Source organism: Thermoleptolyngbya sp. PKUAC-SCTB121 (assembly GCF_016919485.1).
GTDB classification, from domain to species: Bacteria; Cyanobacteriota; Cyanobacteriia; order Elainellales; family Elainellaceae; genus Thermoleptolyngbya; species Thermoleptolyngbya sichuanensis.
Genome location: NZ_CP070366.1, coordinates 1,840,958 through 2,071,643 on the forward strand (window position 1 = coordinate 1,840,958; position 230,686 = coordinate 2,071,643).

Genomic DNA, 230,686 nt, shown 5'->3' on the forward strand with positions numbered 1-230,686 from the left:
GGTTCAGCCTTGATCCCGCAACCCAAATTGACACAGCTTTTCTATTGTGACGCACAACCGGGGGATCAGGGGTCAGGACTTACGGACTTGAAACCGATCGACCCGAAACCAGACTCAAGGGGGAACTCTGGGGGTTCCTGATTTTTGCTTTTACCCAATTCGCTTTGCTGCTGCCTGCGCGTCCCGCTTCAGCCCTTTGGCAATCCGAAATAATTCCTTACCCGTGTGCAAATACTGCTCGTTGTAGCTAGTGACAAATCGCTCTAGCTCGTCGATGCCGTCGCCCACCTGGCTCAGGCAATAGAACAAATCAGCGGCGACCTTTGCCGTGCTGGGCGGATTCGACATGGACTTAAACGTAGTCTGCGCCTTGTGTAGCAAGTCGCGGGATTCGTCCAGATACGCCTGAAATGCCTCTAGCAATTCGTCATCAAACGGATCATAGGCAAGATCATCCAGTTGCTCTTTAAGCGGATTCAAAATTTTAGATAATAGCCGATTGATGGGCTGATAAACCCGGTGGAGCCATTGCTTAATCTGCTCGTCATCGTCTTGCCCGGTCTGGCGCTGTTGATAGCGGCGCTGGGCCTCGGCGGTGCGCTGTTGGCGACTGCTTGTCGATTCTTCATAAACGTCAAAACCCGCCGCTTTCAGCCGTTCTGCATCGTGCAACTGCTGATCGTAGGTGCGGCGACGCTGGGGATCACCCAGCACTTCGTAGGCGGCATTGATGGTTGCAATCTGATCGTGTCCGTCTAGTTCGGGATTGTGATCCGGATGAAACTGTTTTACCAGACGGCGATAGGACTGCTTGATCTCAGCCTGGGTCGCCGTCTGGTGAACGTCCAGAGTTTTATAGTGGTCTTGCTGCTGCATACGCCTATTGTAAGGCGTGTATAAGGCGTGTCCTTGAGCGACTTAGGTAGAGACTCAGGCGCTCAGTGAACCAGACGCAACCAGTTCTGGATCTTGGAAGAGGGGGGTGCTGAGATAGCGCTCACCAAAGCTGGGCTGAATCACCACAATGAGCTTGTTGGCGTTTTCGGGACGCTGACCCACTTTGATTGCGGCCGCCAGCGCTGCGCCGCTGGAAATCCCAGAGAGCAATCCTTCCTCGCGGGCCAGCCGACGACCATAGGCGATCGCCTCTTCATCCGTTACGGTCACCACTTCATCGATGATTCCTGTATTCAACACCTGCGGCACAAAGCCCGCGCCAATGCCCTGGATCTTGTGGGGGCCGGGGCGACCGCCCGACAGCACCGGACTGTTGGCGGGTTCAACGGCGATCGCCCGAAATCCTGGCTTCTTCTCTTTCAGCACCTCGGCCACACCCGTCAGCGTACCGCCCGTCCCGACACCAGAGACTAGAATATCCACCGCACCATCGGTGTCCTGCCAGATTTCTAGCGCCGTCGTGTCTCGATGAATTTGGGGATTCGCCGGATTGCTAAACTGTTGCAGCATATAGGCATCCGGCAACATGGCGACGATCTGCTGCGCCCGCTGGATGCAGCCACTCATACCCTCGATTCCGGGCGTCAGCTCCAGTTCCGCCCCAAACGCACGCAGCATCGCCCGCCGCTCCGAACTCATGGTGTCCGGCATCGTCAGGATCAGCCGATAGCCCTTTGCCGCCGCCGCCATTGCCAGCGCAATCCCCGTATTCCCGGAGGTCGGCTCCACCAAAACGGTCTTGCCCGGCTCAATCTTGCCTGCCTGTTCCGCCGCCTCGATCATGCTGATGCCGATGCGGTCTTTGACTGAAGCAGACGGATTCATGCCCTCCAGCTTCACCACAATCTGCGCGACGCACCCTTCTGCCTGAGGAATCCGGTTCAACCGCACTAGCGGCGTACCACCAATCAACTGAGTAACGTTCTGAGCAATTCGCATGGTTAGATTCAGTCCAAGTTTTAGATGGATTAAATGAGATGGATTAGATGTAGTACATAATGTCTAAACGGCGGCGAGCCTCGCGCTTGTCAGCCAGATCCTGCAAGGTCTGTTTTTGCAACACTGCATCGGCAGCCTGCCCCGCCTCCTGCCACACCTCCCAAATCACCATTCCCTCGACGGTTTTTGTATCACGTCTTGCATCGGTGGTCTGTGCGTCCTGTCCCTCAATGCAGTTCACCACTTCCAGTAAGCTAATCTTCCAGGGTTCTCGTGCTAGCACATAACCGCCCTTCGCTCCCCGCTGGCTCCGCACCAGCCCCCCACGCCTCAGCGTGGCCAGCAGTTGCTCTAGATAGCGGTCTGGAATGTTTTGCTCTGCGGCAATTTGGCGAATTTGCAGCGGCTCTCCACTGCTGTAGTGATTCGTCAATTCCAGCAGTGCCAGCAGGGCATACTCAGTTTTACAGGAAAGTTCCACGAGCTAATCAAGAATCAGTATTCCCTTCAGTATACCCCGGTTCTCCACCGGGGTTTTGGCTTTTCCAGATTCAATTACGCAAAATAAAAGGCTCCACTAAGGTGGAACCTTTCAGATAGTTATACAAGCGATGTATCAGAGATTACTCTCTGATGAAGCTCAGACTCTAGAATCGGAAGGAAGTCCGCAGCACTGGAATGACGGCATCATCACCAGTGTCAGCGATGTTGCTGACAAAAATCACACCAGGAGTCAGAGAGATGTTGTCAGATACCGGGAAGCGATAGAACACCTCAGCATGGAACGAGGTGCCAGTATTGAAGGGAGAGAAGTTACCCAAGGTAGAATTGCCGAAAGAACCCTGGTAAGGAGGCACGCCAGCAATGATACCCAGCAAGCTACCCTCTACACCCAAATCGCCAACGCCCAAGGTCAGAGCATAGGACCAAGCTTCACCATCCCCTCGGAAAGCTAGAGGGCCAGCAAAGGTGCGAGTATCGACGTACATACCCCAGCCGCCGATGGTGAAGGTATCCGACAGACCAAACTCAAAGCTAATGCCATAGCCGTTATAAACAGAGGGCGAGAAATCACCCAGGCTATTCGGCTCAGAGATGTAGCTGTTGACGTAGGTCAGCGCCACCGTCAGGTCGCCAGGCGAGAAGGTCAACTGACCGAAAGCGGTGTAATCGCCATTGAATAAACCAGCACCATTCGAGGGGTTGTTTCCTTCGCCTGTCAGGTACCCCAGACCCAGTTGGAAGGCATCGCTCAAGTCAAAGGTCAAGCCAAAACCGATGTTCTGAGCGGCACCACCCAGGTCATAAATCGGGTTGTAGCCAAAGTAGGACAGCGAACCCTGCTCACCATCATCAAAAGAACTGACCGAGGTCACGATGTCAGAAATGCCTTGGTTACGGGCACCCAGATAGACAGTCGCAGGGCCAAGTGGGAAGTAGTACTCCAAGCGATTGACGGACACAGCAAAGTTACCGCCACTGTCAAAAGAGAAGTCAGTCTGCTCGGTAAAGTCTTGGCTAACCGGAGAAATCTGAGCAGAAGGAACTGCGTTAAAGTCAACAAAGTTTCCACCTTGAAGACGAGTTCTCAGACGATCTCTGCCCGTAAAGCTAGTGTCAAAGTTCAAACGAACGCGGCTTTGGAATACCGTGTTGTTTGCGTCTTCAATCGAGCTGCTGCCAAAGATGTCCGAGAAGGCAAAAACTGCTCGACCGTTCAAGCGGGTGGTGGTGGAGAACTGGTTGGCTTGCAGTTCTTCGACCGCTGCTTCCAGGGCATCCACGCGACCGCGCAGCACTGCTAGCTCAGCCGCAAACTCACGCTGAAGCGCTTCAATCCGGGCCAGCGCTTCCGGGTCGAGGCTTTCCAGACGACCCACCACTGCATCCAAACAGGAGGCCAGACCCGCAGCGAACTCAAAACGGGTCATTGCCCGACCACCGCGATAGGTGCCATCGGGGTACCCTTCCAAGCAGTCCAGACCACCTTGCGCTTCGGAGTTGGCTAGGTAGGCTAGCGCTTCATAGGCCCAATCTCCAGGGCTGACATCAGAAAACTCGGTCACCGAGGTCACCTGGGCCAGAGAGCCACTGCTGCGACCTTCGTTGCTGTACTGCATCACTTGATCGAGGGTTGCCACGGAAGGCTCAGACTGAACCTGAGCGCTGGCAGGGGCGATCGAAGAGACCAGTGCAGCTCCCAAAACTGCTGGAGTAACCAGCAAAGAGTTCCAAAGAACCTTTGACAGCATTGCTTGTGTCCTCACACCTAAAATAAAGAACTCGCAATCAATAATCGTTATAACATCGACTGCTCAAGACTTCTACCCGAACAACACGGAGAAATCTGCGTAGCCAGTGAGAAATCTTTTACAACGACAATTGCTAACCTTACAGATTGCACTCACTCAAACACCATTCAGTGTAGCAGGTCATCTCCGGTTTGGCTTGGGTAGATGGGTTAAGGAACGATGAAGGTGAACGACTAGAACGAGGGCTGTGGTTCTGAAGGGCTTATGCGAGGAAGATGTTGGGGTTTGGATTTCGGAGTTAGAGGTTGGCGATTTGTGTGGCGAGGTCAAAGTCTTTTTGAGTCAGTCCGCCCGCGTCGTGGGTGGTGAGGGTGACGATGACACGGTTATAGGAAATGGCAATGTCAGGGTGGTGGCCAGCGGCTTCGGCGGGTTCGACCAATTTATTCACGAAGGCGATCGCTTCTACGAAATCTTTGAACCGATAGGTGCGTTGGAGGCGATCGCCCTCCAATGTCCAGTCGGGCACTTGCGCCAGTTGCGTCTGAATCTCAGCGTCGGTTAGTTTTTGGGACATGGTGAACTTCCTCCAGAGGTGCGCTTGTCGGGTTGACTCAACATGTTTAACTAAGTGTCTTAAAAAACTATCCGCCCCTGCTGGGCAGTGCCTTCGGTCGAAACCAAAACACCAGTAGCAAGGGCGGTCTAGCGGGTCTTCAAATCGACCTAGACTGCCGGGAGGAACTCTGAACAAACTCAGACTCTCCCAGAAAACTTGATTCTGATTGAAGCTGGGTCAAGCTACAAGAGAACAGCCCCGGCGCACAGCCAGTACATCTCAACCTGACGACCCATACGTTTACTGCTGTCCTGCATGGGCAACACCTCCTGTTCTTTCAATAGTATTGACTGCATTAGCGCCGCATTTGAAAAGCCAGGCTTTTCCCTGTGGCTTACCTCAGAATATAGCACAGCCAACGGCTGAGCATCTGAGATAGCAGGGACTTCAGAAGATTTTCCTAAAGAAGTACAGGACTTACGCATTTGCGATAAATTCCCTGGATTTTGGACAATTTCTCGCGGGCGCAGCCCGCGAGAAATTGCCCAACTGCGTAAGTCCTAAAGTAGTTGAGCATCAGGTTCAAAAAAACGCCCCCACAAAACTGTGAAGGCGTGAAGAATAGTCATGGAATTGTCAAAAAATCAGCTAAAGATTGAAATCTTCGCTGAAATCCCCTACAGCGCATTACCGCGAGGCAGTACCTCTTCAGGGAACACAAAGTTTTCGTGAGGCTGGTCTTGCGGAGCCATCCAGGCGCGGATGCCCTCGTTCAGCAGAATGTTCTTGGTGTAGAACGTCTCAAACTCCGGGTCTTCCGCCGCGCGAATCTCCTGCGACACAAAGTCATACGCCCGCAGGTTCAGCGCCAAGCCCGCAATCCCAATGCTCGCCATCCACAGACCCGTGACCGGCACAAACAGCATGAAGAAGTGCAGCCAGCGCTTGTTGGAAAACGCAATCCCGAAAATCTGAGACCAGAAGCGGTTGGCGGTCACCATCGAGTAGGTCTCTTCTGCCTGTGTCGGGTTGAAGGCGCGGAAGGTGTTCGCCTTGTCGCCGTCTTCGTACAGGGTGTTCTCCACGGTCGCTCCGTGGATGGCGCACAACAGCGCACCCCCCAGGATGCCGGCCACGCCCATCATGTGGAACGGGTTCAGGGTGAAGTTGTGGAAGCCTTGCACGAATAGGATGAATCGGAAGATGGCGGCAACGCCAAAGCTGGGGGCAAAGAACCAGCCCGATTGTCCTAGCGGGTACAGCAGAAATACGCTGACAAACACGGCGATGGGACCGGAGAATGCCAGGGCGTTGTACGGACGGATGCCCACTAGACGGGCAATCTCAAACTGTCGCAGCATGAAGCCGATCAGTCCGAATGCGCCGTGGAGAGCGACAAAGGTCCACAAGCCGCCTAGTTGACACCAGCGGGTGAAGTTCCACTGGGCTTCGGGGCCCCACAAAAACAGCAGGCTGTGTCCCAGGCTGTTGGGCGGGGTGGATACGGCGGCGGTCAAAAAGTTGCAGCCCTCTAGGTAGGAACTGGCGATGCCGTGGGTGTACCAGGAGGTGACGAAGGTGGTGCCGGTCAGCCAGCCTCCCAGCGCCAGGTAGGCGCAGGGGAATAGCAGAATGCCTGACCATCCTACGAAGACAAATCGGTCGCGCTTTAGCCAGTCGTCGAGAACGTCAAACCATCCTCGCTGGGCTTGCGCTCTTCCCATTGCTATGGTCATAGCGCGGATCTCCAATGAATTAAGTACGAGTACTGAAAGGCTCTGCCTATACCTGTGAGCGATCGTGCAACAAAGCTGCACAAATCGACAACGGAGTATGAGCAGAGTTTACGTTTCTTTACTTTCCCCCTCATTATACAGATAGTTTTTGGGAAAGCTATCGGTGAGATCGGATTAGCTTAAGGATTGGTGAGGAGGAGTTGGATTTTGGATTTTGGGGATTTAGGCGTGAGACGGCTTTGTGTCCTTTCCCCTGAAATCAGGTCTGTCTGAGATACTGAAGAGGTAGCGTTTGTTTCTGTGCGTAAAGGTCTGGATTTAGATGTTTATTGTTGACATTGTGCTGAAAAATACGCCGTCGATGCTGTCGATTCAGCGGAAGACCGCAGAAGATGCGGAGGCGGTGTATCAAGAGATTTTGAACGCGGTTCGGTCGGGCAATCCAGTGGCGCTGGAGCTGACCTGTGAGAAGCAGCCGGACAAGAAGTTGGGCGTGCTGGTGAGCGAGATTTCGGCGGTGCAGGTGTCGGAGAAAGCTGGAGCCAGCGGCACGGCTCGTCCGCCGGGATTTTTTGCACTGACGGAGCCGTCCTGACAGTAGGCAGGCGGATTTTCTGAATGCTCTCGGGGGCTGCTCCTGTGATTGAAGGTGGATTAGATGAGTGAGTGGGCGATCGCCATTGAGTCTGTGAGCTTTGCTTGGTCGGCGCAATCGCCAGTGTTGCAGAACTGTTCGCTGCATGTCCCCAAGGGGCAATTTTGGATGCTGTTGGGGACGAACGGCAGCGGCAAGTCTACGCTGCTAAAGCTGATGACAGGGTTGCTGGCTCCCCAGTCGGGGCAGGTCAACCTCGTGCAGCCCGTCGGGTTTGTATTTCAGAATCCCGATCATCAACTCGTGATGCCGACCGTGGGGGCAGATGTGGCCTTTGGGCTGGTGGCAGAAAACTTGTCTACGGCTGAAACTCGACAGCGGGTGCAAGAGGCGCTCGCGGCGGTGAACCTGCTGCATTTGCAGCGACGGCCCATTTACGCGCTGAGCGGCGGACAAAAGCAGCGGGTGGCCATTGCAGGGGCGATCGCCCGCCATTGTGAGGTGCTGCTGCTGGACGAACCCACTGCCCTGCTCGACCCCGACAGCCAGCTTGATCTGGTCGATCAAGTCCGGCAACTGGTGAAAACACGCGGCATGACGGCGCTCTGGGTGACGCATCGCCTAGACGAACTGAACTACGCCGACGGAGCCTTTTTTATGGAGGCGGGTCGGATTGTGGAGTCGGGCGATCCGCAGCGGTTAAAGCAGCGCATGATGGCCGGCGCAGTGAGGGGTTAGGAACCCAGAAATTGCAGGAGCTTGGGTTGCTCAGACTTCCTTCATGGTGTTGAAAAAGTCGAAATGGGCGATCGCCTCCACAATGCCCAGCGCGTGGGCCTGCTTGGCGTAGTAAATGCGCTCCCCATCCATCAGGTGCGACAGTTCCTCATGGTGACGATTAGCCACCACGACTGCCAGCGGATTGCCACGCATCATGTCTTCATCGGCTCCAGAACCGCCCGCCACCAGGATATGCTCTAGCGGAATGCCCCAGCGATCGGCAACGTAGCGCAACGCCTGCCCCTTGGAGGCGCGGATGGGCAAGATGTCGAGATACTGCCCAAAGGAGAAGATCACATTCACTGCCAAATCTTCTTGATAGAGCAGGCTCTTGATTTCTTGAATCGCGGGCGCGACCTCCGCATCATAGAAGTAGCTGATTTTAAACTGGCTCTGATGGATGCTGGGCTGCAACTCCAGACCTGGCAGATCGGCTAAAACACGCCGCACCTCCCCAGGTGTCCAGCGGTGGTCGATATGCCGCTTCCACCAGGTATCTTCTGTAAAATCTGGACGATAGTGAATCACCGTGCCGCTGCTGCTGATTAGCACATCGGGTTCGGGAATGTGATACTGGCGCATCACCTTCAGGGCAGACTCTAGTGTCCGCCCGGTGGCCACAGCGAACGCCGTGGATTTGCGATTCTCGCGCAGCACTTCGATAAAGTAGGGAATATCAATCGGGTTGCCCAGCAGGTTTTGATCAAGGCTGGTGACGATCGCCCGATCGTTGTAGACCATAGCACGGCGTGACAGCGGCACTCGCTCCACTACCTGGGTCTTGTCGAGCAGCGGTCGAATCACCTCCAGGTAGCTGGATGCGTGGGCTTCCCAGGAATAGTGTTCGCGCACGCCCCGCAGCCCGTTTTCAACAGCAAGCTGCCGTTTTTCTGGGTGTTCTAGCAGCGTCAGCAACGCGGCAACGATTGTATCACTGTCTAGCGGATCGATCAGGATGCCGTTGTTGCAGTTGCCGATGATGTCGCGCGGGCCGCCGTCTTCCGTTGCCACAATCGGCAAACCGCTGGCCGCTGCCTCGATGAGCGTCAGCCCAAAGGGTTCTGTCAGGGCTGGATTGACAAACACACCGCCAGATAGGGCCGCCAGTCGGTAAATATAGGGCACTTCGTCGGCTTTGTGGCGCTTGGGATAGGCAACGCGACCGTAGAGGTCATAATAATCAAACGCCAGGAATAGCTCTGTCAGCACTTCCTGAGCGCCTGCGTCCATATCTTTAACATTGTTCCGGCTGCCCGCCACGATCAGCAGGTTGGCCAATTCCTGGAGGCGGGGGGAATTGCCATAGGCCTCCACTAGTGCCCCAATGTTTTTTCGGGCATCGGGACGAGACAGCGCCAGGATCAGCGGCTTTTGGGGTTCGCGCAAAAAGCGGCAAATATCCTGGGCGATCGCCGTTTCCCACTCATCCCCCTGGGGCGGGTAGAACAGTGTCAGGTCTGTGCCAGGGGGAATCACGCGCATCCGCTCCGGCTGGTAGCAGTCGTACAGTTCGTACTGTTCTTCCACCTCCTGGCGCGTGCTGGTGATAATTAACTCAGCGCTTGCCAGGGTTAGCTCTTCTGCCTCGATCCGGCGCAGCATGTTGTAGCGCTGGTCAATATCCTGCGACGACAGCCCGTTGGCCAAGAGCCGCGTCCGCTTGACCCGCCCCAGCGAGTGCCCAGTATGCACCAGCGGCACATTTAGGAAGTTTGCTAGGCGACTGCCCACATAGCCCGCATCGGCATAGTGGCTATGGATCAGGTCTGGCACGCGATCGCTCGTGCGAAAAAACGCCAGCATATTGTCCACAAAGCTGTCCAGGTGATCCCACAGTTGCTCCTTGGGGATGTATTCCTCTGGCGGGCCCGCCACAATTCGCACAATCCGGGCCTTGCCGCCCAGCGGCTCAATGTCCTCGCCATAGTCTTGATCCACATCAGGCGAAGCAATCAGCCGGGTAAACAAATCGACCGCTGCCACGCCGGGTTGCTGGGCCAGGGCGCGGGCCAACTCCACCACGTACTTCACCTGGCCGCCTGTGTCAGAATCGCGCCCTAGCTCCATATTCTGACCCCGAATCAAGCCATGCACACTGATCAGCGCAATATACAGACCGTTGTGACTGTGGTTGGGCATATTTTTTTGGGAAGAGGGGGTTAGGGTCTTGGCGGAATGGGGATTGGCTTAATGGGACTGACGTAATAGGGATTAGCGTAATGAGCGGTCTAGCTGATGTGTAACTTACTGCAATCTGAGGATGCTGCGACACTCTCTTTCGGCTAGTATTTCGTCACCTTATCACTCCTAAACCGGTTTGGCGGCAATCGCCCTTACCCTCATCTCCCCCCAATCCGCCAAGGACTTGAGCAACCACGTTAAGATCATCGCAACTCATCGCAACTTGCCATACACTTGCACGATGTCATGCTGGAAACGCCACGACCCAGTTTGATTAAATATCCCGAAACCGACGGCCAGCCTATGACCGAGAGTGATGCAACTCGTGCCTACCTGATTTATTGCATCAGCGCGTTGCGGCTGTTTTTTCAGAGCCGCCCCCAGGTATACGTTTCTGGAAATCTGTTTATCTACTACGAAGAGGGAAAGCCACAAAAGAGTATCTCGCCGGATGTGTTCGTCATTTTTGGCGTAAACAAGCGAGAACGACGCAGCTATAAAACCTGGCAGGAAGGCGGCAAACTGCCGTCTTTTGTGCTAGAGATCACCTCCCTTTCCACTCAGAAACAAGACGAGGAAATCAAGCCTAAACTCTACGCCAGCCTGGAAATTCCAGAATATTTTCAATATGACCCCACCGGCGACTATCTGCCCTCGCAGCTAAAGGGACAGCGCTTGGTCAATGGGCAATATGAGCCGATCGCCCCTGAAACCCTGGCAGATGGAAGCCTGTCGCTGCATAGCCAGAAGCTGGGGTTAGACCTGCGCCTGTTGCCCCCTCAGGCCCCACTCGCGATTGCCCATCTGCTGCCTATTGCCCGTGAACTGCGCCTGTTTGATCCCCAGTCGGGCGCACAACTGCTGACCTATGAGGAAGCGGAGCAGGCTCGACTAAACGCAGAACAAAAGATTGCCGATTTGCAAACCCAGTCCGCAGAGGCACAGGCTCAGCAGAAAGCGGCCGAGCAGCAGCTTGCAGAGTTGCGAGACAAGCTGCGATCGCACGGCATCGACCCAGATACGCTCTAGGCGTTTCCTGCGTCTCACTTGAGGCTTGAAGAGTTCTGCGTGAATTTCCTGCCCGAAAGCATTGTGGCCAAGCTGCCTCTGGCAGAATCGTACTTTGTAAAAAACGCCTGACATTTTCCAACCCGCGCCAGCATTCACAGTAGGCTGAAGTGAGCTACATTCAGCTAAAACGTCCTGAACGGTCAAGCATTTGGGGTAGGCATGAAACTGGCAGCACGGGTAGAGAACGTATCACCGTCGATGACGCTGATTATTGACGCAAAGGCCAAAGCCATGAAGGCGGACGGCATTGACGTATGCAGCTTTAGCGCTGGAGAGCCAGATTTCAACACGCCCAAGCACATTGTGGAAGCTGCTAAAGCCGCGCTAGAGGAGGGCAAGACGCGCTATGGCCCGGCCGCGGGGGAACCCCGACTGCGAGAGGCGATCGCCCAAAAGCTCCAGCGCGACAACGGGCTGTGCTATAGCGCAGAGAACGTTCTGGTCACCAACGGCGGCAAGCAGTCGATCTTTAACCTGATGCTGGCGATGATTGAACCGGGGGATGAGGTGATTATCCCTGCGCCCTTTTGGGTCAGTTATCCCGAAATGGTGAAGCTGGCCGAGGGCACACCCGTCATCCTGCCCACGACGGTCGAAACCCAGTTCAAAGTCTCGCCAGAGCAGATCCGGCAGGCGATTACGCCCAAGACCAGGCTACTGGTTTTGAACACGCCTTCCAACCCAACGGGCATGGTCTACACGCCAGACGAAGTGAGGGCGATCGCCCAAGTGGCCGTCGAGGCCGACCTTTGGATACTGTCGGACGAAATCTACGAAAAAATTCTTTACGACGGCGCTCAGCATCTCAGCATTGGCGCAGCTAGCCCAGAAGCCTACGAACGCTCCGTCGTGTGCAGCGGATTTGCCAAGACCTACGCCATGACGGGCTGGCGCGTTGGCTTCTTGGCAGGGCCAGTGCCCCTGGTAAAAGCGGCAACCAAAATCCAGGGCCACAGCACCTCCAATGTCTGTACCTTTGCCCAATATGGGGCGATCGCCGCCTACGAAAGTCCCCAAGACTGCGTGCAGGAAATGCTAGCCGCCTTTGCCGAGCGCCGCCGCTATATGCTGGATGCCCTAAACGCCATGCCAGGGCTAGAGTGTCCCAAACCCGATGGCGCATTCTATATGTTCCCCAGCATTGCCAAAACGGGACGGTCTTCCCTCGATTTTTGCAGCGAACTGCTAGATCAGCATCAGGTTGCCACAGTCCCAGGCGCGGCTTTTGGCGCAGACGACTGCATCCGGCTGTCCTATGCCACCGATCTAGACACCATCAAGCGCGGCATGGAGCGGCTAGAAAAATTCCTACACGGAATTCTATAGGCGACCCAATCGACTCAAGCGATCCCCACAACGCGCTGAGTGCCCAAATGTAACTCACTATTAAGACTCTGGCTGCTGAAGCAGACGAGTTCGCTGTGGTAAGATTTCCATTGACATTGAAGGCGAAGGACTTATTAGGCATGTCAGCAGCCGCACAAGTTACAGATTCCACTTTTAAGCAAGAAGTTCTTGATAGCGATGTCCCCGTTCTGGTAGATTTCTGGGCCCCTTGGTGTGGCCCCTGCCGGATGGTTGCTCCTGTAGTCGATGAGATTGCCGAGCAATACGCGGGACAGGTAAAGGTCGTAAAAGTGAATACCGACGAGAACCCCAGCGTTGCCACTCAGTATGGCATCCGCAGCATCCCCACGCTGATGATTTTCAAGGGCGGTCAGCGTGTAGACATGGTGGTCGGCGCGGTTCCCAAGACGACCCTCGCCAGCACGCTTGAAAAGCATCTGTAGCTTTCAAAAGCCGGCCAGTCACAAAATACTTTGACTGCTAGCGTATGGCGGTATTTTTTAGTTAGTAATTTTCCTGGAATTCAGTTTTCTGAGGTTCAGTCGTCCCTACCTTATCCACAGGTGGGGATTTTGCGCTTGCTAGAGGGCGGGTCTTTTTGTTAGCACTGTAGCATTCGACCAGCTTCCTCCAAGGCTGGATGACAAGCTCTACAGAGGCAAACAAAACAAGCAGTATGTCAGGAACTTTAGTTTGGACTAACTGGCATCACAATAATGCTCAACAGGATGCCATAAAGAATCTGCTCAACCGTTCATAACAGTTGAACTTAAGGAATTGGATACAATCCTGCTCGCAGTTAAGCTGCTGTTGCAACCGGACTGTTCAGGGATTGTTCGGATGTCTTGCGTTTCGAGGCTCGTTTTTTGACCATCGGATAGCAGGGACGAGGAGTTGGCTTGTGCCCCTTGCCTCGTCCTGGCGATTTACCACGAGGTTTAGGCGCAGGAGCAGGGGTGCCAATCGCTGCCAAAATGCCTGCAAACGCTTGTGCGACCCGACCCGGAGTCAACGTTTCTTGCGGTGCCTGCCAGGGCAAGGGGTGGTCAGTACAGTCCTTTCGCGCTAACCACAACTGCCAACTGAGCAACGGCATCAGGCTGCTCCACTGTTCGGTTGCCGATACAGAACTGAACTGGGGATGTGTCCAATATAGCCTCTGCTTGGCAAAGCGATACCAGTGTTCAATGGCAAAGCGACGGAGGTAGTGCAACCACAGGGTTTCTAACGGAGGCATCTGCTCACCCAGCCAAACTAACCACAAAGGAGCCAAGCGTCGCGTGCTGCTCTGTGTCTCCAGCACCTCCACGCGCAACACTTCCATTGCCCGTTTGGGGTATTTGCGGAAATGGTATGCACTCCAACGACTGACCCGCACTCGTCCCCAGTTGGGATCATCGACTTCAACGGTTTCGACCGGGACACTCCAAGTGTCAGGGTCATTGAGTTTCATCTTATGTCCATGCTTGGCAGGTGCGCCTCGCCCTCGATACGCTGGGGGCGCGCCATAGACACATCGATTGGATGTAACCCGCAGCAGCAAGTCTGCCTCAATCCCTGCCGTTTGGTTGACAAAACTGGCATTGCCGTACCCTCGGTCGTAGATCGCCAACGGACGCACCGCTAACTGCCGAGTCACTTGTTTGAGTTGGAATGCCGCTTTACTGGCGGGTGTTTCAAAGCTGGTGATGCGCTCATGCCGCAATGGTAATGCCCAACTGCCCCTGTCTTCAGCAATCCAGGCTAAGGTACTGTAGTTTTGTCCGGCTATCGGGGCATGTCCTGTTCTGCCTGATAAGGTGCGGTCTTTCAAACGCCTGGCAGCAGGACGGTTCCACCGACTCGCATCACCTGCCAACAACGGTTGCTGCTGAGTCGGTATCTGCTGCACCAACAGCTTCAGCACCTTTGATCGGGGTAGGCGGCTATCGCGCAACGCTTCATAGGGGCTCGACCACTGGCGACGAAAGACAGGACTCTGCGATAGCCTCACAAACGACACGATGCACGCACTCACTAACACGGCATCCATCAGATCAAACAGGGCATCTCTGGCGTTTCCCAAGCTGGCATACAACGTTTGGCGAAATTGCTGAAGTTCGTTGAAAATCATGGGGTCAATGTTGGTTGTACTTCATTGACCTTACGGCAGTCGGTGCTTCTCATTGACTGCCTTCCTCTTCACCATTAGTCCAAACTAAAGTTGATTAACAAGGCTTTCAGGCTCCTTTACAAATTAGCTCTAAGCGGCCAGAGGCTAGGGCAAAATCCAAAACCCAAGATCTCTTAGTCCATACAAGTCCCCTAGTCCATACAATAGCGATTGCGCCCCTGGGCTTTAGCCCGATACAACGCCCGGTCGGACTGGTCGAGCAGCTTTAGCGGCGAACTGAGGGACGACGGAATGACGCTGACGATGCCAAAGCTGAGGGTGGACGGGGTGCGAGTGACGGGGGAGGGCGGTAGGCTCGTGAGGTTTCGGAGTTCCTTCTGAATCCGCTGCACCACGCGCACCGCGCCCAAACGGTTTGTGTTGGGCAGCACGATGGCAAATTCTTCGCCGCCATAGCGAGCCACAAAATCTGCCGGACGGTGCAAGGCCCGCCCAATCGCAGTGGCAATCTCCATCAGACACTCATCCCCTGCTAAATGTCCGTGGGTGTCGTTGTATTGCTTGAAATAATCCACATCACACAGCACCAGCGACAGCGGCGTGCCCTCACGGGCGGCCCGGTTCCACTCCTGCTGGAGATAGTCGTCGAGATAGCGGCGATTGGCAACGCGAGTAAGCTGATCGTGGGTTGCCAAGTAGGCTAGCTCCTGGTTGGCATACTGCAACTGGCGATATAGCTCCGACTGCTGGATCGCAATGCCCACCTGGGAAGCAAGCTGCTGGATCAGGTCGATTTCGGCACGTTCCCAGGTGCGCGGCTGATGGCACTGCTGCACCGAAAGCAGCCCCCAGAGGCGATCGCCCTGCAATAGCCCCACCGTCAGCGCTGCCTGCACCTGAAATTGCCGCCAGTAGGCGATCGCCTCCGCAGAGAGGTTTGCTCGCTCCAGACAATCAATCGCTTTGGCATGACCCCGAACATAAAACTTGAGCCAATCTTCCCCTGGCTCCGGAGTGATGTTAGCGCCTAGCATTGGGGAACGTCCTGGCTCAACGGACTCGACCGCGATGCCGCAGCGCCAGTCTTCACCAAACTGCCCAATTAGCACCCGGTCAACTTGAAAGAACTGCCGGACTTCATGAACCGTTGTGCTGAGAATCGCATCTAAATCCAGCGATTGGCGGATGCGCTGGGTCATAGAGGCCAGGAGTCGCTGCTGCTGCACCTGCGATCGCAGCAATTGCTCAAGCTGTTTTTGCTCGGTAATGTCTTGGGCCGTGCCAAATAGCTTGGTCACGGTGCCATCTGAGGACTGTCGGGCCCGTCCGCGGGCTTCGATATGACGAATTGAGCCGTCGGGCCGGATAATGCGGGCCTGAAACCGAAAGGGCTGCCCAGTAGCGATCGCCTTTGACAAAATCCGCCGTAGCCGGGGCCGATCTTCTGGGTGATATTGCTGCTCATTTTCTGCCAAGGTCGGAGCGGGCTGCGTGGGATCAAGCCCAAAAACGTGAAACACTTCGGTAGACCAAGTGACGGTCTGAGTCGCTACATCTAGTTCCCAGCTACCCATGTGCGTGAGCGCCTGGGCTTCTCTGAGCAAGGCCTCGCTGCTGGCGAGGGCATCGGTCAGCGCTTGTCGCCGCCGAATTTCCTGGTGCAATGCGTCGTTCTTTTGGGTGACGGTCGATTGCAGCGCCCGAATCACCTCGCACAGTTCCAGCGGATCGAGCATGTGAACAACGCTGGTTTGCGTCAAAATCCCCACCAGTTCTCCCCGGCTACCCACCACCACCAGCCGCCGAATCCGGTTCTCCTGCATTTGCTGATAGGCGCTCCACAGGGATTGCTGCGGGCTGGTTTGCAGCAGGGGTGTACTCATCACTTCCCCCGCGTAGGTCTGGGCAAGGTTCAGTCCGTCTGCCTGGAATCGCACAATGTCTTGCTCTGTCACAATGCCCAGGGGAGCGACATCGCCCTGGGAACCGTCGGTCAGATCGGATTTGGCAGCCTGGTTTTCGGGTGCGTCGGGCAATTGGGGCAAGGTCGGCACAATCACCACACAACTCACCCGATGCTGCGTCATTTGGTGGGCCAGATCTGTGACGGAGGTGCTGGGCAGAGCCGAGACCACGCGGCTAACCATGACATCCGACACCTGGCGAAATTTCAGCAGGTCGCTGGGCTGGAGCAGATTGCGAATCGAATTCGGGGTCATGACTCCTAGCACTTCGCCCTGGCTGCCAAGAATGGGCAAGTGGCGAATTTGGTGTTGCCGAAAGATTTGCAGCACTGCTAGCAAGTCATCCAGGTCTGTTTCAGCCAGCGTGATTACGGGAGACACCATCACAGTGGCGATCGCCTCGGCGGGCTGGAGCGAACCCCTGGCGATCGCCCGCACCACATCTCGTTCGGTAAAGATTCCTACTAGTTGCCCTGCCCGAAGCACCAGCGCAAAGCTGCTGCGGGTTTCGCTCATGGTGCGGATGACTTGGGCGATCGCCGTGTCAGATTCTACGCTGAGAAACTGGTGGAGAACCCCCTCTGCAAAAAGCTGCTGTCGAGAAATTTGAACCTGAGCCACCTTGCCCTTGAATCTTTTTCAGATGGAACGTTCAGACGAAACGCCAACAGAAACACCAAAACACCCAAAAAAGCCGCTAAGCGCGATTTTATCCGTTTTCGTAAATATGAAGAACCGGGCAAGACGAAATTTACTCATCTCACCCTAAAAGTTCTCTAAAGTTTTTGGTGACGGGCTTGGATTGCCCCGGCTGCCTTCTCGAAGAAGCTTGAAGAAGCCCGTAGAGCTATTGGAGCCACTCAAAGAATCTGGCGCTGACCGACCGCTAGTAGGCGACTAGGCGACAGTCAGCGCAGGCAGCCTACTCATTGACCGACGTTTTGGAGCGCTTGATGGGCTTCGGCTTGGGCCCGCTGCTATAGTCGCTGCGAGGACGACTCTCTTCCACGGGCAAGTCGTCGGAGTAGGCATGGTCGCCACGCATCCAAGCGGGGCGCGTCTGGTCGTAGGCCATCTGCAAGGCCGCAGCGGCGATCGCCCGCATGTCGTACTCCTCAATCAATTGCGTCACAATCGGCAGGAAGGAGGCGAGGCGATCGCCCACCAGCGCTTCCCGCAGTTGCCCCTGGAGCTTCTCCAGATAGCGGGCTTCGATCTGGGCGCGGGTCGGGATTGTGCCCGCTTGCAACTGCTGGCGGATGTGCCGCTCAATGTCCCGCAGCTTGCGCTTGTCTAGCGGCTGAATCAGCGTAATCGCCGTGCCCTCTTTGCCCGCACGACCCGTGCGACCAATCCGGTGGACGTAGCTTTCCACGCTGTCGGGCAGGTCGTAGTTGATCACATGGCTCAAATCGTCCACATGCAGACCGCGAGCGGCAATGTCTGTCGCCACTACCCAGCGCACCTGACGCTGCCGGAAGCGCAGTAGCAGCCGTTCCCGCTGAGACTGGCTGAGGTCGCCATGATACTCATCGACGCTGTGCCCGGCGGCTTGCAGTTGGCGGGTCAGGTCTGCGGCGGCTTTGCGCGTGCGGACGAAGATCAGTGCCGATTCGGGATCTTCCAGTTCCAAAATGGGCTGGAGGGCGCGGGCTTTCGTCCAACCCCGCGGCACCATGTACACCACCTGATTAATCCGCGTCGGGGCGGCCTTGGGCTGCTCGATGCTGACGGTGACGGGCGATCGCAAAAACTTGGCCGCCAGTTCGCGAATCGACGGATCCATCGTGGCAGAGAAAAACGCGGTCTGCCGCTCTGGAGGCGACTGGCTCAGGATTTTTTCCACGTCTTGAATAAAGCCCATGTTCAGCATCTCATCGGCTTCATCCAGCACCAGCCAGCCCAGCTTGTTCAACTTCAGGTCGCCTCGCTTCAGCAAGTCCAGCACGCGACCGGGCGTGCCCACGATAATTTGCACGCCCCGCTGGAGGCGGTTGATTTGCAGATCGATGGACTGTCCGCCGTAGGTCGGCAAAATTTTCAGGCGGCGATCGTCCGTCAGTGTCCGAATCGACTGATAGACCTGGATCGCTAGCTCGCGGGTCGGCGTTAGGATGAGCGCCTGCACCGCGTTGTTGTTGACATCAATTTGTTCCAAAATGGGCAGCGAAAAGGCCGCCGTTTTGCCCGTTCCTGTCTGGGCCAGACCCACCACGTCGCGCCCCGACAGCAGATGGGGAATTGCCTGCGCCTGAATCGGTGTTGGTGCGGTAAATCCAGCTTTTTCTAGATGGCGCGCCCGCGCCTCAGACAAACCCAGACTAGTGAATGAAAGCGTCATTAGTTCTCCTTAAAGAGTTCAGTTTGCTGAGACACGGCTGAGCGCGCCTCTGAGTTGGGTGCGGGCATCGGCAATCTGCCCGTAGAGGTCATACACGTCGGCTCCGGTGATTTCTACCGTGGCCATTGATCCCAGCCGAGCATCGCCTTGGACATAGACCAGCCCGTCCACTTCGGGAGAGAAGCGGGCCGATCGCCCTACCAATTCGTTTGTTTCGGGATTTTCCTGTTCGATGAGAACGTCTACCACACGCCCTACCTGAGCCTGGTTGCGCCGCAGGGAAATCGGCTGCTGCACCTGCATGAGGCGATCGCGCCGGTCATCCATCACGGCTTGCGGCAGTTGGTTAGGCAGGTTAAAGGCGGGGGTTCCCTCTTCAGCAGAAAAGGTAAACACCCCCACATGGTCAAACTCGTGCCGCTGCACAAACGCCAGCAGATGCTGAAAATGCTCCTCTGTTTCGCCAGGGAAGCCGACGATAAACGTGGTTCGCAGCACCGCATCGGGGATTGCGGTTTTAATCCGCTCGATGATGCCGTCGTTGACCTGACCCTGCCAGGGACGATTCATCGCCCGCAGCACCTCCGGATGGGAATGCTGCAACGGCAAATCCAGATAGGGCAGCACGTTGGGCGTTTCCTGAATCGCCGCGATCACCTTGGAGGTCAGCCCTGTCGGGTAGGCGTAGTGCATCCGAATCCAGGGCACTTCCACCTCACCCAGCGCCCGCAGCAGTTCCGCCAGCCGGGGTTCGCCGTACAGATCCACGCCATAGTTGGTGGTGATCTGGGAAATCAGGATAATTTCCTGAACGCCCTCAGCCGCGAGCTGTTTCGCTTCGGCGACGATGGACTCGATCGAGCGCGATCGCTGGTTGCCGCGCAGGTGAGGAATAATGCAAAACGCACAGCGATAGTCGCAGCCCTCGGCGATGCGGAGATAGGCTACGCCTTCAGTGGTTGTGCGATAGCGGGGCGTGGTTTCATCTGCGATGTAAACTGGCTCCGCAGACACTTCCTGAACCCGCTCACCCGCCTCCGCTCGCTGAATCACCTCCACAATCTTGTGGTAGTCCCCAGTGCCCACCACTGCTACCGCTTCGGGGATCTCGTCCAGCAGTTCTTTCTGGAAGTGCTGTGCCATGCAGCCTGTAATTACAATCTTCTTGTTAGCCTCAGCTAGCTCGACCAGAGTTCGCACCGACTCTTCGCGAGCCGCCTGGATAAAGCTACAGGTGTTGACGATGACGTAATCGGCTAACTCTTCGTTGGAATCAACCTGATAGCCAGACTGCACTAGCAGCCCCAGCATATGCTCCGTGTCGATTCGATTCTTCTCACAGCCTAGGTGAGAAACTGCAATAACTGGCTTAATGCTCATTCAAAACTTGGGTAATGTGCGGGTTGAACGGAAGTTAAGCGGTAAACAGAACGAATATGCAGCGATCGCCCGTTACAGTGAAATCCTCACCGCCTTCATCCCCAGCCCTTTCAAGCTACGCAGCCTCGTAACATAATTGAGGTGTGGGGAATACCGTTAAACGCAATCGCACTAATCTAAACTGAACTGATCCCTATTATAGCCTAAAACATTACATAACTATACATTTCAGGCACGCTTCATCAAAATACCTATCAAAAGATAGAGTCAGACGACATCTTGTGGTAATGCCAGACACATTAGCCAGATCTACTGAACCAGACCCACGAGTCTCTGTCGGAAGGCTATCGGAACTCTGGGGCTGAATCTATGCTGAACCTGACTTGCTGAACCTGACTTGCTAAACCTGACTTCGATCTCGTACTTGGCGGAGGATGGTCATCTGCAACCGCGTACCGAGCAGCTTCCAGTGTAGACAATTCTCAGCGGCCTTGGGGTTGCCGTCATCGTGCCCTTGTTGCTGTAAAGTTGAACGTATGCGGGTGGACTGTGTGCAGTTCGCTCGTTGCTCAGCAGGTTCGCCAACTCGTAGATTAGTCAGGGATTTAAGCGACTTTTCTATCGCCAACCCATAGCGAACGTTTTAGAACTGGCTTCGTCAATTATCTAGCCGCGTGGACTTAACGCAGATTTTCAAAACAAAGCATCCGGTGATTGGGGTTGTGCATCTGTTGCCACTGCCCACATCGCCACGTTGGGGAAACAGCCTCAAAGCCGTCATTGCGCGGGCCGAGCAGGAAGCAACCGCGCTGGCATCCGGCGGCGTGGATGGGCTAATCGTTGAAAACTTTTTTGATGCGCCCTTTACAAAGGACTCTGTTGATCCCGCAGTGGTCAGCGCCATGAGCCTAGTGGTGCAACGGCTGATGAACCTGGTGACGCTGCCGATCGGCGTGAACGTGCTGCGGAACGACGCTCGAAGCGCAATGGCGATCGCCACCTGCACCCGCGCCCACTTTATCCGGGTCAACGTGCTGACGGGCGTGATGGCGACCGATCAGGGATTAATCGAAGGTCGCGCCCACGAGCTATTGCGCTATCGCCGCGAACTGGGCAGCGAGGTCAAGATTTTTGCCGACGTGCTGGTGAAACACGCCCGCCCGCTAGGGTCGCCCAACCTAACGACTGCTGTGCAGGAAACGATCGAGCGGGGATTGGCGGATGCGGTGATTCTGTCTGGTTGGGCCACAGGCAGCCCGCCCAGCCTGGAAGACTTGGAACTGGCCAGCGCCGCAGCAGGCGACACGCCCGTATTCATCGGCAGCGGAGCCAGTTGGGAAAATATTCCTCGCCTGATCCAGGCAGCAGATGGTGTGATCGTGTCCAGTTCGCTGAAGCGCCACGGACAGATCGAGCAGCCTATCGACCCGATCCGCGTCAGTCAGTTTGTGGAAGCGATGCAGCGTAGCCTCTCGGAGAAAGCAGAAAAAGCAGCCAATCTGCCGACTCAATCCGCAGCGCCGGAACGACTGGCAGCCCGCGAAGGGTAGGAAGCGTGGGTAATGCGGCGGCTGTGCAGAGCAGAAATTTTCTGGAGCATAGTGGGCGATCACTATGATACGCTAGAGAAGTTGTCTAAATTCGCACATCCGGGCTTTCGGGTGTTCTGAAGACCCAGGTATCAAGGCTTTCAAAGAATTCGCAGCAGGTTTAGTGTTGCGCTGCGCTTCTCCCTGATCACCTGTTCAGGATGCTCCCGGATGAAGGAATAACCCGAAAGGAGATTAAATTCATGCCAGTTGTTTCATTGGCTCAGTTGCTTGAGTCAGGGGTTCACTTTGGGCACCAAACTCGCCGCTGGAACCCCAAGATGTCGCCCTACATCTACACCTCGCGCAACGGGGTACACATCATTGACCTGGTGCAGACTGCCCAGTACATGGATGAAGCTTACAGCTACGTCCGTACCGAAGCCGAAAAGGGCAGCAAGTTTTTGTTCATTGGAACCAAGCGTCAGGCTGCGGGCATTGTGGCTCAAGAAGCGCTGCGCTGCGGCTCCTACTTCGTAAACCAGCGCTGGCTGGGCGGCATGTTGACGAACTGGGCCACGATTAAAACCCGCGTCGATCGCCTGAAGGAACTGGAGCGTCGCCAAGAGACGGGGCAGCTTGACCTGCTTCCCAAGAAGGAAGCCGCGATGCTGCGCCGCGAACTAGAGAAACTCCAGAAATATCTGGGCGGCATCAAAGCAATGCGGAAGATTCCCGATGTTGTGGTGATTGTTGACCAGCGCCGGGAATATAACGCCGTGCAGGAGTGCCAAAAGCTCGGTATTCCCATCGTTTCGCTGCTGGATACCAACTGTGATCCCGACCTGGTAGACGTGCCGATTCCTGCCAACGACGATGCGATTCGCTCAATCAAACTCATCGTCGGTCGTCTAGCGGATGCCATCTACGAGGGTCGCCACGGCCAGTTGGATGCAGAAGAAGAGTACGACTACGAGGGCGCTGAAGAAGAGTACGACTACGAAGATGCCGAATTCGCAGACGATGAAGAAGGCGAAGAAAACTAGGCATTAGGGGTGAAGGGAGCAGGAGTCAGCAGGTCGGGTTCGGGCTTGAGCAAGCACCTGACACCTGGCCCCTGATCCCTGTAACCTAAGACCTGGATAGCAACAGTTCAACCACTTGCACACGGGGACTCAACGAACATGGCGGAGATTTCGGCAAAGCTCGTCAAGGAACTGCGCGACAAGACTGGCGCAGGGATGCTGGATTGCAAAAAAGCCCTTGCAGAATCCGATGGCGACATTGAAAAAGCGGTGGAATGGCTGCGGAAGCGAGGCATCACCAAAGCGGAAAAAGCGCTGAGCAAGACGACGGCAGAGGGCCTAGTTGGAAGTTATATTCATACGGGCGGCCGGGTTGGTGTGCTGGTTGAGGTCAACTGCCAGACTGACTTTGTGGCGCGGAACGAATCGTTCCAGCAGTTGGTGCGCGATGTGGCGATGCAGATTGCGGCTAGCCCCAACGTAGAATACGTGAAGGTGGCTGATATTCCTGAGGATGTGATTGCGAAGGAAAAGGAAATTGAGGCGGGCAAGGATGACCTGTCCAACAAGCCGGAAGCCGTCCGCGCCAAGATTGTGGAAGGCCGCATTGAGAAGCGCCTGAAGGAACTGTCGCTGCTGGATCAGTCCTACATCAAAGACCAGAGCATTACCGTTGAGGAGCATATCAAGAATGTGATTGCCAACCTGGGCGAAAACATTCAGGTACGCCGCTTTGTGCGGTTTGTGATGGGTGAAGGCATTGAGAAGGAGGAGACCGACTTCGCCGCAGAAGTGGCTGCCCAAACTGGCGCTAAGGAAGAACCCAAGGCTGAAGCTCAAAAGGAAGAACCCAAGGCTGAAGCTCAAAAGGAAGAACCCAAGGCCGAACCCAAGGCTGAGCCTAAGGCTGCGCCCAAGGCTGAGGTGAAAGAAGAGAAGAAGAAAAAGAAGAAGTAGGATCAGAGCAGGGCTGGATTTTGAGAGCTTGAGTTCAGTTTCTCGGATTCCAGCGCTTTGTCTGTTCGTCTAATCGATTCGGGCGAGAGGCTTTGTCAAGAGGCTTTGTCGAACGCTGAAAGAGGCTAGGGTGTGAAAGCAGCAGGCTGAAAGGTCTGAGTTGCTTTTATGCTCTAGTCTTTTGGCATTGCATGAGGGACGGCTATGGCAAAAACGGTTGAGCAAATTGAGCAAGATTTGGCGGCGCTGGTGGGGGCGATCGCCAAATTGCAGCAAGAATTTGAGCAGGTCTATCGCGGCTATCTGACGGAGCTAGGAACGACGACCCGCCAGCAGTTGATCATGGCCAGCTACCACCTCTGCACGCAGGGCTATCCCGACGCATTTCTGAGCCTTTCGATGAGCCAGCGCGAGGCATTGCAGCGATCGCTCCGTCAGGTCGCCCAGGCGGCCCAAGATCGCCTGTTGCGGGCGCTGGACGAAGATGAGTGCTGGGACTCTGATGCAGAGCCAGCACCCGGTGCGCCGGAGGAGTCTAGGGGGCTGATCCTGTCGCAAGCTGAGGCGGAAGAACTGAGAGCCGCGTTAAACGAGAAGTTTGGACTGACAGAAGTGGAGTTCGACGATGACTCCTATGAGGATTCGTATTTTGACGAGCCACCGGAGAACCTGGGCGAGGATTCGGAATCTAACAGGGAAGGCGTGGCGGCGGGCGATTTGGGAAGCGATCCCTACGGGAGTCGCCCCCAGGATGCCCCTAATTCTTCAACTCAGGAGCTTGCCATCACAGATGCGCTGAATGCTTCTCCGGAAGACCTGCTCGAAGCGGCCGCAGCGTCTCTCTCGCGGGCAGCCTCCGAGGCAGCCGCCCAAGCCAAGGCTAAAGGCGCTTCCAGTTCCAATCGAGCGCCGTCGCCGATAGATAGTCTGGTGCGGTGGCAAGCGAAAATTGAGCGACGGATTGCCGCAGTGCTGCGCGACCAGTCCCAGGCGGCGAATCGCCTGCTGCACCAGGTCAACATTTTGCCCAACCAGATCCCGGCACCGATTATGGAAGTGGCGGCCAAGGCGGGTGCATCTGACTCGACGCTCGGCCTGCCCAACCTGTTGAACTTGATGATCGAAGCGCAGGGCGACAAGCCAGATCAGGTATCGATTACTCGAATCGTGGCAATTCGCCTGCGGCTGTCGGAGCTAGAGTTTGGGTCGCCGCTGTTGGCCAACTGGCGCTCAAAGCTGCGCGGGTTAAACGCCCGCCTCAAGCAGCTTGGCCAAGAATATGAGAAAAAGTCTCGCGAACGGGCGATCGCCCAGGCAGAGCAGGCGTGGCGTTCGACATGGCATGAAGATTGAGGCTGGCCAAACCCAATAATTCACTTTAGAATTCCAGCATGGACTGGCTGCGACTGCAAAAGGCACTGGCAATCGAGGCGGAGCGGGGTTTCAATGACCTGGAGGGCAACCAGCACCGCTTTAGCGAGTTTTTGGCGCTAACGCTGCGAGAGCCGCCGACCGAGTTGCCGATTGTGGAACAGGAACGGCTGCGGGCGATCGCCCGTGAGTTTTCTCGCTATTCTGACCTCACCTTTGCCCAGCGGCAGCATCTCGTCGCTGATACGCGCCGAGTGCTGTACCAGACGAAACGCTCAGCAGAAGATCGGGCGCAAGCGGAGGAATCTGAAGGGGCGTTAGCGAAGGTTTCTGAAGGAATCGCCCAAGATTCAGACAACACCGCCGCGACGGCTGCAACCCCGACCCGCACCGCCCCAAAAACGAAAGTTCCCAAAGCCATTCCTCTGGTTGAAAAAAGCAGTCGGTTGACGCTTGACCAGTCCGTGACCTATCTCCCTGGGGTGGGCGCAAAAAACGCCGAACGTCTGGCCAAACTTGGGCTACACACGGTTCGCGACCTGCTTTACTACTACCCCCGCGACCACATCGACTACGCCCGCCAGGTGAATATCCGCGACCTAGAGCCAGGGGAAACCGTGACGCTGATTGGCACAGTAAAAAACTGCACCGTCTTCAACAGTCCGCGCAACCCCAAGCTGGCCATTTTTGAGATGACCGTGCGCGACCACACCGGGCAAATTAAGCTCAGCCGATTTTACGCCGGGGCGCGGTTTCGCAGTCGCGGCTGGCAAGAGCAGCAAAAGCGGCTGTATCCGCCAGGGGCAGTGGTGGCTGCGTCGGGACTGGTGAAACAGGGCAAAGCAGGCAAAACGCTGGATGACCCGCAGATCGAGGTGATCGACCATATTGGCGGGTCGATCGAGTCGATGAAGGTGGGGCGCGTGGTGCCGGTGTATCCGCTGACGGAGGGCGTGCAGGCAGACGTGGTGCGAAAAGCAGTGCTGGGGGCGCTGCCTGCTGTGAGCCAGTTGCAGGAGGCGTTGCCCAACGGCCTGCGCGAAAAGTATGGACTGGTGGGCATTCAGGAGGCGATCGCCCACATTCACTTTCCACCAGAGGGCGAATCCCTCGCCGCCGCCCGTCGCCGCCTGGTGTTTGACGAATTTTTCTACCTGCAACTGGGCCTGCTCAAGCGCCGCCAGACCCAGCGCCAGGAACAGACCAGCGCCGTCCTCGCGCCGACGGGCAAGCTCATCGACGAGTTCTACAACATCCTGCCATTCCAACTGACAAACGCCCAGCAGCGCGTCGTCAACGACATTCTCAACGACCTGCAACAGACCGCACCAATGAATCGCCTGGTGCAGGGCGACGTGGGTTCTGGGAAAACGGTGGTGGCCGTGGTGGCAATTTTGGCGGCGATCCAGGCGGGCTTTCAGGCGGCGCTGATGGCTCCCACCGAAGTTCTAGCCGAGCAACACTATCGCAAACTGGTGGGCTGGTTCAACCCGCTGCACCTTTCTGTAGAACTGCTGACCGGATCGACCAAAGCTGCCAAGCGTCGCCAAATTCACGACGACCTGGCCACGGGCGCACTGCCGCTGCTGGTGGGCACTCATGCGCTGATCGAAGATCCGGTGCAGTTCTCGCGCCTGGGGCTGGTGGTGATCGACGAGCAGCATCGCTTTGGAGTGCAGCAGCGGGCGCGGCTCCAGCAAAAAGGCGACCATCCCCATGTGCTGACCATGACCGCCACGCCGATTCCCCGGACGCTGGCGCTGACGCTGCACGGCGATCTGGACGTGAGCCAGATTGACGAACTGCCGCCGGGTCGCAAGGCGATTCAGACCAATGTGCTGACGGCCAAAGAGCGATCGCACGCCTACGACCTCATGCGCCGCGAAATCGCCCAGGGTCGGCAGGTCTATATCGTGCTGCCGCTGGTGGAGGAGTCGGAAAAGCTGGATCTCAAATCAGCGATTGAGGAGTATCAGCGGCTCCGAGATGTGATCTTTCCCGAATTTCAAATCGGCCTGCTGCACGGGCGCATGACCTCCGCCGAAAAAGACGAGGCCATTTCTCAATTTCGTGAGGGGCAAACCCAAATTCTGGTTTCAACGACGGTGGTGGAGGTCGGCGTGGATGTGCCCAACGCCACGGTCATGCTGATCGAACACGCGGAACGGTTTGGCCTGTCGCAGCTTCATCAGCTCCGGGGGCGGGTCGGACGGGGCGCGGCTCAGTCCTTTTGCCTGCTAATGAGCAGCACCAAGTCGGAAACTGCCCGCCAGCGGCTGAAAGTGCTGGAGCAGTCCCAAGACGGCTTTTTCATTTCAGAAATGGACATGCGCTTTCGCGGGCCGGGCGAAGTGCTGGGGACACGCCAATCGGGATTGCCCGACTTTGCCCTGGCCAGCTTGGTGGAAGATCAGGACGTGCTGAACCTAGCCCGCGAGGCTGCTGAAACCGCCATGACCAAAGACCCCACGCTCGATCGCTGGCCGCTGATGAAGTCTGAACTGACCTATCGCTATCGCAAGCTCATGGGCGGCACGATTCTAACGTAATCCGAGTTTGGAGAATCGGAGGTGGGTCAGCAGGCGGGAGAAAGCCCCCCGTTTCGACTCCCAACCCCGGCCCCGCATTGCTGTAAAGTGACAATATGTACGACAATGACGACCTTTCTGTGCTGGCGGCGGAGCTAGATCTTGACCTGGAAAGTCCGCTAGACAAGCTCGACGAGTCCGACAGCGAGACAGAAGCCCCCAAGCCTGATCCCGATGAAATGTTGGCGCTGCTGGAGTCGCCCCAACCTCAGCAGCGAATGCTGGCTGCACGTGCGTTTTGCGAATTGGAAGATGCGCGGGCCGTGCCGCATCTGATTCGGCTTCTGAGTGAAGCTTGTCCGCTGGTGCGGGTGAGTGCGGCCTATGCGCTGGGACGAAACCCCAGCAGCGAGGCCGTGGAGCCACTGATCGCGCAGTTTCAAAAAGACTGGAACGGCTACGTGCGAAAGGGTATCGTGTGGGCGCTGGGGAATAGCCGCGATCGCCGCGTGTTGGAGCCTCTGTTAGTGGCGCTAAAAACCGACATTCCGGCAGTCCGCCTGTGGGCCGCTAGCGCCCTGGCGCAAATGTCCTCTGTGGGATACGACGAAATCATCGCCGCCATTCCGCCGCTGATCGAAGCGCTGCGCCGCGACCCGATCGCCGCCGTGCGGAGCAACTGTGCCTGGTCGGTGGGTCAGCTTTGCCGCGAGTTGCCGTCGAATGTGGTCTATGCCACAGCGATTGATGCGCTGATCGAGGCGTTTGCCGAAGACGAAGAAATGGGTGTTCGCGAAGATGCCAAACTGTCGATGCTGAAGCTGGGCGATCCGCGTGGGCTTCAGGTGATTGAAGAACTGGAGCAGGAAGGGTTTTAGGCAGGGTGTATCCCACTTTTGTAGCCCTCACCCTAAATCCCTCTCCCAAAGCGGGAGAGGGACTTCCAATCCGGCTCCCCTTCTCTCTTTTTGGGAGAAGGGGCTGGGGGATGAAGGCAAACTTGCAGAACTGGGATGCGCCCTTTAGGCAGGACTGATGCACTTGTAGAGTAACGGATTGGCAATTCAAAATCGGCAATCCAAAATCCAAAATCCTGCTCATTATCCAAAACCCTACTCCCCATAAAACTCATCGATGCGCTCCACATAATCCAACTGCGCCAAGTTTAGGAGCGTCTCGCGCCAGTTTGGGCTGTGGGTTTCACCCATGCAGAGGATTTGTGCTGCGCTGCACCGGATGCGCCCCGGACTGTGGGGATAGAACTCAATCGCCGGGTTGAGAGCTTGGACTTCTGCCTGATGCTTGGCGCTGCGGGGAATGCAAAACTCGTAGCGGAGCGATCGCCCTCCATCCGCTGGCCCCACCAATCCCTCCGGCGAAACCTGAGACAGGTCAAAGCTGATTTTGCTCAGGCTGGCTAGCGCAGGTGAACAGGACAAAAGGGCGATCGCTCCTACTCCGAAAATCCCCACAACCCGCATTAGGCGGAGTTTTTTACCCATCGCCGCAAATCCAAACTCGCACATCCAAAATCAAGCACCCACGCAAGAATCAAGCACCCACTCAAGCAGCCCAACTTCGAGGCACAGGGTGCGTAAAAATTGGGCTGCGGCTAGAACCCTACAGCAGTTCGATGTTCGACAGGGTAAACTCCGTCGTGGTCTGCGTATCGCCCTGGGTCGAGTGAATCACCTGGCGCGTCAGCAGATAATAGCCGCCGAAGTTTTCGTAGGTGCTGTCTACGCGGTTCTCGCGCACAACTTCACCCGTTTCGGCGTTGCGGAAGGTCACGTCGTAGCCCGTCGAGATGTAGCCCGCGCCCGTGTCGAGGCTGCTGTGGTGGTTAATCACAAAGGCGTTACCCCCCATGACGCGGCTCACCTGGCAGATCTCGTTGTTCCGCAGCTTGTAGTTTGACCCCATCGCGTCGCCGCTGACGAGGATTTCAACCGCACCCGTCTCATCGGTGTTGCCCAGCGAGAAGCGGTTTTTGCCGTGGGCCTGCTCAAAGCTGCTGCGCTTGCGGTGGGTCACGATTTCCCAGAGCATTCCCTGGAGCGACTCGCGCACTGCCTCATCCGACAGTTCGACGACCTCATAGCTCAGGTCAGCGTTTACCCGCACCTTGCCTGTATAGGTTTCGCCGCCCTGAGTCAGGGTCACGTCAGCCGTGAAGCCTGGAAAATGCTCATCCCAGGTATAGCGATTCTCGTAGGCCGCCCGAAAAAGCGATTGAGCGTCTAGCGTGGTTTGCGTCATGAGGAAAGCTCCTAAGCCGTTTCATTTAGGATCTTAGCGGCTGCGGCCACGCCTGCGCCGGGGGTTACGCCGTCGTACCCCAACTCAATCAGCGTGGCTTCTAGCGCACCCACGGCCGTCAAAATGTCGCGATCGCACACAAAGCCCAAGTGCCCCACGCGGAAAATCTTGCCCTTCAGGTCGTCCTGTCCGCCAGCCAGCGCAATGTCGAATTTCTTCTTCATTACCGAGCGAATTTTCTCGGACTCTACGCCCACCGGAGCCACGGCAGTAATCGCAGGGCTGGACGTGCCATCGGCGGCAAACAACGGCAGCCCCAAGGCTTTCATGGCAGCGCGGGTGGCGTTCATCTGGCGATGGTGTCGCGCAAAGATATTTTCCAACCCCTCTGCCTGCATCATTTTCAGCGCCACTTGCAGCGCAAAGAACATATTCACAGGTGGCGTGAAGGGCGTGGTGTTTTTTGCCGCGTCTTTGCGATATTTGCCCAGATCAAGGTAAAAGCGGGGAATCTTGGCCGTGGCGTAGGCTTCCCAGGCTTTGGGGCCAACCGCAACAAAGCCCAATCCTGGCGGCAGCATGAAGCCCTTTTGGGAACCCGACGCAACCACATCCAGCCCCCATTCGTCGATGGGCACGTTGGTTGCGCCCAGGCTGGTGACAGCATCTACGATAATCAGCGCCCCGTGGGCCTTGACGTGCCGATTGATGGTTTCCAGGTCGTTCAGCACGCCCGTCGAGGTTTCGCTGTGGGTGACGATGACAGCCTTGATGTCTTTGGCAGTGTCGGCTTCTAGGCGGGTGCGAAAGTCTTCGGGGTCTAGTGCTTTGCCCCATTCGGCGGTGACGCGCTCCACGTTTAGCCCAAAGCCCTCCGCAAGCTGGGCCCAGCGATCGCCAAATTTGCCGTTTGTGCCCACCAACACGCGATCGCCCGGACTCAAAAAGTTAATGATCCCCGCTTCCATTGCGCCCGTGCCGCTGGCCGTCAGGATCAGCACGTCGTTCTCGGTCTGGTGCAGCCACTTTAGCCCCGCAGTCACCTCCGCCATGATCGTGCCAAACTCGCCGCTGCGGTGGCCAATCGGGTGCTTTGCCAGCGCCAACAGCACCGACTCCGGCACAGGTGTCGGGCCGGGAATCATCAACATCAGCTTATTGTCCATTGCTCTGTCCTGCCTCTGAACTCAGGGGAATTTAGATTTTGCGTCGATCTAATATTTTGGGGCATTTTTGGAGTATCTATCAGAATGCCACATTCTGGAGAGCGCAGGCGTTGGGATGGAAAGACCCAAGGTTGGGCCTTCTGCACGTTAGATTCGTTAGATTTTGGATTGGGAATCGAGGAATTTGGGACTGAGAATTTTGGATTTTGGATTGACAGACTAAGAGCTAATTTATGAAGCAAATCTTAAGAAGCCTGAAACTCTTGGCATGTGTGGCTTTGAGGTCATGCTTGCCCAGGAAAAGCGGTTTCTCGGAAATCCTTGATTAACAAGGCTTTCAGGCTCCTTTACAAATTAGCTCTAAGCCGCCAAAATCCAAAACCCAAAACCCAAAATCGCCCTTATCTGTTCTTACTCGTTTGCGCTAGGGTTGCTGCGGATTTCACGATGGAGGTAGCGCAGCACTTCACCGGGGCGACCGTCGAGGACGATGCCGTGGGGCGGGAAGTCTAGGGCGTGCGTCCACTCGAAGCGTTCGGCATAGCGGAGCAGGTGCAGACGGTCAATCGCCATCTGCGCGTCTTCAGGCAGGCCAATGATGCAGTGGCGCAGGCGGCGACGGTGGGGCAATTCGCAGGTGAGCGGGGGCAGCGAAAACTGGGTCGCCTCCGAGATTGGGGACGACCAGGTGTATTGAATTGTCAGCATTTGGGGTTTCCTCCAGGAAACGAGGGGGTAGGAAACCCCGAAATGTTGGCCGCCCACGGACGTGAAGCGCTGGGACAGGGCGGCCTACAATGGACGCAGCCCTGAGACAGGCGGTGACTGTCGAGGGGTCAGGCGTTGGTGGGTGCTGCTAACACCTGCCAATGCCGTAGATGACTAAACGACCAAAATTTCGGGGGGAAAGTGGGCTGCGTCGAAGGGAACCAACGAGCAGCTTGATGGACGATTGTACTGGATGCGTTTCACTGACGCAAGAGAATTTTAGATAGGACTTACGCAGTTAGACAATTTCTCGCGGGCTGCGCCCGCGAGAAATTGTCCAAAACCCAAAGAGATGATCGCGAGTGCGTCAGTCCTGTTGGATTTTGGATTGGGGCGGGACGGGGCTGGCAGCGGGGGCATGGAGGGCGATCGCCCTTCGTCAACGCCAGAGTTTCCCCAACCAGAGTTACCTAAATAAGCTTCCCCAACCAGAGTTATCCCAGCTAGAGTTTCCCAAACGAGCTTCCCATGCAAGCTTCCCTAACAAGACGCTCTCCCGGTGCTGCAATAGGCTGTCGAGAGAGCGTCTTGTGGAGGCGCAAATTCGGCGGGATGCCAGCGCTATGCCGCTACTTCCTGAGCGTCTTCCTCCATCTCTATCGGGACGACCTCAGCCGCCACACTGGCGATGAGTTGCAGATAGAGTTGCCCCAGGCGCGATGCAACGCTGTCCCAGCTAAAGCCGAGTTCTACGCGCTGGCGACCCGCATGGCCCAGCTTGTCTCGCCAAGCAGGGTTTTTGAGGATGCGGGCGATCGCCCTGGCAAAGGCCTCAGCATCTTTGGGCGGCACCAGCAGCCCTGTGACTTCGGGGACAACGGTATATTGCAGCCCACCCACATTGCTGGCCACTACAGGCGTATGGCTGGCCATTGCCTCAATGGGCACCAGGCCAAAGGGTTCATAGTGGCTGGGCACCACGCACACATCCGCCGCCGCGTAATAGAGATGCAAGTTGGTGTCACCCAGGCGGCCGGGGAATTGGGTTATGGCGGTCAACCCCAGCGCTTGCACAATGCCTTCAATGCGATCGCGCTCCAGTCCATCACTTTTGCCGGGGCGACTGCCGCCGCCAATCACCAGCTTCAGATTGGGCAGATGCCGCAAATCAGACTCTCCTACAGCCCGAACCAGCGTTTCGATGCCCTTGCGCGGGTCAAATCGCCCCACATACAGCACGATCTTATCTTCGGGAGCAAAGCCGAGCTGCTGGCGGGCTTCGGCGCGGGTGACTTGGCCAAAGCGGCTAATGTCCGTGCCGCAGGGAATCATGTCGATGCGCCCCTGGGTGGAGACGAGCGATCGCATGTGTTCTCGCTCTTGGGGACTGGTCGCCACCACCGAATCCACCGTTTCCAGGCAGTCTTTTTCGACCATCAGGCGTTTCGCGCCAATCGGCGGCAAATCGCCCAGTGTGCGATACTTCACTGCGCCCAGCGAGTGGTAGGTATGCACCTGCACCAGCGACGGCATCTGACGCTTTAGCCGCATCCCCACCCACGACGAGAGCCAGTAGTGGGTGTGAACGAGCGAATACTCAACCCCTTCCTGCGTTTGAAAGGCGAGAAACTGCTCAACAAACTCCGGCAAATAGTCGAACAGCACATCGCGGCTCATAAACTCTGCCGGGCCAGCCACCAGCCGAATCGTCCGGCAATGGGGCTGGTGTTCCACGATCATCGGCTGCTCTGGGTCGCTGCGGCGCGTAAACATATCTACCTGCCAACCCTGCGCGGCCAGTGTTTCACCAACCTGGCGCACGTAGACATTTTGCCCGCCTGCCTCTTCCTGTCCAATCTCAGCCGCCGGATCTCCGTCCACCGAAATCAGAGCAACACGATGCTTCTGCTTCAGAAACATGCTTTTCACCTCATGGTTAACGCCTGCCAGCTCGCGAACCAGAGGTGCTCTCTTAGAAGTAAAAGATTCCCTCAGCGATCGCGGGCCAGCACATCTCAGCAATCGATACGTACTAGCGATGAACACCGACGAGAATCAGGACACACCAACCAAGCCAGCCGCTCCGTCACTTAGGGCGTGCTTTAAAACCTTTTGATCCCCCCTTTAGCCCCCCTTGAGCAAGATCAGGGGGATTCAAGGGGGATCGACTCAGGGCAATCAACGACCTAGAAGGTTTTAAGACACTGCCCACACAAACCGTTATCGGCTCGGAAGTCGTGAGGGTAGAAATCCCCTTTAGGTCAGCTCTCAATCCAGACTCAGCCACTTAGCTGATACAAGATTCAAAAGCTACCGCAGACTTGCTGAACTTTTGTTTGTCTAGGCTCCAGTGCTTTCTAAATCACTAATGATCTTGGAAGCACTAAATTAGGCTGGCTTATCATTTAACTGAGAAGATATCTCATTTCAAATTGTTTCGTCAACGTTGTACGCTGCCAAATCTTCACGCTAGGGTCTAGTCGTGGTAAGGCTTTTGACTGCTCAGAAAAGCAGCTTGTAAATTGTAAGCTTGGCTACAAAACGCTACAAAACTGTGATCTGAACTGTAGTCTGAACAAAAGACTCTGAAGACTTTCCCTGCTTTTCTGCCTGGAAATGTGGGAGATGAGATGATAAGACTTAAGATACTAATAGGGCTTAATTCCTATCGGGATACCGGAAATATTCGCCGAGGGCATCTCATCTAGCGTTAAGCTCTCAACTGTGCGTCGAAATTCCTTGGCGATCGCGCCGATCCTTATTTACCCGCCATTCTCCAGCCAGTCTATGTCTCCTACTTCCACACCCGCCGCTCCCAAAGTTTCCAAGGTCGAAGGCATCAAAGAGCGCAGCCACGGGCTGAGGGAACCCGTCGCCACCGAGCTGCGGCAAGACACCACCCACTTCACCGAAGATGCGGTGCAGATCCTCAAGTTTCACGGCTCCTATCAGCAAGACAACCGCGACAACCGGGTCAAAGGCCAGGAGAAAGACTATCAGTTTATGCTGCGGACGCGCAGCCCCGGCGGCATGATTCCTGCCCAGCTTTATCTGGCGCTGGACACGCTCTCGGAGCAATATGGCAACCACACGCTGCGGGCGACAACGCGGCAAGGCTTCCAGATTCACGGCATCCTCAAAAAGAACCTGAAAACGGTGATGGCCACTATCGTCCGCAATCTGGGGTCTACGCTTGGGGCTTGCGGCGATCTGAATCGCAACGTTATGGCCCCACCCGCCCCGTTCAAGGATCGCCCCGAATATGCGCTGGCGTGGGAGTATGCAAACAACATCGCTGACCTGCTCACGCCGCAGACGGGAGCCTATTATGAAATTTGGCTGGATGGCGAAAAGGTAATTTCTGCTGAGGAGCATCCCGACGTGGTGGCGGCCCGCCAGCGCAACGGCAACCGCACCATCTTTCACGACCACGAAGAGCCGATCTACGGTACGCAGTACATGCCCCGCAAGTTCAAGGCCTGCGTGACCGTTCCTGGCGACAACTCAGTTGATCTGTTTTCCCAAGATCTGGGGCTGGTGGTGATTACTGACGACCAGGGTAATCTGGAGGGCTTCAACATTTACGCGGGCGGCGGGCTAGGGCGGACGCACAACAAGGAGGAAACCTTTGCGCGGGTGGCTGACCCGATTGGCTATGTCGATAAAGCCGATATTTACGATGCGGTGAAGGCGATCGTGGCGACGCAGCGGGACTATGGCGATCGCGCTGAGCGCCGCCATGCCCGTATGAAGTATCTGATTCACGACTGGGGCGTGGATAAGTTTCGCAGCATGGTGGAGAGCTATCTGGGCAAGCCGCTGCAACCGCTGAGGCCCCTGCCGCCGTTTGAGTATAAGGATTTTCTGGGCTGGCATGAGCAGGGCGATGGCAAACTGTTTTTGGGTATTTCGGTGGAAAATGGCCGCGTCAAGGATGAGGGCGCGTTTCAGCTTAAAACTGCTCTGCGCGAGATTGAGCAAACCTTCGCGCTGCCCATGCGCCTGACCCCGCATCAGAACATTCTGCTGCACGACATCGCACCGGGCGATCGCCCAAAAATTCAAGCCATCCTGACCCGCTGCGGCATCCAGGCAGAAACCGACATCGATACGCTGGTGCGCTATTCCATGGCCTGTCCGGCGTTGCCCACCTGCGGGCTGGCGATCGCCGAATCTGAACGCGCCCTGCCCACCGTGCTGGAGCGGATTCGCGCCCTGCTGGATCGCGTGGGCCTGCCCGATGAGCATTTCGTCGTGCGGATGACGGGCTGCCCCAATGGCTGCGCTCGCCCCTACCTGGCGGAAATTGGCTTCGTTGGCCAAGCGCCCGATGCCTATCAGCTTTGGCTGGGAGCCGATCCGCACCAGACTCGTCTTGGACTGGTCTACATGGACAAGATGCCGATTCAAGATCTGGAAAAAACGCTAGAGCCGCTGTTCGTCTTTTTCAAACAAAAGCGCAACGCCAACGAGAGCTTTGGGGATTTTGCCCACCGCGTTGGTCTGGAGGCTTTGCGCCAGTTTGCAGCCAAATACAAGCCTGGCCAGGTCGCCAAACCCGCCCGCCCCGGCAAGGCCCGCTACCGCATCGGCATCCGCGATGAGGTGTATGAAAAGCTGAAGGCGATCGCCACTGACAAGGGCCTCTCCATGACCGACATCACTACCCAGGCGCTAGAGGAATACCTGAAGCAGTTTGGCCGCTAGCCGCAGGTCAAGCGCTCTGGCCAAGCGCTCTGGCCAAGCACTCTGGGCAAGCACTCTGGGCAAGTTAGACCGAATCTTTGGGACAGTTGCCATGACCCAAGCTCTACAGCCTTCCATCGAGCAGCGATTCGTCCAGACGGGCGTAAGCTAGAGGCTGCGGCTCTGCTTTGCGTCGGCTTACGATGTATTTCTTGATGATGTATTTCTTGATGAGGTCAGCACCGTTGATTGCGATTTCAGCGAGTCCGTCTACCCGCTATCCTGCTTGGTGACTGAGGACAGTTCACTGACGGTTTGCTGACGGTTTGCTGACGATTTACTGACGGTTTACTGACGGTTTACTGTTACTGACGGCTTACCAAGGACAAAAGGCGGCGCAGGATTCATAAATTTTATGTGAGGAGATAAAGTCCATGCAACGGCTCTACCATTTGCCTGTGATGTCGCTGAGCGTGCTGACAAAGATCGCAGGAACGATCAGCGTGGTGTTGATGTCTGCGCTGTCTGTCCAGGCAACTCCAGAACTCTTAAAAACTCATCAGGATACGCTTCATCTCCAGCAGGACGGAGCCGATGTTGCAGGACTTGCACTGCTGGCCCAGGCAAGGCAACTGCCCGAATCGCTGGAGCAGCTTGAAGCAGAGGCGACGCGCAGCCAGGGGCGGGGTCTGTCTGGTGTTCAGCCGTCTGCGCCGGAGCCAGAAACCGTCGTCGCGCCCACGCCAGACGCTTCGACCCGCGCTGAGGATTTGTGGGTCGAAGAGACGCTGGAGGTCGAGCCGACGTTTTCCCCCCAAAATGCACCGGATGGGGGTGAAGCGCCCGTCCTTGTGCCCGCTCAGCAGCAATCCTCTCTGACCGCGCTAGATTCGGAGGCGATCGCCCAAATTCCCGCCCTATACGACTTTGAGCAGGGCAATGTGCTCCGCTTTCAGCTTGCAAGTGATCTGCCCGATCCCACGGCGCTGCAAAGTCCCCTGCGACGGCGCGTGGTGCGGACGACGATCCAAAGCACGGGGCTGTCAGCGGTGGCCAGCCTGCGACAACCCCTCAGCGCAGACAGCTACATTCACCTGGCGGTGGTGGGCGGCACTACGGCGCTGGGAGCCGACCTGGGCGCGGTGTTTGGCAACTTTGGCGCGAATGTGTTTAGCCAGCGATCGCACTTGGGCGCGTTCAAAGGGGGCGATCGCGACGTAGACCTGCCCACAGGCGATACGCCCTGGATTCACCGACTGGGCGGCGGCGTGGAATATACCTTTTCCATTGGCAATGAAATCGAGTCGGCGCTAGGCGTGACCTATCAGCGAGTGTCGGTGCGCGACGATTTCTTTTCAGACAATATTTTCCCCAGAGACGAAGACGGCAATCGCTTCACCGTAGAAAATAATGGGATTGACGATCTAGTCAGCGTGGACTTTGTGGCAGCGGTCGATCGCCGCAACGATGGAGCCTATTCTACTGAAGGCTCTCTGCTGCGGTTTGGGGCAAGCCAGGGCTTTCTAATCGACACGGACGATGCCTTTACCCGGTTCACTGGCTCCTATACCCACTACCTGCCATTGAACCTGTTCGGCTTTGATCGGGGGCCTCGGACGCTGGTGTTAAACGTGCAGGCGGGCACAACCCTGGGCGATGTGCCGCCCTATATTGGCTTTAACCTGGGCGGCAACAACTCGGTGCGGGGCTTTTCGGGCGGCGGCATCAGCACCAGCAGCAGCTTTATCCAAGCCACTGCGGAATATCGCTTTCCGGTTGCCCGGTTGAACCTGTTTAACCGCGATATCGACCTGCGCGGCATCCTGTTCATCGACTACGCCAATGACCTGGGCACGGCCGATGACGTGATCGGCGAACCCGCCATCGCCCGCGACAAACCCGGCGAGGGTTTTGGCTTTGGGGCAGGGTTGCAAGCCCGCACGCCGCTGGGCTTTGGTCGGCTAGAGTTTGGCTTTACCGACACGGGCGAGAGCAGGCTGATTGCCACCTTTGGCGATCGCTTCTAGCCCATGACGGGAGAAGAGAGGAAAAAGAAAGAACGAAGAAGTTTCGTTCTTCCTTCTTCCTTCTTCCCTCTTCCCTCAATGCTGCCACACCCGCACCGTATTGTCTGAACTGCCGCTGGCGAGATAGCGACCATTGCCGCTGAGGGCGATCGCATTCACGCTATCGCCATGCCCCACCAGGGTATCGATCAGCCGCCCGCTGGCCACGTCCCACAGCTTGATCGTGGCATCGCTGCTGCCGCTAAAGAGAATCTTGCCGTCGGGACTGAACGCCAGGGCATTCACCTCGCGGGTGTGGTCGGTGAGGTTGTGCAGCAGTTCGCTGGTTTGCAGATTCCAGATCTTGACGCTCTTGTCGCGGCTGCCGCTGGCCAGCGTCAGGCTGTCGGGATGGAAGGCGAGGGCATTCACCGCGCTGACGTGGCCTGAGAGCAGGCGAAGCTGTTCGCCCGTTTGCAGGCTCCAGATCCGCACCTTGTTGTCTAGCCCGCCGCTGGCAAAGGTGCGCCCATCGCGACCGATGGCGATCGCCTTGATCATGCTCAACACCCCCGGCAGCACCTTGACCACCGCGCCATTGGCCAGGCTCCACAGGCGAATCGTCCGGTCTTCGCCGCCGCTGATTAGCAGCTGCCCATCGGGGCTAATGGCCAGGGCATTCACATCGCGGCTGTGGCCGGATAAGTTTCGCAGGGGCGCACCCGTGGGCAAATACCAGGCTTTAATCAAACAGTCATCGCCCGCGCTCAGCAAGGTGCGCCCGTCGGGGCTGACGGCTACGGCGTTGACATCGCGGCTATGGCCCGCCAGGTTAAACAGCAGGTTGCCCTGGGTTAGGTTCCACACCTTTACCGTGTCGTCTAGGCTGCCGCTGACCACGACCGACCCCGCTTCGTCCACTGCCACGCTCGTGACCCAGGAGCCATGCCCTACCAGAGTATGAATACAGCGCCAGCCAGAGATTTGCGGCACCGTTGGGCGCACCAGCGGCGGGCGCGAGGTGGGCGGCGCAGAGGTGGGTGGGTTGGACGGGCGGGCAGGCGAGGCGACCGGAGATGCGGCTCGCTGAGGGGCGGCGGCCTGGGGTGAAGCTGCTGCACGGGGTGATGGAGCGGCAGAGGGCTCGGCAGAGGGCTGAGGAGCGGGCGATCGCCCCGGTCGGCTCGTCGGCAGGAAATAGTCAGCATTCAAATCGCGCATCACCTCATCGGCCGACTGGTAGCGCTCCGACACCAGATCCTTCAGCATTTGGTTGAGCATGTGCGCCAGTTGATCGCTGACCAGCGTGCCCTTTTCTGCTAGATATTCTCGCCAGGTCCAGCGGCCCTCCAGCGGGTCATAGAGATTATCTGGCCGCACCTGCGTCATCAGATGAATACAGGTCGCCCCTAGGCTGTAGAGGTCGCTGGCGGGGTAGGCGCGACCGCTGCGAAACTGCTCGATCGGCGCATAGCCCTCTGTGCCGATTCGGGTTCCCGTGGCGACGGGCGCATCGCCAAGCTGCTTGGCTACGCCGAAGTCGATTAGCACCAGACGGCGATCGCCCTGTCGCCGCAGGATATTGGTCGGCGTAATGTCACGGTGGATCACCTGGCGCTGATGCACAAACCGCAGCACCGGCAGAATATCCGCCAGCACCTCTCGAATCTGGCGCTCTCCAAACGCCCCGGTCTGCCTCATTTCCTGGAGTAGGCTTTGTCCCTCGACAAACTGCTGCACCAGATAGAGGTAGCTGTCCTGCTCAAAATAGGCCAGCAGCGTGGGAATTTGTGGATGCTCGCCCAGTTCATCCAGCCGCACCGCCTCCTGGTTGAACAGCCGCACCGCCTTTTCCAGCGACTTTGTGCCCTGCACCTGCGGCGAAAACTGCTTCACCACGCAGCGCGTCCCCAATCGATCCTCATCCAGTGCCAGATAGGTGCGCCCAAATCCACCCTGTCCGATGGGGTGCTGGGGTCGATATCGTCCCCGCAGGAGTGGCGTTAGCGTGGCTCCACAACTCTGACACACCTTTGCATCGTCAGGGTTCTGGGGGCTTTTACACTTGGGATTTAGGCAACAAGTCATGGTGGTAGCGCACTGAGGCTCGTATGGTTCATTGTCCCCCGGATCGGAACGGAGCGAACAAGACAACGACTCCGCTGCCTCCAGAGATTTCCTCGATTCCCTGACCCGGCTGGTATTGCTGGCTGGAAACCCCACCGTCAAAAAGCTCGTCAAACAGCTTTAGATGCTTTAGACATTAAAGCTTTTAGACATAAAGCCTTTAGACATAGCCTTTAGACATAGAGCTTAGGCATGGGCAGCAATACCCGCGCCTTCCTGCTCAAGATAGATAGTTTGGTTCCGTTTGGTTTAGTGCGGCGGCAAAAAGCAGTCTGGCGATCGCGCTCCGTTCACGCTTCAAAGCAACACCCTTCGCTAATGCTAACCCCAAGCCCGCCGAACGGAAAAATTTGGTTAGGATTTCGGGACGTGGGCTGAGGAATCTTGCCCCGGATCGGGCGATCGCCGCTGCACAATGCCCTGTCGAAAGCCCAACACCACCAGCACATTCGCCAGGGTCAAAAATGCCTCTGCGCTGCCGTGTAGCCAGTCCACATTAGCCAGCGACTCACCCACCACCCGCTCCGCATAAATCCCCGCCGGAATCGTCACCGCCACAAACACCAGCGTCATATAAAACCCCACCAGCGCCAGTCGGGGCGTATTGCCTGCCTTCGTCAAAAACCACAAAAAGCCGAGGTAGGGAAAGAGAGAGAGGGCAAAGAGGGTTTCTTTGGAAAACATTGCAGAGAGCAGGGTGGGAGTTTTGCAAACTAGACTGGAGATCGGGAAGAGGAGGCGACGGCGGTTGCGGATGTTGAGGAGTTGCAGTTGCGGCTCTGGTGGCATCTGAGGAAAGTCCGGGCTCCCGAAAGACCAGACCTGCTTGGTAACGCCAAGTGCGCGTGAGCGTGAGGATAGTGCCACAGAAACATACCGCCCAGGCGATTTGAGATTGGCGATTGGCGATTTTGGAGGCAGTCCTAAGTCCTAAATCCAAAATCTAAAATCAAGATCCCAACCCTGGGTAAGGGTGCAAAGGTGCGGTAAGAGCGCACCAGCAGCGTCGAGAGGCGCTGGCTCGGTAAACCCCGGTCGGGAGCAAGGTCGAAGGAGCAACGGTTGGTCTTTTACCGGCTCCGAGGTGCAGTATATGCTGCATCTGCCAATCCGCTAGAGGTGTCTGGCGACAGACATCCCAGATAGATAACTGCCCTCGGCTGGCTTGCCAGTGCGAGAACAGAACCCGGCTTATGTCCGCCTCTTCCCTCCCATTTTCTCTAACAGGGCTTACACACTTGCGGTCAGTTTTCTGGACTTCGAAGGGTTTCTCGTGAGATGCGCCGCAAAAAAATCCTTCAACTGCGTAAGTCCTATCTGATTCACCTGCGTAACTTCTATCTAAATTGTGGGGGCGATCGCCCGTTTGACTGCCAGACTCGCAGGAAGACTCGCAGGAAGACCCGCAGTTTGCCAGGTCTTGCAGACCACTAGAAGAGCGATCGCCCCCTAAATCGTCGCTTCAGCCGCGACAGACACTCGCGACACACTCACCGTCGCAATCGCTGCACGGTCATTGGCTCAGACTTAAATCAGCAGCACGGTGCCGTTTTCGTCAACCGACAGGTTAATGGTGCCCGAATCGTCCGAAAGCTGTTCGCTGACAATCACCTGAATCACGTTACCTTCCACCAGCACGTCTACGCTCAGCCCGATGTTTGTGCCCAGCGGATAGACCAGCAGATTAATCGGCAGCGGCAGAAAGCTGGTTGTCGTGGTGCCAAAGGCGGTCTGGCTGTTGGGGGCGATTTGTCGCTCGGCGGAGGCGGGCTGCGTCAGGGCGGCGGCAATGGTAGCCCGACCGCCGTTGATGATTTCAATCCGAATGGGACGCGCCGGGTTGACGCGGCCGACCCGCTCTTCGCTGATTTGGGCAATTCGCGAAGCGCTGCCTACGGGAATCGCCTTTGGTGCGAGGGACGTTGCCGTCTGGGCCTGGGCCGGGGCATCCAGCGGCAGCCCAATCGCTCCAACGAGGGCGATCGCGCTTCCCAGCATTAATTTCAAGGTTTGGTTCAAGGTCGTGTTTAAGGTCATGTTCAAGCTTGGGTTTGCGTTCCGGCTCTGGGTCGAGGTCATGCTCAATTTCATAGAGTTTTGAAGTCCTGATTAAAAATTTAATTCTGCTAGTTTCTGCTAGCTTCTGCTGGGTTTTGCTGAAGTTTGTGAACTCAGCGTTTCAGCTTTAGTTTGGACTAACTGGCATCACAATAATGCTCAACAGGATGCCATAAAGAATCTGCTCAACCGTTCATAACAGTTGAACTTAAGGAATTGGATACAATCCTGCTCGCAGTTAAGCTGCTGTTGCAACCGGACTGTTCAGGGATTGTTCGGATGTCTTGCGTTTCGAGGCTCGTTTTTTGACCATCGGATAGCAGGGACGAGGAGTTGGCTTGTGCCCCTTGCCTCGTCCTGGCGATTTACCACGAGGTTTAGGCGCAGGAGCAGGGGTGCCAATCGCTGCCAAAATGCCTGCAAACGCTTGTGCGACCCGACCCGGAGTCAACGTTTCTTGCGGTGCCTGCCAGGGCAAGGGGTGGTCAGTACAGTCCTTTCGCGCTAACCACAACTGCCAACTGAGCAACGGCATCAGGCTGCTCCACTGTTCGGTTGCCGATACAGAACTGAACTGGGGATGTGTCCAATATAGCCTCTGCTTGGCAAAGCGATACCAGTGTTCAATGGCAAAGCGACGGAGGTAGTGCAACCACAGGGTTTCTAACGGAGGCATCTGCTCACCCAGCCAAACTAACCACAAAGGAGCCAAGCGTCGCGTGCTGCTCTGTGTCTCCAGCACCTCCACGCGCAACACTTCCATTGCCCGTTTGGGGGATTTGCGGAAATGGTATGCACTCCAACGACTGACCCGCACTCGTCCCCAGTTGGGATCATCGACTTCAACGGTTTCGACCGGGACACTCCAAGTGTCAGGGTCATTGAGTTTCATCTTATGTCCATGCTTGGCAGGTGCGCCTCGCCCTCGATACGCTGGGGGCGCGCCATAGACACATCGATTGGATGTAACCCGCAGCAGCAAGTCTGCCTCAATCCCTGCCGTTTGGTTGACAAAACTGGCATTGCCGTACCCTCGGTCGTAGATCGCCAACGGACGCACCGCTAACTGCCGAGTCACTTGTTTGAGTTGGAATGCCGCTTTACTGGCGGGTGTTTCAAAGCTGGTGATGCGCTCATGCCGCAATGGTAATGCCCAACTGCCCCTGTCTTCAGCAATCCAGGCTAAGGTACTGTAGTTTTGTCCGGCTATCGGGGCATGTCCTGTTCTGCCTGATAAGGTGCGGTCTTTCAAACGCCTGGCAGCAGGACGGTTCCACCGACTCGCATCACCTGCCAACAACGGTTGCTGCTGAGTCGGTATCTGCTGCACCAACAGCTTCAGCACCTTTGATCGGGGTAGGCGGCTATCGCGCAACGCTTCATAGGGGCTCGACCACTGGCGACGAAAGACAGGACTCTGCGATAGCCTCACAAACGACACGATGCACGCACTCACTAACACGGCATCCATCAGATCAAACAGGGCATCTCTGGCGTTTCCCAAGCTGGCATACAACGTTTGGCGAAATTGCTGAAGTTCGTTGAAAATCATGGGGTCAATGTTGGTTGTACTTCATTGACCTTACGGCAGTCGGTGCTTCTCATTGACTGCCTTCCTCTTCACCATTAGTCCAAACTAAAGTTTCAGGCTGAAGCAGGCGATTCAACGGCGGCCCTCCATTCTGAGCAACGTAGCATCTGCCCAGATTTTTTGAGGATTTTCGGCGCTACATCGGATTTTTGGTAAACCATGCAATAATGCTAATTGATTGAAGGGGAGTAGCTACCCGGCGCGTTCCGGGAACCTGAATCAACACACTGGGGATGACCCTGGTTCAGGTGATGCACCTGGCATTTGCGGAAAGCGCCTGCCAAGCATTCAGTGAGACCTTCACTAAGTCCACACGTTGAGTGGGCTTGGTGGAGTGCGCTGCCTCTCATCGAGTCCACTCAGGTTTTGCTGCTGATCCTGAGGAGAGACAAGAACATGAGCGGAGCGGGTTTTTTACATCAGCTATATCAGCCCAGTTTGTTTGAAGCGTTTGTGGCAGGGCTGCTGCTGATTACGGTTTCAGAACTGGGCGACAAGACGTTTTTCATTGGCGTGATCTTGGCAACGCGACATCGGCGATCGCTCGTTTTCATTGGCGTAGTGAGTGCGCTGGCGGCGATGACGCTGATTTCGGTGATGATGGGGCGCGTGGTGTCGCTGTTTTCCCCTACTGTTGTGCATTACGCTGAAATTGCACTGTTCCTGGCGTTTGGCAGCCAGCTTTTGCTCAAGGGCTGGCGCATGGCCGACGAACCCTGCGCCGAGGCCTGCGAAGAGGCGATGGAAACCATCACGCAGTCGGAACAGGTGCTCATCAAGCGGCCGACCAATCTGGCAGTGGTTTTGCAGGCCTTTGGGCTGACATTTTTGGCAGAATGGGGCGATCGCACGCAAATTGCCACCATCGGTCTGGCGGCAGCCAAAAATCCCATCGGAGTATCGGTAGGCGCAATTTTGGGGCACGCCATCTGCGCGGCGATCGCCGTCATTGGGGGCAGGCTGATCGCAGGTCGCCTGTCGGAAAAAACGCTGACTCTGCTCGGTGGTGCGCTGTTTCTGGTCTTCGCGGCGACCGCCACGGCAAACGGCGTGTAGCCCCTGCCCCGCTCTGAATCCCCGATTTCTGCATGAAGCTCACCACTCGCGGACACTACAGCGTCAAAGCCTTGCTGGATCTGGCCCTGCAACCTGGCGGCGGGCCGGCCTCGGTGCGGGCGATCGCCACTCGGCAACAGCTTCCCGCGCCCTATTTGGAAAAGCTGCTAATCGAGCTGCGTCAGGCGGGATTGGTGAAATCTGTGCGCGGTGTACAGGGCGGCTATCAACTGGCGCGGCCGCCCGCCCAAATTTCGCTGGGGCAAATTCTGGAAGCCGTCGGCGAACAGGTCGATCCGCTGCCGCGCCATAGCCCCGACGCAGACCAGGCCGAAGACTGGGTGACGCTGACGCTGTGGCATCGCCTGCACGACAAACTGCGCGATGCCCTGCACAGCATCTCCCTCGAAGACCTGTATTTCGATGCCAAGAGCCGCCAAGCGACACAGGGGGAAACGCCCCACTTTATCGTCTAAAAACTGCTGAAAAACCGCCAAAAACCGTTGGAAAACCTTACGATTCCTCTTCGTCCTTGGGGCCGACGGCCATTTGCACGACGAAGGGGACACCGCCCTCTCTGTGGTAGCGATCGCCCCATTCCCGTAGCACCTGATCCAGATCGGTTAGCGCGTCTTCAATGCGGTCTTCAGGAATGTCCAACTCTTCCAACACTCGCAATACGCGGGGCTGATACTCGGCCCAGTCGCGCATCAGGCGGAAGTAGCGGGCAGTGTCTTCCACCATGATGTAGGTGCGCTCTTCGCGGTCGGCCGGCGAATAGAAGGCGCGAGTGAGCGCGTAGAACGGCATTCCCCACGGCGAATCTACCCGCGTCACCGTACCGGAGTAGAGCAGGCGGCGCTTGATATGCTCAGACAGCGCTTCGCTCATAGGCAGGCGGCGGTCTTCGGGCAGGTCTTCCTGCGATCGCTCGTGCAGAAACTCGATGATGTCCATGAACTGGAACGAGTTGATCAACTGCGCGTCGGGCAGGTTGGGCGGCAGTTTCTCTTCGATCTGGCGCTTTTCTTCCATCGTCAGGCTGCTGCCCGCAATGCGCGATCGCCCTGGCTGCCAGGGAAACTGCTCCATCCACACGTAGGGCAACTGGATCAAGTAGCGCGGCTCCTGAGAACCCAGCATCTTCAGCAGCTTGCCTTCGGTGAGGGCCTGACGCACCTCTTCGACAATAACCTTCACCCGCTTGGGTTCGATGTGGTGCAAATGCCCCGTCATCCGCAGGTTTTGATCCTGCTCTAAGTAGGTCATATAAATCGCGCACTTGGCGGCGGTGGCCGCTGCGTCTAGAAATGCACCGTGGCGATGTCCGCCCGTCCGCATTGCGCTAAATGCCAGGTAGAGCATGATCTGATCCATCGCACTCGGACTCAGGCGCTTGATCAGATCCAAATCAGTAGTCATCTTGTTAGGAAGAGCCGTTGCAATAAGTGGGTATCAGAATGATTGCAGACTGTACGATTGGCAACGTACAATCCTTCCGAAAATACCCCTAGCTTAAACCATATCGCCAAATTCTGAACAGAGCTTTAGCGGGTCTAAGGCTGGAGGCTGCAAGGTTTGCAAGTCGTGCAGGCAATCTTGCAAACGGGTGGCGATCGCCGCTCCACAGGTTCCCCTGCGAACAGCCGATTCGTCAATCAGACAGGTGAAATCAGACAGATGGAATCAGACAGGTGGCAGATCTCCTTTCAAACGGTCTGGTCAAACGGTCGGGCGATCGCCCAATCCCGGCTGAGCCTGGGTCAAAATTTTGGGGCAAATCGGCGAACTTTCGCTTCGTAAACTTGGAAACCGTAGTTTCAGGGCTTATAGACGGTTGCTAATCGGAATGTTTTGTACAGGAGAATGATTTCTGCTGATTTGACAAACTACTGATTTGACAAACTGCGTTTGGGCGAACAAACCTGGTTTTGTTATACCAGGCGTTTCCTGAGCGATTCACCGGGCATTTGCCGGATATTTGCCGGATATTTGCCGAGTTTTGGCGGAATTTTCGCCACGAGCCGTCCGGAAATTGGCTGGGGCGCTGGTTAGAGGCTGGTGCGCTAGAGGTTGGCAGGGAGTGATGCGATATCGCTATATTCAGATATTTAGTTTTCGGGCAATTCAGTGTTCAGGATTTCGTTTTCGGGCGATTCGGTTGCTTAAACGGTTGCATGAGCAGGTGAGGCTTCTCAAGGTTCTAGCGGCAAGCAAGGCAGGGCTGATCAGGAGCAAGTCGTCGTGCAACGTCCGCTGCCTCGGTGGAACTGATCGCCAGCAGGGGGCGTAGTGCTCGTTGCCACTTGGCCATAAACCGACCGAGAGAAGGAAGTCGAGGTTAGATTTGCATCAGCCAGAGTGCTAACGAGCGCTGGCAGCGCAACAAACAGGGTTAATAAGTTGGCAGTCAGCATGAGAGCATCCGTGTAAAGGTTTCTACTCTCTGTTACGGAGACTCCTCAAACTGATCAGGAAAACTCGTTAAAAGAGTTACGTTTTCTGCTAGAAACCAGCCGCCTGAGCAATTCACTTTCCCCGAAAGACTTGCCCACTGTGGTGTCTGGAGTTGCCGAAGCTGCGCGTCTATATCTGCATCTAGTGTCACTAATGTTAACGACACGGCAGCGGAGGGAGTGCCGCGTGGGGCTTGGGCCGGCCGCAGGCAGGCGATCGCCCCTTCCGTGAGCATCAGTGTGTAGGACTGCGGCGCGACAGGATGAATTAGCCCCCGCACGGCGGACGAGTCGGGCAAACTGGACTGGGGCGATCGCGGTTCTGCACCCACCACGGGCGATCGCCCTGGCACATTGCCATCGGCCGGATACTGGTCGGGATGATCCAGGTAATGGCGCTGCCAGTGCAGCCAGTCGGGATGATCTGGCGGCAGGTTAAACAGCGGCACCACGGCAGCCGGCGCCGTAGGATCGGTCAGCAGCGCCTCTTGCAACTCGCGCACGGGCAGGTTGTGGGGGGAGCAGCCTCGCTCGATGCACAGCGCGGCCGCCATGCCCGCTGCCTGTCCCAGCCCCAGAACGACGGGCTGTAGCCGGGTTGCGCCATTGGCAATGTGCGATACGGAGATATTCTTCTCGCACACCAAAAACCCTTCAACCGTTTCTGGCACCAGGCAATCGTAGGGCAGGGAAAACAGCGTCCCTGTCCAGCGACCGCCCCAGCGCAGCGACTTCGGATGCAGCGGAAACTCGTAGCCGGGATAGTGGTGATCGTTGGGATAGTTGCCGAGGGCGATCGCCGCTGGTTCGCCCTGCGCATTCACGGGCAGCGCGGCCACCTGTCCCCCTGGCAGCGGCAGAATCTCTGGCTCCGTGACGAGCGATCGCCCCCGGAGCCGCCGACTCTCGCGGTAGTAGGGATGCAGCGCAAAGGCACTGCTGCCCATGCTGCGCGGAGCTGCCGGAAAAGTCTTGCTTGCCAGCCCATAGCGTCGCCCCAGTTCGGTCTGGATAAAGCGGGCAAAGCCTTGGGCGTGGTTGCGGGCTGCCTGAGTAAACTCGCGCCGCGTCTCCGCAGACTGCACCAAGCGGTTCAAGTTGTGCCCATAGTCATTGCCGTGATGGGGCCAGTTGATCATGAAGCGATCGCCCGGCAGTCGCCCATAGTTGAGAAATTTCTCCGGCCCATAGCCATCCCACGCGCCCTCAAAACAGGTCGGGTCATAGTCTGGTGGGGGCGGAATTTCGGGAGCCTCCGCTTCGCCAAAATCTTGCAGCACTACGACCCAGGTGGGTGCTTGCACAGGATATTGCTCCGTCATCGGGGTCGGCTGAACCGGAGCGCTCGGCTCGTTCCACGCTGGCTGAAACTCCCAGCCCCAGCGGTGAGGCACGTCGCCCAGCGCCAGCAAGTCGCCGAGTTCCGTGCCGTCGAGGGTAATCTGCGCGTGGATAGTGAACGCCTGAAAGCGCACGCCCGCAATGCGATCGCCCTCGCGAAGCACTGCCAGCGGCGTTTGCCCTGTGATCCAGCGCAGATTGGGGAGCGCCTGCACCCACTCGGCAAAAATGGCCGCCCCAACGCCTGGATCATAGGTAAAGAAGCTGACCCAGGCGTGATCCAGTCCACCGGGCTGACGCGCCGAGAGCGATCTCAAAAATGCGCCCCAGAGTCCAGTCTGGAGCGATCGCAGTTCATTGCCATCGGGAGCGCTAACGCCCGCACTCGTGAGCATTCCCCCCAGCCAAGAGAACTCACTCACCAGCACCACTGACGCACCGCGCCGCGCCGCCTGGATCGCTGCTGCTGTGCCGCCTGTGCCACCGCCAACGACTAAAACATCTGTGGTCAGACTATCCAGACTGCTATTCCTCGTCTTCTAGCTCGTCATAGTCTTCATCGTCCGCATCCGGCGGCGCAACCGAGTTCGCAGACACGACCGCACCCATCTCCAGCTTTTGCCGCACGAGCTGATCCACCTCTTTGGCAAAGTCGGGATTTTCCTCCATGTATTTGATGGCGTTGTCGCGGCCCTGGCTAATATTCTCGCCGTTGTAGCTGTACCACGCCCCTTTGCGAGTCACCACGCCAGTCTCCTCCGCCAGATCCATCAAACAGCCGTAGGTGGAAATGCCCTGCCCAAAAATCACGTCAAACTCCGCTACGCGAAACGGCGGCGCGACCTTGTTTTTGGCGACCTTGACCTTGGCGCGGATGCCGTATTCTTCGGTTCCTTTTTTCAGCGTTTGAATCCGGCGAATGTCCAGTCGCACTGAGGCGTAGAACTTCAGCGCGTTGCCGCCCGTGGTGGTTTCGGGGTTGCCGTAGGAGATGCCGATTTTTTGCCGGAGCTGGTTCAAGAAAATGACGCTACAGCCTGTTTTGCCAATGTTCCCCGTAATTTTGCGAAGCGCCTGACTCATCAGCCGCGCCTGCAAGCCGACATGAGTATCGCCCATTTCGCCCTCGATTTCCGCGCGGGGCACCAGCGCCGCCACCGAGTCCACCACGACCAAATCGATGGCGGTGGAGCGCACTAGTTGATCCACAATTTCGAGCGCCGCCTCACCTGTGTCGGGCTGGGATACCAGCAGATTGTCGATATCTACGCCCAGGTTTGCTGAATAGGTCGGATCAAGCGCGTGTTCGGCATCTACAAAGGCAGCCGTGCCGCCAGATTTCTGCACTTCGGCGATCGCATGGAGCGCCAGCGTGGTTTTCCCAGAACTCTCTGGCCCGTAAATTTCAATCACCCGTCCCTTGGGCAGCCCGCCGCCCAGCGCCAGATCGAGCGTCAACGCGCCCGTGGGAATGGTTTCCACCTTCATGCGGCTGGCATCCCCCAGTCGCATAATCGTGCCTTTGCCAAAGTTGCGGTCGATTTGGGACATCACCATGTCCAGCGCTTTCCGCTTTTCGGCGCTTTCTTTGGATTCTTTGGGTTCCGATACTTTGCTATTGTCAGTCGCCTTAGCCATTAGGGCCTCTTCTAGATGCAGGAGGGGTACAGATGCGGTAGGAGTGAGCAAGAGGAGTGAATTGTTTATGAAAGCAAACAGCCTAGAAGGCCAAGTAGTCTGTAAAGGGGGCACCTTGTTCCAAAGCCAGAGATGAATGAATCAATCTCAGCGATGAATCTAATGAACTTTTAGTTTAAATCTCTCGTTGGATTCGGAAACGCCACTTTTGAGTCTAAATCTGATCCTGTCTCAATTTGATTTCTTGATTGATTGTGATTCGATTTTTCGATTTATTGTGGTTCAATTTGCGATCGCCCTCTGAGGACGCTTTAGAAGCGTAATGCGCTGGGCGCATCCTAGTTCTGCAAGTTTGCCCTCATTCCCCCGCCCCTTCTCCCAAAGCGGGAGAAGGATTCAGGGTGAGGGCTACAAAAGTGGGATGCATCCAATGCGCTAATCTTGAAGATTCAGATACGTCTGTACTATTCTAGTACAAGAACTTTGTCCCTGCTAGTCGGCCAAGTCGCTGATCGTCGCTGATCGTGAAGTTTATTGCTGAGTCAGCGTTTAGACCCAAGTGTGCCCAGTTTTGAACCTTAGCCCCCAAGCCTCATTGTGTCTTCTTCTCTGCGCTATCCCAATACAGCCCTGTCGGTAGGGGGGCTGACCCACTACATCCAGTCCTTACTGGAAGACGATGAGCAGCTTCAGCAGGTGTGGGTGACGGGCGAAGTATCGAGCGTGAATCCTCACCGCAGCGGCTTATTTTTGACGCTGCAAGACCCGGATGAGCAGGCGGCCATCAACGCGGTGGTGTGGAATAGTCAGCTTGATCGGCTGGCGGTGATGCCCGTTCGGGGAGAACAGGTGATTGTGCTGGGGCAAATCAAGGTGTATCCAGCGCGGGGCAGCTATCAACTGACGATCTGGCAGGTGCTGCCTGCGGGTGAAGGGCTGCGATCGCTCCGTCATCGGCAACTGCGGAATCGGCTGGAGGCGGAGGGACTGTTTGACCCAGACCGCAAGCGCCCGCTTCCGCCCCATCCCCGCGTGGTGGCTGTGGTTACTTCGCCGCAAGCCGCTGCTTGGGGCGATATCCAGCGCACCCTATCTCATCGCTATTCGGGGCTGCGGGTGTTGCTGTCGCCTGCGATGGTGCAGGGAGAACTGGCTCCCTCGTCGATTGCTCAGGCGATTCGTCGGGTTGAGCAGGACGGGCGGGCAGACGTGCTGATCCTGTCGCGGGGCGGCGGCGCAGCGGAAGATTTGGACTGTTTCAATGACGAGCGCGTGGTGCGGGCTGTGGCGGAATGTTCTATTCCGGTAATCACGGGCATTGGGCATCAGCGGGATGAGTCGCTGGCTGACTTGGCGGCCGACCTGTGCGCCCACACGCCAACGGCGGCAGCTGAGGCGGTGGTTCCCATTTTGGATGATCTGGTGGAAGAGCATCAGCAGCGGTGTTTGGCGCTCTACCGCGTTGCCGCCGAGCGGGTTGAGCAGGAGCAGCGGCATGTTGCACGACTGCGCGATCGCCTTTCCCGACTGCGGCTCGATCGCCAGGTGCATCAGCGCATCCAGGTCGTTGCGTCCCTGCGCCAGCGGCTCATCCGCAGCACCCAGCAGCGGCTCCAGCAGGCCCAGCAGCATACGCTTTACCTGCGCCAAACCCTGCAAACCCTCGACCCGGACCTTGTTCTCCGGCGGGGCTATGCGGTGGTGCGCCAGGAAGATGGGGCGATCGCCCGCTCTGCTGGAACTCTCCGCCCCGGCGACAGGTTGACCATTACCTTGGCTCAGGGCGAACTGGTTGCCGAAGTGAAAAGCATCCCATAAACCACAATATGTACCTATGCAAAGAATAATAAATGCCTGCCTCTTGCCCCAAAATTTGGAGCGACAATAGGAGTATCAATATTAATACTCAACTAGCAAGGGCTAGGAGAGGTCGATACATGAATACTCAGGAAGCGGAGGAATCCTCATTATCTCCATCAGAAGGATTATCTCCATCAGAAGGGTTTACTCGAGTTGCGCTCTTGACCAGCTACCCCCTCTACTGGCGCACGAATGACAGGGATGCAACCGACCACGCACGAGCAGTTCACAAACTGATTCAAGTGTTCTTAGACATACCAGCGGCAAGCTTGGGCGTATCTGGGGAGGGCAAATCTTGGAATTGGCTGGATCCTCAGGCGGCTCAGCAGTGGAACGATGAAATTCAAAGAGAGTTTGAAGATCACGCTGTTCAACTTCAAACTGCGTCGTCCGAGTCTCGGTTTCTAGACGCTTTTAACAAACGCCAGTGCATGTTTTTTGCGCCGCTTTATCCCCAAAACTTTTTGGCAGCCCTAAAAAAACACTTAGATGAAACACTTCGCGGGGAACAACTTTGTCTCGACATTGAGCAAATCCTAAGTTCTATCGATTGGTCTTCTTGCTCTATCTTCTGGTCACTTTCATTAGTTGAATTCGCTGACAGCCAAAGTTGCATAATCTACAACCCGATATTGGCTTTGTGGAGCAGCTACCCGACAGGTGGCTATTGGGCCCCGCCACCGTCCAATGATCTGCAATCTCAACCCGCTGCCGTTCCCAATTTGTCTGTGGATGAGGCAAGCTTCTTGCTGCAAGACGTGATGTGGGACAAGTTGGAAAGAGTCTTTGCCAAGATCAGATCTTTCTGCGGCTTGGGCATAGCACAGCCAGAATTTGCAAAAGACCGAAAAGCAATATCCCCTGTTTTTTACTTTGCTCAATATGTGAATCCACCCTCCTGCCCAGAAGAGTTAGCAGCTAAGAAATCGGATAGCTTGTATCCCCTAGTCAAAACCTGTCTTGGGTCGGACGATCCCTTTGCAAAAGAAGTAAGCGGGGGTGTATTAGAAGGAGACTTCTTGACACTGCGGCATGCCCAAATTGGCAGAGGTGTCTATCATCCCCGATACTTGATTTTTCCACTTCGTAAAGGGAAAATGTTCACTGAACAAGAATTAGAAAGAGATTTATATTTTATTGCTAATCAACTCAGCTACCTGGAGTTTTCAATCGCGCATGAATCACGCCTGATTTCTACTGATTATGAGCCTTTGTCATCTCGACAGCCTAAGTGGGGTGGAACTCTGGATGCAGAAGTGTTGAAAGATAGCTCAACATACAAAAAATGGGGGCAGAATATTGTATTCTAGCCCCCAGCAAACAAAAACAATGTTTAAGATGCTAGTGTCATTTCCTGCGCTTGTCAAACCGATACTCAAGCAGTTGTGCCCACATAACTATCCTGTTTTGAACTCTCGCTTATTCTTTGAAATCTGGTTGACCTTCGTTTTAGACCAGGGTTTAACGAGCATGAGAAGCCTGTTTTATCGTCTCAACAAAGCAGGAATCAAGGTTGATATTTCCACCTTTTCTAAAGCCTGCAAGACTCGACAGGATGAACACTTTTGTCGCATCTACGCTGAGCTCATAAGACAGCTAAAACAAAAAAATCCAGCGACAGCACAGATGCTGTTTCCCATTGATTCAACGGTCATCACATTGACAAGCAAGTTGTTCTGGATGCAAGGCTATCATCAAGTCAAATTGCTTAATGGAGTCAACTTAACGCAAGGTAATCCCAGTGAATGCCTGATTCATTTTGGTCAAGGACATGACGCAAAATTTGCTGACAGAGTGACAGGAATGATTCCTGAAGATGCCATCGGCGTCATGGATAGAGGCTTTGCCAGTTGGGATTTCCTTGACCAATTAAGCCAGGATCAGACTCGCTTTGTTGTCCGCCTTAAGAACACGATGAAGACCGAGTTTGAGCATGAGCGATATCGAGTGGTTTGGTTTTGTGACTTAGAGAGCCAAACGGAGTTTCGGCTGGCGACCAATGTAGAACTGATGACGAATGAAGAGATTAGTGAAGTCTATCGCCATCGGTGGCAGATAGAAGTGCTGTGGAAGTTTCTAAAGATGCACTTGAAGCTAGATAAACTAATCTCTAAGAGTGTCAATGGAGTCACCATTCAAATCTACATGGTGTTGATTGCCTATCTGATTCTGCAATTGATAGAAATTCCAGAGTTTTATGGTCATCAATTACTAGATAAGTTGCGCTATTTGCAACTTGAATTGAGTCGTCGTTGTTCGATTGTCCATTGGAGCTACGATCTGCTGCCAGAGACACTCGTAGGAGCTTCGTAGGGTTGAATGTAAAGTTTTATGTCTCAATTCAACACTTCTGCTCTGGATGGGTTGAGTGAGTTGGTTAACAATGCCATCAGTTTTTTGCCAACTATCAGCGGCGGGCTTTTGAAAAAAGTTTACCTGGAGATGGAAAAACTCTCACTTACATTGCGACAAGTTCAATCTTCACTAGAGAAAGTAAGTAGTGATGTCGCTCAATTAAAGCGGCAATTCGGCGGCTATCAAGATGGAATAGAAGACTTTTGGGATCGACAGTTGACTTATTCCTCTTGCCCTAATACTCAGCTAAGTGATTTGCGAGAAGCACTGCTAGATGCCTACCCTTATCACTACTGGAAACAGCCTCTGCGAACTTTGAAGGAATGGGATGAACAATTATTAGGGAGTGTTGGACGCTCCGTAGAAACCGTGAATTCGATGCTACAACAAGCCGACCGAATGACGCAGGAAAGCTTGGAGGTATGGACTCGTCGCCTTGGCATTATTGCAGCACTTGCAGCTCCCGTTTTAGCACTTCCCAATTTCATTGATCTAAAGCTCGATTCAGCGAGCCTTCCACAGACCTTATTTGGCAAGGTCTTTCACGAAGTGCAAGATTTGCAGACAGTAGTAGGCTACCTACTAAGTCTTGCTTTGGCAGCCCTCTTTGTTTCATCGGCAGCATTTCTCGTTTCCTTGCTTTGGGGCTTGGTTTCCAAGAAGAAATCAGAACAGTTTGTGACTGGTATTCGCTCCTTTAGAGATTTGGTAGAACGGTCAAATTTTCCTCTCGACGACCATAGAAAACTAGATCAACTGGATACAGAAGCCTGTCAAATTCTCTCTTCGCTGTGGACTGAGGCACACGGGTTGCAGGCCTTCGGTAATCAGCGTAGCTTTGCGGACTGGCTCCTAAACGCCGAAAATGCTCTTAAAAAGCGGTTGAGAATTGTGAAGCTTAGAAGCAGGCGGTCAGGACGCCCTTTGCATTGGCTTGCGGTTAAGGGTCTGAGTATTTGGCTCTGGTGTCTGATGAAGGTGGAGCATTGCCTTGAGCAATCCGAGTCGCGGGAGATTTATGACTGGCTCCGTCAAAGCCGACGCTTTCGATATCTCGTTTATCTTTTTGACCTCATGCCAACCTGCATTCCCCTACCCCGCGCCCTTTGCATCTATCGTTACAAAGCCCATGACTTGATTTCCAGAACAACAATTTCTGATTGGGATTTTGAGAGATCCCTCAGAATCGCGGGTTGCCCTTTAGATATGATTCCTTCTTTGGAAAAATGGCTTCAAGGGCTATATGATACAGGCGAGCTTGGAGCATTAATCAGCATTGATCGCTTTGTGGCTTGCCTGGAGGAGCGAGGGGTGCGAGCTTATCCTGATCCAAAGGCCGTTGAGAAGTGGCAAGGTTCCCTGAGTTGACGCAAAAACGTCCGATCCCCAGAACTATTGCCTAAAACGGTTTGTCCAATTCCTTGACTGCTAAAGCCTAGCTTCTAAACTGGTATGCCCCCTAAGAAAACTCCCGATTGGCACTACGAAACGGCGATCGCCCAGGTTGAAGACATCATCGAACAGATTGAGACGGGCGATCTGGATCTGGCGGCGGTGTTCAGTCAGTTTGCGATCGCCGTTGAGCAATTGAACCAGTGTGATGCGTTTTTGGCACAGCAGCAGGCGCAGATGTCGCTGCTGATCGAAACGCTGACGGACGATCGAGCCGGAGACGAAGAAGATGAGGATTTTAAGAAACATCCAAAATCGACTACCGTCTAACGTAGGACACCAGCGACACGCCCAAAATCACCAGCGCCACACCCGCGATACGAGTTGGGTTGGCGGCATAGCGAGTGAGGCCGAGTGCCCCATAGTGATCCAGAAACAGCGCAGCAATCAGTTGACCTGCGATAGTCAGCGAAAGCGCCAGCGCTGCCCCAATTCGGGGTGTGGTGAAAATCGTAGACCAGACGTAGAGCGTGCCCAAGCAGCCGCCCACCCACATCCACCAAGACGTTTGCGCCAGCGAGGTCGCCGCAGGGAGGGGGTAGCGGGCCACCAGACAAATCGCCAGCGAAGCCAGCGTCCCCGCCAGGTAGGAAATGAACGTCACCTGCATTGGCTCCCCTACATATCGACGCAGCAGCGTGTTAATTGCGACTTGAACAGGCAAAATTGCGCCCCCAGCAAGGGCGGCCAATAGAAAAATCGTGCGTCCATTCATATTTGCAGCTCCCTGGTAATTTATCTCGATACCAAGATACTTGACATCAAGAATATAGTAATTATCTTAATATCAAGATTGTTGACATCGTCATAAAATAATGCAGGCAACTGGAGTCTGTGCTGGGCAGGGCAGCCGTGCCGCCTCTCTGGCAACAGCGGCACCGCAACAGATCGACATAATTCTGGTGCAATTCTGGTGCAGTGCGGGCGATATGCTAGGTTTCAGCCAATCCTGAAAAAGGAAAAAGCCATGAGCATTGACCCTTCACAAGTCCCGCCTCCTATTACTCCTATTAATGGAGCGTTGGGCCGTTTGCCGGAGCATTCCTCGGATCACCCCGACGTTCAGGTAGACACGTCCGTTTTGAATCCTGCTCTGTTTCCAAGCCTGCGATCGCCCGTCAACACCACCCTCTATTCCGGCAGCACCCCACCCGCGCCGCCCCCAGTCAATACCTCAATCCTGGGCAGTGATGTCATTTCCTCTGTGGCAACCCCCCGCGTTTCGGTGCTGCCTGGTCACACGCTCTCCAGCGTTCCCACGCCCACGCAATCGCTGCTGAAAGACGGTGTGCTGCCCTCCATCCCGCCGCCCAAAATGCCGAATCTGGTAGGGTCACAAACCCTGAAGAAAAAATAGGAGTTGGGTGTCCAAGCCCACTCCAAAATCCAAGCTCTACAGGACTTACGCAATTGCGATAAGCTCTCTGGATTTTGAGCGATTTTTCGCAGGCTTAGCCCGCGAAAAATCGCTCAACTGCGTAAGTCTTAACTCCAAAACCCAAAATTTCCAACCAGACTGGTGTCGAGCAATCCTCCTAGATCGCCTACTCCCACGTAGACACTGCCCGGAGCGGATCGGGAATCGGGGTGTTTGGCGGAAACTCTAGCAGGGTTTCGCGCAGACCCAAATAGCCCGACTCGGCAAAGGACAGCAAGAGGCGTTGCAGAGCGACCCACACCTCCGGGTCAAATTCCCAATCGCGGGCATAGGGGGCATGGGCGGCGATCGCCTTTAGCGCCCAAAAGTAAGTATTTCGCACCTGCGACCCCGTTTTCTTGTAAGGTGGCACATCGTCGCAGTGGAGGAAGAGGAGGTTGTTTTCTAGTCGGGCACGCATGATGGAAAATAGTTCATTTGAACTATGCTAGCGCCCTAGCTAGAAATTTTGCAAGCCTCAGCGACAGCCGAGACTGTCTCGCGTAGCCACGCCCGTCACCGGGTTTATGCCCTCAGCGCGATCGCACAGCTTGGAAATTTCGTAGCGGTCGAGGATGGCGTTGGTAAAGTCTGCTCCCGTCACGGTCACGTCTTCAAAACTGGTGCGGGTCATGGTGGCATCTTCCAAAATGGCGTTGGTTAGGTCTGCGCCCACCAGAAAGACCCGATCCACCAGCGCGGCGGTCAGGTTGGCATCCCGCAGGTTAGCCCGCAGCATCACTGCTTTGGTAAGAATAGCGTTGCTCAGGTCAGAGCCTTCCAGGTTGATGTCGCGCATCTCTGCAGAGACAAACGCCTTGCCAGATAGATCTGTGTGCGAAAAGTCCTGCCCTTTCAGGTCGGCGTTGTTGTAGTTCACCGTATCCACAGCGGCGATCGCCGGAACTGCGCTCAGCATCACCCATAAGCAGGCCAACCCCACAGCTAGGAGCAACCCCAGCCCGCGTGCCACAACCGATTTCACAGGATGCTTGACCATCTCACCGAACCCAAACGCATCGCAGCAGCGTCGTTGTTTCACATTGTTTCACGGTTTCACAGTTTCACGGTTTCACGGTTTTACACCGTCCGTCATCGTCGCTTGCCAATGTGTTGGTCAACAGATCTGCCAACGTTATTTTCTCATGGTTCCTCTTCTCATGGTTCCTTCGGAACCGCATCCGCCCTTGCTGGAGGGTTGACTGGTGCGGGTTGGCTGAGCAACAGGGCAAAACGGGGTAAGCACTTAGTTCACAACATGCTCCTGACTGCTAGCGGCTCGCTCCACCCAGTCGGTGCCGATCCGGATCGTCAGGTCAGATTCTAGATCGCCAATAGAGGCCGACACCACCTCGCCCACGCCGAGCGATCGCTGCACGATTGCTGCCCCCTCTAGGTCGCCTCGCTGAGCAATCACCTGGGTTTCGCCTTCCCAGACCGACCAATCTGGAATGACGTAAACGTTGTAGAACCCCTGCTCGCGCAGATAGCGCACCAACCGGAGCGTTGCTCGCCCGTCGCCGCTGGCATTTTGCACGGCAATGCGGAGGGAACTGGGGTCGGCGCTGCGGGCTAGCTGTACATCCATCCCTGGCACCTGGAAATAGTCCCGCATGATGCGATCGCGCTCACGACGGTTTAAGATCCAGTAGCTAGCGATCGACTCGTCGGGCCGGCTAAACCGACCGGGCAGCATCACCATCCGCAGGTCACTCCGCTCCATCGTCAGCGCAAAGTTGCCCAGCGCCAGCATTTCCTCTAGTGTCAGGTTGGTATCGACATACTCCTGCATCAGCGCGATAATTTGCGGCAGTTTGGTTACGGTTGCCGGGCTGGCCAATCGATCCTTGAGCGCTCTCAAAAGCTGCTGCTGGCGCTGCACCCGCCCAATATCCCCCTGCCCATCGTTGCGGTAGCGGGCAAATTGCTCTGCTTGGTCGCCGTTTAGCCATTGATGGCCTTCTTCTAGGTCAATTTTTAGCTTTTGGGTTACATCTTCGTATTCCATTCGGAAGGGAACGTAGACCTCAATGCCGCCCAGCAAATCGACCAGTGCCCGAAATGAATCGGTGCTGACGCGCACGTAGCGATCGATCGGCACACCGTCCAGGTTGTAGCTGACGGTCTGGGCGGCAAGGGCTGCGCCCCCTTCCTGGTTTGCGTGATTAATTTTGGCAACACCATAGCCTGGAATTTCCACCCGTGTATCGCGAGGGATGGACAGGATGCTGGCGGTAGTGGTGGCTGGATCGACGCGCACCAGCAGCATGACATCGCTGCGTCCGCCCAGCACGATGTCTTCGGCATCTTCGGGAGCATCTACAAAGTGATCGACCCCCATGACCAGAATGTTGACCGGGCGCGTCACTCGATAGCCAAAACTGTTGGCCAGTACCGTGCCTACGCGCTGCCGCAGGTCGCTCTGCGAGTCGCGATCACCCCTTTCTGGCATCAAAATCGTCAGCGCTGCCCCCAGCGTTGCGGAAACCGTCGCCGTAGAAACAAAGGCCAGAACCCACAGAAACTTGTTCAAAGCGCTGCGTCCCTTTGGCGGGGCGGTTGGAGCGATCGCCCGCTTTGAGAAACTAGGGGAAACCCCAGCCGCAGAGGCTCGCGGAGAAGACGAGTTTACGGGGACTTGACCAGGCTGTTCGGGTTTAGAAAGCTCAATTTCAGACTCAGGATTGGACTGTCTCACTCGGACTCACACCTCGTAACTGCGTTGTCGGACTCACACCTCGTAACTGCGTTGGCTGCAACTCGTATCCAAACTCTTTGCTGCTTCCGAAATGCCCCCTGTGAAATTCTTAGCAGCAGTTCTAGCCCTCCACCAGTTTATCCAAATGTGTCGTTTTGTATATGATCCCCTTGGATCACTCGACAAGACGACCCGCTCTCCCGCTGGACATAACTCTACCAAACCCCAAGCGATCGCATCGTAGGCTGCGTGACGGTTTTGCAAAGCGACCTTAACCTAAAGCCGCTGCAACCTTAACCTAAAGCTGCTCTCAGCAGTCTCCTGACTTTCTAGATTCATGACTTCCGCACTTGCGATCATCTCTTTGAACTTTGGACAGAATTTTGAACGATTTCTCGCGAGCGCAGCCCGCGAGAAATTGTCCAGCTACGTAAGTCCTGTAGATAAAAATCCGGTAAAGTCGGCCGTTTTGGGAACCCTAGGCAGGAGAAAAGTTTTGTACGATAGGGCGGGATTGGGTAAACGCAGCGGCATAAACGTGGAGGGGCAAGCAGCATGATTCCAGTGATTCTGGCAGGCGGCAAGGGCGAACGGTTTTGGCCCCTCAGCCGCAAGGCGCGTCCCAAGCAGTTTCTCAGTCTCGACGGCAGCGGCAGAAGTTTGCTCCAGGCGACGGGCGATCGCCTCCTCGACCTTGCGGGCGGATGGGACGGGCTGTGGGTGATCACAGCAGCGCACCTAGCCGATGGCGTGCGAGAGCAGATGCCCGATCTGCCAGACGCGAACCTCTTGGTGGAAAGCGAGGGACGAGATACAGCTCCAGCGGTGGCCTGGGCGACGCTAGAAATTGCCCGCCGCTATGGAGAGGAAGCAATCGTCGGCTTTTTCCCGGCAGATCACTGGATTGGCGACCTGCCCACCTTTCACAAGACGCTGCGGGCTGCGGCAGATCTGGCGCGAGAACAGGGGGCGATCGCCACGCTGGGCATTGCGCCGAGCTTCCCCTCCACGGGCTATGGCTACATCGAGCAGGGCGACCCCGCAGGCACGTATCTCGACTGCGCCGCTTACCGGGTCAGCCGCTTTACCGAAAAGCCCGACCGCGCCACGGCGGAGGCATTCCTCGCCAGCGGCCGCTTTAGTTGGAACAGCGGTATGTTCATCTTTCAGGCGGGGGTCATGCTGGCGGAACTGGAAACCCACGCGCCTTACGTGATGCAGCCACTGATGAAAGACGGCCCAGCGGCCTATCCCAAGCTGCCCAAGCAGAGCATTGACTATGCCGTGATGGAAAAGACCGACCGCGCCTACGTGCTGCCTGTCGCCTTTAGCTGGGATGACCTGGGCGACTGGAACGCGATTGAGCGGCTGCTAAAGGGCGACAATCCCAACGTAGAACTGGCGCGTCATGTCGGGCTGGACACCCAGGGCGCACTGTTTTATGCCACCGACGACGAAGATCTGATTGTCACCATCGGACTAGAAGATACGGTGATCGTGCGCGACCACAAAGTGACGCTGGTGGTGAAAAAAGACCGCACCCAGGAAATCAAGCAAGTCCTCAAGGCGCTGCAAGACGATCCGCAGTACCACCATTTGCTGTAGACCCGTAGATCCGACCGCGTGGGGGCTTTACCGCTTGACCACAGGGGCGATTTGCGAAGCGGTTCCTACGGGAATCGCCGCTGTCAGGGCTTCTTCTAGCTCGGCGCGGCCAAGCCGCTGTTCCAAAATCCGCATCACCTCGCGCCCAAAGTCGTTGGGGTTTTGCCGCCACGCTTGCAGGCACACCTCACCAAAGAAGGAGCCGAGCGGTTCCGGGTTCCACAGCAGCTTTTTCGCCACCCAGGGCAGGTGGATCGCCAGCGGGTCATAGCCCTTTTTCAAAATGCCGTGGTCAAAGGCGTATTGCTCTAGGTGTGTGTGGGGCTGGAGGCCGATGAAGAAAATGGCGGGTTCTACCTTGTCTGCGCCAAAGATGTCTTCTAGAGCGCGATGGTAGGCGATGGTTTGGCGAATCGTGTCAAAGGTTTCGTCGATCACGTTAAAGGAATAGTTGACCGATACCAAGCTGTTAAACCCGGCTGCCTTCAAATCGCGGCAGTTTTGCAGCACCGTCCGCAGGTTATAGCCCATCCGCATTTTGCGGACGAGTTCCTGAGAGCCGCTGGTGATGCCGATTTCAAAGTAGTTCATGCCCGTCTGCACCATTAGCTCGCAGAGGCGTGGGGTCAGGTTGTCGGCGCGAATGTAGGCGGCCCAGTGGATATCGGTCATGCCCGCATCGACGATTTTTTGCAGCAGTTCCTCCGCGTCGTCGATGAATTTGCGAGCAGGAATAAACTGCGCGTCGGTAAACCAGAAGTTGCGAACGCCGCGCCGATAGAGCTGCTGCATTTCTGCCACCACTTCATCCGCCGGGTTAATCCGCACCTGCTTGCCTTCGACGACGGTGTAGATGCAATAGCAACAGTTGTGGGGGCAGCCGCGCTTGGTCTGCACGCCCACGTAAAAATCCTGGTCTTGCAGGTAGTAGCTAAATTCGGGCCAAATCTCGGCGATGTAGTCGTAGTCGCACGCGCCTTTTTCCAGGGGAGCAGGCTGTTCGTGAATCAGGCGATCGCGCGGTTTCGTTTCGCCTACCACGTAGCACCGCTCATCCGAAAAATCCTGCCCCCGCAGCAGCTTTTCTAGCAGCGCCTCACCCTCCCCCACGGAGATAATGCTGCCTTTGGGAAGCATATTGCCCAACTGTTCATAAAACACGCTGACGGCCCCGCCGCCCACCACCAGTCGAACCTCTGGGCAGTAGCGCCGTGCCCGCTTTAGCCCGCGCTTGATCAGACCTTCGTTGCGCCAGAGTTCTGTGAGATAGGACGTGGCCATGCGGAGTCCACCGAGCGCTCCCCGCAGCTTGACCAGCGGGTTGCGAGCATAGTAGAACTCGAAAGCATTTTGCAACGGGTTGCCGCCGCGCCCGCCAACCGGGGCGTAGATTTGAATGTCGCGCCAGGAAAACACCAGCAGCGTTGGGCGAAACTCGTCGATGCAGCGGTCGAGCGCGGGGCCAAAATCCAGCGGTGGCACGGTTCCTAGGTCAAAAATGCGCTGCTGCACGTCGGGAAAGACTTTGTGGACGTGGTCAGACAGGTAGACGACACCGATGGGGAAGATGGGATTGCACGGAAGGCGCACATAAAGTACCCGCTCAGACGAGAGGCGATCGCGGCGGGTGAGCGGTGTCGGGGGAGACATCAACTGCGCTGTCATGCTGATTGATTCCGGTAAATCTGGGGTCGGAAAGCGTCGATTTGTCGGTCTGTCGATCCGTCGATCTGTCGGTCTGGCGATCGCTCTATAAGAAACCACATTTTGGCGAGTACAGGTTGACGCGACCTATATCGATCTGTCGGTCTGGCGATCGCTCTATAAGAAACAGCCCTATAGAAACCGCTCTATACAAACCGATAGAAGGAGAAACCGATAAGAGGCGGGTATCGAATCTGAGACAACTGTTTATATGTCTTTACAATACCATCGACTTTCTTGGCGTGCATCGAAGTTTCGTATCCAGAGAGATTGAAAGCCCCAAAAACACGATAGCCTTCCTGAAGAGCGGTTCTGTTGGCCTGGTTTTATCGAAGGTTTGCGTGGGTTGACGCGACCTCACTCTATACCTGGATGTTCGACGAATATCCGATGGTAGAGCGCTAGCCTGCCAGAATGCTGAAACAGAGCCAGAGGCAGCGTTGGCAGCCGTTGACTTCATGCGGGGATCACACTCCCGTGAATTTTTGCGTACAGATCGTTGGTAGTTGAGTTTACAGCCTTTGGGATCGTGGGATGTTAGGGTTAAAACACCCACGCAATTACACGAGGCTCCTCACGGCTATGGCGCAAATTATCGATCCCGTCCCCACCGATAAGTTGGTTCACATTCTCTGCTGCTACGTGAACGCGACAAGCAAAATCCAGATTGCTCGCATCACCAACGTTCCTGGCTGGTATTTTGAGCGCGTGGTGTTTCCGGGGCAACGGCTCATTTTTGAGGCTGTGCCCGACGCAATGCTAGAAATCCACTGCGGCATGATGGCCAGTGCCATTCTGTCTGACACGATCCCGTGCGATCGCCTCCTGATTGAAGACGAGCTAGACGCGACGTTTGAATCTTCGGAAGCTGGGTTTAACAGCGTTCAAGTTCGCCAAGCCTTCGCAGCGGCCACGTCTGCAGAATAGCTCGGCTGCGTTCGAGCGCTCGGTTGCGGGTTTGATCTCCGAGATTGAGAAGCAAGTTAGGAGGGAGCGCAGACGCTCCCTTTTTTTGCGTCGGGTTTTGTATTCCTGAATGACTGAACCGTTACACCGAACTGTTACAGCGTCAGCGATTGCGCGTCGGTTTCGATCAGCTTGGCCAGGTCTTGGAGGAACGCTGCGGCGTGGGCACCGTAGATAATCCGGTGATCGGCAGTCAGGTTGACCTGCATTTGCGTCCGCACGCCGAATAGTCCGTCTGCGGTCGCCACCACCTGCGGGCGGGATGTGCCGATCGCCAGAATCGCGCCCTGGCCGGGCGGCAAGATAGCATCAAAGCGATCAACGCCGAACATTCCCAGGTTGGAGAGCGTAAACGTTCCTGTGCTGTATTCTGCAGGCTGGAGCTGCTTCGAGCGGGCGCGATCGACCAAGTCCTTCCAGGTGCGCGACAGGGTGTAGATATCCATTTGGTCAGCGGCTTGCAGAACGGGCGTAATCAGTCCGCCATCGTCCATCGCCACCGCCACCGCCACATTGATGCCGCTGTTGTACTGAATGCCTTGGTCGGTGTAGGCCGCGTAGAGTAGCGGATGCTTCTTCAGGGTCACGGCAATTGCCTTAGCCAGCAGTGCTGTCATCGTTACGCCCTTGGATTTGATCTGCTTGTAGAGTTTGTCCAGGTTGTCGGTGGTGATGGTATAGCCGACGTGGAAGGTGGGCACCTCTAGGCTGGCGACCATGTTCCGCACAACGGCATTTTGCAGCGTGGTCAGGGGCACGACCTGGCCGGGTGTGACGGGGGCCGCCGGAGCCGGGGTGGGTTTAGGAGTTGCCGCAGCCGGAGCCGGAGCAGACGCAGCCACCGGAGCAGCAACCGCAGCCGGAGCCGGAGTCACAGCCGGAGTTGCAGGCTCAGACACTCTGCCAACAGCGGCTTCCACATCTTCGGCGACGATGCGTCCGTGGGGACCACTGCCTTTGAGCGTGGCTAGGTCAACCTTGAGTTCTTTGGCCAGCTTGCGAGCGCGGGGCGACACGACGAGCCGCCCAGAACTGCCGTTGCTGCTGGCGATCGCCTCTTCCACGGTCGCAGCGACGGGTTCCGGTTCGGTAGTAGCAGGCGCAGGAGTCGGGGCAGCCGGAGCGGGAGCCGAGGCGCTGGCAGCCTTCTGCTTTGCGGTCTCGATCTCTGCCTCAGTTTCGGCAATCAGGGCGATCGCCTCGCCCACCGGAGCCGTGCTGCCTGCGTCCACAATAATCGTTGCCAAATAGCCTTCATAGAACGACTCCACGTCCATGTCTGCCTTATCGGACTCCACCACCACCACGGTTTCGCCCTTTTCGATTTTGTCGCCCGGTGCTTTTACCCAGGAAACGATTTTTCCCTCGGTCATCGTAGAACTGAGCGCAGGCATGAAAACTTCGTGGATCATGGAGCGGCTTCCCAAATCGTGAGTAAAGGTGAAATGCAGGCTGGGTCGTTCAGTAAACCGTTATGGATTGACTGCTATGAACAGTGACTATCAGTGACTATCGACCCTCAGATCTTTGCAGCCAAGCCCAACCCCAAAACAATGGAGACTCAGCAGATCGAATTGTAACGCGATACGAAGCAGATTTTTGGCGAGGGGGTTAGGGTTTGGAGATGAGGAGGCAGGAATCGATTTTTGGGTTTTGGGTTTTGGATTTTGGGTTTTGGATTTTGGGGAGCATCGGGTCGCTGCCCTCATGCTCCAACTCTCCACCCCGCCTGTCTAAAGCTCTCCCCGAATTTCCTCCACGATGCCGTCCCGCAGCAGCACCTCGATCTGCATTTTGCGGATTAGGTTATCGCCCATTTCGACGCGACAGAAACCTTCCACCAGCCCTTCGCTGACTTCTTGATCCATGTCCAAAAGCTGCACCTGCTGGAGTTGCAGCAACACCTGATTACGCCGCTCCAGGATTTCGCTTTTGCGCTGGTTGACCTGGAGTTGGAAGTTGTTCATTTGCTGGGCGATCGCTGGGTCGTCAGGGCGAATAATTTGCTTTCGCATTTCCGCCATCATGCGCTGCTCTTGGGTTTCAAGCTGCTGCTTTTGTTCATCAAGCTGGTCGATCTGGAGTTGGAGCTGCTGCTGTTTCTCTTCTTTCCAGCGGGGGGTGACCACAGCCTTGACGTTCACAGCGCGTTTGAGGAGCAAATAGGATTGGGAGGGGTCCATGAGGAAGTTGAAATCGTCCATTGAATAAAGGTTTGAAGTGTTTGTGCCACGATCTGGTGCAACACTCTGGCGATCGCCCTCACGCCGCCCCCGAACCATACAACATGCGGGAACGGCCTCAGGCAAACATCGATTCGATCATACTGCTATAGCGTTCCATCACAACGTTGCGGCGCACTTTTAGCGTCTGGGTCAGCAGCCCATTGTCCACCGTAAACGGCTCGCTGAGGATGCGGAACGGCCCAACCCGCTCATCGGGGCGGAAGCCCGGTCGATTTTGCACTGCCTGGGTCAATTCCTGACGAATCAAGTCCTGCACGGGCTTCGACTCTAGGTTGATCGTGCCGTCAGCGTTTCGCACCGCATCGCCCTGCGTCGCCGCCCAAGACTCCAGCGTTTCTAGGTTAGGCACCACCAGCGCCCCAATCATCCGCTGATCCTGTCCCACCAGCATCACCTGGTCGATATACACGCTGCGAATGATGGCGTTTTCAATGGGCTGCGGCTCAATGTTTTCGCCATTCGTGAGAACGATCGTGTCCTTGGCGCGGCCGGTAATAATCAGGTCGCCCCACTGCGTCATCCAGCCCAGGTCGCCCGTGTCAAACCAGCCGTCCGGGTCGATTGCCTTGCGGGTGGCTTCGGGGTTCTTGTAATAGCCCTGCATCACCTGGGGACCGCGAATCAGGATCAAGCCTTGCTGTCCCTGGGGCAAATCCTGGCGAGTTTCCGGGTTGACGATGCGCGTCTCGGTGTAGGGTAGCGCCTGCCCATCGGCTCCGCGCATATTATGCCGGACGCGGCGGACATGGGTAATGGGCGAGGTTTCCGTCAGTCCGTAGCCGCCCAAGATTTGAATGCCTGCCATCTCAAAGAAGTCTTCCAGATGCTCGGCAATAGAGCCGCCGCCGCTGACGACGAACTTGATCTGGCCGCCGATGCCGTCGCGCACCTTTTGGAACACCAGCCGATCCGCCAGCAGGTAGACCGGAGAGGTGATTGCCACTTCGCCCATGGCCTTCAGCTTGTCCAGGGGCGAGGGATTCAGGTTGTCCAGGTTTAGCCCTTGCAGGGTGCGGTTTGCCTTGACGTAGCGATCGCTCTGCTTGAGCAAGAAATTCACCAGCTTTTGCTTTTTCTCTGGCTGGTCGCGGAACTGTTTCTGAATCCCTTCGTAAATCGACTCCCACAGGCGCGGCACGCCCACCATAAACTGCGGGCGAAACTCCTTCAGGTCTTTCTTAACGAAGCGAATATTGGTGTAAACCTGCGTGCAGCCGTGGGCGAAGATAAAGTATTCAAACGTGCGCTCGTAGCAGTGCCAGATCGGGAGAATGCTGAGGACGCGATCGCCCGGTTGCGGTTCGACCACCGTCGCCGCGCCTTCGACCTGCGACAGCAAGTTGCCGTGGCTCAGCATCACGCCCTTGGGCACACCAGAAGTTCCTGAGGTATACATCAGCGTGGCCAGTGTGTCACGGGTGCGCTGGGTGGGCGGCTGCACGGCGCGGTTTTTGCCCATCTCCAGCACTTGCGAAAAGTTAAGAATCTTTAACCCCGGCGCGTCCAGCGTTTCGTCCGTTAGCAGGATCACCGTTTGCAGCGGCAGGTCATCCAGATTGGGCGAGACTTTCTTGAGCGTGGCCGCATCTTCGGTAATCAGCGCCACGGCTTCGCTGTTGTCGAGAATAAACCGCAGCTCGCCCCGGTCTGCCTGGGAGCCACGCACTGCGTCGATGGCCCCGGCGGTCATGATGCCCTGGTCGGCAATCAGCCAGCGGGGGCGATTATCGGAAAACAAGGCGACGCGATCGCCCTCTTGGATGCCCAGCGCCTGCAACCCTGCGGCAAATTGCAATATCTGCTGATATAGCTCGGCGTAGGTCAGCTTGATCTCCGGCGTGCTGTGGGGATCATGCACAGCAGTTAGATTAGCAATCTCCGGTCGCTGGGCGCAGCGGGCAAACAGTTCAGGAACCGCTTGCATCTGGCTAAAGGGCGATTTGCTCAGTGGGGCAGCAGTAGACACGGCAGCAGTCATAGGGGTTCCCTCAGCGCTAGACGGCTCAACAAACGCCCAAAAAACGCCCAATGGGTGTCTCTGGCGTTTTGTTTCTGGCTCTAGTTTATGCAGCATCGTGCCGCGCGACACCCCTCTCCCTGCCACTCGCGCCAAAATCGCTAACTGTCCGCCTCCCTGCCCCCAACCCCTGCCTTGCTTTCAGGTGAATCTTGTGCCGAACTTTAAGATTGGTAAGCTCACGCGCTAGAATTGGCGGTTGGGACTCTTTTACGAGAGTTTCTTTTACAAGAGTTACGAGTTACAGTTCAGGATTTCAGCGTTCCCCAGTTTTCGGCATTATGCTCAGTACTAGTTTTCATTGAAGGTGGAATTCCATCAAAGCCCCGCATCATCAAAGCCCCGCACGGTTTAAGTTATCTGCCCAACTTAGCCCAATTTAACTGCCCGATTCTTAGAGCTAATTTATGAGGCAAATCTTAAGAAGCCTGAAACTCTTGGCACGTGTGGCTTTGAGGTCATGCTTGCCCAGGAAAAGCGGTTTCTCGGAAATCCTTGATTAACAAGGCTTTCAGGCTCCTTTACAAATTAGCTCTTAGCTGCTCGTTCTTCAGCGATCTGTACAACTCCTTGTCAGGTATTAACAGGTATTCATCAGGACAAACCCATGCCCAAAGCAACTTGGAACGGAGCCGTGCTAGCCGAGAGCGATCGCTGCGTGGTGGTCGAAGGCAACCAATACTTCCCGCCCGATGCCATCCAGTCTGAATATTTCCAGCCCAGCGACACCCACACAACCTGCCCTTGGAAAGGCGTTGCCAGCTACTACAACATCGTGGTTGATGGCCGGGTCAACAAAGATGCCGCCTGGTATTACCCGGCGCCGAAGGATGCTGCTAAAGAAATTACAGGGCATATTGCCTTTTGGCGCGGCGTGAAGGTCGAAGTTTAAGTCGAAGCTTAAAATGCGGGCAACCTAAAGTCGAATCCTCCAGTCATAAAGTTCTGGTTGTATCGGTTTGCCCCGATCAATCTGTCCGTCCGAATTTGGGAACCAAAGCGCTGACAGATTGGCTTTTGGGGCAGCCGCAGATGAGTTCACCGCACGAGAAGTAATGCAAGTACCGTAATGCAAGTACAAACCCCGCCCGACCAATCCATTCCCCCTATCTTGGGAACCCTGCCTGACATTGAGGTTCCCGGTGAAACCGTTCCCCGGCGGGCGCGGGTGCAGCTCGACTTGCTGCTGCTGGCGATCGAAGCGCTGGACCTGGGCGGCTCCGAAGCGCTGCTGATCACCGCCAGCGACCTGAATCTGCAAAGCATCGTGAAAAATCGCGTCGGGCTGTGGCGGCTCCGCAGCGCCAACCCGCTGCGACGCTATGGCAGCCAGCGCAAAACGTTGACCCAGGCAGAGGGCAAGGCAATGGTTCTGGTGATTTGCAACCTGGCACGGCGGCTGACGGGCGTGATTCGGCAGCTTCTGCTGGCGCACCAGCAATTGAGCGATCGCAACCTTTCGGTGGAGCATCACTTCCGCTTATCGGAATACCTGGAGCGCTTTCGGGCCCACTTTCGCTCTCGCATGAACCCGCGCCGCGCCGCTGTGCTGCTCTACGACACCGACGAAAAGCTGAATGACCTGGCGCTGGGGCTGCTGCGTCAGCTTCTCTTCTGCACGGGCACGGCTGGCCCCCAGCGACTTTGGACGAGCTTGTTTGATGGAGAAGTGGCATGACGATTCAGCGGCAATATACCCTGCCCAACTGCAAGCTGGTGGTTGAAGGACTGAGCGACGGGGCGACTGCCACAGCACCGCGTCCCGTCGTGTCGATGGTGACCAATGCCGAGTGCCACTTTGCCGGCCAGCCAAAACCAATTAGCGGCGGCCGGGCGTTTTTGGAAGATCTGGCGATTACAGCCAGCAACTATGCCCAGGGGATTCTCAGCGGCGTGCCCCATCCCCACACCCAACCCGGCCAAGGGGAATTGGTGTCTTTGGAGCGAGTTGAGCCGGATCTGCATCGGCTGACGGTCAAGCCAGATTCGTTTGTGGGCGAGGCAAACGGCGGCGGGTCTGCGGCTCCCGTGCAGATTGATTTGCGGACGGTGCAGCTTTTTGACCTAGTGGAGGCGATTGACCAGTTTTTGGCCGATAGTCAGACCTTGCCAGAGTTTGCTCCCCAGCTTGCGCCCGTGTCGCGCCGCTATGCAGTGACCCATGAACCCATGACCAAGCAGGTTGTGCCCGCTGCGATTGGGCTGGTGGGTCTAGCGGCGGCGGCGGCGGCGCTGTTCTTCTTGCCCATTCCGGAGCGTCGTCCTGAGGCTGCGGCTGAGGACGCGACCACGCCCGCACCTTTGGTCAGCCCTGCGTCTCCCGCAGCTAGCCCGCCGACGGATTCGCCCACGCCGCTGGCTTCGCCCAGCCCGGTCGCCAGTCCCAGCCCGGTTCAAAGTCCAGACACCACGGTTTCGGAAAGCCCTACTGCTGAAGATCCCAGCCCTGCCGCTAGCCCTGAAAATGCTCCTCCGGAGACGGGTGGCTCAGTAGGCGAAGCCCTGGTTAATGCAAATGAGATTACCGAGCCAGAGCAACTGGATCGGCTGAAGACCCAACTGCGCGATCGCCTCGATGCTGCCTGGTCGCAGCGGCCAACCTTTACCGAAGATTTGGTTTATCAAGTCTCGGTGGCAGAGAACGGCGACATCTTGGGCTTCCGCTATATGAACAATGCCGCTGTGCAAAACGCCAACCAAACGCCGCTGCCTGACCTGCAATATCAGCAGGCCGATCGCTCCGCAGAACCCAACGCCCTCTTTCGCGTGGTGTTTACGCCGGGCGGCGTGGTGCAGGTGAGTCCTTGGCACGGACGGCCGCCCGAATAGGGTCGTGGCGCTTGATTGGCGCTTGATTGGCGATTAACTGGCGGTTGATAGAGATAACCGCTGGAGCAGTAGAGCCGACTCCTGATCCGCGTTACAGCTTCGGCTTCATGTAGGCGATTGCGCTGCGCCAGATGACCGTTTGCTGGTCGTAATGATCGACCACGCAAATGCAGTGCTGATCCTGCCAGCGCATTTTGCCTGTGATCAGGTCATTGGTAATCAGTTTGAGTTCTACTTCGCGCTCTTCGCGGATTAGGGTTTGGATCTGACGGACGCTGGGCAGACCAGTTTCTAGTTCGATGCTCATGGGTTAAAGTCTCAGGGTTTTGGATTTTGGATTTTGGGGTGATTCAGGAAGCGAACAATCCAGACGCGGCGGGTTCTTTCAGTTTAGGCCTCTAGTTTAGGAGATGTCCGGCGGCGATGGGGGCGATCGCCCGCTCCGATAGTCTGTAACAGCTCGCAGCAGCCTGCGACGGTTCGCAAGGGACTGCGATATCTGCGATATTCAGAATGCCCAATCGGAGCCTATGATGATTCAAGCAAGCGGCTCAAAGCATCTTCCCAAGTCCTTGGGTTACTGGCACTGAGTTATTGGCACTGAGTCCCCGTTAGACCTCCCTGACACATCACAACTATGGCGATCGCATTTACGAAATATCACGGGCTGGGCAACGACTTTATCCTGGTAGACAATCGGCAGCAGGCAGAGCCGTGCATTACCCCAGAGCAAGCGGTGGACTGGTGCGATCGCCACTTTGGGATTGGTGCAGACGGCGTGATCTTCGCGCTGCCAGGGCAAGACGGCACCGACTACACTATGCGGATTTTCAACTCTGACGGGTCAGAGCCGGAGATGTGTGGCAATGGCATCCGCTGCCTGGCCCGCTTTATTGCCGACCTAGAAGCTGCCGAAACCGGATCGCCGCGCCCAGTCTACAAAATTCACACGCTAGCGGGACTGATCACGCCGCGCCTAGAGGCAGACGGACAGATCACGGTCGATATGGGGCTGCCCCGGCTGCTGGCGGGCGAAATTCCCACGACGCTGGCCGCTCCAGAGGAAAAAGTCGTGAACCTGCCGCTGGAGGTGGCTGGGCAAACCTGGCAGGTCACCTGCGTCAGCATGGGCAATCCCCACTGCATCACGTTTGTAGAGGATGTGGCGACGATTCCGCTGGCGGCGATTGGGCCCCAGTTCGAGCATCATCCCGCTTTCCCCAAGCGGATTAATGCTGAGTTCATTCAGGTGGTGCGCCCGGACTATCTGAAGATGCGCGTGTGGGAGCGGGGCGCAGGTATTACGCTGGCCTGCGGCACGGGGGCCTGTGCGTCGCTGGTGGCGGCGGTGCTAAACGGCAAGAGCGATCGCCGTGCGACGGTGGAGCTTCCTGGCGGGCCGCTGCTGATCGAGTGGTCAGAGGCCGATCAGCACCTCTATATGACCGGGCCTGCGCAGAAAGTGTTTAGCGGCACGGCGCTATAGCGTCTTGGATTAACCTCTCAAAACCTTGAAAATAGGGGCACTGACCCGGCTCACCCAATTTTGCGGCGATCCCTTATCCTTGAGGTTCAACCGCGTAGTGATGGTTTGGCATGAAGCTACTGTGTCTGAGCAATGGTCATGGAGAAGATGCGATCGCCCTCCGCATTCTCCGGGCCCTGCGGCATCGGGCAGACCTAGAAGGCCGTGTGGCAGATATCGTGGCGCTGCCGCTGGTGGGCGAAGGTCATGCCTATTCCCAGAGCGGCATCCCGGTGATTGGCCCAGTCAAACAGCTTCCCTCCGGTGGCTTTGTCTATATGGACGGTCGGCAGTTTGCCAAGGATCTGCGCGGCGGGCTGCTGCAACTCACCCTCAGCCAGCTTCGCGTGGTGCGCGAGTGGGCCAAGCAGGGCGACCTGATTTTGTCCGTGGGCGACTTGGTGCCGCTGCTGTTTGCCTGGTGGAGCGGTGTGCCCTACGCCTTTGTGGGCACGGCCAAATCGGAATATTACTTGCGCGATGAAGCCGGACTCTTGCCCCGCGCCTCCTGGTTTGAGCAGCTAGAAAGCTGGTCAGGATCGGTCTATTTGCCCTGGGAGCGCTGGCTAATGGGGCGGCGGCGCTGTCGGGCGGTGTTTCCTCGCGACAGCCTCACCAGCGAGGTGCTAAGCCGCTGGAAGCTGCCCGTGTATGACCTGGGCAACCCGATGATGGATGATCTGGAACCGATGGGGATTGACTTTGCGATTCCCGACGAGGCGCTGGTGGCCACGCTGCTGCCGGGGTCGCGGGTGCCCGAAGCCTATCGAAATTGGGAAACGCTGCTGGATGCGGCGCAATCGCTGGTGACGGGACTCGATCGCCCCGTGACCTTTCTGGCGGCGATCGCCCCCTATCTTGATTTAGCCTTGCTGCACCAAGCATTGCAGGCTCGCGGCTGGCAGTTGACCAATCCTGCTCCCGTGCCGCCCCTGGCCTATCGCCAAGACCAGGCGACGCTGCTGCTGACCACGGCCTTTAACGGCTGCGTCAACCGGGGCGACGTGGCGATGGCGATGGCGGGCACGGCTACGGAACAGGTGGTGGGATTGGGCAAGCCCGCGCTGATCTTTCCGGGCGAAGGGCCACAGTTTACCTACGCCTTTGCCGAAGCCCAAACGCGCCTGCTGGGGCCGTCGGTGATCCTGGTCGAACAGCCCGACCAGGCAGCCAAAGTCGTGCGATCGCTGCTGAAAGACCCCGATCGCCTGCAAATCATTGCCGAAAACGGTCGCCGCCGCATGGGACTACCTGGTGCGAGCGATCGCATTGCCGCCTGTCTGCTGAGTCAGGGGTGATGTTAGATGTTGGATTTTAGATTTTGGGCAGAAAGTCTATCAATCCTCACCAATCCAAAGTCAAAAATTTCTAGATTTCTAGCTCAATCACCACCGGGCAATGGTCAGACGCTTTGGGATAGCTGCTGCCTACGCCGTTGAACCGCTGGATTGCGGTGCGTTCGGCTCGTTTGGGCAAACCGCGCCGCTCGATGTAGGGAAGCGCTTGGGGATTGGCTTCGGCGAGCGATCGCGACAGCAGGATGTAGTCCAACTGGTGATATTCCTCGCCCCGCGAAAAGAAATGCGTCCAGCGCTGATCAGGACGCAGCCGTTCGATCACGTTCTCCAGCCAGGGCTGGCCGAGCAGCGGCTCTAGCCCCAGCGACGGCAGATAGTCGTTGAAATCGCCCAAAATTACCCAGGTTGCCGCACCCGGATCGGCTCCAAACCGCTCATGCAAAATCTGCACAACGCGCTGGGTCTGGATCTTGCGGATATGCATGGTTTCCTCGCGCCCCTCATGCATAGATTTGAAATGATTAACAAACACCGTCAGCGGCTTGCCGTCGGGCAGTTCGAGGTCTACCTCTAGGCAGTCGCGGGAAAAGATCAGGTGGCCGCTGGGAGCGCGATCGAACTGGTGCGTGCGGATGTGGCGAAAGGGAAAGCGGCTGAGCAATCCCACGTCGATCAATCGGCGATCGTTGCCGTCGATGACCAGCTTGTAGGGATAGTCGGGCATCAGCGAACGAAACTGGCGCACAAACTGCTTCAGCGTGTCCATACTCTCGACTTCTTGCAGTCCGAGAATATCTGCCCGCAGCGCCCCGATGGCTTCCGCCGTGATCCGATCTTTCCCTTCCGAAAACGGAATGCACTGCGTCACGCTGGCAGTCCACTTTTCGGGAAGCTCATCGTAGGGAAGGTCTTCCTTAAACTGAAACCGGGCAAACAGGTTTTCAGCATTGAACGTACCGATGCGGACGCGCATAAGCCAGGCCAGAGCGACAACCCTGAGACCATTGCAGCGTCGGGGTGACGCAGCAACGTGTCCCTATCATATCGACATAATATCGACTGAGAGGAGCCGCCACAGATCGCGTCCAATACCTGTAGATAAAATCTCGATGATCGGTTCCCAAGATCAGTTCCCAAGATCAGTTCCAAGCGACCTGATCTCGGTTTCCTCGGTTGTCCCGCTTGTCCCGCCTCAATCGCCCAGGAGTGCCTGAAACTCCGGACTATGGCGCACATTGTCAAAGCTGGTATCCGTCTGCGCCATCACGCGGTAGAGATTGGGGCTGAGAACCACGGCCCGATGCAGATTTCTCAGGGTGCGCTCCAGATCGCCCTGGAGGCTGCGGGCGCAGGCTTTGCCATACCAGGCTTCGGGATTGTCGTCTTTGCATTGCAGCGATTGGTCGAAACTGGCGATCGCCTCTTCAAACCGCTCCAGCTTGACCAGAATAATACCGCGATAGCTCCAGGCATAATGGCAGGTGGGCTTAATGGTCACCGCCGTCTCTAGGCTGGTCAGTGCTTCCTTGTAGCGGCGCAGCGCCCCCAGGGCCAGACCCCGGTTATACCAGGCGCGGTAGTTGTTGGGGCGCAGTTCCACCACTTTGTCAAAACTGGCGATCGCCTCTCGATAGCGATACAGCCGATTTTGGGCGTAGCCCCGGTTATACCAGGCCTTGGCATCGGCGGGGTCAAACTTCACCGCTTTGTCAAAACTGGCGATTGCCTCTTCGTAGCGCTCCAGCCGGGCCAGCGCAATGCCCTTGCCGTGCCAGGCCAGCGCGTTTTTGGGCTTGAGCTTCAGGGCCCGCTCAAAACTAGCGATCGCCTCTTCGTCATACTCCAGCGCGTGCAGCGCAAAGCCCCGCTTCATCCACGCCTCCGGATGGTCGGGCTGCTGTTGCAATAAACGGTCAAATCGAGCTACTGCACCCTCATACCGGCCAACCCCGTAGAGTGCCATGCCCTGGTCGAGCCAGGTGCTTAAATCTTGTGTATGCTCTTGAGCCTGATCTGGAATCTCTGGGTCTTGCACTCGGTCTTGAGTGTAATCAATCTGATCTTTTGTCTGACTCTCTTTTGTCTGACTCATAGCACTACTTAGTCATCGCGCCACCTGGCAGAGAAGCGAATGAAAAAGCAAAAACCCTGCTTTCTCTAAGTTAATCGAGAATGCAGAACTAGCCACTTATCAACATCCCGTGAGATAGGCGTTTAGTTTCCCGGAGTGTTTCATTCATAATGATGAAGTCCCAATCTCGCCATGCACCCTCCTGAAAGCTAGTATGCCCAGGTTGAATAGGGGTTTCATAGCGGGAAATTACGTGAAACGACGGGTGATATGGCGGATTTTCGGATAGAGCGCGACTCGATGGGAGAAAAGCAGATTCCCAACGCGGTGTATTACGGGATTCAAACCCTGCGGGCGGTCGAAAATTTCCCCATCAGCGGGCTAAAGCCATTGCCAACCTATGTCGATGCTTGCCTGCTGATTAAAAAAGCAACGGCGATCGCCAATGGAGAACTGGGCTGCATTTCTGAAGACCTCAGTCGGGCGATTGTGCAGGCAGCAGACGAGATTCTGGCGGGCAGCCTGCGAGATCAGTTTGTGGTGGATGTGTATCAGGCGGGCGCGGGCACGTCGCACCACATGAACGTGAACGAAGTGTTGGCCAATCGGGCGCTGGAAATTTTGGGCGATGAAAAGGGCAATTACAGCCGCGTCAGCCCGAATGATCACGTCAACTATGGGCAATCGACCAATGATGTGATTCCGACCGCCATTCGCATCGGCGGGCTGCTGGCGCTGGAGCGGACGCTGTATCCTGCCCTGAAGGGGGCGATCGCCGCGCTCCAGGCAAAGGCCGGGGAATATCAAGATGTGGTGAAATCCGGTCGGACGCACCTGCAAGATGCCGTCCCGGTTCGCATGGGCGACACCTTTGGCGCATGGGCGCAGATCTTGGCAGATCATCTAGCGCGGCTCCAGTTTGCCGAAAAAGACCTGACAGTGCTGGGGCTGGGCGGCAGCGCGGCGGGCACAGGTATGAACACGCATCCCAAATACCGCTTCCGGGCAGCAGAGATTCTCTCCACGCTGATCGATAAGCCGCTCACCTCTGCCCCGCATCTGATGGCGGCTATGCAGAGTATGGCTCCTTTTGTGGCAGTCTCCAGCGCAATTCGCAACCTGGCCCAAGACTTGGTGAAGATTTCCCACGACCTGCGGCTGATGGATTCTGGCCCCAAGACGGGGTTCAATGAAATCCAACTTCCGCCGGTGCAGCCCGGTTCCTCCATCATGCCGGGGAAATACAACCCCGTGATGGCGGAGATGATTTCCCAGGTCTGTTTTCAGGTGATGGGCTACGACGCGGCGATCGCCCTGGCCGCCCAGGCAGGACAGCTTGAACTGAACGTGATGATGCCGATGATTGCCTACAGCCTGATCCAGAGCCTTGAAATCTTGGGAAATGCGATCGCCGCGCTGACGGAAAAGGGGCTGAAGGGCATCGTGGTGAATGGCGATCGCTGTCGGCAATACGCTGAAGGCAGCCTCGCCCTGGTAACGGCGCTCAACCCGCACATCGGCTATCTCAACGCGGCAGCGGTGGCCAAAGAATCGCTAGAAACCGGAAAATCCCTGCGGCAAATCGTGCTGGAGAAGGGATTGATGAGCGAAGCAGATCTGGCGAACGTCCTCAATCTGGAGCAAATGAGCGCCATGACCCCGGCCCAGACCGAAGGGTAGCAGTGGGAATTAGCCGTGGGAAGTAGTAGAAAGTAGCAGCGGGAAGCAGCAGGAAGTAGCAGCAGTGGGAAGCTGCTGCGGGAAGTGGCTGTGGGAAGTAGCTGTGGGAAGTAGCTGTGGGAAGTAGCTGTGGGAAATGGACGAATTTTTAGTCTTGCCAGGAAAACCGGGCGGGCGATCGCTCACCTAAAGTCTTGAGAAGATTCCTTAAAATCGCGTACCCATTTCCCAGAAACCATCGCAATATTGAAGCATTCGCGCCTTTCGAGACGCAGATTCACCGAACGCCCGCGCACACCCGCATCCCCACTACTGGAAGGTCATGGAATATCAAGAATCCCTCTACACCCAGCTCACGTTTCACTACGTCAACGGCACCAGCGAATCCTTCAACCTGTATGCCCCGATTGAAAGCGATGGCACGCACCAAACCACCCAACTCGAAGTGCGCCATCTGCTGAAAAAAGACTGGTGGATCGTCAACCTGCCAGAGCAAACCGTGTTCATCAACGTAGACAACGTGCTGAAAATGGAGATGAAACCTGCTCTGTCCCAGCTTCAGGGCGAAGATGTCTTCTCCAACGCAGAGCGCGTGACGGCTCTCAATCGTTCTCGATAGCGTTCTCGATAGCGGGTTGAATGCGGTGATGGAGTTGCCAATATTCGACGCTCTGCCACCTTCGTCCTCCCGTCATTTCTGTTCCCATGTCGCTTGGTTCTTCCCCTTCATGACCCTTGAACTCTACCTGATTCGTCACGGACTGGCGGGCGAGCATGGCAGCTATGCCAACGACGACGAACGCCCGCTGACCGAAGAAGGTCAGCGAAAAACCCGGCAGGTGGCCGATCGGCTGCACAAGCTGGACATTCGGTTTGACCATGTGCTGACCAGTCCGCTGGTGCGGGCGCGGCAGACGGCGGAGATTCTCTGTGCCGCAGGGCTGAGCCAGTCGCTCGAAGCGTCGCGCCATCTCGCGTTTGATGGGTCGCTGCTCGACTGGCTGCCCTGGTTTGATCAGTGGCGGCAGACGGGAGCCAAGACGCTGGCGCTGGTGGGGCACGAACCCTGTCTGAGTGAATGGACGGAACGCCTAGTGTGGGGCGATGTGAAGCACCATGTCGTTTTCAAGAAGGCGGGTGTGGTGGGGCTGCTGGTGCCCCAGAGCGGAACGCCCGTGGGCAATAGTCAGATTTTCTGGCTAACGCCGCCGCGATTTTTGATTTAGTGGACTCTATCGCAGCGGGATCTGACTAGGACTGTCGGCGGGCGATCGCCCCTTGCAGCAGCCACAGCAGCCCCAAGCTCAGCGCCCCGCTCAGCAGCCCGAAGCTCACCTGCGGCTTTCCCAAAAACACGCACACCCCGCCCGCGCCCGCCAGCACAATGCCTAGCCCACGCCCCAGATTCAGCATTGTGGCGATGGTTTCTGTGGCGTGCGTATATCTGGCAATCACGTCACCATCGGCGGTCAGCGGCGCAGAGGCTTCTACCAAGTGCTGGAGCGACTGATACTTCGCCAGATCTAGCTGATAATACGTGCCCAATTCGGCATCGCGCAGGCTAGGAACCGAATGTAGCCCAAAATGCTTGGCATGGGCGATCGCCGCTCGAATTTGCCGCTGCGTTGCCACGGGTCCCAGCGCCTCAAAGAGAGAAGCTCGGTAGACCCCCGTTTTGCCCATGTCCAGGATTCGCTGGCTCAGTTCCGCCACCGAAAGCCGCCGGGCGATTTCAGGGCTAGCGCCATGACGAGTTGCGCTTGTCTTTTGCCTTGTCTCTTGCATAGATCTGCCGAAATTGCCAGAATCGAGTTTCTCAGGCAATCCCCAGCATAATACAAGCGAACCAAAGCCGCTGGAATCAGACGCAAACTTTTTGATACTTCGTCCAAGTTCACCCTTCAGCCAGGCTGATTGAAGTCTGTTGTTCCAGGGTCTACTCTTCTGGGCGAGGCACCAGCAGCGTGGCGACGGAAGGCAGCAGGGCCGCAGCGCGATCGCTCGTTTCTCTGGCGATCGCCCCCCAAGCGGCGCTGACCAAGCGACCCGGCTGGAAGTCATGTTTTACCAGTTCCCAGAGGCGCTGTACGTCGTCGGTGTGGAGGCGATCGTCTTCTGTGAGGGCAAGGATGATTTCGCGGCGGAGAAACGCGCCCTCGTCCGACATGAGGTATTGCAGACCCAGTTGGGCGGTGGGCAGCAGGTCAAAGTTGTTGTCACTGCGGGCGATCGCAATCAGGTTTTCCAGCCGCTTCCAGTTCAGCTTGCCGTCTTTGAACAGAACTTCGAGCAGGCGGCGGCGCAGGGCAGGCGTTTCTCCCTTCAGCAAACGCTGTGCCACGTAGGGATAGGCCACTTCCACAATCTTGAAATCGGGATTGAGGCTGAGAGCCAGCCCTTCTTGGGTAATCAGCGATCGGATAATCAGCGCAAACTTGGCAGGTAGCCGGAACGGATACTCGTACATCAGCGCCGAAAACTCGTCGGTGACGGTTCTAAAGTTAAAGTTGCCCACGCTCGCGCCGACGGCGTTTTGAAACACCGCTTGCAGCGCCGGAATAATCGGGCGGATGTCAGTATCAGGCGTGAGGAACCCCAGCTTTACAAAGTCCCGCGCCATCTCTGCATAGTCTTCGTTGATCAGATGCACCACGGAATCCACCAGCGTTTCCTTAGTGGACTGATCCAGCTGATCCATCATGCCAAAGTCGATATAAGCCATCCGCCCATCGGCCATGGCAAACAGGTTGCCGGGGTGGGGGTCGGCATGGAAAAAGCCAAACTCCAGCAATTGGCGCAGACCCGACGTAACCCCGATTTTGATTACAGCGTCGGGGTCAAGGCTCATGGCGCATAGCCCCGCCTCGTCGTTGAGCTTGCAGCCGTCGATCCACTCCAGCGTCAGCACATGCGGGCTGCTATAACGCCAGTAAATTGAGGGCACTTTGACCGTAGGATCGTCCTGAAAATTGGCGGCAAAGGCTTCGGCGTTGCGCCCTTCGTTGAGGTAGTCGATTTCCTCAAACAGCTTTGTCCCAAATTCATCCACAATCAGCGTCAGATCGTGCCCCAGATTCAGCGGCAGAAACGGCTCCATCCAGCTGGCGGCCCAGCGCATCAGGTACAGATCCAGCGTGATTACGGGCATCAGGCGGGGGCGCTGCACTTTTACTGCAACGGTTTCGCCTGTATAAAGTTTGGCCTTGTAAACCTGACCGAGGCTGGCGGCGGCGACAGGTTCTGACGAGATCTCTTGATACAGCTCGGAAACCGGGCGCTCTAGCTCAGACTCAATGATGCTAAAGGCGATGTCGTTGGAAAACGGCGGCAGCTTGTCTTGCAGCTTGACCAGTTCATCCAGGAAGTCTTTGCGGATCAGGTCAGGGCGAGTCGAGAGGGCCTGTCCAACTTTGATAAAGGTGGGGCCGAGGCGGGTCAAAATGTGGCGAAGCTGGGCGGCACGGCGGGGTTGATGATCCCCAGCCTGTCCACGCCACTGGTCTATTTGCAGACCCAGAAGAAACCCGGCAAACATCCAGACGATGGAAACAGCACGCCAAAGGGACTGCCAGGGGCGAGTGCGGTAATGTTGGGCGATCGCCTCTGGGTCGTAGCGCCGCATCTGACCCAGAGAAGGCTGACGAGAAAGCTGACTCACGCTTGCGTATCCTCTCAAACCAAAGGAGTGCGACTCAAAACCTGCCATTGCCTGCCAGCAACAGGGTTTGGGTGTGAGGTCGCAGGGGGAAGTGGAAAACCCCAACTTCCCAACGGTAGCACTCAGGCAGGTCTGGGCGGGTTTGAGATGGTTCGGGATTAGGATTCCCGATAGAGCATCTAAGGCTGCTCTATTTACCATCGTATAAGAAACTACATCGAATGAAATGGCGATCGCCCATCTCAGTAAACTTTCTGAATATTTTATTCCAATACATTAAATAGATGTTATCGATTTGTAATTCTGAAACCTGCTATTCTCAGCACTTCACGCTGCGTTAAGTGAATGTTAAGCCTTGCGGCTCAAGTGTAAAGAATTTCAAACAGAGTACATACTTCTTAATGAATTTGCGAGGCGTGGGATCAACCCTGGGAGGGGGCGATCGCCCTTCTTGGTACAGTTCAGGCTAAGGGCGATCGCCCTCTATGCATCCTGGCAAAGCTCTTAACCAAACCCTAACCCGCCTAGGGCAAGCCAGCACCGGGCTAAATCTCTAGATTTTTCAAAGGCATTTGATCCAAAGCCTTAACGAAGGCATTACAGACTCTTAATCCAAACTCTGTAGATTTTTAAGCTATGTCAGTTATTTCCTCAGTTTCTCCTCATCCAACGCGCCCTAGTCTGGTTCGCTTGTGTCCCAAGCTCATACTGAATTTCTGATTGATTTCTGACTAGCTGGACTTGACTCGATGGCTCTAGTTTGACGGTTCTAACTTGTCTTAGAAGGGGCGCGATGGAGCAGGCGAGGCTGAGCATACAAACAACTCTGACGATCCAACGCACTTTTTGAGAGAACACTACTGAAATATGAGTCTCAAACGCAGACACTTTCTGATGTTTATGGGTGCAAGTGCTGGCTCTCTGGCGCTGCAACCCTTGGTGCAAAATGGGCAAAAGCTGTCTCCCGCGCTGGAAGGTACGCCCGCCTCAGCGCAGACTGCAACGCTCCCCTTTACCCCGGTCAAGGGGCCTATGCCTGTCGAAACGGACGGCGTTTCGCTGACGAACCAGATCTCCCAATACAGCACCTTCGCTGTGAAAGATGACGTGGTGCTGCCTCCTGGCTATACCTATGACGTGGTAGCTGCCTGGGGCGATCGCGTAGGCGATTCTCGCTTTGGTTACAACAACGACTACATTTCGCTGATCGAGACGGCACCGGGCGAAGGCTTTTTGGTAGTCAACCACGAGTACATTAGCTCTGTGCCCTGGAACGAAACCTTCCAGCAGGTTATTGGCAAGCCTCTGCCCGTTGCAGAAATTCAAGCGGCTCTGGCATCCGCCGGGGATGCTGGCATTAACGCCTTCGCGCTGCCAGATGGCGAACCCCTAAAGGCAACTATTGCTCAGTACTGCGAAGAGGCCATGATTGACCTGGGCATGTCGGTTCTTTCGGTACGGCGAGATGCTAGTGGCAAGTGGGTTCGCACCAACTCTCGCAATGATCGCCGCATCACGGGCGTGTCTGGTCTAAAAGATGGTCGCTACCTGAAGACGACTGGCCCCGCTGTAGCCATTTTCCGGAAGCGCAGCGGACAGGGCTATGTGGATACTCTGGGCGACAAGGTGATCGGCACGTTTAACAACTGCTCCGGTGGAACCACTCCCTGGGGTACGGTATTTAGCGGCGAAGAAAACATTCAGGACTTCGTGCCTGAGGCCGTCTTCGCGGATGGCACTTCTTTTGACCCTGGCAAGAAGGCTTTCATTGTCAATAGCGAGGGCGTAGACGGCACAGGCAATGTGTTTGGACTAGCCGGCAACAAATATGGTTGGGCAGTTGAAGTAGACCCGTCTAACCCCAACGACTATGGCACCAAGCACACTTGGTTGGGTCGCTATCGCCATGAGGGCTTTGGCATCCGGGCTGTTGCAGGACAAAAGCTGGCGGTTTACTCGGGCTGCGATCGCCGGGGTGGACATCTCTACAAGTTTGTAAGTGACGGCACCGTGCGTGATCCCAAGAGCAAGTCCAACTCGCGCCTGATGGAAAACGGGATGCTCTATGCCGCTAAGTTTAACCCCGATGGCACTGGCCGCTGGATTGCGCTGAAGGCAGATACGCCCGTTGATCCCGAACTGCCCAGCGTCCATGTGGGTGGCATGATTAACCTGCCGAATCGTCCTGATGGTGGATTTAGCAAGGTGACCGATGATGGGGCGATCGCCGCTTACAAGTCCCGGTTTAAAACGCTGGGCGACTTATACGTTGGAAATGCCGAGGAAAAGCAGGGTGCAATCCTGATTGACGCACACTATGCTGCCAATGCTGCTGGAGCCACCTGCACCGCTCGTCCCGAAGATACAGATTTGGCCGCCGACGGCACGTTGTTTATCGCCTTCACCTCTGGTTCACCCAGCGGTAGCGATGGCAGCCCCAACAAGTTTGTCTTCAAGGCACCCGCTGGGGAATCTCAGTGGGAGTACGGCTGGATCGTTAAGCTAATGGAAGACGGCAACAACACTGCTTCGATGACGTTCAAGTGGGATGTGATGGCCCTGGGTGGAGAACCCGCTGACGGTGGATTTGGCTTCGCCAACCCCGACAACCTGGAGTTCGATGCGAAGGGCAATCTGTGGATGGTCACGGACATGTCCACCGACAAACACAACAAAGAGGTTGCCAGCCGCATCAAGTCCGATGGTTCCAAAGTGAGCCAGTCTGACCTGCGGGGTCTATACGGCAACAACTCGGTTTGGTACTTCCCCATGTCGGGAGCAAACGTTGGGGAAGCCTATATGTTTGCTTACGGCCCAGTGGAGTGTGAAATGACCGGGCCCTTCGTAACCTCGGATATGAAGAGCTTCTTCCTGTCGGTTCAGCACCCTGGAGAAATTGGAGGGGTTCGTAAGCAAATGAAGTCTGAGACTCGCAGGTTTGCAATGCGAACCACCGATGGTAAGGAGTTTGAGCAAACTCGCGAAGTGCCCATCGGTTCCAATTGGCCGGGAAAACAGCCCAACGATCCGCCCAAGCCCAGTGTGATTGCAATCCGTCGCATCAGTGACGCACCGCTCGTATAGGTTAGGTTCTGAGTTGGCTTGAGTGATCAGAACGCCCCCTCACCTTGACTTTGTTGAGACTCTGTTGAGGTGGGGGGTGTTTTTATGCTCAGCGCTTACTTACTCATTTGCCAGAAGAAGAACTGCTGGGTGGGCTGAATGGCCGCGCCTTTGACTGTATTTTGCACGAAGATGTAGTCCTTGTTCTGCCACAGGGGAATGTAGGGCACATCTTCGACCAGCAGGGTTTGCAGGTCTTTGAACATCTTGGCGCGGGCAGCAGGGTCTTGCTCAGCCCGTTGCTTGGTCACAAGTTCGTTGGCCTTGGGGCTGTAATAGAAAGATCCATTGCCCTGGCTAGCCCCTCGCTGGCAGAGGGTTTCGGGAGAACCCTGGTCGCAACTTAGGAACGGATGTACAAAGTTGTCGGGATCAAAGAAGTCGGGATACCAGTTCAGCAGCACTGTTTGGTATAGCCCGTTGTCCACGCCCTGGGATAAGGTAGCGCGTTCGGCGCTGTTGACGGTGACGGTGACGAGGCCTGGCAGACCGCGCTCGATGGACTGCTTCATGGTGTTGGCAACGTTGGCGCGGATGGTAGAGGCAGAGGGATACCAGACCTCGAAGTTCAGCGGATTTGCCTCGGAATAGCCAGCGGCGGTGAGGAACTCGCGGGCTTTGTCGAAGTTGCCGTCGCCGTAGGCCTCTTTGAATACGGGGACAGAATCTTCAAAGGCAGGGGGAATGATGGTGTAAAGCGGGGCGGACTGACCTTGAAAGACGCGCTCGTTGATCAGGTTCCGATCAATCATGGCAGCGATCGCCTTCCGCACGTTCAGATTATTGGTCGGCTCCACCTTCTGATTCAGCGTCATGTAGTTAACGACGGTCGTGCCCGCTTCGATCACTTCCCAGCCGCCGCTGCTGGTTTCCCGCTTGAGGCTGGTAATTTGTTCAGGATCAAGCGTTTGATAGGCGACATCCAGCCCTTTGGTGCGGAAGGTGTTGTAGAGGTTAGCAGGGCTGGCGTAGATCTGGATGTCGATGCCGTCGTTGGCGGGCTTTTCGCCCCAGTAATCGGGGTTTACGTCCAGCTTGATGGAGTCGGGCGTGAGCGAGGCCACTTTGTAGGGGCCGCTGCCGATGAAGCTATCGGGCTTGAATTTGCCTTCTCCAATTTCATAGCTGCTGGGGGAGACGGGCGTGACACCCCAGAATGTGAGCAGGGCGGGAAAGGCGGCAAAAGGCGACTTGAGCTTGATGGTGAGTTCGTAGTCGCCGCTGGCAGTGACAGACTCGACTTGATCGGACAACAGGAAAGACGGGCCGCCGCCATTTTGCATGAAGCGATCGATGGAAAATTTCATCACTTCGGCGTTGAAGTCGGTGCCGTCGTGCAGCTTTACGCCTTGGCGCAGGGGGATTACGTAGGTTAGCCCGTCTTCGCTGACGGTGGGCATTTCGGTAGCAAGCTGGGGCACGATGTCGGTGGTGCCTGGTTCGTAGGTGTAGAGGCGATCGCCCAGGTTATACAGCAAAATGCCGCCGAAAATCGTGTAGGCATCGGCGGGATCGAGGGTTTCGATCTTTTGCGTTGTGCCCATTGCGATGCGGCCACCGGACGTAGAACCCGTCGTCCCTGTTGCGTCGGGAGCGGGTGCGTTGCCCGTCTGCGAGCCACCGCAGCCGACAATGAGCGCCACGCACAGACAAAATAGTGCGGCAAATTGGGCGATTCGCATCCTGCCCCGCTCTGGCATTGTCCATTGCCCGCGACCCCGTTTTACCAATCCCTTCATCATGCGTCCCATTGCGTCCTAAATCTCTCTACTCTTTCAGCAAGCCCGCTTAGCGAGCCGCCAATCGCATTAAAGCCGATCGCATTAAAACTGTAATACACCACCTGCCTTCTTGGCGCAGCAGTCAGAGTTTGAGGATGAATTTGAGGGTGAATTTGGAGGGTGGATTTGAGGGCAGGGCGATCGCCCCTTCGATCCACGCTCTGCCAACGATCTGGTTTTGCCCGTCTTTGCCTCGTTTCATCAAGCAAAAATAAACCCTGTCTCAGTAATATTGCGGATTTCTGGCACTTATGCTTTGCTGAGGATACTCCGTAGATTCACAGAGTTTTAGACCAAAATTTAGACGGGGTTTAACAGGAGTCTGAAGGTATGACTGAGGCGGATTTGGCTTTGGCGAAGGCTTTCCTGCTGTTTTCGGTGGCAGGGTATACGATCACGGCGGTCAATGCTCATCCCCAGCCCTGCTCCGTTTCGCAGGTGGTGGCGGGTTGGGCAGATGCGATGGTGATAGGCATGACGGGCGATCGCACAACCGAGGCTCTGTCATCGGCTACATCATCGATGCCGACCAACCCGCATGGCGATGTTTCCTTATCGTTTCCGCTATACCTGAGTCAGCGCCCTACGCTGTTCTCAGATCGTGTAAGTTTGGCCAGTCCTCCCAAAACGAGTCCGGCAGTCTGGCAGAATGCTGCCCAGTTCACCCAGGGTTTTTCTGGTCTTCGCTCCGACCAGCCGCTGACCTTGCCGCCTGTGCTAACGGAGGCCGGGTTTCAGTTTCAGCTTTAGTACCCCTGGGTTCAGGGCGAACGTTCCGCCGATCTCCCGTGAACGTAAAGGTTTAGACCCCAGGCTAAATCGAGTAATACAAGGGAAATGCCTTGGCATCCTTGGGTTTGACGTAGACGCGCTGGTTGGGCTGAAGCTGTAGCTCATCGAAGCGATCGCGCGTTAGGTGGGCCGTCAGCACTTGCCCGTCGTCCAGCGTCAGTTCTGCCTGAATCTCCCAGCCCAGATGAATGATCCGGCTAACGCGGGCGGGAACCGTCGTGCCATTGGGCTGCACCTCCACCATCACGTCCTGCGGTCGCAGAAACACTTCTGGATGGGGTGAATCGAAGCCGTTGCCCTGAAAAATGTGGGAGGTGCTGGGCAGCACGTTCACCGGGCCGATAAAGCTCATTACAAAGGCGCTGGCGGGATGGTCGTAGATTTCCGCAGGCGTGCCCATCTGCTCTACCCGTCCCTGATTCATGACCACGATTTCATCAGAGACTTCCATCGCCTCTTCCTGGTCGTGCGTGACGAAGACCGTAGTGACGTGAACCTCGTCGTGGAGCCGCCGCAGCCAAGCCCGCAGGTCTTTCCGCACCTTGGCATCCAGTGCCCCAAAAGGCTCATCAAGTAATAGCACCTTGGGTTCCACCGCTAGGGCCCGGGCCAGGGCGACGCGCTGCCGCTGTCCGCCTGAAAGCTGAGATGGGTAGCGATCGCCCAGCCCGTTTAACTGCACCAGATCCAGCAGTTCCTCAACCCGCTTTTTCACCTTGTCTTTGGGGACTTTTTGGAGTTCTAGCCCAAAGGCAATATTCTTCCGCACCGTCATGTGCTTGAACAGAGCGTAGTGCTGAAACACAAAGCCAATGTTGCGGTCCTGCACGCTGGCATAGGTAGCATCTTTGCCCGTTAGCAAGATGCGCCCCGTATCGGGCATTTCCAATCCTGAAATCAGCCGCAGCAGCGTGGACTTCCCAGACCCCGACGGCCCCAGCAGCGCCACCAGCGATCCCGTCTTGATCTCCAAGCTGACCTGATCGACCGCGCAAAAGCTGCCAAAGCGCTTTGATACGTTTTCAACAACAATCCCCATTGTTCAGAAATCCCCAAGAACTGGTGAAGCGGAGTGCAGCCGGGTGGTAGGTTAAGGACGCTGGGCGATCGCCCCATAACTCGTCAGAATATCACCCTAAACGGTGCTTCGGTGAACGTAACTCAATGCTCAACTCAACACTCCTCAACTCAACACCCAATAACGAATGAAAGACGGATGAAAGTCCGGTTTTCAGATGTACTTTCTGTAGATTACAGCACTCCCCGAAAGACTGCAACGATTTTAGGGTGCGATCCCAGCGCAACGGTTCGGTAGACTATATGAACTTTATGAACTTTTCTCGATGGAAAACCGTCTAGGGAAAGCCTGAAAAAATTTTGGGGAGAATCGAATGAACGGATTAAAAATGAACGGATTAAAAATGAACGGACTGAAAAGGATTTTGCGACAGATTCCTTTGGGGGGAATTGCATCTGCCGCGCTGTTGGTAGGGTTGGCAAGTTGCTCAGGTGGGGCTGATCCAACGAATACAGCCCGTGCGCCCGAAGTGGCCGCTGCGGAGGGGCAACCTGCCGCTTCATCGGACTCTAGCCTGACGACCGCTGCCGCATCAGGGCAGGATCTGACAGTTTTGTTTAGTCGGGTGTGGCGGATGACGCAAGCCCCGTCAGAACCTGCACTAGGCAGCATCTATGTATTTCTGGCAAACGGCACCTTTTTGCAGACCTCCTGTGTCGAAACCTATGCCCTGTCGGGCTGGACGATTGATAAAGACGCGCCGAATGTGCTGCGGGTGAGCGAGAATGGACAGGTCGCCCTAACTGCCGAAATCTTGGAACTGACGGACACGACCTTGAGGCTGCGGCAAACCCTGGTTCGCAGTGGAGACACGCAGGAGGTGACGCTGAGTGCGCTGGAGGACGAGTTTATCTGTCCCGATTTGCCCCGATAGCGTCCAAGGGCGATCGCCCCACGATTTAGTCTGGGGCTATGTTTTCTGGGGCTATGTTTTCTGGGGCGACGTTTTCTGGAGCGACGTTTTCTGGGGCGACGTTTTCGGCATTTTCTCAAACCAACCCATGACAAGAGGATTGCTGTGGCTGCCGCTGCTGGCGGTGTTTTGCTGGCTGGCGTGGGCTGGCTGGAATGAGTATCAAAAACTGGAAGCCTACCGCCAGTGGGCGGCTCAGTTTGAGCGAGCAAAGTATGACATTCTGGCGGCCCTGGGGCAGCGGGGCGATGAACTGGTGTGGGGCAAGCCGACGCGCCGGGGCCCCGTGGCGCTGCAAACGGTGAAGCTGAGCGACGTGAGGGCGATCGCCCTACAAGTTGATGACAAGACCCTGCCGCTGGATGCGCCCCCCGAAACGGGACGAAACCTGGCGATCGCCCTGGAATTGCCCAACGGCACAGTCGCCATTCCCTTTACTGATGCATCCCTGGCCGTGGAATGGGGACGGTTCCTCCAGCGCCATCAGCAAACCCTGCTGGAGCAATAATCCAGCGCACTCGCCTACCCCGGCTAGCGCTGACCCATTCTCTTAAGCAAATGCGCTGAGACGAATGTGCTGCTCAAAATAGTCTCCATAAAGCCTTAATCTCGTCTTGAGATCCTGTGGCAATTTTGCAAAAACAGGATATACCAGGGAAAGCGGCGGGGTGTATCCCACTTTTGTAAGCCTCACCCTAAATCCCTCTCCCAAAGCGGGAGAGGGACTGCTAATCCGGCTCCCCTTCTCCCGCTTTGGGAGAAGGGGTTGGGGGATGAGGGCAAACTTGCATAACTAGGATGCGCCCAAGCAGCGGGGCTTTGCCTGGAATCGGTCTTCATTGGCAAGCCTCAAATTCAGTGAATTAAGTTTAAGTGAATTAAGTGGCAGGGGTTCACGACCAAGATTCATGGCGGATATTGTTTCAGTCTCACGGACAGAGCTAGCCAATCGGCGCAGGCGGCTGCGGCAACAGCGGCGCTGGCGGGCGTTGCAGGGAATCTGGCGGCTGTCGATGGTGGTGGGCATGGCGGGCGGTGCGGTGTGGCTGCTGAGGCATCCTGCCTGGATTATCGCGTCACCCCAGCAGGTAGAGGTGGAAGGGAATCGGCTGCTGTCGGATGATACGGTGAAGTCGATGCTGGAGATTGACTATCCCAAAGCGCTATGGCAGCTTGGCTCCGAGGCGATCGCCCGCCAGCTAGAGTCCCAGGGCATTATTGCTCAGGCATCGGTGACGCGCCACCTGTTTCCGCCCAGCCTGACGCTTGCTGTGCAGGAGCGTGACCCCGTGGCGATCGCCATCTTGGCTCCCCCTATCGCCGGAAACGAGACTGCGATCCCCCATGATTCCACCGCGAACGCACCCAGCCCCTCGCCCACTACTGGGCTGCTGGATGCCACAGGTTTCCTCGTGCCGATGGATGAATACACTGCGCTAGAGGCAGGGCTAACGCTGCCTACGTTGCGGGTCATCGGCTTTCGCGCTGAACAGCAGTTGGAATGGGCCAGCTTCTACCGGGATCTGAGCCAGCACCAGCAGCAGACCCCAGGGTCGATCGCCATTCAGGAAATCAACTGGAGCAACCCATCCAACCTCATCCTCACCACCGAACTGGGATCGGTTCACCTGGGCGGCTACAGTTCTCGCTTTCCGGCCCAACTCCGCGCCCTCGACCAGCTTCGACAACTGCCCACCAAGCTCGATCTCAGCCAGGTCGTCTATATTGATCTGCAAAATCCCGACAATCCCCTCATCCAAACGCGAGACATGCGCCTCCCTAGTCCGTCATCATCCAATCCCGACGATGAGGCTGGCTGGGATCAAGAGACTGGGGCTGGGTCAAACGCTGAGACAGGGAGCTTGACCGATCCGACCAGTCCTGACGCAATTTCCGATCCGGCGATCGCCCCACCCGCCGCCTGGTAGAGTCAGCGCCCCTGCCCCAGTCGGTTCAAATCGGCTCAACGCTCTCACCCAGAACTTTCGTTTGTTTTCCAATCAAGTTGCACTATATTTAGTTAGAATTAGACCTCACATTCCCTCCTGAGAAATCGTCTAGAAATCTCTTGGATCACGCTAACGGATCACGCTAATAGAACGCCGATAGCGATTGGCTCTGATTTCCACTGGTTTTGAGCGTTCGGCTGGTTTGGGTTTCCATCATGAATAATCGGGGTGTTCTGCGATCGCTCTCGAATGACCAGAGCCACTGCTCATAGCCCCACTCCCAGTCCCGGTCAATTGGATCGTGTCCAAGTTGATAGTTCCAGTCGACCGTTTCAGTGAACCGTTCCAATGAACCGTTCAAGTTGACCGTTCAAACTAAATGTCCAAATCCGCCGAGCCTGAGGCTGCATCAGGCATTTCCGCTGCTCCGTAGCCTCTTTGCGTTAGCGAACGTTAGAGAATTGCCATCAAAGGTGGAATTTGGAGATGTGGATGCGGACTGCGCGTGTAGTATTGATGTAAATATAATGCCTGGGCTTTCCTGCCTGGTTAACGAATTAAGCCACTTTTTTGACCAATGAATAATGCGAACCCTTTTGCCAATGCAGGCGCGAACTCTGGGCTTCATCTAAGCCAGAGCCACGACACGAAACCGTCCCTCTCAGACGACTCTGGATATAGCGACATCGTGCCGAGCAGCCTGGCCCGGATTAAGGTCATTGGCGTAGGGGGAGGCGGCTGCAACGCGATTAACCGCATGATTGCCAGCCAAGTCTCTGGAGTCGAGTTTTGGTCGGTCAATACCGATGCTCAGGCGTTGACCAATGCCGCCACGCCGAACCGCCTCCAGGTTGGCAAGAAGCTGACCCGTGGGCTGGGGGCAGGCGGGCACCCGCCAGTGGGTGAAAAGGCTGCCGAAGAATCGCGGGATGAAATCGCCACCGCGCTGGAAGGCGCTGACCTCGTATTTATCACCGCAGGCATGGGCGGCGGCACGGGCACGGGCGCGGCTCCCATCGTGGCGGAAGTCGCGAAGGAAGTCGGCGCTCTGACGGTCGGCGTAGTGACTCGCCCCTTTACCTTTGAGGGCAAGCGCCGCACCTCCCAGGCAGAAGAGGGCATCGGGGCGTTGCAAAGCCGGGTAGACACGCTCATCGTCATCCCCAATGACAAGCTTTTAACCGTTATCTCAGCCGAAACGCCTGTACAAGATGCCTTTCGTGTAGCAGACGACATCCTGCGCCAGGGCGTTCAGGGCATTTCCGACATCATTACCATTCCCGGTTTAGTGAATGTGGACTTTGCAGACGTGCGGGCGGTGATGGCCGATGCGGGGTCTGCCCTAATGGGCATCGGCATCGGCACGGGCAAGTCGCGGGCGCGGGAGGCGGCTACGGCTGCCATTTCGTCACCGCTGCTGGAGTCCTCCATCGATGGCGCACGCGGCGTAGTGTTCAATATTCGCGGCGGCTCTGACCTGACGCTGCATGAGGTGAATGCGGCGGCCGAAATCATCTACGAAGCGGTTGATCCCAATGCCAACATCATCTTTGGCGCGGTGATTGACGATCGCCTCCAGGGAGAAGTTCAGATTACGGTCATCGCGACGGGCTTTGCGCCAGGGGAAGTGGCGGCATTGCAGTCTAGCCGGGTGGCTCCGCTCAAGCGCACGGTCACTGCTCCACCCATCGGCACGATGCCCACTGCGCCTTCCGCTGATCCGCGCCTGCGGCCGGGGCTGGATATTCCCGAATTCCTACAACGTCGCCGTCCGCCGACCCGCTAGATTTTTGGGGTTCATTTTTGGGTTCACTCATTTTTGGGTTCACTCAATGGACTGTTCTTGGAGCGATCGCCAGCCTGCCTGCCAGAGCGATCGCTCCTTGAGCTGTTTTGCATTAATCCAAAACCGCACGCTGAGATCACACGATGCCACCATTTCAGCGAATACCCACTCGCCTTCATTCTTGCGGTTGACCACCTGAAAATGTCGCCAACCCCAAGTGGTTTGCAGCGAAGTCCACTTAGACCCTACTAAATGGGGAAACTTTTGCTTTTTGGGCATGGCCACCTCCCATGTCGATTCTCGATTTTGGATTTGCGATTTTGGATTTGCTGCGATTTTGGATTGCCCGTCGAGCGTCTACAGGCTTCCAGCAATTCTATTCGCCGCTTTACCCGCTGCTTTATTCGCCGCTTCGCCTCGGAGCATGGATCTCACACCCAAGCAGTCGTCCAAAGCAATTCTGTGGCGCAATTTCTGTGAAAAAACGTTGATATGATAATCCAGATTGCAGACTTGCATCCCTTTTGCTCCGGCCGATGAAATCAAGCAAGCCGATCAGGAATACTCCGTTTCGGAGCTTTTTGAACCATCGATCACGCTCTTTCTGCTGTTCTTTTAGCTGCTCTTTTAACTGTAAACCGCCTGTACCCTGCTGCTAGCATTGCACCTGACCGATGAGCCAAATCTAAAATCTACACCAAGACGCTGCGATCGCCCCTTCTTCCGTAAACCCCCTCTTCCGTAAATACCTGAAAGTCAAGACTAGAAGCCAGACCAAGCCTCAGATCGCCAGGATTGCCAATCTAAAACCGCCAATCCAAAATCCATAGGACTTACGCAGTTGGACGATTTCTCGCGGGCTGCGCCCGCGAGAAATCGTCCAGAACCCAAAGCGCCTATCGCAAGTGCGTAAGTCCTGATCCAAAATCGATACAACTCTAACCCCCAACCCCCCATGTCCCTGACCCTCCGCGTTTACGTCCCCTCCCATCCGCTCATCAAGCACTGGCTCTCGGTTGCCCGCGACGAATCTACGCCTACGGTTCTGTTTCGCAGCGCCATGACCGAGTTGGGGCGCTGGCTAACCTACGAAGCCACCCGCGACTGGCTGCCCACCACTGAAAGCGAAGTGCAAACGCCTCTGGCTCCCTGCCCTGCTACTTTTATTGACCCAGAAGTGCCGATTGTGGTGGTGCCAATTTTGCGGGCGGGTCTGGCGCTGCTGGATGGAGCGCAGGCGTTGCTGCCGCTGGCCTCGATTTATCATGTGGGGCTGGTGCGAAATGAAGAGACCCTGGAAGCCAGTTGCTACCTGAACAAGCTACCAGAACAGATGCCGCCGGGGACGCGGGTGCTGGTGACAGACCCGATGCTGGCCACGGGTGGCTCTAGTCATTCGCTGCTGAAGCTGCTGGTGGAGCGGGGAGTTGACCCAGCGCTGATTCGGATTGTGGCGGTGGTGGCGGCTCCCCAAGCCCTGCAACTGCTGGGGGCAGACTTCCCGGCGCTGTCAATCTTCACGGCGGCCATTGACGAAGGGCTGAACGATCGGGGCTACATTGTGCCGGGGCTGGGCGATGCGGGCGATCGCACGTTTGGCACTTGAGGACGGGCACTGAAAAAACAGTGCTGAAAAAGGGGCGCGTGAGATGGGGACTTGAGAAACCCACAGAGCGATCACACGCCCACGAATCGACTTAACGGTAGACTAAAGGGTATCTGAAATAACCGCTCGTGGCGATCGCGGAGAGAAAGGGTATGAGTCAGCAAGATAACTTCTTTGGCGGGTTTTGGGTCGGCGCAATTGTGGGCGGCGTAGTAGGCGGCGTGCTGGGCGTGCTGGTTGCGCCCCGCCTCTCGCGGCAAGACTCGCTAGAGAGCAAAAAGGGAGACCGTCACTTGCCCCTGTCTGAGCAAAACAGCGAGGATTCTCGTCGGGGGCTAGAGGACAAAATTGCCCAACTCAACGACGCGATCGATGATGTGCGCCAGCAGTTGGGCGGGGTGAACGGCGGCAACCGAGTCGAAGGGATGGAACGGGTGCGGGGCGATCGCCCTTACTAGCCCCCTTGGAAAGCTTGTGAAAAGCCCATCTCTGAAAGGCCCATCTCTGAAAAGCCCCCTCAAAGCCTCATTCAAACTAGCCTCATCCTGTAGAAATCCTGGAAGTCGTTAAGCGCCCGCTGGCTTCCAGGTCGTGTAGGTTAAACTGAGTGTTAAATGAGTTTAGTTCGCCATTATTCATCCAAACGCCCATGAGTGGTTCTACTATGCTGGTTGCCCAGTCCCTCTCCACCTTCATCTCGATCTACACGACAATCCTGATCATCCGCATCCTGCTTACCTGGTTTCCCAGCGTCAACTGGTATAGCCAGCCCTTCGCCGCCCTCAGCCAAATCACCGACCCCTACCTCGACATCTTTCGTCGCGTGATTCCGCCACTGGGGGGCTTTGATTTTTCGCCGATCTTGGCAATTTTTCTCCTGCAATTTTTGGGACGCTTTCTGGAAAGCGCCGCCTATGCCGCCTTCTAAGCCTTCTAAACGGTGACCCAAGCGGCTATCGGCGGACAGTCCCTGCAAATCCTGCTGCCTTGAACTGCTCCAGCTTTAGCGGCGTGGGCTGGTTTTCGGACACGCTGATGCGGAGTTCAAAATCGCTAACACCGGGCGGAACTTCGTCGATTGATCCCAGTCGAGTCCGGTTTTGCATCACCGGATTATCGTTGGCATCGTAAATACGACCGAAAATGTCGGCGTTGTAGATGTCCTTGTTGGTTGGATTTTCGGCTTTGCCCGTAATGATGTAGCAACTCGCGGGCATACTCGTGCCGCCAGGGGTGACAGCGCCTTCGCCCAGTTCTTCTGGGCAGACTTGATAGGACAGGTCAAATAACCGAATCTGCACGAGCGCTAGGGCTGTGGGCGCGTAGAACCAAGGGGCGATCGCCATACAGACGGCCAGGAAAATTACGAAAACGCGCTGGAGGCGGAAGTTAAACCAGTTCATCATTGCAGGGAGTAGCGTAGACAGTAGCAGAATCCAGGTCGAAATCTGGGGAGTAGGCATGGAAAAATTGCTACCCTCAGCGTACCTGAATCTGGGGGCACAGGGGGTTAGCCAGCCTATTTTTCTAGATGACTTCGCAGATGACTCTACAGATGTAGTGGCATAATGCAAAGTTAACTTGCAGAGTTAACGGTTGCGAAGCAGAGTGAACCGCGCATGACCCCTGCCGAGATTGAAGCTGCTTTGAGGGTCGCTTTCGATGCCTGTGATGCCGAAGGCTATCCTCTGAGTTTGGAACAGCAGAGCCTGTTGTTGCAGCTTGTGGCGCAACAGTTAGACAACGGAGATGCATGGTCTACGTCCTACTCTGCTGTCTCTGATAGAGACAAGCCAAGGGACAAGCCAGAGGATAGCCTGAACAATCCGCTGGAGGCGCTCACGATAGATCAGCGGCGGGCGTTTTTGGACTATGTGCAGGAGGCTCAAGCGAGCGGGCGATCGTGGAAGGCGCAGTTGCTCAATGACTGGCTGCGAGGAAATGATTCTGGCCCGGTGCAGTTTGTCCGCGATCAGTTTGGGCTGAATTGGTTAGAACAGGTGCGTCCTATGCATCTGGCGGCCTATGCAGAGGCAGCGCTGCGGCTGAAGGCGGGCGATCGCATCGAGGTGGCGAATAGCCTCTGGGAATGGGTGCAAGACGACGGCCCATGCAGCCGCGAGTGGTTTCCCTGTACCGTTATCTCCGTTAATGAACCAGCCCCGCGAGAATCCGCCAATAGCGAATCTGCCAGCAGTGAACCAGAAACCACAGGCACGTCAGAGGCTTCCGAAACCCGACAGGCAAGCTGCTGCGTCCGATTTGACAACGGCATGGAATACGAAATTCAGGGTATTTATGAGTGGAATCGCTATAACTGGCGCTGGGCTGCAGAAGAATCCCGGTTCTGAGTAGTTTTGACGAAAATCCCGCCCATTCTCCTGCTTTAAGGCGTTCCCGTTATAGAAATCTAAAAGATTTGTGAAGCCTAAGTGGGTATTATTCTCAATAAGCAGGTTTTCTTGCAAATACTCGATTTATTGTGTATCCTTCTCAATAAAGCAACCTTATTGAAAAGGTGCCTATGACTGCCTACACTGCGACCTCACTAAAGGCTGAACTTAACGAGCGGGGCTGGCGTTTGACCCCTCAGCGCGAGACGATCCTGACGATCTTTCAGAACTTGCCCAAGGGCAATCATCTCAGCGCTGAGGACTTGTATAACCTGTTGAACGAGGAGGGGCATCATATTAGCCTCTCGACGATTTATCGCACGCTCAAGCTGATGGCCCGCATGGGCATTCTGCGGGAGCTAGAGCTGGCCGAGGGTCATAAGCACTACGAAATCAACCAGCCCGCGCCTTATCATCACCATCACCTGATCTGCGTCCGCTGCAACAAGACGATTGAGTTCAAGAACGACTCAATCCTGAAAACGGGCAGCCGCACGGCTCAGAAAGAAGGCTATCACCTGCTCGACTGTCAGCTTATTATTCACGCCGTTTGCCCAACCTGTCAGCGATCGCTCCTTCCGATTTAGCTTCTTCTTCGATTTGGTTCAGGGCGGACTGATCTGCCGGTTTTGACGGCTTCTGCTATAGCTCTCCTGATTTAGCTCTCATAAAAGCCAAAAAGCCCAGAGTTGAAAGACTCCGGGCTTTCCTGTTAACGGCTATCGGCGTGACAGATCAGGCTAGAGATTGGACGAAATCTCAGGAGCCTTGAGCAACGCCTGCTTTGAAAGCGTCGCGGTTTCTTTCTCCGCAGCGGCGATCGCAAAGGATTCCTGAAGCTGGGCTGTCACCTGCTCAGTCGTAGAATCATACATCTGCGTAATCAGCTTGGGATAGAACCCGATGCCAATAATCGGGATCAGCAGCGACGCAATGATAAACACTTCGCGAGGTTCGGCATCCACCAGCACCTCATGCTCTACGAGTTCCTGGTTTTCTGGGCCATAGAAAATCTCCCGAAGCATGGACAGCAGATAGATCGGTGTCAGGATCACGCCCACCGCCATTAGCGTAATCACGATAATTTTGAACGTCTGGTCATAGGCATCGCTGGTGGCAAAGCCCACAAATACCATCAGTTCTGCGACGAATCCGCTCATTCCCGGCAGGGCCAGCGAGGCCATCGAGCAGGCTGTAAACATGGCGAAGATCTTGGGCATTTTTTTGCCTACGCCGCCCATCTCGTCCAGGATGAGGGTGTGTGTCCGGTCATAGGTTGCGCCTACTAGGAAGAACAGGCTGGCTCCAATCAGCCCGTGGGACACCATTTGCAGCATGGCTCCGCTCAGGCCCAGGTTGGTGAAGGAGGCTAAGCCAATTAGCACGAAGCCCATGTGGGAAATCGAGGAGTAGGCAATTTTTCGCTTCAGGTTTCGCTGGGCAAAGGAGGTCAGCGCGGCGTAGATAATATTAACCACGCCCAAAATTACCAGAATCGGCGCAAAACGGACATGGGCATCCGGCAGCATCTGCACATTCATCCGCAGCAGCGCGTAGCCGCCCATTTTTAGCAGAATGCCCGCCAGCAGCATGTGAACCGGAGCCGTCGCCTCGCCGTGGGCATCGGGCAGCCAGGTATGGAGCGGAAAAATCGGCAGCTTGACGGCGTAGGCGATCAGGAAGCCTGCGTAGACCAAAAGCTGGAACTTCAGCGGGAAGTCCTTATCCATGAGCGATCGCATGTCAAAGGTGACCGTATCGCCATAGAATGCCATCGCCAGCGCCGCCACCAGGATGAACAGCGACCCACCCGCCGTATACAGAATGAACTTAGTGGCTGCGTAGAGCCGCTTCTTGCCGCCCCAAATAGACAGCAGCAAGTACACCGGGATTAGCTCCAGTTCCCACACCAGGAAGAACAGCAGCATATCCTGCACGGCAAACACCGCAATCTGTCCGCCGTACATCGCCAGCATCAGAAAGTAAAACAGGCGCGGCTTCAGCGTTACGGGCCAGGATGCCAGAATCGCCAGCGTGGTGATAAAGCTGGTCAGCAGAATTAGCGGCATCGAGAGTCCGTCTGCCCCCACTGACCAGCGCAGGTCTAGCGAAGACACCCAGGAATAGCTCTCGACCAGTTGCAACTCAGAACGGCTGAAGTCGTATTGGGTATAGAAGGCGTAGACCGTCAGCGCAAAGTCGATCAGTCCGATGATGAGGGCGTACCAGCGGACGGTTTTTCCGTCTTTATCGGGAAGAACCGGGATCGCTAGTGATGCGAGGACAGGCAATAGGATGATGGTTGTTAGCCAGGGAAATTCAGCAGTATTCATGTAGAAATTTAGATTTCAAACGTTCGGAGCAGGTTTCTGAGTAAGTTTCCTGGAAAAATCTGAAAGAATCTGAAAGGATTAGCTTTTAACTTGCAATCTCGCTTGCAACCCAACTGCGATTAATGATCGAAGATTGGACGATTCACTCAAGTAACTTGGGCGGCTCACTCAGGCGGCAGATTTCCCAAAAAGGGATAAGGCAGAAGCGGAGAGCGATCGCCCTCCGCCCTGTGTCAACTTCAGGTAATCCCGGAAACCAGCACTAGCCCCAGCACCGCGCCAAAGACGATCAGCGCGTAGAACTGCACCCTGCCGCTTTCCAGATATTTCAGCGCTTCGCCCGTGACCAGCGTGACAAAGCCCGTCAGGTTTACCAGCCCATCCACAATCCGCACGTCTACTTCTAGCACCTGCCGGGCCAGACGACGGCTGCCCTGCACGAACACAGCGTTGTAGATGTCGTCGATGTACCACTTATTGAGTGAAAGCTGATAGAGCGGCTGGATCTTGTCGGCGATCGCCGATGGGTCGATTTTCTTGAGCAGGTACATGGCTGTCGCTAGGGCAATGCCGCCGAGGGCGATCGCCACTGAGCTACCGCCCATCGTCAGAAATTCGCCCCAGTCCACTGTCTCGGCTTCGTGGATCACCTCACCAGGGGCATGGATGAATTCCTCGAAGTAATTCTTGAACGGCGTGCCTACCAGCCCGATCAGCATCGACGGAATGGCCAGCACCATCAGCGGCAGCGTCATCGTAATTGGCGACTCGTGCGGCTCGCTGGCGTGGTGTCCGTGGTCGTCGTGAGCCTCGTGATCTTCGGCATGAGTCTCCGCCGTTAGCTCCAGCGGGTTCATTGCACCGGGGCCAAAAGCCAGACCCAGCTTTTGAAGCTGCTCGTTTTTTAGCTTGCGCTTGATCTCCGTGCTAGTACCGCGAAACTCGCCCTCAAAGGTGCTGAAGTACATGCGGAACATGTAGAACGCTGTGATCCCCGCCGTCAGAAATCCAACGGCCCACAGCGCCGGGTTTGCCCGGAAGGTGGCTCCTAGAATTTCGTCCTTTGACCAGAAGCCAGCCAACGGGGGAATTCCGGCGATCGCCAGCGTGCCAATCAAGAAGGTCGTGGCGGTAATCGGCATATACTTCCGCAGACCGCCCATCAGTCGCATATCCTGCGCCAGCACGGGGTCGTGTCCTACCACCCCCTCCATGCCGTGGATCACAGAACCAGAGCCGAGGAACAGCATTGCTTTGAAGTAGGCATGGGTCATCAGGTGAAAGAGTCCGGCTGTGTAGGCTCCCACGCCCATGCCCATGACCATATAGCCAAGCTGGGACATCGTGGAATAAGCCAGACCCTTCTTGATATCGTTTTGCGTGATGGCGATGCTGGCTCCTAAAAATGCCGTGACTGCGCCCGTATAGGCAATCACGTTCATGGCGGTGGGGATATGCTCAAACACGGGGAACATGCGAGCAATCAGGAAGACACCCGCCGCCACCATCGTTGCTGCGTGGATCAGTGCCGAAATGGGGGTGGGGCCTTCCATCGCGTCCGGCAGCCAAACGTGCAGCGGAAACTGGGCCGACTTTGCCACTGGGCCAAGGAACACCAGCACCGCAAACAGCGCTGCGATCGCCCCGCTAAGCGCACCCGACTGGACGAGATCCTGGAGGCGATCGCCAATCACCTCAAACTCAAAGCTGCCTGTCGCCCAGTATAAGCCCAGTATCCCCAGCAGCAGCCCAAAGTCGCCCACCCGGTTCGTCACAAACGCCTTCTGGCAGGCATCGGCAGCCGCTTTACGGTCATACCAGAAGCCGATCAGCAGGTAGGAACACATCCCCACCAGCTCCCAGAAGATGTAAATCTGCACCAAGTTTGGGCTAATCACCAGCCCCAGCATCGACGAGCTAAACAGGCTGAGGTAGGCATAGAACCGGACATAGCCTGGATCATGAGCCATATAGCCATCGGTGTAGAGCATCACCAAAAAGGCCACCGTCGTCACAATCACCAGCATCAGCGCCGTCAGGTGATCAACGATATAGCCCATCGATAGGTGAAAATCGCCCGCCGATGCCCACTCAATCGAGCGTTCGTAGGTCGGGTGTCCTTGAATCTGGCTCCACAGCAGGGCAAAGGAGAGAACCATTGCAGTGCCCGTCAGCGAGACAATGAACACCGAACTGGGCTTGCGAAACTGCTTGGCGAAACCGCTGGAAGAAATTAGACCTAGCCCCAAAATCATCGCCCCTGCCAGGGGCAACACTGGGATAAGCCAGGCATATGCGTAGAGGGATTCCATGATGAAGCCTACTTCAAGCTTTTTTTCAAATCGGGCAAAACCGCTTACATTTTGACACAGACTGGCGGAGTGGAGGTGTTTCTGAAGGTTTTGTCAAGAATGGGGCTGCGATGGTGTCAGACTCGATTCCTCACCCAATTCCGAATGAGCTACCTGACTTCGCATCATCCACTGCATTCAGTCACAGTTGCATTCAGTTAATCTCTCGGATAGTCTGTCCAGATCACCTGTCAGAACCTAATCGTCATAGATCACATACTGCCCCATTCTTCCCTGTATTGTTCGACACGCTATTAAAATTTCTCCCGTTTTTATTCGACAGCCGTACGACTTGATGAAGACTGGCTGAAACCTTGCTATAGACGACTCAGAATTGCGAGCGATACAGCGCATTAGGGCAAATTTACAGGTTGGCATGGAATTTTAGGGGCGATCGCCCGTCTGCACGCGCTCAGGCTTCGTTAAATTTCCTCAAAGGATGCTGGAAGATCGGGGGGAACTAGGGTTAAAGTAGCGGAAACCCAGTATATTTGGTGCGGAATATTTGGTGCGGATATATTTTTTCCATTGCGTCTGGTAAATGCATTCGGCTAGGTGGGTCTGAGTCTTCTAAATATGCTCAGTATTCGGTGCTTCTACCCGTTTTGTGCAGGAGTATTAATGAAAACTGTACTGTTCTGAGGCAGGTTTCTCTGAGGTAGGGTGGTTGCAGGACTGGCGCGATCTTAGGGTTGTTGTGTTCTTTGCAACCGACGGCTCTAAGGGCGATCGCCCATGTTGATTTGGAAATTTCTTCAGGTGAGGGCGCATCTGACATAATCTACTGCGTACAAGGTTGTGTGCGTGGCGGGTTGTGTCTAAAAGTTGTATTCAAAACCGCATGGGCTGTGTTTTGTGCATATCGTTGGCACTGACTCAGGGATAGCTTGGCTCGGTGCCTGATTTACTGAAGCTATCTAGTGATTTTTGTTACTCCCAAAATCTCCCAAACGAGCTACCTTTAGATAGATGAAGAAATGGCTTAAATCGTCTACAGCCACTATCCTCGACAGGACTCTGGACTGGGAGCAACTGGATGTATGCAGTGGTATGAGGCAATGCGGTTCGGGGCTGGCTGCCGTCGCCTGCAACCGCAGTCTCGATGAACCCGTCTATAGGGTTTGCCCAAGAAGTTATGGAGGGAGCAGCGTTTTCTGTTTCACCATTCCTGTTTCGCCCTTGTTTTACCCAGGTATTCAACAGGGCACCTCGAAAGATTCAGATCCTCTTGAGAATGGCTACGAGAAAACAAGGGTTTCAGGCTCCTAAAGTTCTCAATAAGGCAATTAATCGAGGTGCCCAACCGTTTGTTCCGGAGGTTTAAGCATCTGTGGTTTAAGCATCTGTCCTGTCTAAGCCAGTCCCAAGCTAAGCCAGACTCCAAACTAAACCAGGCTTCAAAACTGAATTAGCACACGCATCCTGCCGTGCTGGCGAATCCAGCGTGTGGCCGCGTATTGAATCCCTACGCTTTCCTGTCCCCCTCTATCCCGGTTACTGCCCATGCGCCGCTTTTTCAACCGCTCTCGTTTGCTCAATGCCGCTCTTTTTGGTGGAACTGTTGCCGCAGCCGCTACGGTTTCGCTGCTGACCCCCGTGTTCAGTTCGGCTGTGAACGCTACGCTTCAGGACAGCCCCAAGGCCCTGCTTGATGAGGCGTGGCAAATCGTGAATCGGGAGTATGTAGACAGCACGTTTAACCAGGTGGACTGGCTGGCAGTGCGCCACGAACTGCTCAGCGCCTCCTACAGTTCGCGGGAAGAGGCTTACAATGCATTGCGCCGCGCCCTCCAGCGACTACGAGATCCCTATACCCGTTTCATGGACCCGCGCCAGTTTGAAGTGCTAACGAGTCAGACCTCTGGAGAACTGTCAGGTGTGGGCATTCGGCTTCAGGCAGACGAGCAAACGGGCGCGATTACTGTGGTAGAGCCAATCCCCAACTCTCCGGCGGCGCGAGCGGGCATACAGGTGGGCGATCGCATTTTGTCGATTGATGGCGTTTCGACCGAGGGGATGACGCTGGAAGAAGCCTCGAATCGCATTCGGGGTGAGGTCGGCACGCGCATCGTTTTGCGGCTGCAACGACAGTCGGAAGAGGCGACCGACCTGACGCTAACGCGGGCCCGCATTGAGCTTCCCAATGTCCACTACACCTTGAAACAAGAGCAGGGCACTCGCGTAGGGTATATCCGCCTGACTGAATTCAGCGCCCACTCGGCAGAACAAATGCATCGGGCGATTGAGGACTTGCTGAGCCAGCAGGTGCAGGGCTTTGTGCTGGATCTGCGGGGCAATCCAGGAGGGTTGCTGCAGGCCAGTATCGACATCTCGCGTCAGTGGTTGGGCAATGGACTGATTGTCCGCACGGTGGATCGGTACGGGGCGAACGAGCGGATTCGGGCCAATCGCACGGCGCTGACGGACTTGCCGCTGGTCGTGTTGGTGGACGGCAGTTCTGCCAGTTCCAGCGAAATCCTGACGGGGGCGCTGATGGACAATCGGCGGGCCACGATCGTCGGCACCAAGACCTTTGGCAAAGCGCTGGTGCAGTCGGTGCATTCGCTGTCGGATGGGTCTGGTCTGGCGGTGACGATCGCCCATTACTACACCCCCAACGGCACGGACATCAGCCAGCGCGGGATCACGCCCAATGTGCAGGTCAACCTGACCGATAGCCAGCGCCAGCAGCTTGCCGCAAACCCCACCTCGGTTGGCAGCCAGAGCGATCCCCAGTATGTGCGGGCGATCGCCGTTCTCCGGTCTACGATTGCAGCCCAGCCTGCCCGTCCGATTCCCGCTCAGCGGGCCAGTGCCCCCCGCGCCCCCCGCATGAGCAACTAAACGCAGCACCTCGCAAATGCAAAAGGCACGGCGCATCGCGCCGTGCCTCTTATGCGCTTTTATAGGCTGGCTTCAGACCCGCATCAAGCGAACGTCTCTGCGGTCGCAAACGTGGTCACAAAGTCGGTGCGGTTGAGCGCACTGGCTCGCACGCCTAGCAACTCCGCCAGCAGGTCATTACCAGCCCGGATCTGAACACCGCGAGTGGTATCGGTAAAGCGCAGATTGCCGAAGCGCAAATTGCCCGACAGACCGATCTTGTCTACGCCGTCTTTGTAGTCCACGATTGTGTCGAACCCAGCGCCGCGCGTCAGCACAAAGGTATCTGCGCCCGCTCCGCCAATGCAGGTATCGCGGCCTAGCCCGCCAACCAGCACATCTTTGCCAGGGCCACCGTTGAGGCGATCGCCCCCACGTCCACCCTCCAACAAATCGTCGCCCTGCCGCCCGTTTAGCACGTCGGCTCCACCCAGCCCTTGCAGCAGGTCGTTGGCAAATCTGCCGACAAGACGGTTGCGGCCGTTGGTGCCCACAAGCTGAACCCCAAACACGTTGTCGCCTCGAACGCCGAGGTTCTGAATGCGGCGATCGCGCTCTGCGGGCGTGTCTGCCTTGGTAAACGTGCCGCTCTGAGCCAGAAACTCTGCAAACGCATCTTGCTCACTACCTGCATCTGTAAACGTCGCCACCCCATCCGGCAGGCTCACTGGTCCGTCGATCACGCCATTCCGGTTCAGGTCAATACTCGTCTCGCCTAATAAATCCACCCGATTCGCCAGGGTTGGGTTTTCTCGCACAAACCGGAAGAACGGATAGCCATCCCCGCTGGAATCTAGCGAACTCGTTCCCAGCAAAAAGCTGAGCGTCACCAATCGGAAGGTGCGGTTCGGATCGCCCACAAGCTGACCGTTCCGAACAATGATTTGCGTAAAGTTGCCATTGGCATCCGTCAGCGCCGCCGACTGGATGCGCTCTCCGGCCGTGGTCACGGTGCCATCGCTCGCGAGTCGCTGGGCCGTCTTGCTGGCATCGAAGCTAAAGGAGATGCCGCCAATTTGAGGAAACGCGCCAGGGGTTCGTCCCGGCCCAACGCCCGAAACACCATGCTCTAGCACTTCCTTCAACTGTGCCGCTGTGACGGTAATCAGGCTCAAGCCATTGTTAAAGCGCAGCGAATTTTCGATGTCCAGTTGCGACAAATCCCCTTCTTGTTTATTTGCCTCCGGGTTAGCTGGTGGAGGGAGAGTCACGATATCGCTGGGGTCGGTTGCGCCCGGAGTGGGGGACACTGCGCCGATGTTGTCGCGGATGCCGCCGCCATTCTTCAGCGAGATCACCACAGAGGAATCCACCTGCCTTGCTACGAACAAGTTGGCATCCGCCGTCAGGTTGCCCAGGTTCGTCTCCTCCGTCCGCACCGAATTGCGCGTGCCGTTGAGAAATACTGTAGTCTTCCCAAAAATATTGCTGTCTTTGGTGTTGATGATGGTTCGTAGCTTGCCAAGCAAATCCACCACTTCTGGATCGGGTTCACCGGGGTTGACGGCCGTCAGCGCAGCCACGCTGGCTGTATCTGTGGCATAGGCCCCATTGACATTGGGATCGAGCTTTGACAGGTCAATTTTGCCGTCGTTGTCAAATTCCACCACCAGCCGCCCGACATACTTCCAGTTGCTGTCGGTGTTGACCACCAGCACAGGCCCAGTTGGAGAGTCCTCCACCAAGGGGTAAATGCCGCCTGCCGTATCGCCAGGGCGCAGTCGGTCGGTGCTGTCTGCCAGCAGGGTGTGGGAACCCCCCGCAATAATCACGTCTACATCGCGCAGCCGTCTGGCCAGTTCCCGCTCGATGAACAACTGCTGCATGTGCGCCACAATCACAATCTTGTTAATGCCAGCAGCAGTCAACCCATCGACCGATTTTTGAATTTCTACGGCGAGGGCATCTAGCTCAGCCGCACTGGGGTTTGCGCCAAAGGGCTGCGGCAGAATTTCAACATTTGGGCCGGGTGAGGAGATGACCCCTAATGTCGGAGTCGTTGCGCCGACAACCCCAATCCGTTCGCCGTTGACTGTCAACACGGTGCTTTTTGCAATGCTGTTGGGGGCTGCGGGCTGTCCATCCGCAACGACCAAATCTTCTAGCACAAAGTCTTGGCTGGGAGTGCCATCGTCTCCCGGATTGGGATCGGTGAAGTTCAGGTTGCTGCTGAGGTAGGGAAAAACCGTGCCCCGATATTCGCGATCGCGCCGAATTAGAGATACAACGGTCGATTCACCCAGGTCAAATTCGTGGTTGCCCAAGGCAGAAGCCTGAAATCCCATCTGGTTGAGGATTTCAATATCGACGCGCCCGACTCCCTCGCGGAACGTATAGTCATCGCCGGGAGCAGGGGATGAGGTGGTTTTTCGGAGAGCGCGATCGCTCCCAGAAGAGAAGAAGGGGCCAGGAATGTAGTTATCACCCGAAGACAAGATTATGGTGTTGGTGTAGTCATCCTTCAGCGCGTTAATCACTGTAGAGAAATTAACCGCATCGGTGAAAGCCGGGAGACCGCTTTCCATGTCGGAAGCGTGCAGAATTTGCAGTTGAAAAGCCATAGGTTTTGTTGAAGCGATTTGGAGGCGCTCGATGATAAATGAATGCCTCACAAACGATCCCACGGCGAGATTAAGCGAGTTTAATCTCGTTATTAACGTCTCGTAATTGGATGATTAACCTTCCTTAAGGTGACCCTAGACACGACATCTGGGCTTTTTCCTAACAGCCTGTGGGCGACTGTTCGCACGCGCCAATGCTGACCCAACTGGTGGAGCCGTCTGCCGAGTGTTCCTTTTTCCAGATGGGGGCGTTGTGTTTCAGCGTGTCGATGGCGTACTGGCAGGCGGCGAAGGCTTCGGCACGATGGGGACAGCCCACGGCAACCAGCACGCTGATTTCGCCAACGACCAGCTTGCCTGTGCGGTGATGGATGATGACATGACTCACATCGGGCCAGGTGGCGCGAATTTCGGCGGCGATTTGCTGAAACACCTTCAGCGCCATCGGCTCATAGGCCTGGTATTCCAGCGCGATGACGGGCTTGCCGTCGGTTTCCTGACGCACCATGCCGCTCATGACCACCACTGCGCCATTGGCCGGGTCATCGGCCAGGTCATAAATCTCTGGCAGCGACAGGGGCGCAAACGTGATTGCGAAGTGGTCGCTGGGGTGGGGAGCGGCGGGGCGGCTGGCAAAGGCACTGGCAGAAGGGGCGATCGCACTCATATTGGCGCACTCATTCAGAAAAGTCACTCAGAAAAGTCGTTTTAGGACAGCCGCCTCAAGAAATTGCAAGCATTACTCGCTATTATGCCGTGGGGCGTTCGCGTTGGGATACATCGCAAACTGGGCGGCGTTTTTGCCCCTGTGCTTAACCTGATACATAAGCTGGTCAGCATAGTGAATCAGCATGGTCTGGGAAGAGGGCGGCTGGGTACAAACTACAACGCCAATACTAACGGTGATAGGGCTTTGCTCTGCCTGCATGGTGATTGCAAGCTGTGTCTGAATTCGGGAAATGGCAGTCTTGGCAGCGCTGAGATCGGTTTCAGGAAGCAGCAGGGCAAATTCGTCCCCGCCGAGTCTGGCAAGCAGGTCGGTCTTGCGGATGCTGTCTCGAACCACCTGAGACACGAGCTTTAGAATGCGATCGCCCTCCAGATGCCCCCCCTGATCGTTGACCTGCTTGAAGTTATCCAGATCGAGATAGGCAATGGCGAACGGGCGAGCATAGCGGCGCGATCGCTCGATTTTCTGCGCCAGCTTCTCGGTAAACACGCGAACATTGATTGCATGGGTTAGCTCGTCCATGCTAGACAGCCAGCGGAGCCGATCCTGTGTTTTGCGAAGTTTCGTGATCAGCGTGCTGGTGACAAGAAAAAACCCGAGTTCCGTGACGCTCCGCCAGAGGGAACTAATTGTTTCAGTGTAGACAAATCCACTGGAATACTCGGCTACAAGGAAGATTACCAGAAAACTAAGTAACGTGGTATAGAGAGCAACGGGTTGCGGCGAACACCAAGCTGCCCAGGCGATGGGAATTAGGTAGAACAGGGACAGCACGATATCTGAACCCAGGAGATGATCTAGCCGACCAATCGTCAGCACGGTCAGCGTGTAAACTGCAACCTGAACCCAGATTGGTTGATGCGCGATCTGCTCAATCCAATTGCCCTGCTCAATTCTCATGGGTTGAGATGTTTTCTGGAGTCATTGTCAAGTCTTTAAGGCAAGTCTCTAAAGCTAGTCCACCGAGTTCAGTTCGGTCAGCAAAGGCGGTCAAGAATGCAAGCAGCTTTCGATTCAACGCATTTAGAACTGTAGGTGGCCACTTCTGTCATCTGGTGTTCGTCGGGTCGTTGCCCTATTGGATCGAGTATTATCTCATTCGGTCAGAGCCTATGCAGAGTAAGTTTGCAATTCCAATTGTGGTGCTGAGCGTGTTGGGAGCGATCGCCTTTGCGGCCCAGTGGACGATCGAGCGGCAGCGGGTCTATTCGCTCACCATTGCCACGGGCAACGCAGACGGAGAATACTACGCCTTTGCTACGGCGCTGTCGAGCGTGGTCGCTGCCCACGAACCCAAGATTCAGATTCGCGTGCTGGAAACCGACGGCTCCCTGCAAAATGCGAAACTGCTGGCTGAGAGCGAAGCGGATTTAGGCATTATCCAAGGCGACACGTCGCTAGACCCGTCTGTGCAGGCGATCGCCTACCTGTTTCCCGAAATCTGCCACCTAATTGCCGCGCCCAGCGCCAACATTCGCCAGTTCACCGACCTGCGCGGCAAGCGGGTCGCTGTTCCGCCCCAGGGCAGCGGCTCCTACCCCATCTTCAAGCACTTCCAGACCCACTACAACCTTATGGACAGCGACTTTCGCCCGCTGCCCATGACTACCGCCGAATCTTACGAAAAGCTGCAAGCGGGCGAGATCGACGCGCTGTTTCGTGTGATTGCATTGGGTAGCCCTTCGGTGCGGGGTCTGCTCCAGCGCACCCAGGCGCAGCTCGTGCCGATCGACCAGGCGGAATCCATGCGGCTGACGCTGCCCGTGCTGGAAGCCAGCGAAATTCCCAAAGGCACCTACGACGGGGCGCTGCCGATTCCTGACGAAGATATTCCCGCTGTGGGGCTGCGAGCGATTTTGGTAACGCGGCGGGATCTGGAACCAGCGATCGCCAAAGTGATTACCCAAACCCTGTTTGAATTTCGCAACGAACTGGTCAGCCAGTATCCCCGTGCTGCGCTCATGCGCCTGCCCGATGCCCGCGAAAATCTGGGTCTGTCGCTGCATCCTGGCGCTCGCGATTATTACAACCAGGACGAACCCGCCTTTTTGGTGGAATATGCCGAGGTCATGGGCTTTCTGCTGTCCTTTGCGGTGCTAGCTGCGTCTAGTCTGTGGCAATTTCGCCGCTGGCTGGATGAACGCCAGAAAAATCGTGCTGATATGTACAACCTCAAGGTGCTGGCGCTGCTCGAAAAAGTAGAACAGGCAAGCACCCCGGAGGAACTGGAATCTCTGCGCCAGGCTCTATTTGAAATGTTTCACAAAGTCGTGACCGACCTTGACACCGACCGCATCTCCCAGGCTTCGTTTCAGTCTTTTACCTTTCCCTGGGATGTGGTCCTCAGCACGATTCGCCATCGAGAATTGTTGATGAGTCGTGCGATGGATTACAAAGATCAGAAACCAGAAATGCGACGATGATAGATTTGGGTGGGAGCGAAGAGCGAAGAACGAAAAAAGAAGAACGAAGAACGAAAAAAGAAGAACGAAGAACGAAAAAAGAAGAACGAAAAAAGAAGAACGAAGAGCGATAAAAGAGACTCTGATGAATACTTTTCGTGTTGGTATTGCTGGCCCTGTGGGTTCTGGAAAGACGGCTTTGGTTGATCGCTTGTGTAAGGCGATGCGGGAGACGTATAGCCTAGCGGTGGTGACGAATGATATCTATACGAAGGAAGACGCGCAGTTTTTGGTGCGGAGTGAGGCGCTGACGGGCGATCGCATCGTGGGCGTGGAAACGGGCGGCTGTCCCCACACGGCGATTCGCGAAGATGCCTCGATTAACTTGGTGGCGATCGAACAGCTAGAGCGGCAGTTTCAGCCTGATTTAATCTTTGTGGAAAGCGGCGGCGACAACCTCGCGTCTACCTTCAGCCCGGAACTGGTGGATTTGACGATCTACGTGATCGATGTGGCCGCTGGGGACAAGATTCCCCGAAAGGGCGGCCCGGGCATTACGAAATCTGACCTGCTGGTGATTAACAAAATCGACCTAGCTCCGCTGGTGGGGGCAGACTTGGGCGTGATGGAGCGCGATGCCCGCAAGATGCGCGGCAACAAGCCGTTTGTCTTTACAAATCTGAAGATCAATCAGGAGCTAGAAACTATTGTGCAGTTTATTGAGCTGCACATGGGCAAACCGTCTTTGCAACCGTCGGCTTGAACGGAATGAGGATGAGGGCGATCGCTCCCCAAGAACGGAATTTGAACCAGAATTCCGCAATAATAGCAACAAGCAGAAGGCACTGTATCTCGAACGCAAGCAAGAACGTGGTGACAAGTCTCAAAGCAGATCTCAAAAACTCGCAAAAAGATGCGCTCCGGTAAACCAGCGAAATTCCTATCAGCGATCTGCGGAATCCTTCTGGCGATGACAGGGATGACCTGTTCCACCCAGCCGCCAGAGCAACTGCCAGCGACGATCGTTCAGCAAGAGGCAACGCTTCAACCCGTCTTTCTAAATCCTGAGAAAATCATCGACGGACAGACGGTTTATGTTCCGGTCTATTCGCACATCTATCATCATAACAACCCGCGCAATGCGGTCAACCTGTCGGCCACGCTGAGCATTCGCAATACCGATGCAGAACACGCCATTATCATTACTGCCGTGCGCTACTTCGACTCTGAGGGTGAGATGATTCGTCAGGATATTACGGAGCCATCGAAACTGGGGCCGCTGGCTTCGGTCAGCTTTTTTGTGGCAGCAAACGATGTGAGCGGCGGCGCGGGCGCAAACTTTTTGGTGGACTGGGTAGCAGAAACGGCTGTTTCAGAACCCGTGATTGAAGCGGTCATGATCAGCACTTCGTCTTCTCAGGGCATTTCTTTTGTCAGCCCTGGGCGAGTGGTGAAACAGCGGGACGTTGCGCCGTAGTGCTAATTCGGCTGCCGCAATGCTGCATCAAACGAAGCCGTTTCTTCTTAAGATTATCTTTGGGATTGATGAGACTTACGCACTTGCAATAAGCTTTCTGGGGTCTGGACAATTTCTCGCGGGCGTAGCCCGCGAGAAATTGTCCAACTGCGTAAGTCCTAATTAAGAATGCCCTAGAATCGATAGCGTTCCTCAATCAAGCGCATGGGCAACCCAAACCGTATCCTTGATCTTGTTTGGGCGATCGCCGCCATGCCTACGAACTCATCCGCAACAGCGTAGACGTGATCCAGCGGGAAACCTTTAGCTCCGCACTAGATCTGGGTGTAGAAGCGCTCAAACTGATGGGCGTGCGCTCCTATCGGGCGCATCGGACCGCGAAAATTTTCAAACAGCACGATGAAGAGGCGCTGCGTGATGTAGCTGCGATGGAAGACGATGACACCGCTCTGATTGCGCGATCGCGCCAGTTGGCCCAAGACCTGGAGCGCATTTTGCAGGCAGACGCAGAAGATCGACGAGCCGAGGGCGATCGCGCCTGGGACATTTCCAACCTTAGAAAAGAAGCGGTCGAAAAAGACGCATAAAGCTGGCTAGAACTAGACTAAAGCGGTCTAAAGAGGTCTAGAGAGGCAAAGCTCGCCGCGCCAACTCAGCCAAACGCCAACTCAGCCAAACGACAGGGATGACTCCGCCAAAGTGCAGAAATAAGGTCTGAAAGCAGATTTATAAAAACTTAAGAACTTTAGTTTTGTAGCCTAAAGCACAAATGACAAGGGTCTACAGACCTAACATCACACCCTAGTATGATTAATCGTTCATTTCGCCCCCTCGCGATGAGGAGACGTGTTGCATGACAAGGCTATTTGGTCGTCGGAAATTTATGGTCTACGGCTCCGCCGCACTCGGAGCTAGCATGTTGCTCAAGGCCTGTGCTCCCTCTACTACCACTACGGCAAGTTCCCCTGCTGCGGATGCATCTTCGCCAACGACTCCTGCTTCAGGGGATGGCATCAAGGTGGGTGTCCTCCACTCGCTCAGCGGCACGATGGCCATCTCTGAGAAGTCGGTGGTCGATTCTACGCTGCTTGCCATCGATGAAATTAACGCATCAGGCGGCGTGCTGGGTAAGCAGATTATCCCTATCGTTGAAGACGGCGCGTCGGATTGGCCCACCTTTGCCGAAAAAGCCCGCAAGCTGATTGATCAAGATCAGGTCGTCGTTATCTTTGGCTGCTGGACTTCTGCCAGCCGCAAAGCGGTGCTGCCCGTGTTTGAAGAAAAGAACCACATGCTGTTCTACCCGGTGCAGTATGAAGGGCAGGAATGCTCCAAGAACATTTTCTATACGGGTGCTGCGCCTAACCAGCAAATCGAGCCGTCGGTGGACTGGCTGCTGGAAAACAAGGGCAAGGAATTCTATCTGGTCGGCTCGGACTACGTGTTCCCCCGTACCGCCAACACGATTATCAAAGCCCAAGTGGCTGCCAAGGGCGGCACGGTGGTTGGCGAAGACTACCTACCCCTGGGCAACACTGAAGTTGCGCCGATTATCGCCAAGATTCGTTCGGCTCTGCCCAACGGCGGTGTCATCTACAACACGCTGAACGGCGACAGCAACGTGGCCTTCTTCAAGCAACTGCAAGGCGCAGGCCTCACACCGGACAAGTATCCCACCATGTCGGTGAGTATCGCAGAAGAAGAAGTGCAGGCCATCGGCAAGGAATACTTGCTTGGCCATGCTGCTGCCTGGAACTACTTTATGACGGTCGATTCGCCCGAAAACAAGAAGTTTGTGGATGCCTTCAAAGCCAAGTATGGCGACAATCGTGTGACCAACGACCCGATGGAAGCGGGCTACATCTCTGTCAACATCTGGAAGCAGGCAGTTGAAAAAGCTGGCGCAGAGGGCACACCGACTGACCTAGAAGCAGTGCGCTCTGCTGCCTACGGTCAAGAATTTGCCGCGCCCCACGGCCCGGTGAAGATGTTCCCCAATCACCACATTTCCAAGACGGTTCGGATTGGTGAAGTGCGGGATGACGGCCTGTTTGAAATTGTCTATTCCACGCCCGCCCCGGTCGATCCGGTGCCTTGGAACCAATACGTTGCAGAAACCAAGGGCTTTGCCTGCGATTGGACGAGAACCGATGTCAGCGATCCGGGCAAGTTCCAGATCTAGAGATAGGTCACTGGTTTCTTAGATTTCTCGCGGGCGTGGCCCGCGAGAGTTTCTTTACCTAGCTCGGCTATAGCTGAGCTATAGGTAACGGGTTGCCTATTGCTGACTCATTGGGAGAGGGCCTGTGGTTGCGAGTATTTTGGACGGTATTTTTAACGGAGTCAGCATTGGCTCGATCCTGCTGCTGGCGGCGCTGGGGCTGGCAATCGTGTTTGGCTTGATGGGCGTGATCAACATGGCCCACGGCGAGCTGATGATGCTTGGCGCTTATACGACCTTCGTGGTGCAGAATGCGTTCAGGGCAATCGGTGGGCCGCTGTTTGAGGCTTATATCTTTTTTGCGCTGATAGCGGCGTTTATTGTCGCGGCGCTGGTGGGGCTGCTGCTGGAGCGGGGCGTGATTCGCTATCTCTACGGGCGACCGCTAGAAACGCTCCTGGCAACTTGGGGCGTGAGCCTGATTTTGCAGCAGTTCGTCCGCAGTGTGAACTGGGTACTGGTGTTTGGTCTAATTCTGTTTTGTGTTTTGTATTTTGGCGGACAGTGGATTGCCAAGCGTCGTCCTGATTTTGAGCGGATTCAGGGCTGGGCAACGGCTCTGCTGCTGGCGCTGTCGGGGGCGATCGCCCTTGTCGCGAGCAACCTCCTTGCCAGAACCTACGGGCTAGCCGTGACACAACCCTGGTTTGGCGCACAAAACAAAGACGTGACCGCACCCGCTTGGCTGCGCGGTGGTATTCCCCTGGGCAACTACCAGCTTCCCTACACACGCCTATTCATCATGGTGCTGACGGTGCTGTGTGTGCTGGGGGTCTACTGGTTTCTGAACCGCACGGCTTGGGGGCTGCGGATTCGCGCTGTCACCCAAAACCGCAACATGAGCGCCTGTCTGGGCATTCCCACCCGCACTGTGGACGCGCTCACGTTTGCCTTGGGGTCGGGGCTGGCGGGTATCGCTGGGTGCGCCCTCAGCCTGCTGGGTTCTGTTGGCCCCAACACGGGGCAAAACTACATCGTGAATACGTTCATGGTGGTGGTTGTGGGCGGCGTAGGCAAGCTGATTGGCACGATTGTCGGCGCGATGGCAATTGGCATTACGGACTACATTATTGGCACGGGGATGCTGGCAAACTTGACCAATATCCCGTTTATCAAGGACTTTTTCACCTTTTTCGCCACCACCAGCATGGCAAAGGTAATGGTGTTTGCGCTAATCGTCCTGTTTCTCCAGTTTCGTCCGGCAGGGATGTTCCCGCAGAAAGGACGCACGGTGGATGCCTAGCCATGCAATCTGGTCTGGCTCTGCACCAATTCTCGTTGCCGTTACCTGAGCAATGTTTGTCTGCCTCTGCACCGATTCTTGTTGCCGTTACCTGAGCAATCCTCATGGCCGTTGACACTTTTGTTCCCAATCGCACCGTAAACCTGGCAAAGCGGCGATCGCTCTTGATAGAAATTGCCATCGTCGCGGCGATCGCCCTGTTCCTCATCTTCGCGCTGCCGTGGATGATTTCTGCCTTTCGCCTTAACCTGATGGGTCGATTCTTGGCGCTGGCGATTGTTGCCCTCGGTATTGACCTAATCTGGGGCTTCACCGGGCTGCTCAGCTTGGGTCACGGCATTTTCTTCACGCTGGGCGGCTATGCCCTGGCCATGCACCTAAAGCTGCCCCAGCCGCCAGGAAGCGGGCTTCCAGATTTCATGTCGCTTTACGGAGTCAGCGAGTTGCCCTGGTTCTGGCGACCGTTTTACTCTGCGCCTTTTTCCATGATGGCGATCGCCGTCATTCCCGCCATCATTGCCGGACTGCTGGGCTACGTCATCTTCCGAAACCGGATTCGCGGCGTGTATTTTTCCATCCTGACGCAAGCCGCCACGATTATCTTTTTCAACTTCTTCAACGGTCAGCAAAAGCTGTTCAACGGAACCAACGGCTTGACCGATTTTCGGTCGGTTTTTGGATTGCCTGTGAAGGACAACCGGACGCAGTACATTCTCTACATCATCACCATCCTGTTCGTTGTGGCGGCCTACGCCCTGTGTCGATGGCTGACCAGCGGCCGGTTTGGTCGCCTTCTGGTGGCCATCCGTGACGATGAAAGTCGCGTTCGATTTACGGGCTATAACCCAACGGGGTTCAAGATCCTGGTGTTTGCTGTGTCTGGTGCGCTGGCCGGAATCGCGGGTGCTCTGTTCACGCTGCAATCGGGCATTGTGTCGCCAAACACGATGAACATTGCCTTCTCGATTGAAATGGTGATTTGGGTCGCAGTCGGCGGCCGCGCAACGCTGGTGGGCGCAATTTTGGGCGCAGTGGTTGTGAACCTAGCCAAAAGCCTGCTGAGCGAAAAGTTTCCCGATTTTTGGCTATTTTTCCAGGGCGGTTTGTTTTTGCTGGTGGTGCTGCTGTTGCCCAGCGGCATTATCGGCTGGCTCCGCACCAGCGGCGTGAACCTTTACAAGCAGCTCACCGGGCAAACTCGCCTATCTACCTACCCAAGCCTAGAGGAAGACCCAGAGGTTGAATATGAACGAAAAAATCTTGGAGATTGACGACCTTACCGTTAGCTTCGACGGCTTTAAGGCACTCAATCATCTTAACTTCAGCCTCGACAAGGGCGAACTGCGCGTCATCATCGGCCCTAACGGTGCAGGCAAGACGACCTTTCTCGACATCATTACGGGAAAAACCAAGCCCACCGAAGGACAGGTGCGCTTCAAAGGTCGGAATCTGCGTCCCTACGCTGAGCATGAAATCGCGCAAATGGGCGTGGGGCGGAAGTTTCAAACGCCACGAGTGTACCTGAACCTGTCCACCCGCGAAAACCTAGAGCTAGCCGCCAACCGCCAAAAGTCCGTCATTCACACCCTGTTTCGCAAGACGCTAAACGTTGAGCGGCGAACGGTCGCGGAACTGCTGGAAACCATTGGCCTGTCACACAAAGCGGATATGAAAGCGAATCTGCTGTCGCACGGCGAAAAGCAGTGGCTAGAAATTGGCATGTTGGTGGCTCAATCCCCCGATTTGCTGCTAGTAGACGAACCCGTGGCCGGGCTGACGGACGAAGAAACGGAACGCACGGGTGAACTGCTGCTGTCCTTGGCCGAGAGCCATTCGATCATCGTAATCGAACATGACATGGAATTCGTTCGCCAAATTGCCAGAGGCACAGTCACCGTGCTGCACCAGGGTTCCGTCCTCTGTGAAGGCACCATCGACGAAGTGCAGTCTGACCCCCGCGTGATCGAAGTTTATCTGGGTCAAGAAATCCATGCCGATGGCCCCATCAGCCTGCAAGACACCGAAGAACTGCTAGAAGTCGTCGAAGGCGTGTAGGGCAGGAATCAGGCCTCCGAAGTCAGAAATGCGGCTCGGAATCTGCCCTGTTCCACCACACCAATCCGCCATCGCGCCAATACTCCCTTATCCCTTTCCCTCTGCCATCATGAGCCAAACCAACTCTGCTGTCGCCTACGAAGCGCCTGCCGTTTCCGATGACGCTATGCTCCGCGTATCGGGGCTGAATGTGTATTATGGCGAGAGCCACATCTTGCGGAATGTGGATCTCACCGTGCCACGGGGACAGATGGTGTGCTTGATTGGGCGCAACGGCGTGGGCAAGACGACCCTGCTGAAGACCATCATGGGCCTGCTAAAGCCGCGCAGTGGGAATATCACATTCGATGGGCGATCGCTCTTAGAACGGACTCCTGACCAGCGGGCGCGACTGGGCATTGGCTACGTTCCGCAGGGGCGCGAGGTGATTCCCCGGTTGACGGTGCAGGAAAACCTGCTGCTGGGGCGCGAAGCAAGGGCAGAAAAAGCTGGGCGCAGTACCAACCAGGTTCCCGACTATATCTACGATCTGTTTCCTGTGCTAAAGACCATGCTGGATCGGATGGGCGGCGACCTGTCAGGCGGGCAGCAGCAACAGTTGGCGATCGCCCGCGCCCTCATGGGTAAGCCCAAACTCCTGGTGCTGGACGAACCCACCGAAGGCATTCAGCCCTCTATCATCCTGGATATCGAAAACGCCGTGCGCCAGATCGTTGCCTCCACAGGGATTTCGGTTCTTTTAGTGGAGCAGCATTTGCATTTTGTGCGTCAGGCCGACCGCTACTACGCCATGCAAAAGGGCGGCATCGTCGCCTCTGGCCCGACTAGCGAACTGAGCAACGACGTGATCCAGCAATTCCTGGCCGTGTAATGGCGTGTCGTGTCACGGCGCGATGTCTAACGTTCAATCTGCCGCCATCCCCCAACCCCTGCTCCCAGGTCGGGAGGCGGGGAGCAAGAGGGGCTGGAAGTCCCTACGCAAACCCAAACGCTCAGCGGCTAATCGACTCGCTCTAGCTGCCAGAGAATCTGGTTCCCTTCGCGGCGCACGCGAGAGACGACCCAGTTGCGCCAGACCCAGTGATCGCCCCGCCCGGTAACAGCGCTGGCGTTGACATCCATCAGGTCGGCCAGTTCGGCGCTGGTAATCAGATATCCACTGCTGGCGATCGCATCGGCCATTTGCAGCGTTTCGACAGTATTGCGAAGCTGAGCAACCCGCACCTCGCGGGGCAAATTGTCGCTGGTATCTACGCTGGAGGAAATCGACGAAAGATTAGAGTCCACGGTGAGTTCAGCGGAATGCGTTAGGACAGCCAACATGCACAGCAAAGCAACAGTTCAATTCACAGCACAACAGTTCAATTCACAGCAATTCACAGATTCATTAAAGCACTCTCCTAGAAAAACAGATTGCAAACTGTAATGCAATGTTGAGTTTCGCTGCGAATCTAGAATACAAACCTTCAGAAAAGCGTCCCATCTAGAGAAAGCATCCCATCCAGAGCCACACATCGAGCGATTTCGAGCCAAAAAGCAGATGCCAGATTCCTTTACACTCCGTAGCAAATTTCTGCTTGCGCCGATCAGGGGTATCCACTACAATCGCCCATCAAGCTGTGATTTTTCCAACTTCCGCAGCTTGCTTCACTCCCCGAAAATTTGGCCGGTTCGTCGTTTACGGCATTGGTAGATGTTGACGCACCTACCAACGCCTGACCCCAGGACAGTAGGGGCTGTCTCAGGGCTTTGCCTATTGTATGGCCGCCTTGAAACCTGCTTTGCGTCGTTTGGGCGGCCATCTTTTCGGGGTTTCCCTACCTCGTTTCCTGGAGGAAACCCCAAATGCTGACAATTCAATACACCTGGTCGTCCCCATTCTCGGAGGCGACCCAGTTTTCGCTGCCCCCGCTCACCTGCGAACTGCCCCACCGTCGCCGTCTGCGCCACTGCATCATCGGCCTGCCCGAAGATGCCCAGATGGCGATTGACCGTCTGCACCTGCTCCGCTACGCCGAACGCTTCGAGTGGACTCGTGCCCTCGACCTTCCACCCCACGGCATCGTCCTCGACGGTCGCCCCGGCGAAGTGCTGCGCTACCTCCACCGTGAAGTACGGAGCAATTCTGGCGCAAACGAGTAAGAACAGGTAAGGAGGATTTTGGGTTTTGGATTTTAGCAGGGTATCTCCTCAATCCAAAATCCAAAATCCCCAATCTAAAATTCCCCCATTCGATGGCGCGATGGATCTAATAAGCCTAATAAGCGTCCATCGGCAGGCAGGAGCAGACTAAGTTGCGATCGCCATAGGCGTTGTCAATCCGTCCTACTGCGGGCCAGAACTTGTTCTCCCGTGTCCAGGCGGTGGGGTAGGCAGCCCGCTCCCGCGAGTAGGGGCGGTTCCATTCGTCGCTGAGCAAGATGGCAGCGGGGTGGGGCGCGTTTTTCAGCAGGTTATTGTCTTGGGGAACCTTGCCGTCTTCAATCTCGCGGATTTCTTCGCGGATAGCGATCATCGCATCGCAGAAGCGATCCAGTTCCGCCAGCGACTCGCTCTCGGTCGGCTCTACCATGATCGTCCCCCCCACGGGCCAGGACATGGTGGGCGGGTGAAACCCGTAGTCGATCAGCCGCTTGGCAACGTCTTCCACCTCCACGCCAGCCGTCTTCTTGAACTGGCGCAGGTCAAGGATGCACTCGTGGGCCACCAGCCCGTTTTCGCCCTTATACAGCACGGAGTAATGTCCCTCCAGCCGCTTGGCGATGTAGTTGGCGCTGAGGATGGCGACCTGGGTGGCGCGAGTCAAGCCAGCCGTGCCCATCAGGCGGATATAGACCCAGGAAATGGGCAGGATGCTGCTGCTGCCCCAGGGTGCGGCGGAAACCGAACCGACGCTGCTGGAGCCACCCATCGGCACGACGGGATGGCTGGGCAAGAAAGGAACCAGATGCGCCGCTACGCCAATCGGGCCCATGCCGGGGCCGCCGCCGCCGTGGGGAATGCAGAAGGTCTTGTGCAGGTTCAAATGGCATACGTCTGCGCCAAAGTCGGCTGGACGGCACAATCCCACCTGGGCGTTCATGTTGGCTCCGTCCATGTAGACCTGGCCGCCGTAGGCATGAACAATGTCGCAGATTTCCCGAATCGCCGCCTCAAAGACCCCGTGGGTAGAGGGATACGTCACCATCAGCGCTGCCAGATCGGCCTGGTGCTTCTCTGCCTTGGTTCGCAAATCCGCCACGTCGATGTTGCCTTCGCTGTCGCAGGCGACGGGCACCACCTTCATGCCAGACATGACGGCGCTGGCGGGGTTGGTGCCGTGGGCCGATTCGGGAATCAGGCAGACCGTGCGATGTGCATCTCCCCGGCTGAGGTGATATTGGCGAATGACTAGCAGCCCTGCATATTCGCCTTGGGACCCAGCGTTGGGCTGGAGTGAGATGCCCGCAAAACCCGTAATTTCCTTGAGCATGTCCTCAAGCTGCTGGAACAGGACTTGATAGCCCTGGGCCTGATCCAGCGGCACAAAGGGATGAAGCTGGCCAAACTCCGCCCAGGTGACGGGCAGCATTTCGGAGGTGGCGTTCAGCTTCATGGTGCAGGAGCCGAGGGGAATCATCGCCGTGGCTAGGGACAAGTCCTTGAGCTGGAGGCGATACATATAACGGAGGAGTTCGGTTTCGGAGTGGTAGCGGTGGAAAACGGGATGGGTGAGGTAGGGGCTGGTGCGGGAGAGGGGGCTGGGGATCTGAGGGTTTTGCTCCGCAGCGCTGACGTGAGGGGGATTCGGCAGGGAAGGTGTTGGGGAACTGGGGGCGAAGACTTGGAGGAGATCCTGGAGGTCGGCGGGGGTGGTGGTTTCGTCGAGGCTGATGCCGAGGGTGGTGGGGTCGATGCGGCGGAGGTTAATCCGGTGGGCGATCGCCCTTTCCAGAATCACTCCAGCATCCGGCACCGTCACCCGCAGCGTGTCGAAAAAGGGTTCGCTGCCCAGTTCATAGCCCTGTGCTTTCAGACCTTCTGCTAACGCAGCGGTGAACTGGTGAATGCGCGTGGCGATACGCTTCAGTCCGTCGGGGCCGTGGTAGACGGCGTACATGCTGGCAATGATGGCCAGCAGCACTTGGGCAGTGCAGATGTTGCTGGTGGCTTTGTCGCGGCGGATATGCTGCTCGCGGGTTTGCAGGGCGAGACGCAGGGCGGGCTGGCCCGTCGCGTCTTTGGATACGCCGACGAGACGACCCGGAATCTGCCGCTTGAAGGCTTCCTTGGTGGCGAAGTAGGCCGCGTGGGGGCCGCCATAGCCGAGGGGCACGCCAAAGCGCTGGGTGCTGCCGACGGCGATATCTGCGCCAAATTCTCCCGGCGGTTTCAGCAGCGTCAGGCTGAGCAGGTCGGCGGCCACGGTGGCGATCGCCCCTTCTGCGTGGGCCCGCTCAATAAACGCTGTGTAGTCGTAAATCGCTCCGTCCGTCGCCGGATATTGCAGCAGCACGCCAAAGACGGGTGTGGAGAAATCGAACGTGCGGTGGTCGCCCACCAAAACGTCGATGCCCAGCGGCCGGGCGCGGGTCTGCACCACTTCAATCGTCTGGGGATGGCAGGCTTGCGACACCCAAAATGTCTTGCTCTTGCCCTTGTGCTGCCCATAGCTGAGGGTCATCGCCTCGGCAGCGGCCGTGCCCTCATCCAGCAGCGAGGCATTGGCAATTTCCAGCCCCGTCAGGTCGATCACCATTGTCTGAAAGTTCAGCAGCGCCTCCAGGCGACCCTGGGCAATTTCGGGCTGGTAGGGCGTGTATTGCGTATACCAGCCGGGGTTTTCCAGAATATTGCGCTGAATGACTGGCGGCGTGATGGTGTTGGCATAGCCCATGCCGATGAAGGAGCGGAAAAGCTGATTTTGAGCGGCGATCGCCCTCAGTTCCTTTAGCAACTCGTACTCGCTCTGCCCTGCGCCCAGGTTCAGCGGCTGCTGGAGCCGGATAGCTGTGGGTACGGCCCGATCGATTAGTTCTTCCAAAGACCCCAAGCCCAGCGTCGCCAGCATGGATTGCACCTCTGTGTCCGACGGCCCAATATGCCGCTGCACAAAGTCATCCGCAGCCGTAAACCCATCGACCTCTGCGTTCCCCGCACGATTCGCGAAGCGATCCCTGCGGAAATCGCCCGATTGCCCGCCATCTGCCTCTGCTCTGTTCTCAATCCCTGTGGACAGAGTTCCGGCGACCTCGCCGTTGGAAATTGAGCCAGCGTTATCCATCGACACTTGAGAATTGGTCAAAGTTTCAGGCGACATAGACAGCAGCAGAGGGTGAGTTTGAGGATAAAAATCGAAGAGAGCTTGGGAAAACAGACTAGATAAACAGACCGACAGACCTTACCGATTCGTTCAGGAGGATTCAGAAGCGCCGCCTCATGGATAGACAGTCGATAGATAGTCGCCCGAAGACAGTTGCCTAGAGACAGCCGCCTAGAGACAGTCGCCTAAAGACAGTCACCTGAAGACAGCCGCCCAAACAGACGAGGCACTGGGGTTATGACGCTGCTACTTATGACGCTGCTACTCCTGAGTTCCCATTTCTCTAAGACGTATTCTAGTAATCTTAAGGGATGTTAAGAAAATCGCCCATCGCTCCGTCGGGTCGCGGCCTGGTTCATCCGGCCTCTGGCTCTGGGTCATCCGATCGGATGATGTATTTTTCCTGGACTTGCCGATTAAATCGGTTTGGGTGAACATAGGAAGAATTCATAGGAAGAACTCACAACCTCAAGTCAGGAAAGCCGAACTCTGGCTGGCTCTTTCTAGTCGGCTGATATCACATAGGCTGATATCGTACTGGCTGATGTCGCATTGGTCGATGTCGCACCAAAGCAGCAGACATAAGGGCCCGTCAGCACTAGGTTATGAGGCACTTGGAGCAAACTGTGAACATGGCAAGTGAACATGGCAAATAGACGGGCAAGCGGGCAATTCCCCCAGGCATGGCTTCGCGAATCGCACTGGATGGGTGTTGGTGCAAAAGCAGGGTTGAGCGTGGGTCTGGTTGCAGGGTTGATGGGTGGGGCGATCGCCGTCCATGCAGTTCCCCAGTCCGACGCGCCCGCAGCAACCCGCACAGCAGCGGCCGCCTCCGACGACATGACCCGTCTGCTGCTGAGCGAACCCCCGGATTTATCGCTAGCGCAACCGGGCGCGATTTTGCCCGATCCGGAAATGATTACCGCAAACACCATTTCCCAAGAAGGACTGACGCTGCCTAGCCTGTGGTGGGTGCGTGACCAGTTTGGAGAACAGCTTTTGGAAACTTGGTTGGTCTATCCTGCCCGCGAAGACTCGCCCCAGCGAGTGGAGCTAGTCGTTAACCCGCAAGTGTGGAGCATCTATAACTATATGGAGCGCTACACGTTTGTAAACCAATTTGGCGCGTCTGCCAGCACCTATGGCTACAGCACCCGCGTCTTTGACCGCCAGGGTAACCTGCTGGCGGCTTATCTGTGCGATTTTTCGGGTGTGGCATTGGGCCAGGCAGAGGGACGGCGAGACTGCGACATCATGCTGCGCTCCGACGGGATTGCTGGGCTGACGGGTCGGCCCACGCCTGCCGCGGCAACGCCGACCACGCCTGCCGAAATTGGGCAGCGCTAGCGGGCGACAGCGGCAAGAGAAATTCGCTTTTCTGCAAAATGGACTCGGCAGGCAGCCGTAGCTCACGGTTTCGCAAGTCCGCAGGCAAGTCCGACGCATCTAGCGCAAAAATGGGCGATGCAGCGGCCGTTTGCAGCGACAGGCGGGTTGCGGTTTCTGGCTGCCAGCAAAAGTCGATCCACTGGGCCAGTGCAGATTCGGCGATCGCCCCCGGATCGGACTCTGTGGAGGGCGATCGCGCCGGACGCACCCACAAATCGCTAAACAGCATCGTGCCCGACGCGGGAATCACCGCCCCAATGCGCGGGTCGCCCTGCATCACGGGCAGAATGTCGGTCGTCCAGCCCACGGCGGCCCAGGTGTCGTCGATCAGCAGCGGCTGCAAATAATCGGTAGAACTGTAGAACTTGGTCTGGTCATCGAGGGCAGCCAGTTCATTCTGCAAATTCGGAACAGCCGCTAGGTTTGCTTCGTTGACCGATCGACCCAGTTTCTTTAGCACCAGCCCCAACACCGTGCGGGGGCTATCGGGCAGCGACAGCATTCCGGCTAGCTCTGGCCGCCATAGGTCTGCCCAGTCTCGCGGTTGCCAGCCCAGGGGGTCTAGCTTGTCCCTGCGAAAGGCGATCGCCACGCTGCCCCAGCGGTAGGGCGCACCCCACACCAGACCCGCAGCGCTCAGCGCACCCTGGCGATCGCGGGTTACCAAATCCTGCCAGGGCTTGGGCACGCGCTCCCAGCCAGGAATGGACGACACCTCTAGCGGCTGAATCAGCTTTTGCTGAATGGCCTCCGTCAGCCACGCATCACCCAGCGTCACCAGGTCGGCCGTCTGCGGCGACTCCGCCGTTTGCCAGGTTTCCAACTGCTCAACAATGCTGGCAAGCTGGGGGCGCGGCACAAAGCTCAGCGGTAGGGGCTGGCTGAGGGCGCTGCGGAATGCCTTCAAGACCTGCGGCGGCACCGAGTCTTCGAGAAACAACACCCGCAGCCCGTTGTCGCGGCGGCGGCATCCGCCCACTAGGGCCGCAAGCGCTACACTGCTGGAGCCAATGAGGAGCGATCGCCGCTTCATGCTAATCAGGGGTAAGAGGATAGAGAGAGGGTTGGACTCAGGGTACCAGTTGTTTCAGGATGTTAGCAGAATGTTAGGTCTCGTCGCTTCTCCACAAGTCAGAGAGCGATCGCCCCTTTTATCGTGTTGAGCAAGGATTGCAGCCCACCGCTGCCAATGTAGCGTTCCGAGTAGCGTTCCGACAGCGCTAATTCTTATAAATCTGGTTATGAATCTGGCAGAATCTTGCAGGCAATTCTTAGACATCAGGTGGACTGCAAAACACAAGTCAGATCAATCCTCCCGATTGCGCCAATAGATAAAATAGAAAGGAGTAGGGAATAAGAAAAGGACAGTCTTGAATTTCGGAGGAATGCCTGCGTCCTCTAAACCAACTGGCGTACCTTTTACTTATACGTTTCATAAGATTTCCATCCTTCTATTCTCTTGCGTTAGATGGATGATTCGTAGACGATTGCGGCCTTTCATTTCGGGAACAAAATGTAAGTTTATTCGTCTTTTGGTAAGACTTTTAAGCTGTCAGTTTTAGTTGTTTATATCTTTGAATAGATGCACCTAACTGATGGTCGCAAGGCTTGGAAGCTAATTTTCGTTTGGCGATCGCGCTCAGACTTGTGACAGTTTAATTAGCGAAACATAGATGGGGCGATCGCTCATTTTCTGGTTTTATAACTAAGATAGTTCAGACGCTAAAGGATTCTTTCTAAGTCTAAGGAACTTTTAAGACACAGACGAATTCTTTAAACCAGAACCTGCAATTCACCTGCTCTTGATGCCATCAGACTGAGATTGAAAGAGGTACAAAAGCGCCTTTTTGAGAAATCTTTCATCTCACGTTCTATGGTCGAGCATGAAGCGACTCTGATTCGATTACCTGGTCTGAATTCACCATAAGTGCAGTTTGCATTTATGCCGGATTGTTGCGCTCTCTTGTACGTTTTTGGGATGGAAAAACCTATGAAACTCTCTCTGAAATCGATTGCTACCGTTTCTGCTCTGTCGGCTGTTGCTGCGGTTCCCATGCTGCTCTCTGCCAGCCCTGCTTCGGCCCAAATGGCTGGCAACTACATCGGCGCGGGTATTGCTGCGGGCGTGACCGAAGATGCCGCTGGCGACACCTCCTTCGGGGCAAACGTTCAAGGACGCTTTGACGTGCCTGTAGCGCCTATCTCGGTGCGTGGTGCAGCGCTGATCAGTGATTCTGTGGCGCTCATGCCCCTGGTGACGTATGACATCGGCATTGCTCCTGGCGCTAACCTCTACGTCGGCGGCGGCTACTCTTTCGTGACGGATGAGGGCCGGTCTACCCCGCTGGGCGATCGCAGCGCTCCGGTGGCCACGGTGGGCGTGGAAGCCGCGATTCGTCGCAACATCGTCCTCTACGGTGACGCGAAGGTAGGCTTTGATGCATATCGAAACAGCAATGACGCTGCTGTCAGCCTGCAAGTTGGTGCAGCTTATCGGTTCTAGGGCGTGTTTTTAAAGCCCTTTGATCCCCCTAGCCCCCCTTAAAAAAGGGGGGAACCGAGCCAACCACTCCGGAAGTCCCCCTTATTAAGGGGGATTTAGGGGGATCGACTCAAGGCAATCAACGACCTAGAAAGTCTTAAGACACTGCCTAGACTGCTGCATCGGGCACCGCTTGATTTGTAGCGTTGCAGCGACTAAGGCTAGAAACCATGACGCAGTGTGATGTTTAGGTTGAGATCTTAAGGTTGAGATCTAGTTGAGATCTAGCGGGATAGCTAGCAGTATTAGCGAACCGTGTCTGGTCGGGATCTCGCCTGAAGCTGAACTAAATCCTCCGGATATCCCCCCGAATTCCTATCGCACTGGGAAACGGGGGGATTTTCTTAATCATTGACACCCTCTCCGGCTTAAGTAAAGATCAAAAGGGTGTTCGTAAATCTTTGTGAAGGCTTCCCTCATGTCGCTTGAGCTGTTATCGCTAGAGGCCCTGGAAAATCTTGCACATGAGTATGGCTATTGGGTCGTGTTTTTGGGCATCATGCTCGAAAATACAGGTGTGCCGCTGCCAGGGGAGACAATTACGCTGGTGGGCGGGTTTTTGGCAGGCAGCGATGAGCTAAATTACTGGCTGGTCTTGGCCAGCGCAACGGCCGGGGCTGTGCTAGGCGACAATTTTGGCTACTGGATTGGATATTTTGGGGGCTGGCCGCTGCTGGTGCGGGCGGGTCGCGTGTTTCGCATTGAGGAATCCAGGCTGCTAGCAGTCCGCACGCAGTTTAGCGAGAATGCCGCTAGAGCCGTGATCTTTGGGCGATTTCTGGCGCTGCTGCGAATTTTTGCCGGGCCCCTAGCAGGCATTGCACAAATGCCCTATCCCCAGTTTTTGCTGTGCAACCTGATCGGGGCGCTGTCCTGGGCTTCGGTGATGGTGACGCTGGCTTTCTTTGTGGGGAAGCTGATTCCCCTGGAGCAATTGGTAACCATAGTGGGGCAGTTTGCGGTGGTGGCGCTGCTGCTGTTCTGTGCGGCGATCGCCCTCCCCATCTGGCTAGAACACCGCGCCAACCAGGAGCTTGAAGGCTAAGCCCAATCCATTCAGCCAGGTTTGGATTAGACAAGCCTGGATTAGACAAGTTTGGATCAGACAAGCCTGGATTAGACAAGCCTGGGTTAAAACAGTCTGGATTAGACATGCCTGAAGCTAGCTTGCAGAGCCGACGCTTTGCCGCGCCCAGGCCGACTGGACTAGCGACATCAGCACATCGGCCGTCAGCGGTTTAACCAGAAACCCATCAAAGCCCGGATTTTCTTCTTGATGTAGCCAACTGGGTGCGTGGTGATCGGTCAGCGTGACGATGGTGGTGTGGCGGGCGTTGGCGTTGTTGCGGAGTTGTTTCACCAACACTTCAGACCAGCGGCGATCGCCCCCCACCAAAATCACCAGAGACGGCGGCGATTGGCTGACCCGTAGCATCATCTGCACGGCTGAGTTCGTCACCACAACGGGACAGTGCAACCGAGCAAGCTGAGATTCCAGTCTGCGGAGTTCGTCGGACGGCTTATCCAACACCAAGACATAGCTCTGGTTGAGTTGCAGTTGCATGATTTTCCTCGGATACCCAAGCTTGGGATATCGGGTGTTGTCAAGTAACTATACTCCAGACTACAGTTCACGCAAAATCAGGCTCAAGCTCTTACCAGCAGGACGATGTAGTGATTAGTTTCTATCAGCGGCCTTCAATTTTTTTTAGGCTTTGACAATAGAAACTTGGCGATAGTTTTCAAGCCTTAACACAGCATTATCAAAAGACTTACAAGTTAACACCGATTTGACTACAGCGTTTTTGAAGCTAGTGAGGCATGAGATGGGGCAAAAGTCCTCGCCTGTCTGAGTTAGCACAGGCCTCACATCGCAAGAAAATGCTGTAACGGAGCTTTGAAGGGGATTAGATGAACGTCTTAGAGAGAATTTTAGGCGCTTTTTGTCTTGTTTCAAAGAGAGTTTCCTTAAAGGAAAATAGCAAAAGAAAAATGGTAATGATTCCTTCGCAATATTCTCCAAGAGTTGAATGATTTCTCACCCGTTTTATGGCGTTAGCCCCTTAGACGATTTCTCGCGAGACGATTTCTCGCGGACGCAGCCCAGGAGAAATCGTCTAGAACCCAGAGAGGTTATTGCAAGTGCGTATTGCAAGTGCGTATTACAAGTGCGTAAGTTCCGGCCCGTTTTAATGACAAGCGTGCTTGGGTTCAGAGGGCGGCACGTCCAGCGCTGGGTTGCAATCAAAAAAGCCGACGGGCTTTAGCATAAAGCCAGAGTAGGCCGTGGGCATGACGGGCCAATCTTCAGGGCGGGGAATGTGGTGGTGTCCAAAGTTATACCAAACCACCACGTCGGTATTTTCGATCGAGCGATTGGCCTGCGTCCATTGGGGCAAGCCCTGGCCGCCGGGGTGCTGGTTGGGATAGTCGCCAGCGGGATAGCGCTCGGCCGGGTCGTAGGGCGTGACCCACAGGTGCTTGCTCATAAAGCCAGCCCGCTTCATGATAGGCGAGTCAGGATGGGCAAAGGGCAGCACGTTTTCTCCGGGCGCAAGCTTAAAGCCGACGGGTTGCCCCAGGCGGTTTGTGACGTTGGGGTTCACCACTTTCCAGTAGCGGGCAGTGAAGGGGTCGATCAGGCGTTGGGCCTGCTGCTCGGTTGCCAGCAGCGTTGAGACAGCATAGAACGCATTGCCCATTGGATTTTCGGGGCCCATCGGCTCGGCTTCGGTGTTGACTTCGTAAACAGAGTTGGCTGTGCCATCCAGGTCAAAGTCCAGCCGCATACAGAAAAAGTGCTGATGGTTGGTAGCGTTTAGCTCTGGGGCAACCAGCGTGCCATATTTCGGGGTATTCGCCAGCGCCGCGCAAAGCAGAATGCCCGTTAGCTTGACCTCAAACTGAATGCTGCCGTCCTGATAGAAGTACCAGAAAAAGGCGTATTCGTAGTTGTCTACCGTGGCGATGAAGGAAATGGCCAGACGGCGCGATCGCCGCACTTCCACGCTCTCCCTCCGCCAGTCGGTATGCTTCCAGAGCATTCCAAAGTCTTCTTCGTGCAAGCAGATGGCGTTTTCAATCACCGACACCTCGCCCCGGCTATTGGTCAGCACGCCGTCAAAATAGTAAATCTCGCCCACACAGTCGCAGCCCAGCTTGAGGGAATTGGCCAGCAGTCCCACGCCATGTTCGCCCACGTCAAAGGCGTTTTTGCGATAGTGCTGCGGGCGCGGGTCGCCATAGGGCACAACCATTTCTGCCATCGAAGCGCGATGGAGAATCGGCCGCAGCCGCCCCTGATCTTCGTAGCTGACGCAATACAGCACCAGCCCCTCGCGGGGGGTAAAGCCAATGCGAAAGTCCCATTTTTGCCAGCGGATGTGGTGCCCGTTGACCTGAAAGCTGGGCCCTTCGGGCTGAGTAATGTGCAGCGGCTTAATATCTTTGCGAAACTCTGGCATGAAGCGGGCTTCGTATTCCCCCGGCTCTGGCGGCACAGACACCACGCCCAGATCCTCGATGCGGATTAGCGCCATCTTGTTCAAATCCACCACGGGAATTAGCCCATCGATGGGGCGGGCGTAGGCATTGCTGTCGGGTGTGGCGCGGAGATAGCAGATGCAGCGTGAAAAGCGGATGCCCTTTTCGTGTTCAAAGCCAAAGTTGCCCGGTGCCCACGGATCGACCATCACCAGATCCAAGTCAGTGATGCCCCGCTTTGCCAGCGCTGCGTGAAAGTCGGGATGGGCCTTGACCACCGCTTCGCACTCCACCAGTTCGTCGGCCATGATGTTAGGCTGCACTCCCGGCACCTGCCTCCAGGAGGTGACATGCCCCTGGGTGAGGGAAACGATGGCCTCGTAGGTTTGCCCCGTGGCATTGTCCAGCAAGATAACGGCGACTTCTCGCTCAAAGCGATCGCCCGGTTGATAGGCCTGCACCAACGCCTTGGGCGGTTCATGTAGCGTCACCGAGGGAAACCGAAAACCGTCGCCCACGTTTTTTTGCTGCCGAAGCAGGGAAACCGCCTGGTTAATTTCAGCAGCGGTCAGCGGTTCTAAGGGATGCAATGCCCCTGCCTGAGGGTTAGGAGAAGTCAGCGTTTCGCGGGTTGTCGTCATACAAAGTTTGAAAGGGATTGAGAGTTCTAGATAGGGCTTTTCGCCTGAGCAAGCCATTGCTCGATAGCTCTATGGAAAGAAAGCGGCGGAAAGGACGCGCCTGGATGGCTATGCTCAATCTCTGAAGATAGCGAATCTGATTGAACCTTGTGGTGTGCGTTGTTGCGGAGCAGGGGGAGGTTTTGGGTTGGGGTCAATTCTTGAGCCACACGCCCCATACCCTCCAAAATTGCCAATCCAAACTCTAAAATCCAAAATCTAAAATCCCTCCAATGCGGCGGACAAAAATGCAAAAGAGCCAGACTGATGCAGGTCAACTGGCTCTTTTCGGAAGGTGAGGAATTGCTGAGTCTGGCTATCGGCTTCGCTTTTCGCGGTCTTGGCGACGGCGATCGCGCCATTCCACAGCCGTCAAATAAATCACCCCGCCCGTCACGCCGACCAGCAGCAGCGCCGCTAGCACCGCCAACACATTTAGCGGGGACAAACTCAGGGCAGACAGATCAAGCGTATCAAGGGTCATTGCAAAAATTGCAAAAATTGTGAATCTGGACGGAAGTCCTGGTCAATCCGGTTAGACCAGTTAGAAACCGTTGCGCCCCCAAACCACCAGCGAGATTGAAAACGTGAATAGAACCAGCAAAGAAACCCATCCCAACGTCAAAATATCCATAGCAAAATCTCAAACACAGCGGGTGCAAATGATTTCAAGCTCCTATTTTACGGCAAAAGGCCAGCATTCCTGAAGCCCCCTGCCAGCCAGGATGCAATCGGAAATTGGGGCGGTAACGGTCTGAACAGCGATTCCCCGTTCTCGATCGTGCTGCGTGATCTAGAAAAATTGGGTATTTCTGCGGAAAAAAGCCGTCAGATCGGCCGCATCCTGTGGTTTGATTACAGTAACTCGCAGATTTACAGGGCTTGCGCCTGGGCGGGGTGAGGAGCAGCATGAGCCGACTAAGGCGCTATCGGTCGCGGGTGATGACGCGCCAACGCAAGCATTTGGTCTTATACGTCACGGCGGCGGCGGCGTTTCATGCGGGTGCGGTGACCGCAGGCTGGGTCGCGTGGCAACTGCCGGAGCCGCCACAGGTCGAGCCGCCCAGCCCTGCCCAGCCGATCGAGTTTGTTTACCTGGATGCTCCTGAAACGGGAGCGGTAGAAGCTGCGCTGCGCCGCGCCCAAGTGTCTCAGAAAGCGACTGGCGAAAAGGTGGACGTTTTACCTACCAATGCGGGCAAGGCTGTGGAGTTTCAGAAGGATGCGGTGACGCTGGCAGGCAGCAAGGGGACTGCGCTGGATGAAGGAACTGCGGCGATCGCCCCCGCGGAAGATCAGTCCGAAAAAGCCCTGCTGCAACCCGCTGCCCATGCCAGCCGCCCAGCGATCGCTCCTGCCGCGCCTGCCCCGGCTCCCAGCCCGATTCGTGAAGCGATCCCTGCGGAAATTGCCCCATCCGCTGCTCCGGCTCCCCGCCCGCCCACCCCTCCCCCGCCCGTTGCCTCTCCCAGCCCTGCGGCTACGCCAGTGGCGGCGACTCCGGCGGCTCCGCCCCCCAACGGTTTGCCCGCGCTGAGTCCGGCTCCCTTTGTGCCGCCAGAACCGATTCCCGCGCCCCTGGCCCGGCCGCCATTGCCGCCACCCCAGCCGCTCTGGGAAGCCGCACTGCCGCCCCCGCCAGACTTTTCGCCTGTCTCGCCTCAGCCGCCCCAGCCCTTGCCGGAAGTGGTCGTTGCTGGCAACCCTGCGGCTGCACCGCCTCCACCAGGTCAGGGACTAGACGGCATCGCCAACCCAGACCGCACGACGGCCAATCCGCTTGCCAATCCGCCCGGACTCTCCGCCCAGCGCGACCCTGCGTGGGGCGAGTACGTTAACCAACTCAACCGGGACGTGCAGGAAGTTTGGCAGCAAGTGCCCATCGATCGCCCCTACCGCGTGATTGTTCGGCTCACCCTAGATCGCGCAGGCAACCTGCTCGACTTGCAGCTTGCGGAACCCTCTGGCTTTGCCGATGCCGATGCTGCTGCGATCGCCGCTGTGCAGCAGTCCGCCCCGTTTGAGCCGTTTCCTGCCACCGCCACGCGCGATCGCATCCGCGTCAACCTCACGTTTAACTACAATTTGGTGGAACCAGGAGCGGCGGCCCGCGATCCAGGCGCTAAAGAATGAGTCTATTTGCCGCCTGAAGCCCGAAAGCCGCCGCCTAAAAACCTAAAAACCTGACACTCGCTAAGATTCAAAGCATGAATCCTAAATCGCTGCGGGTGACGACCGCGATTAAATCCGAGCATCTGGAAGGGGCGATCGCCGATCTGGCGGGGCGCTATTTGCGGGCGACCAAAAGTGGGGCGCGAGTGGTGACGCAGCCGACGGAGTTTCCCGTTTCGTCCTACTGTGTGCCACTGTTGGACGATTGGCACAGCGGCAAGGTGGGCTATACGCCAGGCAGCATCACGCTGGTCTTTAGCGGCGGAAGGCTAGACGAGGCAGCCGACCTGCTGATTTACAAGCCGGAGGGGGGCGATCGCCTGCTCTATGGCAACCCGTCTGCCAGCCGCCGCGAGTCGCAATTGCCGCTGCCGCTGGGAAGTGTGACTGACAACCCCGCACAAGCCAGTGCAGGAAAGGGCGATCGCCCCCGATCGGGAGCAGCCTCCGATGACCTGGGACGGCAAGTGCAGGCCCTCAGCGATATTTTGGTGGAATTGACCGAACATCAGCGGGCGGTAGAAAGTCGCTTGCGGGAGAGGGCAGGCAGCGTCGTAGACAGTGCTTCAAACAGTGCTTCAAACAGTGTTTCAAACAGCGCTTCAAACGGTTCCGCCGACGGACTTTCTGCCTCGCAAATTCAAAAACTGCTGGAGGCCCAGGCAGCCAGCTTTGCCCAGATGCTTGCTAGCCAGATAGCCGCCACCACGCGCCACATTGGGCAACGGCTCGACCAGATTCAGACGCAGCTTGAGCAAATCCAGGCCCAGCTTGACCTGCCCGAAGAGTTGGCCGACCCGCAGACCGAGGCAGACTGGCAGCAGCGCATCCAGGTGACTTGGGGCACAGTGGGTGACTATGAGCAATACAGCGCTAGCCACCGTGAAGCCAACGCCGAAACGCCCCTGTTCCACACGCCGGATTGGGTAGCGTTGTGCGAGTTGGACTGGGCTCGGCGGCTGCATCCCGTGTTGGCACAACTGCACCAGATGATCCACGGTGAGGAGGGCATTGGCTATGCTGGGGCGGACGTGTTGCAGCAGTTTGGCTGTCATGTTGATGCACGCACGGGCGATCGCTATTACATCTACAAGCTGGGCGGGTTCAGCGCCTACGATGCGCTCTGGCAAACGGCGACACACCCCCAGCAATCCTGGCTGCCCGCATTGCAGCGCCTCCGCAAAAAAGCCGCCCGCTTCCCCGATGTGTTTCACTTGTTTGGCTGGGAACCAGAGGCGATCGCCGCCCTCGATACCGTGGTCGAGCGGCTGTTGCGAGAAAAACAGTCGGCGGGGCAACACTCGGCCGGTTCGAGCTATGGCAGTCCCAACTATGCCAAGCGCCCCGGCAACACGATTCCTGACTATTTAGCGCTGCTGAATCTGGGCCCGTTTACGCCACTCACCCCCGAATCGCTCAAACGCGCCTACAAACAGGCGATGAAAACGGCACACCCCGACACGGGGGGCAGCAAGGAACTGGCCCAGCGGGTGAATGAAGCCTACGAAGCGGTGCTGCGGCATTACTTTCCTAGTGCTTGAACCCGGTGTTAGAGGTATTTACCTGTTGCATTCGGAGTGCCCGTTGGGAGAATTGGCCTGGCTCCGTTGGGCGAAATTGCTGACACGCTCTAGATCCTTGATAATTGGGAATAGTCTCCAGCCCTGAGCCGCAATTGATCCAAGCTGAAACCCTCAATCTGTTGGAATGGCCGCGCCTATGCCAGCATCTCGCCACCTTTGCGGCGACGAAGTTGGGCGCGAGAGTCGCGCAAGATCTGCGAATTCCCGATACCCTGGTCGAGAGTGAGGCGCTGCTGGCGCAAACCCGCGAGGTCTATCAGCTTGAAACCACGCTGCCAGTTTCGCTCAGCTTTGAGGGCATTCAGGACATTGGCGACGCGCTGGAGCGGGCTGCACTGCAAGGCATCTTGAGCGGAGACGACTTGCTGGCGATCGCCACTACGCTTTCTGGCGCACGCACCCTCCGCCGCACGATTGACCAATATCCCGACCTGACCACGCTCAATGCCCTGGTTGCAGACCTCCGCACCTATCCCGAACTGGAGCAGGACATCCACCGCTGCATCGACGAGCGCGGCCGGGTTATGGACCGCGCCAGTGCCAAATTGGGCGGCATCCGCGAGCAGCTTAAGCAGCAGCGCGATCGCATTTATCAAATCTTGCAAGGCATTTTGCAGCGCCACGGCAACGCCGTGCAGGAAGCGCTGATTACTCAGCGGGGCGATCGCTTTGTGCTGCCCGTCAAATCCTCCCACAAGGACATCATCCCCGGCATCGTCCACGACACCTCCACCAGCGGCGCAACGCTTTATCTAGAGCCAAATGCCATCGTCAGCCACGGCAACCAGCTTCGGCAGCTTCTTAAACAAGAGCAGGTGGAAGAAGAAGCCGTCCGCCGCGGCCTCAGCGAACAGGTTGCAGACGTTCACGAAGATTTAGAAAGACTGCTGGCGATCGCCACCACCCTTGACCTGGCCACCGCCCGCGCCCGCTATTCCCTCTGGCTCGGCGCAAATCCCCCGCGTTTTGTGGAATTCGGGAGCCAGGAATCTGGGGCCTCCGCCAACGGCTCTGCGTCTGCGGTTGCCCCAATTACCCTCCGCCAACTCCGCCACCCGCTCCTCATCTGGCAGCATCAGCACGAGCAGGGGCCGGCCGTCGTGCCGATCGATCTGGTCATTCAGCCCCAGATCCGCGTCGTCGCCATCACCGGCCCCAACACGGGCGGCAAAACCGTGACGCTGAAAACGCTCGGACTGGCGGCGCTGATGGCAAAAGTGGGGCTATTCGTTCCTGCCCGCGAACCCGTGGAATTGCCCTGGTTTCACCAAGTCTTGGCCGACATCGGCGACGAACAATCGCTTCAGCAGAGCCTTTCGACCTTTTCCGGACACATTCGCCGGATTGGGCGGATTCTGGCGGCGTTGCAGCAGGATGAGGCGGAGAGCGATGGTGGGATAACGCCGTTGAGTGAGGACGAGCCGTTCCCCCATGCCCCAACGCCCTCCCTCGTCCTCCTCGACGAAGTGGGCGCAGGGACTGACCCCTCAGAAGGCAGCGCGCTGGCGATCGCCCTCCTCCGCTACTTAGCCGATCACGCCGCCTTAACCGTTGCCACGACCCACTACGGCGAACTGAAGGCGCTGAAGTATCAAGACGAGCGCTTCGAGAATGCCTCGGTGGAATTTGACGATGTGACGCTATCTCCCACCTATCGGCTGCTGTGGGGCATTCCTGGTCGTTCAAATGCACTGGCGATCGCCCAGCGGCTCGGCCTCAACCCGGCAATCGTGGAGGCGGCCCGGGCGCAGATCGGCGCAGGCTCCGAGAGCGACGTAAACCGCGTGATTGCCGGACTGGAGCAGCAGCGCCGCCAGCAGGAGGAAAAGACCCAATCCGCAGAGCAACTGATTCGGGAAACCGAGCGGCTGCACCAGGAGATCTTGCGGCGGGCGGAGACGCTGCGGCAGCGCGAACGAGAACTGCAACAGCAGCAGGAAGAGGCAGTGCAGGCGGCGATCGCCCAGGCTAAAGCTGAAATTGCTAGGGTAATTCGCCAACTCCAGCGCGGCCCCGAAACGGCCCAGACCGCCCAGCAGGCCACCGAAGCCCTGAACGAGCTGGCCGAGCGTCACTTGCCCTCGCGTCAGGCCCCGCCCAAGCCGAAGCCTGGGTTTCGCCCCAAGGTGGGCGATCGCGTCCGCATTCCCCGGTTGGGCCAGGTTGCCGAAGTGCTGACCCATCCCGACGACAGCGGCGAATTCACCGTCCGCTTTGGGCTGATGAAGATGACCGTTTCTCTGGCGGATGTGGAATCGCTGCAAGGGGAAAAAGCAGAACTGCCCGCCAGGGAGCAGGGGGCGGCCGCCAAGGCCCAGAGCGCAGAAAAGAAGCGACCGCCAGAGAAATCTGCGGAAGAAAAGCCGACCGAAGCCCCCGCGATTCGCACGTCAAAGAACACCCTCGACCTGCGGGGCAGCCGGGTGGCAGATGCAGAAATTGAGCTAGAACGGGCGATCGCCAGCGCCCAGCCGGGCCCCCTGTGGATTATCCACGGCCACGGCACGGGCAAGCTGCGGCAGGGGGTTCATGCATTTCTGAAAGAGCATCCCCAGGTGTCGCGCTTTGAGGCGGCAGAGCAGGCAGACGGCGGCTCTGGCGTGACGGTCGCCTATATAGAATGAAGACGAGCCTGGAACTCACTGAACGCCAAGGAGTTGCCGATGTCTCTGACGGTGAAAGACCTAGAAGCCTTACAAGCCAAACTGGGCAGTGACTATCGGATGGAGCTTGTAGACGGGAAGATTACGGTCATGAGTCCGTCGGGCTATGAGTCGGATGAAGTTGCTTTTCGGTTTGGTCGTCGTCTGGCAGATTGGGTAGAGCCAAATCGCCTAGGTCGGGTGACGGGTTCTAGCGCTGGGTTTACGCTGCCCGATTCCAACACCCGCGCCCCGGATGTGTCGTTTGTCAGGGCTGAGCGACTGCGCCGTGCCCCGCGCAACTTTGCCCCGGTTGCCCCTGACCTAATGGTAGAGGTCAAGTCACCCAGCGATACGGTGGAAGAGTTGGAACGTAAGATTGCAAATTTTTTGGCCCAGGGAACGCAGGTTGGAATTTTGATTAACCCTGAAGACTCGACGGTGAGGGTGTTTCAGTCTGGCAAGGAGCCGATAATCCTGCGGAATGGAGATGTGCTGACGCTGCCAGATTTGCTGCCGGGATGGTCGGTGGCGATCGCCGAACTCTGGTCGCCCGTGTTTGACGAGGAACCGTAGCGGTGCCGATTTTGCTAATATGACCCAATGCGATCGCCCTTTGCCTTGCTACAACACCTTTTCCAGCCCATAGACCAGTGACTTCAACTCCAGCACCTTGCGGATACAGAGCAGCACACCGGGCATATAGGACGCGCGATCGCTCGTGTCGTGGCGCAGGGTATAAAGCTGGCCGGGTGCGCCAAAGATGACTTCTTGATGGGCAATTAAACCGGGGAGCCGGACGCTGTGGATGCGGATGCCGTCTTCGGTTTGACTGCCGCGTGCGCCGGGCAGTTTCTCGGTTTCATCAACAGTTGGCGGATTGAAGGCTTTGCCAAATTCTGCTAAAAGCTGCGCCGTTTGAATCGCTGTGCCGCTGGGCGCGTCGGCTTTTTGGTTGTGATGCAGCTCGATAATTTCCACATGGTCGAAATAGCGCGATGCCTGCACGGCCGCCTGCTGCATCAGCACCACCCCAATCGAGAAATTGGGAATCACCAGACAGCCGATGCTGGCTTTGTCGGCAAAGTCTGCCAGATCGTTAAGTTGCTCCACGCTCAGCCCCGTCGTGCCAATTACCGGACGCACCCCGTAGGCGATCGCCGCCCGCGCATTTTCGTACACCACATCAGGATGGGTAAAATCCACCATCACAGCGGGCTGCTTTTCCTGCGATGCCAGTGCCAGCGTCCCCTGCATGTCGTTGAGAATTGGCACCTCCAGCGGGCCGCAGCCTGCCACCTCGCCCACGTCCTGCCCAATCCGGTCTGGGTTGCGGGCCAGCGCCCCCACCAGGGTCATGTCTTTGCTAGCGGCGATCGCCTTGATGGTTTCGCGCCCCATCTTGCCCGTCGCGCCATTTACCACGACCGGAATCGGAGCCTGTGTCATCGGAGCCTGCGTCATAGCCAAACGGTTCTCTGCTCAACATTTGGCATTGTATAGCGGTTAGGGATTTCTCGCTGCGGTGCGCGTTGACTCTGGGGCAACGAATGACTGTCTTAGCGGAATCTGAATTAAGAAAGTTGTGCCCTGCCCTGTGTCGGACTGGCAAATCAGTTGCCCACGATGTTTTTCTGTGACGATTTGATGGCTAATGGCCAACCCCAGTCCGGTTCCTTTGCCGAGTGGCTTGGTGGTATAAAACGCTTCATAAATTTGGGCTTGCACCGCTTTGGGAATGCCGGGGCCATTGTCCGCAATGCAGATTTCAACCTGCTTCGCAGCATTGTCCGGTTCAATCAGGCGTGTGCAGATCTTGATGACAGGTGCTTTGTCTTGAAGCGTTCGCTCTAGCGTGCTTGATTGATTGGCTTGATGCGTCTCATGGGCTTCTTCTAGTGCGTCGATTGCGTTGCTCAAGATGTTCATAAACACTTGATTGAGCTGTCCTGCATAGCATTCCACTTTGGGCAGATCGCCATACTCGCGCACCACCTGAATGCAGGGGCGATCGCCCTTTGGTTTAAGGCGATGCTGCAAGATCATCAGCGTACTGTCGATGCCGTCGTGAAGATTCACGGGTTTCATTTCCGCTTCGTCTACGCGCGAAAAGTTCCGCAGCGACAGCACAATCTGGCGAATCCGGTCTGCGCCAATCTGCATCGAGGAAAGGGTCTTGGGCAGGTCGCCCTCGATAAACTCCAGATCGCTCTCGGCTAAGACCTCTGCCACAGCGGGCGCAGGTTGGGGAACCGTTTCTCGATACAGCGCCAGCAAATTGAGCAATTCCTGCGTATAGCTGCTGACGTGATTGATGTTGCCGTAGATAAAATTAACGGGATTGTTGATTTCGTGAGCAATGCCCGACACAAGCTGTCCGAGGTTAGAAAGCTTTTCCGCCTGGATGAGGCGCGACTGGGTACTCTGAAGCTCTCGCAGCGCCCGTTCTAGCTCTCGATTCGCCGCTTCTAGCTTGGCTGGACTGGGCAGCGCCAACGCCTGAGGAATCAGCGGCACTAGCTCTATCGCCGTATAAATCGAAATGATAGCCGTGAACGCTTTCACCACACCCGACAGCCAGTAGTTTGGATGCCAAATCGTCCAGATATCCATCAGATGTCCTATGCCGCAAGCGATGATGAACGCTCCAAACAACACAAACATCCAGTTAAACGGAACATCTCTGCGCTTGGCGATGAAGTAAAGGAGCAAGGCGGGAATCGAGAAATAAGCTAGGGCGATCGCCGCATTCGACGCAACATGTAACCACACCAGCCAGGGTTGCCACAGATAACAGTGCCCGTGGGGAATATAGCCCTGCGAACCGAAAAGCGTATGCATCAGGTTGGTCATACGTTTGGATGATTGGGTCAGGTGAGAGGCGAAGTTTGAAGCAATCTTCAAGAGCGCTACTTGAGAATGCCCACCCCTCCATCTGAGCTAACATCCTGTCGTTATCAGGGCAAAACATGAATTTACCCTGTCTGAGAGGGATTTCTGCTTTGGGATTGCACTGCTTTGGGATTGCACGGAGGGGGCGATCGCCATCTCAAAAGCAAGGCTACAAAACACGACTGGTTGCAGAATTGCGCTCGTGACCTACAGGAACCTCATTGAAAGAGGGTCGGAGTTGTGACTCACCCCCGACCCTCTAGTTCAAGCTTGTGATCTCCTAGGCCCTGTTTTAAAGCTTTTTAGGTCATTGATTGCTCTGAGTCGATCCCCCTCCTTAAAAAGGGGGACTTCCGGAGTGGCTCGGTTCGGTTCCCCCCTTGTTAAGGGGGGCTAGGGGGGATCAAAGGGTTTTAAAACTGGGTCTGGAAGACTCTCTGTACGATGTCTGGGAGCCTCCGACCCTCCAGTTCAAGCGTGTGATCTCCTAGCTCATCTCTCTTAGCGCATCTGTAGATCACCTGCTGTGCGTATCCTCTACTCGCTGGTCGACTTTTAATCGGCGACCCGGAGCAAGCCCATTTGCAGGCGATCCAGCACGATGCGGATATGACGGAGATCTTCCATGCCCAGATACAGATCCGACATCATCACCTGATGCAGCATTTGCTCGTCTTCACGGGTGATTTTGCCCGTCGCCACAATCCGGTTGGCAACATCCCCAATCCCATGTTCTGTGGAGAACCCTGCTTGCGTCTTCATGGAAACTCAACAAAAGTAACTACATTTAGGGTCATAAATTTACAAAGGTTTCGCCATCCCCCGATGGCATCACCCAATGGTTCCAGCGTTCAACCGCTGGACTGAATTCGGCCTGCAAGTCGCAAAACCCGAATCTGGATGTCCATCGGCGGTGTATCGTGCCATTTCGCTCCTAAATCGCTGCGGAAAATGCGGAATCAAACACCTGGTTCAGCGCTCTATGAGGGGCGATCGCCCAAGTTTCGCATCCGGTTTCGAGGGCTGTCAAAGGCGTGCCAAATCAAGCGTTTTGGCAAAAAGCTGCTTTTAGCTTTCCCAGAAACTTAAAGGAAATATAAAAATCTCATAAAAATTTCATGACATTTCTGCGGACTGGAAAAAGCACTGAAAAAGCTCAGTATCCTTACACAGGAGGTTTCTGCGCTCAGTCCATCCTGTTTCTGACTTGCCTTACTCTGGCTTGCCGTACTGTGATGAGTTCGATGAATTCCTATGTCCAATGTCATCGGATTGCTGCCTGCTGGCGGACAGGCGACCCGGCTTTCGCCCCTGCCGATGAGTAAAGAGCTTTACCCTTTGGGCTTTCGCACAAGTGCCGATGGGCGCACTGTTCCCAAAGTCGTCAGCCACTATCTGCTGGAGAAAATGCAGCGGGCGGGGATTGCCAAAGCCTTTTTTATCTTGCGGCCGGGCAAGTGGGATATTCCCGCCTACTATGGCGACGGCGCACTGGTGCAGATGCGTCTGGGCTATCTGACGGTGCATGTGCCCTACGGCGTGCCCTACACGCTGGATCAGGCTTACCCGTTTTTGCAGGGGGCAACCGTGGCGATTGGGTTTCCCGACATCCTGTTTCAGCCGGAAAACGCCTACGCCGCACTGCTAGAGCGGCTGGCGCGAGGGGGCGCGGATGTGGTGCTGGGGCTATTTCCGACCAAAAACTTTCGCAAAGCGGGCATGGTGCAGTTTGATGAAATCGGGCGTGTGCAGCAAATTGTTGAAAAACCCCAGCAGACAGACTTGACCTATATGTGGGCGATCGCCGTTTGGTCGCCCCGCTTTACCGAGTTTTTGCACGAGTTCGCCAGCGGCCCCATTCCCGAAACAGAAGTTCCCATCGGCGATGTAATCCAGGCTGGAATCAATGCGGGGTTGCGAGTGGAAGCAGAAGCCTTTCCCGACGGCTCCTATCTGGATGTCGGCACGCCAGACGACTTGGCGCGGGCGATTCGGCAACTTACGCCGCCGGAGGGATAGTGCTGAAGATGGAAGACGGAAGATGGAAGATTGAAGATGGAAAACTGAAAACTGAAGGCTAGAGAGCATTGGGGTCAATGCCGAGCGATCGCAGGCGCTCTGCCAGTTTTTCGGCGCGTTCGTGTTCGGATTCAGCGCGTTCGCGTTCCAATCGGCTTGCTGCTGCACTTGCTGGAGTTGCTCTTGCGTGAGGGCGATCGCCCCCACACGCTGTCCCCCCGTGACGCTGCTCCCACAATCCTTGTATCCTGTGAAATGCCACAGCAAGTAAAAAATACGGCGGGGAAAAACGGTGCTGGATATCAAGCAAATTCGGGAGAATCCGGAGCAGGTGCAGGCAAAGCTGGATCTGCGGGGCGGCGGGTATGACCTGAAACCAATTTTGGCGCTAGACCAGCAGCAGCGTGAGCTAGAAGTGGGGCGATCGCAGCTTCAGGCCCGCAGCAACGAAATCGGCAAGCTAGTCGGGCAAAAGATGAAATCGGGAGCCAAGCCTGATGATGCTGAAGTGCTGGCGCTCAAGGAAGAGGGCAACCAGATCAAGGCGCAACTGAGCGATTTGGAGCCGAAAGAGAAGGAGATCAAAGAACAACTGCAAGCGCTCTTGCTCACGTTTCCTAACCTGCCCAGCGAGGAAACCCCGATTGGCAAAAGCGAAGATGAAAACGTCGAAATTCGCCGCTGGGGAGACGAGTATATTCCCACCAATCCCGACATTCTGCCGCACTATGAAATTGGCGAGAAGCTAGGGATTTTGAACTTTGAGCGATCGGTGAAAATTGCCCAGAGTCGCTTTGTGACGTTGCTGGGAGCGGGCGCAGCGCTGGAGCGGGCGCTAATCCAGTTCATGCTCGATCGCCACACCCAGGCGGGCTTTGTGGAGGTGCTGCCGCCGATTTTGATTAACACGGCCTCGCTGACGGCTTCGGGGCAACTGCCGAAGTTTGCGGATGAAAGCTTTAAGTGCGATCGCGACGATCTCTGGCTCACGCCCACGGCCGAAGTGCCCATCACCAGCCTCTATCGCGACGAAATCCTAGAAGCCGACGCACTGCCGATTTATCACTGTGCCTACACGCCCTGCTTCCGACGCGAGGCAGGCAGCTACGGGCGAGATACACGGGGGCTAATCCGCCTGCACCAGTTCAACAAGGTGGAAATGTTCAAGTTTGTGCATCCAGATACCTCGATGGATGAACTGGAGAGCCTCACCCAGGCGGCCGAGGGGGTGCTGCAAGCGCTGAAGCTGCCCTATCGCGTGATTGCCCTCTGCACGGGCGATCTGGGCTTTGCCTCGGTAAAAACCTACGATCTGGAAGTGTGGCTGCCCAGCCAGGGCAAATATCGGGAAATCTCAAGCTGCTCAAACTGCACCGATTTTCAGGCTCGTCGTGCCAGCCTCCGCTTCAAAGAAGCCGGTAAGAAAGGAACCCAGTTTCTCCACACGTTGAACGGCTCTGGGCTTGCCGTGGGGCGCACCATGGCTGCCATTCTGGAAAACTATCAGCAGCCGGATGGAACCGTTGCCATTCCCGAAGCGCTGCGACCTTATCTAGGACGCGACGTGCTGTAGCGCAAATCGCTGCCCTATATCAGCCCTATATCAGTCCTACATCAGCCCTGATCTCTGGCTCTGGGCAATCGGGGCTGGGAACTCAGTGCTGGAAACTCAGGACTGGAGATTTTTCAGGCTGGAGTTTCAGATTTGCAGTCAACTTGTGGCTAAGCTCTGGCTAAATTCTTCAGATTTGCAGTCAACTTGTGGCTAAATTCTTCAGATTTGCAGTCAACTTGTGGCTAAACTCTGGCTAAATTCTCCTGATGGGCGGGCGATCGCCTGCAAGTAGGAAAAAGGTACTGTGCAGGATGATTGAGCCATGAGTGAGTTGCTGTTGCTGGCGGCAGGGCTACTGAGTCGAGCAAATGCGGGATCGCTGCCCACTGCAAACCTGCTGCCCGTGCTGCCACCGCCTGCCGATGCGGCAGGAGTGCCCGACGCAAAAGCCGCTGTTGTTCCCGTGCAGGCTGCGACAGATCAGGTGGTGCAGCCAGAATTTAGCCAGCCTTCGCAGCGGGCCTCGGCGGAAAACCTGCGGACTGCTGAAACGGGGGGAGCCTGGACGGGCAGACGGCGATCGCTCCGAATCTCGCGCCTGCCCCGGCTCCAGCGGACAGCCCAGGCGCAGCCTGTTACTGCACAGCCTGTTACCGCACAGCCTTCCACCCCAGCGCCCAGGTTCAACACGCTGCAAACCACTGCTCAGAACGCTGCTTCCCAGAGCGATGGGTCTCAAGCCCGCCCACCCCAAGCCAGCGCCGTTCGGAGCATGACAGCAGGGCGATCGCCCGTACAGGTTGCCGTTGCGTCATCCTCTGCGCCTGCGCCAACGCTGACAGCCCCAACACTGACAGCCCCAGTCCTGACAGACGTTGTGCCGACTAGCCGCGTCCGTCCCCAAAGCGGGGCCCAGCAGTATCAGCAGCGGTGGGCGGCGCTGCGGCAGGGGCGAACCTACACGCGCATTGCGGCCGACAGTTTTGCAGAGCAGTGGATCAACGCGACCGAACAGCCAACCTATGAACAGTGGGTCACTCTGCTGGGCTACGAAGCGCGGGCGATGGCCGCAGGCCAGGGCAACAACCGACTGTCGGTGCTGGTGGGCGATTCCATTAGCCAGTGGTTTCCCGTAGAGCAACTCAGCCGCGATCGCTTCTGGCTGAATCAGGGAATTTCGGGCGACACCACGGCGGGCGTGCTGCGGCGGCTGTCGCTGTTTCAAGACACGCGCCCAGCAGATATTCATGTGATGGTCGGTATCAACGACCTGCGGCGCGGCGTGTCCAATGCCGAGGTGTTGAATAACCTTAGCCAAATTATGCAAAACCTCCGCCAGACGCACCCCCAGGCCCGCATTTGGATTTATTCCATCTTGCCGACGCGGCTGCCTGCCCTGCCGCCAGAGCGAATCTTTGCGCTAAACCAAAACCTGGAGGCGATCGCCCGCCAGCAACAAGTCGCCTATGTTGATCTCCAGCGCTTCTTTGCCGAGGAGCCTTCGGGCATTTTGCGCCGCGACCTGACCACCGACGGCATTCACCTCAGCCGCACGGGCTACGCGCTCTGGCAGTGGGCGATTGGCTATTTGATTTGATTGATTTGAGGCATGAGCGTCCGCTGCTGTACAACTGCTGCAAAACGTCGAGGTTAGCCGTCAGCGCTCCGATTCTGTCAGCTTTTAAGCTAAGTGAGCGATCGCCCAAGATGCCTGTGCCGTGGGGAATAAGAACGCTCGCTGGAAAATAAGGGCGATCGCCCCTCAGGAAGCAAGTTAGTGATCTGGTGATCAGTGATCTAGTGATTTAAGACTTTATCTTAGCTCGTCCAGTAGACAAGATCTGATTGTAATACGCTTCTAGCATTGGGTTATCGCCTCGCAGCCCGTTGATGATTTTTTCTGTCCAGTCTAGATATTCCAGTCGTCGTTCCAGCGTCCAATGGGTTGGCGGTGTTTCGGTGACAGAGCGGACGTTGGAGATTTTGTCGGCAATCTTGACCTGCTTGGCCCGCTCGGAAAGGTACGGCGCGCGTTCAATCTGGCGCTGTTTGCGTTCCGGCTTGGGCAGTTGTCGGTCATCGGTGACTTCTTCCACGACCTGCCGCACTTCTACGCCAAAGGCTGCGTCCAGTTCTGCTGGCGTGGTTTCAGTATCTTCCAGCGTGTCGTGCAGGATTGCCGCTTGCAGGGTAATTACGTCGCTCACGCCGCCAACCCGTGCCAAAATTTCTGCCACTTCGATCGGGTGGTTGATGTAGGGCGAAGTGTCCACGTCTTTACGGCGCTGATCGCGGTGCTTATTTGCCGCAAAGTGGATTGCTGAGAGCAGCGCGGCCGCTGGGTTTTGTTCTTTCATCTACAAGTCTCCCTGGTTGTAATCAGTCACGGTCAATTAGTCACGGTCAGTCAGTCACGGTCAATCAGTCACGGTCAATCAGTCACGGTCAATCAGTCACGGTCAATTAGTCACGGTCAATCAGTCAGAGTAAAACACGCTTCCTTCCACAGAATGCCCAGCTTTTTGGGTCAGGCTGCATGGGCATCAGGGCGATCGCCCAACGGCTCAACTCAGCGAAACCAGGCATCCTGCATGACTCGTTACTTGGCAGCGCCGTGTTCAGTCGGTATTATTTCCTCACTAGAACACTTCACTGGAACACTTCGCCAGGATTGCTCGGGTTTGGGCGAGATTCAAACTACGGTTCTTCGGTCGGGTTTGTGGACAATTCGGCAAGATTCCCGGTATTCTGGAGAATTGGGAGGGAAAATGTCAACCAGGTTTCTGCAAACTGCGCGGCGATTTAGTAAACTCTCACTTTAACGAATAGGACTTACGCAGTTGGACGATTTCTCGCGGCCTGCGCCCGCGAGAAATCGTCCAAAACCCAGAAACCCTATCGCAAGTGCGTAAATCCTGCGAAAGTCAAAAAGCTAAAGTGAGGGCGCTTTGAGTGCCTTGCAGCCGAACCGATCCCCCTGAAGTTCCCTTAATAAGGGGGGACTGCCGGACAGTAGAGACTTCATTTCCGTTCAAGAGTGCTATGAACCTTGCCGATCGCCCACTTCATCTTGCCCCTGAGTCCGTTGAACCCTCATTTCTATACTTTGCCTACGGCTCTTGCATGTGTCCGGTGGACTTGAAGCGATCGCTTGGTGAGCCGACGCACGCCTACGTCATGGGTCATGCCACGCTGCGGGGCTATCGACTGGGCTTTTTCTGCTATTCCAAGTTTCGCGACTGCGGCGTGCTGGATGTTGTACCCGATGAGCAGTCGTCGGTCGAAGGCGTGCTGTATCGGCTGCCGCTGCGGTTGAGCGATCGCCTCGATGCCCGCGAGGTCAGCTATCGCCACGAAATCATCACCGTGCAGGCTAACGGGCGCACCTACGACAACGTTCGCACCTACACCGCGCTGCACAAGCTGCCCGAAGAAAAAGCCCCCAACGACTGGTACTTTAATGTAGTGCTGCGCGGAGCCGTGACCTGTCGCCTGCCCGAAGCGTACTGCTGGCACCTCTGCCACCACATGCACCAGCTTCAGGAATTTGGACGGGGCGATCGCCTCAAAACGGCCTAATCTCGCTGCTAAAAAGTCTGGTCAGAACTGTTTTCAAAAGCCCCGTCTAAAACGCTCCAAAAGTCAAGAAAACTGAGCACCAAATTCCACCTTTATGGGCAAATAAAAATGGCTCAACCTTGAGGAAATAGTATGGAAACCCTAGAGTTTATCAAAAGCTTTTAGGGTTTCTTCGTGGTTTGCATTTTGTCCCCATGTTTCTGTAGGCTTAAGAGTAGACGTGATGGGTGTCGTGTTTGTAATTCAGCACCTCACCTAAGCCAACACATCACTTCAGATACACTGATAGGCAAAATAAGCTGACTCAAACTATCAGTCGAGAGTCATCTTAGAGTTTGCCTGTCCTCTTTGAAGGCTTCAGATTCTGTATCCTTCGGAGATTTTTAATCAAGTATGAAGGTGGACTGAATATGCCATTCACAATTGATTCCGCTCGTGGGATCTTCTCAAATACCCTGGCCGCTGATGTCGTTCCGGCAACCATTGCCCGATTCAATCAGCTCAGCACCGAAGACCAGCTTGCCTGGATCTGGTTTGCCTATTTGGAAATGGGAAAAACCGTCACCGTTGCGGCTCCTGGTGCTGCCCGGATGCAGTTTGCAGAACCAACTCTGAATGAGATTCGCCAGATGAGTTTTGCAGAGCAAACTCAGGTGATGTTCGATCTGGCAAATCATGCAGATACGCCAATCTGCCGCACCTATGCATCCTGGTCGCCCAACATCAAGCTGGGTTTCTGGTATCAGTTGGGTGAGTGGATGGAGCAGGGCGTGGTTGCCCCGATTCCGCCTAATTATGAGTTGTCGGCTAACGCATCAGCAGTGCTGCAAACGCTACGAGAACTCGATTCGGGACAGCAAATTACCATTCTGCGAAATGCAGTGGTGGATATGGGCTTTGATCCCAATAAATTGGGAGAGTACGAGCGGGTTGCTGAACCCCTAGAGGTTCCCAAAGAAGCATCTCAACGCACCAAAGTCAGCATTGAGGGCGTTGACAATCCGACCGTTCTTGCCTACATGGACAACCTGAATGCGAATGATTTTGGGTCGCTGATTGCGCTGTTTGTTCCCGATGGTGCGTTGCAGCCGCCATTCCAGCGTCCGATTGTAGGCCGAGATGCAATTCTGCGGTTCTTTCGAGAAGAATGCCAAAACCTGGTTCTGATGCCAGAGCGGGGCATTTCTGAACCTGCCGAAGACGGCTATACTCAGGTCAAAGTGACGGGCAAAGTGCAAACGCCTTGGTTTGGTGCGAGCGTCGGTATGAATATTGCATGGCGCTTTTTGCTGAATCCTGAAAACAAGATTTTCTTCGTGGCGATCGATCTTTTGGCTTCTCCAAAAGAGTTGCTCAATCTCGCTCGATGAGTCTATCTAGGTGAAATGGGTTCATGAAACAGGGTTAGTTTGCACTGAGTGGACAGAGCGCATCCCAGTTCTGCAAATTTGCCCTCATCCCCCAGCCCCTTCTCCCAAAGAGGGAGAAGGGGAGCCGGATCGGAAGTCTTTCTCCCAAGGCGGGAGAGGAATTTAGGGTGAGGGTTGCAAAAGTGGGATGCATCTAGTGGATAGGCATCATTAAACGGCTCTGAGCCTGGGATTTTTAGTGCGCTCTCTTCGACAGAGGGCGCTTTTCGGTATGGGCGATTTTTAGAGTGGTTATCGCACTGTGACTGGGATATTTCTTGCGGCTGTGATTTTCGCAGGCTGGGTCGTCAGTTTGCTTTTGTTTCTATCAGTAGACTCTGCCAGTTTTTCGGTTCCCGGCGTTATTTTCGCAGTTCTCCTTCGCACGTTTTTGCACACGGGTCTGTTTGTAATTGGCCACGATGCCATGCATCAGAATCTGCTGCCCAATCACCGATGCATCAATCACTGGATAGGGGCGATCGCCGTTGGGTTATACGCCGCTATTTCCTACTCAAGCTGCTGTGCAAATCATCATCAGCATCATCGCTATCCCGAACAAACACGCGATCCTGACTTTCATGACGGTACGCACACCCATCCCTTCTGCTGGTATGTGAAATTTATTCGGGAATATATCGCGGTTTCGTCGATTTTGGGATTGCTGGGCGGCTGGGGACTGCTGCTTTGGGGGATGAGCCAAGTGGTTCCGATGGCTTGGAGCTGGGTCGTTCTGTTCGTGCTGCTGCCGTTTGTGCTGAGTTCGGTGCAACTGTTCGTATTTGGCACCTATCTTCCCCATCGTGGCAAGCTGGGGCCTCAAGTGCCGGAGTTGCTGCGGCCGGGCGATCGCACTCTCAATCCTTCACAAACCCAGTGGGGGCAGTGGCTCTGGTCGTTTTTCACCTGCTATCACTTTGGGCAGTATCACCCACGACATCATCGGTTTCCCAGGGTTCCGTGGTATCGGTTGCCAAGCTTCAGAGAAAAATGCTGATCTCAACCTAATGGAACCTAATGGATGAAATTTTGGCAAACTGCCTCCCCGAATTCTGAGAATTTATGAGATTATACGTACCATAGGTTTACATTATGATACGTGTCGCATTAAGAATTGCTGCATAGGTTCTTGCTGCTGCGGGGGGTTTGGCTTTTAAGATGCAAGCTACTGATATCCAATGGTCTAAGGCTGAGAAAGAGATAGCGCGGGCAGCCTTCGAGCGAGCCTATGAGCGTGAAATTCAGGCGTTGGTGAAGGAAGTGCGAGAGCGGGCCCACAGGGTCGGCGAAGTGGATGACCTGTGGACGCTTCATGACTTCCTCAGTGCGCGACGACACGCCCTGGAAGGGAAGTATGACTATCGGTATTCAGTGTTGATTTTTGTGTTTGCCCAGTTGGTTCAAGAGGGTTGGCTAGAACTGCACGAGCTAGAAGGGCTTGCGACAGACAAGTTGACCAAAGTTTCAGCGCTAACGCGAATGGGCTGTCATTTCTAAGCTGTCATTTCTAAACGGGTTGCAAAAAACCAAGAGGCGGGTAAGCGGTCACTTCTCAGATTTCATACTGCTGCCACTCGTTTCTCATTTATGTCTCATTTATGGGACGGATGTGGAACTGTTATGGGGCTGGAATGAGGCGATAGCGCTAGACGGGATGGGTGAGTTGGCGTTTCTCGTCTGCTGTTTCGTCGAGCCATCATTTGGTTACTCTATGCTTTGCACAAAGTCGTAGAGCCGATGCGCCATTAGGAGTTTGCTGCATGGCGCGATCGCCCTTTTTCTGCCCGTCTTATCCAGAAACACGGCCTGATTGTGGTCGCTGCCAAAGCCGCTATCTGGCAGATCGATGGGGTTAGCGACGATCGCATCTAACCGCTTGCGCTCCAGTTTTTCGACCGCTGGGGTTACGATGTCACCCGTTTGCGCGGCGAACCCAATCAATCGCTGGCTGGGCTGTTTGCGCTGGCCCAGGTCGGCGGCGATGTCGGGCGCGGGAACCAGGGGCAGGGCAGCGGGCAAGTCGGCTTTGGGCAGTTTGTGGGGATAGGTGGTGGCGGGCTGCACATCGGCAACGGCGGCAGACAGCAGAATCCAGTCGGCGGTGGGCAGTTCTTGCAGCATGACCTGGTGCATTTCGGCGGCGCTGGTGACGGCAATGCGGCGATCGCCCGCATCTAGCTTCAGCAAATCCGCGCTCATTGGCCCATGCACCAGCGTCACCGTTGCGCCCCGATGCTGAGCCGCTTGGGCCAGCGCCAGCCCCATTTTTCCCGTCGAGGGATTGCCGATAAACCGCACCGGATCAAGAAATTCCCGCGTGCCGCCCGTGTTGATTAGCACCTGCTTTCCTGCCAGGTCGCGCTGTCCCTGGGTATGCCGCAGCGATTCCAACTGAGCGACCAGATCGGGGGGTTCCGCCATGCGCCCCGCACCTAAGCGATCGCACGCCAGTCTTCCTGCCCCTGGCCCCGCCGTGTGAAATCGTGAGTCTTCCTGCACCAAGCGCCAGTTGCGCTGCACAGACGGCTGCTCCCACATGTCGGTATTCATTGCCGGAGCTAGCAGCACGGGACAGGTCGAGGCCAGCACCGTGTTGGTGAGCAAATTGTCCGCCAGTCCGTAGGCTAGCTTGCCCAGCGTGTTGGCCGTCAGTGGCGCAATCAGCATCACATCGGCCCATTCGCCTAGTTCGATATGCAAGGGTCGTCCGTGGCTGGGCTGCCAAAAGTCGGCATCGGTGTAGGCGGCATGGCGGGCCAAGGTTGCAAAAGTAAGCGGTGTCACAAACTGCTGTGCGCCGTCCGTCAGCACCACGCGCACCGCCGCGCCAGATTTTGCCAGCGTGGACACCACCTCGCACACTTTGTAGGCTGCAATGCCGCCGCCTATGCCAATGAGAATTTTGGGAGCGTCCATCTATCGATTTTGGATTTTGGATTTGCGATTTTGGATTTTGGATTTGCGGTTTTGGGCAACTCGTCAGGCGGTTGGAGAGCTTCCAGCGCGTTGATTCATCGTGGCACTCAGGAGATGGTGGCACTCAGGAGGCTTGAGATAGCCGCTGATAGGCTTGGGCGACGGCGGTGCGATCGCCCACGTTGCCGGGAAACAGCACCACGGGCAGATTGGGAAACTGGGGATGGTCGGGCGGGGTGCGAACTACGGACACACCGGGGAGAATCTGGCCTAGGAGGCGGGCGCTAGTGAGGGCAAGGCCGTCGCTCAGCGTGTCGTTGGAGGTGATGCCGCCCTTGCTGATCAAGAAGCCCACGTCGGCGGGCAGCCCCCGTACAATGTCCATCAGCAGCCGCGACACCGCCATGCCAAAGTCTAGCCGGGTCTGCGCGTCGGCGAAGGTCAACTCTTGGCGACTGGTGAACACAACGGGGGTCTGTCCTGCTGTGTGGGCTGCGTGAACTTGGTGCAGCAGGTTGGCCAGCAGCACGTCGCGGGACATTGGGGAATCGGGCAATAACTTGGCGACATCCACCTCGACGGGCACAACTCCCGGCGCTTGCAGCAACACCTCAAGCTGCTCTGTCGTTTTTTTCACATGGGAGCCAACGATGATTGCGCCGGGTTTGCCGTCGCGCACGTAGGTTGCCATGTCTGCCGGGGCAACGGGCTGGGGCGGCAGGTTGGCCAGGGCCGTCAGCAAACTGGCCGCGCTGCGAAACAGGAAGCGTTTGCCCTGGGAGGCAGCCGCCAGCACATCTGCCGCAAAGCGGTTCAAGTCGTCCTGGGTTTCGGCATCCACCACGCCGCAGGTGTTTCCGCTCAGCGCCAGCAGCCGCGCCGCCACGCCCGCCCGCACGTCCGCCAGCAAGAACCGCTCGACCTGTTCGGCGGCAATCCGCCCCTGGGTCTTTTCTTCGACGTAATCGGGCAGGTAGCTGTGGTGATAGGCAAACACCGAATCGCGGGCAAATTCCGTTTCGTGAACGGGAGTGGGCACGCCGTTGATGACCAGATAGTGAACGCTGTCGCGGGTGAAGCGGCCGCCCTCGAAAAAAGCAGGCGTAAGGAAGTGGGCATCGAAGGGGCCCAACACTTCGGCGATCGCATCGGTTTCCACGGGATAATGCCCGCGCAGCGTCGAGTCCGAACGGCTGACGATGAGAAAATCCTGAAGGCCCTCTAGGGCGATCGCCTGTTTTAGATTGCGACACACCTCCCGCGTCACCGCATCCGCTTGGGTCGGTGTCAGGGCGCGGGTGTTGGTTAGCACAAAGAAAATGGGCGACTCGTCCGCCAGCCCCAGCCTCAGCGTGTCTACGTCCCATCGCGTCAGCAGCAGGCAGGAGTGAACCGTTTGCGACCCGGTGGGGTCGTCGTCGAGGACGATGATCTTGGGCTGCATGGGGGATTGGAAATTTGGGGTCAGGGGATGATTTTCTCAGATTTTGGTGCGCGATCGCCCTGCTGCGGGTACACTCAATCAGGCCGAATTCATACGCATTTCTCCAGAGCGATCGCCCCTTTTTACAGCACTTTCGTAAAATTTGGGCTAACCTCTGAGAGCAGGGCAGTGCATCGTAGCCGCCATCTTACCAAGCCTGGGGTCGCAAACCGATGGGGGAATTGGAACATCAGCCTGATCAGGGCAGCAAAATGTCAAACACCGAGACCAACCCTGGAAACGGAACGCCTCATTCCAAAGGGGTGGAACAGATTTTGCAGGACGTGACGCAGGATTTGCGATCGCTCCAGCAGGATGTGGTGTCTAGCCTGAGTCAGGATATTTCGCGTCTCCAGGCAGAGCGATCGCGCCTGCAAAACGAAATTGAAAAGCTGCAAAGCCAGCAGCAAACCCTGCAAAGCCAGCACCAGATTTTCTTGACCCAGCAGCAGATCGCTCAGCAAAAACTCTGGGCCAAGCAGCTTGCCCAAACAATGGCGGGCTATCTCTATAACCTGCTGGCTCAACGGCTTAGCCAGCTTCCGGGCGAGGCGGCCGCCCCCAACTTGCCGCCTGCTGCCCAATCTGCTAACTCGCAGCAGGCCTTGTCCCTGCTCGACGCGACGCTGAGCCAAACGCTAGCCTCACTGCAAAGCGACTTAAATGTCTATCACAGCGGGCTGTTGCAGCAAATCGACCGGATGCAAACCCTGGAGCAGCAAGGCGAGGCGCTGCTTGAGGCCCTAGTCAGCCGCCTGAATCAGCAGCTTCAAGCCGTGGGAACCGTTTCGCCGAGCCAGCCTGCTGCCTATTCCACGCTCACGTCGGAACCCGTTGCGCCGCCTGCCCGCCCAGGCTTGCCAGAACCGAGCCTGTTCAGTCCACCCGCTCCATCCCCCAGCGGCTCGACGGCTACGGGTGGCGAGTCTGCTCCGAATGGTTATGCTAGGCGAGGGTTCGAGCCGCCAGCGCCGCTGAATGTATCGCCTGATCCTGTATCGCTTGATAACGGTTCTCCCCCGACTGCGCCGACTCCCCGGCCCACGCCAACGGTTACCGTTTCGTCAAGTTCCTTTAGCGTCTCGACGCTGGCAGGGATTGTGCTGGCAGGGCTGCTGATTTTGGCGGGTGTGGCCATGCTGGGCAAGCTGATTGCGGCGCTGCTGGGCGGCGGCACGGGACTGTCGGTGGGAACCATGCCGCTGCTGCTGTTGACGCTGGCGGCGGGGCTGTCCTACTGGGTCTGGCAACAGGGCAGAGCGCCCCGACGACTTTCTGGACGAGCTGCTGGGCGATTTTCAAAGGGATCGCTACGCGAATCGCCCGCGTCTGGTTCTCCCGCAGGCGGACTGCCCAATCTGGCACAGCCGCAGGTGGGGCTGGTGCTAATTTTGCTCTCAACGCTTGCCCTGTCTCTACACAACGTGGTGGTGGGCATCATCGGCGGACAGACTAGTATTTTTGGGCTATTTAGCCTGCCGCGCTCGATCACGCTGGACAGCTTCAACGACTCGCTGCTGGTGTTGTGGCTGCGGATGGTGGTGGTGGTGCCTGTGATGGTGGCGATCGCCCGCTGGCTCTATCCCAACGCCTGGCGCGATATTCGCAGCTTTGCCCTGAGCCGCGATCGCGCTCTGCAAGGCTATGTTGTGGGTAGCGGAGCCTGTCTGTTTCTCTCGCAGGTGTTTATCTACATTGCGATCGCCGCGACGGGGCCAGGGGTCGCCGTGACGATTTTGTTCATGTATCCGCTGATCCTAGTGCCGCTGGCGTGGCTGCTATTCCGCGATCGCCCCACGCCGCTGCGGTGGGTGGTGTTGTTTGGGATTTTGTCGGGGGTCGTGCTGACGGCGCTGCCTCGGTTGATGCAGGCTACCAACGTGTCCACCAATGGCATTTTCTTTGCCATTTTGTCGGGCATCTTTTTCGCGCTGTACCTGATTACGATGCAGATCAGCTTTGGCAAAAAGCTCCATCCAGTGCCCGTCAGTGTCGTGCAGTTCTTCACGATCTTTGTGCTGGCGAATATCATGCTGCTGATGATGGGCGTTGAGGAGCCGCCGGATCATCTGATGGGGCTGCTGCTGGGCGGGCTGGTGCTGGGCACGCTCACGCTGCTGGGGTATCTGCTCAATAACCTGGGTGTGCGCCTGCTGGGGGCCGCCCGCGCCTCGATTATTTCTGCCAGCGGCCCGGTGGTGACGGCGCTGCTGGCCTATCTGATTACGCCGAGCGAACGCACCCAGCTTCAGCCTGTGCAGTGGATTGGCATTGTGGTCGTGACGCTGGGCGTGCTGGGCCTCAGCTTCGAGCGGATGCGGATGCAGAATAAAACCACCTCCGCTGCGAAGTAGCGCTCAGCGGCAGGAAGCCAGATGCCAGAAGCCCAAATAGCCAAAGAATTAAGGACTGAGAGCTAATTTGTAAAGGAGCCTGAAAGCCTTGTTAATCAAGGATTTCCGAGAAACCGCTTTTCCTGGGCAAGCATGACCTCAAAGCCACACATGCCAAGAGTTTCAGGCTTCTTAAGATTTGCTTCATAAATTAGCTCTGAGGCCGAGTAATTCGGATTCAACCACGGAGAACGGAGAGAGAGGGATTCGAACCCTCGTTAGAGTTACCCCTAAACAGCATTTCCAGTGCTGCGCCTTCAACCACTCGGCCATCTCTCCATACGCTTGCTGATTCGGCTTACTTGCTGCCAAGTCTCAACATAATTTTCAGCCCAACGGCCGCCAGTGATGAATGGAGAATTCATCCACAGAATCTCTATATTACCAGACCTTGGCACCAGTTAATCCCGAAACATGATTCTAACCCGACGAACTGCCTGATTCCTGCGACCCAATCCCTACCCGAATCTTTGGCAAGGAGGGGGCGATCGCCGTATGATCTCCAAGGCAGTCGCGTCCTACTTCCATCACCCAATATGCCTCGTTCCCATACGGTTCACATCTGCGATCGCCAGACTGGCACCCAGCACACCGTCGAAGTGCCTGAAGATCGCTACATCCTGCACACCGCCGAACAGCAAGGCGTACGTCTGCCCTTTGCCTGCCGCAACGGAGCCTGCACCACCTGCGCCGTCCGCGTGCGATCGGGCGATATCTACCAGCCCGAAGCAATGGGCCTGTCGCCCGAACTCCGCGCCCAGGGCTACGCGCTCCTCTGCGTCAGCTATCCCCTCACCGATCTGGAAGTGGAAACCCAGGATGAAGATGAGGTCTATGAACTCCAGTTCGGTCGCTACTTTGGCAAAGGTCGCGTCCGCCGCGCCCTGCCGCTAGAGGAGGACTAGGGTCTGGCTTGCAACGCCTGCTGTGCTAGCCTGACACCCTCGAAAAACTCGAAACATTCGTGCTTTCGGCTCTTTCGGCTCTTTCGGTTCGGCTCTTTCGGTTCGGCGCTTTCGGCTAGTTTTGAAGCCAGCGCTGACCCCCTGCCCTTTCAATTCCTAATCTCCAACATGCCTGACCTCCAACTGTTTCTCGACATCGCCACCGAAGCCGCCCTCGCAGCCGGAGCCGTCCTCCAAAGCTACTGGGGCAAGCTGGATTCGGTGCAGGAAAAGGGGCGACCCGGCGACCTGTTGACCGAGGCAGACAAGGCTTCGGAGGCGGTGGTGCTGGAGATTTTGACGCGGCATTTTCCGAATCACGGCATTCTGGCGGAAGAGTCGGGAAACGTCGGCCTGAGCGAAAGCGAGTTTCTCTGGGCGATCGACCCGCTGGACGGCACGACCAACTATGCCCATCAATACCCCATGTATTCAGTCTCCATTGGGCTACTGATCCAGGGACAGCCGCAGGTCGGCGTGGTCTATTGCCCTTTCTTTAACGAACTGTTTCGGGCGGCGAAAGGACTGGGGGCAACGCGCGATCGCCAGCCCATTCGCGTTTCCCACACAGCGGAACTGTCAAAAAGCCTCCTGGTCACAGGCTTTGCCTACGATCGCCGCGAAACCATCGACACCAACTACGCCGAGTTTTGCCAACTGACCCATCTCACCCAGGGCGTGCGTCGGGGCGGTTCTGCCTCGGTCGATCTGGCCTATGTCGCCTGCGGACGACTGGATGGCTACTGGGAGCGGGGGCTGAGTCCGTGGGATTTGGCAGCGGGCATCGTGCTAGTGGAAGAAGCGGGCGGACGGGTGACCGCCTACGACGGTGGCCCTTTCGACTTTGCCAGCGGGCGAATCCTGGCGACCAACGGACGGGTTCACACGGCCCTCAGTCAGGCCTTGCAAACCGTTCGCCCCCTACCAGAATTTGACCCGGCCACCTGGCAGGCTTAGCCGTTTTCTTGCAAACAATTTCCTTGCAAACATCTGGTAAACCATGACCCACCTGGAGAGCAATGCAGCTACACTAGAGGGAACTTTGGCTAGGGAATGAGTTGAGAAGCGCTGATGTCGTTTAACCTCGAATCGGGCTTGTTTGGCTTGGGTTGCTCAGATTACCACGCGGTGCTGGGTGTACCTGTGGATGCTGACCCAAAAGACATTCGCAAAAAGTACCTGCGGCTGGCGCAGCGCCTCCACCCAGATAGCTCAGGTCGCGAGTCAGAGGAGGATCGCAAACGAGCGGCAGAGTTTTTGTCCAAGCTGGTGAATCCAGCCTACGAAGAGCTTTCAAAAGAAAAGAAGTTCAACGAGCATTTGGTGGTGCTGAAGCTGAAGGGGCAGCAGGCGCTGAACCAGCAGGAAACGATCTTGCTGCAAAGTGACGCGGCCCGCAGCCTGGCCAGCGCCTACGGTGAATTAGACAGTGCCTATCGTCAGGCAATCAAGCGGCTGGCCGACGAGCAATACGCCCATCTGGATAAAACTGAAGAGATCACTGGGCAGATTAGTGAGCTAAATCTGGTGTATTTAATGCGGAAGGCAGGCAAGGGCGAGTTCCCCACGCCCGCCACCAGTCCAGCAAAATCTGCGGCAGCCAGCACCCCCGCAGCCAGCCCCACCCCCGCAGCCAGCTCTACCCCCGCTACGGGCGCTCGTCCGACCCCGACACCTCCCGCCGCCAAAGCGCCGCCCAGTCGGGAATCGGTCTTGGCCTCCTATTTGCGACGGGCGGAGGAGTTTGAAACCAAGCAAGATTATCCCAGCGCGGTCAAAGAGTTGCGGGATGCGCTCCAGATTGCCCCGAAGAACGGCAGCATTCACAGCCGACTGGGGGCAGTGTATCTGCGGGCAAACCAGCCCACGATGGCCAAGATTCATTTCCGCAAGGCGCTGGAGCTAAATCCAAAAGATGCCGCAGCGGAGGAGGGGTTGCGCCGAGTGGACCCTGCGTTTGCCGCTGCGAACGCCCAAGCTGCAAAAGCCGATGCCAAAGCCGCCAAGCCCACGCCGGGCAAGCCTGCGCCCAAGGGCAAGCCTGCTCCCAAGGGCAAGCCTGAGTCGGGCGGCGGGTTGTTTGGTCTGTTTGGTGGTAAGAAGAAATAGGCGGCAACCGGGAGTTGACCCAGATGTTCCGCCGATCACCCACTCATTACAAATTCATCGATGGTGTACCAACCCCCCACAGGAGCCAGGGATCTGTTTCCGCTGGACGTGGCTCAGAAGCGCTGGATTGAGGATCGGGTGCAGCAGGTGTTTCACCGCTGGGGCTATCATCGCATCATTACCTCGACCCTGGAACGAATCGACACGCTGATGGCAGGCGGCGCGGTGCAGCGTTCGACTGTGATTTTGGTGCAGGATCGCGACGAGGAAGAACTGGGACTGCGCCCAGAGTTAACGGCCTCCATTGCCCGTGCTGCGGCCACGCGCCTAGCCGGAATGACCTATCCGCAGCGGCTCTACTACAATGCCAATGTCTTTCGGCGATCGCCCCGCAGCGGCATGGGCAGCCAGCACGAGTTCTATCAGGCAGGTGTGGAACTGCTGGGGGCAGGCGGTAGCGCAGCGGATGCTGAGGTGCTGCTGCTGCTGAGTGACTGCGTTGCCAATTTGGGACTGACAGACTGGCACCTGATCCTGGGCGAGGCGGGGCTGACGCGATCGCTCCTTTCGGTGTTTCCAGACTCCGTGCGAGAATCGGTGCGACGGGCGATCGCCTATCTCGACCGACTCCAACTGGAGTCTCTACCCCTCAGCCCAGACCTGCGGGAGCGGGCGCTGCTGCTGCTAGATCTGCGGGGCCGGCCTGCGGACGTGATTCAGCGGGTGTCTGCGCTGGATCTGGACAACCAGCAGCGCGATACCGTGAACGCGCTCAAGTCCTTGCTGGAACTGCTGCACGACAGCTTTAGCCGCGAACACCGCTCGCCCCCCAATCTGGTGCTAGACCTCAGCCTGGTGCAGACCTTTGACTATTACACGGGCATCGTGTTTGAAGTCGTCAGCAGCGGCGACAGCGGCCAGCGGGTGCTGGGGCAGGGCGGCCGCTATGACCAACTGTTGTCGCTTTATCATCCCCAGCAGCAGACCTGCCCGGGTATTGGCTTCACCTTCAACATCGAAGACCTGCATCAAGTCCTATTGCCCACTGGGCAACTGCCCGCCCAAACGCCGCCCAGCGATTGGCTCGTTGTGCCCAAAACTCCAGAGGCGATCGCCGCTGCCTTTGCCTATGCCCAGATGATCCGCGACTCGTCCCATCTGGTGCGCGTGGAGGTAGACCTGATGCCCCGCGACAGCCTGGAGGCAACCCGCCACTATGCCCGCGATCGCCGCATTGGGCAAATCGCCTGGATCGCCGCCGACGGCACGCCAGAGGTTGAGCCGCTATTGGGGCGATCGCCCTAAAAACAACCTGATAGGCCTTACGCAGTTGGACACTTTCTCGCGGGCGCAACCCGTGAGAAAGTGTCCAAAACCCACAAAGCTGATCGCAAGTGCGTAAGTCCTGCCTGAGAAATAACCTGTACAATGGTGCTGTAAAGTCTTGCCAGATCTGGCTTTCATGACCTGGGATGAATTCCCTGAATCAGCCAAAGCGAGATCATAAAGGCGAGATTGTAATTCTATTGGGCCACTCAGTTAGACCTAAATGCTAGCCTCAAGCCCACCTGCCTGCGATCTGTCTGAGAGGAGAACACTGTGCCGCATACGATTGTGACCCACGTCTGCGAAGGCGTTGCTGACTGTGTAGATGCCTGCCCTGTTGCCTGCATCAACCCTGGCCCCGGCAAAAACAACAAGGGAACTGAATGGTACTGGATTGACTTTAGTACCTGCATCGACTGCGGCATTTGTCTGCAAGTGTGCCCCGTGGAAGGGGCAATCGTGCCTGAAGAAAGGCCCGATCTCCAGGAAACTCCTTGATTCTCCCCTGGTTCCCTTGATGTTTGCGTTGCAGCGTCTTAAACGCTAACCCCCAAGAAAACAAAAAAACAAGCCCCATGTCCACGGCTCCCTTGCTCACCGTCGAATCGGTCTATGCAGGCTACATCCAGGATCTCGATATTCTCCAGGGCGTAAATTTTCGTGTATACCCTGGCGAAATCGTGGTGGTCGTGGGCCCCAACGGCGCAGGCAAATCGACCCTAGCAAAGGCCATCTTTGGGCTGCTAACGCCCCATAGCGGTCGGATTCACTTTCGCAACGAAGACATCACTGGGCTGAAATCGGATCAGATTGTGCAACGTGGCATGTGCTACGTGCCGCAAATCGCCAATGTGTTTCCGTCGCTGACGATTGAGGAAAACCTGGAGATGGGCGCGTTCACGCGCTCCGGCTCGGTGCAAAACCTGAAGCAGAAAATTTTTGACGCATTCCCCAGGCTGGCTGAGCGGCGGCGACAACGGGCAGGAACGCTATCGGGTGGAGAACGGCAAATGCTGGCGATGGGGCGGGCGCTGATGCTCGATCCGGAGCTGCTGATCTTGGATGAGCCGTCGGCGGCGCTCTCGCCTATTCTGGTGAATGACGTGTTTGAGCGCATTCGGCAGATTAACCAAATGGGCATGGCGATTATGCTGGTGGAGCAAAATGCCCGCAAAGCCCTGGCAATGGCCCATCGGGGTTACGTGCTGGATACTGGGCGCGATCGCATCGAAGGACCGGGTCCCGAACTGCTCAATAATCCTCGTGTCAGCGAACTCTATCTCGGCGTGCGCCCCGCGTCCTGAACCGATCTGCAACCGTTATCTGTCTGAAAACTTCTCGCGGAGGAAATCTCATGGCCCCGAAACCCGGCATCCTGCTCACTACGGCCAGCCAAATCGGTGACCTCCAGATTGTCGATCATCTCGGCATTGTCAGCGGGGAGGCCATTTTGGGCGCGAATATCTTCAAGGACTTCTTTGCGGGCATCCGCGACATTGTGGGTGGGCGATCGGCCGCCTACGAGCGATCGCTCCGCGAAGCCAAAGACACCGCTATGCGCGAAATGGTGGAACAGGCTGAGCGCTTGGGTGCAAACGCCGTGATCGCCATTGATATCGACTACGAAACCATCGCCATCAGCAACGGTGGCAGTATGCTGATGGTCGCCGTCAGCGGCACAGCCGTCCGCTACGTCTAGTTAACGCCCAGCAGCCTGCGGCCTCAGTCAATTTGGCAACGCGCCCCCCCATGATGAAACGTCGCGTTGTCAAGGACGACCCACTGCCCAGAGCGCAGTTGGGGAATCTAGCAGGTTGCGAGCCAAACTGCAAACACGGTTCGATTGCACGCCCCTTCAATCGTGTTCTTGAGCTGGTTGCCTGACACAAGTCCCGAAAGCCCAGAAAATTCGTTGTCTTGGGATCGAAGCCCATAGCTCCTGAGTTGGAGCCGGAGGGCTTGGTCAGAGGAGCTTTTGGGCCAGCGTCCCCTACGAGAAATCAGGGGTTTCCAGAGATGTGTCAGGCAGTCAGGTTCTTGAGTCCATTCAGATCGATCGGCTGCATCACTTTTTACCGAAAGTCATCGCTGCAAGGTTTAGCCATTGTATTGCCAGGGGAAGACGCATCAGCATTTCTCTAGGCTATGTCTTAACCTGCCCGAATGCAGCTATGACACCAGCGCAATCTGCTGCTATTCTCGCAAACCTAGGACTTACGCAGTTGGACGATTTCTCGCGAGCGCAGCCCGCGAGAAATCGTTCAAAACCCAGAAAACTTGTTGCAAGTACACAAGTCCTGAAACCGTTCAAGATTGCTATTGCAAGAGAAATAAAGAGAGCTTAAAGAAGTATTAGTTGTATTTAAAGAGATTGAGTTTAAAGAGGTCGAATCTAGGCAGGTTCAATGGTTGGCTGACTCTGTAATTTAACGTAAAGCCTAAGCTGTTTTTTCTCTGCCTTTACTAGAGCTTTATTAGAAGTTCAGAAAACCAGGGAGGCACTGTTAAGACGCGATAAAGATAGATATTTTTACTAGCGTAATTGCCACAAGCCAATGAATTATGAGGATATTCAGAGGTGGGGTGAGAGTTTCCGGACGGCTTGGATGAGGCTTGGTTAAAGTCAGTCTCCTGAGCATCTACAGGTGAGCTTTAGGCAAGCTCTAGCAGACTCGAAAGGGTGAGTGTCGCGCCCCTGATGTCTGGTTTCTGAGGAATAGATGCTCTCTGACAGCAGGTGACTTTGCGCTCAGCGGACATTTAGGAGTGGGACGGTTTCTAGTCAGAACTTCGGTCTTTGTAGAAGGTACTTTTTTATGTCTCTAGCTTCCCAAGACTATTACGAGGAAATAGATTTTCAGAAGTATTGGAACGTGTTGAAACGGCGCTGGCTGCCAGCGACCACTGTGTTCCTGACGCTTACTGCGCTGTCTACGGCGATCGCCCTACGTCAAAAACCTTCCTACGAGGCCGAGACCTTGCTTCAAGTCCGGTCGAGCGCCGCCTCAAGGCTGACAGGCGTGGGCGAAGGGCTGGGCGAACTGGAAAGGTTGACCCTACAGAGCAACCCGGTCGATAGTCAGGCGCAAATTATCCAATCTGCTCCCATCGTTTCTGAGGTTATTCAGTCGCTCGACCTCCGCGACGAAAACGGGGACCCCATGCTGGTCAAAGACGTGGTTAGCAAATTGACTGCCCGCTCAATCCCAGCGACCGATCTGTTGCGAGTCACCTATGCTTCTGACGACCCTGAACAGGCCGCAGCCGTGATTAACCGCTTGGTCGAGGTTTATACCAAGAACAACGTTCTGGTGAACCGTGCTGAGGCAGCCGCCGCTCGAGAATTTATCGCCAAAGAGCTACCCAAAACCGAAGCTGCTGTGAGGGCTGCCGACTCTGACCTGCGTCGCTTTAAGGAAGAGAATGGGGTAGTGTTGCTGGAAAGCGAGGCACAAGAAGCTGTCAATATCATCTCCAAGCTTGAAGATCAGGTGACCCAGGCGCGGGCTGAACTCTCGGACACTTCTGCGCGTCTTGCCCAGTTGCAGGGGCGCGTCGGCGCAGATCCCCGCCGAGCAACCGTAATTGCTGCTCTAAGCCAGTCTGCCGGTGTCCAGGAAGCACTGACTCAGTTGCAGGCGGCTCAGCAAGAATTGGCTGTTGAGCGGACTCGCTACACCGAAGACCACCCGGCGATCGCCAATCTCCAGCGCCGGGTGCAATCCCTGGAAGAGCTATTAAGGAATCGAGCCGTCAGTGTTGCTCGATCCGACTGGAATAACATTCGGAATGATCTCCAGGCAGGGGCACTTCAGCAGGATTTGATTGGTGAACTAGTCAGACTGGAAGTGCAGCGCCAGGGGATTGTGCTTCGCCTAGAAACTCTGGCACAAGCCAGCAATGCTTATCGGCAACGAGCAGGGGCACTGCCTCGCCTAGAGCAGCAGCAGCGTGAGCTAGAGCGTCGCCTCAATGCTGCCCAAACGACCTACGAAGCCCTATTGGTCAGGCTCCAAGAAATTCAGGTTGCAGAGAACCAGAATGTCGGCAATGTCCGCGTTGTGTCATCTGCTACCATACCCGACGAGCCACTTCCCTCCAAGAAGAAGCTTTTCCTGGTTGCCGGCGCGCTCTCAGGAATGCTCTTAGGAGTTGCGACGGCCTTCAGCATCGACCTATTTGATCGCTCAATCAAGACCGTGAAGGAGGCCAGAGAAGCCCTTGGCTATACCCTCCTGGGCGTGATTCCTGTCTTTCCCCGATCTGGCAAGTCCAGTTCAGCCCTGGGTGCTTTGGATCATCCTGCACCCCGCGTTGTGGTTCAGGATATGCCGCAGTCTCCAATTGCTGCGTCCTACCAAATGCTGCAAGCCAATCTCAAGTTTTTGAGTTCTGACAAAGCAGTGCGATCGTTCGTCATTACTAGCTCAGTCGCTCAAGAAGGGAAATCCGAAATCGCGGCCAATCTGGCAGCAACGCTGGCTCAGCTAGGTCGCAAGGTACTTTTGGTCGATGCTGACCTGCGCCGACCTGCACAGCACCATACCTGGAATCTAGTCAATGCTGCGGGCTTGAGTAATCTCCTGGTTGATCAGGTTTCCAGCGATTCGGTGATTCAGGAAGTCATGCCGAATCTATATGTCCTGCCCAGCGGCGTTGTACCTCCTAACCCAGTTGCGCTATTAGACTCCAAACGTATGGCCGCCCTGGTTGACGACTTCCTCAAAGAGTATGACTTTGTTCTCTTTGACACGCCTCCCCTTGCAGGCATCGCCGATGCAGCAGTTCTTGGGAAGATGACTGATGGCATGGTTTTAGTCGTTCGCCCAGGAGTTGTCGATTCATCGCGTGCCCTTGCAGCCAGGGAATTTCTGAAGCAGTCTGGTCAGCAAGTTTTGGGCATGGTACTCAACTGCGTTGATGTTCGCAATGAGCCTGATAGCTACTTCTACTATGCAGGCAGCCAGTACCACTTCAGCACTTCTTCTACGGCTCTATCTGGAGCTACCCAGATCGGCGCTGGAGTTGGATCTTCCTCTGCAAAGTCGCAATAAAGTTGAAAAAGCGTCTATCTTATCTGATTCATTGAGATAGACGCTCTTCGGGATGTTGCTAGCCAGTTATCTGGTTGCCTTTATTTATCGCCCGTGTTTATAGAATTTACATCAGGAGTGGTTGAAGCAATGCAATACCATATCGTACTTAGTGGGACGCGCTGGGCACAGACCAATGAAGAGATAAAGCTCGGCAAGCGTCCGCGAAACTACATTGCGCTGCTTCAGGAAGAACTGGGTGCCTGTATAGACATGCCTAATGTAGAAGCAAGCAGTGCAGATAAAGTGCGATCGAAGCTATTCGCAGGGCGGCCAGAAAACTGGGCTTTGGCCAGACAGCTTGTTAAACAGCTCACTTCTGATGATGTTGTCTTCTGCAGTGCCGAAGATTCATCCATACCCTTCTCTGCTTACTGTGTTGGCAAGAAGGATCGCCCTAAGGTTGTTTCGCTGTTTCAGAACTTTGATCGCCCACGGAACCGGCTCACAGCTAGATGGCTGAGGATTGCTAAATCTACAGATCTGTTTGTAGTCGGTTCTAAGTTCCAGCAGGATCTGGTTTGCAGGGATCTCAATCTCCCGAAATCTAGAGTGCTGTATCTGCCACAGTTCGTGGATACAAACTTCTTCACGCCGGGACTCCCTTCTCCAGATAAGAAACGTCCTATTATCGCCAGTGCAGGTCTAGAAAATCGAGATTATCGCCTGGTTGCGGCAGCAACTCAGGATATGGATTTAGATGTCAAGGTGTGTGATGCGTCTCGGTTTGCAAAGCGCTTGAAGAAGTCTTTCCCAGATGTGGTTCCTGCCAACATGGAATTTCGCTATTACGAGATGGGAGAGTTGGTTCAGCTTTATCGAGATGCAGATATTTTTGTAATGAGCGTGTTTGAGAGCGATTATCATGCTGGCTCTACCTCATTGATTGAGGCAATGGCCTGCAAGCGCCCCATCATTGCAACTGCCACAAAAGGACTGTCTTCTTATCTCGATCCAGATGCAATCCTCACAGTCCGTCCGGGCGACGCTGAAGGTTTGCGGAACGCAATATCCTATTTATTCAACAACCCCGACGAAGCAAAGAAACGAGCGGAGCGAGCCTATCAGATTGTGATGGAGCGCCATTCTTTGGAAGTCTATGCAAACACAATTGCTGCCCGCATGAGGGAACTTGGAGGGGGCGATCGCCCTGATGAAAGCATCATCATCGAGCCTGCAAGGCAGCCTGCAAACTTGGTGTAGACAGTGTTGTTCGCCTAAAGGACTCTCAACGCAGAATCAGGCTCAAGGTTTCTACTGGATGTAAGCGGCATAGACATGAAACATCGACGTAAGCTACTCAGCAACTCAGCCTCAATGCTCGTTAATCGAGTTGTGCAAAGTGTTGCGACTTTTGTGCTATCTGCATCCATTTCGCGATTTCTGGGTGCTGATGAACTAGGAAGATATCTGCTTGCCTTCAGCTTTTACTACATTTTTGTCGGGATTGCATCTCACGGACTAAAAAACCTGATGATCCGGATGATTGCTCAAGGAGCAGAGTCCACCAGAAATGAGTCATTTTATTTGCTGAACTGCACGATTCTTCAGCTAATCATTAGCATCTTGGGCTATATTTGCCTGCTTGCAATTGTCACCATCCTTCCATACGAGCCTGGAACGAAACTGACCTGTTACATCATTGGTGCCGCTGTTATCCCCTTCTCTCTTTCCAACATGACTGAGGCCTTCTTTCAGTCACAAGAAAGAATGCATCTAATTGCTACTGCAAACGTACCTGTTTACGTTTCTCGCATCTTGGCAATGATTGCGGCAATGCAGCAGGGCTATGGAGTGAACACGATTGCTTTGCTGTTTGTAGTTTCAGAAACGCTGATTTTTCTGATTCAGTGGGTTCTGTTGACACGAGAGATGCAGATGGACTGGAGGCTTGACCCAAGTTTCATGGTTGCAAAGTTCAAGTCTGCTGCCAGCTTCTTCGCAATTGATAGTCTGGGAATTGTTAACGCCAAGCTCGAATTCTTGATTCTATCTGTGGCAGGGAGTGAGCTTCTCGTCGGGCTGTATGGTGGTATTATCCAGCTCATGCAGCCTTTTTTAATTATGACAGATAGCCTGATGCAGGCGGCCTATCCAGGCATGGTCAAGTCTGTTCAGGAGGGGACAGATAAGCAGCGCAAGATTGCTCAAAGTATGGTTGGAATTCTCCTGTCAATTGCGCTGCCAACCTGTGTCGGCTTCTTCTTTTTTGGAGGAGATTTGCTACAGTTCGTCTACGGTGACGAGCGATTTCGAGATGCAGCTATCATCCTGACTGTGTATTCCTTTTCAAGAGTCTTGGCATCGTTTAACCGACCGTTTGGATTTGTCTTGATGGCAAACGGATTGGAAAGAATCAATATGCGCGAGGGTTCTGTAACAATGGCTGTCAAAGCCTTGTTTGGATTTTTCCTGGTGCCAAGATACCAACTCGCTGGCGCAGTTTCGGTTGCGCTCTTGGTCAGTGTTTCGACATTCTTACAATTTCTGTTTGCTCTTCGTCGTTTGTTCTCAATCAACTTTCTGGAAGTGTTCTATTATCCAGGCTTGATTTGCGCCCTGATGATTCCTATTTTCGTAGGTCTTCAAAGGCTCAATCCAGGCTTCATGATTGTGCTAACCGTCTCTACGCTGATCTATTTCATTATTGTGGGACTGCTTGGTGTCTACGCACTGGGAGGACCAAGGTACGTTTGGTCTAAAGTCGCCAACCGCAGTTCTGGCTAGCTAGTCCCCCGCAGGATGTGTCTATAGACTGATCGTTTTACATTCTGACTCGAATCTTGACGAAGGAGTAAGTGCTGTGAAGGGGCTGTGGCGATTCCTTGAGCTTGCATTTGTTATCGCTTATCTAACTCTTTATGCTGGCGGCATTCTTGCGCTTTTCCTGTCGGGAGGCTTTAGCGAGGGGGATGCAGGTTCTCTGAGGGATGTCGATTTTGCCTTGATTCGACAATTGCTTCTTGTAAACTATGGCATTTCCTTCCTGCTTTTACTATGGCGATGGAAGTATGTTGTTCAACGGCTATTTAGGAGTCCGTTCCTCCTGATTCTCCTGGGGCTTGTGGTGTGTTCAGTTCTCTGGTCTGCTCAGCCAAGCCTTACGCAGACAAGGGCGATCGCGCTTCTTGGCACCACGCTATTTGGAGTCTATTTTGGAACGCGATTTAGTCCGAAAGAGCAACTCAACCTTTTAGCAATTACATTTGGCATCATTTTATTTCTGAACCTTGCCTTTGTGATAGCCCTTCCTCAATATGGCAGGATGAGTGGTATTCATGCGGGCGCATGGCGGGGAGTTTTTATTCATAAAAATCCCTTCGGCCAAATGATGGTTTTGAGTTCTCTGATCTTTCTATCTCTATCTTCTACAAAAGGTAGAAACTCGTGGATGCCAATGCTGGGGCTTGCTGTTTCAGCGCTCATGATTGTCATGTCTGCCTCTAGCTCCTCACTGATTAACTTTGTTACGTTAATCCTGATTTTTATGGTCATCAAGGTCGCGCTTTGGCCAGACCGAATCATGATTCCGGTCATTTGCACTCTTTCGGCGGTCGGTTCTTTAGCTTCCCTCTTCTTGGTAGATTTGCTGGAACTAGTCGTTGGTTCTGTGGGCAAGGATCTAACCCTGACTGGGCGAGCAGATATTTGGCCAATTGTCATTCGTCAGGGTTTGCAACAACCGATCTTGGGCTATGGGTATAGCGGATTTTGGGGGGACTGGAATAGTCCTGGTGCAGCCGTCTGGAAGGATTATGGATGGCTTGCTCCCAATGCCCACAATGGATTCATTGATCTCTGGATTCAGCTTGGATTTGTGGGTGCCGCAATTTTCTTGGTTTGTTTCTTGCAAATGTTTGTACGAGGCGTTCAGCTATCTAGAGGTGCGGAACCCTCGCTGTACTTGTGGTCAGTTATTTATCTTATCTTTACATGCTTGATTAATTCTACGGAATCATCGTTGATGGTCAATAACAGCTTAAATTGGGTTCTTTTTGTCTCACTTAACATGTCTCTACAGCCCAACAGGTTGCGATCGCGACAAACTGAAGAACCTGTTGAGGTTTATATGGGAGCGCTAACACCTTCTGTTGAATAGCTAAGTATTCTGGTGGGATCATTGGGGGAGCATAATTATGAAGATTCTAATGCTGGGAGAAGGACTTTCGAGGAAGGGAGGAATAGTCTCAGTCCAGCAGTTGATCTTGGAGCAGGCTGATGATTCGGGCGTAGAGATTGAGCATATTGCAACGCTGGTTGACGGTTCTTCAATAGAGAAGCTTCGAGCATTTTTCAAAGCTCTCTTTGACTTATCAGGTAGGCTACTTTTTGGCAATATTGACCTGATCCATATTCATGTTTCTGAAAGAGGTAGTGCCTTTCGACAGTCCGTCACCACACTAGTATCCAAGTTATTTGGAAAGCCCGTGGTGATGCATACTCATGGCTCGGAGTTTCATGAGTTTTATGATCATTTACCCATCTTTTTAAGAGCCGCTCTAGGTTGGGTTTATCGTCAGTGCGATCGCTTCATTGTGCTGTCTGAAAGTTGGCAGCAATTTTATGTGGAAGCGCTGAATCTTAAGGAGCAGAACGTATCGGTACTGCCCAACGCAGTCAGAATTCCCAATCAAGTTCCTCGGCGAACTGACGGTCAGGAGGGAGAGGTTCTATTCGTCTTCTTTGGACGTATTGGCCAGCGGAAAGGTGCGTTTGATTTGGTGCGATCGCTGCTTCATCTTTCTGAGCGCGATCGCACTCGATTGCGGCTCGTAATGGCTGGTGATGGCGAAACAGAAAAACTACGTGAGCTTGTTTCAGAACTTGGGCTAGATCACATTGTCACTGTCAGAGATTGGGTCAGCCCTCAAGAACGCGAAGCCCTTTCCAGAGAAGCCAGCGTTTTTATCCTCCCTTCCTATAACGAGGGTCTGCCTATGGCCTTGCTGGAGGCTATGAGCTGGGGACTGGCAATCATTACTACCCCTGTAGGGGGTATTCCTGGACTCATCAAGCATAAAGAGAACGGAATTTTAGTGGAACCTGGAGATATCTATCAAATTGCGGATGCAATTCGGTTGCTGATTGAGAATAACGCCCTCCGAACTAGCCTTGGACATGCTGCTCGCGAGAGTGTGCTTCCATTTGGCGCAGATAGCTATTGGAAAGCGCTAACCGATATTTATTCGTCTACTGCCACAAAGCGTACTGCCACAAAGCGGTGATCATCATGGTTCTTAGCAATACTCTATTCGAGGAGATTCGCATCTTCGGCACAAAGTTTCACAAGATTACAGTTTGTGATCTTCTCAACTCCATTGTTGAATATGCAAAGCAAGATAGGAAGACGGTCATTGGCAACGTTAATACTCGTGGTATGAATTTTGCCTATGACCTGCCTTGGTATCGTGATTTTATTAATCGTTCAGAGCTGGTTTTTTGCGATGGATTTGGGGTTCTTTTAGGCGCAAAGATGCTGGGCTATTCTGTTAAGAGCAGTCACCGCATGACTTGTCCAGACTATATCGAAAGCCTGGTTCTTTTGTGTGAACAGCACAATCTTTCGCTGTATCTTCTTGCAGGAAAGCCAGGGGTAGTGGACAAGGCGATGGCTCAGATGAAGGCGATCGCCCCCAACCTCCGAGTTGCAGGTCATCATGGGCACTTTGCGAAGACTGGCCCAGAAAATGATGCAGTCATTGCAGACATCAACCGATTCCAGCCAGACGTGTTTTATGTGGGCTTCGGAATGCCGCTGCAAGAGAGATGGATTGTAGATAACTTTGACCGCATCGATGCGCGAGTTTTCTTACCGTTGGGAGCCTGTCTGGACTTCTATACGGGAACCGTCTATCGAGGCCCTCAATGGATGACTGATCGCGGGCTGGAATGGCTATCTAGGCTGCTGGTGGAACCGGGGCGGTTGTGGAGACGATACATTGTGGGCAACCCACTGTTCTTTTACCGAATCTTCAAGCAGCGCATCCAGCAACGTTTCAAGGCTCTGAAACGGTAGCGTTGACCTTTCAGCACTAGGGAATTATGGCAATACAATCCCGGCTCGGCCGTCGCCGATTGCTGCAAATCGGATTTGGGGCAGCGATTGCGAGCTGTTCATCGATTCGGCAAAGGAGTCGCCAGGGCTTTGGCTCTCACAGTCTATCGCCCAGCGCCTTGGCTACAACAGGCTTCAACTCTCTGGCACAGGTTGCATCCCAGAAAGGGTTTCTCTACGGAGCAGCTTCAGACTATGCCATGCTGTCCTCGGATGCTCAGTTTGCTGCGAGATATGTTGAGAATTGCAGAATTCTTGTTCCAGAAAATGGTCTGAAGTGGCGAGCTTTGCGTCCTTCTCCAACTGAGTTTGACTTTACTAAAACCGACTGGCTATTTGATTTTGCAGTAAAATACAGCTTACAAATGCGTGGCCATACATTGGTATGGCACTTGTCTCTGCCTCGATGGTTTTCAGAAACGTTGAATTCGCGCAATGCGGAGCGCCATCTGGTTCATCATATCGAGTCTGTTGCCGGCCGCTATGCCGGAAAGGTGCATTCTTGGGATGTGGTGAATGAGGCAATCGAAGTTCCAGACGGCCGCCCCGATGGGCTTCGCAAGAGTCCGTGGCTTGAGTTCTTAGGCGAAGAATATATCGATCTGTCATTTCGTGTTGCGGCCCAAGCCGACCCAGAGGCTTTACGGGTCTACAACGATTATGGGCTACAGTATGACACGTCTAGCCATGCGGCAAAACGTCACGCTGCCTTGCGCTTGCTAGAACGGCTACAGGCAAAAGGGACACCGATTCAAGCATTTGGTATTCAGTCTCATTTACGAGCGAGTGAAACTCGATTTAACGCCGAAAAGCTAAGGCAATTTTTGCGGGATATTGCCAGTATGGGCCTTAAAATCCTGATCACAGAACTAGACGTGAGCGATCAGGGTTTGCCTGCTGATATTGAACAGCGCGATCGCCTAGTGGCGGATGCCTATCGAGAATATCTGGATGTGGTGCTGGATGAACCAGCCGTCATTGCAGTGCTGACTTGGGGGCTGAGCGATCGCTATACCTGGCTGTCGGAGTTCAAGCCCCGCGAAGACGGGCTACCTGTCCGTCCTCTACCGCTGGACGAAAACCTGGAGCGCAAGCCTGCATGGTGGGCGATCGCCCAAGCCTTTGATAATGCTCCCCTTCGCTAGATCCTGCCCGCTACTAGCGAGGTATCTCGCGGCGAGGCACTTCATAGTTACTGCATAATAGTTACTTCATAGCTACACTTCCTTCATAGCTAAACTTCGTAGCTATTGATGATGAACATAGCTATCGGTGACGAATATATTCGTACACACCCAAGTAGGCCGCGCCTGGATCTTTCCACGAGTAATCATAGGCCATGCCTTGCAGGACGAGCTTCTCAAACTCTTCAGGATAATAGCGCCACAGCCCGATCGCCCGATCCATCGCCGACTCTAGCGCCTGAAAATCGGTATGTTGAAAAACGTAGCCGTTGCGCTTTTCGGGCGGGTGGTTTTCGTCATAGTCCCGGTCAAACACGGTGTTCACCAAGCCACCTACGCCGCGCACAATGGGAACCGTGCCGTACTTCAGACCAATCATCTGGGTCAGCCCACAGGGTTCAAAGTTGCTGGGAACGACGATCATGTCTGCCCCTGCGTAGATGAGGTGAGAGAGTTCTTCGTTAAAGCCAAGCTCCAGGTGAGCGTCTGGATTGCTGTAGAGGAAGTTCTTTTCGTGCCAGAACCAGTCGTTGATACCGCGCTCGGTGGCCGACCCCAGCAGCACAAACTGGACACCCCGCAGCAGCGCATGATAAATCGCATGGTGAACTAGATGCACGCCCTTTTGCTCATCCAGCCGACCAATGTAGCAGATGAGGGGCTTTTCAGGGTCATGGCGCAAACCCAGGCGATCGCGCAGTGCTTTTTTATTCTTAACCTTGTTCTCTAGCGTTTCGGCAGTATATTTTGCCGGAATGTATTTGTCAATTTCTGGGTTCCAAATGTCGTAATCCACACCGTTGAGGATGCCACTGAACTTGTAGCTGTGGGTGTGCAGCGTGTGTCCCAAACCATAGCCCTCGCTGCCATAGTGGGCTTCCCAGGCATGGTGAGGCGAAACCGTGTTGACATGATTGGCGTAGACGATGCCACCCTTCATGAAGTTGAGGACGAAAGGATTGAAGTTATCTTGCAGGCGATCGTACTGAAAGTAATATTCCTCGTTGTTTAGCCCCGTCGCCCAGAGAATATCTACGCCGCCAATGCCCTGGTGCTTAAAGTTGTGGATGGTGAACAGCACGCGCTGATTAGCCATGCCGTGCCATTTGTAAATCTCATACAGCATGACGGGCACTAGCCCAGTCTGCCAGTCGTGACAGTGAATCACGTCGGGGCGCTTGTTGGTGCGAAGCAGAAATTCCAGCGCTGCCTTGCTAAAGAAGGCAAAGCGCATGTTGTCATCCGATGCACCGTAGTAAATGCCCCGGTTGAAAAAATTATCCTGGGATTTGGGCTGAATGAAGAAGCAGAGGCGACCATGCACCCAGCCGCAAAACACATCGCACCTGATCGCTGCGCCGTACCAGGGCACCGACAAATCTCGATAGGCCTCGTGCAGCCCCCAGATGTGGTCGTACCTCATGCAGTCATACATGGGCAGGATGATTTCGACCGTGTTGCCGCGAATCTCTAGCTCGCGGCTCAGCCCGTAGACCACATCGCCCAGTCCCCCAGCTTTGATCACTGGCGCACACTCAGAGGCAACTTGCACAATATACATGGACGGCTCCTTGCTGAAGGGAAACTGGCTAATGGCTACGTTGGACGCTGGGCTGGATGCCCCTCAGAAACGCTCTGAGAAACATCTAAAAGCACTTTGAAGGCACTTTCAGAAGAGACACATCAAGAGAGAGCAGCTTAGCTAACGCTTCACATGCGATGCTTCACAAAAGTATAAAACCATATTTTGGGGGACTCGTGGGTAGTCTGGGGCGATCGCCCTCAAGAGATTTTCCCAAAGCCAGACTCGACCGTCAGCCTGACTCTTCTTTTTGAGCAGCGTCCCGCCAGAAACCCTTTGATCGCTCTTGTGACCAAGACTTTCGTAATGTAGGTGTAATTGTAGTGTAGGTGTAATGCAGGGCTGATGCCGTCAGACGCACGCTCGCCCATCAGGAATGAAGCGAAGGAGACAGACTACAGACGAGCAGCAGCAGCCCGAACAGATCGGCGTTCATATTGGGCAAAGCGCGGCGAGACGATCGGGGACAGGCCGCCCGTTCCAAATCTTGCTCAGCGGCATGGGCTAGCTCAGTGGCCACGCGAGCAGCATAGGGGCGAATAAACGACCAGATCAGCGGCGACAGCCAGCCCTTGAGCGTGACAGAGTAGGACACTCGCGTACCGCAGAGCGTAGATTCAACGCGATAGGTGACTCGCTCCTCTATCCCCGGCAGCGCTAGGATACGGACGCTCAGCAACTCGCGGGGCGACACCCGCTCAACAAAAATCCGAATCGGAATCGGCAGAAACAGGCGCGAAACCGCTTGATAAATCAGTCCTGGTTTGGGGATGAGTCCTTTGGGAACGTTGGTGCGGGCAATTAGCGGATGCCAGGAAACGTCAGCCAGGTTAATGACTCGCTGCCAGAGGGCATCCACCGAAGCAGAGCTAAGGGCCTGATAGGTTTCCACGAGGGGCTGCACCCATTCTTCCGCACCACGGCGTGAATGCCGACCCCAAAAATCCAACATTTTTCGTCTCCTCGAACACCGAGTCGTTGATCAAACTAAACCAATTTTCGGACTAAATTTTGACCTCATCTAGGGGCTTGCTTCGCGCTAAGCCAGCCTCTAAAAATCTACGAATTCAACGAGGCTCCGGTTCTATCCGCCATTTTTAGTTTTATACCAGGGTTTATCCATCGCTTTATGTAGTCCTGATCCATTCTAAAGGTCTGCTTTTCGTTTCGTTTGTTAAGCCTGGTTTACAAAAAAGCTGGGAGAGCATTCCGCCTGATCGCAAACCGCCCAATAGGACTCTAACGGGACTCTAAAGGCGGCCCTGGGGCAAAAAATGGCGTATTGGGGCGTATTGACCAGTATTGACCAGTTCAACAGGAGATCAGCAGGATATCGTCCCTAGCAGAAACCCGCCAGCAACCCATCAGCAACCCATCAGCGCTAGAGTTAGATAGGAGACACTCGGTTCCACAAATAGCAATGCAGCAGGCTGATCGGAAAGGCACGCAGGAATGGTTTCAGAGGAACCATTGGTTGGAGATACTCTGGTTACAGATACTCCGACCCGTCGTAACTCGGTGGCGGGTGGCCGGGTGGGTGGTGGTTGGATGCTGGATTGGGGGGATCGCGCTGCTGCCGCAAGGGGCGATCGCCGGGCCTGTTGATCCCTATGTGGCGCGGTTTCTGGATGCCTCCGAGCCAGTGGAACTGCCGCTCGATGCAGACACGACTCGACCGTTCTCGGCGATCGACCTGACCGCAGGCAAGCGCCTGTTTGAAGAAAACTGCAAAAACTGTCATGTCGGCGGTTCGACCCTGCCCAACCCGACCGTGCCGCTGTCTCTTGCAGCGCTGAAGGGCGCAACCCCGCCCCGCGATACCATTAATCGCCTGGTTGCCTTTCTGAGGGCCCCTACAACCTACGACGGCTCTGAAGAGGCGCTGGAGTGTCGTCGCGTTTCGGAGGACTGGATGAACCAGACGCAGGTCGAAAACCTATCCGCCTTCATTCTGCGATCGGCTCAGAAAGCACCTGGCTGGGGCACGGCTGACTTCTAGCCGCTTCCTAAACGTTGCTCTAGGGTTCGACCAGATGAGCTGACTGCCTGACGGAAATGGGCGAAAGCTTAGAGGCTAACCTGTTGCCACGCGCCATTAACGTGTATCAAACGAGCGTACCAAACGAGCATGGAGGGATTCGAACCCCCGACCCTCAGAACCGGAATCTGATGCTCTATCCACTGAGCTACATGCCCTCGGCTTTCTAGCGAACTCTTAAGCAGACTCTTAGAGTAGTAAACTTTAGAGCGATCGCCAATCACCACTCAGAGAGTATAGCACTTTAAACCTGGAACTGGAGACATGCCCTACAAGCTGCTGTTTGTTTGCCTTGGCAACATCTGTCGATCGCCCTCTGCGGAAAATATTATGAACCTGCTGATCCGACAAAACGGGCTAGACGGGCAGATTATTTGCGATTCGGCGGGTACGGGTGCATGGCACATTGGCAACCCGCCCGATCGCCGCATGAACGCCGCTGCTCAGGCGAAGCTGGGCATTACGCTAGAGGGAACCGCCCGCCAGTTTCATCCCGACGATTTTCAGGAATTTGACCTGATCCTGGCAATGGACAAAGAGAATTACGAAAATATTCTGCGCCTCGACCGCAGCGGGCAATATCGCCACAAGGTCAAGCTGATGTGCGACTATTGCCAAACCTATGGCGATCGCGAAGTGCCCGACCCCTACTACGGCGGCACAGAGGGATTTAACTACGTGATTGACCTGCTGATGGATGCCTGCGGCGGATTGCTGACAGAGTTGAAGGCGAGTGGGGCGATCGCCCAATAGAGGCCAGGTTGCCGTTCTCCGCTCACCTGCCTTCTCTCCCGCTCTCTCTCCCGCCTTCTGCAAGGTTGGATGCAAGTTGAAGAATGCGAGTTGAATGTGATGTTGAATGCGACGGAGGCACTCCGCAGGGTGCTTATTCTGGCTGAAGCGGCAGCGTGACGGTGAATTGCACCTGTCCGTCAGCACAGTCTAGCTCCAGCGTGCCTTGCAGACACATCACCAGCTTTTTCACCAGCGCCAGCCCTAGCCCCGTGCCGCCATATTTCCAGGGGTCGTTGTTGGGAATGCGGTAGAACTTTTCAAAAATGCGATCGCGCTCAACGAGCGGGATTTCAGTGCCCGTATTGGTGACGCGAATCTGGAGCTTTGGAATGACAAGACCTTGGAAAGGAGGCTCTTCCCTGTCCTCCCACCCAACTCCGTTCTCCTGCCCTTGCCCCCCAGCCTCCAGCCGCCTCTTTCGTTCTTCCCTCTTCGTTCTTCCCTCTTCGTTCTTCCCTCTTCGTTTTTCGTTTTTCCCTCTTCGTTCTTCCCCCTCCTCCTGCGCTTTCCCTCCGGCATCCAGCCGCTTCACCTCGACCCAGATTTCGCCGCCCGCAGGGGTGTATTTGCAGGCATTGGTCAGCAGTTCTGTAACCACGCGCTCTAGCTTGGCCAAGTCGGTGATCAGAGGTGGCAGACTGTCTGCGTCTAGGCGAATTTGCAGGGATTGCTGGTGATTGCGGGTGCGTTCCTCAAACGGGCGCAGCAGCGGAATCAGCCAGCCTGCTAGATTAATGCTGCTGAGGTGTAGCGCATCTGCGCCCGCGTCGAGCCGCGACAGGTCAAGCAGGTCGTTGATCAGGCTGATTTCGCGCTGAGACTCTTCCCGCAGGATTTTGAAGTATCGGTTGACCCGGTTTGGCTCTGGCTCGGTGGTGCTGTCTAAAATGCCCGTCTGCCGGAGGATTAGCTCTAGCATTTGAATGGCCATTTTGATGTTGGACATGGGCGTTCGCAGCTCGTGGGAGACGGTGCTGAGGAAGTCGTCTTTGAGCTGGTTGAGTTTTTCCAGCTCTCGTACCTGGGCCTGGGCAGCTTGAAATAGCCGGGCCTGGCGGAGGGCGATCGCACACTGGTTGGCCACCTGCTGCGCCATGCGCAAGTCCTGCTCGCCAAAGGCATAGAAGGCGTGGTTGATCATCCACAAATCGCCCAGCACGCCTTGGTCGTCCATAATGGGCGTTGCCAGCATGGACACGCGCCCGCGCACCGGGTTGGGCACCAGAGAACAGAATTGTAGACTCTGCCCGTTGAGCAATGGGCCGTAGATCTCTGGGAAGGCCGCTAGATCGGCGGTGCGTCCTTGGTAAGGCGAGACGGTGGTGGTGTATTCATAGCGGACGGTGGAAGTGCCCTCTTCCAGGTCATAGAGGGCGGCATTGCAGCAGCTAATCTCGGTGGCGATCGCCAATTCCTGCACTGCCGTTTGCAAAATCTGATCTTCGTCGAGGCTGTCGCGCACCTTGTCGGTAATGCGTTTGAGCGTCGCTTCAAAGTTCGACGCTAGCCGCAGTTCGGCCGTGCGGGCCTGAATCTGCCGCTCCAGATCAACATTCAGGCGCTGCACCTGCTGATAGAGTTCCGATTGGGCAATAGCCAGGTCTAACTGACCCGCAAGTTGGGTAATCAGGTCAATTTCCCACTTCTGCCAGGTGCGATCGCCCAAACACTGATGCACCACCAACCAGCCCCACAGCCTATCCTGCTGCATCATCGGCACGACCAGCATGGCGCGAACGCCCAGCCGTCGCAAAACACTGCGAGAATGCTCTGAAAGGGATTCCGTTTCTAGGCTGCTGAGGCTGTAGACCCAGCCTGCGCTGCTAGTCGAGCGATCGGCAATCGGGAAGATGCTCTCTGGCGGCGGATGCCCGGAAATCGTGGGACACCCTTCGGCGAGTGCATCCACGATGATGCTGCCTGTGCCATTTTCAAACAGGCGGTAGATCAGCACTCGATCTGCCTGAAACATTTGCAAAACTTGGTCTACAGCCGTATTCAGGATGTCTTTCAAATCCAAAGACTGACTCAGCATCCGGGCAAAGTGGGTGGCTTGTTTGGAAACCAGCCCCATCTGCTGCTCGACCAAGGACGTTGGCTGGGCGGTAGAGTCTGTTTGCTTTTGGTGGGTAATATCAGTCAAAAGGCCCAACCGCTGCCAGGGCAGTCCATCGGGCGTGTGAGACAACAGGCGATCGCGCGATCGCAGCCAGCGCCACTCGCCGTTGCTCTGCCGCAGACGAAATTCCACCTCATGCTCATCGCTCGACTCGCCCAACATCTGAGCCAGATACGTCTGCACCCGTGCCCAGTCTTCTGAATGAACCCGTGCAGAGAGGGCGGCGATACTAGGCGACTGTAGTCCCTCTAGGCAATCCCCCAACACTGCCACTATCTGATCGTCGTTGATCAGCATGAGGCGGTGCGCCACCCGGTCATAGACATAAACCAGGTCAGAAATCAGCGTGAGCAGCGGTTGAATGAACGGCAGCAGCGCATCTGAGAAATCCGCCAGGCTGCTAGCTTTCAGGCTGCTAGCTTCCAGGCTGCTAATTTCCAGGCTGTCAAACTTGAGCAGGGATTGAGCGATTGCAGACGATGAAGCAGCGGAACCGTCGATCGGTGGCGCAGGAGAAGAGTGCGATCGCGCATGACTGTTGCTCAAATGGGAACCGCCTGACAAAGATTCGGGCCCAGTGCTGTGTCTATTCTCGCAGTTCCGTTCAGAATTCTCCGCCGACTGACAAGAAGATGCCGGAGCAGGGCGCTCGGAAAGGGGCGCATTTCCCGACTGCGGTTCCTCCGAGTTGGATTGGGGCGGGGTCTTTTTCGACCGAGATTTTAGGCTCATGGGCGGGCTTCCTGACAAGCAATGCGGCTTGCCGCTGATCAAGACACCGAATTTGCCTAATCCATCGAACCAAAACGAACACAAGGGCATGAGGGGTTTAACAGTCTCACACGACGCATCCTCAATCTGCCTCACGGTAGGCGTGATCTCTGCGCTCAGTCATTTTTGCAGCTAATCTCTCAATTGACTTTTGTGATAGACATCTATGCTGTGAACCCCTGAGGCAAGATGGGCGATCGCCCTTTTATGTTTTGCTTCGGAAAGTTAGGTTACTTCACGGCTCTAAACAGATGGCTTTGCACCTGATTCAACTCGTGTATTAACTCAAGCGAGTGGTTTTAAGATGCCCACAATCTGGGACAGTCTCACGGTTCGTTCAAAATTCGTGAGTTGTTTGAGTCTCCTAAACTGGAACTTCCCAAATTGATCATTCGCAGCGCACCCGACGCTCCCCAGAAATCACGAGAACAAACCCCAGAACAGCAATAGGATTCAACCCTTGCTGAAACTCAAACCCTGGGCAATTTCTGGTGCGTTCTGGGCACTTTTGCGGTCAAAAATCCGTCCTGCTGAACCAAACTCTAATAGTCCGGCTTCGCGGGTTAAGTTTTCTCACGTTTGTTTGGCAAATCTTCATGATTAATTGTCAGGCTTGGTGTTGATTTAACCCAGCAGTTCGCAATCTCCGCAACGATCCCCCCCACTCACCTTTCACGGTTCCATCCATGCTGCTTAAACCAGGAAGATTTTGCAAAATCTGCGAATTTTCTCTCAAATAAGCCCTTTCCGAAATCGTAGTACCATAAGCTGTATCGCTTATGAGTAAACCCTTGTAGAGCTTGGCGATCGCCCCTCTCGTGCCTTCGTCCTCTCGTTTATTCATCCCCACAATCATTCACCCCCCGATTATCTGCCCCAAATCACCTTAGGACTTACGCAGTTGGACGATTTCTTGCGGGTTGCGCCTGCGAGAAATCATCTAAAGCCCAGAAAACTCATCGCAAGTGTGTCAGTCCTGCACCTGTAAGAAATCCTGTAAAACAAAGGTTACACCGCTATGGAATCCCTCGCCTATCTCCACACTGCCCTCCTCTACGAAAGCACCGAGCCAGCGCCCGAATTGCGTGACCTGAGCGAGCTATTGCCCTCGCCCACCAGCGCAGCGTGGCTCTCGGCGCAGATCTTGGCAGCGGCTCTGGTTGTCGGCACGGCGGGGTCTGCAATGGCCGCTACGGGCACTGTGCAGACCAATGGCAACCCGTTGAACGTCCGCAGCACCCCAGGCGGACCAGTGGTCAGCAGCTTGCCCAACGGCGCACGGGTTGAGCTAACGGGTCGCCGCAGCGGCAACTATCTAGAACTGGCCAACGGCACCTGGGTTTCCGCCGACTGGGTTGCGGTGGGCAATACCAGCCCGACCCAGCCCCCCAGCGGCACCGACCGAGCAGTGGGCTTTGTGAATACTTCGGGAGAGCCGCTGAATGTCCGCAGTGCCCCCGGTGGGGCAATTGTAGGCACGCTGCCCAACGGCACGCGAGTCGAACTGACGGGTCGTTCCAGCAACGGCTTTTTGGAACGCACCAACAGCACCTGGGTCGATGGCCGCTACATTACCTACAGCCAGCCGCCCGTCACGACTCCTCCGCCCAGCCCCACCCCCAACCCCGGTGTGGGCGCAGGCAGCAGCATCGCCTTTGTGCGGACTAATGGCAGCCCGCTGAACGTGCGAAATGCCCCCGGCGGCGCAGTTGTTGGATCAATCGCCAACGGTAGCCGGGTGGATCTGACGGGTCGGCGCAGCGGTGAATGGGCAGAGCGCACCAACGGCACCTGGATTTCGAGTAATTGGATTACGACCAATCCGGGAACCACGCCCCAGCCCCCTACCCCACAGCCACCCATTGGCGGGGATCGGGGTACTAAGTTTGTTGCAACCAACGGCAGCCCGCTGAATGTCCGCAATGCGCCCGGCGGCACCATTATTGGGGCGATCGCCAACGGCAGTCGGGTCGAACTCACAGGTCGCCGCAGCGGCGAATGGGTTGAGCGCACCAACGGCACCTGGGTATCTAATAATTGGCTGGTTGATAATCCCTCTGGAAATGTGGGCGGCGATATTTCCTTCGGGCGAGTCCGCACCAACGGCAGCTCGCTGAATGTCCGCAATAGCCCCGGTGGGCAGGTCGTGGGAACGATTCCTAACGGTAGCCGGGTAGCGCTGATGGGGCGACGTAGCGGCGGCTGGGTGCAGCTAGAGCGGGGCGAGTGGGTGTCGGGCGATTGGATTGTGATGGAATAGTCCGATTTTGGATTTTAGATTGGTGATTTTAGATTGCCAGTCTAAAACTAGTCGCAAACATCCAGTCGCAAAGTTAGTGCTAGGCGGCGCAGATCCACTCGACGGCGGCGGCCAGGTTTTCGGCCACATAGTCGGGCTGGGTTTGGTGCTGGTAGGCTCCGGCCAGGACGCGATCGCCATAGCCCGTTTGCACCAGGATGCCTTTGCACCCGGCATTGTGGGCCAGATCTACGTCCGTCGCCTTGTCGCCCACCATGAAGCTGCGGCGAATGTCCAGATGATGCTCCCAGGCGGCGGCGACGAGCATTCCGGTATTGGGCTTGCGCCAGGTTGTCCAGCGGGCAAATTCGGCAACCGTGCCGCCTTCGGGCGGGCTGAGGTCAGGGCAATAGTAAATTGCGTCGAGCCATGCGCCCGCCTCTTCGTGTAGTAGGCGACAGAGGCGTTCGTGCAAGTTATCAACGTGCGATCGGGGATAGTAGCCCCGCGCCGGGCCCGACTGGTTGGACACTAGACAGCAGAACAAACCGTGATCGTTCAGCCGCCGCACTGCCTGCGCCACGCCAGGAATCAGGTTCAGGTTTTCCAGTTCGTAAATGTAGCCCGCTTCGATATTCAGCACGCCGTCGCGGTCGAGGAACACGGCCGGGCGACCATGTTGCAGATCGTTTTGCAGATCGCGCTGTGGGTTTTGCGGTGGATTCTGATCCAAGTTCATGGCGCTTGCTCCCCGTTGCTAAGGTTCCCATGCTACAGGCCCCAAAACCGAATGCGATCGCCCAGCCAGCCCGTTTCCCTAAGCCGCAGGACGGTCTGATTCACCCGCTGCCGCAGGCTTTGATAGCGGTGTCCTCTCGGCATGGCGATCGCCAGCGGTTCCCCCGACAGCCGCTCTGGTAAGACCTGGTAATTGGGGTTGCCCTGGGCCCAGCCAATCAGAACGCTGGCATCGGCGGCGAAGGCGGCGACTTGGTTAGCTTCCATCAGCGTCAGCGCCTCGTGATAGGAACCTACGCCGACCAACTGTGCCTGGGGCAAGCGCGATCGCACGACGGCAATCGTGCTGGAATGGGCAAGAACGGCGATCGCCCGACGGCGCAGGTGGGCCATGCGCTGAATCGTGCTGTCGCGGGTGATCAGCGCGGTTCCATCCAGATAATAGATCTCGCTGAAGTCCACCAGCCGTGCCCGCGAGGCCGTCAGCGTCATGCGGGCGATGACCAGATCCACGTCATCTGCCAGCAGCGCCGCCACTCGCTCTTGATTTGCCACAGGGCGCAGTTCCACCGCGTCGGGACGGCCCAGCAACTCCGTTGCAAGCTGTCGCGCTAGGTCAATTTCCAGCCCTTGCAGCGTGCCTGACGGGTCCTGAAAGCCCAGCGGCGGCAGGTTGTCCTTCACCGCCACAATTAAGTAGCCGCGCCGCCGAATCGTGTCCAGATCCGCCCCATGAGCGAACGGGGGCACAGCACACTGCACCCCCGCCCAAATTCCTAAGATCAAACTCGCAACTCGCAGCTTGATCAAGCGCTTACCTAACCCTTTGCTTTGCTTGCCACTTCGATGACCTTGCCAAAGCCCGCCGGATCGAGAATCGCCATCTGCGCCAGCATCTTGCGGTTGATTTCGATGTTGGCTTTGTGCAGGCTGCCGATGAGCTGGCTATAGCTCATGCCGTGCTGACGGGCGGCGGCGTTGATGCGGGTGATCCAGAGGCGGCGAAAATCGCGCTTCCGCTTGCGGCGATCGCGGTAGGCGTTCCGCAGTGCCTTCATCACCTGTTGGTTTGCAGTGCGAAACAGGGTGGAGTGTGACCCCCGAAAGCCCTTCGCCAGCTTCAAAATCTTCTTCCGGCGCTTCCGCGCCACGTTTCCGCGCTTTACACGAGTCATAATTCAGTCCCTACACTTGGTTAAAAGTTGAGTCGGTCATTGGGCAGCCGCAGGCGGTAGGTGATTCCAGGCCATGCGCCCAACCCTTTGAAAAGAAGCCCAGGTGAAAAGAAGCCCAAGAATAGTGAGTCTCAGGAGATTTGCAAAGTTGGGCGATCGCCCAATTTACCCTCCATCCTTTCTATTCCCTGGCGTTCCATTCCTTAGAGATAAGGCAGCATCAGTTCCACATTTTCTGCGTCGCGCTCATGCACGTCGGCCTTTTGACCTAGGCGGCGCTTGCGGGTTGCGGTCTTGTGCTGCAACAGGTGATTGCGATAGGCCTTGCGGCGGCGGATCTTGCCGCTGCCAGTGCGCTCAAAGCGCTTAGCAGCCGCTTTCCGAGTTTTTAGCTTGGGCATGGTCGTCCTGCCATAAATTTCACACAGTCTACAATTCTACACGGCGAAGCCACCCACTCGCAATTTTTGAGCGTGTTTCGATCCAAAACACATTGCTTCAAGCATTGCGCTTCAAGCATCGTCTACGATCCTGCAATGGTTCAAACGCCGCAAAGTCTCGTTTCCCAGAACCGAAATTCCGCGATACGCTACGCTATTTACTAGGACTTACACTAGGACATCTAAGTTTAAAGTCTAAATAAGGGTGTCATACGGCAGTTCGTAGCTTCATACCCAACTCTTCCAGTCGCGATTGTGTGAATCCCATGAGCCAGACTGTTACCCCGCCCCAGCCCAATCTGGAGAGGTTGCGCCCGAATGGAGGTGCAGCGGCGATCGCCCCTGCCTCTTCCCCGCTCAGCGACTTTCTGCAAGAAACGACCGCATTGACCAAGCGCCTGTTTATCCAGCTCCAGCGCCGCCCCACGACGCTAATCGCCGGATTGATTCAGCCCGTCATGTGGCTGGTGCTGTTTGGGGCGCTGTTTCAAAACGTGCCGCCGGGTCTGTTTGGCGGTAGCGCAAACTATGGGCAGTTCCTTGGTGCAGGCGTGATGGTGTTTACTGCCTTTGGGGGAGCGCTGAATGCGGGCTTGCCCGTCATGTTCGACCGGGAGTTTGGCTTTTTGAATCGGCTGCTGGTGGCTCCGCTGGTGTCGCGGTTTTCCATTGTGGCGGCCTCCGCCATCTTCATCACCACGCTGAGCGTACTGCAAACGGCAGTGATTATCGCCATGAGCGCGTTTCTGGGCGCGGGCTTCCCTGGTGTGGGCGGGCTGGCGCTGGTGGCGGCGATTATCCTGCTGCTGGTGGTGGCGGTGACGGCAATTAGCCTGGGGTTGGCCTTTGCGCTACCGGGGCATATTGAACTAATTGCTGTAATCTTTGTAACCAATCTGCCGCTGCTGTTTGCCAGCACGGCCCTCGCGCCGCTCAGCTTTATGCCGCGCTGGTTGCAGTGGGTGGCTTCGCTAAACCCGCTGAGCTACGCTATCGAACCCATTCGCTACGTGTATAACCACGCGGACTGGTCGCTGGGCAGCGTGGTGATGAATGCGCCGTTTGGCGATGTGACGATGGGCGGAGCGCTGCTAGTGCTGGCGGGCTTTGGCGTGGTGGCGTTGCTGGGCGTGCGATCGCTCCTCAGCCGCAGCTTTGCCTGAGCAGGATGAGGTTCAGCGATACTGTTGATCCTGGTTACGTTAATTCCGGTTAGGGTTTGTTATGATGCCAGGGAGCATTTTCGCCAGGTGTTGCGTCTGAAGTATTCAGTTCTTGAAGGTTTGGTTCTAGAGACGCATCCGAAACCATTGAAAGAAACCATCGAACGAAGACCTATCACCCGCAGGTGTGAAATCTGGAGTAGCAAGTCATGAATTCATTCGTCACCCGCTTAATCTGGCAAGCCGCCTTGGGAACCGCTAGCGCAGCCGTTGTGGTGGCACTGGGCACGAGTCTTGCGTCTGCTCAATCCACTGCTGGCGATCTTGTCACGCCGTCGCAGACTGAAAGCCGAGATCTCTTTTCAGACCGCAACGACAATCCGATGAGCGGTATTCACGACCTGATTCATCAGCTTAACTACGGCTCGATTCGCTCTCCAGAGGAGTTTCGTCGTCAGCAGCAGCAAAATATCAACTCCGCCGCTGAGCAATTTCGGGCACGCCAGCGAGCTATTTTAGAACAGCAGCAGCAACAAGCCCAGCCAGACGCTTTGCCTCCTGCGCCCGCTGCCGCCGAAACGCCAGTTCCTTAGCTGCGGCGTGTGCCCTGGCTGAGCATCCCATTCGCTAGTTTCCCAACTCCAGTCACAGAAGCTTCATAGCAGGTCAATCGCGTGTGAAAGTTCTGTAGGGGCGAGTCCGACAGGCTTTTGGGCGAAAAGAAAACTGAGAACATGAAACTATCCTGACGCACGGACATAGCTTTGATACAGCCGTGTGTGGGTAATTTGCGTATTCTCTGGCATTCCAACCTCGCCGTTTATCGCCTTCTATATGAATCCTGCTGCGGAATCCTGCTATGGCTCGCACTGACGTGCTGGCACGGGGAGTCAACCTGGCCAACTGGTTCTGGTATCCCGATCGAGCGAACCCCAATCCCTATGGCAAGCGCGACTTCGCCCTAATGAGGCGGATGGGTATCACCTACGTGCGGATTCCCATCGACTTTTCGGTGCTGTATAGCGACACCGCACCCAATCGGCTCAATCCTCAGGCTCTCATCCGGCTGAATCGGGCGATCGCCCAGGCGCAGGCGCAAAAGCTCGGCGTAGTGGTCGATTTGCACAGCACGCCGCTGATCGACGGCAGCCAGAATAATTACTCCGCCAGTTTAGAAAATCCGCAATTTCGGCGGATGTTTACGGCATTTTGGCGATCGCTCGCCGCCCATCTACACAAGACGACGAATCCTGACCTGACGTTCATCCAGCCGATGAACGAACCCGTCTTTCGCAGCGATCCCAAAGCCTGGGAGCTGATTCAGCAGGCCCTCTTTCGCAGCATCCGCGAGGTCGCCCCCCAGCACACGCTGATTGCCGTCAGCGCCTTCTGGCAAAATATCTCGACGCTGGTGCAGTTGCAGCCGCTGCCCGACCCAAACGTCATTTACGACTTCCACTTCTACGAGCCATTTATCTTCACGCATCAGGGTGCATCGTGGATTGGCGATGCCTTTGAGAGCAGACTGCGGAATGTCCCCTATCCCGCCAGCCCCAATACCGTGCAATTCCTAGCACAGCAGGTCGGCGACCCGGTAGCGCGGGCGGCGATTTTGGACTATGGGCAACAGCAGTGGGATATTCACAAACTGCGATCGCGCATTGGCGAAGCCGCGCAGTGGGCCCGGCAGAACGGCGTGACGCTGATTTGCACCGAGTTTGGCGTATACGCCGCCAACGTGTCTGCCCTGGATCGCACACGCTGGCTGCGAGACACGCGCACCGTGCTGGAGGAATTTGGCATCGGCTGGGCCTCCTGGGGCTACGTAGACAGCAACTTTGGCTTTGCGGAATGGCAGGGCAACCAGCCGATTCTCGATCGAGAAATCGTCAGAGCCTTGAGCTTGCGGCTGCCGCCTCGTCTGGCAAAAACCGACGTGCTGCTGGGCACTCGATTGGGCAACGTGCTGGTGGGCGACTTCCGCAGCAATCGACTGGACGGGCGCGGCGGCAACGATATCCTGAACGGCGTAGGCGACAGCACCGGGCGCAACAGCGTGGACGTGCTGATTGGCGGAACCGGGCGCGATCGCTTTTGGCTAGGCGATGCCACGATGGCGTTTTATGACGACGGCAAGCCCGACCAGCCAGGACTGAGGGACTACGCCCTGCTCAAAGATTTCAAACCTGGCGAAGATACGATCCAACTCCACGGCAACCGTAGCCAATATCTGCTGGGCGCGTCGCCGATTCGCCGCTTTCGGGGCACGGGCATCTTTTTGGACACCAACGGCAACGGTGCGCTGGATCGCCAGGACGAGTTAATTGCTATTGTGGAGGGAACGCAACGGCTCAATTTGGGAGCCAGCTACTTCAGCTACACCGGAACAGGATGACGACAGTTCCCCACGTTTCGCAAATTTTCATCTATCCGATTAAGTCCCTGGATGGCGTGGGCATTCAGTCTGCGGAGGTGCTGAGGAGTGGCGCGTTGAAGGGCGATCGCCAGTTTGCCCTGTTCGACCAAGCGGGACAGTTTGTGAACGGCAAGCGACACGCAAAAATACACGCTCTCCGGGCCGAGTTTGACCTTGCTGCGAACACGGTTTCGTTCCGAAACTCGGATACAGCCTCGAACGGAAATATCTCGTCCAGCACCTTCCCGCTTGAACCAGAGCAGGAAGATTTAGAAGCATGGCTGAGTGAATACTTTGGCTTTCCGGTTTACCTCCGCCAAAACCTGGAGATGGGTTTTCCAGACGATACGCAGTCGCCGGGCCCAACGATTGTTAGCATGGCCACGCTGGAGGCGATCGCCACCTGGTATCCCGCCTTAACCCCCGCCCTAACCGTAGAGGAAGTTCGCGCCCGCTTCCGCACCAATCTTGAAATTGCAGGTGTGCCCGCCTTTTGGGAAGATCGGCTCTTTGCCCAGGCCGATCAGGCTGTCGCGTTTCAGATTGGCAGCATCCGGCTGCTGGGGGTAAACCCGTGCCAGCGCTGCGTAGTGCCCACGCGCAACTCCAAAACAGGCATTGCCGATCCCGGCTTTCAAAAAATCTTTGTGGCAAAGCGGCAAGAAACGCTGCCAGCCTGGGCCGAGCGATCGCGCTTCAACCATTTCTATCGGCTGACTGTCAACACCCGACTTGCGGAGCCTCACACCGGGGGCGCTGTCTTCACTGGAGATCTGGTTTCACTCGGATAGTGACCTGCATCAGTGACCCGCATCAATGGCTGCTTGCCCTGCGCTAGCGGCTATTTTCCAAAGTTCTGCATCAGACAAGGTACTGCATCATCCATGTCAACTGCATCATCAGTATCAGAAGATAGTCTCTAGATGATCGAGGGCATCCTAGTTGAGGTATGTCCAGCGATGTTTCTGTAGTCAGTCTGTAATTAAGGCATGGCAAAAAGAAAGGTGTAATGAGTTGAGGTGTAATGCTTGACTGATTGATCACATCTGAGATTTCCTCTGAACTTCCCTACCCCAAGCTCTATCCCGGTTCCTCTGCTCCCGTCCTACTACGACGGGGGCGGGGCGAGGGACTTTGTACCCCGGCTCTCAGTCTAGAGTTCTTTTCCCCTGCTGGGAGAAGAAACTTAGGGATAAAGGAAAAAGACTAGTCAATCAGCCAAGCATGTTGAAGAAAGTATATGTTGCACACATTCCGAGCGTGTTTGGCACTGCTCACGAGCGAGAATGAGCAAATGTTGCTAAATCAAATGCTGAATCTAGGTTTCCGCTCTGCCCAGTCTCATCACTGCGCTTGATTACTAAACGTGGAATCTCGTACAGCATTTTCTTGCAAGGCGAGGCATGTGCTAGCTCGAAAAGACAAGGGCTTTTTGTCCCATCTCATCCCTCCTCACTAGCTTCAAAAAATGCGGTATCCAGGCTAAACCCTTACAGCAACTTCAAAAGAATTTTGGCAAGATTTTGGCAGAAACTTTGGCGCTCACTGGCGCTCACTGGCGCTCACTGGCGCTCAATGAAATCTCACATCTAGGCTAAACCCTCACAGCATCAAACCTCCACTATGCCCACACGCTTGTCAAAGTTCTCGATTGCTGGCCAAGGCCGCCGTCAAGGGATTCCCCTAAAGCTCGTGCTAGTCTTGCCCTTTGTGCTGCAAACTTGTGGCGCTGCTGTGCTCATCGGCTACATTGCGCTTAGAAATGAGCAACAGACGGTCAGCAACTTGGTAGCGCAGGTTGCAAACCAAGTTAGTCAGAATGTCGATGCTCAGCTCAGCAGGTACCTCTCTACACCGATGCGGTTGATGCAGATTAACGCACGGGCGATCGCCAACGGTGAGGTTCGGCTAGACGACCCTGCTGCTAGCGGGCGCTACTTTTGGCGACAGGCAAAGACGTTTCCCTCGATTCTCTACACCGGTTTTGCCCGTCTCGATGGTAGCGAGATTGGCGTGAGGCGCTCTGGGCAGGCATTGCTGCTCTATGAAAACAGCCCCCAAGGAACCGCGGCTTTCTACACAGTAGATCTTCAGGGCAACCGCGCTATGCAATTGCAGCAGATGCAATTTAACCCGTTACGCAAGTCTTGGTATTTAGAGGCGATCGCTGCCGGAAAGCCCGTCTGGAGCGGCATCGATTATGCAGACGATCATCCCCTCCCTCTGGACGCTACCGCCGACCAATCTCTTGACGATGAAGCTAACCAAGCCTTTGATCAAAGGGTCAGTTCTCAAGCTCATGAGAAAAACCATTATCCTGCTATGAGTTTAAGCGCGCCTGTATATGATGACAGCCGCAACTTGCTGGGAGTCGCTCACATCGATCTAGACTTAGCGGGAATCAGCGAATTCCTTGGAAGCATCAAGGCCAGTCCATCGGGCCAAATCTTCGTCGTAGAGCGAAACGGTCTGCTAATTGGAAGTTCTAGCCAGGCTCCCATCTTATTAACTAACGGTAGTCAGCCACCACGGCGCATCAATAGCCTAAGCAGTCCAGATCCGAAGATTCGGGCAGTGAGCCAGGCCATCCAGTCACAGCTTGGCAATCTATATGCCATCCGTTCAGCAACTCAAATTGAAGTTGTTGACAACCAGCGCCAGTTTGTCTACGTCAGACCCTGGAGCAATGCCCACGGGCTAGATTGGCTGATGGTGATCGTCCTGCCAAAGTCTGACTTTATGGCAGAAATCAATGCCGAAACTCAACGCAACATTTTTATATGCACCGTTGTACTGTTCATTTCATTGATAATGGGGCTATTAACTTCTCGCTGGATTGCTCGCCCTATTGACTGCCTCAGTCAGGCTAGCCAGCGCATGGCGAGAGGCGATCTCTCCCACCAAGTCGATGCCACCAGCTCGATTTCGATTCAAGAGTTCACCGCGCTGGGTGAGTCGTTTAACTACATGACCACGCAGATTGCTTCTCTAGTTGGTCATTTAGAACATGCTAATGCGGAACTAGAGTGCATTAACGCTGATCTTGAAAATCGGGTAGAGGAGCGCACCGCAGCGCTTCAGCAAACGCTGGCCGAACTGGAGCAAACCCAGGCACAGGTGGTGCAAAGCGAAAAGATGTCTAGCCTAGGGCAGTTGGTGGCTGGCGTGGCCCATGAGATCAATAATCCGGTGAATTTTATCCACGGCAACCTGTCGCCGCTCAAAGAATCGGTTAGCGACCTGCTGAACCTAGTTCAGCTTTACCAGCGTCACTACCCCACGCCACCCCGCGAAATTCAAGAAACCTCCGACGCAATCGACCTGGAATTTTTGCAGCAGGATTTGCCCAACCTGCTGGCCTCTTTGCGGGTTGGGACAGACCGGATTCGGCAGATTGTCCTGTCTTTGCGGAATTTTGCCCGCATGGACGAAGCAGAGTTCAAAACGGTGGATATCCATGAGGGCATTGACAGCACGCTGTTGATTTTGGAGCATCGCCTCAAGGCAAAGGGAAATCGACCCGCCATCCAGGTGATCAAGCATTATGCCGACTTGCCAGATGTGGAATGCTATCCAGGTTCCTTGAATCAGGTCTTAATGAATATTTTGGCGAACGCCATTGATGCTCTAGAAGCCAAGGATGCAGACCGGACAAAGGAAGAAATACAGCAAGATCCTAGCCGTATTGAGGTTTCTACGGCGCTGGTCGATGCTGACTGGGTGGAAATTGCGATCGCCGATAATGGCGACGGCATTCCTCAGGAGGTTCAGCGCCAGATTTTTGATCCGTTTTTTACGACCAAGCCTGTGGGCAAAGGAACTGGGATGGGCCTATCGATTAGCTATCAGATCATTACCGGAAAGCACCGGGGCGCACTGGAATGCTTCTCGACTCCGGGGGAAGGCACTCGCTTTGTGATTCGCATTCCCCGTTCTCAGCAAAGCCCTGAACCGAACGGCTCAGCAGGGATGCTGCAAGCCGAGCCAGTGGCAGGATAGGGAAGAATGGCGGCTGCTCAATAATGCTTGCGCCTGCATGATTTCCTGCGTCTATAGGATGAATTCCTGGGTCTATATGCCAAATTACCTACCCGACGACAACAGGGAGTAAAAATGCCCGACAGGCCCCTGCCCGTGCCCGATGCGGAGGGAGTGCTGGAGCGCATGGGTGACATAATCCTTTGCGTGCTGCACAGCAGAAAACAGGTCACGACCGAGGGCAAGATTTGCGGCGATCGCCGCCGATAGGGTGCAGCCTGTACCGTGGGTGTCGGTGGTGTGGACGGTCTGGGTTTGCAGCACCGCCAACTGCGTCCCGTCGGCAAACACATCCACACCGCGCAACTCGCCCGTCATGCCGCCGCCCTTGACCAGCACTGCACCGGGCTGGTGCGTTTGCAAGATGCGCTCGGCGGCCTGCTTCATATCGTCCAGCGTGTGAATTTCCAGGTCGGCCAGAATTTGCGCTTCGTAGCGGTTGGGCGTGGTCAGGCGGGCTTTGGGCAAGAGGTCGGTGCAAAGAAGGGCGATCGCCTCGTCGGCAATCAACTGCGCCCCCGTGCGAGACACCATCACCGGATCGACCACCAGATTCGGCAATGGCAACTCTTCGGCTTGCTGCGCTACGGCGGCAATGATCTCGCGGTTCAGCAGCATCCCCGTTTTCACAGCCTGTACACCAATATCCCCCGCTACTGCGGCAATTTGGGCGACCACAGCCTCCGGAGGCAGCGCGTCCACCCGCGTCACGCCCTGCGTATTTTGGGCCGTGATGCAGGTCAAGGCGCTGGTGCCGTGGACTTGGTGGAACGCGAAGGTTCGTAAATCAGCCTGAATTCCTGCGCCGCCCCCGCTGTCTGAGCCAGCAATCGTCAGGGCAATGGGGATGGAGAGATCGGGGACTGTAGACATTCGAGACGTAAGTCGAAGACGATTGGGAGGAACTGTAGGAGCAAATTGCTGGGGCAGCCTCTGTTACCTCACTGCCCCGCGACTTTCTCGCCTCATCCCATCATCTCATTCTCTCCCGCACCCTGCGATAGATCAGTATCGAACCAACACCTGCGCTGCTGCCTGGTTTACACAGCAGATTGCAAATTTATCGACCCAGCCGCCTGCTCAAGATCCCTCATAAAAAGATCCCTCATAAAATGGGGGAAATCGAGTGTTAAGCCCTATGCCTGCGGACTTTACTGATCCTTCTGCTCACCGCGCCTCAGACCGTTCCCCCTCAGACCGATCCCCTTCAGACGCTTCTCTAGACAGCGCCATGCCGCTCCACGCCGACCCCGATGTCATCTGGGTGGTCACAGAAGCGCCTGCCTCGCCTAATATCCAAACCGACGGGCAGCGCGGCGGCTGGGGCAACAATCCCTTTGGCGAACCTGGTTTTGCAGGACGCACTCAGCGCACGCCCGTTTCCACAGACGCGCTGGAGCAAAATATGTCGAGCTTCTTGTCGCGTATGGGGCGCGTGCTGAGTCGGGCCCGCCAGAGCGCAACAGAGGTGGCAGGCATGGAGCTAGAGGAAATTGTGCTGTCGGTGGAGGTGAGTGGCGAGGGCCAGGTGAACCTGCTGGGCACGGGTGGACGGCTGGGTACTAGCGGCGGCATCACGCTGACCTTTCGAGCAAAGCTCTCTGCCTGAGATTTGCCGGACTTGGCTGAACGGGTCGGGTTTGGATTGGGCGGACGAAGGGCGATTGCCCCAATCATCCCGCTAAACTGCACGCCAATCAAAACTGCGGCCAAAAATTTCTGGAATCTCTAAGATTCGCTATGTTATCTACAAGGGATCTTGCGACCAGTTTGAAGCCCGGAAGCAGCCATCAGAGATCAAAAAAGTAGGGCTATGGGGCTATTTGGGGCTGATTTGCGGCTTCATCGGCGGGCATATCCTGAGTTTCGATTTTTGCTTTTGACTCAATTCGCCTTGGTTTTTCTCTAGTCTTTCAAGCTAGTCTTTCAAGGTTCTCCGGAGTTCGCCTTTCTCCCGCTCATCCTTTTATAACTGCGTTGCTCTGTCAGGAACGTCAACGTGACTCAATCGCCGCCGCCCACACCACCCAAGACCCTGCTCACGACGATTACGCGGGCAGTGCAGCAAGCTAGGGTGAATTTTTCTCGGCTGAAGCTGAAGCCCAATGCGCGAGTGCCGGAACTGTGGGTGCAAGACCCAGAGAGCGGCAGCCCTAATCCTGAGACCTATCCTCTGCTGGGCGATCGCTACCTGCTGGGGCGCAGTTCTCGTTCTTGCGACATAGTGGTGCGAAACCCGGTCGTCAGCCAGATGCACCTGTCCCTGACCCGCGACAGCCGCCGGGGCAAATATGCCTTCGTGCTGAAGGATGAAAACTCCACCAACGGCATCTATCGGGGCAAGCGACGGCTGACGAAGATACCCCTACGGCATGGCGACGTGTTTACGCTGGGGCCGCCAGATCTAGCCTCTGCGGTGCGGATTCAGTATGTCGATCCGCCGCCTGTCTACGTCAAAGCAGCCCGCTACGGCATGTATGGCTTTACAGGGCTAACGGCGCTGACGGCGCTGTGGATTGGGCTGGAGTGGCAGAAGTTTTCGGTGCGTCCATTGCCTGCCTCGGTGCAGGGGCCAGTCATGGTGATGGCTCGCGATGGGGTAACACCGCTCACGCCGACTCGCGCCCGCGCCCACACGACGGGCGATCGCCTCTCCGATTTTTCACGCTATCTGCCCGACGCGCTCATTGCCTCCGAAGATAGCCGCTATTACTGGCATCTGGGCATCGACCCAATCGGCATCCTGCGGGCCCTGGTCACCAACATCCTCGGCGGCGGCATCCGCGAAGGCGGCAGCACCCTCACCCAGCAGCTTGCCCGCAATATCTTTCGGGATTACGTCGGCACGTCCGATTCCGCTGGACGCAAGCTGCGGGAAGCCGTCGTCGCCCTCAAGCTGGAGACGTTCTACAGCAAAGACTTTTTGATACTGGAATATCTCAACCGGGTCTATCTCGGCAACGGCACCTACGGCTTTGAAGATGCCTCACAGTATTACTTTGGTAAGCCTGCCAAGGAACTGACGCTTTCGGAAGCGGCGACGCTGGTGGGGATCTTGCCCGCGCCAAACAGCTTTAACCCAGTGCAGGACTATGAAACGGCGGTGCAATTGCGCGATCGCGTCATCAACCGCATGGCCGCCCAAGGCAAAATCAGCCTAGAAGAGGCAGAACGGGCCCGGCGATCGCGCATCGAAATCAACCCCGAAACCCTGGAAGAACTTCGCAGCAGCATCGCCCCCTACTTTACTAGCTATGTCTTCAGCGAGCTAGAGGAACTCCTCGGCAGCCAGTTGGCCCAGGAGGGCAACTTTGTGGTCGAAAGCAGCCTCGATCCGGGCTATCAGCGCGAAGCCGAACGGCTCCTCCGCAGCACGGTCGAATCCGTTGGCGCAGGCTCCGGCTTTTCTCAGGGCGCACTGGTTACGCTGGACAGCCGCACGGGCGAAGTGCTGGCGCTGGTGGGCGGTGTAGACTTTCAAGAGAGCCAGTTCAACCGAGCCACCCAGGCGCTACGACAGCCAGGGTCTACCTTCAAAGCCTTCGCCTATACCGCCGCCCTGGAGCAAGGCATTTCGCCCTACACCGCCTTTTCTTGCGAACCGATGACCTGGCAGGGGCAATCCTTTCGCGGCTGCGAACGCACCAGCAGCGGCAGTGCGGACATGTATACGGGCATGGCGCTGTCGGAAAATGTGATCGCGCTGCGGGTGGGGCGCGAGGCCGGACTGAATAACATCGTGGAGACGGCCCGCCGCATGGGCATCACCTCGCCGCTGAACCCTGTGCCTGGCCTGGTGCTGGGGCAGAGCGAAGTGACGCTCCTGGAGCTAACTGGGGCCTACGCTGTGCTGGCGAATCAGGGCGTTCGCAATCGCCCCCATGCGGTGCAGCGCATCCTCGACAGCAGCGATTGCGCTGATCCCAACGATGTGCAAAGCTGCCGCGTGATTTACGACGCTAGCAAAACGCCCCAGGCGAATACAGCCGTGCTGCCTGCCGACATTGCTCGCACCATGACCGACCTGCTGCAAGGCGTGGTGTCCAACGGCACGGGTCGTGCGGCCTATCTGGGACTGGGCGAAGCGGGGAAAACGGGCACGAATAACGACAACCGCGACCTCTGGTTTGTGGGCTATGTGCCCAGCCGCCAGATCGCCACCGGAATTTGGTTTGGCAACGACGACAACTCGCCCACCGGGGGCAGCAGCAGCCAGGCCGCCCAGCTTTGGGGCGACTACATGGGGCGGATTATTCGATAGGCAGGAGTCGAGGCCGCCTGCTGGGGGCAAAAAGCTGGATATCCTGGTAATGGAGACCAGCGAGGACGCAGCTATGACAGAGCAAGGGCAGGGGAGCGCATCGGGAATGCCTGAGACGCTCACGATCGCCGTGGTGGGAGATGTGCATGACCAGTGGGACGCGCAGGACGAGCGGGCGCTGCGGCGGCTGGGGGTGGATCTGGTGCTGCTGGTGGGGGATTTTGGCAACGAGGCGGTGGGCATTGTGCGGGCGATCGCCGCGATGTCGATTCCCAAAGCCGTCATCCTCGGCAACCACGATGCCTGGTACACCGCCACCGACTGGGGCCGCAGCAAGTGCCCCTACGATCCTAAGGTAGAAGACCGCGTGCAGCAGCAGCTAGACCTGCTGGGCGAAACCCATGTGGGCTACGGCTATTTGGACTTTCCTGGGCTGGGGCTATCGGTCGTCGGCGGGCGACCCTTTAGCTGGGGCGGTTCCCAGTGGAAAAATGAAGATTTCTATGCCAGCCGCTACGGGGTTCGCAGTTTCCAGGAATCTACCGAGCGCATTGTTGCTGCGGCGCAGGCTGCGGCCCATGACACCATTCTGTTCATTGGTCACTGTGGCCCTCTGGGATTGGGCAGCGCCCCAGAAGATCCCTGCGGCAAAGACTGGAAACCCATCGGCGGCGACCACGGTGATCCGGATCTGGCAGCGGCGATCGCCCACACCCGCACCCTCGGCAAGTCCGTTCCCTTGGTCGCCTTTGGGCACATGCACCACTCCCTGCGCCACACCAAAACCCAGCTTCGCCGCCCGCTGCATGTTGACCCGGCTGGCACGGTCTACCTGAATGCCGCCTGCGTGCCCCGGATCGTGTCTACAGAAGAGGATTGCCTGCGAAACTTTTCGCTGGTTACGCTGCGGCGCGGCGAAGTCTTCCAGACCTCGCTAGTTTGGCTCAATCAGGACTGCGCGATTCATTCTAAGCAGGTGTTTTATCAGCAAAACGCCCCTGCCATTGAAGAACGAGAAGAATCGGAGGCGATCGCCTGACGGCCCAAACCCCGCTCACCTGGCCCCTCAAGAGAAAGATTTCAGCCCTGAAACTGGACTCCTGAACCCTGATTTCTAAACCTCTATGTCTCGCGCTCAGCCCATCCCCACCGACCAAATCTGGCGCTTTAGCCGCAGCGGCCTTGCCCAGGTTCAATCGATCGATCGCCAAATCGAGATACAGGTGGGCGATCGCTGGATTCAGCACCAGGCGCATCAAAATCGCTATCGCGGTCGGGTGATGGTGCGGTTTGCCAGTGCAGATGGCGCAAAAGCGGCGATCGCCCCGGCGATTGGACTGGTGCTAGAAGGCGCGTTTCCGGTGCGTGGTTCAGTGCTATCGCAACTGCCAGACCCCAATCCCGACTTCGCGGGCGGCATTTTGGTGCAGCTAGAGGTGCCCGTGGTGGCCTGGGGCCAGGCGATCGCCCCCGATCATCACCTGCTCGTTACTTGGTACGTCTCCGAAGACCCCGCCTATCGCACCAATCCGCTCTACCAGATCTTTCTCCAGGCAAATCACGAAGCCACCGCCCAGAGTCAAGATCTCCTGCGCCCCCGCCCCCGTCCACCCGCCTGCGAAGGCTGCATCCACTACCACGGCTATGCCTACGAGGGCAGCACAGGCATCCACTGGCTCTGCTGCGGTCTGCATCCCAGCGGGCCAGCGGGTGGGGTGTGTGGGGATTGGTGTGGGGACAAGGGGAAAGAGGGCGTGAAGGCGTGAGATCAGTGGGAGACCGGTTGCGCTGTTGTCCCATCACGCCCGCGGCGGCTGAAACTGGTACAAATCCTCAATGACCCGTGTCCAACTTTGCACCAGAGATTCCAGGATGCGATCGCCCTTTTCCCGCGTCGCAGCGGTGGGGTCGCCGAGGGTGCCGCTCTGGCTGAGGTCGCGAGTGACCCAAGAAAAGGGGAGGTCGCCCTCCATGCTCAGCAGGCTGTTTTGGGGTAAATTGGCAGGGTATTCCGGCACCGCCCGGTCAAGCTGCACCTGGTCAGGCAACAGCGACAGCAGCAGGCTGGTTTCGGCATCGCCCGCGTGAATGCCGTATTCCAACTCCTTGGGCGTGAGCAGGTCGGGCGCAACATTAGGCACCCGCCAGACAAACAGGGGAAACACCCAAAAGTCGCCATACTTCTGGTGTAGATCCCGCGCCACGATCTCGATGACCTGGGGCTGCCCGCCGTGGGCATTGACGATCGCCCATTTACGGAAGCCTGCCCGATACACACTCTCGCCGACCTCCGTCAGCACGGCAATCAGCGTTTGGGCGCTGAGGGTGATCGTGCCCGGAAAGTGCCAGTGTTCGTTAGACTTGCCATAATAGAGAGTCGGCAGTGCATAGGCTGGAATGCTGGGCGACAGTTGCGAAAGCGCCTTGCCCACAACGGCAGTGGCGATCGCTGCATCCACCACTAGCGGCAAATGCGGTCCGTGCTGCTCGATCGCCCCAATTGGCTGCAAAATCACCGCTTGCTCTGGATGGGGCATTTGCTGAATATCTGTCCAGGTGAGGTATGGGAAAAAGCGGTCTGGCGGAATGTAGCTATGCATAGGAGTCAAGTTGCAGAGTCAAGTTGCAGAATCAAGTTGCAGAATTAGGAGTCAATAGATTCCGTCTAGGATAAAAAGATACGTACTGAAGGAAAAAGCCCCAGAGAATCCACAGGTGGGCGATCGCCCATTTGCCTGAAATCAGGCAAACCCGATTGAATGGTGTAAAAGCGATTTTAGGAAAAGCGATTTCAGGATCAGTGCCGCCGATCAGAGTTGGTTTTCAGAGCCAGTTTTTTAGAGCCAGTCTTTCAAAACGCACTCTGCAACTTACGGAAGTCTCTCTGCAATCTATAAAGCCGACATCGACGGTTGATCTAAGATTGCCTTAAATTAGGTTAAGTCGGGGGCATCTTCAGTCATCTCTACACTCTCAACCCATTTGCCCTCGAGGTAAATTTGCGCCAAACGTCTCAGATGCTAGGTCGGGCGATGTCTCCGGCAGTTAAAAACTTCGTCAGACCAGTGAGCCTGCGCGTAAAGCTACTGGTGGGTTTTAGCGTGGTGTTTAGCCTGGTGTTTGCTGGAGCCTTCTACTGGTTCTATTCCTACACAACCGAAAAGGTCGTTGCTCGCCTGCGGGCCGACATGCGCTCTACGCTCATCGGGGCCCTATCGGGCGTAAACCCAGATGACTTGCTGGGCCTCTACGCTGAAGGACAGCGCAATGCTGAGGGCTTTTCGGACGACCCCCGCTACCTAAGCCAGCTTGCCTGGTTTGAGACAGTTCAAAATATCGAGCCGAGGGTCTGGCTCTACTCTTACATTATTGGCAATGCCGACACCAATCGCCGCGTTGGCCTACCCGCCGTTGGCCCTGGCGAGAGAGAAATTATTTATCTGGTAGACCTCTGGGCGCTGAATGACCCCACCAAGGCAGCCAAGTTTCTAGAATCTGACCACGTAGGGCTACTGGCTCGGCGTATCGAGCTGCAAGGCGGCATTCAGGAAAGCGACAAAATCTACACCGACCGATGGGGCACCTGGATTTCTGCTGCTGCCCCGGTCAAGAGCCAGCAGAACGACGTGATTGTCGTTGTAGGGCTAGATATCGACGCTCAATACGTCCGGCTGCTGCAACAGGCCATTCGCAACCGCATGTTATTTGCCTTTATCATCACCTATGCAGTCTTTTTTGTGCTGATTTACATGCTGTCGGGCATATTGACTCGGCAACTGGCTAGCCTGACCCAGTCTGCCCAGCAAATTGCCAGCGGCGACTATAGCCTAGACCTGTCCTTTGCCGAAAAAAATCCTTTTCCCGATGAGATGACGACGCTGGCGGAAGTGTTCAAAAGCATGGTGAACAGCATCCGCATCCGCGAACAGATGATTCGGGAAGGCAAGCGCACCGAAGATGAAATTCGACTGGCGCTCAAAGAAGAGCGAGAGCTGAGTGAGCTAAAGTCGCGATTTGTGTCGATGGTGTCGCACGAACTGCGAACGCCCCTCACCGTCTTACGTACGTCGCTGGAACTGCTGGAACGATACGGGCATGTTGCGCCTGAGGAAAAGCGCGAGAAATATTTCCAGCGGAGCCGTGCCGCCATTACCACAATGAATCAACTGATTGAGGATGTGTTGGTTAGCGCCAAGGCGGAGGCCGGTCGGCTGGAGTTTAGCCCCAGTTGGATCGATCTGAAGTTGTTTTGTCACGATGTCGTGGAAGAGATGCGGATGAGCATTGGCGCATCCCATAAGATCGTGCTGAATTGCTACGGCTCCTGCGAACTGGTGTATCTCGATCCCAAGCTCCTCAGATCCATTCTGAGCAATTTGATCTCCAACGCGGTGAAATATTCCCTGGCGGGCGGAGTGGTGGAATTTGACCTGTCCTGTTTTGATCAGGTGGCGACGTTTGAAATTCGTGACTATGGCATTGGCATCCCAGATGAAGATCAGCCCCGCTTGTTTCGGCTGTTTCACCGGGCCAGCAATGTGAACGCCATTCGCGGCACGGGTCTGGGGCTGGCGATTGTGTATCAATGTGTGTTGCAGCACCAGGGCGAAATCTACTTTACCAGTTGCGAGGGCGTGGGCACGTCGTTTGTGGTGAAGCTGCCGTTGACGCTGGGCAGCCGCACCGAGCACCTGTCGCCGGAGTCGGTATAGCGAATGTTTGAGTGATGCAAACCAAGCCAGACCTGCGATCGCCCGCTAATCGTGCCCTAGACCTGTCTCGCGCCTTTTGGTGGGTGGGCTTGCTGAGTGTGCTGCTGCAAATGGGGTTGGGTGCGGCGGCGGTGGCGGCACTGGTGTCTGCGTCCCGGTCTAATCTGGTGCTGGATGAGCCGCCCGTGCGGGGCATTGGTATTGGCATTTTTTGGGCGGTGTGTGGCTGTGTGCTGCTGCTGGTGGCGATCGCCAATGCCTTTCGCTACATTCGCATTTCCCAGCGTCTCCGCCGACTCGACCTGGAACAACACCCCAAAACCATTACCCTAGTCAGACTGCTGCGTGTGGGCATTGTGCTGGGCTTGGTCGGAGCGCTGGTCACGCTGGTTGGCGCAGAGGTCAGCATCGCAACGCTGATGACCCAGGCTGAAACCTCATCTGCTTTGGCAAACACTCAGGGATTTGTGCGAATCCTCAACCTGCAAGTAGTAGCGGCAAACCTGCACCTAGTCGCCGCCCATTTTGCCGGGCTGACCCTCTCCCTAGGACTCTACGACTGGTTCCGGCGACAGTAGATCCGGACAGGGTAGGTTTCGGATGCAGTAGATTCGGACAGAAGAATCTACTAACCAATCGTCACCAATAACCAATCGTCACCCAAATCTGCTGGTGCAAACGCCTAATGTAGGCCTAATACAAATCCGCCTCAATACAAATCCGCCTCAAGCTGTCCTACAGGAATAAAGCACTCCTGCGGCAACAGAATGGGCTTCCCAGAAAAAATCAGCTTGCCCCGGTGCGTAAAGCGGTCAATCGCAATGCCAATCGGACGCTGCACCTGATCGGGATGCACTTCGTAGTAGGTGCGATAGATGTGGCGGGCGGCTTGCAGCAGCGAAGGGTCGAGCAGTGCCGAAAAGTCAATCTGTTCGGGGCGATCGGCAACCCGCGTGTCTACAAAAGGCGTGCTAGAAGGCGTGCTGCGAGTAGAGGACTGTTGCGACGTGTACACCAAAACTTTCTCCCGGTGGTTTTCTGAATTTTCCCTGAGCAGTGGGCAAGCTAAAAGCGAATAGGACGGGAACAGGTGGATTGAACCAATGGCTTATCACGGTTCATCACGGCTTATTACGGACAGCTTGATATGGGTTCAATATAGTTCACCTATATTACCTTGAGCAAGGGAGGAACTGCGTGCCCATTGTGCTGCTTGCGTGCCCATTGCGTGCCCATAAGGATAGCGAAAAATCTTTGAACACGACGCACTGAATAAAACTCGATAAAACGCGCTCTGCTGAATGTGCTGATTTTGAATGTGCTGATTTCCGTCGCGCTTGGTTGCTGCAATAGAAATTTACGCAGCCCCCGACGGAGGATCACCGGAATATCCCTTCATCGCAATGTAGTCAGTTCCAGAACCCAGGGTGTGAATCGTTTCCTCAGCTACCATTCCTTTTGGACACAGTTTTGGTCGGATGATAGTCCCGGTTGTTGTGCGATGTTATGCAATCGCCTCGAAACCGCTCTACTCGCTTCGCAAGGGGTTACTGAAGGTTTCTTAGGTTTCTTTCCAGGGATGGAGTGTTCTGGATATCTCTCAGGTCTGCAACCCAGCCATCAGCAGCAAGAATAGGTAAACCGCTTGGGTCAATAGGGCTTTATAAGCTCCTACAGCCACGCAATGGACTTCATGTGCATCGGCTCAATCCCTCAGTCAAGATTTCTAGTTAACACTTCTGGCGATTAAAGTCTTCAAGGTTTTTGGCTTTAAACCATCTCTTGCTTCGCAGTTTCTCGCCTTGCAATTTCTCACTTCACAGTTTTTCCGGAGAGCTTAACCTATGCCGTTTATTATCTTAGCGCTGCTGTTCCTTGGTGCGATTTTAAGTATTGTTGGTGGACTTTGGGGATTGGTGTTGGCGTTCAGCGATCATTTTCTCTGGGGACTTGCTTATCTGCTCGTGCCGTTTGCGTCGCTGGCGTTTTTCATCATGCGCTGGGGGCGAAAGTCGGTTCGGCAGGCCTTTTGGCTATGGTTGTCCGGGTTTGGCATGGTGCTGCTGAGCCTATTGCTGAGTGCCCTGATTGGGCAAAGCCTGCCGTCTCCAACCTCATCTGGATTTGGCGATGATTTATCGCAACTGCCGGAGGGCACTGTACCTGAAGCAGCAACAGGACAGCCCTCAGCCGCTCTGGAACCCTCTGGTGTCCTCCGCCCTCAAAATGGCGAATAGAGTACCGAGAAGTAGATGCCGCTTTCCTGGAGCGAGTCGCCTGACCCGGATAGCTCCACCAGCGGAATGCCCCAATCGACTCTGACAGACAGGCGATCGCCCTGTTGCCACAGCAGCCCAAGCCCAACGCCGACCAGTGTATCTGGCTGATTGTCGTTGCGCTGGCTGCTGTCGGCGTTCCAGACCGTGCCCGCATCGATAAAGGGAGCCAATTGCAGCAGTCCGTCAATTTCGGGAACCCGCAGAATCGGTAGCCGCACCTCCGCCGACAGTAGCGCTCCGCTATCGGTCAGCAGGGCATCCTGGCGATAGCCGCGCACACTCTCGGCTCCGCCCAGCCCAAACTGTTCCAGCGCAAGCAGCGAGTCGCCTGTCAACTGCACATCGCCCCGCAGCAAGAACAGGGTATCGGTCGCCAGCAGCCGCACCCACTGCCCCTGGCCGCGCCAGGCAAAAAATCGACTATCGGGTTCGCCGTCGTTTACCGTTGCGTCCAGCCAATCCAGCCCCAGGCTGAACTGTGAGCGAGCAGCGAGAACCTGCTGGCGATTGCGCCGGGTCCATTCCTGCACAAACCGGAGGGCAGTGACGCGGGTGCGCCCCTGATCATCGGCTCCGGGCGAGGGAAAGCCCTGCTCGTCAGGAATTTCAAAGGTGGTGCGGCTGCGCTGGTGGGAGAGGGTAAGGCCGAGGGCAAATTCTTCGTTGGGCGATCGCCCCACAGGCTGTCGTAGCGAAAGTTCGGCATAGGGCGATCGCGAGGCAATATTCAGTTGATCAAACGGCTCCTCGACCACGTCGCTGCGGGTGGTTCCGGCGGCGATTCGCAGTGTGCCGTCCTGCGGGTTTAGCGGAATCGTATAGCTGCCCGAAAATTCGTTACTGCCGCTGGTGCGCGTATAGCCCACACTCAGCCCATCGCCATAGCCCAGAAAATTGGCGTGGTTGAACTGCGCCCGCTGCCGAAAGCTGCCCACGCTGGGCGATCGCCCATTATCCAGCGTCAAGTCCAGGCTTACCGGGTCGGCTTCTTGCACGACGACTTGCAGCACATTGGTTCCGGTGCGCGTCCCCGCTTGCAGATCAGCAGACACGCTGCGAATCAGTGGGTCAAGCTGGAGCAGTTGCAGCCCCTCCAGCAGACTGTTGACGTTGAGCGGAGTGCCCGCCGCCCGCCGCAGCCGACTGCGGACGTAGCCCGCATCCAGCCGAGCTAGCCCCGCCACGTTGATGGCTTCTAGGCGACCCTCGATGACCTGAATCGTAACCACGTAGCCGTCGGGCGTTTGCGGCAAGACCTGATCTGCCGGGACGATCGCCCCCGAACTGATATAGCCACAGTCGATGTAAAGCTGGGTGATGGCCGCCCGCGCCTGAAGCACCTGGGCAAAAGTGAGCGGTTGTGCGATTAAAACATCCGGCGAGTCTACACTGCGGGAACAGCGATCGCCCCCATTCTCTGCCACAGTTCCCGACACGCCGCCCACCACAGACTGCTTCGCCACCGTCGCCAGCTTTTCGGCGCTAAACGCCGTGCCGCCCTGCACCACAAATCGGGCGATCGGCAGCGCCTCAGGGATTTCCGCAGGCAGGTCTTGCGATGGCGGCTCTAGATCGACTGGCGGCAGCAGTTCTTCTGGCGGCGGCAGGGGCCGCAGCGGCTCCGCGGGCAACGGTGGCTGGGGCGGCGCAGGCGGCTGAGGCAGCAGCTCCGCTGGCAGGCGTGGCACCGGCGGCTGGGGGCGACGAGGGTCAAGCGACTGGGCGATCGCCCCTGGCATCTTAAAATAGCCGCCCAATAAAGACAGCCCCAGTCCCAGCAGTAGCGTCCCTACACGATCCATCGGATACTTTCCCAGAGCCTCCCCCGGCTGAAAAAGTTGGTAGCATCCTACCACTCAGCCCTCCAGCTTGGGGAATTCCCCCTCAGGGGGATTAAATCAGGGGGATTAAACCAGACACCAGATCCCAAAACGGCTCAGCACTAACCTCACAAAACAACTCACCCACCCGAAACACTACGTTTTTCCTTCTTCGTTCTTCCCTTTTCCCAAAGCAAATCGCCCAGCAGAAACACTACCGGGCGATCGCACTTTATTTGTCTAAGCCGTAAAAAAGAAATTAGAACCTAGTAGGTCTCAACGTGCCAGCGTTCCTTAATTGAGCGCTGATAGTCCTTCCAGGTCACGCCTTCCTTCGCCGCAGCCTCGGCCATTGCAGCATCAATGCCGTCCTCCATGCCCTTCAGACCGCAGATGTAGACATGGGTCTTCTCATCCTTGACCAATGCCCAGATTTCATCTGCATGTTCTGCCACCCGATCCTGGATATACATCCGGCCGCCTTTCGCGTTCTGCTGCTCACGGCTGATGGCGTAGGTCAGGCGGAAGTTCTCAGGATACTTGGCCTGGATTTCCTCCAGTTCTTCCTTATAAAGAATGTTCGGGGTCACCGGAATCCCAAAGATCAGCCAGGCCAGCCCCTTGAACTGGTAGTCTGGGTTCGCCGCCCGCTCGTTGTCCTTGAACATGCGCCACAGGAACGCCCGGAACGGCGCAATGCCTGTACCCGTCGCCATCATGATGATTTTGGCATCAGGGTCGTCCGGCAGCAGCATTTCCTTGCCAACGGGGCCGGTGATCTTCACATCTGCACCCGGCTCTAGATTGCACAGATAAGTGGAGCAAACGCCGTAAACCGTTTCACCCGTTTCGGGATGCTTGTATTCCAACTGGCGGACGCACAGCGACACAGTCTTGTCGTCCATGTTGTCGCCGTGGCGGGTTGAAGCAATGGAATATAGGCGAAGCTTGTGGGGCTTGCCTTTGTCATCTGTGCCTTCGGGGATAATGCCGATGCTCTGACCTTCCAAATAGTGCAGGTCGCCACCCGACAGATCAAACGTGATGTGATTCACCGTGCCAATGCCGCCCTCGCGCACCAGCTTTTCGTTTGAAATGCACTTGCCAATAAACGGGGCATTGGGACGGTAAATGTTAACCGGAATCGTAGACTTTTCTTTTTCTTTAGCCTGGGTCATGGGTTTCTTCCCTTCCGCTTCAGGAGTTGGCGACTCGGCCACAGCAGCAGGGGTCGCTGCGGCGGGAGGGGCTTCAGGGGCAGGAGCGGCCTTGCCGTTGGTCTTGCCATCAATAGTCAGGGGACGAATGCTAACAATCTTGCCCCCCAAGCGGGTAATCCGCTGCATTTCCTGATTCATGCGAGAGTAGGGCACGGTGATAAACACGCTGCCGCTCCGACGAATAGGAAAGTCTTGTCTATCGGTTTCTTGATTTTGGCGTAGACCTTCGACCTCATAGAGGAAAAGGCGACTCCCGGATGGTGAGTTGGCAGCGCCACCTGCTGCGCTAGGGTTATACATCGTTATGTCAATGCTCTCTGAACCAACAATGGATGAGGAACGTTGAGCGCGAGCGCGGATGAGCGTTGACGATCTGGCGGTTGCTTCCAGGCTTGTCAATTCCGGCATCTGCGAACCCGCATCCCAGGCGATTCCCAGTTTGCTATATAGCGTAGCATTGCAGGGGTTGCCTCGCTCACTGAAGCCCCAGACAGGAATAGACCCTGTCCGATCTGCTCTAACCATAGACGAGCCGCCCAGATGCAGATTGTTAAGGCCGTTTCAATTTCACAGCAATTTCATATTCCCAGGTGTCCCCATTCCCCTTAGCATAGAGATTAGGAACTTGGGCATAACCCGCTTACCTTGTAGGTTGCGGGGATTCTCTGGTAAGATTTCTAGTATCGCTAGTAGTAAATACTTAGTTGGCGACTAGTTAGCGCTTGAGAGCCGGGTATCCAACTGGATGTTTCACCGGTCTGGTGTGCCATCAGTATTCAGCGGGCGCATGGTGCCAGCGGTCTTGCTAGCGGCGTAATGTGCTTGAACAGGCGACGTGCCTGAGAAGTCATGTGCAGTCATTCTACAGGTGTTACTTAAACTCAGAACCTATGGTGCTTGTTAGGCGGACAGGTGCTTTTAGCGTTTTGGGTATTGCCTGGAGTGATTGAGCCGGACTTGTAGGCAGGTGGGAGTCGTGGGCAGTTAAGAGGACAGTTAAGAGGACGTTTGTTTTAGAGGAAAGCTATGACCAATAAGCCAGACCGTGTAGTTTTAATTGGCGTTGCCGGTGATTCTGGGTGCGGCAAATCCACCTTTTTGCGCCGCTTAGCAGATCTTTTCGGCGAACACATGATGACCGTCATCTGCTTAGACGACTATCACAGTCTGGATCGTAAGCAGCGTAAAGAAGTGGGCGTGACGGCGCTGAACCCCAAGGCGAATAACTTCGACTTGATGTACGAGCAGATTAAGGCTCTGAAGGAAGGCAAGTCGATTGAGAAGCCGATTTATAACCATGAAACGGGGATGATTGACCCGCCGGAGACGGTTCATCCCAACCATATTGTGGTGATTGAGGGGCTGCACCCGATGTATGATGAGCGAGTGCGATCGCTCCTCGATTTCAGCGTCTATCTCGACATCGACGACGAGGTGAAAATTGCCTGGAAAATCCAGCGCGACATGGCAGAGCGCGGCCACACTTACGAAGACGTGCTGGCTGCCATCAACTCCCGCCGTCCCGACTTTGAAGCTTACATCGACCCGCAAAAGCAGTACGCCGATGTGGTCATTCAGATCCTGCCGACCAAGCTCATCCCCAACGACACGGAGCGTAAGGTGCTACGGGTTCGTCTGGTTCAGAAGGAAGGTGTGGAAGGATTTGAGCCTGCCTATCTGTTTGATGAAGGCTCGACCATCGACTGGATTCCCTGCGGCCGCAAGCTGACCTGCTCCTATCCGGGGATTCGCCTGTTCTACGGCCCCGATAGCTACTACGGCAATCCGGTGTCGGTGCTGGAGGTGGATGGCCAGTTTGATCGCCTAGATGAGGTGATCTACATCGAAAGCCACCTGAGCAATCTGTCCACCAAATATTACGGGGAACTGACTGAACTGCTGCTGAAGCACCGCGAGTATCCGGGGTCGGCAAACGGCAGCGGTCTGTTCCAGGTGTTGGTAGGGCTGAAGATGCGGGCCACCTACGAGAAGCTGACCTCGCCCGATGCGATGCTGGCGGCAAAAGCTGGCTCCAATTAGGCGATGAGGCTTGACTTTTGAGTTTAGCGGTTGGCGTTCCTAGACTGAGGTCTAGGGACGCTGATTTTTTGGAGTTCGGGATTTTGGATTTTGGAGCGACTATGGCGCTGGCAGAAACGCTGTGGCAGGAAAACCAGGATTTGGCGATCGCCTGTTTGAACCATCCTTTTGTGCAGGGCATTGGCGACGGCTCTCTAGACAAGGCAAAATTTAGCTATTACGTTGGGCAGGATGCCTTTTTTCTAGAAGCCTTTGCCCGCGCCTACAGCATTGCTGCTGCCAAAGCCCCTGACTGGCAGGGATTTCAGGTATTTCACACTCTGGCGGGCGGTGTGTTGCATGAGTTAAACTTACACGAAAGCTATGCAATACAGTGGGGAGTGGATTTGCGGTCGGTGCAGCCGGGAGCCGCCACGCGACGCTATACCGACTTTTTGCTGGCCACGGCCTGGAGCCAAACGGTCGGGGTTACAGCGGTGGCTATGCTGCCCTGCATGAAGCTCTACGCATTTTTGGGGCAGGCACTAGCAGCGTCGGGCATTCCCACCCATGCCTATGCCGACTGGATTCGCACCTACAGTAGTGCTGAGTTTGAGCCGCTGACGGAGCAGCTTGCCGACTTGTCGGAGCAATATGCCACGCTTACGCCGCTCGTGCAGACCACCTACCGTTATGCGATGCAGTGTGAGCTAGATTTCTTTGAATCAGCTTGGGCAGACCACTAGGCTTGCTGAGATTAGGAACATCAAAGTCTATGGAAATTGTTTTAACAAGGGCAGTTTGGGGCATCTTAAAATTCTAGGTAGGTTTATGTTATGCCCAAGTTATGACTGTTGACGGAGTGGCAGCAAGAGACTGCGTTGGGTTACGGGTAACTTAGGGGGCAGTCGTCCTGAATCTGGTCACTGCATCTGTTAACGCATCTGTCGGTAAGCGTCATCCGGTTAACTGTATGCTGTCCCAACCCTCTGATGATTTTCCCCACGTTGACTTGTCGGACAATGAGGTCTGTCGGGATAAGTCGCTACTGCCCCAGCCGCTCATCTCTCAGGCTGGTGGGCTGAGATCGCGCGATCGCCCTGCCCTAGAGAACGAAATAGAAGACGAAACGACCGCATTATCCTACCTCCGCGCCTTCTTTGAGGAGGTGGTGGACGCAATGGCGATCGCCGACGACAGCGGCCACTACATTGATGCTAATCCCGCTGCCTGTGAGTTATTTGGTGTTTCTTTAGACGATTTGCTCGGTCGCTGCATTGCCGATTTTTCCCAAATCGAGTTTGATTTTCCAAGCGCCTGGCAGCAGTTTCTAGAAAAGGGGCGGGAGCGGGGAGAATTTACCCTGGTGCGTCCCGATGGTACGGTGCGCGAGGTGGAATACGCCGCCACCGCCCACTTTGTGCCTCATCGACATTTATCGGTGCTGCGGGATATGACCGAGCGTCGCCAGCTAGAGCGCCAGGTGCAAGCCCTGAACCAAGATCTGGAGCAACAGGTTCAACAGCGCACGGCAGACTTGCTGGCAGCCAACGCCATGCTGCAAGCCACCAATCAACGACTGCAAGCCGAGATCCGACAGCGAGAGCGGGCAGAAATTGCGCTGGAGTGCGCTGAAGACGGCGTGTGGGACTGGCATATTCCAACTGGAACGTTGTGGTTGTCTGGCGCATGGAAGCAGATGCTGGGCTACGATGACAGAACAGACGAAATTGGGGATCGCTTGCAGGAATGGAGTCGTCGGCTCCATCCTGACGATCGAAACCGGGTTCTGTGGGAAACGGAAATTCATCTGGCTGGGCACACGCCTCTGTTCCGCAGCGAATATCGACTGCGGGATAAACATGGAGCTTGGAGATGGATTCTCGACCGGGGGAAGGTGGTGGAGCGCGATGCGACGGGTGCGCCATTGCGGATGATCGGCACCCATGTAGACATTACCGAGCGTAAGCACTTAGAAGAATCCCTCCGAGAGAGCCAGCAGAAGTATCAAACCCTGTTTGAAATCTTGCCTGTGGGGGTATCGATTACCGATGCAGCGGGCAGGGTGATTGAGGTGAATCCTGCCTCTGAGAAAATTTTGGGGATTTCGGCTAGAGAACATACGCGACGGACTTGTGATGGAACGACATGGAACGTTCTTCACGCCGACGGCAGCCCAATGCCGCCGGACAGGTATGCTTCGGTCAAAGCGTTGCGAGAAGGACAAACCATCCTGGGGCAAGAGCAGGGAGTTCGGCGGCCGGATGGATCGGTGTGCTGGGTAAGTGTCAGCGCTGCGCCGATTCCGCTGGAGCATTATGGAGTGGCGATCGCCTACGTCGATATCAGCGATCGCAAAGCCGCCGAAATTGCCCTCCGCCAAAGCGAACTGCGGCTTCTAGAAATTTCCAACTCGTCCCCTGCCAATATCTATATTTTGGTGCTGCGACAGGATGGCTCCTTGTATATAGAACACATGAGTCGGGCAATTGAAGAGATTCTTGAGTATTCCGTGGCTGAGGTGATTGCAAACCCCAACCTGCTCGTCGAATGCATTCACCCTGATGATCGAGCAACGTATGAAGCCGCTGTGCAGCGTAGTCTTGTTGGGCTAGAACCATTCTATTGCGAGTGGCGCGTTATGACTCCTTCGGGTCAGGTGAAATGGCTGAAGGGCAGTTCTCGCCCCAAGCAGCGCGACAATGGGGACGTTGCCTGGTATGGCGTGGTGCTGGATATTAGCGATCTCAAAGCCGCCGAAACTGCCCTCCAGCGCCAAGCTTATCAAGAGCGAATGCTCAGTGAGGTGGTGCGGGCGATTCGCAGTTCCCTCGACTTGAACACGATTTTCACAATTTCTGCTGCCCATATTGCTGAGTTTTTGCAGGGAGAAGTGGCAATTGTGCAATATCTGCCCGCAGAACGCTGCTGGCGACATCTGGTGGTTCACAATCAGCTACCCAATACCCCCGACAAGCTGGCGTTTGACATTCCGGATACGGATAATCCCTTTGCGGAACAGCTCAAGCGCTTGCAGATAGTGCAGATTGACAACACGACAACGATTCAAGATCCGATAAATCGACGGCTAGCAGAGGTGTTTCCGGGAGCATGGCTGCTAGTGCCCATCAGTGCAAATGGCGAAGTTTGGGGCAGTTTGACCCTATCTAGGGCGGGTTCTGAGGTGGCTTGGCAGGCTGAGGAAAAGAAATTGGCAAAGCGTGTTGCTGATCAGTTGGCGATCGCCATTCAGCAATCTAACTTGCATCAGCAGGTGCAGCGATGGGCCGCCACGCTAGAACAGCAGGTGCGGGAGCGCACCGCCGAACTCCAGCAAGCGCTAGAGTTTGAGGCGGTGCTCAAGCGCATTACAGACAAAGTGCGCGATAGCCTGGACGAACGCAAGATTTTGCAAGCCGTGGTTCAAGAACTGGGGCAAACGCTGCGGGTGCTGTGCTGCGACACAGCCCTTTATGATTTGGAGCATCGCACATCTACCATCTATTGCGAATATGCAGCGGCAGATCAGTCGGCAGCCGGCCTGGTTCTCCCGATGGAGGATCATCCTCAACTTTACACACAGCTTTTGCAGGGTGTGGGTCAGCAGTTTTGCCACCGCTGCCTCGAGGTTCAAGTCAGTCGGCAGTTGATGCATGATTCAGCGATTCTCACACAGCCGATTCGAGATGATCAGGGCAGTTTGGGCGATATCTGGCTGCTGCGGCCGCGCGAGCAGTGGTTTAGCGAACCCGAAATTCGGCTGGTGCAGCAGGTGGCTAATCAGTGCGCGATCGCCCTCCGCCAGTCTCGGCTCTACCAAGCTGCCCAAGCCCAAGTGACAGAGCTACAGCGACTGAATCGACTCAAAGATGATTTTCTCAGCACCGTGTCCCACGAACTCCGCACGCCCATGGCCAGCATCAAGCTAGCCACCGACTTGCTCGAAGTTTACCTCCGGCAATTGGGGCTGTTGCCAGAGCCAGGCCAATCTACCCCCACGCTACTGTCCCAATATTTTCAAATCCTCAAGGACGAGGGCCAGCGCGAGATTAGCCTAATTAATGACCTGCTTGATCTAACCCGCCTCGATGCAGACGCAGAACCACTGATCCTCAGTCCCCTCACTCTGCAAGATTGGTTGCCCCATGTGCTGGAGCCGTTTTGGGAGCGGGCCCAGCGCCAACAGCAGCAGCTAACCCTGTCTATAACGCCCGATTTGCCACCGATTGTCACCGATGCGTCGCTGCTCCAGCGGGTGCTGCGCGAACTGCTGACCAATGCCTGCAAATATACACCCACAGGCGAGGCAATTGAGGTTTCAGCTACGGCGACAGCGACGCTCCTGAACCTGTGCGTGGCGAATACGGGGGTAGACGTGCCTGCGACCGAGTGCGATCGCATCTTTGATCGGTTCTACCGCATTCCTAACCTCGATCCCTGGAAACACGGCGGCACGGGGCTGGGGCTGGCGTTGGTCAAAAAACGGGTGGAATATCTGGGCGGCATGATTTGGGCCGAATGCGAGTCTCGGCGGCTTAGCCTGAGGATTCAACTGCCCCTAGAGCGATCGCCCCAATGCCAAAACCCCCAAGCCCTGCGCGAAAACTTCCAGGACTGATGCACTGAAGACGCTCTCTCGCGTTTAGATTTCAGGTTAAGCTTTCAGGCTTAGCTTTCGGGCTTAGCTTTCGGAGGCTTCGTCCTCGGCATCTGGGTCTTCCGCTTCACCAGAGGGCGGCACCAGCGCCACATCGGCGATCGCATCGTCCTCATCCAATCGCTGCACACGCACCCCCGTCGCCGCCCGCGACTGACAGGAAATCGCATTCACCACCTGGCGGATGATAATGCCACGGCTCGTCACCAAAATCATTTCATCATCTTCGTTTACCACGCGCAGCGCCGCCAGTTCATCGCCCGCCTTGCGGAAGCGAATTGCCCGCAGCCCCATGCCAGCCCGCTTTTGCAGCCGGAACTGATTTACCGGAACGCGCTTGCCCAGCCCACCTGTGGTGATGACCAGCACCCACGGCCCTTGCGCCGTGCTGCACTCCTCCTCTGCCAGATCGCCATCGCTATCGGTGTCGTCGCCCTCGGCAATGGTTTGCACCACCTGGCTGGGTAAGATATCCATGCTCATCAGCTCATCGCCCTCGCGCAGGCTCATGGCCCGCACGCCGCGGGTTGGGCGACCCAGGGGACGCAGTTGCTCATGATCCGTGCGGAAATGGATTGTCATGCCCTTGCGAGAGCCGATGATGATGCTGTCGTCTGCGGTGGTCAGTCGTACCCAGCGCAACTGGTCGCCGTCTTCCAGAGAGATCGCAATCAGCCCGTTGGTGCGGATGTTGCCGAAGGCCGAAAGCTGCGTCTTTTTAATGAAGCCCTTCTGGGTCAACATCACCAGATAAAGATCATCGGTGAATTCGGTCACCGCAACGACCGAGGTAATCTTCTCCTCCACAGGAATCGGCAGCAGTTGCACGATGGGCACACCGCGAGACGTGCGGGACCCCGTGGGCACCTGATAGGCCCGCAGACAATAGGCCACGCCGCGATCGCTAAAAAATAAGATATTGTCGTGGTCGTTGCAGGTCAGGAAGTGATCAATGCCATCATCTTCCTTCATGCGAGTGCCGGACTTTCCCCGCGTCGCCCGGTTTTGCGCCTCGAAAGTGCTAACAGGCATCCGCTTGATGTAGCCCTGCTCCGTTACGAGAATGATGGCCCGTTCGTTAGCAATTAGGTCAATATCGCCCAATTCACCATCGAGGGGTTCGATTACTGTGCGACGCGGGGTGGCGTGGGCCGCTTTTAGCTCCACTGCTTCGTCCCGAATAATTTGTAAAATGCGCTCCCGGTTGGCCAGGATGTCTTGCAGGTCGGCAATTTTGACTTGCAGTTCATCGTGTTCTGCCTGAATTTTGCCCGCCTCTAGCGCGGTGAGGCGGCGCAGTTGCATTTGCAGAATCGCGTCGGCCTGCGCTTCTGACAAGCTGTAGCGCTCCATCAGCTCTTGCTTTGCAGTAGGCGTGTCCGCTGCGCCCCGAATGAGCGCGATGATCTCATCCAGATTCGCCAGGGCAATCAGATAGCCCTGCAAAATGTGATCGCGTTCCTCTGCTTTTCGCAGCTCATAGCGCGTGCGGCGCGTAATCGTTTCAATGCGAAAATCGAGGAACACTTGGAGGGATTCTTTTAATCCCAAAAGCTGCGGTTCGCCGTTCACCAGAGCGAGGGTGTTGACTCCAAAATTGGCTTGCAGCGGCGTTTGTTTGTAGAGGTTATTGAGGACGACGCGGGGATAGGCATCGCGGCGTAATTCAATCACGATTCGCATTCCGTCGCGATCGCTCTCATCGCGGATATCGGCAATACCTTCCAGCCTGCGCTCGTTCACCATTTCGGCGATTTTCTCGATCAGCGCGGCCTTGTTGGTTTGGTAGGGCAATTCGGTAATGATGATGGCTTCGCGATCCGGTGCGCCGCGCCGCTCGATGGTTTCAATAGTGGCCACGCCGCGCATGGTGATGGAACCACGCCCGGTGGCGTAGGCTTCGCGGATGCCGCTGGTGCCCAGGATGATGCCGCCTGTGGGAAAGTCGGGGCCGGGGATGATTTGCATCAGTTCGGCATCGGTCATGTCTGGGTTAGCGATTAGCGCCACCAGCCCGTCTAGCAGTTCACCCAGGTTGTGGGGTGGGATGTTGGTGGCCATGCCGACTGCGATGCCGGAGGAGCCGTTGAGCAGCAATTGGGGGATACGAGCAGGCAGCACCAAGGGTTCCTGCTGCGACCCGTCGTAGTTGGGGACAAAGTCTACTGTTTCCGACTCGATGTCTTGCAGCAGCGCGTTGGTGGTGATGGCCCGCAGACGACACTCGGTATATCGCATGGCGGCGGGCGGGTCGTTGTCCACAGAACCGAAGTTGCCGTGCCCATCGACGAGGGGCGATCGCATCGAAAAATCTTGCGCCATTCGCACCAGCGCGTCATACACTGCCGTATCGCCGTGGGGATGGTATTTACCAATCACGTCGCCCACCACGCGGGCGCATTTGCGAAAGGGGCGATCGGGCGCGAGGCCCAGTTCGTGCATAGCGTAGAGAATACGACGATGAACAGGTTTAAGACCGTCTCGCGCATCGGGAAGCGCCCGCCCTACGATCACGCTCATGGCGTATTCCAGGTATGACCGGGACATTTCCGTGCGGAGGTCTGTGGGCACGATCCGGTCTTGGGGCGACTCCGAGGAGAAGGTCATAGATTGAAATGCTCCGAAAAGGGTGAGAAGGGGACTAGAAGCCGAGCTTTACGACCTGCGCTCTGCATTACCGTTGTGGATTGCAGTTTTGCATTGCAGTCTAGATCAAGTTCTGGGTTGATACCGTCAACCCGCGTCTAGAGAGATAAGCCTACATATTTCTTTACAGACACAGCATCGCTCTGCTTCCGACCGCATCAAACAGGCTGACTTGATTCTAAATGAGGACTTGAAAAGTACCCAAAAAGCTTGAAAATCAAGCATTTCAGCATATCAAATTATAGCACACCCCCTCGTCTTGCCGGAGCCTGAGCTGGGGCACTGGGCGATCGCCCCAAAGCCCTGCCCTCCAACCTGTTCACCCAATTCCCTGCGCCAGATTGCCCCGCTCTGCTAGCCAGATTGCCCCGCTCTGCCAGGAATCCCTCCGGGAGGGATTTGTTGCAAATCGACACTTTTTTATTTGGCATCTCCGGAGAAAATTGTGACACCACTGTAGTCACCTGTGCCAGTTGCCCAAAGCGTTCTGCATCCCCCGCAGACGCTTGCTCCGGGTAAAAGCTGTCCGAGCGCAGCATAGACGATATAGGACGATATAGACGCTGCAAGCGGTTCAGCAAGTTTTCTGGGGTCGCGGCTGGCATCCAACACCTGTCATCACAAAGGGCGCAACTATGGCGATTATTCAGCTAACCGCGAAAGTTCGAGATTTTCGAGCTGACCATCCCGATTTTGAAAATAAGCGGACACCGCTAGAAACAGGACTGGTGCTGCCCATTTTAGGTGAGGATAATAAGCCCGTCTTTAATGAAGGGCGATCGCCCCGCAGTCATACTATTACCAGCAAAAATACCTTTGACCAATGGTTTCGCAGCGTTCCGGGTGTGAACGCCGAAACTGAGATTCCGCTAGAGCTAGACAACGGCGTTGGGCAACCCGGCGGCAACTATCGCTATCATCGCGAAAGCTTTTTCCCAATCGACGATCGGCTGTTTGGCAATCTGGATAAGGAACTTTTTCTCCTCGATCAAAACGGGATGCCGGGTAATACGCTGTCTCCCATTGGCGAACGCCTAAGAGCCAAAAAGAACCAGAATTCCAATCCTGACGATCGATTTAACCTGACCACGCCCGGAGCCTATCGCCACCCCGACGATGGCAAGTTTCATAACTACCACTTCACGCTAGAAACTTCGGCCAAGTTTACCTACCAGGGCACAGAGGAGTTTGTTTTTGAAGGCGACGATGACCTGTGGGTGTTCATTGGCAATCAGTCCATCGGCGGTGGCCGCACCGGAGCCTTGCTCGCTATTGATATCGGCGGGGTGCATGGCAAAGAGCGCCGCAAGCTCGACCTCCGCCTCAACAATCCCCAAAATCAGGCCGCCGACCCCAGCCGCCATCTGAAGCTCAACCTGCGTCAGCATTTGGGGCTGAACCTCAGCGATGCCTACGCGCCGCTGAATCTGGAGCTAACCGTCGGCGAAACCTACGAGTTTTTCTTCTTTTTTGCCGAACGCCATACCCATCGCTGCACCTTTCGGATTGAAACGTCGCTGCTGCTCAAGCCGCTGCCCCGTGTCCGAATTGAGGCGACTCAGCCCAATGCAGTAGAGCCGACTCCCTACGCGGCGGCTGTGCCCGGACAGTTTCGCATCAGCTTGGTCGATGGGGCAACGGCTCCGGCCGGTGGGCTGTGGGTGCGCTATCGGCTGAAGGATCTGCCTGCGCCGCGCATGGCGATCGCCCATCAAGACTTTGTCCTCTCGTCGCCGGCCATGCCGCCCAGCAGCGATCGCGTGCTGATTCCCGCCGGGCAAACCAGCGTGCTGCTGACCGTCACGCCGCTGGACGACAACAACCCCGACGAGGGCCGCGAAGAGGTATGCGTAGAGCTATTGGGCTACGAAAACGGTGGCTATCAATTGGGCGATCGCACGGAAGATACCGTGTTCATTGCCAACTACGCGCCGCCCCTCGCCACCGTACAAAAGCTGCGAGATGCCGTGGAGCCGCGCCCCGGCGAAACCATGACCGAAACCCATGTTGGTTTGTTTGAAATCTCGCTAGCGGGCGACCTGCCGCTGGAAAATACGCCCGTGCGCTATCGGGTCATCGAAACACCGGGCCTGCCCGCCGCCACCCCAGGCTCGGACTATGAACCCCTCAGCGGCACGGTGACGATCAATCGCGCCACTCGCACAGCCCAAATTCGCGTTGTTGCCAGAGCCGATGTCGCGGGTAACGAAGGGGTGGAATACGTCTCTATTGAGCTATTGCCCCAGGTCGATTACCGCCTTCCCGCCGTAGGCGCAGCCGGACGCAGTGCCATGCTGTCGATTACAGACCCAGCGTTGCCGCCGCCGCCGCCCCCCCTCGTCCGCATTTACGCCGTGCGCGAGGCGCTCGAACCCCGCCCCAGTGAAGCCCTGACCGAATTCCATGTGGGATTGTTTGAGGTCAGCCTGGAAGGACCGATTTTGCAAGACCAGACAACGGTGCGCTATCGAGTGGTCATGCCTGCCGACGTGCGAAACGCCACGCCCGGTCAGGATTATGAACCCTTGAGCGGGGTCGTGACGGTGAACCGCGCTGCTGGCAATGCCCAGATTCGCGTCGTCGCTAGGGCCGATGTCGCGGGTGATGAAGTAAACCCGCAGGAGCATGTGGTGCTGGAACTGGTGCCAGATGTCACCTATCGTCTGCCCGCTGTGGGTGAACCAGGTCGCAGCGCCCGCATCCGCATTCTCGATCGCCCAGTGCCGCCGCCGCTGCCCATTGCCCGGATTCGCACCCTGCGAAATGCCAGGGAACCCTTACCCGGAGAGGCGATCGCCGAGAGACATACCGCCCTATTCGAGGTCAGCTTAGAAGACGTGGCTCCCCAGGGACAAACCACCGTTCGCTATCGCGTCATCACGCCGCCCGGTCTACATCACGCCACCTTTGGTCAGGATTATGACCCCCTGAGCGGTGTTGTGCAGATCGATCCCAGCAGCCGCAAAGCCCATATCCCCGTGTTCGCCCGTGCAGATGTTCCCGGCGACGAAGCCGCTACGCCAGAGCATGTCGTTCTGGAACTGCTGCCCGATGCGGCCTATCGAGTGCCCAATCCGGGTGAACCCGGACGCACGGCAGCCATTGTGATTACGGATATGCCAATCGCCACGCTCCAAGCCACCCAGCGCTGGACGAAGGAACCCAAGGATGCTCAGGCGCAGAGAACCATGCGCCCTGCGGACAAGGGCAAGTTTGTGGTCACGATGCGCCCCAAACCGCCCGCGCCAATGTTTGTGAACTATGTGGTGAATCGCAATGCCCGCAAAGCCGCGCAGCCCCGGGACTATACCCTCGACCCGCCGCAGCGCGTCCGCATCGATCCCCAAACGGGTCAGGGCATTATCTGGGTCACCCCCCATGCTGATAACCAAGACGAGGACAACGAGCGCGTGGTGCTGCAACTGCGTCCGGGCGACGGCTACCTTCCCCATTGGGAATTACCCCAAATCACTGATGTGGTGGTGATTCAGGATACCCGCCCCCGCAACCCAGTAGACTCCAACCCTGATCCGGGCGATATTTTCTTCCCGCAGCCCACCTAGTTTGCTGATCCCCCATTCTTCAGAAATCATGCATCTTCCTTTCCCCAAAACGCTTCCTGCTCTGAAATTCAGCGGTCTGCTGCTGGCAACGATCGGACTGGTGGCCCAGCCCAAAGGGGCGATCGCCCAATCTACTCTCCCAGAAGGCGACCCGATGGCCCAGGTCACTTCCGTCAGCGAGTTTGCCGACGTTAGCCCAGGCGACTGGGCCTACGAAGCGTTGGCTTATCTGGCGAATAGTGAACAGCAGGGCGGATTGGACTGTTTAGAGGGCTACCCAGACGGCTCTTTTCGCGGGCGACAAGCCCTAACCCGCTACGAATTTGCCGCAGGTCTGGCTTCCTGTCTGGATGCCGTCGTTGGGCGGCTGGAGAATCTTGACCCGGAAGCCCTAGCGCGAATCGAAGCCTTGCAGCGAGAATTTGCCCGCGAGTTGGCGGATTTGCGGGGTCGCGTGGATTTGCTGGAAGACCGGACAGCGGAACTGGAAGCCAACCAGTTTTCGACCACGACGCGGCTGGCAGGCGAGGGGATCTTCGACATCAACGATCTATTCGGCGATCAGCTGGAGGCAGTGGGCAACACTACGGTGTTTCAATATCGCGCCCGCTTGAATTTTCAAACCAGCTTCAGCGGCGATGATTTGCTGCAAACTCGGCTGACCGCAGGCAACCGAACCCCCCGCACAGTCGTCAGCAGTTTGGGTCGTTCCAACCTGGTTCCAAACGTTGTGCCCCGTGGCACCGCAGAAGGACTGCTGATTACGGCCCTTGGGGGCGACACCAGCAACAATGTCCAGGTGGATCGATTGACCTATGGCTTTAACCTGGGTCAGCGCCTCAGTGCCTACGTCGCGGCGATTGGCGGCACGCATCAAGCCTACGTCCACAGCACCCTCAGCCCCTTCTTCAACGATGCCGATGGCGGCAATGGTTCCCTGTCGCCCTTCAGCCAATACAGCCCGATCTATCGCATCGGCGGCGGCACGGGGTTTGGGTTCAACTATCGCTTTGACAACGAGGGCACGCTGGCGCTGTCGCTTGGCTACCTGGCCGACAACGCCGCCAATCCTGGCGAAGACAGCGGCTTTTTTAACGGTGACTATGCCGCGCTGGGACAACTCACCTTCGCCCCCCGTCAGGATTTCAACATCGGACTAACCTATGTCCACGGCTACCATACGGAAGTTGCCACGAGCGGCATTTCCACACCCAACGCCATCTTTGATCTGGGGCTGGGCAGCAGCCGGTTTTTTACAGGCACGGTTCCTGCCAACGCGCTGCACGGGGCGCTGGGCGTGCCCGCTGTCACCAATTCCTATGGTCTAGAACTGTCGTGGCGCATCAGTTCCGGCATCAGCCTCAGTGCTTTTGGTGGCTATACCAACCTGACACTGCTGGAAACCGGGCGCGGCGATATCTGGTATTACGGGCTGGGGCTGGCTTTTCCTGACCTGTTTGGCGCAGGAAACTTGGGCGGTATTATGGTGGGCGTGGAACCCTACCTGACCGGGTTAAGAGGTCAATATACCCTTGCCAGTCTGGAGCTAGAGAATGATACCTCGCTGCATATCGAGGCTTTCTACCGCATTCGCGTCACGGATAATATTTCGATTACCCCCGGCGTGATTGTGGTTACGGCCCCAGAGCAAAACCGCGATTTGTTTGATGCGTTTGTCATCGGCACGCTGCGGACGACGTTTCAGTTCTAAGTAGGTGGACATAAATAAACATAAAATCAAGAACCCTGCGCCGCCCGCCGCGCGGGCGGCGCAGGGTTTGGAATCTGTTTTTTAATTTGGTCTACCTACTTATTGGTCTACCTACTTAGAAGAAGCGGATGAACGATATAGAAAACCTAAATCCGCCTGCGGTGCTGGCGGCAATCTTGGCAGACACGAGCGCACTCGATTTTCAGATGCTCTCGGAACCCCTGACGGGGGCCCTGCTGCGATCGCTCTGTGCCAGCAAACCGGGCGGGCGCTTTCTGGAACTGGGCACGGGCACGGGTGCGGCGACGGCCTGGATGTTGGACGGCATGGATGCCCAGTCTACGCTGTGGACGGTGGATTGCGAGGCAGGGCTGGTGGCGATCGCCCAGGCTCACCTTGCCGCCGATCCGCGTGTGTCTTTTTTCGTGCAAGACGGGGGTCAATTTCTAGAATCACTGGCGCAGCAGGGCGAGTCCTTTGACCTGATCTTTGCCGACACCTGGCCTGGCAAATACACCCATCTGGATCTGGCGCTTTCGCTGGTGAAACCGGGCGGGCTGTACCTCATCGACGATATGCTGCCCCAGGCAAACTGGCCCGAGGGGCACGCCCCCAAAGTAGACGCGCTGATTGCCGATTTGGAACAGCGGAGCGAGTGGGCGATCGCCAAACTGGCCTGGGCTAGTGGTATCCTCCTAGCGACTCGCCGCTCGCGTTTGTCAGTCAATCCCTAGCGGTGTTGAGATAGAGCTTACGTGCGTGCGATCAGTTTTCTGAATTTTGGATAATTTCTCGCGAGTGCAGCCCATGAGGAGTCATCCAACTGTGTAAGTCCTACGCGATTTAGGTGTTTTTCAACTGCACAAAAACCGCGCCACGCTGGACTTTGGTATCGCTGCCGTAGCTGGTGATGGTCAGCGATCGCAGATGGTCGAAAAACGGCTTGCCCACCAGTTCTGCCAGCTTGAGGGCGGGGATGCGCTGCTCCAGCGGCTTGCGGACGCTCTCCCAGTCGAGATAGAGATAGCCATCGTTGTAGGGCGCGAGGGGGGCGATCGCCTCCTGAAACGATTGGGCAGTCCTCAGCGACTTCTGGGGATGCTTCAGAATTTCGTCCATCGCCTCGACCGAAGTTGTGAAAATTTCGTACTTATCGAGCATGGTGTGAGCGCCCTGCACATTGGCCTGGAGTTCTGCGCCCCGCCGTTTGCTGCTGGGCAAAAGCTGCGTCCAAGTGTAGACACGGCGATCCTCCAGAGTAATCGGGCCGACCGTGAGGCCGCGTCGTTGGGCGATCGCATTCAGCTTCTCGATCCCCGCAGCGGTTTCCGGCGATTTCTCTGCCACAAAGACCCACTCCGGTTCGCGGCCCGGCGGCGACACCAGCCCCAGCGCAAACTCCCGGTTTACCCAGGGCACGAGGTCTTCCTCAAAAGTCACGCCCCACTGATCTTCTAGAGCGGCGATCGGCTGCCCCAGCAGGGCCGACAGCACACCATAGTCCTGCAAGCCTTCGGTCAGTTGCCCCCAAAGCTGGCTCAAGTCCGTCCCCGATGCGGAAAAAGGCGTAGCAGGGGGAATAAACTGCAACGCGCCGACGGGTTCCGTCAGGGCTGGCTTGTGAGCCGTCAGCGGTTGCCCCGGAGCCGCCAGCAGCGCCGTCTCTGCCAAAAGTCCCTGCCGCGCCAGTTCAATACCCGCCACCAGGCTCTCAAATTGGCGATTCTTGTCGCTGCTCAGCCTGCCCAGCGGACTCTGACTGCCTAGCCACGCGCCCAGTTGCGGCAGGTTCACAAACGTCAGCCCGATCTGGCTCTCTGGCAGGGCCGCCAGCGCATCCTGATATTTTTGGCTGCTTTTCAGGCTTAGGTCTGGCGCTTGCACGTTGTTGATGGCATCGCGCAGAACTTTGGGATAGTTGGCAAACAATACGAAGCGATCGCCCACCACTGCGCTAGCCAGCGTCGGGGTCGGCGTGCCTGTGTCTGCCGATGTCGCCCCTGTCCCCTGCTCGTAAATAACTTTGACACCGGAATATTGCTCAAATACCAAATTGCTGCCGGCGATCGCCCGCTTCTGCCAAAAAAGCTGCACAAACTCCTTCGCTTGCTGCGGGTTTTCGGTTTCCAGCGCCAGCAAGTAGCCCGGTTGCTGCCCGTTGGCGGGGGTGCGGTCGATGTCGGGACTGGTAACCGCCAGGGTGATTTCGCTCCCCAGCCAGGGCTTAATATCCGCGTCGTAGCTCAGTCCGCGACTGGTCAGCAGCGTCCGCTCCAGCGCCTCCAGTTCCTCCCGCGCTTTGCGGCGATCGCCCAGCGACGATACCGCCAGCCGAAACGCCCGCAGTTGCTCCGGTTTCACCAGCAGCGACACCATTGCCGGAGCCTGTTTAGGCACAAACATCGCCGCCTCCGGACTCGCAACTCGTCCCCCTTGCAGCAGCCGCAGCGGACTTTGCCCCACCAGCCAGTAAAAGCCTGCGATCGCCAGCAGCAGCAGCGTCAGCGCCACCGAACCCAGCGCCAGGTAAAACGAGCGAGCCTTCATGAACCCATACCAGCGAAAGTTTTGCCAAAAGTCATGCCAAAACTTAGTGTAGTACCGCAGGGGGATCGCGGATTGGCGAATCCTGGGAAAGTCGCCCCTGAACAGCTTTTCCCGCACAAAATCGCCACAATTTCTGTTGAACTCTCTCGTGAACTTGCCTAAATTCCAACCTCAATGACAGAATCAATGCCCCTTTCAGACAACGCCAAACCCTCCAGTCCAGGCGACATTGGCGACGGCGATATGGCAAACGTTGACATGGCAAACAGTGACAGCACAGATATTGGCATCGCGAACAGTGACATGGCAAACACTGACACCACGGATATTGACACCACAGATGTTGCAGACATTGCGATTGATATTGCGATTGTCGGCGCTGGGTTATCCGGCCTCGTCTGCACCCAGCGCTTGCATCGGGCAGGCTATCAGGCTGTGGTTCTAGAAAAATCGCGGGGACTGGGCGGGCGTATGGCGACGCGGCGATTGCCCGACACTTGCGCTGACCACGGGCTGCGCTGGCTAGAAGCCCAGGGGCCCCAGTCGCAGCAGTTGATTCAGGCGATGCTGGGGCGTGGATTGGAGCCGTGGGCAGGGACGGTGTATCGCTGGCAGCCCGACGAGTTCATTCCTCTGCCTGCCCCTCCCCGCTATGTGGCAGCCGACGGCATCACCGCTGTCGCAAAACAGCTAGGTGCGGGGCTGGAGATCTGGCGGGGGCAGCGGGTAGTGGCGATTTCTTCAGCCTCCCAGGGCTGGGCACTGACCCTTGAGTCGCTGGCGGGCGATCGGCAAGCGCTGTCTGCAAAAGCCTTGGTGATGGCGATCCCGGCTCCCCAGGCGCTCGATTTGCTGCAACCGCTCGGTTCCGTTCTGGAGGCAGACTTGCTAGAAGCGCTGGCTGCGGTGCAGTTTCATCCCTGCATCACGGCGATCGCCTGCTTTTCGGAGGCTGAGCGGGCGCTGTTTGAAGCGTTACCCTGGGCGGCGGTGCAGTGTCCTCCAGAGGCTCCCGCAGTCTGGATTTCGCAGGAAAGTTCTAAGGGGCGTAATCCTGATTGTCCCGCGCTGGTGGTTCAGAGCAGCGCTGCCTTTGCCACAGCACACCTTGATGAGACTGACCTGACAGCCGCAGGAACGGCGCTGCTGGACTATGCAAAAATGCACCTGCTGTCGGGACTGCCTGCGCCGCAGATCCTGCCCCAAGTCTTGCAAGTGCATCGCTGGCGATATGCAACCGTGCGATCGCCCTACTCCCAAACTTATTTGTCGGCATCCCAACCCGCGCCCTTGGTGCTGGCGGGCGACTGGTGTAGCCCTGACAAAACCCCGAACCCTGGCATTGAGCAGGCGCTAGAGTCCGGCATTGCGGCTGCCGACGCGATTAATGCCCTGCTAGACAGCCGCCCATTGCCAGGGGTGGACTATTCTGCGCCTTCTTCTGCGCCCGTGCCGCTCCGGTTTTGATCGGTTTCTTCATCCATCTGAGATCCGCCAAAGCCCGGACGACGACGACCAAAGCGTCCGGTATTGGTGCGCTTGCGGAACTTGCGGGCATAGGCCTGGTTGCGGAGAGCTTTTTCTTTTTTCTGGTTGCGGCGCTTAGCCATTCTTGACCTCGTTTTGTAAGGATTGACTGAGTTCAGTGATCAGGAGCGGATTGTGAAAAAATCTGACCTGTGGGCAAAGTCAGGCGCAGCGCAATGCAAAATAATAGCCTCTCTGCAATGCGCAATTCCTGAGATGCTAAATGCACAGAATCTCAATTCTATCATGCTTAGGAGTCAGGCAACCTCTGCAATGAGATAGTCGAGCGATCGCTGCATATGGCGCTGGACTTGTTCGTAGCAGGCATTGACATAGGCGCGATCGCCCGCTGCTTCTGCTCCATATCGCGGAAACCAGACGGGTTTGCACACCCGCGTATGAATCGTCATCGGGAGTGGTAGGTTTGGCAACGGCCCCAGCCCCACACCCCACGGCAGCCCCAGGTAAACCGGAAATACGCCCGGATTTACGCCATTGATCCAGGGAAATAGCCCCCACCGATGCAACTGTTCCACCAGCGGATAGGCATCACCCAGCACGATCAGCGTGTCGTGGGCCCCGTGAGAAATGACCGGGATAATCGGCAACTCGTAGCGCAGCGCCAGCTTGACAAACGCCTGGTTGTTGAACAAACAAATGCGATCGCGCAAATGATGGGGACGAAATAAATCCCGCACGCCGCCGGGATAGACCAATACACTGGCGCCCTGATCTAAAGCGGCGATCGCCATTTTGGGATGAGCCACCACTGCGCCCAGCTTTGCTGCCGATTCCGACAAAGATGGGTGCAACTTCCACGCATTGGCATCCATCAGCCCATAGGCAGGACGCTCCACACCAAATCGCCGAAACCAGTCCAGCATCATCATGAACATATCGGGCGCTGCGAACCCGCCGTTGTGTGCCCCTACTATCAACACCTGCCCAGATGCGGGAATATGTTCCCAGCCGGCGGTCTGCACCCGAAAGTAATGGTGATAGGCCCACTCCCACCAGGGCAAACAGGCGCGAATAAAGCCGGGATCGCGCCTGCTCAGACACCAGCCTGGGGAAGAGGGCGGCACGGGGTTTTTGTCAGACTCATCGGAGGTCGAGCCAGGATTGTGTTGGGGATGGGCGATCGCGTCGGTTAAACCTGCTTCGGTCGAACTAGCTTCGGTCGAACTAGCTTCGGTCGAACTAGCTTCGGTCGAACTAGTCGAGGTAATCGGGCGTTGGGACATACAACTGCCAGGGTGACTGCCAAAGTGCTAAGAAACGCCCGTCGCATAGTTTTCCAGAACGCATCGCAGATGGGCTGAACTTCACCCTATCATTGCTGGCTGTATTATTGCTGGCTGCAAATGCCTATCGCCCGACTGCCCATAAAATCCGCCTAAACCCTCCCCACGCGAAAAAGCGCCCCCCGCAGGAGGCGCTCAGAGACTAGCTAATCAGACAGACTCAGCAAACGCTAAGCAGACGCCAAGGCACAGCCAGAATTAGCCATTGATTTGGGGCGCAACCAGAGCCACAGGAGCAGCTTCGCCAGCAGCCAAGTCGAGGGGGAAGTTGTGAGCGTTGCGCTCGTGCATCACTTCCATACCCAGGTTGGCGCGGTTCAGGATGTCTGCCCAGGTGTTCACCACGCGACCCTGAGAGTCGATGATGGACTGGTTGAAGTTGAACCCGTTCAGGTTGAATGCCATCGTGCTGATGCCCAGCGCCGTGAACCAGATGCCGATCACAGGCCATGCACCCAGGAAGAAGTGCAGCGAGCGGCTGTTGTTGAAGCTGGCGTATTGGAAGATCAACCGACCAAAGTAGCCGTGGGCAGCAACGATGTTGTAGGTTTCTTCTTCTTGTCCGAACTTGTAGCCGTAGTTCTGCGATTCAACTTCGGTGGTCTCGCGCACTAGGGAGGAGGTCACCAACGAACCGTGCATGGCGGAGAACAGGGAGCCGCCGAACACGCCTGCTACGCCCAGCATGTGGAAGGGGTGCATCAGGATGTTGTGCTCTGCTTGGAACACGAACATGAAGTTGAAGGTGCCGGAGATGCCCAGGGGCATACCGTCGGAGAAGGAGCCTTGTCCGATGGGGTAGATCAGGAACACTGCGGTCGCAGCGGCTACGGGGGCGCTGTAGGCGACGCAGATCCAGGGACGCATACCCAGGCGGTAGCTCAGTTCCCATTCACGTCCCATGTAGCAGAATACGCCGATCAGGAAGTGGAAGACGACGAGCTGGTAGGAACCACCGTTGTACAGCCACTCGTCTAGAGAGGCGGCTTCCCAGATGGGGTAGAAGTGCAGACCGATGGCGTTGCTGGAGGGAACCACTGCGCCGGTGATGATGTTGTTGCCGTACAGCAGGGAGCCTGCGACGGGTTCACGGATGCCGTCGATGTCCACGGGGGGAGCAGCGATGAAGGCGATGATGAAGCAAGCGGTGGCAGTCAGCAGGGTGGGGATCATCAGTACGCCGAACCAGCCTACGTACAGGCGGTTCTCGGTGCTGGTTACCCAGTTGCAAAACTGTTCCCATACGCTTGCACGTTCGGTGCGTTGTAGGGTCGTTGTCATTGCTAATGAGTCCGTAAAACTACAAGTGTGTTTGTAGAAAATGAAACGGCTAGGTTTGATTGCCTAACCTGTGTATAATCCTAAACTTTTGGTTGCGTTTTGTAAAGCAGATCTTGGATTTACTTAAGATTTCTAACGGCGAAGACGGGGTATCGCGCTTTTGTTAGGACGATTATGACGCAATATCAAGGGTTTCAAGAATCTGGGTGGGCGATCGCCCTCAATCTCGGTCTGTTACAAACCTTCGTTACATTGTCTGGAAGCGCCTCAAACTGCCCGTCACTGGCAGATCTACCGGGCGGCCGCGAGTTGATAGACTTTTGGATGAGCCGTGGTCGTCACTACGGGAGATAACAAAAACTAGGCGTTTGGCGGATTTTGACTGTCTGCGCCAGATGAGAAACTTTTGGGAGGATTATGAACATTGCGGTGGTGGGCCTGAGTCATAAAACAGCCCCAGTAGAAGTTCGAGAAAAGCTGAGCATCCCCACGCCCCAAACCGAAGCGGCGATCGCCCAGCTTTGCAGCTATCCTCACGTCGAAGAGGTGGCCATCCTCAGCACCTGCAATCGGCTGGAAATCTACATCGTTGCCAGCGAAACCGATAACGGCATCCGCGAGGTCACTCAGTTTCTATCGGAATACGGCAAGGTTCCCCTGCAACATCTGCGCCAGCATTTGTTTGTGTTGCTGCACCAAGACGCGGTGATGCACCTGATGCGGGTGTCGTCGGGGCTGGATAGCCTGGTGCTGGGCGAGGGGCAGATTTTGTCGCAAGTAAAGCACACCCACAAGCTGGGGCAGCAGTGCAACGGCATTGGGCGCGTGCTGAATCATCTATTCAAAAAGTCGGTGGAGGCGGGCAAGCGCGTCCGCAGCGAAACCAGCATTGGTACAGGCGCGGTATCCATCAGTTCCGCCGCGGTTGAACTGGCGCAGATCAAAGCGCAAAACCTGGCCGCCAGCCGAGTTGCGATTCTGGGCGCAGGCAAAATGGCGCGACTGCTGGTGCAGCATCTGCTGTCCAAAGGGGCACATCGAATCGCCATTGTGAACCGTTCGCTGGCAGGCGCGGAAGAGTTGGCTAAGCAATTCCCCGATGCACACCTGCAACTGCATACGCTCGATCAAATGGGCGCAGTAATTGCCGACTCTGACATTGTGTTCACCAGCACGGCCGCCACAGAACCCCTGCTAGATCGCGCCAAGCTAGAAGCGATCTTGCAACCGGGTCAGCATTTGATGCTGTTCGACATTTCCGTGCCGCGCAATGTGGATTCAGATGTCAACGATTTGCCCCATGTCCATGTCTTTAATGTGGACGACCTGAAGGCAGTGGTGGCGCAAAATCAGGAAAGCCGCCGTCAGATGGCGCTGGAAGCTGAAGCGCTGCTGGACGAGGAGATTGAAGCCTTTAATAACTGGGTGCGATCGCTCGAAACCGTTTCCACCATCAAGTGCCTGCAAGACAAGATGGAGAGCATCCGCACCCAGGAGCTTGAGAAGGCGCTGTCTCGCTTAGGCCCAGAGTTTGCCGACAAGCACCAGGGCATTATTGAGGCATTGACTAAAGGGATTGTTAACAAAATCCTGCATGACCCAATGGTGCAACTGCGGGCGCAGCAAGACATTGAGGCGCGGCGGCGGGCTATGGAAACCCTCTGCACTCTGTTCAACTTGGAGTCGGAAGGGCAGTCGAGCCAGCAGTTTAGCTAAGCGCCCTTCACTAGGGCCAGTCGCCCGGAGTGCCGCCCAAGTTGCGGGCGATCGCCCTAGTATTGGCCACCATCATGTCTATATAGCTGTCTGCGCCGCTGCCCGGCCCGCCAATGGAGTCGGCGTAGAGTTCTGCGTCTGCCAGGGGCACGCCTGCCTCCTCTGCAACGGTATTGATCAGCCGGGGATTAATCGCAGTCTCAGCAAAAATCGCGGGCACGTTTGCCGCTTTTACTGCGTCTGCCAGCCGTTGCAAGGTTTGGGCGCTGGGCTGTTCTTCGGTGCTGATGCCGATTAGCGTGCCCAGCACCGTCAGCCCGTAGGCTCTGGCGTAATACTGAAAGGCATCGTGCGTCGTCACGAGCTGGCGCTGGCTGGGCGGAATGGTCTGGATTTGCTGCGTGATCCAGCCGTCCAGTCGTTCCAGCGTAGCAACCAGATCGGCGGCATTTTGCGTAAAGGTGGCTGCGTCCTCCGGCGACAGGCGAATTAGCTCATCTCGAATCGCGTTCACCATGTGGATGGCATTTTGTGCGTCGCCCCAAACGTGCGGATCGGGTACGGTGCTGCCTTCTTCCGCTAGCTCCAGCGGGGGCACGACTTCGCCCACTGCAACCCTACGCCCCCGCACGCCGACCGACTCCGCCAGCCGGATCAGCCCCGGTTCCAGGTTATAGCCGTTGTATAAAATCAAGTCTGCGTCTTCTAGCCGCTGCGTGTCGAGGGGCACGGGTTCGTAAACATGGGGATCATCTCCGGGCTTGAGGATGCTGACTAGGGCGATCGCCTCGCCGCCGACCTGCTGCGTCAAATCTGCCAGGATCGTGTTGGTCGCCACAACGGTTGGTTTTTCAGAATTCCCCGTTTGCACTGGGGTCGTGCGGCAACTGTTTGCCAGCCAGCCGAGGGCGATCGCCCCCAAAACGGTCGCCGCTGCCCGCCGCCCCAGTGTCCAGGAAAAAATCTGCGTCCCAGAGTTTTGCATCACTCGCTACAGTGCTTTCATAGTCTTTTCATTTTTCACTCTACCCAATTTCATAATTGATTCATAATTTCGGGTATGATGGTTCCAGAGACTTTTCATAATTGCCTCATAATTTCGTATCTAATACGGGATGTGCAACTTTGCCGCTCTCCCTCACCCTTTTCCTGCTGGTGTGCCGAGGGCTTCAAGCCCTTTCCCGCTCTCGGATAGGAACTTCAAACCTCTCTTGCTCCCCTTTTCCCGACTTGGGCTACCGTGTACACACATTTCGATGGTTTGCGTCAGGCTCCGAAAGATCCCCCTAAATCCCCCTTGATAAAGGGGGACTTCCGAGCCAGTTCTCCCTGCTTCGCTTCTCCCGGCTTGGGCTACTGTGTGTAGACCTCTCGATGGTTTGCG

General features: G+C 56.1%; 181 protein-coding genes, 2 tRNA genes, 1 other RNA gene and 3 pseudogenes. 108 read left to right on the top strand and 79 right to left on the bottom strand.

Annotation, left to right across the window (positions count from 1 at the left end):
* Nucleotides 1-150 precede the first annotated feature (150 nt).
* From JTM80_RS07730 to psbD, 6 genes are all read right to left on the bottom strand, one after another.
* Nucleotides 151-876 carry a J domain-containing protein gene (locus tag JTM80_RS07730; protein ID WP_172358607.1) on the bottom strand — a complete coding sequence of 242 codons (726 nt, stop codon included), beginning with the start codon at nt 874-876 and terminating at the stop codon, nt 151-153.
* Nucleotides 877-930: 54 nt separating this feature from the next.
* Nucleotides 931-1,896, bottom strand: coding sequence for a cysteine synthase A (gene cysK, locus JTM80_RS07735; protein WP_172358606.1), 966 nt, complete (start codon nt 1,894-1,896; stop codon nt 931-933).
* A gap of 43 nt (nt 1,897-1,939) precedes the next feature.
* Entirely contained in the window at nt 1,940-2,377 is a 438-nt protein-coding gene (locus JTM80_RS07740; protein ID WP_172358605.1) for an Rrf2 family transcriptional regulator, read from the bottom strand.
* A 166-nt stretch (nt 2,378-2,543) separates the two neighbouring features.
* Nucleotides 2,544-4,100: an iron uptake porin gene (locus JTM80_RS07745; protein WP_205370907.1), complete on the bottom strand. Its 1,557-nt coding sequence runs from the start codon at nt 4,098-4,100 to the stop codon at nt 2,544-2,546.
* 346 nt (nt 4,101-4,446) lie between these two features.
* Entirely contained in the window at nt 4,447-4,725 is a 279-nt protein-coding gene (locus tag JTM80_RS07750; RefSeq protein WP_172358604.1) for a 4a-hydroxytetrahydrobiopterin dehydratase, read from the bottom strand.
* 659 nt (nt 4,726-5,384) lie between these two features.
* The gene (gene psbD / locus JTM80_RS07755) at nt 5,385-6,443 is read right to left on the bottom strand and encodes a photosystem II D2 protein (photosystem q(a) protein) (protein WP_172358603.1); all 1,059 of its coding nucleotides are present in this window, start codon (nt 6,441-6,443) and stop codon (nt 5,385-5,387) included.
* Nucleotides 6,444-6,765: 322 nt separating this feature from the next.
* Here psbD and JTM80_RS07760 point away from each other — a divergent pair, with 322 nt between their 5' ends.
* Together JTM80_RS07760 and JTM80_RS07765 are read left to right on the top strand one after the other, a co-directional pair.
* On the top strand, nt 6,766-7,038 hold the full coding sequence (locus JTM80_RS07760) for a hypothetical protein (RefSeq protein ID WP_172358602.1): 273 nt from the start codon (nt 6,766-6,768) through the stop codon (nt 7,036-7,038).
* Nucleotides 7,039-7,101: 63 nt separating this feature from the next.
* Nucleotides 7,102-7,776: an energy-coupling factor ABC transporter ATP-binding protein gene (locus JTM80_RS07765; protein WP_205370908.1), complete on the top strand. Its 675-nt coding sequence runs from the start codon at nt 7,102-7,104 to the stop codon at nt 7,774-7,776.
* 30 nt (nt 7,777-7,806) lie between these two features.
* On the opposite strand, the gene JTM80_RS07770 is transcribed toward JTM80_RS07765, so the two are convergent.
* Nucleotides 7,807-9,957, bottom strand: a complete 2,151-nt coding sequence (locus JTM80_RS07770; RefSeq protein ID WP_172358600.1) for an HAD-IIB family hydrolase — start codon at nt 9,955-9,957, stop codon at nt 7,807-7,809.
* Between the two features lie 288 nt (nt 9,958-10,245).
* Here JTM80_RS07770 and JTM80_RS07775 point away from each other — a divergent pair, with 288 nt between their 5' ends.
* From JTM80_RS07775 to trxA, 3 genes are all read left to right on the top strand, one after another.
* Complete coding sequence (locus JTM80_RS07775; RefSeq protein WP_205370909.1) at nt 10,246-11,028, top strand: Uma2 family endonuclease; 783 nt, start codon at nt 10,246-10,248, stop codon at nt 11,026-11,028.
* A gap of 201 nt (nt 11,029-11,229) precedes the next feature.
* Complete coding sequence (locus tag JTM80_RS07780; RefSeq protein WP_172358599.1) at nt 11,230-12,396, top strand: pyridoxal phosphate-dependent aminotransferase; 1,167 nt, start codon at nt 11,230-11,232, stop codon at nt 12,394-12,396.
* A gap of 140 nt (nt 12,397-12,536) precedes the next feature.
* Nucleotides 12,537-12,860, top strand: a complete 324-nt coding sequence (gene trxA, locus JTM80_RS07785; RefSeq protein ID WP_068516004.1) for a thioredoxin — start codon at nt 12,537-12,539, stop codon at nt 12,858-12,860.
* A gap of 356 nt (nt 12,861-13,216) precedes the next feature.
* Here the strand turns inward: trxA and JTM80_RS07790 are convergent, their stop codons facing one another.
* From JTM80_RS07790 to rimO, 4 genes are all read right to left on the bottom strand, one after another.
* Nucleotides 13,217-14,530: an NF041680 family putative transposase gene (locus JTM80_RS07790; RefSeq protein ID WP_205370910.1), complete on the bottom strand. Its 1,314-nt coding sequence runs from the start codon at nt 14,528-14,530 to the stop codon at nt 13,217-13,219.
* Nucleotides 14,531-14,721: 191 nt separating this feature from the next.
* A complete protein-coding gene (locus JTM80_RS07795) occupies nt 14,722-17,115 on the bottom strand; it encodes a diguanylate cyclase domain-containing protein (RefSeq protein ID WP_172358598.1) in 2,394 nt (797 codons plus the stop codon).
* A gap of 301 nt (nt 17,116-17,416) precedes the next feature.
* Nucleotides 17,417-18,835 carry a DEAD/DEAH box helicase gene (locus JTM80_RS07800; RefSeq protein ID WP_205370912.1) on the bottom strand — a complete coding sequence of 473 codons (1,419 nt, stop codon included), beginning with the start codon at nt 18,833-18,835 and terminating at the stop codon, nt 17,417-17,419.
* Between the two features lie 18 nt (nt 18,836-18,853).
* Entirely contained in the window at nt 18,854-20,215 is a 1,362-nt protein-coding gene (gene rimO / locus JTM80_RS07805; RefSeq protein WP_205370914.1) for a 30S ribosomal protein S12 methylthiotransferase RimO, read from the bottom strand.
* Nucleotides 20,216-20,889: 674 nt separating this feature from the next.
* Between rimO and btpA the strand changes: the two genes are divergently transcribed.
* From btpA to JTM80_RS07835, 6 genes are all read left to right on the top strand, one after another.
* Complete coding sequence (btpA, locus tag JTM80_RS07810) at nt 20,890-21,765, top strand: photosystem I biogenesis protein BtpA (RefSeq protein ID WP_172358595.1); 876 nt, start codon at nt 20,890-20,892, stop codon at nt 21,763-21,765.
* A 242-nt stretch (nt 21,766-22,007) separates the two neighbouring features.
* The gene (gene rpsB / locus JTM80_RS07815; RefSeq protein ID WP_172358594.1) at nt 22,008-22,790 is read left to right on the top strand and encodes a 30S ribosomal protein S2; all 783 of its coding nucleotides are present in this window, start codon (nt 22,008-22,010) and stop codon (nt 22,788-22,790) included.
* A 138-nt stretch (nt 22,791-22,928) separates the two neighbouring features.
* Complete coding sequence (gene tsf / locus JTM80_RS07820; protein ID WP_205370916.1) at nt 22,929-23,726, top strand: translation elongation factor Ts; 798 nt, start codon at nt 22,929-22,931, stop codon at nt 23,724-23,726.
* A gap of 204 nt (nt 23,727-23,930) precedes the next feature.
* On the top strand, nt 23,931-25,079 hold the full coding sequence (locus JTM80_RS07825; protein WP_205370918.1) for a hypothetical protein: 1,149 nt from the start codon (nt 23,931-23,933) through the stop codon (nt 25,077-25,079).
* Between the two features lie 38 nt (nt 25,080-25,117).
* The gene (gene recG / locus JTM80_RS07830; RefSeq protein ID WP_172358591.1) at nt 25,118-27,646 is read left to right on the top strand and encodes an ATP-dependent DNA helicase RecG; all 2,529 of its coding nucleotides are present in this window, start codon (nt 25,118-25,120) and stop codon (nt 27,644-27,646) included.
* Between the two features lie 95 nt (nt 27,647-27,741).
* Nucleotides 27,742-28,503, top strand: coding sequence for a HEAT repeat domain-containing protein (locus JTM80_RS07835; RefSeq protein ID WP_172358590.1), 762 nt, complete (start codon nt 27,742-27,744; stop codon nt 28,501-28,503).
* Nucleotides 28,504-28,737: 234 nt separating this feature from the next.
* Here JTM80_RS07835 and JTM80_RS07840 read toward each other — a convergent pair whose 3' ends face one another.
* The 5 genes from JTM80_RS07840 to JTM80_RS07860 form a co-directional block, all read right to left on the bottom strand.
* The gene (locus JTM80_RS07840) at nt 28,738-29,127 is read right to left on the bottom strand and encodes a hypothetical protein (protein WP_205370920.1); all 390 of its coding nucleotides are present in this window, start codon (nt 29,125-29,127) and stop codon (nt 28,738-28,740) included.
* A 118-nt stretch (nt 29,128-29,245) separates the two neighbouring features.
* Entirely contained in the window at nt 29,246-29,884 is a 639-nt protein-coding gene (locus tag JTM80_RS07845; RefSeq protein ID WP_172358588.1) for a DUF3386 domain-containing protein, read from the bottom strand.
* An 11-nt stretch (nt 29,885-29,895) separates the two neighbouring features.
* The gene (locus JTM80_RS07850) at nt 29,896-31,050 is read right to left on the bottom strand and encodes an alanine--glyoxylate aminotransferase family protein (protein WP_172358587.1); all 1,155 of its coding nucleotides are present in this window, start codon (nt 31,048-31,050) and stop codon (nt 29,896-29,898) included.
* A gap of 411 nt (nt 31,051-31,461) precedes the next feature.
* Nucleotides 31,462-31,758, bottom strand: a complete 297-nt coding sequence (locus tag JTM80_RS07855; protein ID WP_225906793.1) for a hypothetical protein — start codon at nt 31,756-31,758, stop codon at nt 31,462-31,464.
* 621 nt (nt 31,759-32,379) lie between these two features.
* Nucleotides 32,380-33,678 (bottom strand): glycosyltransferase family 1 protein, encoded by a 1,299-nt coding sequence (locus tag JTM80_RS07860; RefSeq protein ID WP_172358586.1) that lies wholly within the window; start codon nt 33,676-33,678, stop codon nt 32,380-32,382.
* An 867-nt stretch (nt 33,679-34,545) separates the two neighbouring features.
* On the opposite strand from JTM80_RS07860, the gene sir reads away from it, so the two are divergent.
* The gene (gene sir, locus JTM80_RS07865) at nt 34,546-36,465 is read left to right on the top strand and encodes a sulfite reductase, ferredoxin dependent (protein WP_205370922.1); all 1,920 of its coding nucleotides are present in this window, start codon (nt 34,546-34,548) and stop codon (nt 36,463-36,465) included.
* Between the two features lie 413 nt (nt 36,466-36,878).
* A complete protein-coding gene (locus JTM80_RS07870) occupies nt 36,879-38,471 on the top strand; it encodes a BamA/TamA family outer membrane protein (protein ID WP_172358584.1) in 1,593 nt (530 codons plus the stop codon).
* 75 nt (nt 38,472-38,546) lie between these two features.
* Here JTM80_RS07870 and JTM80_RS07875 read toward each other — a convergent pair whose 3' ends face one another.
* Together JTM80_RS07875 and JTM80_RS07880 are read right to left on the bottom strand one after the other, a co-directional pair.
* Nucleotides 38,547-40,538 carry a serine/threonine-protein kinase gene (locus JTM80_RS07875; RefSeq protein ID WP_205370923.1) on the bottom strand — a complete coding sequence of 664 codons (1,992 nt, stop codon included), beginning with the start codon at nt 40,536-40,538 and terminating at the stop codon, nt 38,547-38,549.
* 393 nt (nt 40,539-40,931) lie between these two features.
* Nucleotides 40,932-41,261 carry a DUF3593 domain-containing protein gene (locus JTM80_RS07880; RefSeq protein WP_205370924.1) on the bottom strand — a complete coding sequence of 110 codons (330 nt, stop codon included), beginning with the start codon at nt 41,259-41,261 and terminating at the stop codon, nt 40,932-40,934.
* 47 nt (nt 41,262-41,308) lie between these two features.
* Between JTM80_RS07880 and rnpB the strand changes: the two genes are divergently transcribed.
* An RNA gene (rnpB, locus tag JTM80_RS07885) (RNase P RNA component class A) lies at nt 41,309-41,789 on the top strand.
* A gap of 315 nt (nt 41,790-42,104) precedes the next feature.
* Here the strand turns inward: rnpB and JTM80_RS07890 are convergent.
* Together JTM80_RS07890 and JTM80_RS07895 are read right to left on the bottom strand one after the other, a co-directional pair.
* Nucleotides 42,105-42,614, bottom strand: coding sequence for a hypothetical protein (locus tag JTM80_RS07890; protein WP_205370925.1), 510 nt, complete (start codon nt 42,612-42,614; stop codon nt 42,105-42,107).
* Between the two features lie 259 nt (nt 42,615-42,873).
* Nucleotides 42,874-44,187 carry an NF041680 family putative transposase gene (locus JTM80_RS07895; RefSeq protein WP_205369514.1) on the bottom strand — a complete coding sequence of 438 codons (1,314 nt, stop codon included), beginning with the start codon at nt 44,185-44,187 and terminating at the stop codon, nt 42,874-42,876.
* A gap of 477 nt (nt 44,188-44,664) precedes the next feature.
* On the opposite strand from JTM80_RS07895, the gene JTM80_RS07900 reads away from it, so the two are divergent.
* Together JTM80_RS07900 and JTM80_RS07905 are read left to right on the top strand one after the other, a co-directional pair.
* The gene (locus JTM80_RS07900) at nt 44,665-45,282 is read left to right on the top strand and encodes a TMEM165/GDT1 family protein (protein ID WP_205371312.1); all 618 of its coding nucleotides are present in this window, start codon (nt 44,665-44,667) and stop codon (nt 45,280-45,282) included.
* A 32-nt stretch (nt 45,283-45,314) separates the two neighbouring features.
* Nucleotides 45,315-45,758, top strand: a complete 444-nt coding sequence (locus JTM80_RS07905; RefSeq protein WP_172358580.1) for an Rrf2 family transcriptional regulator — start codon at nt 45,315-45,317, stop codon at nt 45,756-45,758.
* 37 nt (nt 45,759-45,795) lie between these two features.
* On the opposite strand, the gene hetR is transcribed toward JTM80_RS07905, so the two are convergent.
* On the bottom strand, nt 45,796-46,704 hold the full coding sequence (gene hetR, locus JTM80_RS07910; protein WP_172358579.1) for a heterocyst differentiation master regulator HetR: 909 nt from the start codon (nt 46,702-46,704) through the stop codon (nt 45,796-45,798).
* 156 nt (nt 46,705-46,860) lie between these two features.
* On the opposite strand from hetR, the gene JTM80_RS07915 reads away from it, so the two are divergent.
* Nucleotides 46,861-47,085 carry a hypothetical protein gene (locus JTM80_RS07915; RefSeq protein WP_172358578.1) on the top strand — a complete coding sequence of 75 codons (225 nt, stop codon included), beginning with the start codon at nt 46,861-46,863 and terminating at the stop codon, nt 47,083-47,085.
* 646 nt (nt 47,086-47,731) lie between these two features.
* Here JTM80_RS07915 and JTM80_RS07920 read toward each other — a convergent pair.
* Both JTM80_RS07920 and recA read right to left on the bottom strand, forming a co-directional pair.
* On the bottom strand, nt 47,732-49,600 hold the full coding sequence (locus tag JTM80_RS07920) for an FAD-dependent oxidoreductase (protein ID WP_172359121.1): 1,869 nt from the start codon (nt 49,598-49,600) through the stop codon (nt 47,732-47,734).
* A gap of 4 nt (nt 49,601-49,604) precedes the next feature.
* Complete coding sequence (gene recA, locus JTM80_RS07925) at nt 49,605-50,717, bottom strand: recombinase RecA (protein WP_172358577.1); 1,113 nt, start codon at nt 50,715-50,717, stop codon at nt 49,605-49,607.
* A gap of 597 nt (nt 50,718-51,314) precedes the next feature.
* Here recA and xseA point away from each other — a divergent pair.
* The 5 genes from xseA to xseB all read left to right on the top strand — a co-directional run bounded on the left by xseA (nt 51,315) and on the right by xseB (nt 56,654).
* On the top strand, nt 51,315-52,535 hold the full coding sequence (gene xseA, locus JTM80_RS07930) for an exodeoxyribonuclease VII large subunit (protein WP_225906794.1): 1,221 nt from the start codon (nt 51,315-51,317) through the stop codon (nt 52,533-52,535).
* 119 nt (nt 52,536-52,654) lie between these two features.
* Nucleotides 52,655-53,887, top strand: coding sequence for a hypothetical protein (locus JTM80_RS07935; protein WP_205370926.1), 1,233 nt, complete (start codon nt 52,655-52,657; stop codon nt 53,885-53,887).
* A gap of 28 nt (nt 53,888-53,915) precedes the next feature.
* Nucleotides 53,916-54,890 carry a transposase gene (locus tag JTM80_RS07940; protein ID WP_205371237.1) on the top strand — a complete coding sequence of 325 codons (975 nt, stop codon included), beginning with the start codon at nt 53,916-53,918 and terminating at the stop codon, nt 54,888-54,890.
* Between the two features lie 18 nt (nt 54,891-54,908).
* Nucleotides 54,909-56,300 (top strand): hypothetical protein, encoded by a 1,392-nt coding sequence (locus JTM80_RS07945; RefSeq protein ID WP_205370927.1) that lies wholly within the window; start codon nt 54,909-54,911, stop codon nt 56,298-56,300.
* 84 nt (nt 56,301-56,384) lie between these two features.
* The gene (xseB, locus tag JTM80_RS07950; protein ID WP_172358575.1) at nt 56,385-56,654 is read left to right on the top strand and encodes an exodeoxyribonuclease VII small subunit; all 270 of its coding nucleotides are present in this window, start codon (nt 56,385-56,387) and stop codon (nt 56,652-56,654) included.
* Here xseB and JTM80_RS07955 read toward each other — a convergent pair.
* Nucleotides 56,644-57,099 carry a DMT family transporter gene (locus JTM80_RS07955; protein WP_172358574.1) on the bottom strand — a complete coding sequence of 152 codons (456 nt, stop codon included), beginning with the start codon at nt 57,097-57,099 and terminating at the stop codon, nt 56,644-56,646. The two genes, xseB and JTM80_RS07955, sit on opposite strands and share 11 nt — an antisense overlap.
* Before the next feature lie 252 nt (nt 57,100-57,351).
* Between JTM80_RS07955 and JTM80_RS07960 the strand changes: the two genes are divergently transcribed.
* Nucleotides 57,352-57,741 carry a hypothetical protein gene (locus JTM80_RS07960; protein WP_172358573.1) on the top strand — a complete coding sequence of 130 codons (390 nt, stop codon included), beginning with the start codon at nt 57,352-57,354 and terminating at the stop codon, nt 57,739-57,741.
* Between the two features lie 187 nt (nt 57,742-57,928).
* Here the strand turns inward: JTM80_RS07960 and JTM80_RS07965 are convergent, their stop codons facing one another.
* The 3 genes from JTM80_RS07965 to JTM80_RS07975 all read right to left on the bottom strand — a co-directional run bounded on the left by JTM80_RS07965 (nt 57,929) and on the right by JTM80_RS07975 (nt 60,499).
* Nucleotides 57,929-58,222: a hypothetical protein gene (locus JTM80_RS07965; RefSeq protein WP_172358572.1), complete on the bottom strand. Its 294-nt coding sequence runs from the start codon at nt 58,220-58,222 to the stop codon at nt 57,929-57,931.
* 57 nt (nt 58,223-58,279) lie between these two features.
* Entirely contained in the window at nt 58,280-58,801 is a 522-nt protein-coding gene (locus JTM80_RS07970; RefSeq protein WP_172358571.1) for a pentapeptide repeat-containing protein, read from the bottom strand.
* Nucleotides 58,802-59,047: 246 nt separating this feature from the next.
* Nucleotides 59,048-60,499, bottom strand: coding sequence for an LCP family protein (locus JTM80_RS07975; protein WP_225906795.1), 1,452 nt, complete (start codon nt 60,497-60,499; stop codon nt 59,048-59,050).
* Nucleotides 60,500-61,054: 555 nt separating this feature from the next.
* Between JTM80_RS07975 and JTM80_RS07980 the strand changes: the two genes are divergently transcribed.
* Nucleotides 61,055-62,104 (top strand): mannose-1-phosphate guanylyltransferase, encoded by a 1,050-nt coding sequence (locus JTM80_RS07980; RefSeq protein ID WP_172358569.1) that lies wholly within the window; start codon nt 61,055-61,057, stop codon nt 62,102-62,104.
* A gap of 27 nt (nt 62,105-62,131) precedes the next feature.
* On the opposite strand, the gene JTM80_RS07985 is transcribed toward JTM80_RS07980, so the two are convergent.
* Complete coding sequence (locus tag JTM80_RS07985; RefSeq protein WP_205371315.1) at nt 62,132-63,754, bottom strand: photosystem II high light acclimation radical SAM protein; 1,623 nt, start codon at nt 63,752-63,754, stop codon at nt 62,132-62,134.
* Nucleotides 63,755-64,390: 636 nt separating this feature from the next.
* Between JTM80_RS07985 and JTM80_RS07990 the strand changes: the two genes are divergently transcribed.
* Entirely contained in the window at nt 64,391-64,735 is a 345-nt protein-coding gene (locus JTM80_RS07990) for a DUF1830 domain-containing protein (protein WP_172358568.1), read from the top strand.
* A 134-nt stretch (nt 64,736-64,869) separates the two neighbouring features.
* On the opposite strand, the gene JTM80_RS07995 is transcribed toward JTM80_RS07990, so the two are convergent.
* The 3 genes from JTM80_RS07995 to JTM80_RS08005 form a co-directional block, all read right to left on the bottom strand.
* The gene (locus tag JTM80_RS07995; RefSeq protein ID WP_172358567.1) at nt 64,870-66,186 is read right to left on the bottom strand and encodes a dihydrolipoamide acetyltransferase family protein; all 1,317 of its coding nucleotides are present in this window, start codon (nt 66,184-66,186) and stop codon (nt 64,870-64,872) included.
* A 321-nt stretch (nt 66,187-66,507) separates the two neighbouring features.
* Nucleotides 66,508-66,957 carry a YlqD family protein gene (locus JTM80_RS08000; protein WP_068516377.1) on the bottom strand — a complete coding sequence of 150 codons (450 nt, stop codon included), beginning with the start codon at nt 66,955-66,957 and terminating at the stop codon, nt 66,508-66,510.
* A 118-nt stretch (nt 66,958-67,075) separates the two neighbouring features.
* Complete coding sequence (locus JTM80_RS08005; RefSeq protein WP_205370928.1) at nt 67,076-68,998, bottom strand: long-chain fatty acid--CoA ligase; 1,923 nt, start codon at nt 68,996-68,998, stop codon at nt 67,076-67,078.
* Between the two features lie 646 nt (nt 68,999-69,644).
* Here JTM80_RS08005 and JTM80_RS08010 point away from each other — a divergent pair.
* The 3 genes from JTM80_RS08010 (at nt 69,645) to JTM80_RS08020 (ending at nt 71,866) form a co-directional block, all read left to right on the top strand.
* The gene (locus JTM80_RS08010; protein ID WP_172358565.1) at nt 69,645-69,929 is read left to right on the top strand and encodes a DUF427 domain-containing protein; all 285 of its coding nucleotides are present in this window, start codon (nt 69,645-69,647) and stop codon (nt 69,927-69,929) included.
* 177 nt (nt 69,930-70,106) lie between these two features.
* The gene (locus tag JTM80_RS08015) at nt 70,107-70,715 is read left to right on the top strand and encodes a DUF3038 domain-containing protein (protein WP_172358564.1); all 609 of its coding nucleotides are present in this window, start codon (nt 70,107-70,109) and stop codon (nt 70,713-70,715) included.
* A complete protein-coding gene (locus tag JTM80_RS08020) occupies nt 70,712-71,866 on the top strand; it encodes a DUF4335 domain-containing protein (protein ID WP_172358563.1) in 1,155 nt (384 codons plus the stop codon). The genes JTM80_RS08015 and JTM80_RS08020 overlap by 4 nt, the downstream gene beginning before the upstream one ends.
* 91 nt (nt 71,867-71,957) lie before the next feature.
* Here JTM80_RS08020 and JTM80_RS08025 read toward each other — a convergent pair whose 3' ends face one another.
* Nucleotides 71,958-72,173 (bottom strand): Hfq-related RNA-binding protein, encoded by a 216-nt coding sequence (locus JTM80_RS08025; RefSeq protein ID WP_205370929.1) that lies wholly within the window; start codon nt 72,171-72,173, stop codon nt 71,958-71,960.
* Nucleotides 72,174-72,503: 330 nt separating this feature from the next.
* On the opposite strand from JTM80_RS08025, the gene dapF reads away from it, so the two are divergent.
* Both dapF and JTM80_RS08035 read left to right on the top strand, forming a co-directional pair.
* Nucleotides 72,504-73,352, top strand: a complete 849-nt coding sequence (gene dapF / locus JTM80_RS08030) for a diaminopimelate epimerase (RefSeq protein ID WP_205370930.1) — start codon at nt 72,504-72,506, stop codon at nt 73,350-73,352.
* Nucleotides 73,353-73,462: 110 nt separating this feature from the next.
* Nucleotides 73,463-74,689, top strand: a complete 1,227-nt coding sequence (locus JTM80_RS08035; RefSeq protein ID WP_205370932.1) for a lipid-A-disaccharide synthase-related protein — start codon at nt 73,463-73,465, stop codon at nt 74,687-74,689.
* A 70-nt stretch (nt 74,690-74,759) separates the two neighbouring features.
* Here the strand turns inward: JTM80_RS08035 and JTM80_RS08040 are convergent, their stop codons facing one another.
* Both JTM80_RS08040 and JTM80_RS08045 read right to left on the bottom strand, forming a co-directional pair.
* A complete protein-coding gene (locus JTM80_RS08040; RefSeq protein WP_205370934.1) occupies nt 74,760-75,662 on the bottom strand; it encodes an endonuclease/exonuclease/phosphatase family protein in 903 nt (300 codons plus the stop codon).
* A 219-nt stretch (nt 75,663-75,881) separates the two neighbouring features.
* Nucleotides 75,882-76,781 (bottom strand): tetratricopeptide repeat protein, encoded by a 900-nt coding sequence (locus tag JTM80_RS08045; protein WP_205370936.1) that lies wholly within the window; start codon nt 76,779-76,781, stop codon nt 75,882-75,884.
* Nucleotides 76,782-77,030: 249 nt separating this feature from the next.
* On the opposite strand from JTM80_RS08045, the gene JTM80_RS08050 reads away from it, so the two are divergent.
* From JTM80_RS08050 to sixA, 3 genes are all read left to right on the top strand, one after another.
* Entirely contained in the window at nt 77,031-78,440 is a 1,410-nt protein-coding gene (locus JTM80_RS08050; RefSeq protein WP_172358557.1) for an aspartate ammonia-lyase, read from the top strand.
* Nucleotides 78,441-78,762: 322 nt separating this feature from the next.
* On the top strand, nt 78,763-79,059 hold the full coding sequence (locus tag JTM80_RS08055; protein WP_172358556.1) for a hypothetical protein: 297 nt from the start codon (nt 78,763-78,765) through the stop codon (nt 79,057-79,059).
* Between the two features lie 109 nt (nt 79,060-79,168).
* Entirely contained in the window at nt 79,169-79,666 is a 498-nt protein-coding gene (sixA, locus tag JTM80_RS08060) for a phosphohistidine phosphatase SixA (protein WP_172358555.1), read from the top strand.
* A 25-nt stretch (nt 79,667-79,691) separates the two neighbouring features.
* On the opposite strand, the gene JTM80_RS08065 is transcribed toward sixA, so the two are convergent.
* Both JTM80_RS08065 and JTM80_RS08070 read right to left on the bottom strand, forming a co-directional pair.
* The gene (locus JTM80_RS08065; RefSeq protein WP_225906796.1) at nt 79,692-80,225 is read right to left on the bottom strand and encodes a hypothetical protein; all 534 of its coding nucleotides are present in this window, start codon (nt 80,223-80,225) and stop codon (nt 79,692-79,694) included.
* A gap of 151 nt (nt 80,226-80,376) precedes the next feature.
* Nucleotides 80,377-82,062 (bottom strand): AarF/ABC1/UbiB kinase family protein, encoded by a 1,686-nt coding sequence (locus tag JTM80_RS08070; RefSeq protein ID WP_172359117.1) that lies wholly within the window; start codon nt 82,060-82,062, stop codon nt 80,377-80,379.
* 903 nt (nt 82,063-82,965) lie between these two features.
* On the opposite strand from JTM80_RS08070, the gene JTM80_RS08075 reads away from it, so the two are divergent.
* Nucleotides 82,966-85,182, top strand: a complete 2,217-nt coding sequence (locus tag JTM80_RS08075; protein ID WP_172358554.1) for a PhoX family phosphatase — start codon at nt 82,966-82,968, stop codon at nt 85,180-85,182.
* Between the two features lie 95 nt (nt 85,183-85,277).
* On the opposite strand, the gene JTM80_RS08080 is transcribed toward JTM80_RS08075, so the two are convergent.
* Entirely contained in the window at nt 85,278-86,963 is a 1,686-nt protein-coding gene (locus tag JTM80_RS08080) for an ABC transporter substrate-binding protein (protein WP_205370940.1), read from the bottom strand.
* A 369-nt stretch (nt 86,964-87,332) separates the two neighbouring features.
* On the opposite strand from JTM80_RS08080, the gene JTM80_RS08085 reads away from it, so the two are divergent.
* Complete coding sequence (locus tag JTM80_RS08085; protein WP_172358553.1) at nt 87,333-87,752, top strand: hypothetical protein; 420 nt, start codon at nt 87,333-87,335, stop codon at nt 87,750-87,752.
* A 64-nt stretch (nt 87,753-87,816) separates the two neighbouring features.
* On the opposite strand, the gene JTM80_RS08090 is transcribed toward JTM80_RS08085, so the two are convergent.
* Nucleotides 87,817-88,833: a sulfate/molybdate ABC transporter ATP-binding protein gene (locus JTM80_RS08090; protein WP_172358552.1), complete on the bottom strand. Its 1,017-nt coding sequence runs from the start codon at nt 88,831-88,833 to the stop codon at nt 87,817-87,819.
* 403 nt (nt 88,834-89,236) lie between these two features.
* Between JTM80_RS08090 and JTM80_RS08095 the strand changes: the two genes are divergently transcribed.
* From JTM80_RS08095 to ftsZ, 5 genes are all read left to right on the top strand, one after another.
* Nucleotides 89,237-89,746: a hypothetical protein gene (locus JTM80_RS08095; RefSeq protein ID WP_205370942.1), complete on the top strand. Its 510-nt coding sequence runs from the start codon at nt 89,237-89,239 to the stop codon at nt 89,744-89,746.
* 53 nt (nt 89,747-89,799) lie between these two features.
* Nucleotides 89,800-89,877, top strand: coding sequence for a pentapeptide repeat-containing protein (locus JTM80_RS23580; RefSeq protein WP_225906845.1), 78 nt, complete (start codon nt 89,800-89,802; stop codon nt 89,875-89,877).
* Entirely contained in the window at nt 89,874-90,293 is a 420-nt protein-coding gene (locus tag JTM80_RS08105; protein ID WP_205370944.1) for a hypothetical protein, read from the top strand. The genes JTM80_RS23580 and JTM80_RS08105 overlap by 4 nt, the downstream gene beginning before the upstream one ends.
* A gap of 400 nt (nt 90,294-90,693) precedes the next feature.
* Nucleotides 90,694-91,713, top strand: coding sequence for a cell division protein FtsQ/DivIB (locus JTM80_RS08110; protein WP_205370946.1), 1,020 nt, complete (start codon nt 90,694-90,696; stop codon nt 91,711-91,713).
* A 598-nt stretch (nt 91,714-92,311) separates the two neighbouring features.
* On the top strand, nt 92,312-93,520 hold the full coding sequence (ftsZ, locus tag JTM80_RS08115) for a cell division protein FtsZ (protein ID WP_172358546.1): 1,209 nt from the start codon (nt 92,312-92,314) through the stop codon (nt 93,518-93,520).
* Nucleotides 93,521-93,559: 39 nt separating this feature from the next.
* Here ftsZ and JTM80_RS08120 read toward each other — a convergent pair whose 3' ends face one another.
* Nucleotides 93,560-93,799 carry a TIGR02450 family Trp-rich protein gene (locus JTM80_RS08120; protein ID WP_172358545.1) on the bottom strand — a complete coding sequence of 80 codons (240 nt, stop codon included), beginning with the start codon at nt 93,797-93,799 and terminating at the stop codon, nt 93,560-93,562.
* Nucleotides 93,800-94,475: 676 nt separating this feature from the next.
* Here JTM80_RS08120 and upp point away from each other — a divergent pair.
* From upp to JTM80_RS08135, 3 genes are all read left to right on the top strand, one after another.
* A complete protein-coding gene (gene upp / locus JTM80_RS08125; RefSeq protein ID WP_068510184.1) occupies nt 94,476-95,126 on the top strand; it encodes a uracil phosphoribosyltransferase in 651 nt (216 codons plus the stop codon).
* A gap of 152 nt (nt 95,127-95,278) precedes the next feature.
* Entirely contained in the window at nt 95,279-95,584 is a 306-nt protein-coding gene (locus tag JTM80_RS08130) for a hypothetical protein (RefSeq protein ID WP_068510187.1), read from the top strand.
* A 191-nt stretch (nt 95,585-95,775) separates the two neighbouring features.
* Nucleotides 95,776-96,054 (top strand): YggT family protein, encoded by a 279-nt coding sequence (locus tag JTM80_RS08135; protein WP_172358544.1) that lies wholly within the window; start codon nt 95,776-95,778, stop codon nt 96,052-96,054.
* A gap of 25 nt (nt 96,055-96,079) precedes the next feature.
* Here the strand turns inward: JTM80_RS08135 and JTM80_RS08140 are convergent, their stop codons facing one another.
* On the bottom strand, nt 96,080-96,472 hold the full coding sequence (locus JTM80_RS08140) for a hypothetical protein (RefSeq protein ID WP_172359115.1): 393 nt from the start codon (nt 96,470-96,472) through the stop codon (nt 96,080-96,082).
* A gap of 273 nt (nt 96,473-96,745) precedes the next feature.
* On the opposite strand from JTM80_RS08140, the gene JTM80_RS08145 reads away from it, so the two are divergent.
* Together JTM80_RS08145 and JTM80_RS08150 are read left to right on the top strand one after the other, a co-directional pair.
* Nucleotides 96,746-97,477, top strand: a complete 732-nt coding sequence (locus JTM80_RS08145; RefSeq protein ID WP_172358543.1) for a hypothetical protein — start codon at nt 96,746-96,748, stop codon at nt 97,475-97,477.
* A 173-nt stretch (nt 97,478-97,650) separates the two neighbouring features.
* The gene (locus JTM80_RS08150) at nt 97,651-98,106 is read left to right on the top strand and encodes a Fur family transcriptional regulator (RefSeq protein WP_172358542.1); all 456 of its coding nucleotides are present in this window, start codon (nt 97,651-97,653) and stop codon (nt 98,104-98,106) included.
* 153 nt (nt 98,107-98,259) lie between these two features.
* Here JTM80_RS08150 and ndhD1 read toward each other — a convergent pair whose 3' ends face one another.
* Entirely contained in the window at nt 98,260-99,852 is a 1,593-nt protein-coding gene (ndhD1, locus tag JTM80_RS08155; protein WP_172358541.1) for a photosynthetic/respiratory NAD(P)H-quinone oxidoreductase subunit D1, read from the bottom strand.
* Between the two features lie 239 nt (nt 99,853-100,091).
* Nucleotides 100,092-102,164 (bottom strand): NAD(P)H-quinone oxidoreductase subunit 5, encoded by a 2,073-nt coding sequence (locus tag JTM80_RS08160; RefSeq protein WP_205370948.1) that lies wholly within the window; start codon nt 102,162-102,164, stop codon nt 100,092-100,094.
* A gap of 1,542 nt (nt 102,165-103,706) precedes the next feature.
* Between JTM80_RS08160 and ctpB the strand changes: the two genes are divergently transcribed.
* Nucleotides 103,707-105,047: a carboxyl-terminal processing protease CtpB gene (gene ctpB / locus JTM80_RS08165; protein ID WP_172358539.1), complete on the top strand. Its 1,341-nt coding sequence runs from the start codon at nt 103,707-103,709 to the stop codon at nt 105,045-105,047.
* Between the two features lie 83 nt (nt 105,048-105,130).
* Here ctpB and JTM80_RS08170 read toward each other — a convergent pair whose 3' ends face one another.
* From JTM80_RS08170 to JTM80_RS08180, 3 genes are all read right to left on the bottom strand, one after another.
* Nucleotides 105,131-107,647: a 5'-nucleotidase C-terminal domain-containing protein gene (locus tag JTM80_RS08170; RefSeq protein WP_172358538.1), complete on the bottom strand. Its 2,517-nt coding sequence runs from the start codon at nt 107,645-107,647 to the stop codon at nt 105,131-105,133.
* A gap of 160 nt (nt 107,648-107,807) precedes the next feature.
* A complete protein-coding gene (locus tag JTM80_RS08175) occupies nt 107,808-108,314 on the bottom strand; it encodes a molybdenum cofactor biosynthesis protein MoaE (protein ID WP_205371318.1) in 507 nt (168 codons plus the stop codon).
* Between the two features lie 72 nt (nt 108,315-108,386).
* The gene (locus JTM80_RS08180) at nt 108,387-109,277 is read right to left on the bottom strand and encodes a GGDEF domain-containing protein (protein ID WP_205370950.1); all 891 of its coding nucleotides are present in this window, start codon (nt 109,275-109,277) and stop codon (nt 108,387-108,389) included.
* Nucleotides 109,278-109,489: 212 nt separating this feature from the next.
* Between JTM80_RS08180 and JTM80_RS08185 the strand changes: the two genes are divergently transcribed.
* The 9 genes from JTM80_RS08185 (at nt 109,490) to urtE (ending at nt 118,646) form a co-directional block, all read left to right on the top strand.
* Nucleotides 109,490-110,800 (top strand): TAXI family TRAP transporter solute-binding subunit, encoded by a 1,311-nt coding sequence (locus JTM80_RS08185; protein WP_172358536.1) that lies wholly within the window; start codon nt 109,490-109,492, stop codon nt 110,798-110,800.
* A 124-nt stretch (nt 110,801-110,924) separates the two neighbouring features.
* Nucleotides 110,925-111,542, top strand: a complete 618-nt coding sequence (ureG, locus tag JTM80_RS08190) for an urease accessory protein UreG (RefSeq protein ID WP_172358535.1) — start codon at nt 110,925-110,927, stop codon at nt 111,540-111,542.
* A 216-nt stretch (nt 111,543-111,758) separates the two neighbouring features.
* Entirely contained in the window at nt 111,759-112,256 is a 498-nt protein-coding gene (locus JTM80_RS08195; protein WP_205370952.1) for a DUF3124 domain-containing protein, read from the top strand.
* 236 nt (nt 112,257-112,492) lie between these two features.
* On the top strand, nt 112,493-112,843 hold the full coding sequence (locus JTM80_RS08200; RefSeq protein ID WP_205370953.1) for a hypothetical protein: 351 nt from the start codon (nt 112,493-112,495) through the stop codon (nt 112,841-112,843).
* A 266-nt stretch (nt 112,844-113,109) separates the two neighbouring features.
* Nucleotides 113,110-114,438 carry an urea ABC transporter substrate-binding protein gene (urtA, locus tag JTM80_RS08205; RefSeq protein WP_172358532.1) on the top strand — a complete coding sequence of 443 codons (1,329 nt, stop codon included), beginning with the start codon at nt 113,110-113,112 and terminating at the stop codon, nt 114,436-114,438.
* A 124-nt stretch (nt 114,439-114,562) separates the two neighbouring features.
* Nucleotides 114,563-115,720 carry an urea ABC transporter permease subunit UrtB gene (gene urtB, locus JTM80_RS08210; protein ID WP_172358531.1) on the top strand — a complete coding sequence of 386 codons (1,158 nt, stop codon included), beginning with the start codon at nt 114,563-114,565 and terminating at the stop codon, nt 115,718-115,720.
* Nucleotides 115,721-115,824: 104 nt separating this feature from the next.
* On the top strand, nt 115,825-116,991 hold the full coding sequence (gene urtC / locus JTM80_RS08215) for an urea ABC transporter permease subunit UrtC (RefSeq protein WP_172358530.1): 1,167 nt from the start codon (nt 115,825-115,827) through the stop codon (nt 116,989-116,991).
* On the top strand, nt 116,966-117,775 hold the full coding sequence (urtD, locus tag JTM80_RS08220; RefSeq protein ID WP_172358529.1) for an urea ABC transporter ATP-binding protein UrtD: 810 nt from the start codon (nt 116,966-116,968) through the stop codon (nt 117,773-117,775). The genes urtC and urtD overlap by 26 nt, the downstream gene beginning before the upstream one ends.
* 166 nt (nt 117,776-117,941) lie before the next feature.
* The gene (urtE, locus tag JTM80_RS08225; RefSeq protein WP_172359113.1) at nt 117,942-118,646 is read left to right on the top strand and encodes an urea ABC transporter ATP-binding subunit UrtE; all 705 of its coding nucleotides are present in this window, start codon (nt 117,942-117,944) and stop codon (nt 118,644-118,646) included.
* A gap of 128 nt (nt 118,647-118,774) precedes the next feature.
* On the opposite strand, the pseudogene JTM80_RS08230 reads toward urtE, so the two are convergent.
* Nucleotides 118,775-119,017, bottom strand: a pseudogene (locus JTM80_RS08230) (hypothetical protein); the annotation flags it as partial.
* 603 nt (nt 119,018-119,620) lie between these two features.
* On the opposite strand from JTM80_RS08230, the gene JTM80_RS08235 reads away from it, so the two are divergent.
* Nucleotides 119,621-119,917 carry a hypothetical protein gene (locus tag JTM80_RS08235; protein ID WP_225906797.1) on the top strand — a complete coding sequence of 99 codons (297 nt, stop codon included), beginning with the start codon at nt 119,621-119,623 and terminating at the stop codon, nt 119,915-119,917.
* 115 nt (nt 119,918-120,032) lie between these two features.
* Here JTM80_RS08235 and gcvP read toward each other — a convergent pair whose 3' ends face one another.
* The gene (gene gcvP / locus JTM80_RS08240; protein WP_225906798.1) at nt 120,033-123,059 is read right to left on the bottom strand and encodes an aminomethyl-transferring glycine dehydrogenase; all 3,027 of its coding nucleotides are present in this window, start codon (nt 123,057-123,059) and stop codon (nt 120,033-120,035) included.
* Nucleotides 123,060-123,782: 723 nt separating this feature from the next.
* Here gcvP and JTM80_RS08245 point away from each other — a divergent pair.
* Complete coding sequence (locus tag JTM80_RS08245) at nt 123,783-124,424, top strand: hypothetical protein (protein ID WP_205370955.1); 642 nt, start codon at nt 123,783-123,785, stop codon at nt 124,422-124,424.
* On the opposite strand, the gene JTM80_RS08250 is transcribed toward JTM80_RS08245, so the two are convergent.
* A complete protein-coding gene (locus JTM80_RS08250) occupies nt 124,330-125,499 on the bottom strand; it encodes an extracellular solute-binding protein (RefSeq protein WP_172358526.1) in 1,170 nt (389 codons plus the stop codon). The genes JTM80_RS08245 and JTM80_RS08250 overlap by 95 nt on opposite strands.
* A 957-nt stretch (nt 125,500-126,456) precedes the next feature.
* On the opposite strand from JTM80_RS08250, the gene JTM80_RS08255 reads away from it, so the two are divergent.
* Both JTM80_RS08255 and JTM80_RS08260 read left to right on the top strand, forming a co-directional pair.
* A complete protein-coding gene (locus JTM80_RS08255) occupies nt 126,457-126,969 on the top strand; it encodes a hypothetical protein (protein WP_172358525.1) in 513 nt (170 codons plus the stop codon).
* 457 nt (nt 126,970-127,426) lie between these two features.
* Nucleotides 127,427-128,053: a DedA family protein gene (locus JTM80_RS08260; RefSeq protein ID WP_172358524.1), complete on the top strand. Its 627-nt coding sequence runs from the start codon at nt 127,427-127,429 to the stop codon at nt 128,051-128,053.
* A 117-nt stretch (nt 128,054-128,170) separates the two neighbouring features.
* Here the strand turns inward: JTM80_RS08260 and JTM80_RS08270 are convergent, their stop codons facing one another.
* From JTM80_RS08270 to petN, 4 genes are all read right to left on the bottom strand, one after another.
* Nucleotides 128,171-128,572 (bottom strand): two-component system response regulator, encoded by a 402-nt coding sequence (locus JTM80_RS08270; RefSeq protein ID WP_068510234.1) that lies wholly within the window; start codon nt 128,570-128,572, stop codon nt 128,171-128,173.
* A gap of 625 nt (nt 128,573-129,197) precedes the next feature.
* Nucleotides 129,198-131,132, bottom strand: a complete 1,935-nt coding sequence (locus JTM80_RS08275) for a primary-amine oxidase (protein WP_205370956.1) — start codon at nt 131,130-131,132, stop codon at nt 129,198-129,200.
* A 355-nt stretch (nt 131,133-131,487) separates the two neighbouring features.
* Entirely contained in the window at nt 131,488-131,655 is a 168-nt protein-coding gene (locus JTM80_RS08280; protein ID WP_172358522.1) for a hypothetical protein, read from the bottom strand.
* 60 nt (nt 131,656-131,715) lie between these two features.
* Nucleotides 131,716-131,805 (bottom strand): cytochrome b6-f complex subunit PetN, encoded by a 90-nt coding sequence (gene petN / locus JTM80_RS08285; RefSeq protein ID WP_068510235.1) that lies wholly within the window; start codon nt 131,803-131,805, stop codon nt 131,716-131,718.
* Between the two features lie 275 nt (nt 131,806-132,080).
* On the opposite strand from petN, the gene JTM80_RS08290 reads away from it, so the two are divergent.
* The 4 genes from JTM80_RS08290 (at nt 132,081) to JTM80_RS08305 (ending at nt 138,144) form a co-directional block, all read left to right on the top strand.
* Entirely contained in the window at nt 132,081-133,304 is a 1,224-nt protein-coding gene (locus JTM80_RS08290; protein WP_205370957.1) for a TonB family protein, read from the top strand.
* A 74-nt stretch (nt 133,305-133,378) separates the two neighbouring features.
* A complete protein-coding gene (locus tag JTM80_RS08295; RefSeq protein WP_205370958.1) occupies nt 133,379-134,884 on the top strand; it encodes a hypothetical protein in 1,506 nt (501 codons plus the stop codon).
* A 134-nt stretch (nt 134,885-135,018) separates the two neighbouring features.
* Nucleotides 135,019-137,550 carry an endonuclease MutS2 gene (locus JTM80_RS08300; RefSeq protein ID WP_205370959.1) on the top strand — a complete coding sequence of 844 codons (2,532 nt, stop codon included), beginning with the start codon at nt 135,019-135,021 and terminating at the stop codon, nt 137,548-137,550.
* 39 nt (nt 137,551-137,589) lie between these two features.
* On the top strand, nt 137,590-138,144 hold the full coding sequence (locus JTM80_RS08305) for a Uma2 family endonuclease (protein WP_172358518.1): 555 nt from the start codon (nt 137,590-137,592) through the stop codon (nt 138,142-138,144).
* A 48-nt stretch (nt 138,145-138,192) separates the two neighbouring features.
* Here the strand turns inward: JTM80_RS08305 and dapB are convergent, their stop codons facing one another.
* The 3 genes from dapB to JTM80_RS08320 all read right to left on the bottom strand — a co-directional run bounded on the left by dapB (nt 138,193) and on the right by JTM80_RS08320 (nt 141,222).
* Nucleotides 138,193-139,032, bottom strand: coding sequence for a 4-hydroxy-tetrahydrodipicolinate reductase (gene dapB, locus JTM80_RS08310; RefSeq protein ID WP_225906799.1), 840 nt, complete (start codon nt 139,030-139,032; stop codon nt 138,193-138,195).
* Nucleotides 139,033-139,074: 42 nt separating this feature from the next.
* Entirely contained in the window at nt 139,075-140,421 is a 1,347-nt protein-coding gene (locus JTM80_RS08315) for a sensor histidine kinase (protein ID WP_205370961.1), read from the bottom strand.
* Nucleotides 140,422-141,015: 594 nt separating this feature from the next.
* A complete protein-coding gene (locus JTM80_RS08320) occupies nt 141,016-141,222 on the bottom strand; it encodes a hypothetical protein (RefSeq protein ID WP_172358516.1) in 207 nt (68 codons plus the stop codon).
* Between the two features lie 492 nt (nt 141,223-141,714).
* On the opposite strand from JTM80_RS08320, the gene JTM80_RS08325 reads away from it, so the two are divergent.
* The 3 genes from JTM80_RS08325 to JTM80_RS08335 all read left to right on the top strand — a co-directional run bounded on the left by JTM80_RS08325 (nt 141,715) and on the right by JTM80_RS08335 (nt 145,631).
* On the top strand, nt 141,715-142,479 hold the full coding sequence (locus tag JTM80_RS08325; RefSeq protein WP_172358515.1) for a sugar phosphate nucleotidyltransferase: 765 nt from the start codon (nt 141,715-141,717) through the stop codon (nt 142,477-142,479).
* 292 nt (nt 142,480-142,771) lie between these two features.
* Nucleotides 142,772-144,052 (top strand): serine--tRNA ligase, encoded by a 1,281-nt coding sequence (serS, locus tag JTM80_RS08330; RefSeq protein ID WP_205370963.1) that lies wholly within the window; start codon nt 142,772-142,774, stop codon nt 144,050-144,052.
* A gap of 304 nt (nt 144,053-144,356) precedes the next feature.
* Nucleotides 144,357-145,631, top strand: a complete 1,275-nt coding sequence (locus JTM80_RS08335) for a GDSL-type esterase/lipase family protein (protein WP_172358512.1) — start codon at nt 144,357-144,359, stop codon at nt 145,629-145,631.
* A gap of 208 nt (nt 145,632-145,839) precedes the next feature.
* Here the strand turns inward: JTM80_RS08335 and JTM80_RS08340 are convergent, their stop codons facing one another.
* Nucleotides 145,840-146,391, bottom strand: coding sequence for an HD domain-containing protein (locus JTM80_RS08340; protein WP_172358511.1), 552 nt, complete (start codon nt 146,389-146,391; stop codon nt 145,840-145,842).
* 685 nt (nt 146,392-147,076) lie between these two features.
* On the opposite strand from JTM80_RS08340, the gene JTM80_RS08345 reads away from it, so the two are divergent.
* The 4 genes from JTM80_RS08345 (at nt 147,077) to JTM80_RS08360 (ending at nt 150,519) form a co-directional block, all read left to right on the top strand.
* A complete protein-coding gene (locus tag JTM80_RS08345; protein WP_172358510.1) occupies nt 147,077-147,613 on the top strand; it encodes a gamma-glutamylcyclotransferase in 537 nt (178 codons plus the stop codon).
* A gap of 410 nt (nt 147,614-148,023) precedes the next feature.
* Nucleotides 148,024-148,983, top strand: coding sequence for an orange carotenoid-binding protein (locus JTM80_RS08350; RefSeq protein WP_172358509.1), 960 nt, complete (start codon nt 148,024-148,026; stop codon nt 148,981-148,983).
* 325 nt (nt 148,984-149,308) lie between these two features.
* Nucleotides 149,309-150,019 (top strand): fatty acid desaturase, encoded by a 711-nt coding sequence (locus JTM80_RS08355; protein WP_205370965.1) that lies wholly within the window; start codon nt 149,309-149,311, stop codon nt 150,017-150,019.
* Between the two features lie 161 nt (nt 150,020-150,180).
* On the top strand, nt 150,181-150,519 hold the full coding sequence (locus JTM80_RS08360) for a hypothetical protein (protein WP_172358507.1): 339 nt from the start codon (nt 150,181-150,183) through the stop codon (nt 150,517-150,519).
* A 207-nt stretch (nt 150,520-150,726) separates the two neighbouring features.
* Here JTM80_RS08360 and coaBC read toward each other — a convergent pair whose 3' ends face one another.
* The gene (gene coaBC, locus JTM80_RS08365) at nt 150,727-151,938 is read right to left on the bottom strand and encodes a bifunctional phosphopantothenoylcysteine decarboxylase/phosphopantothenate--cysteine ligase CoaBC (protein ID WP_172358506.1); all 1,212 of its coding nucleotides are present in this window, start codon (nt 151,936-151,938) and stop codon (nt 150,727-150,729) included.
* A gap of 124 nt (nt 151,939-152,062) precedes the next feature.
* Nucleotides 152,063-153,382 carry a four-carbon acid sugar kinase family protein gene (locus JTM80_RS08370; RefSeq protein WP_172358505.1) on the bottom strand — a complete coding sequence of 440 codons (1,320 nt, stop codon included), beginning with the start codon at nt 153,380-153,382 and terminating at the stop codon, nt 152,063-152,065.
* Between the two features lie 251 nt (nt 153,383-153,633).
* Between JTM80_RS08370 and JTM80_RS08375 the strand changes: the two genes are divergently transcribed.
* A complete protein-coding gene (locus tag JTM80_RS08375) occupies nt 153,634-155,775 on the top strand; it encodes an EamA family transporter (RefSeq protein ID WP_225906800.1) in 2,142 nt (713 codons plus the stop codon).
* Between the two features lie 231 nt (nt 155,776-156,006).
* Here JTM80_RS08375 and JTM80_RS08380 read toward each other — a convergent pair.
* Nucleotides 156,007-156,093: transfer RNA gene (locus JTM80_RS08380), tRNA-Ser, on the bottom strand.
* A gap of 257 nt (nt 156,094-156,350) precedes the next feature.
* Here JTM80_RS08380 and JTM80_RS08385 point away from each other — a divergent pair.
* The 14 genes from JTM80_RS08385 (at nt 156,351) to JTM80_RS08450 (ending at nt 172,486) form a co-directional block, all read left to right on the top strand.
* Nucleotides 156,351-156,719 carry a 2Fe-2S iron-sulfur cluster-binding protein gene (locus JTM80_RS08385; protein WP_068510268.1) on the top strand — a complete coding sequence of 123 codons (369 nt, stop codon included), beginning with the start codon at nt 156,351-156,353 and terminating at the stop codon, nt 156,717-156,719.
* A gap of 168 nt (nt 156,720-156,887) precedes the next feature.
* The gene (locus JTM80_RS08390; protein ID WP_172358504.1) at nt 156,888-157,715 is read left to right on the top strand and encodes an inositol monophosphatase family protein; all 828 of its coding nucleotides are present in this window, start codon (nt 156,888-156,890) and stop codon (nt 157,713-157,715) included.
* Between the two features lie 114 nt (nt 157,716-157,829).
* A complete protein-coding gene (locus tag JTM80_RS08395) occupies nt 157,830-158,867 on the top strand; it encodes a J domain-containing protein (RefSeq protein ID WP_172358503.1) in 1,038 nt (345 codons plus the stop codon).
* A gap of 60 nt (nt 158,868-158,927) precedes the next feature.
* Entirely contained in the window at nt 158,928-160,172 is a 1,245-nt protein-coding gene (locus JTM80_RS08400; protein WP_205370967.1) for an ATP phosphoribosyltransferase regulatory subunit, read from the top strand.
* A 294-nt stretch (nt 160,173-160,466) separates the two neighbouring features.
* Nucleotides 160,467-160,691: a ferredoxin family protein gene (locus JTM80_RS08405; RefSeq protein WP_172358501.1), complete on the top strand. Its 225-nt coding sequence runs from the start codon at nt 160,467-160,469 to the stop codon at nt 160,689-160,691.
* 77 nt (nt 160,692-160,768) lie between these two features.
* Nucleotides 160,769-161,497: an ABC transporter ATP-binding protein gene (locus tag JTM80_RS08410; RefSeq protein ID WP_172358500.1), complete on the top strand. Its 729-nt coding sequence runs from the start codon at nt 160,769-160,771 to the stop codon at nt 161,495-161,497.
* A 68-nt stretch (nt 161,498-161,565) separates the two neighbouring features.
* Nucleotides 161,566-161,892, top strand: coding sequence for a heavy metal-binding domain-containing protein (locus tag JTM80_RS08415; protein ID WP_172359107.1), 327 nt, complete (start codon nt 161,566-161,568; stop codon nt 161,890-161,892).
* A 1,117-nt stretch (nt 161,893-163,009) separates the two neighbouring features.
* A complete protein-coding gene (locus JTM80_RS08420; protein ID WP_205370971.1) occupies nt 163,010-165,247 on the top strand; it encodes a polysaccharide biosynthesis tyrosine autokinase in 2,238 nt (745 codons plus the stop codon).
* 129 nt (nt 165,248-165,376) lie between these two features.
* Entirely contained in the window at nt 165,377-166,489 is a 1,113-nt protein-coding gene (locus tag JTM80_RS08425; RefSeq protein WP_172358498.1) for a glycosyltransferase family 4 protein, read from the top strand.
* 75 nt (nt 166,490-166,564) lie between these two features.
* Nucleotides 166,565-168,013 (top strand): oligosaccharide flippase family protein, encoded by a 1,449-nt coding sequence (locus tag JTM80_RS08430; protein ID WP_172358497.1) that lies wholly within the window; start codon nt 166,565-166,567, stop codon nt 168,011-168,013.
* Nucleotides 168,014-168,089: 76 nt separating this feature from the next.
* On the top strand, nt 168,090-169,385 hold the full coding sequence (locus JTM80_RS08435) for an O-antigen ligase (protein ID WP_172358496.1): 1,296 nt from the start codon (nt 168,090-168,092) through the stop codon (nt 169,383-169,385).
* A gap of 37 nt (nt 169,386-169,422) precedes the next feature.
* Nucleotides 169,423-170,511, top strand: coding sequence for a glycosyltransferase family 4 protein (locus JTM80_RS08440; RefSeq protein WP_172358495.1), 1,089 nt, complete (start codon nt 169,423-169,425; stop codon nt 170,509-170,511).
* A 5-nt stretch (nt 170,512-170,516) separates the two neighbouring features.
* Nucleotides 170,517-171,302, top strand: a complete 786-nt coding sequence (locus tag JTM80_RS08445; RefSeq protein ID WP_172358494.1) for a WecB/TagA/CpsF family glycosyltransferase — start codon at nt 170,517-170,519, stop codon at nt 171,300-171,302.
* A gap of 239 nt (nt 171,303-171,541) precedes the next feature.
* Complete coding sequence (locus JTM80_RS08450; protein ID WP_255548922.1) at nt 171,542-172,486, top strand: endo-1,4-beta-xylanase; 945 nt, start codon at nt 171,542-171,544, stop codon at nt 172,484-172,486.
* A 121-nt stretch (nt 172,487-172,607) separates the two neighbouring features.
* On the opposite strand, the gene glgA is transcribed toward JTM80_RS08450, so the two are convergent.
* Both glgA and JTM80_RS08460 read right to left on the bottom strand, forming a co-directional pair.
* Nucleotides 172,608-174,086 (bottom strand): glycogen synthase GlgA, encoded by a 1,479-nt coding sequence (gene glgA, locus JTM80_RS08455; RefSeq protein WP_172358492.1) that lies wholly within the window; start codon nt 174,084-174,086, stop codon nt 172,608-172,610.
* A gap of 391 nt (nt 174,087-174,477) precedes the next feature.
* Nucleotides 174,478-175,059, bottom strand: coding sequence for an SRPBCC family protein (locus JTM80_RS08460; protein ID WP_225906801.1), 582 nt, complete (start codon nt 175,057-175,059; stop codon nt 174,478-174,480).
* A 588-nt stretch (nt 175,060-175,647) separates the two neighbouring features.
* On the opposite strand from JTM80_RS08460, the gene psbV2 reads away from it, so the two are divergent.
* Nucleotides 175,648-176,106 carry a photosystem II cytochrome PsbV2 gene (gene psbV2 / locus JTM80_RS08465; RefSeq protein WP_399367898.1) on the top strand — a complete coding sequence of 153 codons (459 nt, stop codon included), beginning with the start codon at nt 175,648-175,650 and terminating at the stop codon, nt 176,104-176,106.
* 124 nt (nt 176,107-176,230) lie between these two features.
* Here the strand turns inward: psbV2 and JTM80_RS08470 are convergent.
* Nucleotides 176,231-176,303: transfer RNA gene (locus JTM80_RS08470), tRNA-Arg, on the bottom strand.
* A 106-nt stretch (nt 176,304-176,409) separates the two neighbouring features.
* On the opposite strand from JTM80_RS08470, the gene JTM80_RS08475 reads away from it, so the two are divergent.
* Entirely contained in the window at nt 176,410-176,898 is a 489-nt protein-coding gene (locus tag JTM80_RS08475; protein WP_205370976.1) for a low molecular weight protein-tyrosine-phosphatase, read from the top strand.
* Nucleotides 176,899-177,100: 202 nt separating this feature from the next.
* Here the strand turns inward: JTM80_RS08475 and JTM80_RS08480 are convergent.
* Nucleotides 177,101-179,881: pseudogene (locus JTM80_RS08480) on the bottom strand (GAF domain-containing protein); the annotation flags it as partial.
* A gap of 967 nt (nt 179,882-180,848) precedes the next feature.
* Here JTM80_RS08480 and JTM80_RS08485 point away from each other — a divergent pair.
* Nucleotides 180,849-182,090: an SH3 domain-containing protein gene (locus tag JTM80_RS08485; protein ID WP_205370980.1), complete on the top strand. Its 1,242-nt coding sequence runs from the start codon at nt 180,849-180,851 to the stop codon at nt 182,088-182,090.
* 79 nt (nt 182,091-182,169) lie between these two features.
* Here the strand turns inward: JTM80_RS08485 and JTM80_RS08490 are convergent, their stop codons facing one another.
* From JTM80_RS08490 to rpmI, 4 genes are all read right to left on the bottom strand, one after another.
* Nucleotides 182,170-182,808 (bottom strand): HAD-IIIA family hydrolase, encoded by a 639-nt coding sequence (locus tag JTM80_RS08490; RefSeq protein ID WP_205370981.1) that lies wholly within the window; start codon nt 182,806-182,808, stop codon nt 182,170-182,172.
* A 32-nt stretch (nt 182,809-182,840) separates the two neighbouring features.
* The gene (locus JTM80_RS08495; RefSeq protein ID WP_225906802.1) at nt 182,841-183,557 is read right to left on the bottom strand and encodes a transporter substrate-binding domain-containing protein; all 717 of its coding nucleotides are present in this window, start codon (nt 183,555-183,557) and stop codon (nt 182,841-182,843) included.
* Nucleotides 183,558-183,625: 68 nt separating this feature from the next.
* Entirely contained in the window at nt 183,626-183,982 is a 357-nt protein-coding gene (gene rplT / locus JTM80_RS08500) for a 50S ribosomal protein L20 (RefSeq protein ID WP_068510159.1), read from the bottom strand.
* A 203-nt stretch (nt 183,983-184,185) separates the two neighbouring features.
* The gene (rpmI, locus tag JTM80_RS08505; RefSeq protein ID WP_172358485.1) at nt 184,186-184,383 is read right to left on the bottom strand and encodes a 50S ribosomal protein L35; all 198 of its coding nucleotides are present in this window, start codon (nt 184,381-184,383) and stop codon (nt 184,186-184,188) included.
* 305 nt (nt 184,384-184,688) lie between these two features.
* On the opposite strand from rpmI, the gene JTM80_RS08510 reads away from it, so the two are divergent.
* The 5 genes and pseudogenes from JTM80_RS08510 to JTM80_RS23585 all read left to right on the top strand — a co-directional run.
* On the top strand, nt 184,689-185,585 hold the full coding sequence (locus JTM80_RS08510) for an ABC transporter permease (protein ID WP_172358484.1): 897 nt from the start codon (nt 184,689-184,691) through the stop codon (nt 185,583-185,585).
* 209 nt (nt 185,586-185,794) lie between these two features.
* Nucleotides 185,795-186,178 carry a hypothetical protein gene (locus JTM80_RS08515; protein WP_172358483.1) on the top strand — a complete coding sequence of 128 codons (384 nt, stop codon included), beginning with the start codon at nt 185,795-185,797 and terminating at the stop codon, nt 186,176-186,178.
* A 266-nt stretch (nt 186,179-186,444) separates the two neighbouring features.
* The gene (locus JTM80_RS08520) at nt 186,445-187,980 is read left to right on the top strand and encodes a cellulase family glycosylhydrolase (RefSeq protein WP_205370982.1); all 1,536 of its coding nucleotides are present in this window, start codon (nt 186,445-186,447) and stop codon (nt 187,978-187,980) included.
* A complete protein-coding gene (locus tag JTM80_RS08525; RefSeq protein ID WP_205370983.1) occupies nt 187,977-188,792 on the top strand; it encodes an MOSC domain-containing protein in 816 nt (271 codons plus the stop codon). Before JTM80_RS08520 ends, JTM80_RS08525 begins: the two co-directional genes overlap by 4 nt.
* 2,086 nt (nt 188,793-190,878) lie before the next feature.
* A pseudogene (locus JTM80_RS23585) lies at nt 190,879-191,877 on the top strand (ATP-binding protein); the annotation flags it as partial.
* A 207-nt stretch (nt 191,878-192,084) separates the two neighbouring features.
* On the opposite strand, the gene thiD reads toward JTM80_RS23585, so the two are convergent.
* Complete coding sequence (gene thiD, locus JTM80_RS08535) at nt 192,085-192,912, bottom strand: bifunctional hydroxymethylpyrimidine kinase/phosphomethylpyrimidine kinase (protein ID WP_172358479.1); 828 nt, start codon at nt 192,910-192,912, stop codon at nt 192,085-192,087.
* 265 nt (nt 192,913-193,177) lie between these two features.
* Between thiD and JTM80_RS08540 the strand changes: the two genes are divergently transcribed.
* The 4 genes from JTM80_RS08540 (at nt 193,178) to JTM80_RS08555 (ending at nt 198,066) form a co-directional block, all read left to right on the top strand.
* Complete coding sequence (locus JTM80_RS08540; protein ID WP_205370986.1) at nt 193,178-193,648, top strand: hypothetical protein; 471 nt, start codon at nt 193,178-193,180, stop codon at nt 193,646-193,648.
* 390 nt (nt 193,649-194,038) lie between these two features.
* Nucleotides 194,039-196,300 carry a PBP1A family penicillin-binding protein gene (locus JTM80_RS08545; RefSeq protein WP_205370989.1) on the top strand — a complete coding sequence of 754 codons (2,262 nt, stop codon included), beginning with the start codon at nt 194,039-194,041 and terminating at the stop codon, nt 196,298-196,300.
* Between the two features lie 106 nt (nt 196,301-196,406).
* Nucleotides 196,407-197,339, top strand: coding sequence for a TIGR04168 family protein (locus JTM80_RS08550; protein ID WP_225906803.1), 933 nt, complete (start codon nt 196,407-196,409; stop codon nt 197,337-197,339).
* A gap of 85 nt (nt 197,340-197,424) precedes the next feature.
* Nucleotides 197,425-198,066 carry a hypothetical protein gene (locus JTM80_RS08555; protein WP_205370993.1) on the top strand — a complete coding sequence of 214 codons (642 nt, stop codon included), beginning with the start codon at nt 197,425-197,427 and terminating at the stop codon, nt 198,064-198,066.
* 33 nt (nt 198,067-198,099) lie between these two features.
* Here JTM80_RS08555 and JTM80_RS08560 read toward each other — a convergent pair whose 3' ends face one another.
* Nucleotides 198,100-198,900, bottom strand: coding sequence for a creatininase family protein (locus JTM80_RS08560; RefSeq protein ID WP_172358474.1), 801 nt, complete (start codon nt 198,898-198,900; stop codon nt 198,100-198,102).
* Between the two features lie 432 nt (nt 198,901-199,332).
* Here JTM80_RS08560 and JTM80_RS08565 point away from each other — a divergent pair, with 432 nt between their 5' ends.
* Entirely contained in the window at nt 199,333-201,012 is a 1,680-nt protein-coding gene (locus JTM80_RS08565) for a HAMP domain-containing sensor histidine kinase (protein ID WP_205370994.1), read from the top strand.
* 14 nt (nt 201,013-201,026) lie between these two features.
* Nucleotides 201,027-201,590 (top strand): DUF3611 family protein, encoded by a 564-nt coding sequence (locus tag JTM80_RS08570; protein ID WP_172358472.1) that lies wholly within the window; start codon nt 201,027-201,029, stop codon nt 201,588-201,590.
* A 131-nt stretch (nt 201,591-201,721) separates the two neighbouring features.
* Here JTM80_RS08570 and JTM80_RS08575 read toward each other — a convergent pair whose 3' ends face one another.
* Nucleotides 201,722-201,940, bottom strand: coding sequence for a hypothetical protein (locus tag JTM80_RS08575; protein WP_068516326.1), 219 nt, complete (start codon nt 201,938-201,940; stop codon nt 201,722-201,724).
* Nucleotides 201,941-202,856: 916 nt separating this feature from the next.
* Here JTM80_RS08575 and JTM80_RS08580 point away from each other — a divergent pair.
* Nucleotides 202,857-203,249 carry a hypothetical protein gene (locus tag JTM80_RS08580; protein WP_172358470.1) on the top strand — a complete coding sequence of 131 codons (393 nt, stop codon included), beginning with the start codon at nt 202,857-202,859 and terminating at the stop codon, nt 203,247-203,249.
* On the opposite strand, the gene JTM80_RS08585 is transcribed toward JTM80_RS08580, so the two are convergent.
* Complete coding sequence (locus JTM80_RS08585; RefSeq protein ID WP_205370995.1) at nt 203,234-205,093, bottom strand: ShlB/FhaC/HecB family hemolysin secretion/activation protein; 1,860 nt, start codon at nt 205,091-205,093, stop codon at nt 203,234-203,236. The two genes, JTM80_RS08580 and JTM80_RS08585, sit on opposite strands and share 16 nt — an antisense overlap.
* Nucleotides 205,094-205,377: 284 nt before the next feature.
* Nucleotides 205,378-206,631 carry a ferredoxin--NADP reductase gene (gene petH / locus JTM80_RS08590; protein ID WP_172358469.1) on the bottom strand — a complete coding sequence of 418 codons (1,254 nt, stop codon included), beginning with the start codon at nt 206,629-206,631 and terminating at the stop codon, nt 205,378-205,380.
* 726 nt (nt 206,632-207,357) lie between these two features.
* Between petH and JTM80_RS08595 the strand changes: the two genes are divergently transcribed.
* The 3 genes from JTM80_RS08595 (at nt 207,358) to JTM80_RS08605 (ending at nt 212,968) form a co-directional block, all read left to right on the top strand.
* On the top strand, nt 207,358-208,371 hold the full coding sequence (locus tag JTM80_RS08595) for a phosphoribulokinase (protein ID WP_172358468.1): 1,014 nt from the start codon (nt 207,358-207,360) through the stop codon (nt 208,369-208,371).
* A gap of 101 nt (nt 208,372-208,472) precedes the next feature.
* Nucleotides 208,473-209,096, top strand: coding sequence for a TenA family protein (locus JTM80_RS08600; RefSeq protein WP_172358467.1), 624 nt, complete (start codon nt 208,473-208,475; stop codon nt 209,094-209,096).
* Nucleotides 209,097-209,323: 227 nt separating this feature from the next.
* Nucleotides 209,324-212,968, top strand: a complete 3,645-nt coding sequence (locus JTM80_RS08605) for a PAS domain S-box protein (RefSeq protein ID WP_205370996.1) — start codon at nt 209,324-209,326, stop codon at nt 212,966-212,968.
* Between the two features lie 63 nt (nt 212,969-213,031).
* Here the strand turns inward: JTM80_RS08605 and gyrA are convergent, their stop codons facing one another.
* A complete protein-coding gene (gyrA, locus tag JTM80_RS08610; protein WP_172358465.1) occupies nt 213,032-215,614 on the bottom strand; it encodes a DNA gyrase subunit A in 2,583 nt (860 codons plus the stop codon).
* Between the two features lie 278 nt (nt 215,615-215,892).
* Entirely contained in the window at nt 215,893-216,258 is a 366-nt protein-coding gene (locus JTM80_RS08615) for a hypothetical protein (protein ID WP_172358464.1), read from the bottom strand.
* Nucleotides 216,259-216,288: 30 nt separating this feature from the next.
* On the opposite strand from JTM80_RS08615, the gene JTM80_RS08620 reads away from it, so the two are divergent.
* The 3 genes from JTM80_RS08620 (at nt 216,289) to JTM80_RS08630 (ending at nt 221,661) form a co-directional block, all read left to right on the top strand.
* Nucleotides 216,289-219,216, top strand: coding sequence for a fibro-slime domain-containing protein (locus JTM80_RS08620; protein WP_172358463.1), 2,928 nt, complete (start codon nt 216,289-216,291; stop codon nt 219,214-219,216).
* Nucleotides 219,217-219,244: 28 nt separating this feature from the next.
* The gene (locus JTM80_RS08625) at nt 219,245-220,927 is read left to right on the top strand and encodes an iron uptake porin (protein ID WP_172358462.1); all 1,683 of its coding nucleotides are present in this window, start codon (nt 219,245-219,247) and stop codon (nt 220,925-220,927) included.
* A 128-nt stretch (nt 220,928-221,055) separates the two neighbouring features.
* On the top strand, nt 221,056-221,661 hold the full coding sequence (locus tag JTM80_RS08630; RefSeq protein ID WP_172358461.1) for an O-methyltransferase: 606 nt from the start codon (nt 221,056-221,058) through the stop codon (nt 221,659-221,661).
* Between the two features lie 109 nt (nt 221,662-221,770).
* Here the strand turns inward: JTM80_RS08630 and JTM80_RS08635 are convergent, their stop codons facing one another.
* Nucleotides 221,771-223,474 carry a DUF3352 domain-containing protein gene (locus tag JTM80_RS08635; protein WP_172358460.1) on the bottom strand — a complete coding sequence of 568 codons (1,704 nt, stop codon included), beginning with the start codon at nt 223,472-223,474 and terminating at the stop codon, nt 221,771-221,773.
* A 186-nt stretch (nt 223,475-223,660) separates the two neighbouring features.
* On the opposite strand from JTM80_RS08635, the gene JTM80_RS08640 reads away from it, so the two are divergent.
* Nucleotides 223,661-224,941 (top strand): NAD(P)/FAD-dependent oxidoreductase, encoded by a 1,281-nt coding sequence (locus JTM80_RS08640; protein ID WP_205370997.1) that lies wholly within the window; start codon nt 223,661-223,663, stop codon nt 224,939-224,941.
* Here JTM80_RS08640 and JTM80_RS08645 read toward each other — a convergent pair.
* The 3 genes from JTM80_RS08645 to psbA form a co-directional block, all read right to left on the bottom strand.
* Nucleotides 224,899-225,084, bottom strand: a complete 186-nt coding sequence (locus JTM80_RS08645) for a hypothetical protein (protein ID WP_172358459.1) — start codon at nt 225,082-225,084, stop codon at nt 224,899-224,901. The genes JTM80_RS08640 and JTM80_RS08645 overlap by 43 nt on opposite strands.
* Before the next feature lie 174 nt (nt 225,085-225,258).
* Nucleotides 225,259-226,245, bottom strand: a complete 987-nt coding sequence (locus tag JTM80_RS08650) for a 1-acyl-sn-glycerol-3-phosphate acyltransferase (protein WP_225906804.1) — start codon at nt 226,243-226,245, stop codon at nt 225,259-225,261.
* Between the two features lie 258 nt (nt 226,246-226,503).
* Nucleotides 226,504-227,586: a photosystem II q(b) protein gene (gene psbA / locus JTM80_RS08655; RefSeq protein ID WP_205370998.1), complete on the bottom strand. Its 1,083-nt coding sequence runs from the start codon at nt 227,584-227,586 to the stop codon at nt 226,504-226,506.
* A gap of 417 nt (nt 227,587-228,003) precedes the next feature.
* Between psbA and JTM80_RS08660 the strand changes: the two genes are divergently transcribed.
* Nucleotides 228,004-229,302 carry a glutamyl-tRNA reductase gene (locus JTM80_RS08660; protein WP_172358458.1) on the top strand — a complete coding sequence of 433 codons (1,299 nt, stop codon included), beginning with the start codon at nt 228,004-228,006 and terminating at the stop codon, nt 229,300-229,302.
* Between the two features lie 10 nt (nt 229,303-229,312).
* On the opposite strand, the gene JTM80_RS08665 is transcribed toward JTM80_RS08660, so the two are convergent.
* Nucleotides 229,313-230,287 (bottom strand): metal ABC transporter solute-binding protein, Zn/Mn family, encoded by a 975-nt coding sequence (locus JTM80_RS08665; protein ID WP_172358457.1) that lies wholly within the window; start codon nt 230,285-230,287, stop codon nt 229,313-229,315.
* Nucleotides 230,288-230,686 lie beyond the last annotated feature (399 nt).

Excerpts from the sequence above, each read along its gene's own strand:
- JTM80_RS23580 (WP_225906845.1), top strand. The coding sequence starts at position 89,800 with ATGTTTTCTGGGGCGACGTTTTCTGGAGCGACGTTTTCTGGGGCGACG.
- JTM80_RS07960 (WP_172358573.1), top strand. The coding sequence starts at position 57,352 with ATGAGCATTGACCCTTCACAAGTCCCGCCTCCTATTACTCCTATTAAT.
- JTM80_RS08270 (WP_068510234.1), bottom strand. The coding sequence starts at position 128,572 with ATGCAACTGCAACTCAACCAGAGCTATGTCTTGGTGTTGGATAAGCCG.
- JTM80_RS08250 (WP_172358526.1), bottom strand. The coding sequence starts at position 125,499 with ATGAAGCGGCGATCGCTCCTCATTGGCTCCAGCAGTGTAGCGCTTGCG.
- petH (WP_172358469.1), bottom strand. The coding sequence starts at position 206,631 with ATGTATAACCCTAGCGCAGCAGGTGGCGCTGCCAACTCACCATCCGGG.
- JTM80_RS08280 (WP_172358522.1), bottom strand. The coding sequence starts at position 131,655 with ATGACCCTTGATACGCTTGATCTGTCTGCCCTGAGTTTGTCCCCGCTA.
- JTM80_RS08140 (WP_172359115.1), bottom strand. The coding sequence starts at position 96,472 with ATGGCGATCGCCCCTTGGTTCTACGCGCCCACAGCCCTAGCGCTCGTG.
- coaBC (WP_172358506.1), bottom strand. The coding sequence starts at position 151,938 with ATGGACGCTCCCAAAATTCTCATTGGCATAGGCGGCGGCATTGCAGCC.
- JTM80_RS08000 (WP_068516377.1), bottom strand. The coding sequence starts at position 66,957 with ATGGACCCCTCCCAATCCTATTTGCTCCTCAAACGCGCTGTGAACGTC.
- JTM80_RS08650 (WP_225906804.1), bottom strand. The coding sequence starts at position 226,245 with ATGTCCCAACGCCCGATTACCTCGACTAGTTCGACCGAAGCTAGTTCG.
- JTM80_RS08635 (WP_172358460.1), bottom strand. The coding sequence starts at position 223,474 with ATGAAGGCTCGCTCGTTTTACCTGGCGCTGGGTTCGGTGGCGCTGACG.
- JTM80_RS07850 (WP_172358587.1), bottom strand. The coding sequence starts at position 31,050 with ATGGACAATAAGCTGATGTTGATGATTCCCGGCCCGACACCTGTGCCG.
- JTM80_RS08020 (WP_172358563.1), top strand. The coding sequence starts at position 70,712 with ATGACGATTCAGCGGCAATATACCCTGCCCAACTGCAAGCTGGTGGTT.
- xseB (WP_172358575.1), top strand. The coding sequence starts at position 56,385 with ATGCCCCCTAAGAAAACTCCCGATTGGCACTACGAAACGGCGATCGCC.
- JTM80_RS07965 (WP_172358572.1), bottom strand. The coding sequence starts at position 58,222 with ATGCGTGCCCGACTAGAAAACAACCTCCTCTTCCTCCACTGCGACGAT.
- JTM80_RS07870 (WP_172358584.1), top strand. The coding sequence starts at position 36,879 with ATGCAACGGCTCTACCATTTGCCTGTGATGTCGCTGAGCGTGCTGACA.
- JTM80_RS08620 (WP_172358463.1), top strand. The coding sequence starts at position 216,289 with ATGGCGATTATTCAGCTAACCGCGAAAGTTCGAGATTTTCGAGCTGAC.
- JTM80_RS07825 (WP_205370918.1), top strand. The coding sequence starts at position 23,931 with ATGGCAAAAACGGTTGAGCAAATTGAGCAAGATTTGGCGGCGCTGGTG.
- rpsB (WP_172358594.1), top strand. The coding sequence starts at position 22,008 with ATGCCAGTTGTTTCATTGGCTCAGTTGCTTGAGTCAGGGGTTCACTTT.
- urtD (WP_172358529.1), top strand. The coding sequence starts at position 116,966 with ATGAACGAAAAAATCTTGGAGATTGACGACCTTACCGTTAGCTTCGAC.
- psbA (WP_205370998.1), bottom strand. The coding sequence starts at position 227,586 with ATGACAACGACCCTACAACGCACCGAACGTGCAAGCGTATGGGAACAG.
- JTM80_RS07790 (WP_205370910.1), bottom strand. The coding sequence starts at position 14,530 with ATGATTTTCAACGAACTTCAGCAATTTCGCCAAACGTTGTATGCCAGC.
- JTM80_RS08640 (WP_205370997.1), top strand. The coding sequence starts at position 223,661 with ATGCCCCTTTCAGACAACGCCAAACCCTCCAGTCCAGGCGACATTGGC.
- JTM80_RS08665 (WP_172358457.1), bottom strand. The coding sequence starts at position 230,287 with ATGCAAAACTCTGGGACGCAGATTTTTTCCTGGACACTGGGGCGGCGG.
- JTM80_RS07990 (WP_172358568.1), top strand. The coding sequence starts at position 64,391 with ATGGCGCAAATTATCGATCCCGTCCCCACCGATAAGTTGGTTCACATT.
- JTM80_RS07880 (WP_205370924.1), bottom strand. The coding sequence starts at position 41,261 with ATGTTTTCCAAAGAAACCCTCTTTGCCCTCTCTCTCTTTCCCTACCTC.
- JTM80_RS08315 (WP_205370961.1), bottom strand. The coding sequence starts at position 140,421 with ATGACCAACCTGATGCATACGCTTTTCGGTTCGCAGGGCTATATTCCC.
- JTM80_RS08625 (WP_172358462.1), top strand. The coding sequence starts at position 219,245 with ATGCATCTTCCTTTCCCCAAAACGCTTCCTGCTCTGAAATTCAGCGGT.
- JTM80_RS07730 (WP_172358607.1), bottom strand. The coding sequence starts at position 876 with ATGCAGCAGCAAGACCACTATAAAACTCTGGACGTTCACCAGACGGCG.
- JTM80_RS07860 (WP_172358586.1), bottom strand. The coding sequence starts at position 33,678 with ATGTTTCTGAAGCAGAAGCATCGTGTTGCTCTGATTTCGGTGGACGGA.
- JTM80_RS07985 (WP_205371315.1), bottom strand. The coding sequence starts at position 63,754 with ATGTCTCCCCCGACACCGCTCACCCGCCGCGATCGCCTCTCGTCTGAG.
- JTM80_RS08275 (WP_205370956.1), bottom strand. The coding sequence starts at position 131,132 with ATGACGACAACCCGCGAAACGCTGACTTCTCCTAACCCTCAGGCAGGG.
- JTM80_RS08440 (WP_172358495.1), top strand. The coding sequence starts at position 169,423 with ATGAAGATTCTAATGCTGGGAGAAGGACTTTCGAGGAAGGGAGGAATA.
- upp (WP_068510184.1), top strand. The coding sequence starts at position 94,476 with ATGTCCCTGACCCTCCGCGTTTACGTCCCCTCCCATCCGCTCATCAAG.
- JTM80_RS08010 (WP_172358565.1), top strand. The coding sequence starts at position 69,645 with ATGCCCAAAGCAACTTGGAACGGAGCCGTGCTAGCCGAGAGCGATCGC.
- JTM80_RS08345 (WP_172358510.1), top strand. The coding sequence starts at position 147,077 with ATGAACCTTGCCGATCGCCCACTTCATCTTGCCCCTGAGTCCGTTGAA.
- JTM80_RS08005 (WP_205370928.1), bottom strand. The coding sequence starts at position 68,998 with ATGACTGCTGCCGTGTCTACTGCTGCCCCACTGAGCAAATCGCCCTTT.
- JTM80_RS08040 (WP_205370934.1), bottom strand. The coding sequence starts at position 75,662 with ATGCGCGTCCGCATCGGTACGTTCAATGCTGAAAACCTGTTTGCCCGG.
- JTM80_RS08490 (WP_205370981.1), bottom strand. The coding sequence starts at position 182,808 with ATGAACTTGGATCAGAATCCACCGCAAAACCCACAGCGCGATCTGCAA.
- JTM80_RS07980 (WP_172358569.1), top strand. The coding sequence starts at position 61,055 with ATGATTCCAGTGATTCTGGCAGGCGGCAAGGGCGAACGGTTTTGGCCC.
- JTM80_RS08565 (WP_205370994.1), top strand. The coding sequence starts at position 199,333 with ATGTCTCCGGCAGTTAAAAACTTCGTCAGACCAGTGAGCCTGCGCGTA.
- JTM80_RS08055 (WP_172358556.1), top strand. The coding sequence starts at position 78,763 with ATGGAATATCAAGAATCCCTCTACACCCAGCTCACGTTTCACTACGTC.
- ftsZ (WP_172358546.1), top strand. The coding sequence starts at position 92,312 with ATGAATAATGCGAACCCTTTTGCCAATGCAGGCGCGAACTCTGGGCTT.
- JTM80_RS08335 (WP_172358512.1), top strand. The coding sequence starts at position 144,357 with ATGAGTGAGTTGCTGTTGCTGGCGGCAGGGCTACTGAGTCGAGCAAAT.
- JTM80_RS08605 (WP_205370996.1), top strand. The coding sequence starts at position 209,324 with ATGCTGTCCCAACCCTCTGATGATTTTCCCCACGTTGACTTGTCGGAC.
- JTM80_RS08360 (WP_172358507.1), top strand. The coding sequence starts at position 150,181 with ATGCAAGCTACTGATATCCAATGGTCTAAGGCTGAGAAAGAGATAGCG.
- JTM80_RS08390 (WP_172358504.1), top strand. The coding sequence starts at position 156,888 with ATGCCTGACCTCCAACTGTTTCTCGACATCGCCACCGAAGCCGCCCTC.
- JTM80_RS07890 (WP_205370925.1), bottom strand. The coding sequence starts at position 42,614 with ATGACCTTAAACACGACCTTGAACCAAACCTTGAAATTAATGCTGGGA.
- JTM80_RS08475 (WP_205370976.1), top strand. The coding sequence starts at position 176,410 with ATGCCCTACAAGCTGCTGTTTGTTTGCCTTGGCAACATCTGTCGATCG.
- JTM80_RS08375 (WP_225906800.1), top strand. The coding sequence starts at position 153,634 with ATGTCAAACACCGAGACCAACCCTGGAAACGGAACGCCTCATTCCAAA.
- JTM80_RS08050 (WP_172358557.1), top strand. The coding sequence starts at position 77,031 with ATGGCGGATTTTCGGATAGAGCGCGACTCGATGGGAGAAAAGCAGATT.
- JTM80_RS08295 (WP_205370958.1), top strand. The coding sequence starts at position 133,379 with ATGAATCCTAAATCGCTGCGGGTGACGACCGCGATTAAATCCGAGCAT.
- JTM80_RS08615 (WP_172358464.1), bottom strand. The coding sequence starts at position 216,258 with ATGCCAGCCGCGACCCCAGAAAACTTGCTGAACCGCTTGCAGCGTCTA.
- JTM80_RS08260 (WP_172358524.1), top strand. The coding sequence starts at position 127,427 with ATGTCGCTTGAGCTGTTATCGCTAGAGGCCCTGGAAAATCTTGCACAT.
- hetR (WP_172358579.1), bottom strand. The coding sequence starts at position 46,704 with ATGACTACTGATTTGGATCTGATCAAGCGCCTGAGTCCGAGTGCGATG.
- JTM80_RS08485 (WP_205370980.1), top strand. The coding sequence starts at position 180,849 with ATGGAATCCCTCGCCTATCTCCACACTGCCCTCCTCTACGAAAGCACC.
- recG (WP_172358591.1), top strand. The coding sequence starts at position 25,118 with ATGGACTGGCTGCGACTGCAAAAGGCACTGGCAATCGAGGCGGAGCGG.
- rplT (WP_068510159.1), bottom strand. The coding sequence starts at position 183,982 with ATGACTCGTGTAAAGCGCGGAAACGTGGCGCGGAAGCGCCGGAAGAAG.
- JTM80_RS08160 (WP_205370948.1), bottom strand. The coding sequence starts at position 102,164 with ATGGAATCCCTCTACGCATATGCCTGGCTTATCCCAGTGTTGCCCCTG.
- JTM80_RS08600 (WP_172358467.1), top strand. The coding sequence starts at position 208,473 with ATGGCGCTGGCAGAAACGCTGTGGCAGGAAAACCAGGATTTGGCGATC.
- JTM80_RS08555 (WP_205370993.1), top strand. The coding sequence starts at position 197,425 with ATGTCTCGCGCTCAGCCCATCCCCACCGACCAAATCTGGCGCTTTAGC.
- JTM80_RS07750 (WP_172358604.1), bottom strand. The coding sequence starts at position 4,725 with ATGTCCCAAAAACTAACCGACGCTGAGATTCAGACGCAACTGGCGCAA.
- JTM80_RS07855 (WP_225906793.1), bottom strand. The coding sequence starts at position 31,758 with ATGCTGACAATTCAATACACCTGGTCGTCCCCAATCTCGGAGGCGACC.
- JTM80_RS08135 (WP_172358544.1), top strand. The coding sequence starts at position 95,776 with ATGAGTGGTTCTACTATGCTGGTTGCCCAGTCCCTCTCCACCTTCATC.
- urtE (WP_172359113.1), top strand. The coding sequence starts at position 117,942 with ATGCTCCGCGTATCGGGGCTGAATGTGTATTATGGCGAGAGCCACATC.
- JTM80_RS08350 (WP_172358509.1), top strand. The coding sequence starts at position 148,024 with ATGCCATTCACAATTGATTCCGCTCGTGGGATCTTCTCAAATACCCTG.
- JTM80_RS08035 (WP_205370932.1), top strand. The coding sequence starts at position 73,463 with ATGAAGCTACTGTGTCTGAGCAATGGTCATGGAGAAGATGCGATCGCC.
- JTM80_RS08395 (WP_172358503.1), top strand. The coding sequence starts at position 157,830 with ATGTCGTTTAACCTCGAATCGGGCTTGTTTGGCTTGGGTTGCTCAGAT.
- JTM80_RS08045 (WP_205370936.1), bottom strand. The coding sequence starts at position 76,781 with ATGAGTCAGACAAAAGAGAGTCAGACAAAAGATCAGATTGATTACACT.
- petN (WP_068510235.1), bottom strand. The coding sequence starts at position 131,805 with ATGGATATTTTGACGTTGGGATGGGTTTCTTTGCTGGTTCTATTCACG.
- JTM80_RS07940 (WP_205371237.1), top strand. The coding sequence starts at position 53,916 with ATGCTAGTGTCATTTCCTGCGCTTGTCAAACCGATACTCAAGCAGTTG.
- dapF (WP_205370930.1), top strand. The coding sequence starts at position 72,504 with ATGGCGATCGCATTTACGAAATATCACGGGCTGGGCAACGACTTTATC.
- JTM80_RS08580 (WP_172358470.1), top strand. The coding sequence starts at position 202,857 with ATGCCGTTTATTATCTTAGCGCTGCTGTTCCTTGGTGCGATTTTAAGT.
- JTM80_RS08430 (WP_172358497.1), top strand. The coding sequence starts at position 166,565 with ATGAAACATCGACGTAAGCTACTCAGCAACTCAGCCTCAATGCTCGTT.
- JTM80_RS08550 (WP_225906803.1), top strand. The coding sequence starts at position 196,407 with ATGCCTGAGACGCTCACGATCGCCGTGGTGGGAGATGTGCATGACCAG.
- JTM80_RS08120 (WP_172358545.1), bottom strand. The coding sequence starts at position 93,799 with ATGCCCAAAAAGCAAAAGTTTCCCCATTTAGTAGGGTCTAAGTGGACT.
- ureG (WP_172358535.1), top strand. The coding sequence starts at position 110,925 with ATGAATACTTTTCGTGTTGGTATTGCTGGCCCTGTGGGTTCTGGAAAG.
- rpmI (WP_172358485.1), bottom strand. The coding sequence starts at position 184,383 with ATGCCCAAGCTAAAAACTCGGAAAGCGGCTGCTAAGCGCTTTGAGCGC.
- JTM80_RS07935 (WP_205370926.1), top strand. The coding sequence starts at position 52,655 with ATGAATACTCAGGAAGCGGAGGAATCCTCATTATCTCCATCAGAAGGA.
- JTM80_RS07840 (WP_205370920.1), bottom strand. The coding sequence starts at position 29,127 with ATGGGTAAAAAACTCCGCCTAATGCGGGTTGTGGGGATTTTCGGAGTA.
- cysK (WP_172358606.1), bottom strand. The coding sequence starts at position 1,896 with ATGCGAATTGCTCAGAACGTTACTCAGTTGATTGGTGGTACGCCGCTA.
- JTM80_RS08185 (WP_172358536.1), top strand. The coding sequence starts at position 109,490 with ATGCAGAGTAAGTTTGCAATTCCAATTGTGGTGCTGAGCGTGTTGGGA.
- JTM80_RS08290 (WP_205370957.1), top strand. The coding sequence starts at position 132,081 with ATGAGCCGACTAAGGCGCTATCGGTCGCGGGTGATGACGCGCCAACGC.
- JTM80_RS07895 (WP_205369514.1), bottom strand. The coding sequence starts at position 44,187 with ATGATTTTCAACGAACTTCAGCAATTTCGCCAAACGTTGTATGCCAGC.
- dapB (WP_225906799.1), bottom strand. The coding sequence starts at position 139,032 with ATGACGCAGGCTCCGATGACACAGGCTCCGATTCCGGTCGTGGTAAAT.
- JTM80_RS08560 (WP_172358474.1), bottom strand. The coding sequence starts at position 198,900 with ATGCATAGCTACATTCCGCCAGACCGCTTTTTCCCATACCTCACCTGG.
- JTM80_RS08065 (WP_225906796.1), bottom strand. The coding sequence starts at position 80,225 with ATGCAAGAGACAAGGCAAAAGACAAGCGCAACTCGTCATGGCGCTAGC.
- JTM80_RS08645 (WP_172358459.1), bottom strand. The coding sequence starts at position 225,084 with ATGGCTAAGCGCCGCAACCAGAAAAAAGAAAAAGCTCTCCGCAACCAG.
- JTM80_RS08080 (WP_205370940.1), bottom strand. The coding sequence starts at position 86,963 with ATGATGAAGGGATTGGTAAAACGGGGTCGCGGGCAATGGACAATGCCA.
- JTM80_RS08105 (WP_205370944.1), top strand. The coding sequence starts at position 89,874 with ATGACAAGAGGATTGCTGTGGCTGCCGCTGCTGGCGGTGTTTTGCTGG.
- JTM80_RS07780 (WP_172358599.1), top strand. The coding sequence starts at position 11,230 with ATGAAACTGGCAGCACGGGTAGAGAACGTATCACCGTCGATGACGCTG.
- JTM80_RS08175 (WP_205371318.1), bottom strand. The coding sequence starts at position 108,314 with ATGAGTGCGATCGCCCCTTCTGCCAGTGCCTTTGCCAGCCGCCCCGCC.
- JTM80_RS08245 (WP_205370955.1), top strand. The coding sequence starts at position 123,783 with ATGGGTGTTGGTGCAAAAGCAGGGTTGAGCGTGGGTCTGGTTGCAGGG.
- JTM80_RS08385 (WP_068510268.1), top strand. The coding sequence starts at position 156,351 with ATGCCTCGTTCCCATACGGTTCACATCTGCGATCGCCAGACTGGCACC.
- psbD (WP_172358603.1), bottom strand. The coding sequence starts at position 6,443 with ATGACCATAGCAATGGGAAGAGCGCAAGCCCAGCGAGGATGGTTTGAC.
- JTM80_RS08305 (WP_172358518.1), top strand. The coding sequence starts at position 137,590 with ATGTCTCTGACGGTGAAAGACCTAGAAGCCTTACAAGCCAAACTGGGC.
- JTM80_RS08170 (WP_172358538.1), bottom strand. The coding sequence starts at position 107,647 with ATGGCTTTTCAACTGCAAATTCTGCACGCTTCCGACATGGAAAGCGGT.
- JTM80_RS08510 (WP_172358484.1), top strand. The coding sequence starts at position 184,689 with ATGAGCCAGACTGTTACCCCGCCCCAGCCCAATCTGGAGAGGTTGCGC.
- sir (WP_205370922.1), top strand. The coding sequence starts at position 34,546 with ATGTCTCCTACTTCCACACCCGCCGCTCCCAAAGTTTCCAAGGTCGAA.
- JTM80_RS08075 (WP_172358554.1), top strand. The coding sequence starts at position 82,966 with ATGAGTCTCAAACGCAGACACTTTCTGATGTTTATGGGTGCAAGTGCT.
- tsf (WP_205370916.1), top strand. The coding sequence starts at position 22,929 with ATGGCGGAGATTTCGGCAAAGCTCGTCAAGGAACTGCGCGACAAGACT.
- JTM80_RS07970 (WP_172358571.1), bottom strand. The coding sequence starts at position 58,801 with ATGGTCAAGCATCCTGTGAAATCGGTTGTGGCACGCGGGCTGGGGTTG.
- JTM80_RS08525 (WP_205370983.1), top strand. The coding sequence starts at position 187,977 with ATGACGACAGTTCCCCACGTTTCGCAAATTTTCATCTATCCGATTAAG.
- JTM80_RS08255 (WP_172358525.1), top strand. The coding sequence starts at position 126,457 with ATGAAACTCTCTCTGAAATCGATTGCTACCGTTTCTGCTCTGTCGGCT.
- JTM80_RS08450 (WP_255548922.1), top strand. The coding sequence starts at position 171,542 with ATGCTGTCCTCGGATGCTCAGTTTGCTGCGAGATATGTTGAGAATTGC.
- JTM80_RS08180 (WP_205370950.1), bottom strand. The coding sequence starts at position 109,277 with ATGAGAATTGAGCAGGGCAATTGGATTGAGCAGATCGCGCATCAACCA.
- JTM80_RS08145 (WP_172358543.1), top strand. The coding sequence starts at position 96,746 with ATGACCCCTGCCGAGATTGAAGCTGCTTTGAGGGTCGCTTTCGATGCC.
- JTM80_RS07775 (WP_205370909.1), top strand. The coding sequence starts at position 10,246 with ATGCTGGAAACGCCACGACCCAGTTTGATTAAATATCCCGAAACCGAC.
- JTM80_RS08400 (WP_205370967.1), top strand. The coding sequence starts at position 158,928 with ATGGTGTACCAACCCCCCACAGGAGCCAGGGATCTGTTTCCGCTGGAC.
- JTM80_RS07945 (WP_205370927.1), top strand. The coding sequence starts at position 54,909 with ATGTCTCAATTCAACACTTCTGCTCTGGATGGGTTGAGTGAGTTGGTT.
- JTM80_RS08070 (WP_172359117.1), bottom strand. The coding sequence starts at position 82,062 with ATGCGGCGCTACGACCCAGAGGCGATCGCCCAACATTACCGCACTCGC.
- JTM80_RS08630 (WP_172358461.1), top strand. The coding sequence starts at position 221,056 with ATGAACGATATAGAAAACCTAAATCCGCCTGCGGTGCTGGCGGCAATC.
- thiD (WP_172358479.1), bottom strand. The coding sequence starts at position 192,912 with ATGTCTACAGTCCCCGATCTCTCCATCCCCATTGCCCTGACGATTGCT.
- JTM80_RS07955 (WP_172358574.1), bottom strand. The coding sequence starts at position 57,099 with ATGAATGGACGCACGATTTTTCTATTGGCCGCCCTTGCTGGGGGCGCA.
- JTM80_RS07905 (WP_172358580.1), top strand. The coding sequence starts at position 45,315 with ATGAAGCTCACCACTCGCGGACACTACAGCGTCAAAGCCTTGCTGGAT.
- JTM80_RS08515 (WP_172358483.1), top strand. The coding sequence starts at position 185,795 with ATGAATTCATTCGTCACCCGCTTAATCTGGCAAGCCGCCTTGGGAACC.
- JTM80_RS07800 (WP_205370912.1), bottom strand. The coding sequence starts at position 18,835 with ATGACGCTTTCATTCACTAGTCTGGGTTTGTCTGAGGCGCGGGCGCGC.
- JTM80_RS08195 (WP_205370952.1), top strand. The coding sequence starts at position 111,759 with ATGACCTGTTCCACCCAGCCGCCAGAGCAACTGCCAGCGACGATCGTT.
- trxA (WP_068516004.1), top strand. The coding sequence starts at position 12,537 with ATGTCAGCAGCCGCACAAGTTACAGATTCCACTTTTAAGCAAGAAGTT.
- JTM80_RS08420 (WP_205370971.1), top strand. The coding sequence starts at position 163,010 with ATGTCTCTAGCTTCCCAAGACTATTACGAGGAAATAGATTTTCAGAAG.
- JTM80_RS08235 (WP_225906797.1), top strand. The coding sequence starts at position 119,621 with ATGCTGACAATTCAATACACCTGGTCGTCCCCATTCTCGGAGGCGACC.
- sixA (WP_172358555.1), top strand. The coding sequence starts at position 79,169 with ATGACCCTTGAACTCTACCTGATTCGTCACGGACTGGCGGGCGAGCAT.
- JTM80_RS08015 (WP_172358564.1), top strand. The coding sequence starts at position 70,107 with ATGCAAGTACAAACCCCGCCCGACCAATCCATTCCCCCTATCTTGGGA.
- urtC (WP_172358530.1), top strand. The coding sequence starts at position 115,825 with ATGGCCGTTGACACTTTTGTTCCCAATCGCACCGTAAACCTGGCAAAG.
- gyrA (WP_172358465.1), bottom strand. The coding sequence starts at position 215,614 with ATGACCTTCTCCTCGGAGTCGCCCCAAGACCGGATCGTGCCCACAGAC.
- JTM80_RS07835 (WP_172358590.1), top strand. The coding sequence starts at position 27,742 with ATGTACGACAATGACGACCTTTCTGTGCTGGCGGCGGAGCTAGATCTT.
- JTM80_RS08570 (WP_172358472.1), top strand. The coding sequence starts at position 201,027 with ATGCAAACCAAGCCAGACCTGCGATCGCCCGCTAATCGTGCCCTAGAC.
- JTM80_RS07760 (WP_172358602.1), top strand. The coding sequence starts at position 6,766 with ATGTTTATTGTTGACATTGTGCTGAAAAATACGCCGTCGATGCTGTCG.
- JTM80_RS07875 (WP_205370923.1), bottom strand. The coding sequence starts at position 40,538 with ATGACTTGTTGCCTAAATCCCAAGTGTAAAAGCCCCCAGAACCCTGAC.
- rimO (WP_205370914.1), bottom strand. The coding sequence starts at position 20,215 with ATGAGCATTAAGCCAGTTATTGCAGTTTCTCACCTAGGCTGTGAGAAG.
- urtA (WP_172358532.1), top strand. The coding sequence starts at position 113,110 with ATGACAAGGCTATTTGGTCGTCGGAAATTTATGGTCTACGGCTCCGCC.
- JTM80_RS08660 (WP_172358458.1), top strand. The coding sequence starts at position 228,004 with ATGAACATTGCGGTGGTGGGCCTGAGTCATAAAACAGCCCCAGTAGAA.
- JTM80_RS08150 (WP_172358542.1), top strand. The coding sequence starts at position 97,651 with ATGACTGCCTACACTGCGACCTCACTAAAGGCTGAACTTAACGAGCGG.
- glgA (WP_172358492.1), bottom strand. The coding sequence starts at position 174,086 with ATGTATATTGTGCAAGTTGCCTCTGAGTGTGCGCCAGTGATCAAAGCT.
- JTM80_RS08410 (WP_172358500.1), top strand. The coding sequence starts at position 160,769 with ATGTCCACGGCTCCCTTGCTCACCGTCGAATCGGTCTATGCAGGCTAC.
- ndhD1 (WP_172358541.1), bottom strand. The coding sequence starts at position 99,852 with ATGAATACTGCTGAATTTCCCTGGCTAACAACCATCATCCTATTGCCT.
- JTM80_RS08445 (WP_172358494.1), top strand. The coding sequence starts at position 170,517 with ATGGTTCTTAGCAATACTCTATTCGAGGAGATTCGCATCTTCGGCACA.
- JTM80_RS08595 (WP_172358468.1), top strand. The coding sequence starts at position 207,358 with ATGACCAATAAGCCAGACCGTGTAGTTTTAATTGGCGTTGCCGGTGAT.
- JTM80_RS08460 (WP_225906801.1), bottom strand. The coding sequence starts at position 175,059 with ATGTTGGATTTTTGGGGTCGGCATTCACGCCGTGGTGCGGAAGAATGG.
- JTM80_RS07995 (WP_172358567.1), bottom strand. The coding sequence starts at position 66,186 with ATGATCCACGAAGTTTTCATGCCTGCGCTCAGTTCTACGATGACCGAG.
- recA (WP_172358577.1), bottom strand. The coding sequence starts at position 50,717 with ATGGCTAAGGCGACTGACAATAGCAAAGTATCGGAACCCAAAGAATCC.
- JTM80_RS08085 (WP_172358553.1), top strand. The coding sequence starts at position 87,333 with ATGACTGAGGCGGATTTGGCTTTGGCGAAGGCTTTCCTGCTGTTTTCG.
- JTM80_RS08540 (WP_205370986.1), top strand. The coding sequence starts at position 193,178 with ATGCCTGCGGACTTTACTGATCCTTCTGCTCACCGCGCCTCAGACCGT.
- JTM80_RS07765 (WP_205370908.1), top strand. The coding sequence starts at position 7,102 with ATGAGTGAGTGGGCGATCGCCATTGAGTCTGTGAGCTTTGCTTGGTCG.
- ctpB (WP_172358539.1), top strand. The coding sequence starts at position 103,707 with ATGCGCCGCTTTTTCAACCGCTCTCGTTTGCTCAATGCCGCTCTTTTT.
- JTM80_RS08370 (WP_172358505.1), bottom strand. The coding sequence starts at position 153,382 with ATGCAGCCCAAGATCATCGTCCTCGACGACGACCCCACCGGGTCGCAA.
- JTM80_RS08325 (WP_172358515.1), top strand. The coding sequence starts at position 141,715 with ATGTCCAATGTCATCGGATTGCTGCCTGCTGGCGGACAGGCGACCCGG.
- JTM80_RS08340 (WP_172358511.1), bottom strand. The coding sequence starts at position 146,391 with ATGAAAGAACAAAACCCAGCGGCCGCGCTGCTCTCAGCAATCCACTTT.
- JTM80_RS08520 (WP_205370982.1), top strand. The coding sequence starts at position 186,445 with ATGGCTCGCACTGACGTGCTGGCACGGGGAGTCAACCTGGCCAACTGG.
- JTM80_RS07770 (WP_172358600.1), bottom strand. The coding sequence starts at position 9,957 with ATGCCCAACCACAGTCACAACGGTCTGTATATTGCGCTGATCAGTGTG.
- JTM80_RS08090 (WP_172358552.1), bottom strand. The coding sequence starts at position 88,833 with ATGGGGATTGTTGTTGAAAACGTATCAAAGCGCTTTGGCAGCTTTTGC.
- JTM80_RS08585 (WP_205370995.1), bottom strand. The coding sequence starts at position 205,093 with ATGGATCGTGTAGGGACGCTACTGCTGGGACTGGGGCTGTCTTTATTG.
- JTM80_RS08425 (WP_172358498.1), top strand. The coding sequence starts at position 165,377 with ATGCAATACCATATCGTACTTAGTGGGACGCGCTGGGCACAGACCAAT.
- JTM80_RS07845 (WP_172358588.1), bottom strand. The coding sequence starts at position 29,884 with ATGACGCAAACCACGCTAGACGCTCAATCGCTTTTTCGGGCGGCCTAC.
- JTM80_RS08110 (WP_205370946.1), top strand. The coding sequence starts at position 90,694 with ATGGCGGATATTGTTTCAGTCTCACGGACAGAGCTAGCCAATCGGCGC.
- JTM80_RS08320 (WP_172358516.1), bottom strand. The coding sequence starts at position 141,222 with ATGAAGACGCAAGCAGGGTTCTCCACAGAACATGGGATTGGGGATGTT.
- JTM80_RS08025 (WP_205370929.1), bottom strand. The coding sequence starts at position 72,173 with ATGAGCATCGAACTAGAAACTGGTCTGCCCAGCGTCCGTCAGATCCAA.
- JTM80_RS08130 (WP_068510187.1), top strand. The coding sequence starts at position 95,279 with ATGAGTCAGCAAGATAACTTCTTTGGCGGGTTTTGGGTCGGCGCAATT.